The organism is Mesorhizobium sp. WSM4906, from assembly GCF_029674625.1.
In the GTDB taxonomy this organism is placed as follows: Bacteria; Pseudomonadota; Alphaproteobacteria; order Rhizobiales; family Rhizobiaceae; genus Mesorhizobium.
On sequence record NZ_CP121355.1, the window covers coordinates 5,976,445 to 6,207,130 of the forward strand.

General features: G+C 64.4%; 205 protein-coding genes, 3 pseudogenes and 1 riboswitch (2 of these 209 running past the window's edge). Of the genes and pseudogenes, 110 read left to right on the forward strand and 98 right to left on the reverse strand.

Annotated features, from left to right (window positions below; genetic code table 11):
* From QAZ22_RS29040 to QAZ22_RS29070, 7 genes are all read right to left on the reverse strand, one after another.
* Positions 1–80, reverse strand: partial view of a 2-dehydropantoate 2-reductase gene (locus QAZ22_RS29040; protein WP_278204348.1) — the start only. It extends 898 nt beyond the left edge of the window; the window shows 80 of its 978 coding nt (coding positions 1–80); the start codon lies at positions 78–80; its stop codon lies off the left edge, out of view.
* A complete protein-coding gene (locus tag QAZ22_RS29045; RefSeq protein ID WP_278204349.1) occupies positions 80–1,609 on the reverse strand; it encodes an acyl--CoA ligase in 1,530 nt (509 codons plus the stop codon). The genes QAZ22_RS29040 and QAZ22_RS29045 overlap by 1 nt, the downstream gene beginning before the upstream one ends.
* A 50-nt stretch (positions 1,610–1,659) precedes the next feature.
* Positions 1,660–3,246, reverse strand: a complete 1,587-nt coding sequence (gene ggt, locus QAZ22_RS29050; protein WP_278204350.1) for a gamma-glutamyltransferase — start codon at positions 3,244–3,246, stop codon at positions 1,660–1,662.
* Between the two features lie 23 nt (positions 3,247–3,269).
* Positions 3,270–4,070 carry an ABC transporter permease gene (locus QAZ22_RS29055; protein ID WP_278204351.1) on the reverse strand — a complete coding sequence of 267 codons (801 nt, stop codon included), beginning with the start codon at positions 4,068–4,070 and terminating at the stop codon, positions 3,270–3,272.
* Positions 4,067–4,990: an ABC transporter permease gene (locus QAZ22_RS29060; protein WP_278204352.1), complete on the reverse strand. Its 924-nt coding sequence runs from the start codon at positions 4,988–4,990 to the stop codon at positions 4,067–4,069. The genes QAZ22_RS29055 and QAZ22_RS29060 overlap by 4 nt, the downstream gene beginning before the upstream one ends.
* Positions 4,987–6,066 carry an ABC transporter ATP-binding protein gene (locus tag QAZ22_RS29065; RefSeq protein ID WP_278204353.1) on the reverse strand — a complete coding sequence of 360 codons (1,080 nt, stop codon included), beginning with the start codon at positions 6,064–6,066 and terminating at the stop codon, positions 4,987–4,989. The genes QAZ22_RS29060 and QAZ22_RS29065 overlap by 4 nt, the downstream gene beginning before the upstream one ends.
* Before the next feature lie 79 nt (positions 6,067–6,145).
* Positions 6,146–7,186 (reverse strand): ABC transporter substrate-binding protein, encoded by a 1,041-nt coding sequence (locus QAZ22_RS29070; RefSeq protein ID WP_278204354.1) that lies wholly within the window; start codon positions 7,184–7,186, stop codon positions 6,146–6,148.
* 229 nt (positions 7,187–7,415) lie between these two features.
* Here QAZ22_RS29070 and QAZ22_RS29075 point away from each other — a divergent pair, with 229 nt between their 5' ends.
* Positions 7,416–8,117: a GntR family transcriptional regulator gene (locus tag QAZ22_RS29075; RefSeq protein ID WP_278204355.1), complete on the forward strand. Its 702-nt coding sequence runs from the start codon at positions 7,416–7,418 to the stop codon at positions 8,115–8,117.
* 18 nt (positions 8,118–8,135) lie between these two features.
* On the opposite strand, the gene QAZ22_RS29080 is transcribed toward QAZ22_RS29075, so the two are convergent.
* The 6 genes from QAZ22_RS29080 to QAZ22_RS29105 form a co-directional block, all read right to left on the reverse strand.
* Positions 8,136–9,221 carry an ABC transporter ATP-binding protein gene (locus QAZ22_RS29080; RefSeq protein WP_278204356.1) on the reverse strand — a complete coding sequence of 362 codons (1,086 nt, stop codon included), beginning with the start codon at positions 9,219–9,221 and terminating at the stop codon, positions 8,136–8,138.
* Positions 9,211–9,819, reverse strand: a complete 609-nt coding sequence (locus QAZ22_RS29085) for a cupin domain-containing protein (protein WP_278204357.1) — start codon at positions 9,817–9,819, stop codon at positions 9,211–9,213. Before QAZ22_RS29085 ends, QAZ22_RS29080 begins: the two co-directional genes overlap by 11 nt.
* 209 nt (positions 9,820–10,028) lie before the next feature.
* The gene (locus QAZ22_RS29090) at positions 10,029–11,099 is read right to left on the reverse strand and encodes an ABC transporter substrate-binding protein (protein ID WP_278204358.1); all 1,071 of its coding nucleotides are present in this window, start codon (positions 11,097–11,099) and stop codon (positions 10,029–10,031) included.
* A 27-nt stretch (positions 11,100–11,126) separates the two neighbouring features.
* Positions 11,127–11,954: an ABC transporter permease gene (locus QAZ22_RS29095; protein ID WP_278204359.1), complete on the reverse strand. Its 828-nt coding sequence runs from the start codon at positions 11,952–11,954 to the stop codon at positions 11,127–11,129.
* On the reverse strand, positions 11,951–12,838 hold the full coding sequence (locus QAZ22_RS29100; RefSeq protein WP_278204360.1) for an ABC transporter permease: 888 nt from the start codon (positions 12,836–12,838) through the stop codon (positions 11,951–11,953). Before QAZ22_RS29100 ends, QAZ22_RS29095 begins: the two co-directional genes overlap by 4 nt.
* A gap of 110 nt (positions 12,839–12,948) precedes the next feature.
* Positions 12,949–14,232 (reverse strand): FAD-dependent oxidoreductase, encoded by a 1,284-nt coding sequence (locus QAZ22_RS29105; RefSeq protein ID WP_278204361.1) that lies wholly within the window; start codon positions 14,230–14,232, stop codon positions 12,949–12,951.
* Between the two features lie 194 nt (positions 14,233–14,426).
* Here QAZ22_RS29105 and QAZ22_RS29110 point away from each other — a divergent pair, with 194 nt between their 5' ends.
* From QAZ22_RS29110 to QAZ22_RS29130, 5 genes are all read left to right on the forward strand, one after another.
* Positions 14,427–15,584 carry a fumarylacetoacetate hydrolase family protein gene (locus QAZ22_RS29110; protein WP_278204362.1) on the forward strand — a complete coding sequence of 386 codons (1,158 nt, stop codon included), beginning with the start codon at positions 14,427–14,429 and terminating at the stop codon, positions 15,582–15,584.
* A 275-nt stretch (positions 15,585–15,859) separates the two neighbouring features.
* Positions 15,860–16,792 (forward strand): substrate-binding domain-containing protein, encoded by a 933-nt coding sequence (locus QAZ22_RS29115; RefSeq protein ID WP_278073397.1) that lies wholly within the window; start codon positions 15,860–15,862, stop codon positions 16,790–16,792.
* A gap of 103 nt (positions 16,793–16,895) precedes the next feature.
* Positions 16,896–17,882, forward strand: a complete 987-nt coding sequence (locus tag QAZ22_RS29120) for an ABC transporter permease (RefSeq protein WP_278204363.1) — start codon at positions 16,896–16,898, stop codon at positions 17,880–17,882.
* Positions 17,883–17,885: 3 nt separating this feature from the next.
* Entirely contained in the window at positions 17,886–18,680 is a 795-nt protein-coding gene (locus tag QAZ22_RS29125; protein ID WP_278204364.1) for an ATP-binding cassette domain-containing protein, read from the forward strand.
* Between the two features lie 76 nt (positions 18,681–18,756).
* On the forward strand, positions 18,757–19,779 hold the full coding sequence (locus tag QAZ22_RS29130; protein ID WP_278204365.1) for a LacI family DNA-binding transcriptional regulator: 1,023 nt from the start codon (positions 18,757–18,759) through the stop codon (positions 19,777–19,779).
* A 279-nt stretch (positions 19,780–20,058) separates the two neighbouring features.
* On the opposite strand, the gene QAZ22_RS29135 is transcribed toward QAZ22_RS29130, so the two are convergent.
* Positions 20,059–20,640, reverse strand: coding sequence for a TetR/AcrR family transcriptional regulator (locus tag QAZ22_RS29135; protein WP_278204366.1), 582 nt, complete (start codon positions 20,638–20,640; stop codon positions 20,059–20,061).
* Between the two features lie 248 nt (positions 20,641–20,888).
* Between QAZ22_RS29135 and QAZ22_RS29140 the strand changes: the two genes are divergently transcribed.
* From QAZ22_RS29140 to QAZ22_RS29180, 9 genes are all read left to right on the forward strand, one after another.
* Positions 20,889–21,125, forward strand: a complete 237-nt coding sequence (locus tag QAZ22_RS29140; protein WP_278204367.1) for a hypothetical protein — start codon at positions 20,889–20,891, stop codon at positions 21,123–21,125.
* Positions 21,119–24,313, forward strand: a complete 3,195-nt coding sequence (locus QAZ22_RS29145; RefSeq protein ID WP_278204368.1) for a multidrug efflux RND transporter permease subunit — start codon at positions 21,119–21,121, stop codon at positions 24,311–24,313. The genes QAZ22_RS29140 and QAZ22_RS29145 overlap by 7 nt, the downstream gene beginning before the upstream one ends.
* A gap of 14 nt (positions 24,314–24,327) precedes the next feature.
* A complete protein-coding gene (locus tag QAZ22_RS29150; protein WP_278073404.1) occupies positions 24,328–25,482 on the forward strand; it encodes an efflux RND transporter periplasmic adaptor subunit in 1,155 nt (384 codons plus the stop codon).
* Between the two features lie 156 nt (positions 25,483–25,638).
* Complete coding sequence (locus QAZ22_RS29155; RefSeq protein WP_278204369.1) at positions 25,639–26,328, forward strand: GntR family transcriptional regulator; 690 nt, start codon at positions 25,639–25,641, stop codon at positions 26,326–26,328.
* Between the two features lie 26 nt (positions 26,329–26,354).
* The gene (locus QAZ22_RS29160) at positions 26,355–27,458 is read left to right on the forward strand and encodes a mandelate racemase/muconate lactonizing enzyme family protein (protein WP_278204370.1); all 1,104 of its coding nucleotides are present in this window, start codon (positions 26,355–26,357) and stop codon (positions 27,456–27,458) included.
* A 280-nt stretch (positions 27,459–27,738) separates the two neighbouring features.
* On the forward strand, positions 27,739–29,403 hold the full coding sequence (locus QAZ22_RS29165; protein WP_278204371.1) for an ABC transporter substrate-binding protein: 1,665 nt from the start codon (positions 27,739–27,741) through the stop codon (positions 29,401–29,403).
* A 133-nt stretch (positions 29,404–29,536) separates the two neighbouring features.
* Positions 29,537–30,427 carry an ABC transporter permease gene (locus tag QAZ22_RS29170; protein ID WP_278204372.1) on the forward strand — a complete coding sequence of 297 codons (891 nt, stop codon included), beginning with the start codon at positions 29,537–29,539 and terminating at the stop codon, positions 30,425–30,427.
* The gene (locus QAZ22_RS29175; protein ID WP_278204373.1) at positions 30,424–31,308 is read left to right on the forward strand and encodes an ABC transporter permease; all 885 of its coding nucleotides are present in this window, start codon (positions 30,424–30,426) and stop codon (positions 31,306–31,308) included. The genes QAZ22_RS29170 and QAZ22_RS29175 overlap by 4 nt, the downstream gene beginning before the upstream one ends.
* A complete protein-coding gene (locus QAZ22_RS29180; RefSeq protein ID WP_278204374.1) occupies positions 31,301–33,328 on the forward strand; it encodes an ABC transporter ATP-binding protein in 2,028 nt (675 codons plus the stop codon). The genes QAZ22_RS29175 and QAZ22_RS29180 overlap by 8 nt, the downstream gene beginning before the upstream one ends.
* 47 nt (positions 33,329–33,375) lie before the next feature.
* Here QAZ22_RS29180 and QAZ22_RS29185 read toward each other — a convergent pair whose 3' ends face one another.
* Positions 33,376–34,158, reverse strand: coding sequence for an SDR family oxidoreductase (locus QAZ22_RS29185; RefSeq protein ID WP_278204375.1), 783 nt, complete (start codon positions 34,156–34,158; stop codon positions 33,376–33,378).
* Positions 34,155–34,478 (reverse strand): nuclear transport factor 2 family protein, encoded by a 324-nt coding sequence (locus tag QAZ22_RS29190; RefSeq protein ID WP_278204376.1) that lies wholly within the window; start codon positions 34,476–34,478, stop codon positions 34,155–34,157. The genes QAZ22_RS29185 and QAZ22_RS29190 overlap by 4 nt, the downstream gene beginning before the upstream one ends.
* A gap of 54 nt (positions 34,479–34,532) precedes the next feature.
* Here QAZ22_RS29190 and QAZ22_RS29195 point away from each other — a divergent pair, with 54 nt between their 5' ends.
* On the forward strand, positions 34,533–34,922 hold the full coding sequence (locus QAZ22_RS29195) for a helix-turn-helix domain-containing protein (protein WP_278204377.1): 390 nt from the start codon (positions 34,533–34,535) through the stop codon (positions 34,920–34,922).
* A 10-nt stretch (positions 34,923–34,932) separates the two neighbouring features.
* Here the strand turns inward: QAZ22_RS29195 and QAZ22_RS29200 are convergent, their stop codons facing one another.
* On the reverse strand, positions 34,933–35,841 hold the full coding sequence (locus QAZ22_RS29200; RefSeq protein WP_278204378.1) for a LysR family transcriptional regulator: 909 nt from the start codon (positions 35,839–35,841) through the stop codon (positions 34,933–34,935).
* Between the two features lie 125 nt (positions 35,842–35,966).
* On the opposite strand from QAZ22_RS29200, the gene QAZ22_RS29205 reads away from it, so the two are divergent.
* From QAZ22_RS29205 to QAZ22_RS29220, 4 genes are all read left to right on the forward strand, one after another.
* Positions 35,967–37,622 (forward strand): ABC transporter substrate-binding protein, encoded by a 1,656-nt coding sequence (locus tag QAZ22_RS29205; RefSeq protein ID WP_278204379.1) that lies wholly within the window; start codon positions 35,967–35,969, stop codon positions 37,620–37,622.
* 2 nt (positions 37,623–37,624) lie between these two features.
* Positions 37,625–38,515 carry a DUF427 domain-containing protein gene (locus QAZ22_RS29210; RefSeq protein WP_278204380.1) on the forward strand — a complete coding sequence of 297 codons (891 nt, stop codon included), beginning with the start codon at positions 37,625–37,627 and terminating at the stop codon, positions 38,513–38,515.
* A 331-nt stretch (positions 38,516–38,846) separates the two neighbouring features.
* Positions 38,847–40,169 carry a homoserine dehydrogenase gene (locus QAZ22_RS29215; protein ID WP_278204381.1) on the forward strand — a complete coding sequence of 441 codons (1,323 nt, stop codon included), beginning with the start codon at positions 38,847–38,849 and terminating at the stop codon, positions 40,167–40,169.
* Positions 40,170–40,193: 24 nt separating this feature from the next.
* Positions 40,194–41,687 carry an FGGY family carbohydrate kinase gene (locus QAZ22_RS29220; RefSeq protein ID WP_278204382.1) on the forward strand — a complete coding sequence of 498 codons (1,494 nt, stop codon included), beginning with the start codon at positions 40,194–40,196 and terminating at the stop codon, positions 41,685–41,687.
* On the opposite strand, the gene QAZ22_RS29225 is transcribed toward QAZ22_RS29220, so the two are convergent.
* A complete protein-coding gene (locus QAZ22_RS29225; RefSeq protein WP_278204383.1) occupies positions 41,684–42,646 on the reverse strand; it encodes a sugar-binding transcriptional regulator in 963 nt (320 codons plus the stop codon). The genes QAZ22_RS29220 and QAZ22_RS29225 overlap by 4 nt on opposite strands.
* A gap of 308 nt (positions 42,647–42,954) precedes the next feature.
* Between QAZ22_RS29225 and QAZ22_RS29230 the strand changes: the two genes are divergently transcribed.
* The 22 genes from QAZ22_RS29230 (at position 42,955) to QAZ22_RS29335 (ending at position 63,519) form a co-directional block, all read left to right on the forward strand.
* Entirely contained in the window at positions 42,955–43,872 is a 918-nt protein-coding gene (locus QAZ22_RS29230) for an ABC transporter permease (protein WP_278207978.1), read from the forward strand.
* Positions 43,873–43,985: 113 nt separating this feature from the next.
* Positions 43,986–44,924, forward strand: coding sequence for a sugar ABC transporter substrate-binding protein (locus tag QAZ22_RS29235; RefSeq protein WP_278204384.1), 939 nt, complete (start codon positions 43,986–43,988; stop codon positions 44,922–44,924).
* A 33-nt stretch (positions 44,925–44,957) separates the two neighbouring features.
* Positions 44,958–46,466 (forward strand): sugar ABC transporter ATP-binding protein, encoded by a 1,509-nt coding sequence (locus QAZ22_RS29240; protein ID WP_278204385.1) that lies wholly within the window; start codon positions 44,958–44,960, stop codon positions 46,464–46,466.
* 133 nt (positions 46,467–46,599) lie between these two features.
* A complete protein-coding gene (locus QAZ22_RS29245) occupies positions 46,600–47,367 on the forward strand; it encodes an SDR family oxidoreductase (protein ID WP_278204386.1) in 768 nt (255 codons plus the stop codon).
* A gap of 8 nt (positions 47,368–47,375) precedes the next feature.
* Entirely contained in the window at positions 47,376–48,161 is a 786-nt protein-coding gene (locus QAZ22_RS29250) for a glucose 1-dehydrogenase (RefSeq protein WP_278204387.1), read from the forward strand.
* A 213-nt stretch (positions 48,162–48,374) separates the two neighbouring features.
* The gene (locus tag QAZ22_RS29255; RefSeq protein ID WP_278204388.1) at positions 48,375–48,569 is read left to right on the forward strand and encodes a hypothetical protein; all 195 of its coding nucleotides are present in this window, start codon (positions 48,375–48,377) and stop codon (positions 48,567–48,569) included.
* Positions 48,570–48,641: 72 nt separating this feature from the next.
* Positions 48,642–49,079 (forward strand): type II toxin-antitoxin system HicB family antitoxin, encoded by a 438-nt coding sequence (locus tag QAZ22_RS29260; protein WP_278204389.1) that lies wholly within the window; start codon positions 48,642–48,644, stop codon positions 49,077–49,079.
* Between the two features lie 145 nt (positions 49,080–49,224).
* Positions 49,225–49,947, forward strand: coding sequence for an XRE family transcriptional regulator (locus tag QAZ22_RS29265; protein ID WP_278204390.1), 723 nt, complete (start codon positions 49,225–49,227; stop codon positions 49,945–49,947).
* 306 nt (positions 49,948–50,253) lie between these two features.
* On the forward strand, positions 50,254–50,541 hold the full coding sequence (locus tag QAZ22_RS29270; RefSeq protein ID WP_278073420.1) for a hypothetical protein: 288 nt from the start codon (positions 50,254–50,256) through the stop codon (positions 50,539–50,541).
* 11 nt (positions 50,542–50,552) lie between these two features.
* Positions 50,553–50,930: a hypothetical protein gene (locus QAZ22_RS29275; RefSeq protein ID WP_278204391.1), complete on the forward strand. Its 378-nt coding sequence runs from the start codon at positions 50,553–50,555 to the stop codon at positions 50,928–50,930.
* A gap of 15 nt (positions 50,931–50,945) precedes the next feature.
* The gene (locus QAZ22_RS29280; protein WP_278204392.1) at positions 50,946–51,107 is read left to right on the forward strand and encodes a hypothetical protein; all 162 of its coding nucleotides are present in this window, start codon (positions 50,946–50,948) and stop codon (positions 51,105–51,107) included.
* Between the two features lie 14 nt (positions 51,108–51,121).
* A complete protein-coding gene (locus tag QAZ22_RS29285) occupies positions 51,122–52,525 on the forward strand; it encodes an amino acid permease (RefSeq protein ID WP_278204393.1) in 1,404 nt (467 codons plus the stop codon).
* A gap of 46 nt (positions 52,526–52,571) precedes the next feature.
* A complete protein-coding gene (locus tag QAZ22_RS29290; RefSeq protein WP_278204394.1) occupies positions 52,572–53,261 on the forward strand; it encodes a hypothetical protein in 690 nt (229 codons plus the stop codon).
* Entirely contained in the window at positions 53,258–53,590 is a 333-nt protein-coding gene (locus QAZ22_RS29295; RefSeq protein ID WP_278204395.1) for a hypothetical protein, read from the forward strand. Before QAZ22_RS29290 ends, QAZ22_RS29295 begins: the two co-directional genes overlap by 4 nt.
* Before the next feature lie 85 nt (positions 53,591–53,675).
* Complete coding sequence (locus QAZ22_RS29300) at positions 53,676–54,572, forward strand: glutamine amidotransferase family protein (protein WP_278204396.1); 897 nt, start codon at positions 53,676–53,678, stop codon at positions 54,570–54,572.
* Between the two features lie 19 nt (positions 54,573–54,591).
* Positions 54,592–55,308, forward strand: coding sequence for a GXGXG domain-containing protein (locus QAZ22_RS29305; protein ID WP_278207979.1), 717 nt, complete (start codon positions 54,592–54,594; stop codon positions 55,306–55,308).
* An 8-nt stretch (positions 55,309–55,316) separates the two neighbouring features.
* Positions 55,317–56,645: an FMN-binding glutamate synthase family protein gene (locus QAZ22_RS29310; protein ID WP_278073426.1), complete on the forward strand. Its 1,329-nt coding sequence runs from the start codon at positions 55,317–55,319 to the stop codon at positions 56,643–56,645.
* Positions 56,646–56,705: 60 nt separating this feature from the next.
* Entirely contained in the window at positions 56,706–58,013 is a 1,308-nt protein-coding gene (gene glnT / locus QAZ22_RS29315; RefSeq protein WP_278204397.1) for a type III glutamate--ammonia ligase, read from the forward strand.
* A gap of 72 nt (positions 58,014–58,085) precedes the next feature.
* Positions 58,086–59,339 carry a sarcosine oxidase subunit beta family protein gene (locus QAZ22_RS29320; RefSeq protein ID WP_278204398.1) on the forward strand — a complete coding sequence of 418 codons (1,254 nt, stop codon included), beginning with the start codon at positions 58,086–58,088 and terminating at the stop codon, positions 59,337–59,339.
* A gap of 65 nt (positions 59,340–59,404) precedes the next feature.
* Positions 59,405–59,680, forward strand: a complete 276-nt coding sequence (locus QAZ22_RS29325; protein ID WP_278204399.1) for a sarcosine oxidase subunit delta — start codon at positions 59,405–59,407, stop codon at positions 59,678–59,680.
* 241 nt (positions 59,681–59,921) lie between these two features.
* The gene (locus tag QAZ22_RS29330; RefSeq protein WP_278204400.1) at positions 59,922–62,900 is read left to right on the forward strand and encodes a sarcosine oxidase subunit alpha; all 2,979 of its coding nucleotides are present in this window, start codon (positions 59,922–59,924) and stop codon (positions 62,898–62,900) included.
* On the forward strand, positions 62,893–63,519 hold the full coding sequence (locus tag QAZ22_RS29335) for a sarcosine oxidase subunit gamma family protein (protein WP_278204401.1): 627 nt from the start codon (positions 62,893–62,895) through the stop codon (positions 63,517–63,519). The genes QAZ22_RS29330 and QAZ22_RS29335 overlap by 8 nt, the downstream gene beginning before the upstream one ends.
* A gap of 83 nt (positions 63,520–63,602) precedes the next feature.
* On the opposite strand, the gene QAZ22_RS29340 is transcribed toward QAZ22_RS29335, so the two are convergent.
* The 4 genes from QAZ22_RS29340 to QAZ22_RS29355 form a co-directional block, all read right to left on the reverse strand.
* Positions 63,603–66,752 carry an efflux RND transporter permease subunit gene (locus QAZ22_RS29340; RefSeq protein ID WP_278204402.1) on the reverse strand — a complete coding sequence of 1,050 codons (3,150 nt, stop codon included), beginning with the start codon at positions 66,750–66,752 and terminating at the stop codon, positions 63,603–63,605.
* A gap of 249 nt (positions 66,753–67,001) precedes the next feature.
* Positions 67,002–68,153, reverse strand: a complete 1,152-nt coding sequence (locus QAZ22_RS29345) for an efflux RND transporter periplasmic adaptor subunit (RefSeq protein ID WP_278204403.1) — start codon at positions 68,151–68,153, stop codon at positions 67,002–67,004.
* Between the two features lie 56 nt (positions 68,154–68,209).
* Positions 68,210–68,815 carry a TetR family transcriptional regulator gene (locus QAZ22_RS29350; RefSeq protein ID WP_278204404.1) on the reverse strand — a complete coding sequence of 202 codons (606 nt, stop codon included), beginning with the start codon at positions 68,813–68,815 and terminating at the stop codon, positions 68,210–68,212.
* 450 nt (positions 68,816–69,265) lie between these two features.
* Complete coding sequence (locus tag QAZ22_RS29355) at positions 69,266–70,906, reverse strand: acyl-CoA synthetase (RefSeq protein ID WP_278204405.1); 1,641 nt, start codon at positions 70,904–70,906, stop codon at positions 69,266–69,268.
* A 204-nt stretch (positions 70,907–71,110) separates the two neighbouring features.
* Between QAZ22_RS29355 and QAZ22_RS29360 the strand changes: the two genes are divergently transcribed.
* The 4 genes from QAZ22_RS29360 (at position 71,111) to QAZ22_RS29375 (ending at position 76,150) form a co-directional block, all read left to right on the forward strand.
* A complete protein-coding gene (locus tag QAZ22_RS29360) occupies positions 71,111–72,076 on the forward strand; it encodes a sugar-binding transcriptional regulator (protein WP_278204406.1) in 966 nt (321 codons plus the stop codon).
* A gap of 83 nt (positions 72,077–72,159) precedes the next feature.
* Positions 72,160–74,214, forward strand: coding sequence for a bifunctional aldolase/short-chain dehydrogenase (locus QAZ22_RS29365; RefSeq protein ID WP_278204407.1), 2,055 nt, complete (start codon positions 72,160–72,162; stop codon positions 74,212–74,214).
* A gap of 220 nt (positions 74,215–74,434) precedes the next feature.
* Positions 74,435–75,049, forward strand: a complete 615-nt coding sequence (locus tag QAZ22_RS29370) for a hypothetical protein (RefSeq protein WP_278204408.1) — start codon at positions 74,435–74,437, stop codon at positions 75,047–75,049.
* Between the two features lie 24 nt (positions 75,050–75,073).
* A complete protein-coding gene (locus tag QAZ22_RS29375) occupies positions 75,074–76,150 on the forward strand; it encodes a D-alanine--D-alanine ligase family protein (RefSeq protein WP_278207980.1) in 1,077 nt (358 codons plus the stop codon).
* Positions 76,151–76,205: 55 nt separating this feature from the next.
* On the opposite strand, the gene QAZ22_RS29380 is transcribed toward QAZ22_RS29375, so the two are convergent.
* From QAZ22_RS29380 to QAZ22_RS29390, 3 genes are all read right to left on the reverse strand, one after another.
* Positions 76,206–77,258, reverse strand: coding sequence for a substrate-binding domain-containing protein (locus tag QAZ22_RS29380; RefSeq protein WP_278204409.1), 1,053 nt, complete (start codon positions 77,256–77,258; stop codon positions 76,206–76,208).
* 41 nt (positions 77,259–77,299) lie between these two features.
* Entirely contained in the window at positions 77,300–78,295 is a 996-nt protein-coding gene (locus tag QAZ22_RS29385; protein ID WP_278204410.1) for an ABC transporter permease, read from the reverse strand.
* Positions 78,296–78,372: 77 nt separating this feature from the next.
* Positions 78,373–79,884, reverse strand: a complete 1,512-nt coding sequence (locus QAZ22_RS29390) for a sugar ABC transporter ATP-binding protein (protein WP_278204411.1) — start codon at positions 79,882–79,884, stop codon at positions 78,373–78,375.
* Positions 79,885–80,023: 139 nt separating this feature from the next.
* On the opposite strand from QAZ22_RS29390, the gene mtnK reads away from it, so the two are divergent.
* From mtnK to fba, 4 genes are all read left to right on the forward strand, one after another.
* Complete coding sequence (gene mtnK, locus QAZ22_RS29395; RefSeq protein WP_278204412.1) at positions 80,024–81,298, forward strand: S-methyl-5-thioribose kinase; 1,275 nt, start codon at positions 80,024–80,026, stop codon at positions 81,296–81,298.
* Entirely contained in the window at positions 81,295–82,389 is a 1,095-nt protein-coding gene (gene mtnA, locus QAZ22_RS29400) for an S-methyl-5-thioribose-1-phosphate isomerase (RefSeq protein WP_278204413.1), read from the forward strand. The genes mtnK and mtnA overlap by 4 nt, the downstream gene beginning before the upstream one ends.
* A 214-nt stretch (positions 82,390–82,603) precedes the next feature.
* Positions 82,604–82,748: riboswitch (FMN riboswitch) on the forward strand.
* 79 nt (positions 82,749–82,827) lie between these two features.
* Positions 82,828–83,295 (forward strand): 6,7-dimethyl-8-ribityllumazine synthase, encoded by a 468-nt coding sequence (locus tag QAZ22_RS29405; RefSeq protein ID WP_278204414.1) that lies wholly within the window; start codon positions 82,828–82,830, stop codon positions 83,293–83,295.
* 149 nt (positions 83,296–83,444) lie between these two features.
* Entirely contained in the window at positions 83,445–84,509 is a 1,065-nt protein-coding gene (gene fba / locus QAZ22_RS29410; RefSeq protein WP_278204415.1) for a class II fructose-bisphosphate aldolase, read from the forward strand.
* 81 nt (positions 84,510–84,590) lie between these two features.
* On the opposite strand, the gene QAZ22_RS29415 is transcribed toward fba, so the two are convergent.
* The 6 genes from QAZ22_RS29415 to QAZ22_RS29440 form a co-directional block, all read right to left on the reverse strand.
* Complete coding sequence (locus QAZ22_RS29415; protein ID WP_278204416.1) at positions 84,591–85,868, reverse strand: trehalase family glycosidase; 1,278 nt, start codon at positions 85,866–85,868, stop codon at positions 84,591–84,593.
* Between the two features lie 16 nt (positions 85,869–85,884).
* Positions 85,885–86,925, reverse strand: coding sequence for an ABC transporter ATP-binding protein (locus QAZ22_RS29420; RefSeq protein WP_278204417.1), 1,041 nt, complete (start codon positions 86,923–86,925; stop codon positions 85,885–85,887).
* Positions 86,926–86,946: 21 nt separating this feature from the next.
* The gene (locus QAZ22_RS29425) at positions 86,947–87,795 is read right to left on the reverse strand and encodes a carbohydrate ABC transporter permease (RefSeq protein ID WP_278204418.1); all 849 of its coding nucleotides are present in this window, start codon (positions 87,793–87,795) and stop codon (positions 86,947–86,949) included.
* Positions 87,796–87,808: 13 nt separating this feature from the next.
* On the reverse strand, positions 87,809–88,654 hold the full coding sequence (locus tag QAZ22_RS29430; RefSeq protein ID WP_278204419.1) for a sugar ABC transporter permease: 846 nt from the start codon (positions 88,652–88,654) through the stop codon (positions 87,809–87,811).
* Positions 88,655–88,748: 94 nt separating this feature from the next.
* The gene (locus QAZ22_RS29435) at positions 88,749–90,020 is read right to left on the reverse strand and encodes an ABC transporter substrate-binding protein (protein ID WP_278204420.1); all 1,272 of its coding nucleotides are present in this window, start codon (positions 90,018–90,020) and stop codon (positions 88,749–88,751) included.
* A gap of 36 nt (positions 90,021–90,056) precedes the next feature.
* The gene (locus QAZ22_RS29440; RefSeq protein WP_278204421.1) at positions 90,057–91,100 is read right to left on the reverse strand and encodes a substrate-binding domain-containing protein; all 1,044 of its coding nucleotides are present in this window, start codon (positions 91,098–91,100) and stop codon (positions 90,057–90,059) included.
* A 305-nt stretch (positions 91,101–91,405) separates the two neighbouring features.
* Here QAZ22_RS29440 and QAZ22_RS29445 point away from each other — a divergent pair, with 305 nt between their 5' ends.
* Positions 91,406–91,564, forward strand: coding sequence for a peptide ABC transporter permease (locus QAZ22_RS29445; protein WP_278204422.1), 159 nt, complete (start codon positions 91,406–91,408; stop codon positions 91,562–91,564).
* 113 nt (positions 91,565–91,677) lie between these two features.
* Positions 91,678–92,403: an MgtC/SapB family protein gene (locus tag QAZ22_RS29450; RefSeq protein WP_278204423.1), complete on the forward strand. Its 726-nt coding sequence runs from the start codon at positions 91,678–91,680 to the stop codon at positions 92,401–92,403.
* A gap of 16 nt (positions 92,404–92,419) precedes the next feature.
* Here QAZ22_RS29450 and QAZ22_RS29455 read toward each other — a convergent pair whose 3' ends face one another.
* The 6 genes and pseudogenes from QAZ22_RS29455 to QAZ22_RS29480 form a co-directional block, all read right to left on the reverse strand.
* Entirely contained in the window at positions 92,420–93,649 is a 1,230-nt protein-coding gene (locus tag QAZ22_RS29455; protein WP_278204424.1) for a VWA domain-containing protein, read from the reverse strand.
* Positions 93,642–95,900: a DUF5682 family protein gene (locus QAZ22_RS29460; RefSeq protein ID WP_278204425.1), complete on the reverse strand. Its 2,259-nt coding sequence runs from the start codon at positions 95,898–95,900 to the stop codon at positions 93,642–93,644. The genes QAZ22_RS29455 and QAZ22_RS29460 overlap by 8 nt, the downstream gene beginning before the upstream one ends.
* Before the next feature lie 3 nt (positions 95,901–95,903).
* Complete coding sequence (locus tag QAZ22_RS29465) at positions 95,904–96,983, reverse strand: AAA family ATPase (protein WP_278204426.1); 1,080 nt, start codon at positions 96,981–96,983, stop codon at positions 95,904–95,906.
* Positions 96,984–97,002: 19 nt separating this feature from the next.
* Positions 97,003–98,205 (reverse strand): DUF5691 domain-containing protein, encoded by a 1,203-nt coding sequence (locus QAZ22_RS29470; RefSeq protein ID WP_278207981.1) that lies wholly within the window; start codon positions 98,203–98,205, stop codon positions 97,003–97,005.
* Between the two features lie 230 nt (positions 98,206–98,435).
* Positions 98,436–99,827, reverse strand: coding sequence for an SWIM zinc finger family protein (locus QAZ22_RS29475; protein ID WP_278204427.1), 1,392 nt, complete (start codon positions 99,825–99,827; stop codon positions 98,436–98,438).
* 126 nt (positions 99,828–99,953) lie between these two features.
* A pseudogene (locus QAZ22_RS29480) lies at positions 99,954–100,247 on the reverse strand (ABC transporter ATP-binding protein); the annotation flags it as partial.
* A gap of 59 nt (positions 100,248–100,306) precedes the next feature.
* Between QAZ22_RS29480 and QAZ22_RS29485 the strand changes: the two are divergent.
* Positions 100,307–100,672: an IclR family transcriptional regulator C-terminal domain-containing protein gene (locus tag QAZ22_RS29485; RefSeq protein WP_278204428.1), complete on the forward strand. Its 366-nt coding sequence runs from the start codon at positions 100,307–100,309 to the stop codon at positions 100,670–100,672.
* Between the two features lie 58 nt (positions 100,673–100,730).
* On the opposite strand, the gene QAZ22_RS29490 is transcribed toward QAZ22_RS29485, so the two are convergent.
* The 5 genes from QAZ22_RS29490 to QAZ22_RS29510 all read right to left on the reverse strand — a co-directional run bounded on the left by QAZ22_RS29490 (position 100,731) and on the right by QAZ22_RS29510 (position 104,314).
* Positions 100,731–101,117: a VOC family protein gene (locus QAZ22_RS29490; RefSeq protein WP_278204429.1), complete on the reverse strand. Its 387-nt coding sequence runs from the start codon at positions 101,115–101,117 to the stop codon at positions 100,731–100,733.
* Positions 101,118–101,325: 208 nt separating this feature from the next.
* Positions 101,326–101,676: a hypothetical protein gene (locus QAZ22_RS29495; protein ID WP_278204430.1), complete on the reverse strand. Its 351-nt coding sequence runs from the start codon at positions 101,674–101,676 to the stop codon at positions 101,326–101,328.
* Between the two features lie 188 nt (positions 101,677–101,864).
* A complete protein-coding gene (locus QAZ22_RS29500; RefSeq protein ID WP_278204431.1) occupies positions 101,865–102,518 on the reverse strand; it encodes a glutathione S-transferase family protein in 654 nt (217 codons plus the stop codon).
* Positions 102,519–102,756: 238 nt separating this feature from the next.
* A complete protein-coding gene (locus QAZ22_RS29505; protein WP_278204432.1) occupies positions 102,757–103,278 on the reverse strand; it encodes a hypothetical protein in 522 nt (173 codons plus the stop codon).
* 49 nt (positions 103,279–103,327) lie between these two features.
* Positions 103,328–104,314, reverse strand: a complete 987-nt coding sequence (locus QAZ22_RS29510; protein WP_278204433.1) for a zinc-dependent alcohol dehydrogenase family protein — start codon at positions 104,312–104,314, stop codon at positions 103,328–103,330.
* Positions 104,315–104,415: 101 nt separating this feature from the next.
* Here QAZ22_RS29510 and QAZ22_RS29515 point away from each other — a divergent pair, with 101 nt between their 5' ends.
* Entirely contained in the window at positions 104,416–105,318 is a 903-nt protein-coding gene (locus tag QAZ22_RS29515; RefSeq protein ID WP_278204434.1) for a LysR family transcriptional regulator, read from the forward strand.
* Between the two features lie 323 nt (positions 105,319–105,641).
* Here QAZ22_RS29515 and hpaR read toward each other — a convergent pair whose 3' ends face one another.
* Complete coding sequence (gene hpaR, locus QAZ22_RS29520; protein WP_278207982.1) at positions 105,642–106,046, reverse strand: homoprotocatechuate degradation operon regulator HpaR; 405 nt, start codon at positions 106,044–106,046, stop codon at positions 105,642–105,644.
* 239 nt (positions 106,047–106,285) lie between these two features.
* On the opposite strand from hpaR, the gene QAZ22_RS29525 reads away from it, so the two are divergent.
* Both QAZ22_RS29525 and QAZ22_RS29530 read left to right on the forward strand, forming a co-directional pair.
* The gene (locus QAZ22_RS29525) at positions 106,286–106,693 is read left to right on the forward strand and encodes a 5-carboxymethyl-2-hydroxymuconate Delta-isomerase (RefSeq protein WP_278204435.1); all 408 of its coding nucleotides are present in this window, start codon (positions 106,286–106,288) and stop codon (positions 106,691–106,693) included.
* A pseudogene (locus QAZ22_RS29530) lies at positions 106,648–107,157 on the forward strand (fumarylacetoacetate hydrolase family protein); the annotation flags it as partial. The gene QAZ22_RS29525 and the pseudogene QAZ22_RS29530, both read left to right, overlap by 46 nt.
* Before the next feature lie 261 nt (positions 107,158–107,418).
* Here the strand turns inward: QAZ22_RS29530 and QAZ22_RS29535 are convergent.
* The 8 genes from QAZ22_RS29535 to QAZ22_RS29570 all read right to left on the reverse strand — a co-directional run bounded on the left by QAZ22_RS29535 (position 107,419) and on the right by QAZ22_RS29570 (position 115,417).
* Complete coding sequence (locus QAZ22_RS29535) at positions 107,419–108,438, reverse strand: isopenicillin N synthase family oxygenase (protein WP_278204436.1); 1,020 nt, start codon at positions 108,436–108,438, stop codon at positions 107,419–107,421.
* Positions 108,439–108,662: 224 nt separating this feature from the next.
* Positions 108,663–109,319: a methionine ABC transporter permease gene (locus QAZ22_RS29540; RefSeq protein ID WP_278204437.1), complete on the reverse strand. Its 657-nt coding sequence runs from the start codon at positions 109,317–109,319 to the stop codon at positions 108,663–108,665.
* Positions 109,300–110,385: a methionine ABC transporter ATP-binding protein gene (locus QAZ22_RS29545; protein WP_278204438.1), complete on the reverse strand. Its 1,086-nt coding sequence runs from the start codon at positions 110,383–110,385 to the stop codon at positions 109,300–109,302. Before QAZ22_RS29545 ends, QAZ22_RS29540 begins: the two co-directional genes overlap by 20 nt.
* A gap of 83 nt (positions 110,386–110,468) precedes the next feature.
* Entirely contained in the window at positions 110,469–111,320 is an 852-nt protein-coding gene (locus tag QAZ22_RS29550; RefSeq protein ID WP_278204439.1) for a MetQ/NlpA family lipoprotein, read from the reverse strand.
* Between the two features lie 210 nt (positions 111,321–111,530).
* On the reverse strand, positions 111,531–112,328 hold the full coding sequence (locus QAZ22_RS29555; RefSeq protein ID WP_278204440.1) for an amino acid racemase: 798 nt from the start codon (positions 112,326–112,328) through the stop codon (positions 111,531–111,533).
* Positions 112,325–113,689, reverse strand: coding sequence for a cation:dicarboxylase symporter family transporter (locus QAZ22_RS29560; protein WP_278204441.1), 1,365 nt, complete (start codon positions 113,687–113,689; stop codon positions 112,325–112,327). Before QAZ22_RS29560 ends, QAZ22_RS29555 begins: the two co-directional genes overlap by 4 nt.
* A gap of 2 nt (positions 113,690–113,691) precedes the next feature.
* Positions 113,692–114,534 carry a transporter substrate-binding domain-containing protein gene (locus QAZ22_RS29565; RefSeq protein WP_278204442.1) on the reverse strand — a complete coding sequence of 281 codons (843 nt, stop codon included), beginning with the start codon at positions 114,532–114,534 and terminating at the stop codon, positions 113,692–113,694.
* Between the two features lie 193 nt (positions 114,535–114,727).
* Positions 114,728–115,417, reverse strand: a complete 690-nt coding sequence (locus tag QAZ22_RS29570) for an SDR family NAD(P)-dependent oxidoreductase (RefSeq protein ID WP_278204443.1) — start codon at positions 115,415–115,417, stop codon at positions 114,728–114,730.
* A 212-nt stretch (positions 115,418–115,629) separates the two neighbouring features.
* Between QAZ22_RS29570 and QAZ22_RS29575 the strand changes: the two genes are divergently transcribed.
* Positions 115,630–116,745 (forward strand): anhydro-N-acetylmuramic acid kinase, encoded by a 1,116-nt coding sequence (locus QAZ22_RS29575; RefSeq protein WP_278204444.1) that lies wholly within the window; start codon positions 115,630–115,632, stop codon positions 116,743–116,745.
* On the opposite strand, the gene QAZ22_RS29580 is transcribed toward QAZ22_RS29575, so the two are convergent.
* On the reverse strand, positions 116,746–117,171 hold the full coding sequence (locus QAZ22_RS29580; RefSeq protein ID WP_278204445.1) for a GNAT family N-acetyltransferase: 426 nt from the start codon (positions 117,169–117,171) through the stop codon (positions 116,746–116,748).
* A 58-nt stretch (positions 117,172–117,229) separates the two neighbouring features.
* On the reverse strand, positions 117,230–118,417 hold the full coding sequence (locus QAZ22_RS29585; RefSeq protein ID WP_278204446.1) for an MFS transporter: 1,188 nt from the start codon (positions 118,415–118,417) through the stop codon (positions 117,230–117,232).
* A gap of 48 nt (positions 118,418–118,465) precedes the next feature.
* Here QAZ22_RS29585 and QAZ22_RS29590 point away from each other — a divergent pair, with 48 nt between their 5' ends.
* Complete coding sequence (locus tag QAZ22_RS29590; protein WP_278204447.1) at positions 118,466–119,005, forward strand: Lrp/AsnC family transcriptional regulator; 540 nt, start codon at positions 118,466–118,468, stop codon at positions 119,003–119,005.
* Positions 119,006–119,066: 61 nt separating this feature from the next.
* Here QAZ22_RS29590 and QAZ22_RS29595 read toward each other — a convergent pair whose 3' ends face one another.
* The 3 genes from QAZ22_RS29595 to QAZ22_RS29605 form a co-directional block, all read right to left on the reverse strand.
* Positions 119,067–119,381: an EthD family reductase gene (locus tag QAZ22_RS29595; protein WP_278204448.1), complete on the reverse strand. Its 315-nt coding sequence runs from the start codon at positions 119,379–119,381 to the stop codon at positions 119,067–119,069.
* Between the two features lie 138 nt (positions 119,382–119,519).
* On the reverse strand, positions 119,520–120,806 hold the full coding sequence (locus tag QAZ22_RS29600; RefSeq protein WP_278204449.1) for a D-tagatose-bisphosphate aldolase, class II, non-catalytic subunit: 1,287 nt from the start codon (positions 120,804–120,806) through the stop codon (positions 119,520–119,522).
* Positions 120,803–121,750 carry a sugar kinase gene (locus QAZ22_RS29605; RefSeq protein WP_278204450.1) on the reverse strand — a complete coding sequence of 316 codons (948 nt, stop codon included), beginning with the start codon at positions 121,748–121,750 and terminating at the stop codon, positions 120,803–120,805. Before QAZ22_RS29605 ends, QAZ22_RS29600 begins: the two co-directional genes overlap by 4 nt.
* A gap of 225 nt (positions 121,751–121,975) precedes the next feature.
* Here QAZ22_RS29605 and QAZ22_RS29610 point away from each other — a divergent pair, with 225 nt between their 5' ends.
* Positions 121,976–122,998 carry a LacI family DNA-binding transcriptional regulator gene (locus QAZ22_RS29610; protein ID WP_278204451.1) on the forward strand — a complete coding sequence of 341 codons (1,023 nt, stop codon included), beginning with the start codon at positions 121,976–121,978 and terminating at the stop codon, positions 122,996–122,998.
* 54 nt (positions 122,999–123,052) lie between these two features.
* Here the strand turns inward: QAZ22_RS29610 and QAZ22_RS29615 are convergent, their stop codons facing one another.
* A complete protein-coding gene (locus QAZ22_RS29615; RefSeq protein WP_278204452.1) occupies positions 123,053–124,201 on the reverse strand; it encodes a Gfo/Idh/MocA family oxidoreductase in 1,149 nt (382 codons plus the stop codon).
* 191 nt (positions 124,202–124,392) lie between these two features.
* On the opposite strand from QAZ22_RS29615, the gene QAZ22_RS29620 reads away from it, so the two are divergent.
* From QAZ22_RS29620 to QAZ22_RS29675, 12 genes are all read left to right on the forward strand, one after another.
* Positions 124,393–125,193, forward strand: a complete 801-nt coding sequence (locus QAZ22_RS29620) for a class I fructose-bisphosphate aldolase (protein WP_278204453.1) — start codon at positions 124,393–124,395, stop codon at positions 125,191–125,193.
* A gap of 3 nt (positions 125,194–125,196) precedes the next feature.
* Positions 125,197–126,147 carry a PfkB family carbohydrate kinase gene (locus QAZ22_RS29625; protein ID WP_278204454.1) on the forward strand — a complete coding sequence of 317 codons (951 nt, stop codon included), beginning with the start codon at positions 125,197–125,199 and terminating at the stop codon, positions 126,145–126,147.
* A gap of 87 nt (positions 126,148–126,234) precedes the next feature.
* Positions 126,235–127,380, forward strand: a complete 1,146-nt coding sequence (locus tag QAZ22_RS29630; protein ID WP_278204455.1) for an ABC transporter ATP-binding protein — start codon at positions 126,235–126,237, stop codon at positions 127,378–127,380.
* A gap of 110 nt (positions 127,381–127,490) precedes the next feature.
* The gene (locus QAZ22_RS29635; protein WP_278204456.1) at positions 127,491–128,738 is read left to right on the forward strand and encodes a sugar ABC transporter substrate-binding protein; all 1,248 of its coding nucleotides are present in this window, start codon (positions 127,491–127,493) and stop codon (positions 128,736–128,738) included.
* A 133-nt stretch (positions 128,739–128,871) separates the two neighbouring features.
* Positions 128,872–129,768, forward strand: a complete 897-nt coding sequence (locus QAZ22_RS29640; RefSeq protein WP_278204457.1) for a sugar ABC transporter permease — start codon at positions 128,872–128,874, stop codon at positions 129,766–129,768.
* Positions 129,769–129,773: 5 nt separating this feature from the next.
* A complete protein-coding gene (locus QAZ22_RS29645) occupies positions 129,774–130,616 on the forward strand; it encodes a carbohydrate ABC transporter permease (protein WP_278204458.1) in 843 nt (280 codons plus the stop codon).
* 78 nt (positions 130,617–130,694) lie between these two features.
* Positions 130,695–131,516: a sugar phosphate isomerase/epimerase gene (locus tag QAZ22_RS29650; protein ID WP_278204459.1), complete on the forward strand. Its 822-nt coding sequence runs from the start codon at positions 130,695–130,697 to the stop codon at positions 131,514–131,516.
* Between the two features lie 5 nt (positions 131,517–131,521).
* Positions 131,522–132,598: a Gfo/Idh/MocA family oxidoreductase gene (locus QAZ22_RS29655; protein ID WP_278204460.1), complete on the forward strand. Its 1,077-nt coding sequence runs from the start codon at positions 131,522–131,524 to the stop codon at positions 132,596–132,598.
* Positions 132,598–133,416 (forward strand): sugar phosphate isomerase/epimerase, encoded by an 819-nt coding sequence (locus QAZ22_RS29660; protein ID WP_278204461.1) that lies wholly within the window; start codon positions 132,598–132,600, stop codon positions 133,414–133,416. Before QAZ22_RS29655 ends, QAZ22_RS29660 begins: the two co-directional genes overlap by 1 nt.
* On the forward strand, positions 133,416–134,234 hold the full coding sequence (locus QAZ22_RS29665; RefSeq protein ID WP_278204462.1) for an alpha/beta hydrolase: 819 nt from the start codon (positions 133,416–133,418) through the stop codon (positions 134,232–134,234). The genes QAZ22_RS29660 and QAZ22_RS29665 overlap by 1 nt, the downstream gene beginning before the upstream one ends.
* Positions 134,231–134,953 (forward strand): ribulose-phosphate 3-epimerase, encoded by a 723-nt coding sequence (locus tag QAZ22_RS29670; protein ID WP_278204463.1) that lies wholly within the window; start codon positions 134,231–134,233, stop codon positions 134,951–134,953. Before QAZ22_RS29665 ends, QAZ22_RS29670 begins: the two co-directional genes overlap by 4 nt.
* Entirely contained in the window at positions 134,953–135,984 is a 1,032-nt protein-coding gene (locus QAZ22_RS29675) for an ROK family protein (protein WP_278204464.1), read from the forward strand. The genes QAZ22_RS29670 and QAZ22_RS29675 overlap by 1 nt, the downstream gene beginning before the upstream one ends.
* A gap of 53 nt (positions 135,985–136,037) precedes the next feature.
* On the opposite strand, the gene QAZ22_RS29680 is transcribed toward QAZ22_RS29675, so the two are convergent.
* Entirely contained in the window at positions 136,038–136,595 is a 558-nt protein-coding gene (locus QAZ22_RS29680) for a hypothetical protein (protein ID WP_278204465.1), read from the reverse strand.
* A 10-nt stretch (positions 136,596–136,605) separates the two neighbouring features.
* Positions 136,606–137,436 carry a class I SAM-dependent methyltransferase gene (locus QAZ22_RS29685; RefSeq protein ID WP_278204466.1) on the reverse strand — a complete coding sequence of 277 codons (831 nt, stop codon included), beginning with the start codon at positions 137,434–137,436 and terminating at the stop codon, positions 136,606–136,608.
* Positions 137,437–137,519: 83 nt separating this feature from the next.
* Between QAZ22_RS29685 and QAZ22_RS29690 the strand changes: the two genes are divergently transcribed.
* Positions 137,520–138,476, forward strand: coding sequence for a LysR family transcriptional regulator (locus QAZ22_RS29690; RefSeq protein WP_278204467.1), 957 nt, complete (start codon positions 137,520–137,522; stop codon positions 138,474–138,476).
* Positions 138,477–138,506: 30 nt separating this feature from the next.
* Here the strand turns inward: QAZ22_RS29690 and QAZ22_RS29695 are convergent, their stop codons facing one another.
* Both QAZ22_RS29695 and QAZ22_RS29700 read right to left on the reverse strand, forming a co-directional pair.
* Complete coding sequence (locus QAZ22_RS29695) at positions 138,507–138,842, reverse strand: hypothetical protein (protein WP_278204468.1); 336 nt, start codon at positions 138,840–138,842, stop codon at positions 138,507–138,509.
* A 67-nt stretch (positions 138,843–138,909) separates the two neighbouring features.
* Positions 138,910–139,758: a helix-turn-helix transcriptional regulator gene (locus tag QAZ22_RS29700; protein WP_278204469.1), complete on the reverse strand. Its 849-nt coding sequence runs from the start codon at positions 139,756–139,758 to the stop codon at positions 138,910–138,912.
* A 98-nt stretch (positions 139,759–139,856) separates the two neighbouring features.
* Between QAZ22_RS29700 and QAZ22_RS29705 the strand changes: the two genes are divergently transcribed.
* Positions 139,857–140,759: an SDR family oxidoreductase gene (locus tag QAZ22_RS29705; RefSeq protein ID WP_278204470.1), complete on the forward strand. Its 903-nt coding sequence runs from the start codon at positions 139,857–139,859 to the stop codon at positions 140,757–140,759.
* Positions 140,760–141,167: 408 nt separating this feature from the next.
* On the opposite strand, the gene QAZ22_RS29710 is transcribed toward QAZ22_RS29705, so the two are convergent.
* From QAZ22_RS29710 to tssH, 11 genes are all read right to left on the reverse strand, one after another.
* Positions 141,168–141,875, reverse strand: coding sequence for a GntR family transcriptional regulator (locus QAZ22_RS29710; protein WP_278204471.1), 708 nt, complete (start codon positions 141,873–141,875; stop codon positions 141,168–141,170).
* Positions 141,876–141,983: 108 nt separating this feature from the next.
* Positions 141,984–142,730: an aspartate/glutamate racemase family protein gene (locus QAZ22_RS29715; protein WP_278204472.1), complete on the reverse strand. Its 747-nt coding sequence runs from the start codon at positions 142,728–142,730 to the stop codon at positions 141,984–141,986.
* Positions 142,731–142,741: 11 nt separating this feature from the next.
* Positions 142,742–143,464: an ABC transporter ATP-binding protein gene (locus QAZ22_RS29720; protein ID WP_278204473.1), complete on the reverse strand. Its 723-nt coding sequence runs from the start codon at positions 143,462–143,464 to the stop codon at positions 142,742–142,744.
* Positions 143,461–144,240 (reverse strand): ABC transporter ATP-binding protein, encoded by a 780-nt coding sequence (locus QAZ22_RS29725; RefSeq protein WP_278204474.1) that lies wholly within the window; start codon positions 144,238–144,240, stop codon positions 143,461–143,463. The genes QAZ22_RS29720 and QAZ22_RS29725 overlap by 4 nt, the downstream gene beginning before the upstream one ends.
* Before the next feature lie 3 nt (positions 144,241–144,243).
* Positions 144,244–145,224 (reverse strand): branched-chain amino acid ABC transporter permease, encoded by a 981-nt coding sequence (locus QAZ22_RS29730; protein ID WP_278204475.1) that lies wholly within the window; start codon positions 145,222–145,224, stop codon positions 144,244–144,246.
* A 7-nt stretch (positions 145,225–145,231) separates the two neighbouring features.
* A complete protein-coding gene (locus tag QAZ22_RS29735; RefSeq protein WP_278204476.1) occupies positions 145,232–146,098 on the reverse strand; it encodes a branched-chain amino acid ABC transporter permease in 867 nt (288 codons plus the stop codon).
* 159 nt (positions 146,099–146,257) lie between these two features.
* Positions 146,258–147,460, reverse strand: coding sequence for an ABC transporter substrate-binding protein (locus tag QAZ22_RS29740; RefSeq protein ID WP_278204477.1), 1,203 nt, complete (start codon positions 147,458–147,460; stop codon positions 146,258–146,260).
* 274 nt (positions 147,461–147,734) lie between these two features.
* A complete protein-coding gene (locus QAZ22_RS29745) occupies positions 147,735–148,010 on the reverse strand; it encodes a hypothetical protein (RefSeq protein WP_278204478.1) in 276 nt (91 codons plus the stop codon).
* A gap of 106 nt (positions 148,011–148,116) precedes the next feature.
* Complete coding sequence (locus tag QAZ22_RS29750; protein ID WP_278204479.1) at positions 148,117–148,974, reverse strand: sigma-70 family RNA polymerase sigma factor; 858 nt, start codon at positions 148,972–148,974, stop codon at positions 148,117–148,119.
* The gene (locus QAZ22_RS29755; RefSeq protein WP_278204480.1) at positions 148,974–149,462 is read right to left on the reverse strand and encodes a carboxymuconolactone decarboxylase family protein; all 489 of its coding nucleotides are present in this window, start codon (positions 149,460–149,462) and stop codon (positions 148,974–148,976) included. The genes QAZ22_RS29750 and QAZ22_RS29755 overlap by 1 nt, the downstream gene beginning before the upstream one ends.
* Positions 149,463–149,551: 89 nt before the next feature.
* Entirely contained in the window at positions 149,552–152,395 is a 2,844-nt protein-coding gene (gene tssH, locus QAZ22_RS29760) for a type VI secretion system ATPase TssH (RefSeq protein WP_278204481.1), read from the reverse strand.
* 333 nt (positions 152,396–152,728) lie between these two features.
* Here tssH and tssA point away from each other — a divergent pair, with 333 nt between their 5' ends.
* The 17 genes from tssA (at position 152,729) to QAZ22_RS29845 (ending at position 172,795) form a co-directional block, all read left to right on the forward strand.
* Positions 152,729–153,919 (forward strand): type VI secretion system protein TssA, encoded by a 1,191-nt coding sequence (tssA, locus tag QAZ22_RS29765; protein ID WP_278204482.1) that lies wholly within the window; start codon positions 152,729–152,731, stop codon positions 153,917–153,919.
* 5 nt (positions 153,920–153,924) lie between these two features.
* On the forward strand, positions 153,925–154,461 hold the full coding sequence (gene tssB, locus QAZ22_RS29770) for a type VI secretion system contractile sheath small subunit (protein ID WP_278073505.1): 537 nt from the start codon (positions 153,925–153,927) through the stop codon (positions 154,459–154,461).
* 3 nt (positions 154,462–154,464) lie between these two features.
* Positions 154,465–155,970 carry a type VI secretion system contractile sheath large subunit gene (gene tssC / locus QAZ22_RS29775; protein WP_278073506.1) on the forward strand — a complete coding sequence of 502 codons (1,506 nt, stop codon included), beginning with the start codon at positions 154,465–154,467 and terminating at the stop codon, positions 155,968–155,970.
* 82 nt (positions 155,971–156,052) lie between these two features.
* Positions 156,053–156,502 (forward strand): Hcp family type VI secretion system effector, encoded by a 450-nt coding sequence (locus QAZ22_RS29780; protein WP_188131293.1) that lies wholly within the window; start codon positions 156,053–156,055, stop codon positions 156,500–156,502.
* Positions 156,489–157,241: a type VI secretion system baseplate subunit TssE gene (gene tssE / locus QAZ22_RS29785; protein ID WP_278073550.1), complete on the forward strand. Its 753-nt coding sequence runs from the start codon at positions 156,489–156,491 to the stop codon at positions 157,239–157,241. The genes QAZ22_RS29780 and tssE overlap by 14 nt, the downstream gene beginning before the upstream one ends.
* A 1-nt stretch (position 157,242) precedes the next feature.
* Positions 157,243–159,117, forward strand: a complete 1,875-nt coding sequence (gene tssF, locus QAZ22_RS29790; RefSeq protein ID WP_278204484.1) for a type VI secretion system baseplate subunit TssF — start codon at positions 157,243–157,245, stop codon at positions 159,115–159,117.
* Positions 159,081–160,163 carry a type VI secretion system baseplate subunit TssG gene (tssG, locus tag QAZ22_RS29795; RefSeq protein ID WP_278204485.1) on the forward strand — a complete coding sequence of 361 codons (1,083 nt, stop codon included), beginning with the start codon at positions 159,081–159,083 and terminating at the stop codon, positions 160,161–160,163. Before tssF ends, tssG begins: the two co-directional genes overlap by 37 nt.
* Positions 160,160–161,617, forward strand: a complete 1,458-nt coding sequence (gene tagH / locus QAZ22_RS29800) for a type VI secretion system-associated FHA domain protein TagH (protein ID WP_278204486.1) — start codon at positions 160,160–160,162, stop codon at positions 161,615–161,617. Before tssG ends, tagH (QAZ22_RS29800) begins: the two co-directional genes overlap by 4 nt.
* A gap of 3 nt (positions 161,618–161,620) precedes the next feature.
* Positions 161,621–162,073 (forward strand): type VI secretion system lipoprotein TssJ, encoded by a 453-nt coding sequence (gene tssJ / locus QAZ22_RS29805; protein ID WP_278073510.1) that lies wholly within the window; start codon positions 161,621–161,623, stop codon positions 162,071–162,073.
* Positions 162,074–162,110: 37 nt separating this feature from the next.
* Positions 162,111–163,445: a type VI secretion system baseplate subunit TssK gene (gene tssK / locus QAZ22_RS29810; protein WP_278204487.1), complete on the forward strand. Its 1,335-nt coding sequence runs from the start codon at positions 162,111–162,113 to the stop codon at positions 163,443–163,445.
* A gap of 4 nt (positions 163,446–163,449) precedes the next feature.
* Positions 163,450–164,778 (forward strand): type VI secretion system protein TssL, long form, encoded by a 1,329-nt coding sequence (tssL, locus tag QAZ22_RS29815; RefSeq protein ID WP_278204488.1) that lies wholly within the window; start codon positions 163,450–163,452, stop codon positions 164,776–164,778.
* Entirely contained in the window at positions 164,778–168,320 is a 3,543-nt protein-coding gene (gene tssM / locus QAZ22_RS29820; protein WP_278204489.1) for a type VI secretion system membrane subunit TssM, read from the forward strand. The genes tssL (QAZ22_RS29815) and tssM (QAZ22_RS29820) overlap by 1 nt, the downstream gene beginning before the upstream one ends.
* Complete coding sequence (gene tagF / locus QAZ22_RS29825) at positions 168,302–168,844, forward strand: type VI secretion system-associated protein TagF (RefSeq protein WP_278204490.1); 543 nt, start codon at positions 168,302–168,304, stop codon at positions 168,842–168,844. Before tssM (QAZ22_RS29820) ends, tagF begins: the two co-directional genes overlap by 19 nt.
* The gene (locus QAZ22_RS29830; protein ID WP_278204491.1) at positions 168,844–169,947 is read left to right on the forward strand and encodes a DUF2169 domain-containing protein; all 1,104 of its coding nucleotides are present in this window, start codon (positions 168,844–168,846) and stop codon (positions 169,945–169,947) included. Before tagF ends, QAZ22_RS29830 begins: the two co-directional genes overlap by 1 nt.
* A complete protein-coding gene (locus tag QAZ22_RS29835) occupies positions 169,944–170,966 on the forward strand; it encodes a 3-oxoacyl-ACP synthase (RefSeq protein WP_278204492.1) in 1,023 nt (340 codons plus the stop codon). Before QAZ22_RS29830 ends, QAZ22_RS29835 begins: the two co-directional genes overlap by 4 nt.
* On the forward strand, positions 170,966–171,934 hold the full coding sequence (locus tag QAZ22_RS29840) for a DUF4150 domain-containing protein (protein WP_278204493.1): 969 nt from the start codon (positions 170,966–170,968) through the stop codon (positions 171,932–171,934). Before QAZ22_RS29835 ends, QAZ22_RS29840 begins: the two co-directional genes overlap by 1 nt.
* Before the next feature lie 15 nt (positions 171,935–171,949).
* Positions 171,950–172,795: a hypothetical protein gene (locus tag QAZ22_RS29845; RefSeq protein ID WP_278204494.1), complete on the forward strand. Its 846-nt coding sequence runs from the start codon at positions 171,950–171,952 to the stop codon at positions 172,793–172,795.
* A 27-nt stretch (positions 172,796–172,822) separates the two neighbouring features.
* Here QAZ22_RS29845 and QAZ22_RS29850 read toward each other — a convergent pair whose 3' ends face one another.
* The 3 genes from QAZ22_RS29850 to tssI are packed head-to-tail and all read right to left on the reverse strand — an operon-like array spanning position 172,823 to position 175,920.
* Positions 172,823–173,164, reverse strand: coding sequence for a hypothetical protein (locus QAZ22_RS29850; protein ID WP_278207983.1), 342 nt, complete (start codon positions 173,162–173,164; stop codon positions 172,823–172,825).
* On the reverse strand, positions 173,161–173,586 hold the full coding sequence (locus tag QAZ22_RS29855) for a DUF6484 domain-containing protein (protein ID WP_278204495.1): 426 nt from the start codon (positions 173,584–173,586) through the stop codon (positions 173,161–173,163). The genes QAZ22_RS29850 and QAZ22_RS29855 overlap by 4 nt, the downstream gene beginning before the upstream one ends.
* Positions 173,587–173,595: 9 nt before the next feature.
* Positions 173,596–175,920 carry a type VI secretion system tip protein TssI/VgrG gene (gene tssI / locus QAZ22_RS29860; RefSeq protein ID WP_278204496.1) on the reverse strand — a complete coding sequence of 775 codons (2,325 nt, stop codon included), beginning with the start codon at positions 175,918–175,920 and terminating at the stop codon, positions 173,596–173,598.
* Between the two features lie 309 nt (positions 175,921–176,229).
* On the opposite strand from tssI, the gene tagH (QAZ22_RS29865) reads away from it, so the two are divergent.
* The 7 genes from tagH (QAZ22_RS29865) (at position 176,230) to QAZ22_RS29895 (ending at position 189,141) form a co-directional block, all read left to right on the forward strand.
* The gene (tagH, locus tag QAZ22_RS29865) at positions 176,230–177,315 is read left to right on the forward strand and encodes a type VI secretion system-associated FHA domain protein TagH (protein ID WP_278204497.1); all 1,086 of its coding nucleotides are present in this window, start codon (positions 176,230–176,232) and stop codon (positions 177,313–177,315) included.
* A gap of 631 nt (positions 177,316–177,946) precedes the next feature.
* Entirely contained in the window at positions 177,947–179,185 is a 1,239-nt protein-coding gene (tssL, locus tag QAZ22_RS29870; protein ID WP_347566929.1) for a type VI secretion system protein TssL, long form, read from the forward strand.
* A 28-nt stretch (positions 179,186–179,213) separates the two neighbouring features.
* On the forward strand, positions 179,214–182,744 hold the full coding sequence (gene tssM / locus QAZ22_RS29875; RefSeq protein ID WP_278204499.1) for a type VI secretion system membrane subunit TssM: 3,531 nt from the start codon (positions 179,214–179,216) through the stop codon (positions 182,742–182,744).
* A gap of 135 nt (positions 182,745–182,879) precedes the next feature.
* Positions 182,880–183,653 (forward strand): protein phosphatase 2C domain-containing protein, encoded by a 774-nt coding sequence (locus QAZ22_RS29880; protein ID WP_278204501.1) that lies wholly within the window; start codon positions 182,880–182,882, stop codon positions 183,651–183,653.
* Between the two features lie 5 nt (positions 183,654–183,658).
* Positions 183,659–186,232, forward strand: a complete 2,574-nt coding sequence (locus tag QAZ22_RS29885) for a serine/threonine protein kinase (protein ID WP_278204502.1) — start codon at positions 183,659–183,661, stop codon at positions 186,230–186,232.
* 12 nt (positions 186,233–186,244) lie between these two features.
* A complete protein-coding gene (locus QAZ22_RS29890; protein WP_278204503.1) occupies positions 186,245–186,733 on the forward strand; it encodes a DUF1036 domain-containing protein in 489 nt (162 codons plus the stop codon).
* Complete coding sequence (locus QAZ22_RS29895; RefSeq protein WP_278204504.1) at positions 186,730–189,141, forward strand: M23 family metallopeptidase; 2,412 nt, start codon at positions 186,730–186,732, stop codon at positions 189,139–189,141. The genes QAZ22_RS29890 and QAZ22_RS29895 overlap by 4 nt, the downstream gene beginning before the upstream one ends.
* Positions 189,142–189,318: 177 nt before the next feature.
* Here the strand turns inward: QAZ22_RS29895 and QAZ22_RS29900 are convergent, their stop codons facing one another.
* Complete coding sequence (locus tag QAZ22_RS29900; RefSeq protein ID WP_278204505.1) at positions 189,319–189,852, reverse strand: OmpA family protein; 534 nt, start codon at positions 189,850–189,852, stop codon at positions 189,319–189,321.
* A gap of 276 nt (positions 189,853–190,128) precedes the next feature.
* Here QAZ22_RS29900 and QAZ22_RS29905 point away from each other — a divergent pair, with 276 nt between their 5' ends.
* Complete coding sequence (locus tag QAZ22_RS29905) at positions 190,129–190,695, forward strand: hypothetical protein (RefSeq protein ID WP_278207984.1); 567 nt, start codon at positions 190,129–190,131, stop codon at positions 190,693–190,695.
* 155 nt (positions 190,696–190,850) lie between these two features.
* Here the strand turns inward: QAZ22_RS29905 and QAZ22_RS29910 are convergent, their stop codons facing one another.
* The 4 genes from QAZ22_RS29910 to fghA form a co-directional block, all read right to left on the reverse strand.
* The gene (locus tag QAZ22_RS29910; protein WP_278204506.1) at positions 190,851–192,089 is read right to left on the reverse strand and encodes a caspase domain-containing protein; all 1,239 of its coding nucleotides are present in this window, start codon (positions 192,087–192,089) and stop codon (positions 190,851–190,853) included.
* Positions 192,090–192,097: 8 nt separating this feature from the next.
* The gene (locus QAZ22_RS29915) at positions 192,098–193,204 is read right to left on the reverse strand and encodes an OmpA family protein (protein ID WP_278204507.1); all 1,107 of its coding nucleotides are present in this window, start codon (positions 193,202–193,204) and stop codon (positions 192,098–192,100) included.
* A gap of 457 nt (positions 193,205–193,661) precedes the next feature.
* Positions 193,662–196,211 (reverse strand): caspase family protein, encoded by a 2,550-nt coding sequence (locus QAZ22_RS29920; protein ID WP_278204508.1) that lies wholly within the window; start codon positions 196,209–196,211, stop codon positions 193,662–193,664.
* Positions 196,212–196,464: 253 nt separating this feature from the next.
* Complete coding sequence (gene fghA, locus QAZ22_RS29925) at positions 196,465–197,298, reverse strand: S-formylglutathione hydrolase (RefSeq protein WP_278204509.1); 834 nt, start codon at positions 197,296–197,298, stop codon at positions 196,465–196,467.
* A gap of 165 nt (positions 197,299–197,463) precedes the next feature.
* Here fghA and QAZ22_RS29930 point away from each other — a divergent pair.
* Positions 197,464–198,298, forward strand: a pseudogene (locus QAZ22_RS29930) (3-keto-5-aminohexanoate cleavage protein).
* Positions 198,299–198,323: 25 nt separating this feature from the next.
* Here QAZ22_RS29930 and QAZ22_RS29935 read toward each other — a convergent pair.
* From QAZ22_RS29935 to QAZ22_RS29945, 3 genes are read right to left on the reverse strand one after another with little or no spacing between them, the layout of a single operon-like run.
* A complete protein-coding gene (locus QAZ22_RS29935) occupies positions 198,324–200,603 on the reverse strand; it encodes a xanthine dehydrogenase family protein molybdopterin-binding subunit (protein ID WP_278204510.1) in 2,280 nt (759 codons plus the stop codon).
* Positions 200,604–200,605: 2 nt separating this feature from the next.
* Complete coding sequence (locus QAZ22_RS29940; RefSeq protein ID WP_278204511.1) at positions 200,606–201,628, reverse strand: xanthine dehydrogenase family protein subunit M; 1,023 nt, start codon at positions 201,626–201,628, stop codon at positions 200,606–200,608.
* Between the two features lie 2 nt (positions 201,629–201,630).
* Complete coding sequence (locus tag QAZ22_RS29945; protein ID WP_278204512.1) at positions 201,631–202,200, reverse strand: (2Fe-2S)-binding protein; 570 nt, start codon at positions 202,198–202,200, stop codon at positions 201,631–201,633.
* A gap of 383 nt (positions 202,201–202,583) precedes the next feature.
* Here QAZ22_RS29945 and QAZ22_RS29950 point away from each other — a divergent pair, with 383 nt between their 5' ends.
* The 4 genes from QAZ22_RS29950 to QAZ22_RS29965 all read left to right on the forward strand — a co-directional run bounded on the left by QAZ22_RS29950 (position 202,584) and on the right by QAZ22_RS29965 (position 206,247).
* On the forward strand, positions 202,584–203,798 hold the full coding sequence (locus QAZ22_RS29950; RefSeq protein WP_278204513.1) for an HlyD family secretion protein: 1,215 nt from the start codon (positions 202,584–202,586) through the stop codon (positions 203,796–203,798).
* Complete coding sequence (locus tag QAZ22_RS29955; RefSeq protein WP_278204514.1) at positions 203,795–205,393, forward strand: DHA2 family efflux MFS transporter permease subunit; 1,599 nt, start codon at positions 203,795–203,797, stop codon at positions 205,391–205,393. The genes QAZ22_RS29950 and QAZ22_RS29955 overlap by 4 nt, the downstream gene beginning before the upstream one ends.
* 71 nt (positions 205,394–205,464) lie before the next feature.
* Complete coding sequence (locus tag QAZ22_RS29960) at positions 205,465–205,908, forward strand: PPC domain-containing DNA-binding protein (protein WP_278204515.1); 444 nt, start codon at positions 205,465–205,467, stop codon at positions 205,906–205,908.
* A gap of 60 nt (positions 205,909–205,968) precedes the next feature.
* Positions 205,969–206,247, forward strand: coding sequence for a hypothetical protein (locus QAZ22_RS29965; protein ID WP_278204516.1), 279 nt, complete (start codon positions 205,969–205,971; stop codon positions 206,245–206,247).
* Between the two features lie 86 nt (positions 206,248–206,333).
* Here QAZ22_RS29965 and QAZ22_RS29970 read toward each other — a convergent pair whose 3' ends face one another.
* Positions 206,334–206,549, reverse strand: coding sequence for a KTSC domain-containing protein (locus QAZ22_RS29970; RefSeq protein WP_278204518.1), 216 nt, complete (start codon positions 206,547–206,549; stop codon positions 206,334–206,336).
* 114 nt (positions 206,550–206,663) lie between these two features.
* Between QAZ22_RS29970 and QAZ22_RS29975 the strand changes: the two genes are divergently transcribed.
* Positions 206,664–207,269, forward strand: a complete 606-nt coding sequence (locus QAZ22_RS29975) for an alpha-ketoglutarate-dependent dioxygenase AlkB (RefSeq protein ID WP_278204519.1) — start codon at positions 206,664–206,666, stop codon at positions 207,267–207,269.
* Positions 207,270–207,281: 12 nt separating this feature from the next.
* On the opposite strand, the gene QAZ22_RS29980 is transcribed toward QAZ22_RS29975, so the two are convergent.
* The 3 genes from QAZ22_RS29980 to QAZ22_RS29990 form a co-directional block, all read right to left on the reverse strand.
* Positions 207,282–208,625, reverse strand: coding sequence for a sorbosone dehydrogenase family protein (locus tag QAZ22_RS29980; protein WP_278204520.1), 1,344 nt, complete (start codon positions 208,623–208,625; stop codon positions 207,282–207,284).
* On the reverse strand, positions 208,612–209,064 hold the full coding sequence (locus tag QAZ22_RS29985) for a DUF2231 domain-containing protein (RefSeq protein ID WP_278204521.1): 453 nt from the start codon (positions 209,062–209,064) through the stop codon (positions 208,612–208,614). Before QAZ22_RS29985 ends, QAZ22_RS29980 begins: the two co-directional genes overlap by 14 nt.
* Positions 209,065–209,361: 297 nt before the next feature.
* Positions 209,362–210,786: a hypothetical protein gene (locus tag QAZ22_RS29990; protein WP_278204523.1), complete on the reverse strand. Its 1,425-nt coding sequence runs from the start codon at positions 210,784–210,786 to the stop codon at positions 209,362–209,364.
* A gap of 528 nt (positions 210,787–211,314) precedes the next feature.
* On the opposite strand from QAZ22_RS29990, the gene QAZ22_RS29995 reads away from it, so the two are divergent.
* From QAZ22_RS29995 to QAZ22_RS30010, 4 genes are all read left to right on the forward strand, one after another.
* Entirely contained in the window at positions 211,315–211,539 is a 225-nt protein-coding gene (locus QAZ22_RS29995) for a hypothetical protein (RefSeq protein WP_278204524.1), read from the forward strand.
* A 476-nt stretch (positions 211,540–212,015) separates the two neighbouring features.
* Entirely contained in the window at positions 212,016–212,720 is a 705-nt protein-coding gene (locus tag QAZ22_RS30000; RefSeq protein WP_278204525.1) for a Crp/Fnr family transcriptional regulator, read from the forward strand.
* 492 nt (positions 212,721–213,212) lie between these two features.
* On the forward strand, positions 213,213–213,908 hold the full coding sequence (locus QAZ22_RS30005) for a response regulator transcription factor (protein ID WP_278207985.1): 696 nt from the start codon (positions 213,213–213,215) through the stop codon (positions 213,906–213,908).
* A 528-nt stretch (positions 213,909–214,436) separates the two neighbouring features.
* Positions 214,437–215,855 carry a glutamate-1-semialdehyde 2,1-aminomutase gene (locus QAZ22_RS30010; RefSeq protein ID WP_278204526.1) on the forward strand — a complete coding sequence of 473 codons (1,419 nt, stop codon included), beginning with the start codon at positions 214,437–214,439 and terminating at the stop codon, positions 215,853–215,855.
* A 206-nt stretch (positions 215,856–216,061) separates the two neighbouring features.
* Here QAZ22_RS30010 and QAZ22_RS30015 read toward each other — a convergent pair whose 3' ends face one another.
* From QAZ22_RS30015 to QAZ22_RS30030, 4 genes are all read right to left on the reverse strand, one after another.
* Complete coding sequence (locus QAZ22_RS30015; protein ID WP_278204527.1) at positions 216,062–216,370, reverse strand: hypothetical protein; 309 nt, start codon at positions 216,368–216,370, stop codon at positions 216,062–216,064.
* A gap of 188 nt (positions 216,371–216,558) precedes the next feature.
* The gene (locus QAZ22_RS30020) at positions 216,559–217,212 is read right to left on the reverse strand and encodes a PIG-L deacetylase family protein (protein ID WP_278204528.1); all 654 of its coding nucleotides are present in this window, start codon (positions 217,210–217,212) and stop codon (positions 216,559–216,561) included.
* Positions 217,209–218,024 (reverse strand): sugar phosphate nucleotidyltransferase, encoded by an 816-nt coding sequence (locus tag QAZ22_RS30025; protein ID WP_278204529.1) that lies wholly within the window; start codon positions 218,022–218,024, stop codon positions 217,209–217,211. The genes QAZ22_RS30020 and QAZ22_RS30025 overlap by 4 nt, the downstream gene beginning before the upstream one ends.
* The gene (locus QAZ22_RS30030; protein ID WP_278204530.1) at positions 218,021–219,316 is read right to left on the reverse strand and encodes a class I SAM-dependent methyltransferase; all 1,296 of its coding nucleotides are present in this window, start codon (positions 219,314–219,316) and stop codon (positions 218,021–218,023) included. Before QAZ22_RS30030 ends, QAZ22_RS30025 begins: the two co-directional genes overlap by 4 nt.
* Before the next feature lie 320 nt (positions 219,317–219,636).
* Between QAZ22_RS30030 and rfbC the strand changes: the two genes are divergently transcribed.
* On the forward strand, positions 219,637–220,176 hold the full coding sequence (rfbC, locus tag QAZ22_RS30035; RefSeq protein ID WP_278207986.1) for a dTDP-4-dehydrorhamnose 3,5-epimerase: 540 nt from the start codon (positions 219,637–219,639) through the stop codon (positions 220,174–220,176).
* Between the two features lie 6 nt (positions 220,177–220,182).
* On the opposite strand, the gene QAZ22_RS30040 is transcribed toward rfbC, so the two are convergent.
* From QAZ22_RS30040 to QAZ22_RS30055, 4 genes are all read right to left on the reverse strand, one after another.
* On the reverse strand, positions 220,183–221,505 hold the full coding sequence (locus QAZ22_RS30040) for a DUF4910 domain-containing protein (protein ID WP_278204531.1): 1,323 nt from the start codon (positions 221,503–221,505) through the stop codon (positions 220,183–220,185).
* Between the two features lie 5 nt (positions 221,506–221,510).
* Positions 221,511–222,572 carry an NAD(P)-dependent oxidoreductase gene (locus QAZ22_RS30045; protein ID WP_278204532.1) on the reverse strand — a complete coding sequence of 354 codons (1,062 nt, stop codon included), beginning with the start codon at positions 222,570–222,572 and terminating at the stop codon, positions 221,511–221,513.
* Positions 222,573–222,822: 250 nt separating this feature from the next.
* Complete coding sequence (locus QAZ22_RS30050; RefSeq protein WP_278204534.1) at positions 222,823–224,175, reverse strand: DUF4038 domain-containing protein; 1,353 nt, start codon at positions 224,173–224,175, stop codon at positions 222,823–222,825.
* A gap of 32 nt (positions 224,176–224,207) precedes the next feature.
* Positions 224,208–225,641, reverse strand: coding sequence for a DUF4214 domain-containing protein (locus tag QAZ22_RS30055; RefSeq protein WP_278204535.1), 1,434 nt, complete (start codon positions 225,639–225,641; stop codon positions 224,208–224,210).
* A gap of 356 nt (positions 225,642–225,997) precedes the next feature.
* Here QAZ22_RS30055 and QAZ22_RS30060 point away from each other — a divergent pair, with 356 nt between their 5' ends.
* Complete coding sequence (locus QAZ22_RS30060; RefSeq protein WP_278204536.1) at positions 225,998–227,455, forward strand: oligosaccharide flippase family protein; 1,458 nt, start codon at positions 225,998–226,000, stop codon at positions 227,453–227,455.
* A gap of 104 nt (positions 227,456–227,559) precedes the next feature.
* Here the strand turns inward: QAZ22_RS30060 and QAZ22_RS30065 are convergent, their stop codons facing one another.
* The 3 genes from QAZ22_RS30065 to QAZ22_RS30075 all read right to left on the reverse strand — a co-directional run.
* On the reverse strand, positions 227,560–228,489 hold the full coding sequence (locus QAZ22_RS30065; RefSeq protein WP_278204537.1) for a glycosyltransferase: 930 nt from the start codon (positions 228,487–228,489) through the stop codon (positions 227,560–227,562).
* Between the two features lie 71 nt (positions 228,490–228,560).
* Complete coding sequence (locus tag QAZ22_RS30070; protein ID WP_278204538.1) at positions 228,561–229,538, reverse strand: glycosyltransferase family 2 protein; 978 nt, start codon at positions 229,536–229,538, stop codon at positions 228,561–228,563.
* 119 nt (positions 229,539–229,657) lie between these two features.
* Positions 229,658–230,686: the 3' portion of a polysaccharide pyruvyl transferase family protein gene (locus QAZ22_RS30075; protein WP_278204539.1), read on the reverse strand. Its footprint extends 294 nt past the window's final position; 1,029 of the gene's 1,323 nt are visible here — the last part of the coding sequence; its start codon lies off the right edge, out of view; its stop codon occupies positions 229,658–229,660.

Genomic DNA, 230,686 nt, shown 5'->3' on the forward strand with positions numbered 1-230,686 from the left:
AGATCGACCTGGCCAGCGATCGCCAGCTTGGCGGCGAGGTAGCCGCCGATCGCGCCGGCGCCGAAGACTGCAATGCGCATCAGCCGAGACCGAGTTTTGCCGCGAGACCGATGCGCTGCAACTTGCCGGTCGCGCCCTTTGGGATCTCGTTCAGGATCACCACCTTGCGCGGCACCTTGAAATCGGCAAGCCGCGTCGCCGCGAAGCCGCGGATGTCGGCCTCGCTAGCGCTCTGGCCTTCGCGCAGCACTATCGCCGCCGTGACCTCTTCGCCGAGCTTGTCATGCGGCATGGCGAAGGTGACGACCTGCGCCACCGCCGGATGGTCCATCAAAACGCCGTCGACCTCGAGCGGCGAGATTTTCTCGCCGCCGCGATTGATGATCTCCTTGAGCCGCCCGGTGACGCGCAGATAGTTGTCCTCGTCGAGCACGCCCTGGTCGCCGGTGTGGAACCAGCCATGGGCGAAGGCGGCGGCATTGGCGTCCGGATTCTTCTCGTAGCCGGCGGTGACGTTCGGACCGCGGATGACGATCTCGCCAATTTCGCCGGCCTGGAGCAGCCGCCCGTCCGGCGCCATGACGGCGACTTCCGGTCCCGCCGCAGCGCCCACACTGCCCGGCTTGCGCCGGCCGGGCGGCAGGCGGTTCGACGCCATCTGGTGCGCGGCCTCGGTCATGCCGTAGGACTCGATCACCGGGCAGCCGAAGGTCGCCTCGAGCTCGGCCATGACCTGCGCCGGCAGGGACGCCGATGAGGAGCGGATGAAGCGCAGCTTCGTTTCGGCCAGTTGCTCGGGATTGCGCGCGGCGCGTGGCAGGATCGCCTGATGCATGGTGGGCACCGCCGTGTACCAGCTCGGCTTCGCTTCGGAGAGCCATTGGAAAAAGCGCAGCGCGTTGAAGCCCGGCGTGCAGAAGACGCTGCCGCCGGCGGCGAGCGAGGACAGCACCGCCGCGATCAGCCCGTGGATGTGGAACAGCGGCATGATGTTGAGGCAGCGATCGGCCGCGGTGAGGCCGAGCGTGGCGCCGATATGTGCTGCCGAGGCGGCGAGGTTTGCATGGCTGAGTGGCACCAGTTTCGGCCGCGAGGTGGTGCCCGAGGTGTGCAGGAGAAGCGCGGTGTCGCCGTCCTCGGCCAGTCCGGACGCGACCGGTGGGCCGACCGGATCGCCCTCGGTCTTGAAAACGCCGGCCGGCGCGCCGTCCGGCACGACCAGGCGCAGCACGGGGATGCCGAGACGCTCGGCGACCTCGACAGAGGGACCAGCCTCGTCCTTGCCGACCAGGATCGCCTTTACGCCGATATCGCTCAGATAAAAATCGAGCTCGTCGGCCCGATAGGCCGGGTTGAGCGGCGCGGTGGAAGCAGCAGCTGCCACCGCGATGAAAGCGGTCGCCATCTCCGGGCCGTTGGGCAGCACGATGGCGACGCGATCGCCGCGGCCAATGCCGAGCGCATTGAGCCGCGACACCGTCTCGCCAATCAGCCGGCGCAGCTTGCCATGCGATAGTGCGGTCCGTTCCGGCGCCGCGATGGCCGGTGCGTCTTCGGCGCCGGGAGCGAGGCGATGGGCGAGATCGATGGAATTTGCGCTGTTTGTCATGGTTCCAGACTATGTTTCGAACGATCGGCCGATGTCCAGCAAAGGGCTGCTCAATATCCGAGCGCCAGCCCGTCCTTGCGCGGATCGGAGGCGCCGGTCAGCGTGCCTCTTTCCCAATCGATCAGCACAGCCTGACCGCCGCCAAGCGGATGATCCGGCTCGACAACGCGATGGCCCCGGCGACGCAAGCCCTCGATGGCATCGGCGCGCACGCTGCGCTCGGCCTCCACGACGTCGTGGTTGTAGAATACGCGCGGCGCATCCAGGGCCTGCTGCGGGTCCATGCCGAAATCGATCATGTTGGTCAAAAGATGCACGTGGCCGAAGGGCTGGTAGCCACCGCCCATGACGCCGAACGGCATCACCGCGCGGCCGTTCCTCGTCATCATGCCCGGCATGATCGTGTGCATCGGCCGCTTGCCTGGCGCGATCGCGTTCGGGTGCTTCGGATCGAGCCGGAAGCTGGTGCCGCGATTCTGCAGCACCACGCCGGTCTTCGGACCGACGACGCCGCTGCCGAAAGAATAGTAGGTCGAGTTGATGAAACTCACCGCATTCAAGTCGCTGTCGACGACGCTGATGTAGACCGTGTCGCTGCCCGGTAGATCGACGCGCGGCAAATGCGTCATGGCGCGCTCGCGGTCGATCTCGGCACGCAGCCTGTCGGCATAAGTGCCGGACAGAAGTTCGTTCACGGGAACGGCGACATGGTCCTGATCGGCGAGCAGGTTGTCGCGGTCGCGGTAAGCGAGCCGCCCGGCTTCGATCTCCAGATGCAGGCGCTCGGCGCCGTCCGGGTCGAGCGCGCCAAGATCGAAGCCGGAGAGCACGTTCAACATCAGCAGCGCGGTCAGGCCCTGGTTGTTGGGGGGCATCTGGTGGATATCGTAGCCGCGATAGGAGGTGCTGACCGGCGTCTTGTAGTCGCCCTTCGTCGCGGCGAAGTCGTCGAGCGTATGCAGGCCGCCCAGCGCGCGAAGCCGTCCGACGAGATCCGCCGCGACCTCGCCTTCATAGAAACCGGCGCGGCCCTTTTTGGCGATGGTGCGCAGCGTCTGCGCCAGTTCCGGCTGGCGGTGCACCTCACCTGCCGTTGGCGGCTTGCCGCCCGGCAGGAAGATGCGCGCCGCCGCCTCATCCGCCGATAGATCGGTTTCCGGATCAGCCCAGTCGAAGGCGACGCGGTCGTGCACGACATAGCCGTGTTCGGCGTGGCGGATGGCCGGCGCGAGGGCATCGGCTATCCCCTTGCGGCCGTGGTCCTCCAGCAGCCGGCACCAGGCGTCGACGGCGCCGGGAATCGTCACCGCGTGGGCGCCCTGCTTCGGCAGCTCGCTGAAGCCGTGCTCCAGATACCAGTCGACCGTCGCGGCCTGGGGCGCGCGGCCCGAGCCGTTGAAGGCGATCACCTTGCCGTCGCCCTTCGGGCAGTAGAGCACGAAGCAGTCGCCGCCGATGCCGGTCGATTGCGGCTCGACCACCGCCTGCACGGCAGCGGCGCAGACGGCGGCGTCCACGGCGTTGCCGCCGGAGCGCAGCATCTCCACAGCTGCGAGCGTCGACAGCGGGTGCGAGGTCGCGGCCATGGCCTCGGTGGCGCGGACCGGCGAGCGGCCTGGGAACTGGAAATCACGCATGCTGGTGTTGGTATCCCTAAACTTCAACGTCCGCGGCCGAAAAGCTGGGCGGCGGACAACAAGACGATCGATAGCACGATCAGGCAAGTCGAAATGGCGGCAATCGTCGGATCGATCTGGTCGCGCAGCGCATTGAACATGCGGCGCGTCAGCGTCGTGGTCTCGCCGCCCGAGATGAAAAGCGAGACCACCACCTCGTCGAAGGAGGTGATGAAGGCAAATAGTGCGCCCGAGACGATCGAGAAGCGCAGCTGCGGCATGGTCACCTGGAAGAAGGCGGCGAAGCGCCCTGCGCCGAGGCTGCGCGCCACCATCTCCTGGTTCATATCGTAGGAGCGCAGCCCCGACAGGACAGTGAGCACGACCAGCGGCAACGCTTGCACCGTGTGGGCGATGACGAGGCCGGTCAGCGTGTTGTTGAGGCCGATGCGGGCATAGAGGAAGAAGGTGCCGATACCGATCAGGATGACCGGAATGATCAGCGATGCCGTGAGCAGCGCGTTGATGGCGCCGGTCAGCCTGAGCGTGCCGGCATTGATGGCGTAGGCCGCGGCAGTGCCGAGCGGCGTCGCGACGATCGCCGTCATCACCGCAACCTTGACCGAGACGATGGTGGCGTCGCGCCATTCGACGGAACCGAAATAACTCTCATACCAGCGCAGCGACCATTGCTCGGGCGGGAACTGCAGCAGCGTCGAGCCGGAGAAGGACATGATGACGATGATCACCGACGGCGCGATCAGGAACAGCATGACGAGACCGGCCAGCAGATACAGCCACAGGCGTTGCCAATGCGAGATGGGCAGACCGTTTTCCGCGCTCATCGCCGGCTCCAGACTCCGGTGGCGCGCGCGCCAAGCAGCCACTGGAACAGGCCGAGCAGCGCCAGCGTGACGGCAAGCAGCACGACGCCGAGTGCCGCGCCCGCGCCCCAGTTGGAATAGAGGCTGGTGGCCTGCTCCATGCGCATCGCCCACATGACGACCTTGCCGCCGCCCATCAGCGCCGGCGTGACGAAGAAGCCGAGGCAAAGCACGAAGACGATGACCACGCCGGAGGCAAGGCCTGGCAGCGACAGCGGGAAGAAGATCTGCCGGAAGGTGGCGGCGGGGCTGGCGCCGAGATTCATGCCGGCGCGCAGGCAGTCGACGTCGATCGTCTTCATCGAGGCATAGAGCGGCAGCACCAGGAACGGCAGCATGATGTGGCTCATGCCGATGACGACACCGGCAAAATTGTTGGCGAGCGGCAATGGCTGGCCGATGACACCGAGGTCGATCAGCCAATTGTTGATCAGGCCCTTGCGCTGCAGGATGACCAGCCAGGCATAGGTGCGCACCAGCACCGAGGTCCAGAACGGCAAGATGACGAATATCAGGCAGACCGAGGCGGCGCGGCGCGGCAGCTGCGACAGCATGTATGCCAGCGGATAGCCGAACAGCACGCAGGCCCCGGTGACGACGAAGGCAACCTTGAAGGTGGTGGCGAAGGTCTTGATGTAGGACGCCTGCTCGAAGAAGCGTGCATAGTTGGCGAGGCTGAGCTCACCGGTCTCGTCGAAGAGCGAGAGCCAGAACAGCCAACCGATCGGCACGATGATGACGGCGAAGACCAGAAACAGCCCGGGCGACAGCAGCGCCAGAAGTCCCAATGCCTGGCGCCGGGCATCGGCGCGCAACGCATCGGCGTTCAGCACGCCGTCCGGCTTGTCCGCGTGGACGAGGCTGGCGGATCCGACGCTCATCGGTCCGTCACCAGCACGACATCCTGCGCATCGATGCCGAGCGTGATCGGCTCGCCGGGCGCCGGCAGCTTCGCCAGCACGTCGGAGCGGCAATAGTCGCGCAGCGTCACCTGGCGGCCGTCACGGAGCGTCGCGTAGCAGATGAAGCTGTCGCCCTGATAGATGACATCGCCGACTGTCGCCGGCAGCGCATTGATGCCTGCCTGATCCGCATCGGTGAGCAGCCGCAGCTTTTCCGGCCGCACCACCATCAGATGCCGACCGGCGGACGGCGCCGGATCGTTCATGCGCAGCTTTCTGTCCTCATACCAGACGCTGCCGTTGCGGCACTCGACCGGGATGAAGTTGGATTCGCCGATGAAGCCGGCGACGAACCTCGTCTTCGGCCGAGCATATAGCGCCTCGGGCTGGTCGATCTGCTCGATGCGCCCGGCATTCATGACCGCGATGCGGTCCGACATGGTGATCGCCTCGCGCTGGTCATGGGTGACATAGACCGTCGTCATGCCGAGCCGCCGATGCAGGTTGCGCAATTCGATCTGCATGTGCTCGCGCAGGCCTTTGTCGAGCGCCGACAGCGGCTCGTCCATCAAGACGATGCGCGGCTCGAAGACGATGGCGCGAGCCAGCGCCACGCGCTGGCGCTGGCCGCCGGAAAGCTGGTCGACGCGGCGCTCGCCCAGACCTTTCAACTGCACAAGATCGAGCGCCCTCTCCACACGCTCGGCCATTTCCGCCGCCGACACGCGTCGTTGCTTCAGCGGAAAGGCGATGTTGTGGAAGACATTCATGTGCGGGAACAGCGCATAGTTCTGGAACACCATGCCGATGTTGCGCTTGTGCGGCGGCATGGTGATGATCTCCTCGCCACCGACCTTGATTGAGCCGGCATTGGCGCGGACAAAGCCCGCCAGGATCATCAGCAGCGTCGTCTTTCCCGATCCCGAGGGACCGAGCAGCGTCAGGAACTCGCCCGCCGCGACATCGAGGCTGAGATCGCTGAGGATCGAGACAGCGCCGAAGCGCTTCTCGATGCCGTGAATGCCGATGGGCAGCGCGGACGGCGCAAGAGACAAGAGCATCTCCTTCAACTCCGGATCGTTGTCGGCGAAACGGGGTGGAGCGACGCTTCGGCGCGTCGCTCCAACACAGTCGCTATTGCTGGATCAGGTTGTTGAACTTCTCGGTCGCCTCGACGAGGTTGTCGCGCCAGAACTCGGGATCCTGAAGCACCTGCTTCTTGACGTTCTCGGGCGAGGAATTGATGTCCTTGATCCGTTCCTGCGGGATCTTGCCGGTCTCGAAGGCCTTCTCGTTGGCCGGGCCATTGTCGACATAGAGCGGCAAATTGGCCTGGAGCTCGGGGCTGACGAACTTGGCCAGCGCCTTCATGGCGAGGTCCTTGTTCTTCGATCCTTTCGGGATGACCAGGCAGTCGGCGGTGAGCACACCCTGGTCGAAGGAGAAGCTCACCGGCGCGCCTTCCTTCCGCAAGGTGCCCGCGCGGCCGTTCCAGATGCTCGCCATATCGACCTCGCCGTCCTTGACGAGCTGCATGGCCTGCGCGCCGGAAGTCCACCAGGCGTCGATGTGGCCCTTGACCTTGTCGACGGATTGCAGCGCGCCGTCGATGTCGACCGGATAGACCTTGTCTATCGGGGTGCCCTTGGCGAGCGCGGCGACGCTCAGTGTTTCGGTCGCCTGGCTGCCGGAGAGCGCGCGGCGGCCCGGGAATTTCTCGACGTCCCAGAAATCGGCCCAGGTCTTCGGCCCCTTGTCGCCGAAGACATCGGTCCGGTAGATCAGCACCACCGAGGTGTAGGAGACGCCGACCCAGTCGTCATGGACGAGTTTCGGGTTGATGCCGCTCTTGTCGATGAGGCTGTAGTCGAGCTTTTCGAACAGGCCTTCCTTGGAACCGCGCGCGCATTCGTCTGCGCCAAGCTCGGTGATGTCCCATTTGACGGCATTGCCGGTGACCTGCAGGCGCACGTCGTCGAGGCCGTTGGTGGTGTCCTGCTTGATGGTGATGCCGAGCTCCTTGGCCGTCGGATCGAAGAAGGCCTTGGTCTGTGCTTCCTGGTAGGTGCCGCCCCATGAGGCGACGGTAATGGTGTCGGCGGCCGATGCCGGAACGGCAACCGAGGCCAGCAGCCCGGCGATCGCCAGGCCGCGAATGCAAAGTCTCTTCGTCATTTTCGCTTCTCCAACCGGTGTTCCCGTTATCGTTGATTTGGTATGCGAATTTGTATACAATTTTGAGTGTAATTCGGTAGGAGCCGATGTCAACTCGGATGATCGCTTTTTTGGCTACGGGAGAAATGGAGCGCGTTTCGGGTGACTGCTTCTCGAAACGGTCCTGTTTCAAGCAGGCGCTAAAAGGCACTAGACTGCGAATCCATCACAGACCGTTGGAGCGGGAAGTTTGGGCAAGGAACGGAAAAACACGCTGCGCGACTCGGTGTTCGAGAAGCTGAAGGCGATGATCATCACCGGGCAGATCCCGCCGGGCGGCCGTGTGACGGAGGCCGACATGGCCGAACGCCTCAAGGTGAGCCGTACGCCGGTGCGCGAGGCCTTCAACCGGCTCGAGCGCGACGGGCTGGTGATCGGGCGTCCGCGCCAGGGCTATATCGTCGCCGAGTTCAACCTGACCATGTTCCGCGAGGCCTTCGACATCCGCGAACTGCTCGACGGGCGTGCGACCGAGCTGGCGGCGGCTAACGCCACCGCCGCCGACAAGGCGAGGCTGCGTGAGATGCTTGCCGAATGCGAGCGGCTGGCGGCGATCCCCGACCGCAGCACCCGGGAGAAATTCGAGGAATTGCAGGTCGGCATCGACCTGCATCGGGTGATCGCCGAAATCAGCGGCAACGAGATGCTCTGCGGCATGCTCTGCGGCATACTCGACAAGTGCCAGCAATATGTGTGGACGGAGCTTCTGTGGCTGGACGAATGGAAGCTCACCCGCGAGGAGCACACCGGCATCGTCGACGCGATCTGCGCCGGCGACGTCGCTTCAGCCGGCGAGCGCGCCCGCGCCCATGTGCGCGGCTCGCGCGAGAACATCCTTCGCCTGCTGCAGGCCAAGTCCGACTACCAGGGGTTTTTCGCCAAGGCGTCGTGAGCGAAGCTCTCTATCGCATCAGCTCGCAAGCATCGGGCAGTTGGCGCCGCGGCGCAGGCTGACATGCGCCACGTCGCCGATGCTGAATTGAAAACCGTCGGCACGGCGCGGAGCATCGATGACGATCGCAGTCCCCTGCTTCAGCTCGGCGTGCAGGCGCAGCGAGCGGCCGTGGAAGACGATGCCGCTGACCCTGGCCGGCGCAGTGCCTTCGGCGGCTTCGGCGGCCGCCAGCAGATCCTCCGGGCGAACGCCGATGGTGCGCGTATCGCCCGCGGCTGGCGTCTCGCCGGTTTCCGAGACCGCCTCCAGCGGCAGCTCGCCAGCGGCGAAGCGCAGGCGCTCGCCGTCGCGACCGACAAAGCGCGACTGAAGGAGATTCATCGTGCCGATGAAGGACGCGACGAACTTCGTCGCGGGCCGGTCGTAAAGCGTTGCGGGCGGCGCGATCTGCTCGATACGGCCCTTGTTCATGACGACGATGCGGTCGGAGATCGACAGCGCCTCGGTCTGGTCGTGAGTGACCATGACGAAGGTGGTGCCGAGCCTGGACTGCAGCCGCTTCAGCTCGACCTGCATCTGCTCGCGCAGATGCGCGTCGAGCGCCGACAGCGGCTCGTCGAGCAGGAGCACGCGCGGCTCGCAGACGATGGCGCGGGCGAGCGCGACCCGCTGGCGCTGACCGCCGGAGAGTTCGGAGATGCGGGCGCGCAGCTTGTCGGCGAGCCCGACCATGTCGAGCGCCTGACCGACACGCTTTGCCTGCTCGGTGCCGGACAGCTTGCGCAGCGATAGGCCGAAGCCGACATTGGCGGCGACGTCCATGTGCGGAAACAGCGCGTAGTCCTGGAAGACGGTGTTGACCGGGCGGTCGAAGGGTCTCAGGCCGGTGATGTCGCGGCCTTCGAGCAGGACGTTGCCGCTGGTCGGGTTCTCGAAGCCGGCGATGACGCGCAGGCTCGTCGTCTTGCCGCAACCGGAGGGGCCGAGCAGGGTCAGAAACTCGCCCGCCGCAATGTCGAGGTCGACGGCGTCGAGGCCCACGATACCGCCCGGAAAGACCTTCGAAACTTTCTGCAGTCGAACGAGCGCATCAGGCGCCATCGCGCACCTCGGAGGGCTTGGTGGTGTTGATCCACAGGATCTGGCAGCGCTCGGCGCCGGGATTGCGGAAGGCATGCAGCAGCGTGCTCTTGAAGGCAAAACTGTCACCGGCCTTGAGCAGGTAGGTCGTCGCGTCCACCACCAGCTCGACCTCGCCTGACAATACGAAACCGAATTCATGGCCGGCATGGGCGTAGGCTTCCGCCGTGCCGCCGCCGGCCTCGACCGTCACCAGCATGCCGGTGAGCGTCGCGGCGGGCGGCGACAGCAGCGCCTTGGCGATGCCTTCGGACTTCACCGGGATCGAGCGCCGCTTGTCGGCGCGCACGCAATAGAGATCGTTGACCGCTTCGTTACCGTCGGCGATCAGCGCCGAAGGCTCGATGTCGAGCGCTGCGGCGAGCGGCCAGATCACCTTGACGCGCAGCGAGGACATGCCGCGCTCGATTTGGCTGAGCGCGCCGATGGAGATGCCGGCCTTGGCCGCAAGCTCGGCCAGCGACAGCTTGCGCTCGAGCCTCAGCGCCCGCACGCGCCGGCCGACGCGGACGTCGGCATCGTCTTTCGGCCTTTCGGCGGCTTCGTCAAAAACATCCATGCAATGGTCCTCGTTGTCTTTCCTCGGCGCGGCGTAGCGCCGCCAGACTCCCCCTTCTCCCCTTGTGGGAGAAGGTGTCGCCGAAGGCGACGGATGAGGGGTGTTCCAGGGAATGCTAACGTCTCATTCCTTCCAACACCCCTCATCCGTCTCGGCGCTGCGCGCCGATCCACCTTCTCCCACAAGGGGAGAAGGGGAGGCCGCGCCGCTCAGCCGCCAGCCTTCACCTTCTCGAACATCTTCGCCACATCGTCATTCTGCTTCATCGGTCCGGTGAAGATAGTGCTCTTCAGCATCACGTCCGGATCCGCCGGCAGTTGCAGCTTGTCCAGCTCGTCCTTCGACACGCCGGCGAAAGCGGTCGAGAGCGAGCTGCCATAGCCATAGGACTGGATCAGATATTTGCCGGAGTCGGCGTCGAGCCGGCTGTTGATGAAGTCATAGGCGAGATCGACGTTCTTGGCGTCCTTCAGCATGACGAAGCCGCAGGCCCAGGTGAGCATGCCTTCCTTCGGCTTCATGAACTCGACCGGGACGCCCTGCTTCTTCAGTGAAGTCGCGGATGCGTTCCAGGTCATGGCAGCGACCAGCTGGCCGCTGGCCAGCGCCTGCTCGACCGAGGTCATGTCGGTGGTGTAGCTGGACAGCAGCGGCCGCTGCTCGCGCAGTTTTGCCGCAACCTTGTCCATCTGGTCCGGGGTCATGTCGAAAGGATTCACACCCGCCAGCAATGCGGCGACGATGGGCGTGTCGTGCACGGCGTCTATGGTCGCCATGCGGCCGGCATATTGCTTGTCCCACAGCAGGTTCCAGCTTGCCTCGGGGTTCTTCACCAGATCGGTGCGGTAGAGGATCGAGGTGTTGCCCCAGTCCCACGGCACCATCCAGACCTTGCCGTCGCCGGCCTGCAGGTCCGGCAGGTTCTTGAACACCGGGAAGACCGAATCCCAATTCTTGATGCGCTTGGTGTCGATCGGCTGCAGCAGGCCTTCCTTGTTCCAGCGCGCCACCTTGTCGTAACAGGGATGCGCGATATCGGGACGGAAGCCGGCCTTGACCTTGGTGAAGGCGTCGTCGTCGTCGCCGAAGATCGTCGCCTCGACGCCGTCCGGATGTGCGGCGAGGAAGCTCTTGTTGAAGTCGGGCAGCTCGTAGCCCGACCAGGTGAAATATTGCAGCTTGTCTGCGGCCAGAGCGACCGTCGACGACAAGACCAAGGCCAATGCGGCGAGGCCTGCCCGGGCCTTGTGTCCGGTGATCGATTTCAGCTGGACTGTCATTTTCGTTCTCCTCTTCATTGTTGTGGTTCAGGCTGCACTAGCTGCGCGGCGGGCCGTCCCAAGACCGCGATGGCGCAGGATTTCGGCGAGAGCGGCGATCATGAAGGACACGGCGAGGATCACGGTGCCGAGTGCCATCACGGTCGGCAGCGAGCGCGGGAAGCGCAGCTGGCTCCAGATGTAGAGCGGCAGCGTCGGCTCGGTGCCGGCGAGGAAGAAGACGACGATGAACTCGTCGAACGACGTCAGGAAGGCGAGCATGAAGGCCGACAGCACCGCCGGCGCACTCAGCGGCAGCATGACGCGCCGGAACGTCGTCCAGTCCGAGGCGCCAAGGTCGAGCGCCGCCTCGCGGATGGTCTTCGGGATGGCGGCGAAGCGGCTGCGCATCACCACCACCGTCGTCGGCAGTGCCACCAGGATATGGCCGAGCACGATGGCGACGCGCGACGGGCCGAGGCCGATGAGGTTGACCAGGATCAAGAGCGAAATGCCTATGATGACGCCGGGGATCAGGATCGGCAGCCGCGCGACGGCGCTGATCGTGGCCGCCAGTGGCGAACGGCCGTAGAGGTCCATGTAGGAAACGGTGATGCCGCAGAGCGTCGCGCCGGAGGCGGCGATGACGCCGATGACGAGGCTGTTGGCCAAAGCGCCGGAAAGCGCCGGATTGTCGTAGAGCGTCTCATACCAGCCGAATGTGAAACCCTGCAGCGGAAATGCCGCCTGGATGGAATCGTTGAAGGAAAACAGCGGGATCAAAAGGATCGGCAGGTAAAGGAAGACGAGATAGGCAAGCACATAGAGGCCGAGCCAGCGGCCGCCTGCATTTGCCTCTTTGCGCGGCGCGTTCATGTGCGGCTGCCAAATCTGCGGTCGGCGCCGCGCGCGAGAAGAACCACGCACAGGATGACCAGCATGACGCAGACCGAGAGCGCGGCGCCGAACGGCCAGTCATTGGCCTTGCCGAACTGCGACTGGATCAGCGAGCCGATCATGGTGCTGGCCGGACCGCCGACCATGGCCGGCGTGACATAGTCGCCGACGGTCGGCACGAAGACGACGAGCGCTGCAGCCAGCACGCCCGGCATCGAATTGGGCAGCACGACACGGCGGAACGACGTGAAGGGTCGCGCACCGAGATCGGAGGCTGCTTCGAGCAGCGACTTCGGGATTGTGTCCAGCGCCACATAGATCGGCAGGATGGCGAAAGGCGCGTAGGCGTGGGCGAGTGTGACGACCACCGCGGCCGGAGTGTTCAAGAAAGCGAGCGTCGGCTCCGACCAGAGGCCGCTTTCGATGAAAGCCGAATTCAACACGCCGTTATAGGCAAGCACGATCTTCCAGGCGAAAACGCGCAAGAGGTAGCTGGTCCAGAACGGCAACGTCACCAGGAAGAGCAGCAGGTTGCGCCGCCGCCCGGCATGGAAGGCGAGATAGTAGGCAACCGGATAGGCGGTGACGACGGTTGCCAGCGTCACCAGGCCGGCAATGACCAGCGAGCGCAGCGTCACCGTCCAGTAGAGCGGATCGGTGGCGACGGTAACGAAATTTTCTGCCGTCAGGCCGGCGCCGAGCAGCGAGCCGTCATTGCCCCTGAAGGCGAGGAAGAGCACCAGGCCGAGCGCGAACAGGATGAGGAAGAAGGTGACAAACCCGCCCGGCAGCAGCATGGCGAAGCGGAAGACCGGCGAGATGCGGGTTTCCGGCGATGACCGCGCTGCAACGATGGTGGACATCTGACTGCCTTATTGGGGCCTGCCCCATCGGATTTTTGAAATCGACCAATGGTTTTTCATATTCATGAAACTGTCAAGCGGAATCGCTTGTGCACTGCACGCGTTCAGCGTCAGCGCTCGAATGCATCGAGCATCCGGTACCAGGTGATAGTGGCGGCGACGCCGACCTGGCGGAAGGCGTGGAACGGGATCGGCCGGATCGGCGACAGCGGGAAAGGCAGTTGCCTGGCGTCGCCGCTCGCCAGATAACCCGCCATGCGTTTTCCCAGCGCGCTCATCAGGCCGACGCCCCTGCCCTGGCAGCCGACCACGGCGAGCAGGCCCTTTTCCGGTTCATGCAGATGCGGCAGGTGATCCGGCGTCATCGCCACGCGGCCGAACCAGCGTTTTTCGATCCTGATGCCGCCAAGCGCGGGATAGAGGCGAATGAGCGCGCGTTCGAGATGCACCCAGTCCGAGGCGCTGGAAGGCAGCGCCATGCGGCCGCGTCCGCCGAGCACCAGGCGGCCATCCGCGCTCTTGCGGTAATAGACGAGGATGCGGCGGGAATCGGAAACGGCTTGCCCGCCCTGCAGGACGCTAGCCGCAAGCTCGGGCGGCAGCGGCGCGGTGGCGATCTGGAAGGAATGCAGCGGCACGATCGTCCGGGCGAGGCCGGGCAGCAGGCCATCCGTATAGGCGTTGGTGGCAAGCACGACCGACTTGGCGCGCAGCTCGGCTCCGCCTTGCGCTGAAGCCCGCCATAGGCCGGCCTCTTTGCTGAGCTTCACCACTTTTTGCTGTTTAGCAATCTTCGCCCCGGCAGTCGCGGCAACGCGCGCCAGTTCCAGCGTGTAGGAAAGCGGATCGATGATGCCGGCGCGGCGGTCGAGCCAGCCGCCGAGATAGCCCTTGGCGCCGGTCATCGCCGCGATCTCCGCTTGGTCAAGCAGTTTCACGTCGGCGCCGCGCGCCCGCCATTGCCGGTCGCGGTTAGCGGCCGCCTTCAACGCGGTCTCGGTATGCGCGGCCTGGATCCAGCCATTGCGGGTGAACGGCACCGCGAGCTTCTCGTCGCGGATCAGATCGAACACGGCATCGGCCGTCGAGGCGGCGAAGTCGACCAGGGCCTCGCCGCGCTCCTTGCCGAAATGCTCGATCAGCCATTCGGGATCGTATTTGAGGCCGGGGATGACCTGGCCACCATTAAGGCCCGAAGCGCCCTCACCGATCGCGCCGGCTTCCAGCACCTGGACCGAGAGACCGGCGCGGGCCGCGTGGAAGGCGCTCGACAGGCCCATGATGCCGCCGCCGACGATGATCGCGTCGAGCGTGCCGCCGTCCGACAGCTCGGACTGAAATGCCGGGGCCGTTGTGGGCTTCTGCCAGATCGGATCGGAAAAGGCTGCGGGCACGTGGTTCACCTGAAGCGCTGAAGCGTCGTGAAAATCCTATTGCCGATTTCACAAACTTGAAAGACCGATCGATGGGCCAGTCCGGGCTTGGCTATGTGACAGCATGCCGATGGCCCATAAGCTGGCCATCGACGGGATAGACCTTTGCGTTAAATCCGGGGAAAGTGCCGCGCGCCAATCGAGAGGATAAAACCATGACCCACCCGACCCGCCTTCCCGCCGACGGCCTTTTCGTCGGCCGAGCCAGGACCAGCCAAGTCTCCCATCCGCTTGTGGTCACGGTCCGCGACGGCGAGGTCATCGACATCACCTCGAGCGCGGCGCCCACCGTGCGCGATCTGTGCGAATTGAAGGATCCCGCCGGCTACGTGCGCTCGGCCAAAGGCAAGGCGATCGGCGCGCTGGAAGACATTGCCGCAAACAGCTTCGAAGCCAAGCGCGATACGACGAAGCCGACCCTGCTTTCTCCTATCGACCTGCAGGCGGTGAAGGCCTCGGGTGTCACTTTCGTCGTCAGCCTGCTCGAGCGCGTTATCGAGGAGCAGGCGCGCGGCTCCGCGGAGAAGGCCGACGCCATCCGCGCCGACATCGCCGGGCTGATCGGCCATGATCTGTCGAAACTAAAGCCCGGCTCGCCGGAAGCGATGGAGATCAAGGCCAAGCTGATTTCGCGCGGCGCCTGGTCGCAATATCTGGAAGTGGGCATCGGCCCTGATGCAGAAATCTTCACCAAATGCCAGCCGATGGCCTCCGTCGGCTTCGGCGCCGATGTCGGGCTGCACCCCGTCTCGACCTGGAACAATCCGGAGCCGGAGATCGCCATGATCGCCGACAGTTCGGGCCGCATCGTCGGCGCCACGCTCGGCAACGACGTCAACCTGCGCGACGTCGAGGGCCGCTCGGCGCTGCTGCTCGGCAAGGCCAAGGACAACAACGCTTCCGCCTCGCTCGGACCCTTCATCCGGCTGTTCGACGAGACCTTCGCAATCGCCGACGTGAAGCGCGCCACGGTGCGTCTCAGCGTCGAGGGCGAGGACGGGTTCTCGCTGGAGGGCGCAAGCTCGATGGCGGAAATCAGCCGCTCGCCGGAAGAACTGGTCAAGGCCGCCATGGGCCCGCATCACCAGTATCCGGACGGGCTGGCGCTTTATCTCGGCACCATGTTCGTGCCGTCGAAGGATCGCGGCGAAAAGGGCAAGGGTTTTACGCACAAGATCGGCGACATCGTCACCATCTCGTCCGAAAAGCTCGGCGCGCTGGTCAACCGGGTGCGGCTGTCGCCCGATTGCCTGCACTGGACCTACGGCGCCAGCCATCTGATGCGCGATCTCGCCAAGGCCGACCTGATCTAGCGCCCGCGCCAAACGTGACATTGCCCAAAGCCCATCCGCGCAAGCCGATGGGCTGATGGCGTTGCTTACCGAAGAAAATCACCGCAACTGATGCAATCTGATGGGTTCGCTGATGGCGCGAGCGCCTGCCCCAACATCCATTGGCGATGGAGGCTTGTCAGCAGCCGAAAAAGGGAATGCTCTAGACGTTCCGGTCGGCGCGGGCAGGAGATGCGATCCTCGAAGATCGTATCGCGCCTGATGTGGAGGTGAATTTCAACATGGGAGGAAATCGAATGCTTTCGAGGCTGAGACTGCTCGTGCTTGGCTTGATCGCGGCAATCGCCATTCCGGCGATGGCCGAGGCCAAGACCTTCTACTGGATTTCGCATGGCGGTCCGGCCGATCCGGTCTGGACCTACTTCCTGGCCGGCGCCAAGCAATGGGCGACCGACACCGGCAACAAGGTGAACACCTCGTTCCACAATGGCGACGTCGCCTCGCAGCAGGAGGCTGTGCGCGCCGCCATCTCGGCCAAGGCCGACGGCATCGTCACCACCAGCCCCGATCCGGGCAGCCTCGTCGAGATCGTCAAGGAAGCGCGCGCGGCCAACATCCCGATCATCAACTTCAATACGCCCGATCCGAAGGCGAACTTCAACGCCTATGTCGGCGGCGACAACGTCACCTTCGGCAAGCATTGGGCGCAGTATCTGGTCGACAAGGGCTTGGTGAAGAAGGGCGATTTCGTGTGGATGCCCGTCGAGGTGCCCGGCGCCACCTATGGCGTGCAGGAAGAGGAAGGCATCAAGAGCGTGTTCGAACCGCTCGGCATCACCTATGAGGTGACCGAAGCGACGCTCGACCAGGCCGAAGTGATCAACCGCATGGTCGACTACCTCACCGCCCACAAAGGCAAGGTGAAGGCCATGATCGGCCTCGGCGACCTCGTCACCGGCTCGGTCAAACGCGTGTTCGACCAGGTCGGCGTCAAGCCGGGCGAGATCCCGGTCGTCGGCTGGGGCAACTCGCTCGACACCACGCAGGAAGTGCTGAACGGCTATGTCAACGCCGCGCAGTGGCAGGATCCGCAGGCGACCAGCTACATCGCGCTGTCGATGGCGGCGATGGCGTCTGCCGGCATTCCTCCGGGCTTCAACGTCATCACCGGCGCGCTCTATGAGAAGGACACCGCCGGCGTCTACGACAAGATCCTGTCCGGCAAATAATCCGCGACAATGGCCGTGGCCGCTCCTGTCGGCTACGGCCATTCCTTTCGCCGAGCCTGCCGCCGCGCGGGCTTCAGCCAAGTTCATTCACGTCGCGGGCGCAATGGAAAACCGTTCCTTCATCCAAAGTTTCATCGCGCGGCCGGAATTCGGTCCGCTGGTGCTGCTGATCGTCGAACTCGTCGCCTTCTGGGTCATCAACCCGGATTTCCTGTCGCCGCAGAACATCTCCAACATCCTCGCCTTCACCGTCGAGCTCGGCCTGATCGCGCTGGCGATGACGCTCTTGATGACATCGGGCGAGTTCGACCTCTCGGTCGGCTCGCTGTTCGGCTTCTCGCCGGTGCTGATGTGGACGCTTTTCAACGGCGGCGTCACCTCGCTGGAGATGGGTTTCGTCATCGCGCTGGCGGTCGCGGCCTTGATCGGGCTGGTCAATGGCTGGTTCGTCACCCAGCTCAAGATCCCGTCCTTCCTGGTCACGCTCGGCATGCTTCTGGTGGTGCGCGGCACCGCGCTCTTCGTCACCGACGGCTTTCCGCAGCGCACCTGGAGCGCCGAGGGCAGCTGGCTAGCGGACATCCTGGTCGGCGACTTCTACATCGGGCCGTTCCGCATCTATGCATCGCTGTTCTGGTTCATCGGCGCTGCGATCGTGCTGGGCTACGTATTGACGCAAAGCCGTACCGGCAACTGGATCCAGGCTGCGGGCGGCAATCCCAATGCTGCGCGGGCGCGCGGCGTCAACGTCAACCGCGTCAAGGTCGGCCTGTTCGTCCTGTCGGCGGTGATGGCTTCGCTCGCCGGCGTCATCTCCTCGCTGCGCACCTCGGCCGCCAACCCCAACAGCGGCACCGGCTACGAGCTCGAGGTCATCGCCATGGTGGTGATCGGCGGCACGGCGCTGACCGGCGGACGCGGCACCATAGTCGGCACGGTGCTGGGCATCCTGATCCTGCGGGTCATGCGCAACGGCATCGTGTTGATCGGCGTGCCGGGGCTCGCCTACAACATCTTCATCGGCGCGATCATCCTCGGCATGATGGCGCTGCATTCATGGCTCGAACGCCGGCACCAGGCAGGGACGTGAACCATGGCCGAACCGCTCATCCGCATGACAAACATCCGCAAGTCCTACGGGCGCGTACAGGCGCTGGTGGACGCCAACTTCCACGTCAACGAAAGGGAGATCGTCGGCCTGCTCGGCGACAACGGCGCCGGCAAGTCGACGCTGATCAAGGTGCTGTCGGGAGCGGTGCCGCTGACCAGCGGCGACATCTTCGTGCGCGGCAAGAAGGTGAATTTCCGCAGCACCAGCGATGCCATCGCCGAGGGCATCGAGACGATCTACCAGGACTCGGCACTCGTCACGCAGCTGTCGATCGCCCGCAACCTGTTCCTCGGCCGCGAGCCGATTAAGCCGCCGCGCTTTTTGAACCGCATGGACCAAGAAGCCATGAACACGGTGGCGCGCGACCTGCTGAAGCAGGTCGGCATCTCGAAGAACATCCCGCCGACGACGCCGATCGGCTCGCTCTCCGGCGGCGAGCGGCAGGCGGTGGCGATCGCGCGCGCCATGCATTTCGACAGCGACCTCATCATTCTCGACGAGCCGACCAACAATCTCGGTGTCGCCGAGACGCAAGGCGTCTTGAGCTTCGTGCGCAGCGCGCGCGATTCCGGTCACTCCTGCATCTTCATCGCCCACAACATCCATCACGTGTTCCAGGTGGTCGACCGCATCGTGGTGATGCGCCGCGGCAAGGTGGTGGCCGACGACATCGATCCGAAAAACACCACGGTGGCCGAGGTCGAACGGATCATCACCGGTATGTCCGACAAGGAGATCCGCGACGCGATTTCCGATGGCCCACGGCCGCATGGCTGAATTGCCCTGGCGTTGATTTGGCCTGACGTTGATCAGGTCTAACAGGGGGCTCGCATCCCATCCTATGACTGGACTCATGAAAGCCACCGTAGCCGACATCGCCAGGAGTTGCGGCCTGTCGACCGCAACGGTCGACAGGGTGCTCAACAACCGGCCGGGCGCAAGCGCCGCCAACCGCCAGCGTGTCATGGAGGCGGCAAAGCAGCTCGGCTATCTGCCGACGCTCGACCAAGTGGTGCTGCCGTCGAAGCCGGCGCATCTCGAATTCTTCCTGCCGATCGGCAGCAACGCCTTCATGGCCGATCTTGCCCATCACATCGAGGACTATGCCGCGCGGCTGCCGCTGGTCGCCTCCTGCCGCATCCACAACCTCGCCGGCATCTCGCCGGGCGCGCTGCAGGGCGCGGTCGAGAACCTCTCGCTCAAGGCCAATGGCGTCGGCGTCATTGCCGTCGACCATCCGCGCACGCGCAACATTTTGCGCGAGCTGGTCGAGGCCGGCATCCGGCTGGTGACGCTGGTCTCGGACGTGCCGGCAGCACCTCGCTCGGCCTATGTCGGCATCGACAACCGGGTCGCCGGGCGCACGGCGGCGCTGTTGATGGGCCGCTTCCTCGGCGGCAGGACCGGACATCTGGCGATGGTGGTCGGCTCGCGCTCCTATCGCGGCCATGAGGAGCGCGAGATGGGTTTCCGTTCGGTGCTCGCCGAAGAGTTTCCCGATCTTACCGTCTCCAGCGCCGTCGAGATCAACGACGAGCCGGACGCCAGCTACAGTGCGACCATGAAGGCGCTGCACAACGAACCGGAACTGCTCGGCATCTATTGCGTCGGCGCCGGACGCTCGGGTGTGGCAAAGGCCTTGCTCGACGCAAAACCGCGCAAGAAGCCGGTCTTCATCTGCCACGACCTGACGAAGGAAACGCGCCGCTATCTCGTCGACGACCTCGCCGACGTCGTCATCGACCAGAATGCAAGGCTGATCGCCGAGCAGTCGGTGATCCGGCTGCTCGGCTCGATCGCCTCATCGGCGCCTTACCTGACGAAGAAATTCATCGAGCCGCGGCTGATCTTCAAGGAAAACGTGCCAGTTCAATGAGTTAGCGCGCCGAAGCAAGCCGGCTTTTTCCCGATTTGTCAGAGGATTGGCGGGTGGTGCGGCAATTCTGCACACCAGCTATGCACGTTTTGCGGTTGCCGAATCGTTAGGCAACTTGTAATTAACAGCATGTCGGATGTCTTCCTCCTCCCAGACACCGACGATGAATGCGGTACACCTCCTCCCGTGCCGTATTCGAAATCGAAGCCCGCTGCCTCCTCCTCCCGGCAGCGGGCTTTTTCTTTGCCCGCATGAAGCAGGAACAGACGCGCTGTCTCTTCAGCGCGCCCTGAACGACGCGATCAGGCTCTCGGCCATACGCACGAACTGCGCGCTCGGACCTTCGGCGCCGACGCTCTGCATCGAGACGCGCGCGCCTTCGAGCAGCAGCGACAGCGTGTCGGCGAGCAGCTCGGACTGGCCGATGCCAGCATCCCGGCAGAGCGCCACGAGCTTTTCGCGCTGGGCTTCCTTCAGTTCCTTGATGACGCGCCTGGCCGGGTGATCGCTCTCGCTAAGCTCGACGGCGGCATTGGCCATGTCGCAGCCGCGGCTGTCGGCGCTGAGCAGTTCCGAAGCCCTGTGAACCCAGGCATGAAGCTGGGCGAGCTTGTCGCCAGGGTGCTCGGCCTCGAACTCGTCCCAGATCCTCGACGCCTTCGCCGCCGTCGCGCGCAGGCATTCGATGATCAGCTCGTCCTTGGATTCGAAGTGACGATAGAGCGTCATCTTGTTGGTGCCGGCAGCCTCGGTGATGGCGTCGACGCCAACACCCTTGATGCCGTGCTTGTGGAACATGTCCTGCGCCGTCTCCAGGATCCGATCCCGTGGGCGGGAGCGCTCCACGACGCCGTCTGTCATCATGCTCTCCTTTCGTTTCCAAAAAACCCCGGCACACCTCTTGACTAGGGTGTTACCGATCTGTAACTTCCAGATGTTACTTACTGGTAACACCTATATCGCTCCGCGTCAACGACAAGGGTTTCACCGATAGGCCCTGCCAGAGCGAGATGGGGACAGAACTCTGCCCGTCATGCGGCTTCGGCCGGTGAAATCGAGAAAACGGTTCGTGATCATGCGATGCGAGCCGCAAGCAAGGAGCTTCTCCTATGCAAAAGCATAAAGACCTGACGATCGACGAAGCCATCCGGGATCCGATGATCCGGCTGGTGATGAAGGCTGACGGGATCGATCCCAAAGCCTTCGAACGGATGCTGCGCTCGCGCGCGGCAGACCAGGCGCCGGACGGTGTGCTGCCGTCCTTCCTGCAAGACTCCGGCTCCGGCCGGTCCCGACGCCTGCGCCATTTTGCAAAACCATTCGGCGAGGCATCCGCGTCATGGTGAACTTCTTCATCCACCGCCCGATCTTTGCGTCGGCGATCGCCATCATCATGGTGCTCGCCGGCGCGATCGCGTATTTCCTGCTGCCCGTCTCGCAGTTCCCCGACATCACGCCCCCGCAAGTCGTGGTCAGCGCCCACTATCCCGGCGCCAGCGCGCAAGTCGTGGCCGATACGGTCACCACGCCGCTCGAGCAGCAGATCAACGGCGTGCAGGGCATGACCTACATGTCGTCGACGAGCTCGAATGACGGCTCCTCGACCATCACCATCACCTTCGATGTCGGCTACCCGCTGAGCACCGCGGCCGTCGACGTGCAGAACCGCGTCTCGCAGGCCGCATCCTCCCTGCCGGCCATCGTCAACCAGGGCGGCGTGACGATCAAAAAGCAGAACCCTAACTTCGTCCTCATCGTCGACCTCACCTCCCCGGACGGCTCTGTAGACCCGGTGGCGCTGAGCAATCTCGCCTATCTGCAGGTGGTCGACCCGCTGAAGCGGCTGCCCGGCGTCGGCGACGTGCAGATCTTCGGCGAGCGCCGCTATTCGATGCGCGTCTGGCTCGACCCGGACAAATTGGCCAATCTCGGCATCACCGCCGTCGACGTGCAGAACGCCATTTCGGAGCAGAACGTGCAGGTGGCGGCCGGCAAGATCGGCCAGTCGCCGGCGCCGGCCGGCACCGCCTTCGAAATGCAGGTCAACGCGGTCGGCCGTTTGAGCGATCCGAAGGAATTCGGCGACATCGTCGTGCGCGCCAATTCGCAGAACGGCTCGCTGGTGCGGCTGCGCGACGTCGCGCGCATCGAGCTCGGCGCGCTGCAATATTCCTCGTCCGCCTTCTTCGGCAAGGATCCGACGGTGGTGCTCGCCGTCTACCAGATGCCCGGCTCCAACGCGCTCGACCTGCAGCAGCGGGTCAAGGACAAGATGCAGGAGCTTTCGCAGCGCTTCCCGAAGGGCGTCAGCTACGCCATGCACTACGACACGACGCGCTTCGTCTCGGCCTCGATGCATGACGTGCTGATCACGCTCGGCGAGGCGCTGGTGCTGGTCGTGGCGGTGGTTTTCATCTTCCTGCAGAGCTGGCGCACCACCATCATCCCGACCATCGCCATCCCCGTGTCGCTGATAGCGACGCTGGCGGTGATGTACATGCTGGGCTTCTCGCTCAACATGCTGTCCCTGCTCGGTATGGTGCTGGCGATCGGCCTCGTCGTCGACGACGCCATCGTCGTGGTCGAGAACGTCGAGCGACAGCTCGAAGCCGGCCTCGCGCCGCTCGCCGCGACGCGCGCGGCCATGGCCGAGGTGACCGGGCCGATCATCGCCACTACCGCGGTGCTCGGGGCGGTGTTCATCCCAGTCGCCTTCATTCCCGGCGTTTCGGGGCGGCTCTACAACCAGTTCGCGCTCACCGTCGCGATCTCGGTCGGCATCTCTGCCTTCAATTCGCTGACGCTGAGCCCGGCGCTGAGCGCCGCGTTCCTGCGCCATCGCGGCGAGACGCAGTTCTTCCTGTTCCGCTGGTTCAATGCCGGCTTCGACTGGCTGTCGCATGCCTATGCCCATGGCGTGCGCATCCTGATCAAGCTGCGCTGGGCCATGCTCGGCCTGTTCGCGGCAGGCCTAGTCGCCACCTACTTCGTCTGGCAGAAGCTGCCCTCGACCTTCCTCCCCGTCGAGGACCAGGGCTATTTCTTCGTCGTCATCCAGCTGCCGGACGGCGCGTCGCTGGAGCGCACCGACGCGGTGGCGCAGAAGGCGCGCGACGTCCTGCAGAACACGCCCGGCGTCGACATCGTCGGCTCGATCAGCGGCCTGAACTTCCTGACCAGCGCCGCGCAGTCGAATTCGGCGGTGGAGTTCGCCATCCTGAAGCCGTGGGACGAACGCGGGCCAGACCAGAACGCCTCGAAGCTGGTCGCTGACGTGCGCAACAAGCTGCTGCAGATCCCGGAAGCCTTCGCACTGTCCTTCGATCCGCCCTCGATCCCGGGCCTCGGCACCACCGGCGGCTTCGAGTTCCAGGTGGAAGACCTCTCGGGCCGCGGCAGCGTGGCGCTGAACGAGGTCACACAGGCGCTGATCGCCGAGGCGCGCAAGCAGCCCGAGCTCAACCCGCAGCAGCTGTTCTCGTCCTTCTCGACCTCGACGCCACAGTTCAACTACGACCTCGACCGCAACAAGGCGAAGCTGCTCGGCCTCAACCTGCCCGACGTGTTCAACACGCTGCAGATCTATCTCGGCTCGCTCTACGTCAACGACTTCAACCTGTTCGGCCGCACCTTCCGTGTGACCATCCAGGCCGACAAGGACGCGCGCGGAAACGCGAACGACATCTCGCGGCTCTATGTGCGCAACGCGTCGGGCGGCATGGTGCCGCTGAGCACGCTGGGCAAGCTGATGCCGATCGTCGGTCCGGAGACCGTACCGCACTACAACAACAATGCCTCGGCTCTCATCAATGGCGGCGCCGCTCCGGGTTTCTCGTCCGGACAGGCGGTGGCGGCGATGGAGCGGGCGGCGGCAAACGTGCTGCCGAGGGACTTCGGCTATGAGTGGACCGGCATCACCTATCAGGAGCTCAAGGCCGGCTCGATCGCCTCGGTCGTGTTCGGGCTGGCGATCGTCTTCGTCTTCCTGATCCTGGCGGCGCAATATGAAAGCTTTGCCATGCCTTTCATGGTGCTGCTTGCCGTCCCGCTCGCTCTGTTCGGCGCCTTCGTCGTGCTCCTGCTGCGCGGCATGCAGATCGACGTCTACTCGCAGATCGGCTTCGTCATGCTGATCGGCCTGGCGGCGAAGAACGCGATCCTGATCGTCGAGTTCGCCAGGCGGCGGCGCGAGGAAGGCCTGACCATCGTCGAGGCAGCGATGGAGGCCGCTCGGCTGAGGCTGCGGCCGATCCTGATGACGGCCTTTGCCTTCATCCTCGGCGTGCTGCCGCTGATGTTCGCGACGGGCGCGGGTGCCGCCAGCCGGCAGTCGATCGGCACCACCGTCTTCGGCGGCATGGTGGCGGCAACCATCCTGTCGCTGGTCTTCGTGCCGGTCTTCTACGCGGTCATCGAGAAGCTGCGCGAGCGCGGCGGCGAGAACGAACCTGCCGCGGGGCATCAGTATGCCCCGCACCAACAAGAGATTGAACCGACCGCCGAGCCAGTGCGGCTCGCCGATGCGGCCGAATAGGATTGGAGACCAACATGCGTAAATGGAAAATCGCTTTAGGAACGGCCGTCGCGCTGGGCGCCATCTCGGTGGCAAGCGTCCACCTGCTCGACATGGGCAATCTCAGCCTCAACGCCAGCACGGCGGGTGCCGCACCCGCGCCCAAGGCCTTCGTCATGCCGGTGCCGGTGGTGAACGTCGTCAAGAAGACGCTGCCAATCTATCTCGACTACGCCGCACGCGTCGAGCCGATCCGCAGCATCACGCTGCAGGCGCGCGTGCCGGGCTATCTGCAGGAGCAGACCGCGGCGGACGGCAGCGACGTCAAGCAGGGCGACCTGCTCTACAAGATCGCACCCGAGGACTATCAGGCAGCGCTCGACCAGGCCAAGGCCCAGGTCGAGCGCGACACGGCGACGCTCGACTATGCGCGCTCCAACCTCGGCCGCGGCAGCGAGCTCGCCAAGAGCGGCTATCTCGCCAAGGACAGTTTCGACCAGCGCACCAGCACCTTGCGCGGAGCCGAAGCGGCGCTGCTGCTCGACAAGGCGGCGGTGCGAACGGCCGAGCTCAATCTCGGCTATGCCGAAATCAAGGCGCCGTTCCCGGGACGCATCGGCCGCAACCAGGCCTCGGTCGGCACGCTGGTCAGCGTCGCCGGCACGGTGCTCAACACGCTGGTGCAGCTCGACCCGATCTACGTCACCTTCAATCCAAGCGAGACCGACCTGGTCCAGATCGAGGAAGCGAAGGCGGCCGGCCCGATCGCGGTCGACGTGCTTCTGCCAGGCGAGACCGAGCCAAGCCAGAAGGGCCAGCTCACCTTCATCGACAACACGATCGACCATTCGACCGGCACGATCACCGCCCGCGCCACGATCGGCAACGCCAAGTTCAGGCTGCTGCCCGGCCAATATGTGCGCGTGCGGCTGCATGTGAAGGAGCAGCCCAACACGCTGATGGTGCCGCAGGTGGCGCTGGGCTCCAGCCAGCTCGGCAAATACCTCTACGTGCTCGGCAAGGGCAACACCGTGGACCAGAAGCTGGTCTCGCTCGGGCCGACCGACGGCGACCTGATCTCCGTCACCTCCGGCATCTCCGAGAGCGACCAGGTGATCACAGGCAATTTGCAGAAGATCGGACCCGGAATGCCGGTTTCTCCCTTGCCGCAACCGAAACCGGCCAGCTGATAACCCCCATCAGTCCCGGTCCGACGGCGCCCTCGGCTCCCACGCCGAGGGCGCCGTTTTTCTTTGCGCGCCGCAATCAGCAAAAAATCGATCGCCGCCCCTTGTCGGATTGTCGACAATCTGCTTGTCTTGCAGCCGGTCCATCCGGAGGGACACATGGCGAAGCTGGATTTCAGTCCGATCGCGGATACGACGCGCAGGGCGGAGATCGTCGCGCTGCTCAGGCGCGCCATCCTGACGGGCCAGCTGGAACCCGGGCAGAAGCTCAACGAGCTCAGGATTTCCGAACAGATGCGGGTGAGCCGCGCGCCGCTGCGCGAGGCCATGCGCGAGCTGGTGCAGGAAGGCATCCTGACCAGCATCCCCTATGCCGGGACCTTCGTGATCGACGTCACCGCCAAGGACATCATCGACGCCTATTCCCTCAACAAGGTGCTGGAAGAATTCGCCATCGAGCTCGCCTGGCCGCAGCGCGACCAGCGTTTCTTCGACGAGCTCGACCGTCGCCATGAAGCGGTCAAGCAGGCGACGCGGGCGCTCGACACCACGCGCCAGATCGAGACGGCGCTGCGGCTGCACGGGCTGATCTACGAGTGGGCCGACAATTCGGTGCTGCTGGAGACCTGGCAGCGGCTGACCAGCCGGCTGCAGATGTATTTCGCGCTGCATCAGCGCGCGCGCAACGAGCCAGTGCCGTCCGAGGACCTGCACGAAACCTATGTGGCGCTGCTCAAGGGCTCGGACATGCGCGCCGCCCAGCGGCATGCGCGCGAGCATATCGACGGCGATTTCGAAGAGCTTCTTGCCTATGCGCGCGGCCTCGAAAAGCGCGCCTCGAAGAACTGACCCACTCGCGGACAACGGACAGCAACGTGAAGATCAAGAGCATCAAGGCCTATCATGTCGTGCAGCCCTTCGTCGACGGGCCCTACCGCATGTCCAAGGGGCGGGTCGCCGACTGTTTCGACGCGGTGATCGTCGCCATCACCTCCGACAGCGGCGTGACCGGCTGGGGCGAGATGGCGCCGCTCGGCAATTTCTATTCGGCCGCGTTTCCGGCGGGAACGCGCGCGGGCGTGCCGGAGATCGCGCCGCATCTCATCGGCCACGATCCGCGCGGACTGGCCGGCATCGTCAGGCTGATGGACACGGTGTTCAAGGGCCATCCCTACGTGAAGGCCGCGCTCGACATGGCCTGCTGGGATCTGGCGGCACGCGCGGCCGACGTGCCGCTGGTGACGATGCTCGGCGGCCGCGAGAGCGAGACGGCGGAACTCTACCGGGTCGTCACGCACGGCACGGTCGATCAGATGGCGGCGCTTGCCAAACGCATCGTCGCGGAAGGCTACCACCGGCTGCAGGTCAAGGTCGGCGGCAATGTGCGTGACGACATCGAGCGGGTGACCGCGGTCGCCGCGGCCGTGCCGAAAGGCACCGTGATCTTCTGCGACGCCAATGCCGGCTGGACACCCTACCAGGCGCGCCAGTTCGCCGACGCCACGCGCGGCATCGACTACACGTTCGAGCAGCCCTGCACGACGATAGAGGAGAACATGTCGGTGCGCCGCATGCTCGACAAGCCGATGGTGCTCGACGAATCCGTCACCTCGCTGCAGGAGATGCTGGAGATCCATCGCCGCGGCGCGGCCGACGGGCTGACGCTGAAGATCTCGCGGCTGGGCGGCGTGACGCAGACCCGGTTGATCCGTGACGTTGCGGTCGATCTCGGTTTCATGATCACGGTCGAGGATACCGGCGGCGCCGAGATCGACACCGCCGCCATGGCGCATCTGTCGCTGTCGACGCCGGAGGAGCGCCGGCTGCACGCCATCGCCTTCCACGAATGGGTGACGGTGCGCACCGCTTCCAACAAGCCGCCGGTGACGGGCAGCCGCATGGGCATCCCCGATGGGCCCGGCCTCGGTATCGACGTCGACCCCGACCTGCTCGGCAAGCCCTTCTTCGAGGTCGGCTGAGATGAAGGCCGGCCGCATTGCACCGGGCGGACGTGAAGAAAGGAGGCGACAGACCGGGTAGATGAAGCGGCCCGATTTCGATTGGGCCGCAAGACCGAACAAGGCATGCATCAAGAAAATCTGACCTTCCCGGTTCAAGGAGCGGATGGACCAGACCAAACTGCATGCTAGAGTTCGACCAACTGAAATTGTTGACGACGGCCGGGACAGGAGAACTCCACGGAATTCGTCAACCGGAATGCACTCGCCAACCACAAAAACTGGGGAAGGGTTTAAACCCATGAGCAAGAACTATCGCATTCTCGATCTCATCAGGCGCAACCGCACGCCGCTCGAAAATCATCTCATCGACGGCCTGGTCGACGGCCGCGTCAGCCGCCGCGATTTCGTCCGCCACGGCAGCCTGCTCGGCCTGTCGCTGCCGCTTCTCCGCCGCATCGGCATGGCGGCGGGCTTCGGCGCCGCGCCCTCGCTTGCCCGCGCGCAAGGGGCGCCCGGCGCCACCATCCGCGTCGGCAGCAACGTGCCGTCCGCCGCGATCGATCCGGTCACCATCGCCGACGCCGGCGGTCTGCTGGTGCTGCAGCAGGTCGCTGAATTCCTCTGCATCGACGGTCCCGACCTGGTGCTGAAGCCGGCGCTGGCGGAAAGCTGGAAGCCGAACGCCGACGGCACGGTTTGGACCTTCAAGCTGCGCAAGGGCGTCAAGTTCCACAGCGGCGGCGAGATGAAGGCCGACGACGTGGTGGCCAGCATCGACCGTCTCGCCGACCCCGCCAACTCGTCCAACGCGCTGTCGGTGTTCAACGGCATCCTGAAGAAGGGCGCGACCAAGAAGGTCGACGATTATACGGTCGAGTTCCACCTCGACGCACCGAACGGCAACTTCCCCTACATGGTGTCGTCCGACAACTACAACGCCGTCATCATCCCGGCGAGCTACAAGGGCGGCTACGAGCAAAGCTTCGACGGCACGGGTCCGTTCAAGCTCGAAAAATACACGGCCAAGGTCGGCGCCTCTTTCGTGCGCAACGAGGATTACTGGGGCGAGAAGGCCTTGCCGGAACGCACCGAGTTCACCTTCTTTTCCGACATGCAGGCCCAGATCCTTGCCTTGCAGGGCGGCCAGATCGACATCATCAACCAGATGCCGGTGCTGGCCGGCGTCGGCCTGCTCAACGATCCGAACGTCTCCATCATCAGCCTGAAGTCGGTGGCGCACCAGCAGCTGCACATGCAGTGCGATTCCGATCCGTTCAAGGATCCGCGCGTGCGCCGGGCGATTGCGCTCAGCATCGACCGCAAGAAGCTCGTCGCCGGCCTGATGAAGGGCCGCGCCCAGGAAGGCAACGACAGCCCGTTCGCGGGCGTCTATCCGTCGACCGACGCCAGCGTGCCGCAGCGCGAGCAGGATATCGCGCAGGCCAAGCAGCTGATGGAAGCGGCGGGCGCCGGCAAGGGCTTCAAGGTGACGCTGACCACCGAGCGCTATCTCGAAATCCCGGAATACGCGCAGCTCGTCCAGAACTGGGTCAAGGAGATCGGCATCGAGCTCGAGCTCAACATCCTCGACCAGGGCGCCTATTACGGCGATGCCGTGTTCGGCAAGTCGAACTGGCTGGATTCGGTGATGGGCATCACCGACTACGGCCACCGCGGCGTGCCGAATGTCTATCTCGCAGCGCCGCTGAAGAGCGACGGCACCTGGAACGCGGCGCACTTCAAGAACAAGGACTATGACCAGCTGGCGACGAGCTATATCGCGGCCCTCGACCTCGAGGCGCAGAAAGCCACCGCCGGCAAGATCCAGAAGCTGCTGCTCGAGGAAACGCCGGTCATCTTCGGCTATTTCTACGACTACCTGACGGCGACGGCGAAAGGCGTGGCGGGCGTGCAGCCCACCGCCATGTCGCAGTTGTTCCTCGAAAAGGCTTCGAAAGCCTGACGAGAGCGAACAAGCTTATCCCTGACGGCCGGCTCTCCACGGAGAGCCGGCTCCAATAGGAGTATTCGCCATCCTCGCTTTCCTCGTCCGGCGCCTCGCCCTGTCGCTCATCACGCTGTTCCTGCTCAGCGTCATGGTGTTTCTCGGCGGCCAGGTGCTGCCCGGCAATGTCGGGCGCGCCATCCTTGGACCGTTCGCCGATCAGCGCGCCGTCGACGCGCTCAACCACTCGCTCGGCGTCGACCGGCCGCTGCTCGTCCAATACGGCAGCTGGATCTGGAATTTCCTGCATGGCGACATGGGCACGTCCTACATTTTCCGCGCGCCGGTGGCGCCCTTCGTCGTCGACGCGCTCGGCAATTCGATGAAGCTGGCGCTTGTCGCCTTCGTGCTGGTGGTGCCGATCGGCATCCTCGGCGGCGTCATCGCGGCGCTCAACCTCAACCGGCCGCTCGACCGCATCATCAGCCTCGGCGGCCTGTCGGTGACGGTGCTGCCCGAATTCGTCACCGGCATCATCCTGATCCTGATCTTCGGCGTCTGGCTGCGCTGGCTGCCGATCGCCGCGGCCTGGCCGAAAGGCGCCGGCTTCTTCACCCAGCTCTATTATCTCATCCTGCCGTCGCTGCCGCTGTTTCTGGTGCTGTTCGGCTATATCGCGCGCATGGCGCGGTCCGGCATGATCGAGGCGCTCGATTCCGACTACACGCGCACCGCCGTGCTCAAGGGCCTGCCGTGGCGCACGGTGATCTGGCGGCATGTGCTGCGCAATGCGCTGCTACCGACCATCACCGTCATCGCCACGCAGACCGGCTATCTGATCGGAGGGCTGGTCGTGATCGAGACGCTGTTCCGCTACCAGGGCATCGGCTCGCTGATCTTCACCGCCGCGCGCGGCAAGGATTTCCCGATGCTCGAGGCCGGCATCCTCACCATCGGCATCGTCTATGCGGTGGCTACTTTGGTCGCCGACTTCCTCTATTCCGTGCTCAATCCGCGCATCCGGCTGGGAGCAGAGCAATGAGCGCGACGGACACTCCCGCGAACGTTCCCGCACCCGACGCCGCTTCACGGCGAGGTCCATGGGGCGAGGTGCTGCACTCGCTGTTGCGGTCCGGCACCTTCCTGACCGGGCTCGGCATCGTCCTGTTCTGGATCGTCTGCGCGCTGTTCGGCGAGCATTTCGTGCCTTACGACCCGCTCGCCGACGACATCATCAACGCGCTGGCGCCGCCCTCGGCCGAGCACTGGTTCGGCACCGACCAGATCGGCCGCGACGTCTTCTCGCGCGTCATCGTCGGCTCACGCGACATCCTGACGGTGGCGCCTTTGGCCACCTTGCTCGCGACCGTCGCCGGCACCGCGCTCGGCCTGTTGATCGGCTATTTCCGCGGCATCGTCGACGACATCGTCAGCCGTGTCCTCGAAGCCTTCATGGCGATCCCGGTCGTGATCATCGCGCTGCTCGCCATCGTCGCGCTCGGCACCTCGAAGATCACCGTCATCGTCGTCATCGGCCTGAGCTTCGCGCCGATCATCGCCCGCACCGTGCGCTCGGCGGTGCTCGCCGAACGCGAGCTCGACTATGTCGCGGCGGCAAAGCTGCGCCACGAAGGCGCGCTGCATACCATGTTCGTCGAGATCCTGCCCAACGTCATCCCGCCGATCCTGGTCGAGACGACGGTGCGGCTCGGGTACGCCATCTTCGCCGTCGCCACGCTCTCCTTCATGGGCTTCGGCATCCAGCCGCCCTCGCCCGACTGGGGGCTCTCGATCTCCAGCAATTACGGCATGATCGGCGGCGGCTTCTGGTGGACGGTGCTGTTCGACGCGCTGGCGATCGCCTCGCTGGTGATCGGCGTCAACCTGGTGGCCGACGGCGTCCATGGAGCGTTCAATGACTGACACGAACGCGCTCGAGCTCAACGATCTCTCGGTCGCCTATCGCGTCGGCGGTCGCAACCGGGCGGTGCTGCGCAATGTCAGCTTCACCATCGGCCGCGGCGAAGCCTACGGACTGGTCGGCGAATCCGGCTGCGGCAAATCCACCGCGGCGCTGTCGGTGGTGCGCTACCTGCCGCGCAACGGCTCGATCACCGGCGGCTCGATCGCGCTCGACGGCAAGGATGTGATGAAGCTCGACGCCGAGGCGCTGCGGCGCGCCCGCGCGGAAAGCGTGTCGATGGTCTACCAGGATCCCGGCAAGGCGCTGAACCCGTCGCTGCGCATCGGACGGCAACTGACCGAGATTTTCGAGCTTGCCGGCATCTCGGGACAGGCGGCGGGCGACAAGGCGATCGCGATGCTGAACCTTGTGCGCATCTCCGATCCGGTGAGCGTCATGCAGCGCTATCCGCACCAGTTGTCCGGCGGCATGCAGCAGCGCGTGGCGATCGCCATGGCCTTGGCCAACGACCCATCGATGCTGATCCTCGACGAGCCGACGACCGGCCTCGACGCGACGGTCGAAGCCGAAGTGCTCGACCTGATCGCCCAACTGAGAAGGGAGCTGTCGGCATCGATCCTGTTCATCAGCCACAACCTCGCCGTCGTCTCCAACATGTGCGACCGGGTCGGCGTGCTCTATGCCGGCATGCTGGTCGAGGAAGGCTCGACCAAGGACGTGTTCAACGACCCGCGCCATCCCTACACGGTGGCGCTGCTGCGCTGCCTGCCGCGCGGAGGCCAGCGCAAGGACCAGGGCCGGCTCGACACCATCCCCGGCTTCCTGCCCGGCATCGGCGCCAATATCGTCGGCTGCGCCTTCGCCGACCGCTGCGCGCTGGCGACGGAGCGCTGCCGCAGCGAGCCGCCGCCGCTTTACGATCTGGGTGAAGGCCGGCTGTCGCGCTGCCACTATCACGACAAGGCGCAGTCGCTACCGCGCGCCACGCCCGCCGAGATTCCTGCCGTGGCGCCCAAGCAGGCGCCACCCGTGCTGCGGGTCGAGGGGCTGAACAAGACCTATGCCAGCCATGGCCGTCCGCTGCGGGCGGTGAAGGATGTCTCGGTCAGCCTGAGGCCCGGCGAGACGCTAGGGCTGGTCGGCGAATCCGGCAGCGGCAAGACCACCTTCGCCAGGCTCCTGCTCGGCCTCGTGCCGCCGGACGACGGCGGCAGCATCGAGCTCGAAGGCAGGGAATTGGCGCCGCGGCTTGCCAGCCGTTCGGAGGATCAGGTCAAGGCGGTGCAAATCGTCTTCCAGAACCCGGACTCGGCGCTCAACCGTTCGCATTCGATCCGGCACATCCTCAGCCGCGCCTTGAAGCGGCTTGGCGGGCTCACCGGCAAGACGCTGGACACCAGGCTCGAAGAGCTTGTCCGCTCGGTGCGCCTCACCGACCGCCATCTCGCGGTCAAGCCGCGGCAGCTTTCGGGCGGGCTGAAGCAGCGCGTGGCGATCGCGCGCGCCTTCGCCGGCGATCCGCGCATCGTGGTCTGCGACGAGCCGACCTCGGCACTCGACGTGTCGGTGCAGGCGGCGATCCTCAACCTGCTCGCCGACCTGCAATCGAAGCAGGATGTCAGCTACATCTTCATCTCGCACGACCTCGGCGTGGTGCGCTACCTGTCCGACAAGATCGCCGTGCTCTATCTCGGCCGCATCATGGAGTTCGGGCCCTCGGAAGCGGTCTTCTCCCGCCCGCACCATCCTTACACCGAGGCGCTGCTGTCGGCCGTGCCAAAACTCGACCGGACGGAGAGCTCGCGCATCCGCCTCGACGGCGAAATCCCGAGCGCGGCCAACCCGCCGACAGGCTGCGTCTTTCACACGCGCTGCCCGCGCAAGATCGGCGCGATCTGCGAGACGCAGGAGCCGGAGTTGACGGAGGCCGAACCGGGGCACACGATCCGCTGCCACATTCCTTTTGCGGAATTGGCACGGCTGCAGAAGCCGAAGCCGATCGCCCCCCAACCGGCGTGAGGAGCAATCGGCCAGGCTGCGGCGGGGCCTCGTGCGAGCACGATGCACTATACGGTCGGCACGGTGCCGCCATCGATGATGAATTCGGCGCCCGACACCGCTCCGGCACGCGGGGAAACCACGAAGGCAATCAAATTGGCGACCTCCGACGGTTTGGCCGGCCGGCCGAGCGGAATGCCACCCAGCGCATCCATGATGATCTGCTTGCCGCCCTCGTAATCGGTGCCTGCCTGCGTGGCCAGTCGGGTGGCCAGCGCAACCGAAGCCTCCGTCTCCACCCAACCGGGTGAAACCCGAAGCACTCGAACACCTTTCGGCGTGACCTCTTTCGACAAGCTCTTGCTGTAGGTCGAAAGAGCGGCTTTGACGGCCGCGTAGGCAGTCGTGGATTGCGGAAGCGGCAGGCGGCTTTGGATGGAGGTGACATGCACGACTACGCCGGCCCCTTGCGCCACCATGCCGGGCAGGAGCGCCCGGTCCACCCGGACGGCCGGCATCAAGTTGCGGTCCAGTTCCCTGAACCACTCCGCATCGTCCAAGACGGCAAAGCCGCCCGGCGGCGCGGATGAACCGCCCACCACATGGACGATGATGTCCACGCCGCCAAACAGATCGAGCACGCCTCCAACCACCTTGGCGCAGCCTTCGGCCGTCGTCATGTCGGCGGCGATATAGTTGACATTCCGGGACGAGATTGCCGGTGCGTTGCGCGCTGTCGTCACGACGCGCGCGCCCGCCTGGTGGAGCGCGTCGACAACGGCCGCCCCAATCTCCCTTGTCCCACCGGTCACCAGAGCGCGTGTTCCGCCGAGGCCAAGATCGAAGCTCACAGCGTGATCTCCAGCCGCGCGATCTGATCCTTCTCAAGGACGAATGCGTAACGCAGATCGACCGGACTACCGGGAAAGTTCCCGCTCAGTCGTGCCGTCACCATGGTCTGACCGTTCACATCACTTACCGCAAGCGGCTCCGCGACATAGCTGTATTTCCTCGAAGCTTCCGCGCGCCACCGGCGTATGGCTTCGCGGCCCAAGTGGATTTGCCGCTCGTCCACGACGACAGCGTTTTCGGTAAAGCAAAAGGCGACATCGACATCGTTCCGATCGGCAGCAAAATAGGCCCCGATCGGCCCAGGCAGGGCGACCGACATGGCAATTCCCCTGATCTTGTTGTGTCTCCATCTAGATCGCCCTATTCTGTCGAAATGACAAGAACCGACAGAAAAGTAAGGTACCCACCGGAAAGTAAGTCGCACGGCCATACCCGCGAAACGGCGGCGGAAGGCGTCGAGAAAGCCCTAAAGCTTCTCGAAGGCCGGTGGAAACTGACGATCCTGTTTCACCTGTTCGGAGGCCAGGTCCTGCGGTTTTCGGACCTTGAGCGCGCGATTCCCGCCGTGTCGCAGAAGATGCTGATCCAGCAGCTTCGGCAAATGGAAAGCGACGGCATCGTGCGCCGCATCGTCCACCATCAGGTGCCACCCAAAGTGGAGTATTGTCTTACGGAATGGGGGCAGGCGCTCTGCCCGGCGCTGGATGCGTTGTTGTCCTGGGCAGAGCAAACGCCCGGGCTTGCAGCAGCCAAGCCGGCGTGAGTAACAAAGATCAGGCTGACGCCCGATCCGCCATGCTGAAGGCGCGGTCGCCTTCGGCAAACCCCTGGCCCGTCGTCAGGTTCAGCGCCAGGCCTCGCAATCCTGCCAGCGCGACATTCAGCGTGTCTGACGAGGCCTGGTTCTCCGGGTATGCGAGGTAAATCGGGCGCTGGAACACCGGCGTGTCCTCGACGCGCCGCAACTCGCCGCGCTCGATGTGAGCGCTGACGGCGCTCAGCGGCAGATAGGCGGCCGCCCGTTGCGACAGCACATGCTGCAGGCCGATGAACACCAGCCCGGCCGAGATCGCCGGCTTCACCATGCCGGCGAAGGCGCGGTCGTGCTCGACGCGGAATTCCAGCCCCCAGTCCATCAGGATGTAATTCTGTGTCCACGGCCCGGCCTGCGCCGTATGCTGGACGAGCACCACCTGATCGACGGCCAATGTCTCATAAACGATGCCGGGATGGGGCTTGGGCAGATAGAGGATGCAGATGTCGAGCAGGCCTTCGGCCATCTGGTCGATTGCGAGATCCGGAAAGCTGCCTTCCAGCCTGAGCGCCACGTTCGGCCGCTTCGCCCGCATCCAGTCGATCCAGGGCGAGGTGATGCTGTCCCAGAGATAGGCGGGAGCGGTGAGCCTCAGCAGCGTATCGTAGCCATCGGGAACCGCGATGTCCTGGCGCGACTGCTCCCAGGTGCGGGTGATCGTGGAGGCATGCGGCAGGAACTGCCGGCCGGCCGGCGTCAGCGTGACGCCGTCGCTGTCGCGCACGAACAGCTTGCGCCCCAACTGCTCTTCCAGGCCGCGAATGCGCGCGCTGACGGTGGACTGGGCAAGGTTCAGCCGGTGGGCGGCGACGGTGAAACTGCCATGCTCCGCGACCTCCTGGAAACTGCGCAGATTCTCGGTATCCATGGCGTTCGCTTTCGGCTCGGCGGCAATCGAAGATTCCGATGGCCTTCATCAAAAAATATCGCTTTTCGGTCGCGGTCAACAATGAACTAGATGACAAAGCCCCACGCCAGCCAAGGAATGCAACCATGCCGAAGCATTTCAGGACGATCGACGCCGCTCGCAGACATCTCAGCGCAATCGAAAATTCCGCTATCGACGAATTGCTCGCCGGCAGGATCGGGCGGCGCGAATTTCTGCGCCATGGCAGCGTGCTCGGCCTGTCGCTGCCCTTCCTCGGCGGCATCGCCTCGGCGGTCGGACTTGGCGCCCCTGAAGCGCGCGCCGAGGGCAAGCCGGGCGGCACGGTGCGTGCAGGCGTCGCCGTGCCCGGCGGCGCCATCGACCCGGTGACTTTCTATGACAGCGGCAGCTACCAGCTCGTCTTCCAGACGGCCGAATTCCTGTGCGTGACGCAGCCGGACCTCACGCTGAAACCGGTGCTGGCGGAAGGCTGGTCGCCCAATGCCGACGGCAGCGTCTGGACCTTCAAGCTGCGCAAGGGCGTGAAATTCCACAATGGCGAGGACTTCAAGGCCGACGACGTCGTGGCGACCTTCGACCGGCTCGCCGATCCGAACGGCGCATCCAATGCGCTGTCGGTATTCAAGGGCCTGCTGTCGAAGGGCAGCACGCGCAAGGTCGACGACCACACCGTCGAGTTCCATCTCGATGCGCCGAACGGCAGCTTCCCCTATTCGGTGTCGATCGACAATTACAACGCCGTCATCCTGCCGGCGAGCTACAAGGGCGACTACGAGAGGACCTTTGAAGGCACCGGCCCGTTCCGGCTCGAAAGCTATACGCCGAAGGTCGGCGCGAGCTTCGTGCGCAACCCCGACTACTGGGGCGAGAAGGCGCTGCCCGACCGACTCGAGTTCAAGTTCTACGCCGACGTGCAGCCGCGCATCCTGGCGCTGCAAGCGGGCGAGGTCGACGTGCTCGACGCCATCCCGCTCGACGTCAGCCAGGTGGTGGTCGGCAATCCGGACATCACCGTGCTGCGCGTCGCCTCGACCGCGCATCGCCAGCTCCACATGCGCTGCGATATGGCCCCCTTCACCGACAAGCGGGTGCGTCAGGCGCTGGCCTTGTGCATCGACCGCTCCAAGCTGGTTGACGGGCTCTGCCGCGGCATGGCGGCGACCGGCAATGACAGCCCGTTCGCGCCGGCCTTCCCCGCTACCGACAAGTCGGTGGCGCAGCGCACGCAGGACATCGCCAAGGCCAAGCAGCTGATGGAAGCAGCAGGCCTCGCGAACGGCTTCGACATGACGCTGACGACGCTGCGCTATTCCGACATTCCGGGCTACGCGCAGCTCTTCCAGAACTTCGCCAAGGAGATCGGCGCGCGCATCTCGCTCAACATCGAGGACCAGGACAAATATTACGGCAAGGCGGTGTTCGGCCAGTCGGACTGGCTGGATAGCCCGCTCGGCATCACCGACTACGCGCATCGCAGCGTGCCGAATGTGTTCCTGAAAAGCCCGCTGGTCAGCGACGGCCCCTGGAACGCGGCGCATTTCAAGAACACCGCCTATGACGGGCTGGTCACCGGCTATCTCAAGGCGCTCGATCTCGATTCACAGCGCAAGGCCGCGTCCGATATCCAAAAGCTGCTGCTCGACGAGACGCCGGTGATCTTCAGCTATTTCCCGGACCTCTTGGTGCCGGTGCGCAAGAATGTCGGCGGCCTGCCGCCGATCGCCGCCGGCCTGCTGCTCGACCGGGTATCGATAGGCTGATCATGATCGCGCGCAAGAGCTTGGCCGCGAACGACGAGGAAAGGACGACGACCATTCGCAAGCCTCATTTGCGCGGCCGCGGGCCGCATTTCCCGCTGCTTGACAGTATCGTGCAATATGAGTTCGAACCGGGCTATGTCGCCTTCACCATGCCCTCGCCCAAGCGGCTGCGCGTGCAGGTTGGGCCGATGATCGTCGCCGACACCACCAAAGGGCTGGTGTTTTATGAGAGCGACCATCTGCCGGTCTACTACTTCCCGATGAGCGACGTGCGCGAGGAGTTTCTGCTGCCGAGCAGGACGACGACGGAGGACCCATTCAAAGGCACCGCGACGCATTATTCGCTGAACACCGGCATCACGCTGGTCGAGGATGGCGCCTGGCGTTATCTCGATCCGGTCAAGGGCTGCCCGCCGATTGCGGACTACATATCCTTCTACTGGCCGAAGATGACGCATTGGTGGGAGGAGGACGAAGAGATCTTCGTCCATGCCCGCGACCCGTTCCGGCGCGTCGACTGCCTGCCCTCCTCGCGGCGCGTGCAGGTGATCCTCGACGGCGAGCAGGTCGCCGACTCACGGCGCGGCGTGTTCCTGTTCGAGACCGGACACCCGGTGCGCCATTATCTGCCGATCTCGGATACAAGGCTCGATATGTTCACGCCCAGCCGCTACATCTCGCGCTGCCCCTACAAGGGCATCTCCAACTACTACCATGTGACGACGCCAAAGAAGCGGCACGAGAACCTCGTCTGGTATTATCCCGAGCCGGTGCACGAGGCCGAGCGCATCAAGGGGCTGGTGTGTTTTCATCACGAGCTGGTCGACAAGATTCTCGTCGACGGGGTGGAGATCCCGAAAGAGGCTACGGCCGCTTCGGATGGCTATTTTTGAGTCCTATTTAGCGTCCGCAGCATTCCTTCGCGCCCCCCTCTGTCCTGCCGGACATCTCCCCCACTTGGAGGTGAGATTGGCAGCTTGGGCGCTCCGCCCCTTCCTGCGCATCGAAAGGTAGCGAAAGCTGCCGCGACAGCCGATCTCCCCCTTGTGGGTCCTTGTGGGGGAGATGTCCGGCGGGACCGAGGGGGCGCTGTCCCCGCCGACATCGAAGTGATTTCCCCCGGGCAGGACTCAAATGGCGGGTTGAAATATTTTTCAAATAGAAATAGGAATGTTCAAACGATGATCGCGGCGCGGCGGCGCGCCAATGAGTGGAGGAAGCGACATGTCCCATCCGCAATTCGCAGCGGAACTCCTGCAGCGTGCTGAGAAACAAGGGCCGATCACGATCGGTCTCGCCGGCGCCGGGCAGATGGGAACGGACATCGTCGTTCAGGTAGCACTTATGCCCGGCATGCGCATCGGCGCCATTTCGGAAGTCCGGCCACAGGCGGCGATCGAAGCGGCACTTCTTGCCGGCCATGACCGCTCCGACATCGTGCAGGCAAGCAACGCGGCGGCCATCGACCGCGCCATCGAGGCCGGCAAGATCGCCGTCACCGAGGACCTGCATGCGCTCGCCGCCGCCGGCCGCATCGACGTCATCATCGACGCCACCGGCAATCCCAATATCGGCACGCTGTTCGCGCTCGAAGTGATGAAGAACGGCAAGCATATCGTCATGCTCAATGTCGAGGCCGACATCACTATAGGCCGCTTCCTGAAGGAAGAGGCGCGCAAGGCCGGCGTCGTCTACACCGGTGCTGCCGGCGACGAGCCGGCTTGCACGCTGGAGATCATCGGCTTTGCCAAGAGCCTCGGCTTCAATATCGTTGCCGCCGGCAAGGGCAAGAACAATCCGCTGAACATCGACGCGGTGCCGGCCGACTACGAGAAGGAAGCGGCCGAGCGCAACATGAATGCGCGCATGCTGGTCGAGTTCGTCGACGGCTCGAAGACGGCGATCGAGATGGTGGCCATCGCCAACGCCACCGGCCTGGTGCCCGACGTGCCGGGCATGCATGGCCCGACGGCGACGCTGGAGGAACTGGCCAGCGTGCTCTGCCCGCGCGAGGACGGCGGCGTGCTGCACCGCAAGGGCGTGGTCGACTATTCGATCGGCAAGGGTGTCGCGCCCGGCGTGTTCTGCATCATCGAAACCAAGCATCCGCGGGTCCTGGAGCGCATGATCGACCTCAAGGTCGGCAAGGGCCCCTATTTCACGATCTTCCGTCCCTATCATCTCACCAGCCTCGAGGTCCCGCTGTCGGCGGCGCGCGCCGTGGTCTACAAGCGCGCCGACATGGAGCCTCTCGACCATCCGGTGGCGGAGGCGGTGGCGGTCGCCAAGACCAATCTCGGCACCGGGCAGTCGCTCGGCATGATCGGCGAGAACGACTATCGCGGCTTCGCCATGACCTGGGAAGACGCGCGCGCCAAGGGCGTGTTGCCGATCGGGCTTGCAGAACGCGCCAAGGTGGTGAAGCCGATCAAAGCCGGCGACTTCCTGACCTATGAAAATTGTGTACCCGACGATTCGATGGTGATAACCCAGATCCGCCGTCGTCTCGACCAGTCGGACGGGCGGTTCGTAACCAACGCGGCCTAAACTGACCTTCCGGATCCCCGCTTGATGGACGATGTCGTAATCGGGATCGACGCCTCGACGACGGCCGTGAAGGCGATCGCTTTCGCGCGCGACGGCGCGGAATTCTTCCAGGCACGCGAGACCTACCCGCTGTCCAATCCGGCGCCCGGCCATTTCGAGCAGGACGCCGAGCATTGGTGGACAGCGCTGCTGTCGGCGCTGAAGCAGGTCGCCGCCAAGGTCGGCGCGGCGCGGGTCAAGGCGATCGCGATCGCTCACCAGCGCGAGACCTTCACGCTGATCGACAGCGCCGGCAAGCCGCTTATCCCCGCCATATTGTGGCTCGACGAACGCGCCCGCCGCCAGGTGGCGCGGCTTTCGGAGGAGCTCGGCCGCGAGGCGATCCGCGACTGGAGCGGCAAGCCGCCGGACCCGACGCCGGCGCTCTACGCCCTTGCCTGGCTGATGGAGCACAAGCCGCAGGCGCTCGCCAATGCGGCAGCGCTTGTCGACGTACACGCCTTCTTCGTCCATCGGCTGACCGGGCGCCTCGTCACCAGCACGGCAAGTGCCGATCCGCTCGGCCTGCTCGACATCGCGTACGGCGCCTGGCATCCGCGGCTGGTCGAAGCGGCAGGCCTGCGTGCGGAGCAATTGCCGGAACTGACAGCGCCAGGCGCGGTCTGCGGCACGCTTTCCGAAAGCATGGCATCGACGACCGGTCTGGAGGCCGGCACGCCGGTCGTGGCGGGTGCTGGCGACGGCCAGGCGATGGGCCTCGGCATGGGGGTTTACGGTCCCGGCAAAAGCTATCTCTCGCTCGGTTCCGGCGTCGTCAGCGGAAACTATTCCGGCACGGTGACGACATCGGACGCGTTCCGCACGCTGGTTTCGCCGACCGGCTCGGGCTTCATGCTGGAAACCGTGCTGCGCTCCGGCATGCAGTTGGTCGACTGGATCGTGCGCACCACCGGCGCGCCTTCGGCGGCCGTGCTCGAAAAGGCGGCGATGACCGTTGCCCCCGGCAGCGACGGCCTGCTCGTCATGCCCTATTGGGCCGGTGTCATGAGCCCCTATTGGGACGGTGCCGCGCGCGGCGCGATCGTCGGCCTGTCGCTCGACCACGAGCCGAAGCACCTCTTCCGCGCGGTGCTGGAAGGCATCGCGCTGGAACAGGCCATCGCCACCGACGCGATGGAAGAGCAGACCGGCAAGGCCGGCGCGATGGTCGCGGCAGGCGGCGGCACCAACTCCACGCTGCTGATGCAGATCATGGCGAGCGTGCTCGAGCGGCCGCTCTTCATCTCGCCGGTCAACGAGGCGGCGGCGCTGGGCGCCGCCATGCTGGCGGCCTCGGCGATCGGCTGGTTCGCCTCGCCGGAAGACGCGGCAAAGGCGATGGCGGCACAACCGGCAAGACAGGTCGATCCGGTCGAGGCGCTGGTGCCTGCCTACCGCGCGCGCAAGGCGATCTACCGCGACCTCTATCACGCGACGCGCGACATCCACGCTAGGCTCGGCGAGGTCGCGGAAGGCTAACGACTAAGCAGCCCCTTGGCCGCGTCCTCATCGGTGATCAGCACCGAGACCGCCGCATTGGCGAGCGCAGCGCGCATGACGGCGATCTTCTCCTGTCCGCCCGACACCAGGATGGTGGTCGGAATGTCGGAAAGGTCCTGCAGCGGATAGGCGCAGACGCGGCGATTGACCTCATGGTCGACGATGCGGCCCTCGGCGTCTATGAAGTGGCAGAGGATGTCGCCAACCGCGCCAGCCGCCTGCAATTCCTCGAGCTCGCTCGGCTTGATGAAGCCGTAATTGGCGATCGGGCTGTCGCTGGAGAAGGAACCGACGCTGAGCACGGCGATGTTGGCGCGCCGCGCCCGGAAGACGACGTCCTGGACGCTGCGCTGGCTCATGAAGGCATCGCGCTGCTCCGGCCTGTCGGCATAGACCGGCACCGGCAAAAGGTAGCATTCGGCGCCGATCTTTTCGGCGAATTCCCAGGCGCTCTCGGTCGGGTTGAGCGGCTGCGCGTGTGTGAGGCCGCCGAGCATCGAGACCACCGTGGTCCTGGCGATCGGTCGCCTGGGCAGTTCGTTGATGGCGAATTTCAGAGTGCGGCCCCAGCCCAGCGCAATGACGTCGCCGGGATTGACGTTGTCGGCCAGATAGGCGGCGGCGGCGTGGCCGATCATCAGTGGCGCATTGCTGCGATCGGCGGCCGACGGCACGACCACGGCCTGGCTGAGACCGAAGCGCTGCTTCAGGCTTTCCTCCAGTTGCACACATTCGACGACGCTGTCGCGGATGCGGAACTGGACCACGCCTTCCTCACGCGCGGCCGACAGGATGCGATGCACCTTGATGCGACCGATGCCGAGAATCTCCGAGATCCGCTCCTGCGTCAGGCCCTCGACATAATAATGCCAGGCGGCGCGGGCCTTGAGCTCGGCATCCGGAAAGCGCGAAGCCTTCTCGTTCTCGATCACCGCCATCCTTATGCCTCCCGGGTGCGCTCGACTTTCCCTATGACAAACCGTCGGTCCGCGCAAACCGCCGCCGAATGCGTCGCAGCACTTGACAATTTTCTGATGAACGTTTTAGCTGAACAAAATTGCATATCAAAGATAAATTGTTCACAAGGGAGGATGCCTGGTGAACAAGAGCGGACGGCGAGGCACGCCAGCCCGCTGACGGAGGAGACGAAGTGGCCGTGAGCAACGAGACGAGCGAGTTGAAGGCTGGCACCGGCGCCGCGCAGGCCGCTTCCGGTGCGAAGCTTTCGGCGCTGTTTGCCGGAACGATGGGACCGCTGATCGGGCTGGTGCTTTTGTGCCTGGCGCTGGCGCTGACCACCGACACCTTCCTCACCTTTCGCAACATCTTGAACGTGCTCGACCAGGTGACCGTGCTCGGCATCATGGCGATCGGCATGACGCTGGTGATCCTGATCGGCGGCATCGACCTTTCGGTCGGCTCGGTGCTGGCGCTGGCCTCCATGGTGATGGGCTACGTCGCCTACCCCGACTATCTCAATCTCGGCGTCCCGGCAGGCATCGCGGCCGCGCTCGTCGTCGCCGCCCTCTGCGGTCTCGTCTCGGGCCTGCTGGTGACGGTGACGAAACTGCCGCCCTTCATCGCGACGCTCGCCATGATGTCGGTGGCGCGCGGCCTTGCCAACATGATCACCGACGGTTCGCAGATCGTCGGCTTTCCCGACTGGTTCACCAACCTGTCGATCGTGCGCCATTTCGGTTTCCTGTCGGTCACCGTCGGGCTGATGATCGTGCAGGCGATCATCTTCGCCATCTTCCTCAACTATCGCGCCACCGGCCGCAACCTCTACGCCATCGGCGGCAGCGCCGAGGTCGCCCGCCTCTCCGGCATCCCGGTGAAGTCGCTGACCAACTGGGTCTATGCGATCTGCGGACTGCTGGCGGGGCTCGCCGGCATCGTGCTCGCGGCCAGGCTCGATTCGGTGCAGCCAAGCTCGGGCGTCGGCTACGAGCTCGACACGATCGCCGCGGTGGTGATCGGCGGCGCCAGCCTGTCGGGCGGCATCGGCTCGATCGGCGGCACGGCGATCGGCGTGCTGATCATCGGCGTGCTGCGCAACGGGCTCAACCTGCTCGGCGTCTCGCCCTTCATCCAGCAGGTGGTGATCGGCGTTGTGATCGCGCTGGCGGTCGCCACCGATACCTGGCGGCGCCGCACGCAATAGAGATTCGCCCGGATGTCCGGGCGAAACGGATCGGTCGATCCGAGACTGGGACTGTCCGGCCGGGGGCGCCGCGATGCGCAGGCGGACAGATTGAACACCAACGGAGGAAAAACATGCTGACCAAACGTTCACTGCTGCTTGCGGCCGCGGCCATCGTCCCGCTGCTCGGCCTGTCCGACGCCGCCTCGGCCAAGGACGCCAAGAAGCTCGGGCTGGCCGTCGCCAATCTGCAGGCGGACTTCTTCAACCAGATCAAGCAGTCGGTCGAAGCCTACGCCAAGGAGAAGGGCATCGAGGTCATCACCGTCGACGCCAAGGGCGACTCGGCAACGCAGGTCAGCCAGGTGCAGGACCTCGTCACGCAGAACATCGACGCGCTGATCTACATCCCGGCCGGCGCCACCGCAGCCACCGTGCCGACCAAGACCGCGAAGGCCGCCGGCATCCCGGTGGTCAATGTCGACCGCAACGCCGACGGCGCGCCCGGCGACACCTTCATCGCCACCGACAGCGTCAACTCCGCCAAGGGCGTGTGCGACTACATTGCCAAGCAGGCCGGCGGCAAGGGCGAGATGGTCATCATCCATGGCCAGAAGGGCACGACGCCGGAAGTCGACCGCTCCAAGGGCTGCGGCGAAGCGCTGAAGGCCTATCCGGACATCAAGGTGGTCGGCGAGCTCTGGAGCGACCAATGGCATCAGGACGAAGGTTTCAAGCTGGCGCAGGACCTGCTGCAGGCCCACCCGAACGTCTCGATCATCTTCGGCCAGGCCGATGCGTTGGCGTTGGGCGCCGCGCAGGCGGTCAAGGTCGCCAATCCAGACCACAAGGTCTGGATCGCCGGCTTCGACGGCGACGTGGCGGCATTGAAGGCGCTGAAGGATGGCGTGTTCGACGTAACCGCGACGCAGCAGACGCAGGGCATGGGCCGGCTCGCCGTCGATTCGGCGGTCAAGCTCGTGGCCGGCGACAAGCTGCCCGCCGACCAGCTGCAGGACGCGACGCTGACCACCAAGGACAATGTCGCACAGTTCATCGAGAAGCATCCCTGAGGGCTAGCTAGCCGAGACCTGAAGAGCGCCACGATGTCCCTTGATCCCCACAATGGCGGAAGCCCGCATAACGGGCTCTTCGTCAACGGACTCTGCAAAAGCTACGGACCGGTGCAGGTCCTGGCCGATGCGAGCTTCGAGGTGCGGCCGGGCGAAGTCGTGGCGCTGCTCGGCGAGAACGGCGCCGGCAAGTCGACGGTGTCCAACATCATCGCCGGCTCGACCAGGCCCGATGCCGGTACCATCATCTGGCGGGGGAAGCCCTATTCCCCCGCCAATCCCGCCGCTGCCATCGAGGCCGGGGTCGGCATGATCCATCAGGAACTGAAGCTGCTGCCGGACCTGTCGGTGGCGGAGAACGTCTATGTCGGGCGCCTGCCGATGCGCGGCGGCCGCATCGACCGCGCGACCATGAACGCCAAGGCCTCGACGCAGTTGAAGCGCCTCGGCCTCGACGTCTCGCCCGAGCGCAAGGTGCGCACGCTGCGCGTCGCCGCCCAACAGCAGGTCGAGATCGCCAAGGCGCTGACGCTGAACGCGGAGCTTTTGATCCTCGACGAGCCGACCGCGGCCCTCGGCGGCGAGGAGACGGAGCTGCTGTTCAAGCAGATCCGCAAGCTCAAGGCCGAAGGCATGTCCTTCATCTATATCAGCCACCGCCTCGACGAGATCGCGCAGATCGCCGACCGCGTGGTGGTGATGCGCGACGGCCGCATCGTCGCCCGGCACGAGCGCGCCGATATCCCGGTGCGCACCGTGGTGGAACAGATGGTCGGGCGCAGCGTCGAGCGCATGTTCCCGAAGCTCTCGCCACCCGGCGACAAGACATTGCTCGAGGTCGAGAACCTGTCGTCGCCGGAGCGCAGCTTCAACAACGTTTCCTTCGCGGTGAAATCAGGCGAGATTCTCGGCATTGCCGGGCTCATCGGCGCCGGCCGCACGGAGCTGGTGCGGGCGATCGCCGGCGCCGATCCGATCTCGTCCGGCTCGGTGCGCGTCGCCGGCCAGCCGATCCATCTCAGCGGCCCGGCGGCCGCGATCAAGGCCGGCGTCGTACTGGTGCCGGAGGACCGCAAGGCGCAAGGCGTCGTGCTGGAACAGACGATCGGCGAGAACCTCGCTATCGGCAATTTCGACCATGTCGCGCCGAAGGGCTGGGTGTTTCCGAAGGCGGTGCAGAGGTTCGCCGAGGCCGGTATCTCCAGGCTTGGCGTCAAGGGACGGCCGAACCAGGCAGTCGGCAAGCTTTCGGGTGGCAACCAGCAGAAGGTGATCATCGCCAAATGGGTGTCGCGGCCGCCCAAGGTGTTCATCCTCGACGAGCCGACGCGCGGCATCGACGTCGGCGCGCGCGCGGCGATCTACGACGTCATCGCCGACCTCGCCCGCTCGGGCATGGCGGTGGTGGTGGTGAGCTCGGACCTCGAGGAAGTGCTGGGACTCTCGCACCGCGTGCTTGTGCTGAGCCGCGGCCGCCAGCGCGGCATCCTCGATCGCGACGAAGCAAGCAATGTCGCCGTCATGGAGCTCGCCACGAGCTGAGGCACGAGAAAAAGCAGCCCGCGGAATCGGAACAAAGCGCATCAGGTGATACCCTCCCAAGCACCGGACCGCGCGGGGCGCCAACAAAGAGTTGGCGCCCTTTGTTCCGGGAGAGCAGGGAGGAGAGGAACCAATGACCAAACTTTTCGATCTTCATGGCGACGTGGCGCTGGTGACCGGCGCCGGCAGCGGCATCGGCCAGGCGATCGCCATCGGGCTCGCGGAAGCCGGCGCCGACGTCGCCTGTTTCGGCCATAGCTCGAAGGGCGGACTGGAAGAGACGGCCGCCAAAATCAGGGCGCTCGGCCGCAAGGCACTGGTGCTGACCGGCACGGTGACGTCCGAAAACGACCTGTCGGCCGCGATCGACCGCACGGAAAAGGAACTCGGCGCGCTGACGATCGCCGTCAACAATGCCGGCGTCGCGGGGGCCGACTCGGCCGAGACGCTGCCGATGGAAAAATGGCAGAAGATCTACGACGTCAATGTCAGCGGCGTCTTTCTCTCGTGCCAGGCCGAGGCGCGCGTCATGCTGCCGCGCCGCAAGGGCTCGATCATCAACATCGCCTCGATGTCCGGCTCGATCGTCAATCGCGGCCTGACGCAGGCGCACTACAATTCCTCCAAGGCGGCGGTGATCCACATGTCGAAGAGCCTCGCCATGGAGTGGGCCGATCGCGGTCTGCGCGTCAACGTGGTGAGTCCGGGCTACACGCTGACGCCGATGAACAAGCGGCCGGAGGTCGCCGAGCAGATCAAGATCTTCGAGCGCGACACGCCGATGGGCCGCATGGCGACGCCCGAGGAGATGATCGGACCGACGGTGTTCCTGGCGAGCCGCGCCGCAAGTTTCGTCACCGGCATCGACCTGATCGTCGATGGCGGCTTCGTCTGCTGGTAGGAGAGAAAATGCAGAAGCGTTTTGAAGGAAAGACGGCGGTCGTCACGGGGGCCAGCGGCGGCATCGGCGCGGCCATGGCGAGACGCTTCGCGGCGGAAGGCGCGGCGGTCGTGGTCAGCGCCATCGATGCGCGCGTCGACGAGGTCGCGGCGAGCCTGAAGACGTCGGGCGCCAAGGTCGCCTCGATGCGCATGGACGTGACCAAGAAGGACGAGGTGGCGGCACTCTACGATCTCGCCGAAAAGGAGTTCGGCCGCGTCGACATCTCGGTGCAGAACGCCGGCGTCATCACGATCGCGAAAATCGAGGCGATGACGGAGGCCGAGTGGGACAAGGTGATGGCGGTGAACACCAAAGGCGTGTTCCTGTGCTGCCAGGAAGCGATCGCGCGCATGCGCAAGCACGGCCAAGGCGGCCGGCTGGTCAACACGGCGTCCGGCCAGGCGCGGCAGGGTTTCATCTACACGCCGCATTACGCCGCCTCGAAGTTCGGCGTCGTCGGCATCACCCAGAGCCTCGCCAAGGAAGTGGCCAAGGAAAAGATCACCGTCAACGCCATCTGCCCCGGCATCATCGACACCGACATGTGGGCCTATAACGACACCGCCTGGGGCAAGCTGCTCGGCGACTACAAGCCGGGCGAGCTGATGGCGGAATGGGTGAAGAACATCCCGATGGGACGCGCCGGCAGCGGTGAGGACGTCTCGGGCCTGGTCAGCTTCCTCGCCAGCGACGACGCGGCCTATATCACCGGACAGACGATCAATGTCGACGGCGGCCTGATCATGTCGTGAGGGGCCACGGCCTATCTCGGTTGGCGGCAAACTCTTATGGGCGGCCGCCGACGGTGCCAATACGCTGCCTGACATTAATGGGCTTTGCATCGCATCGAATTCGCTGAAAGATAACCTCTCCATTCCCTTCGTCGCTCGCACATAAGTGTGCGGACTCCTCTTGCCGATCGCACATGCATGTGCGATCTTTGTCTTGGGGAAAAGGGGGGAGGAATGAAACGCGATGCCTTTATCCGTGAGCTTCGCGCCCTTGCCAAGCAACAGGGCAAAGCCTTTGAAGTTTTCACCAACAAGGGGAAGGGATCGCATTATCGCGTGAAGTTCGGGGACAAGATCACGACGATCCAATCCGGCGAACTGACAAATTTGAGAGTACGGACCATTCGGAAGCAGCTGGAGATCGACTGATCGCTTGACCTTTAGTGTCCCAAGAAAACAAGCAATAGCGATAAAAACACACAAGGAATTTGGAGAACTCTCGTGACCAAGACCTATCAGTATCAGGCGAGATTCGAGCCTGACCCCGAAGGCGGGTTTCTGGTTACCTTTCCAGATGTGCCCGAAGCAATTACCGGCGGCGCTGACGAAGCAGAGGCGCGCGCCAACGCGACCGAGGCGCTCGGCCTTGCGCTGCGCGGCATCCTGCAGCTCGGGCGGACGCTTCCTCAACCAGCTGCGAAAGGACGCGGCCTGGTGCCTGTCGCCATCGATCCCGAGACGGCCTTCAAGCTGGCGGTAGTAGAGGCCTTCGCCACTGCCGGCATTTCCAAGTCGGAACTCGCTCGGCGCCTCGGCAGGGGCGAGACGGAGGCGCGTCGTATCCTCGACCCGGACCACTCGACGGGCTTGCCGCTGATGAAAGCGGCGCTCGCCGTGCTCGGCAAGCAAGCTGTCGTGTCGATCATGGACGCGGCTTGACGTCCGCACAATGACCGCGCCGGCCGATTTTCGTTGCCGGACCCGTGACGTAAGAATGGCTTGCAGCCACGATTGCGCTCCTGTATCGCCAGCGAATATGTTCACCTAGAGTGAAATAAATCCGCATTTTTGGCTGGGGGGCGACATGGCGAAGAAGAATTCCAACACCAAGCCTGCCGGCCTGACTGGCAAAGGGAAGTCTCTTCCCAAAAACGTCTCGGCCGACGGGCGCACGGTCCGCGCGCAGCTCACGCAGAACCCGCATGCGATCCGCGACACGCGCGAGAAAGTGCTGGAGGTGGCGATCGGACATGAGGTGCGCGCCTTCCGCAAGAAGCTCGGCATCACGGTCGCCGATCTCGCCGCCGCTACCGACATCTCGCTCGGCATGCTGTCGAAGATCGAGAACGGCATCACCTCGCCATCGCTGACCACGCTGCAAGCGCTGTCGCGGGCGCTCGGCGTGCCGGTCACCGCCTTCTTCCGCCGCTTCGAGGAGGAACGCGCCGCCGTCTTCGTCAAGGCCGGCGAAGGTGTCGACGTCGAGCGCCGCGGCACGCGCGCCGGTCACCAGTACAATCTGCTCGGCCATATCGGCGCAAACACCAGCGGCGTCGTCGTCGAACCCTATCTGATCACGCTGACCGAGGATTCGGACGTGTTCCCGACCTTCCAGCATGCGGGCATGGAGTTCCTCTACATGCTCGAGGGCGAGGTCGTGTACCGGCATGGCAGCCACCTCTATCCGATGAAGCCGGGCGACAGCCTGTTCTTCGACGCCGACGCGCCGCATGGGCCGGAAGAACTGACACAGCTACCGATGCGCTATCTCTCGATCATCTGCTATCCGCAGAACAGCACGAGCTGACCTGCCGACAAGCCAGGCACAGGCTGCCACCGCTCGATCCGCATCTTGCCGCCCGCCATGGCGATGCATCTGCGTCGGCTTTTGCCGGCCGGTGCCAGCGCGCCGCCAGCTTGTGGTAATTTCCTGCAGGCAAACAGTTTTTATCCACAGGCAAAGCGGCGAACCGGCACCAAACGGTTCACCGAACGCAAAACCGGCTTGACAACGTCGCGGTTCGGGCGGAATTTATGAAAAAAATTTCACTCTGTTGAAAGAGTGGACACCCGGCCGCTTCGGGGCCGGGCGTCGAGAAAAGGGGAAAAACCGATGTCCGACCTGCAGCAGCGCATCGAAGCGCTGTACCGTTCCGACGTGCGCGGATCCGTGCTCCTGATCGTCTGCCTATGGGCGACGATCCTCTTCGTCCTCCTGATGACCTGGGCCTACATCCCAGACAGCGGGATCAAGCTCGTGGTGGTGATCGCGGCCGCCGCGGTGCTGATCTTCAACACCGCCGCCATCCTGGCGATGCTCAACCACTACAAGGAAGACAAGGATTTCATCTACGGCCTCGACATCAAGAACGCCGACGCGTTCCGCAACCGCCAGTCCTGAAGGGAGAAACCATGTCCCGCTATATCCCGCCGGAGCAGAACAAGGCCGGTCAGATCTTCGACATCGCCGTCGTCGTGGTCGCCATCTTCGTGGCGCTGTGGCTGCCGCTGAAACTCGGCCTCGCCGGCGCGGCCAAGTCGATCGATGCGCTCGACACCAAGACCTGGGACGCGCTCGGCCAGAACGCGACCATGGCCGCGGTCTGGGAAAAGCTCGGCTACACGCCGGAGACGGCGCATGACGTCATCCGCAACCATTTCCACTACATCATCGACTGGCCGACGCTGATCATCATGGCGATCGTGCTGATCGCCTATTTCGTCTTCCTGTTCCGCGCCTCCGATCGCGAATATCGCGAGGTGATCAACGAAAAATTCGACGACATGTAATTCGGGGACACGATCATGTGGATGACAGTCTCTTACGCATGCTGGGGCATCTCGATCCTGCTCGCGCTGTGGATGCTCTACGACTGGTTCAAGGTCGACACGACCTATTCCGAGGATGTGCTGACCTCCTCGCGCGAAGGCGAGCTTGAAGCCGTCTCCGAGAAGCACCGGATCTGAGTGGAGCCTCACCAATGACAGTCGCGGTTGAAACGAGAGAAACGGTAATCCACGGCGACCGGGTCTCGCTGCTTCGCGTGCTCGGCCCCGCCCATGTCTGGGCGCTCGGCGTCGGCATCGTGCTTGTCGGCGAGTTCACCGGCTGGAACTTCGCCGCCGACAAGGGCGGCGCGCTGGCCGCGCTGATCGTCTGCTGGATCGTCGGCCTGCTCTACACGTCGGTCGCCATGATAGACTCCGAGGTGACCTCCACCGTCGCCGCCGCCGGCGGCCAGTACGCGCAGGCCAAGCACATCGTCGGGCCGCTGATGGCCTTCAACGTCGCGCTGTTCCTGGTCTTCGCCTACACCATGCTCGAAGTGTCGGACGCCATCCTGCTCGGCGATACCATCGTCGCCAAGGCGGGCGTCGAGGGACTGACGCACAATTCCTTCATCGCCGCGACCATCGTGGTGTTGGCATGGCTCAACTATCGCGGCGTGCTGATGACGCTCAACGTCAACTTCATCATCACCGCGATCGCCTATATCTCGATCGTCGTCCTGTTTTTCTCGGTGAGCCCGTGGACGCAAGGTGCGGTGCTGAAGCTCAACGAGCTGGTCACGCCCGGCAACGCGCTGCCCTATGGCTGGATCGGCGTGATCGCCGCCTTCCAGTTCGGCATCTGGTATTATCTCGGCATCGAAGGCACCACGCAGGCGGCCGAGGAAGTGCGCTCGCCGGCGCGCTCCCTGCCCTACGGCACGATGGCCGGCATGATCACGCTTCTGATCGCCGCGGCCATGACCTGGTATGTCTGCGCCTCGCTGATGCCGTGGGAATATCTCGGCATCACCTACTATCCGCTGTGGGACGCCGGCAAGCTGACAGGCAGCCCACTGCTCGAGAACCTGCTGTTCATCGCGACGCTGCTTGCGGCACTTGCTTCCGCCAATGGCTGCATCAACGACGCGGCGCGCGCCTGGTTCTCGCTCGGCCGCGACCGCTATCTGCCGAGCTGGTTCTCGGCCGTGCATCCGAAATACCGCACGCCCTACCGCTCGATCCTGTTCCTGCTGCCGATCGCGCTGGCCTTCGCCTTCATCGCCGACCTCAACCAGGCGATCACCTTCTCGATCCTGTCGGGCGTGCTGCAGTACACCTTCATGAGCATCAACATCATGATGTTCCGCAAGAAGTGGCCGCTAGGCTCGATCCGCCGCGGCTACACGCATCCCTTCCATCCGCTGCCGGCGATCGTCTTGTTCTGCCTGTGCGTGGTGACCTTCTTCGCCATCTTCCTCGGCTTCGGCTCGCAGCTTATCGCGATGACCATCTTCTATTTCCTGATCTCGCTGTGGTTCCACTTCTACCGCTACAAGTTCGTGCGCCGCGGCGACCAGTTCACCATGCCGTGGCCGAGGCCGCAGGGCTATTGAACGGAAAAAACCCGCCGCCCCGGCGGCGGGTTTTTGGCGTGTCGAGATGTCCGAGTTGATGTCAGTCTTGCTTACCGGAGCGATCGCGCTTGCCGTCGTCCTCCACCTCGTCTGGCTTGCGCGCGCCAGCCGCAACAAGGCCTGGGCCGCGCTCGCCGCCGACGCGGCCGCCGTCCGCGCGGTCATCCCCGATGCCATCGACGTCTCCGACGGCACGGCCGGCGTCGCCACCTGGGCCGGTTCCTGGAACGGCGAACGCGCGCAGGTGCGCACCATCGTCGACACGCTCGCCGCCCGAAAGCTTCCGACGCGCTGGCTGAGCGTGACGATCACCGAACCGGTCGCGGTGCCGGGCGTTTTCGACATGATGATGCGGCCGGGATCGCCGACGACCTTCTCCAATTTCGATCATCTCGAGCACACGCTGCCGAAGGTAACAGCGTTCCCCGCCGAAGCAGTGCTCAGGACCGATCGCCGCGGCGTCGCTTTCCCGCAGGACTTGATCGCCGCGCATTCCGGGATCTTCGCCGAAAGCCGCGCCAAGGAACTGCTGATCACGCCGAAGGGCGTGCGCATCGTCTGGCTGCTGGCGCAGGCCGACCGGGCGCGTTACGGCGTGTTCCGCCAAGCCGCATTCGGCGACGCGAGGCTCGATCCGGCATTGCTCGAAGAACTGCTTGCGACCGCATCCTCGCTTCGCCATGCGATCAACAAGCGCGAAAGGCAGGCCGCATGACCGACGCCACCAATCCCGCCACCCGGCCTTCGAATCCCTATCTGGTGCTGGCCTCGGCGATCGTCCTGCCGGGTAGCGGGCATGTCATGCTCGGCTTGCCGGCGCGCGGCCTGCAGTTCCTGTTCTTCATGGTGATCCTCGGCTGGGTCACGACCAAGGTGGCGCCTGCCGACGCCAGCTTCATCGGCCGCCATGCCGGCGGCTTCCTCATCTATGCGCTGTCGATCCTCGATGCCTACAGGATTGCGCGCATCCGCCACGCGATATGGGCCCACAGGAGCAATCCGGACGGCAACGGCACCACAAGCGGCGCGAAAGCGGATATATAATCAGAGGAAAATTTCTTTCATACCATTGAATTCCCCCATATCATTCGGTACATCATCAGGGGAGCCATAAACGTCGGAGGCTGACATGTGCGGAATCGTCGGACTTTTCCTGAAGGACAAGACGCTGGAACCGAAGCTCGGCGCGATGCTGTCGGAGATGCTGATCTCGCTCAGCGACCGCGGTCCGGACAGCGCCGGCATCGCCATCTATGGCGCGGCAACCGGCAACGAGGCCAAGATCACCGTGCAGTCGCCGAAGGCCGATCGCGATTTCCGCGGTCTCGACGCCGAGCTCGCCAAGGCGATCGGCGCGCCGGTGAGCGTCGCGGTGAAGTCGACGCATGCGGTGATCAGGACCACGCCGGACAAGGTCGACGCGGCGCGCGAAGCGCTGCAGTCGCTTAGGCCAGACATCCGCATCATGGGTGCCGGCGAAGCGGTCGAGATCTACAAGGAAGTCGGCCTGCCGGAAGCCGTCGTCGATCGCTTCGACGTGCGCTCGATGACCGGCACGCACGGCATCGGCCATACCCGGATGGCGACGGAGTCGGCGGTCACGACGATGGGCGCGCATCCCTTCTCGACCGGCGCCGACCAGTGCCTGGTGCACAACGGCTCGCTGTCCAACCACAACAATGTCCGGCGCGAGCTGGTGCGCGAGGGCATGACGTTCGAGACCGAGAACGACACCGAGGTGGCGGCCGCCTATCTGTCCAACCGGATGGCGCATGGCAAGAATCTCGGCGAGGCGCTGGAGGGCACGCTTTTTGACCTCGATGGTTTCTTCACTTTCGTGGTCGGCACCAAGAACGGCTTCGGCGTGGTTCGCGATCCGATCGCCTGCAAGCCAGCCGTGATGGCCGAGACCGACCAGTATGTCGCCTTCGGCTCGGAATATCGCGCGCTCACCAAGCTGCCCGGCATAGACAATGCGAGGGTCTGGGAACCGGAGCCCGCAACCGTCTATTTCTGGGAGCATTGAGTTCATGCCTGCAACACCCATGCCGAAGGCGCAGCGCGAGCAAGGCCATGCGAGAGTCTTCGACCTCGGCCAACAGTCGTTGCGCGAGCTGAACCAGGCTCTTCACAATCTCGCCCCCGGCTCGAACGAGACCGCCTGGGAAGTGCTCAATCCAAAAGGCAGCCATTCCGTCGCCGTCGGGGTCGACCAGCCGGTCAGCATCGATGTGCGCGGCAGCGTCGGCTACTATTGCGCCGGCATGAATGATGGTGCCGCCATCACCGTGCATGGCTCGGCCGGACCAGGCGTCGGCGAGAACATGATGTCGGGCTCGATCGTGGTCAAAGGCGACGCCAGCCAATATGCCGGCGCCACCGGCCGCGGCGGGCTACTGGTCATCGAAGGTAATGCTTCGTCGCGTTGCGGCATCTCGATGAAGGGCATCGACATCGTCGTGCACGGCAATATCGGCCACATGTCGGCCTTCATGGCGCAGTCCGGCAATCTGGTGGTGCTGGGCGATGCCGGCGATGCCTTGGGCGACTCCATCTACGAGGCGCGGCTCTTCGTGCGCGGCAAGGTCGAGAGCCTTGGCGCCGACTGCATCGCCAAGGAGATGCGGCCCGAGCATATCGAACTCTTGCAGGGCCTGCTCGACCGCGCGGGCATCACCGGCGTGAAGCCATCGGAATTCAAGCGCTACGGCTCGGCGCGCAAGCTTTACAATTTCAACATCGACAACGCCGACGCGTATTGAGGACAGAAATGGCCTATCACAATCCTCCCACGACGCCGCGCAGATCCGCGACCTTCGACGACTACACGCTTTCCGAAATCCGCCGCGCGGCCGCCACCGGCATCTATGACATCCGCGGCGGCGGCGCCAAGCGCAAGGTTCCGCATTTCGACGACCTTCTGTTCCTCGGCGCTTCGATCTCGCGCTATCCGCTCGAAGGCTATCGCGAGCGTTGCGACACCAACGTGGTGCTCGGGTCGCGCCACGCCAAGAAGCCGATCGAGCTCAAGATTCCGATCACAATCGCCGGCATGAGTTTCGGCTCGCTCTCCGGTCCGGCCAAGGAAGCCTTAGGACGCGGTGCGACGCTTTCCGGCACCTCGACCACCACCGGCGACGGCGGCATGACCGAGGAAGAGCGCGGCCATTCGAAGACGCTGGTCTATCAGTACCTGCCGTCGCGCTACGGCATGAACCCGCGCGATCTGCGCCGCGCCGACGCGATCGAAGTCGTCGTCGGTCAAGGCGCCAAGCCAGGCGGCGGCGGCATGCTGCTCGGCCAGAAGATTTCCGATCGCGTCGCCGAGATGCGCACCCTGCCCAAAGGCATCGACCAGCGCTCGGCCTCGCGCCATCCCGACTGGACCGGGCCGGACGATCTCGAGATCAAGATCCTCGAGCTACGCGAGATCACCGACTGGGAAAAGCCGATCTACGTCAAGGTCGGCGGCGCCCGCCCCTATTACGACACAGCGCTTGCGGTGAAGGCCGGCGCCGACGTGGTGGTGGTCGACGGCATGCAGGGCGGCACAGCTGCAACCCAGGAAGTCTTCATCGAGAATGTCGGCCAGCCGACGCTCGCCTGCATCAGGCCAGCGGTGCAGGCGCTGCAGGACCTCGGCATGCACCGCAAAGTGCAGTTGATCGTCTCGGGCGGCATCCGCAACGGCGCCGATGTCGCCAAGGCGCTGGCGCTTGGCGTCGATGCCGTCTCCATCGGCACGGCGGCACTCGTCGCGCTCGGCGACAACGATCCGCGCTGGGAGGCGGATTACAACGCGCTCGGCACCACCGCCGGCGCCTATGACGACTGGCACGAAGGCAAGGACCCGGCGGGCATCACCACACAGGACCCCGAGCTGATGAAGCGGGTCGACCCGATCGCCGCGGGGCGTCGGCTCGCGAATTATTTGAAGGTCATGACACTCGAAGCGCAGACGATCGCGCGCGCGTGCGGCAAGAACAGCCTGCACAATCTCGAACCGGAGGACCTCGTCTCGCTCACCATCGAAGCGGCCGCCATGGCGGGCGTGCCGCTTGCCGGCACCAACTGGATACCAGGAAAGAACGGCTTCTGATCAATGAAGGGCCGAAACCCATATGCCGTGGGCCATGGCCGACAAAAATGGGGAACTGGTGTGACTAAAGATCTTGCAGAATTCGCGAGGGCGAAAAACGTCAAATATTTCATGATCTCCTACACCGACCTGTTCGGCGGGCAGCGTGCCAAGCTGGTGCCGGCACAGGCGATCGCCGACATGCAGAAGGACGGCGCGGGATTCGCCGGCTTCGCCACGTGGCTCGATCTCACGCCGGCGCATCCCGACATGCTGGCGGTGCCGGATCCGGATTCGGTCATCCAGTTGCCGTGGAAGCCCGACGTCGCCTGGGTGGCGGCCACCTGCGTGATGGACGACAAGCTTGTCGATCAAGCGCCGCGCAACACGCTGAAGCGGGTGATCGAAGAGGCCGCTCGCGACGGCATGCATGTCAAGACCGGCGTCGAGGCCGAGTTCTTCCTGATCTCGCCGGACGGCAGCGCCATTTCCGACCAGTACGACACGGCATCCAAGCCTTGCTACGACCAGCAGGCGGTGATGCGCCGCTACGATGTCATCGCCGAGATCTGCGACCATATGTTGGCGCTGGGCTGGGGCCCGTATCAGAACGACCATGAGGACGCCAACGGCCAGTTCGAGATGAACTGGAACTTCGACCATGCGCTGGCGACCGCCGACAAGCACTCCTTCTTCAAGTTCATGGTCAAGTCGATCGCCGAAAAGCACGGCCTGCGCGCGACCTTCATGCCAAAGCCTTTCCAGGGCCTGACCGGCAATGGCTGCCACGCCCATATCTCGGTATGGGACAAGGCCGGCACGACCAATGTCTTCGCCGATAATTCGGCGGAACTCGGCCTGTCCGCCAAAGGCAGGAACTTCCTCGGCGGCATCATGAAGCACGCCTCGGCGCTTGCCGCGATCACCAACCCGACGGTCAATTCCTACAAGCGCATCAACGCGCCGCGCACTATTTCGGGTGCGACCTGGGCGCCGAACACCGTGACCTGGACCGGCAACAACCGCACCCACATGGTGCGCGTGCCGGGACCGGGACGCTTCGAGCTGCGCCTGCCCGACGGCGCGGCCAACCCCTACCTGCTGCAGGCGGTGATCATCGCGGCCGGTCTCGACGGCATCCGTTCGAAAGCCGATCCCGGCGAGCGCTACGACATCGACATGTACCAGTTCGGCCATACCGTGAAGGGCGCGCCGAAACTGCCGCTCAACCTGCTCGACGCGCTGCGCGAGTTCGACAATGATGAATCGCTGAAGACGGCGCTGGGTGAGGAATTTTCGTCGGCATATCTAAAGCTGAAGCAGCAGGAATGGAATTCCTATGCTTCGCACTTCACGCAGTGGGAGCGCGACCACACGCTGGACATCTAGAGCATCGGACCCTGATGAATCCGACGCGTACGGCAGGTTCCGGCTTGGGGCGAGCGGCCTCGGAATGATTTTATGAAATACTCGATCTTCTCGCTCGCCCGCGCCGCTCTCTCCGGCCACAGGAACTGGAAGCCAACATGGCGGGACGCGCCGCCCAAGGATCGCTACGACGTGGTGATCATCGGCGGCGGCGGCCACGGGCTGGCGACGGCCTGGTTCCTCGCCAGCGAGTTCGGCATCCGCAATGTCGCAGTGCTGGAGAAGGGCTGGATCGGTTCCGGCAATGCCGGCCGCAACACCACCATCATCCGCTCCAATTACGGCCTGCCCGGCAACACCGGCTTCTACGAATTGTCGATGAAGCTGTGGGAGCGGATGGAGCAGGACCTGAACTACAACGCGATGGTCAGCCAGCGCGGGGTGATCAACCTCTATCATTCCGACGCGCAGCGCGATGCCTTCGCCCGGCGCGGCAACACCATGCGCATCAACGGCATCGACGCGGAACTGCTCGACCAGGCGGCGCTCAAGAAGATGATGCCGTTCCTCAACTTCGACAATGCGCGCTTCCCCGTTCAGGGCGGCCTGCTGCAGCGGCGCGGCGGCACGGCGCGGCATGACGCCGTGGTGTGGGGCTACGCGCATGCGGCTAGCGAGCTCGGCGTCGACATCATCCAGAACTGCGAGGTCACCGGCTTCGTGCGCGACGCCAGCGGCAAGGTGACCGGCGTCGAGACCTCGCGCGGCCGCATCGGCGCCGGCAAGGTCGGCATGGCAGTGGCCGGCTCCTCGTCGCGCATCGCGGCGATGGCGGGACTGCGGCTGCCGATCGAAAGCCATGTGCTGCAGGCCTTCGTCTCCGAAGCGATCAAGCCGCTCTTGCCCAACGTCATGACCTTCGGCGCCGGACATTTCTATGTCAGCCAGTCCGATAAGGGCGGGCTGGTCTTCGGCGGCGACATCGACGGCTACAATTCCTACGCCCAGCGCGGCAATCTGCCGGTCATGGAGGATGTCTGCGAAGGCGGCATGGCGCTGATCCCAATGATCGGCCGCGTGCGGCTGCTGCGCCAGTGGGGCGGCATCATGGACATGTCGATGGACGGCTCGCCGATCATCGACAAGAGCCCGGTCGACGGCCTCTACATCAATGCCGGCTGGTGCTATGGCGGCTTCAAGGCGACGCCGGGCTCAGGCCTCGTCTTTGCCCATCTGATCGCCCGCGATCAATCGCACAAGGAAGCGGCGCTGTTCCGCCTCGACCGCTTCCAGCGCGGCGCCATGATCGACGAGAAGGGCCAAGGCGCCCAACCGAACCTCCATTAGGGAGAGCATGATGTTATCCAAAAACCGCTTCACACTTTTTGGCATCATGCTCTGAAGACCCAGCCATGCGCATAGTCTGTCCCTTCTGCGGCGAACGCGAACTCGGCGAGTTCACCTATCTCGGCGACGCCAAGCCGCAACGTCCCTCCGCGGACGCCGGCGAGGACGCCGTCTACGACTACGTCTACCTGCGCGACAACATCGCCGGAGTGATGAGCGAGCACTGGTACCATGGCGGCGGCTGCCGGGCCTGGCTGAAGGTCACCCGCAACACGCTGACGCACGAGATTTCTTTGGTTGAGGCGGCCGCGGGTGCCGGGGCGAGGCAGGTTGCGAAATGAGTTTTCCTGTCGAAGTCAGCGCCGCCCCTCACCTGCCTGCCGGCATCCTCTCCCCGTACAGTGACGGGGAGAGGGGCGCTGTCACCGACGGTTTCGCCAATCACCGGCGTCGCAAGAAGAGAGCCGACTTCGCGGCCAGCCACCTTCTCCCCGTCTCTATACGGGGAGAAGGTGCCGGCAGGCGGATGAGGGGCAGCGCCGCCCTTCGCTATGAGATCGAATCGACGAGAGGCCGGCCGTCGTGACCTCTCAACCCAATCGCCTCTCGGCAGCCGGCCTCATCGACCGCTCGGACGAGCTCAGCTTCCGCTTCGACGGCAAGACTTTTTCGGGCTTCAGAGGCGACACGCTCGCCTCCGCGCTGGTCGCCAACGGCGTCAAGCTCGTCGGGCGCTCGTTCAAATACCACCGGCCGCGCGGCATCCTGACGGCGGGCTCGGAAGAACCGAACGCGCTGGTCGAATTGCGCAGCGGCGCCAGGCGCGAGCCGAACACCAAGGCGACGACCGCAGAGCTTTATGACGGCCTCGAAGCCGCCAGCCAGAACCGCTGGCCGTCGCTCAGCTTCGACATCATGTCGGTCAACCAGCTCTTCGCGCCGATCTTCGTCGCAGGCTTCTACTACAAGACCTTCATGTGGCCGGCGAAGTTCTGGGAAGCGATCTATGAGCCGGCGATCCGCCGTGCCGCCGGCCTCGGGCGCGCGGCGGGTGTCCCCGATCCCGATCACTATGACAAGGCCTGGGCGCATTGCGACGTGGTGATCGCCGGCTCCGGCCCGGCTGGGCTGGCTGCGGCTTTGGCTGCCGGCCGCAGTGGCGCGCGCGTCATCCTGTGCGAGGAGGATTTTGTCCTCGGCGGACGGCTGCTTGCCGATGGCGGCACGATCGACGGGCTGCCGGCAGCCGAATGGATCGCGCGCACGGTTGCCGAGCTCGCGGCCATGCCCGATGTGCGCGTCATGACGCGCACGACGCTGTTCGGCGTCTATGACGGCGGCACCTATGGCGCGATCGAACGCGTCAACGACCATCTTCCTGTACCGCCGGAGCATCAGGTGCGGCAGCGGCTGTGGCGGATCGTCGCCAAGCGCTGCGTCGTCGCGGCCGGCGCGCTCGAACGTCCCATCGTCTTTGCCGGCAACGACACGCCGGGCGTGATGATGGCGTCCGCCATGCGCAGCTACATCAACCGCTATGCCGCGAAACCGGCACGGCGTATCGCACTCTTCACCAACAATGAGGATGGCTGGCGCACGATCGAAACAGCGATCGCCGCCGGGCTGCAGGTCGCGGCAGTGATCGACGCGCGAGCCGAGGCTTCGCCTGTGCATCGCTCGCTCGCCTCCAAGGGCGGCTTCCCGGTTCTGAACGGCTCCGTCAGCGGCGTCGATGGCGGCAAGGACGGCGTGCGCAAGATTTCGGTTTCGCTTGCCGGTGGGACGCGCGCCGAGGTCGAAGCCGATGGGCTTGCGATCTCCGGCGGCTGGAACCCGGCGGTCGGCCTCACCTCCTTTCATCGCGGCCGGCCGAAATGGCGCGACGACATCGCCGCCTTCGTGCCGGATGGCGCCCCGCCCGGCATGGTGGCCGCAGGCGCCGCCAATGGAGCCTTCGGGCTTGGGGCATGTTTGCGCGAAGGGTTCGAGGCGGGTGCTGCCGCGGCGCGCGATACGGGGAACAGCGGAAATGTCGGCTCGATGCCGGCTGCCGACGACGAGGCCTTTTCGCTCACGCCGCTCTGGCATGTCGCCGGCAAAGGCAAGGCCTTTGTCGACCAGCAGCACGACGTCACCGCTTCCGACGTCGAGCTGGCGCAGCGCGAAGGTTTCGAGTCGGTCGAGCATCTGAAGCGCTACACCACGCTCGGCATGGCGACCGACCAGGGCAAGACCTCCAACGTCGCCGGCCTCGCCATCATGGCGGCGGTCACCGGCAAGTCCATCCCCGAGACGGGCACCACGATCTACCGGCCGCCCTACGTACCTGTCGCCATCGGCGCCTTCGCCGGCCATCACCGCGACGAGAATTTCCATGCGACGCGGCTGACGCCGTCGCACCATTGGGCGGCCGAACAGGGCGCCGTCTTCGTCGACACCGGCCTGTGGAAGCGCGCGCAATGGTACCCGCGCGCCGGCGAGAAGGACTGGCTGGAATCGGTGACCCGCGAGGTCAAGGCGGTGCGAAGCGGCGTCGGCTTCTGCGATGTCTCGACGCTCGGCAAGATCGACGTGCACGGCCCAGATGCCGGCGCCTTCCTCGACCGCGTCTACATCAACGCCTTCTCCAGCCTCGCCGTCGGCAAGGCGCGTTACGGGCTGATGCTGCGCGAGGACGGCATCGTCTATGACGACGGCACGACCTCGCGGCTGGCGGAGGACCATTATTTCCTCACTACCACGACGGCCAAGGCCGGGCCGGTGATGCAGCATCTTGAATTCTGCCGCCAGGTGCTGTTCCCCGAACTCGATGTGCAGCTGACCTCTGTCTCCGATCAGTGGGCGCAGTTCTCGATCGCCGGACCGAAGACACGGGACCTTTTGAGGGAAATCGTCGATCCGGCCGAGGACTTGTCGAACGAGGGTTTCCCGTTCATGGGCGCGCGCGAGGTCAAGCTGCGCGGAGGCATCAAGGCCAGGCTGTTCCGCATCTCCTTCTCCGGCGAGATGGCGTTCGAGATTTCGGTGCCGGCGCGCTACGGCGAAGCGCTGGCGCGCAACGTGATGATCGCCGGCAAGCCTTTCGGCGTGACGCCTTACGGCACGGAGGCGCTTGGCGTGATGCGCATCGAGAAAGGTCACGTCGCCGGGCCTGAGCTCAACGGCACGACCACCGCAGCCGATCTCGGCCTCGGCAAGATGATGTCGACCAAGAAGGATTTCGTCGGCCGCGTCATGGCCGGCCGCGAGGCGTTGGTTTCGCCGAACCGGCAGGTGGTCGTCGGCATCAAGCCGACCGACAAGGCGCGTCGCCTGCGCTCCGGCGCGCATATCATTCCGAAGGGCGAGACGCCCGGCCCCGACAACGACCAGGGCTATATCACCTCGGTCTGCTTCTCGCCGGTGCTCGACCAGTGGATCGGGCTGGGGTTGGTCGAGCGCGGCCGCGAGCGCATCGGCGAGATCGTGCGGGCGCATGATCCGCTGCGCGGCGAGGAGTACGATGTCGAGCTCTGCAATTCCGTCTTCTACGATCCGGATGGGGGGCGCCAGCGTGGCTGAGTTTTCCTGGGATGTCCGCAGCCCGCTGGACCGCGCGCTCGTCGTGGGGCCGTATGGCGCGCAGGGCGAAGCCGGCGTGTCGCTGACCGAAATCCGCAATTTCGGCCTGATCCAAGTGATGGCGCGGCGCGGCAAGGCGGCCGAGACGGGCAAGGCCGCAAAAGCCCGCTTCGGCGTCACCGCGCCGGAAACACCGAGTGCAGTCAGCACGGCCGACGCCACGCTGATCTGGTCGGGGCCGGACCAATTCCTCGTGCTGTCGAGAGACGGCAGTCACACGATGGAGAGGCTTGCTCCGGCGTTTGCCGGTTCGGCCTCGCTTTCGGACCAGTCGCATGCGCGGGCGCTGATCAGCGTTTCCGGCGCCGAGGCTCGCACGATGCTGGCCAAGCTGTCGTCGATCGACCTGCATCCCGATGTGTTTCCCATCGGCGCGGCTGCCGCGACCTCGATGGACCATACCAGCGTCACTCTGTGGCGCGGCAAGGATCGGGCTGACGGCCAGGCCGTGTTCGACCTGCTGGTGTTCGCGACTTTCGCCGAGAGCTTGTGGCACACCATGCTCGACGCGGCCGCCGAATACGGCGTGGCGATCGCGCATTCCGAAGACCTCGGCTGACAGCCGATCTCCTCGCTACCCCAAAAGCGCATCATCCGCCACCGGCTTTCGCCGATGGCGGATGATTTGAGGTTGCCACCTTCTTATTCCGCAGCCAAAGCCAGTTGCGGTCTTTCGATGCCTTCGATCTGTTCCGGCTCCGCCGCCGGCTCGTCGGTCTTGGCCTTCTTGGGTTCGCGGCCGAAGAACAGGGCATAGCCCGCCGGCAGCACCAGGATGGTGAGCACCGTGGCGACCAGGATGCCGCCCATCATCGCGTAGGCGAGCGGGCCCCAGAAGACGGCGCGCGAGATCGGGATCAGCGCCAGCACGGCAGTCAGCGCCGTCAGCATGATGGGCCGGAAGCGGCGCACGGCGGCGCCGACGATTGCTTCCGATCGCTCCATGCCCGCCGCGATATCCTGGTCGATCTGGTCGACGAGGATGATCGAGTTGCGCATGATGATGCCGAGCAGCGCGATGACGCCGAGGATGGCGACGAAGCCGAACGGCGCGCCGCTGATCAGAAGCGCCGCGGCGGCGCCGATGATGCCCAGCGGACCGGTGGCCAGCACCAGCATCGACTTGCCGAAATGCTGCAGCTGGACCATCAGCAATATGACGATGATGGCGAGCATGATCGGGGCCTTGGCCGCGATCGAGGCCTGGCTTTCGGCCGAGTCCTCGGCGCCGCCCTGGATCTCGATCTTGTAGCCGGGCGCAAGGCCGGCGCGCAGATCCTTCATGTCGTTGTACATCTTGGTGACGACGTCGTTCGACTGCACGCCGTCCGGCAGCGTGCCGCGCACGCTGATCGTCGGCAGACGGTCACGCCGCCACTCTACGCCTTGCTCCATGACGGGCACGACCTTGGCCACCTGCGACAGCGGCACCGAACCGCCGAAGTCGGTCGGGATGTAGACCGAGTCGACCGAGGAGAGCAGATGACGGCTCGCTTCCGGCTCGCGGGCGACGATCGAGACCGTCTCCTCGCCGTCGCGGAAATCGTCGAGCGGCGCGCCGGACATGGTGGCCTGCAGCATCTGGCGGATGCGCTGCGAGGTGACGCCGAGCGCGCGGGCGCGGTCCTGATCGATCACCAGCTTCATCGCCGGCACCGGCTCCAGCCAGTCGTCATGGACGGCGCCGAGCAGCGGGTTCGCCTGGAACCTCGCCTTCACTTCGTCGGCGATGCGGCGCACCTCCTTGCGGTCCGGACCCATGACGCGCATCTGCACCGGCCAGCCGGTCGGCGGACCGAGGAAGAGACGATCGACCTTGGCGCGGATCGAGGGGAAGTCCTTGGCGAGGATGCCGCGCAGCTTGACGATCAGCCGCTCGCGCGCCGGCTCGTCCTTGGCCATCACCAGGAGCTGGGCGAAGTTCGGATTCCTGAGCTGCTGGTCGAGCGGCAGGAAGAAGCGTGGCGCGCCCTCGCCGATGTAGGTGGCGATGAAGCGCTTGTCCTGATCGTCCATCATCCTTGATTCCAGCGCCTTGGCCTGGGTCTCGACCTCCTTGATCGAGGTGCCTTCCGGTAGCCAGAGATCGACCAGGATTTCCGGACGCGAAGACTGCGGGAAGAAGTTCTGCGGAATGAACTGGAAGGCCCACAGGCTGGTGCCGAAGGTGACCAGCGTCATCACCAGCACGATGATGCGATGACGCACGGCCCAGGTGACCGTCGCGCGCAGGCGCCGATAAAAGCGCGTGTCGAAGACGTCGTGATGGGTGCCGGCGTGCTTGCGCTGCTTCAGGATCATGTAACCCAGCCACGGCGTGAAATAGACCGCGACGAACCACGACACGACGAGCGCGATGCCGACCACGTAGAACAGCGTACGCACATATTCGCCGGCGGTGGAGGCCGCAAAGCCGACCGGGATGAAGCCGGCGGTGGTGATCAGCGTGCCGGTGAGCATCGGGAAGGCGGTCGAGGTGTAGGCGAAGCTTGCCGCCTCGATCTTGACCAACCCCTCCTCCAGCTTTCGCTCCATCATCTCGACGACGATCATGGCGTCGTCGACCAAAAGACCAAGCGCGATGATCAGCGCGCCGAGCGAGATGCGCTGCAGGTCGATGCCGATCTCGTACATGATGGCGAAGGTGGCGGCCAGAACCAGCGGAATGGCGATCGCTATCACCAGGCCGGAGCGCCAGCCGATCGACAGGAACGACACGACGAGCACGATGAGCAGCGCTTCACCGAGCGCTTCCATGAACTCGTTGACGGCATCCTTGACGACCTCGGGCTGGTCGGAAATCTGGTCGACCGCGACACCGTAAGGCAGGCCGTCCTCGAAGCGCTTGTAGGTCGCCTCGACATCCTTGCCGACGTCCCTGACGTTGAAGCCCTTGGCCATGACGACGCCGACCTGGACGCTCTCGTGGCCGTTGAAGCGGTATTTGCGCTGGTAGGGATCCTCGAGGCCCGAGGTGACGGTGGCGATGTCGCCGAGACGCGTCACCTGGTTGCCGGCGCGCAACCTCAGCTCACGGATGTCGGCCGCCCTGGTGACGTCGCCTTCGACCGAGATGCGGACCGAGCGCAGGCCGGTGTCGACCGAGCCTGCCGGATCGACCGCGTTCTGGCCCTTAACCGCGTTCTGCAGGTCGACGATGGTCAGGCCGCGCTCGGCGAGCGCCTTGGACGAGACGTCGATGTAGATCTTCTCGGGCTGGTCGCCGATGATGACGGCCTTCTCAACGCCCGGCGTCGTCAGCAGCATGTCGCGCGCCTGGATGGCGAATTTCTTCAGCTCCGGATAGGTGAAGCCGTCGCCGCTGATCGAATGCAGCGTGATGAAGGTATCGCCGAACTCGTCGTTGAAATAGGGGCCGAGCAGGCCTTGTGGCAGCTCATTGGCGATGTCGCCGACCTTCTTGCGCACCTGGTAGAAGGCGTCCTTGACCTGTTCAGGGTTGGTGTCGCCCTTGACCTGCAGGGTGATGATGGCGCTGCCGGCGCGCGTGTAGGAGCGGACGAAATCGAGATGCGGCGTTTCCTGCAGCTTGCGCTCGATCTTGTTGACGACCTGGTCCTCCATGTCCTGGATCGAGGCGCCCGGCCAGACCGCCTGCACCACCATGACGCGGAAGGTGAAATCCGGGTCTTCCTTCTGGCCCATGCGCATCAGCCCGAGCGCGCCGGCCAGGATAATCAAGCCGAACAGGAAGCGCGCGATGCTCGGATGTCCGATCGCCCAGCGCGAGAGGTTGAAAGGCCGCTTTTCGGTGCTGCTGTCGGTGGTCATGGCGCAAGTCCAGTCCAATTGGTCGGCAAAGCACGCTTGCCATCTATTCGTGAATTCTCGGTCGGGCTTCCGGGCGGCGAGCACCTCAAGCGGAGAGAGACTCGCAATCGCGCTGGACGCGGCCGCGGTGCGGGGGATACCAAAGGCCAGCGTCTCGTCGATCGGGCGCGTTCGCCGCCCGGAACCCATGCCCTCCCCGGCTCGCGGCTTCGCGCAGCGAGTGCGGGAAAGGCGTTCGTGTGCCTCGCCTTAGCGAAGACTGCTGGTAGCAGCGACGTCGTCCTCCGCCGAAGCGGATTGCTGGGCGATGTCGCCGGAAAGCTTGACCTTCAGGTTCTCGGTCATGAATTGCGTGCCGGCGGCTACCACCACGTCGCCCTGCTTCAGGCCATCGGCCACGGCGACACCGTCGGCGGTGAAATTGGCAATCTTGATCAGCCGCGGATGGACCGTGTCCGAGGTGCGGTCGACCGTCCAGACGATATGCTTGCCGTCCTTCTCAGCCATCGCGGTCAGCGGGATCGACACCAACTGCGCCTTGCTGCCGACGGTCGCCTCGACATTGGCGGTCATGCCGAGCAGCACGCGCGGATCGTTGGGCAGCGAAACCCGGACCGCGAAGGTACGCGACTGCGGATCGGCGCTTCCCGCCACCTCGCGGACCTTGCCATCGAGGGTCAGGCCCTCGTCCGACCAGAAGCTCGCCTTGACCTCCTTGCCCGGGCGGAAGCCGGCTATGTCCATTTCGGGCACGGCGATCAGCACTTCCTTCTCGCCATCGACGGCAACGGTCATCACCGGCGTGCCGGCGCCGACCACTTGGCCGATGTCGGCGGAGATGGCGGTGACGATGCCGTCCTCGCTTGCCTTGAGATCGGTGTAATGGACCTGGTTCTGCGCCTGAGCGAGAGTAGAACGGGCGGCATCGCGCGTCGCTACCGCCTGATCGTAGCTCAGCGTCGCCTGATCGAGCTGCGACTTCGGCGCGAAGTTCTTGGCGTAGAGCTGCTCGGCGCGCTTCCTGGCGAGATCGACCGTCTCGACCTGCCGCTCGGCGGCGTCGAGGCTTGCCTGGGCGCTCTTCACCGACAGCTCGTAGTCGGAGGGGTCGACGCGGGCGAGCACGTCGCCGCTGTTCACATGCTGGCCGATGTCGACGAGGCGCTCGGTCACCTTGCCGGCGATGCGGAAGCCGAGGTTCATCTCGGTGCGGGCGCGCACCGAACCGGAATAATCGAGCCGGCGGGTGGATTGCGCCTCGCCGATCTCGACCACCTTCACCGGACGAATGACCTCCTGGACGACCGCGGCCTTTTCCTGGCTGCAGCCGGCGAGGCCGAGCGCCGCGGCAACGAGAGCTGCGGCTGGCAGCCTGCGGAGGATGGAATTGGACAAAGACACCTTAGCACTCCCGAACTGGAAATGAATTGTCGAGACCGGCACCCGGTGGGCGGCGGCTATTTCAAGGCTCTGATAGCGTAGTCGATGAGATCGTCCGGCATCGCCCGGTTGGTCTTTGCCAGACACTGCGCAACCATCTGCGGATGGCAGAGGATGACGGTGGAGGCGCCGAAGCAACGCGAGGCGATGACCGGATCCTGCTTCCTGAACTCGCCGGCCTCGATGCCCTGGCGGATGACTTCGGCGAACAGGTCGTGGATACGGTCGACATGCTTGTCGATGACGCCCCAGTCGCGCTCGAGCGCGACGATGACCATCTCATGCACCTTCTGGTCGTCGAGCATGACTTCCAGCGTCATCTTGTACTGAGCGTGAACGTAGCGGCGCAGCCGCTCCTCCGCGCTGAGCGGCAGGCACGAAATCTCATAGGCCATCGCGTAGCTGGCGCCGAGCATGCGGCCGCAGACGGCCTGGTGGATTTCCACCTTCGAGGCGAAGAAGCGATAGATGTTGGCCGGCGACATGCCGAGCTCGCGGGCGATGTCGGCGACGTTGGTCTTGCCGTAGCCGTAGTGCCGGAACAGGCGCTCGGCGCAGTCGAGAATGCGCGTCACATTCTCCTGTCTGGCGGGGTCGGCCACGATGTTGGCGGCTTCTGACATGGTTCTTTCGTTCTGACGAGTGACGAATTTCAATTTTCATCACTCGTAAATCGAAAGAGACGGAGAGTCAACGCTGAATCAACGTACGCGTATAATTTGGTGACAGATGGTGACAGCGGGCATGGCCTTCAATCGGCGCCTGCGATTAGCAGGGCGCGCTGATGAGGTCGTCATCCTAGGGCGGAGCAAGGAGCGAAGCGACGCGGCGCAGACCCTAGGATCCATGCCGTTACGCCCGCCCAAGAATGCAACTGTATCAAGAAGTTACGCTGATAGGCGTCGCAAATCCGCTGACGGCTAATCTCAACCGCCGGAGTGCTGCCGCGAGGTAACGGCATGGATTCTAGGGTTTCCGCGACGTCGCTTCGCGACTGCTCCACCCTAGGATGACGAAGTCGCGGGCGCTGGCGCAAACTGTCGACTTCCCGGCATGCTGCTCGGAGGAGCGAACTACGCCCCCTTCGCCATTTCCCTCAGCCGAAACTTCTGGATCTTCCCCGTGGAAGTCTTCGGAATCTCGGCAAACACCACCGCCTTCGGCACCTTGAAGCGGGCGAGCAAGCCTCGGCAGTGTTCGATGATCTCCGCCTCGGTCGCACTCTTGCCGGGCTTCAGCTCGACATAGGCGACCGGCACCTCGCCCCATTTCTCGTCGGCGCGGGCGACGACGCCGCAGGAGGCGACGGACGGGTGCTTGTAGAGCGCATCCTCGACCTCGATGGACGAGATGTTCTCGCCACCCGAGATGATGATGTCCTTGGAGCGATCCTTGAGCTGGATGTAGCCGTCCGGGTGCATGACGCCGAGATCGCCGGAATGGAACCAGCCGCCGGCGAAAGCCTCGTCGGTCGCCTTGCGGTTCTTGAGGTACCCCTTCATGACGATGTTGCCGCGGAACATGACTTCGCCGATGGTCTCGCCGTCGGCCGGCGTCTCCGTCATCGTCTCGGGGTTCATCACCGTCAACCCCTCGAGCGCGGCATAGCGCACGCCCTGGCGCGCCTTCCTCGCCGTCCTCGGTCCTTTCTCCAACGCGTCCCACTCATTGTGCCATTCGTTGACGACGGCCGGGCCGTAGGTCTCAGTCAGCCCGTAGAGATGGGTGACGGCAAAGCCGGCGTCGGCCATGCCGGAGAGCACCGCCTCCGGCGGCGGCGCGGCCGCCGTGTTGAAGGTGACGGTCTGAGGGAACTGGCGCTTGTCCTCGTCCTTCGCGTTGATCAGCACCGACATGACGATCGGCGCGCCGCAGAGGTGGGTGACGCCGTGGTCGGCGATCGCGTCGTATATCGGCTTTGCCCGCACCCAACGCAGGCAGACATGAGTGCCGGCCTGCACAGCGAGCGTCCAGGGGAAGCACCAGCCGTTGCAATGGAACATCGGCAGGGTCCAGAGATAGACCGCGTGCTTGGCCATGCCGGCATGGATGGTGTTGGTGTAGGCCATCAGGGCGGCGCCGCGATGGTGGTAGACGACGCCCTTCGGATTGCCGGTGGTGCCGGAGGTGTAGTTGAGTGAGATGGCGTCCCACTCGTCATCGGGCATCGCCCAGGCGAAAGCCTCGTCGCCCGCGGCGACGAAGTCCTCGTAGTCGAGCACGCCGATCCGCCCGCCCTTCGGATAGGGCGCGTCGGCGGCATAGTCGGGGTCGTCGTAGTCGATGACCAATGGCTTGGCCTTGGCCAATGCCAGCGCTTCCTTGACCACGCCCGAGAATTCGCGGTCGACGATCAGCACCTTGGAGCCGGCATGGTCGAGCTGGAAGGCGATGACGGCGGCATCGAGGCGGGTGTTCAGCGAGTGCAGCACCGCCTTCACCATCGGCGCGCCGAAATGTGCCTCCAGCATCGGCGGCGTGTTCGACAGCATCACCGTCACCGTGTCGCCCTTGCCGATGCCGTGCTTCGACAGCGCCGAGGCGAGCTTCAGCGAGCGGCGCCAGAAATCGCGGTAGGAGATGCGCCGGCTGCCATGGATGATGGCGACATGGTCGGGATAGGTCTTGGCCGCCCGCTCCAGATAGGTGAGCGGCGTCAGCGGCTGGTGGTTGGCGGCGTTCCGGTCGAGATCCTGTTCGTAGGGATTGGCCATCCCATCCTCCCAAAAAAGTCTTTTCGAGCTTTCTAACCACTGGTCTGCGATCATGCCATCCCCCCGAACGATCGGGAAATGCTATGATATGAGCGCTCGGTAGAATGGCTGTCTCGATCCGGCCGCGCCGGTAGGCGATTGCACTCAACCACCCAGATTTGACTTTTGTCGAGAGCCGTGACTAATGTCAGCCGAGGAGGCGGCATGGCGATCCGACCGGCAGAACAACTCATCCATAAGGCCGCCTGGCTTTACTATGCGCATGGCCTTCGCCAGGACGAAGTGGCGAACCAGCTCAAGATCTCGCGTGCATCGGTGGCCATGTATCTGCGCAAGGCGCGCGAGACGGGCATCGTCAACATCTCGACCTCGACGCAGCTCTTCACCGACGACGTCATGGCACGCCGGCTGGAGGACGCCTTCAGGCTCGACGCCGTCTGGATCGCGCCGGAAAACGCCTATGTCGCCGATCCGTCGACCGACATCGCGGTGCTGGCGGCGAGCGTCTTCCTCGAATTGGTGAAGAAGGGCGACCGCATCGGCGTCGCCTGGGGCCGCACCGTCTACACCATTGCCGACATCATGTCCTACGCCGACCTGCAGGACGTCACCGTGGTGCAGCTCTGCGGCAATCTCGGCGCGCCCTATTCCTATCGTCCCGACCAATGCACGATGGAGATCGCGCGGCGGCTGAACGCCAAGGGGCTGAATTTCTACGCGCCTTTGGTATTGTCGACCGAGGAACTCGCTCGCGGCCTGCGCGCCGAGCCGGTAATCCGCGACCAGCTTGCCGGCATCAGCGACTGCAATCTGGCGCTCTATTCGGTCGGCGCGGTCGACGCCGACAGCCATCTGGTGAAATGCGGCGCGCTGACGCCGGCCGAAATGACGGCGCTACGCGAGCAAGGTGCAGCCGGCGTTATCGCCGGGCAAGTCATCGACGCCAAGGGCGAAGTGCTCGACTGCAGCTACAACCGGCGGGTCATTTCCGCCGAGCTCGCGTCGCTGCGCGCCATCGGGAAGCGACTGATGGTGGTGCAGGAAGACAGCAAGTTCGAGCCGCTGCTGGCCGCGATAGCCGGCGGGCTCTGCACGCACCTGGTGATCGGCGCACACATGGCCGGGCGTCTTCTGGACCACGCCGGGGCGGCAAGCAAAAAGCCCCTCTAGAAACGACCCTGCCGCGACTGTCATCAAAGCGTCGCGGCTTCCTGTTCATGAGCAAACAAAAAGACGGAATCGGACGGAACGACATGAAGAACCTTTGGAACGACGCCGACGCGGAAAAGATGGTTGCCGACTATGCCAAGAAAGGCGTCGGCGGCGACCTCGCGCTGCGCGTCTACACGACCCGCCTGCTCGGCGGCGAGCCGCGGCTTGTGCTGCATGGCGGCGGCAACACCTCCTGCAAGACCAAGGCGACCGATCTCGTCGGCGACGAATGGGACGTGCTCTGCGTCAAGGGCAGCGGCTGGGACATGGCGGTGATCGAGCCGCAAGGCTTGCCGGCGGTGAAGATGGGCGCGCTCATCAAAGCGCGCGCGCTTGCCGCGCTGTCCGATGAGGACATGGTGGCGCTGCAGCGCTCCAATCTCATCGATCCCGCCTCCCCCAACCCGTCGGTCGAAACACTTCTGCACGCCTTCCTGCCGCACAAATTCGTCGACCATACGCATTCGACCGCGATCCTCGCCATCGTCGACCAGGAAGACAGCAAGGCTCTGGTGGCAAAGGTATTCGGCAGCAAAATGGGTTACGTGCCTTACATCAAGCCGGGCTTCGACCTCGCCAAGGTGGCCGCGGAAGTTTTCGACGCCGACCCGAGCGTCGAAGGCCTGATCCTCGACAAGCACGGCATCTTCACCTTTGGCGACGACGCCCGGCAGGCCTATGACCGGATGATCCACTATGTGAACGTCGCCGAGGAGTATGTCGCCAAAAACGGCAGGCCGCAGGCGGCCAAGGCGGCGCTGCCGGCGAAGCTCGCCAGGCCAAGCGACATCGCGCCGATGCTGCGCGGCGCGGTGGCGGTGGCGCGCGGCGAAGGCCGCTTCGACCGCATGATCAGCGACTTCCGCACGTCGAACGCGATCGTCGATTTCATCAATTCGGCAAAGATCGCCGACTATGCCGGGCGCGGCGTGTCGACGCCCGATCTTTCGATCCGCATCAAGACCGGCCCGATGGCGGTGCCGGCGCCCGACGCCGACAAGCTCGACGACTACAAGGCCGCCATCCGCGACCATGTCGACGCCTTCGCCAAGGACTACCGTGCCTATTTCGAGACCAATGACGTGCTGGACGACGTCAAGCGCACCATGCTCGACCCGATGCCGCGGCTGACGCTGGTTCCCGGTCTCGGCATGTTCGGCCATGGCCGCACGCTGAAGGACGCCAAGATCGCCTCCGATGTCGGCGAGATGTGGATCGAGGCGGTGCGCGGCGCGGAAGCCATCGGCAAATTCCATCCGCTCTGCAAGGCCGACCTCTTCCCGCTCGAATACTGGTCGCTGGAGCAGGCGAAGCTCGCCTCGAACAAGCCGAAGCCGCTGACCGGCCAGGTGGCGCTGATCACCGGCGGCGCCGGCGCGATCGGCGCTGCGACGGCGAAGCTCTTCGCCGCCAATGGCGCGCATGCGGTCATCGTCGACCTCGATCCGGCCAAGGCCGCTGACGCGGCGGAAGCAGCCGGCAACAATTCGATCGGCGTCGGCGCCGACATCACCAACCCGGCCGAGATGCGTGCCGCCTTCGACAAGGCGGTCGCGGTCTATGGCGGCGTCGACATGCTGGTCTCCAACGCAGGCGCGGCCTGGGAAGGCCGGATCGGCGAGCTCGACGATGCGCTTCTGCGCAAGAGCTTCGAGCTCAACTTCTTCGCCCACCAGTCGGCGGCGCAGAACGCGGTCCGCATCATGCTGGAACAGGGCACCGGCGGCGTGCTCCTTTTCAACACCTCCAAGCAGGCGGTCAATCCCGGGCCGAAATTCGGCGCCTATGGCCTGCCCAAGGCGGCGACGCTGTTCCTGTCGCGGCAATACGCGCTGGACTATGGCGCCCATGGCATCCGCTCCAACGCGGTCAACGCCGACCGCATCCGCTCGGGGCTTCTGACCGACGCGATGATCGCCAGCCGTTCCGGCGCGCGCGGCGTCTCAGAGAAGGAATACATGTCCGGCAACCTGCTTGGCCAGGAAGTGACGGCCGACGACGTGGCGCAGGCCTTCCTGCACCAGGCGCTCGCCGAACGCACCACCGCCGACGTGACGACGGTGGACGGCGGCAACATCGCGGCGGCGCTGCGCTGAAGAAGTGAACGACATCCCCGGACTGGTTCGTCGTTTTACGAGAACGACGAACCACTCTCTCTTTGTCCTGACGCGGTTCTCGGACGGAAGCCCGTTTCGCACTTCTGCTGGAAAACTGCTCCAAGCGGTCAAAATCCGCTCAAATCCTTCGCTTATTGCTCGAACAGCTCTAAGGGGGTGCCTTGCGCCTCGTTTACGAGACACAAGAGCTGGAGCTCGTATGCAAGCCAGGGAAGTGCCTTATTTCAGCCAGTGGGAATCGCCCGGCATGACTTTGCCGCTTCTGGCGGAGGGGCCATCGGCGCTCCATCGCGATCCGCTATGGCGCAACTCCGGCGCGGAAACGGTTGAGGACTATGCGCGCTGGGCCGTCAATGTCTGCGGCATGGCCTGCCTTAAAATGATCCTTGCCGCACGCGGCGAAATTCATCCGACGCTCGAGCTCGCCCGCGCCTGCACGGCCTATGGCGGCTATGTCGTCAATGACGGGGGCGGGTCGATCAAAGGGCTGATTTATGAGCCCTTCGTCAGGTTCGTCCGCGAGCGATTCGACCTGCTTGCGGAAACGATGACGAATGTCGACATGGCCGCGGTGCCCGGACTGTTTTCACGGTGGCGCTACTTCATCGCCTCGGTGCACCTCGGCATCCGCTGGCCCGAACGCGAGCCGCCGTCCAAGGGCGGCCATCTGGTGTTGGTAACGGCGGCCTCGCCAGGCGAAATCCGCTTCCACAACCCATCCGGCCACGACCGGCAGAGCCAGGCGGATGTCACGCTGCCGCTCGCCAGCTTCGGCCGCTTTTTCGCCCGGCGCGGCATCGCCGTCGCGTTCTGATCCTGCAACTTGACCATTCCGGAGATATCAATGGCCGAGAAAAGACTGCGTATCGGTGTGCTCTTTGGCGGCCGCTCCGCCGAGCACGAGGTGTCGCTGCTTTCGGCGGCCAATGTCATGCACGCGCTGGATCCGGCGAAATACGATGCGGTTCCGATCTTCGTTACCCGCCAAGGGCAATGGCTGCTGAGCAGCCTCCGGGACGGTGCGCTGGCGACACCGTCAAGCGGGACCGAGATCTGCCTGGTGCCGGGCGGGCATGGACGGATGCTGGCCATTCCGGCCGGCGGGCCACCGCGTGAACTGCCCGCCATCGATGTCCTGTTCCCGGTCCTGCACGGTCTCCATGGCGAGGACGGCGCCACCCAGGGGCTGGCCGAAGTAGCGCAAGTGCCGCTTGCCGGCTGCGGCATCCTGGGTTCGGCCACGGCGCTTGACAAGGATATCGCCAAGCGGCTGCTGAAGGCGGCGGGAGTGCCTGTCGCGCGCTCGGTGACGATCGACAGGGGCACAGCACCTTCCCTCGCCGTGCTGGAAGATCAGCTTGGCCTGCCGCTGTTCATCAAGCCGGCGCGGCAAGGCTCGTCGGTCGGCGTCGCAAAGGTCAATGCCAGCCAGGAATTCGATCGGGCGATCGAGGAAGCCTTCCAGCACGATCGCAAGCTGCTGGCGGAGGAATTCGTTCGTGGCCGCGAGATCGAGTACAGCGTGCTGGAAGATCCCGAAGGCGAACTCTTCGTCTCACGACCGGGGGAGATCGTGCCCGCCGAAAGTCACGGCTTCTACAACTACAATGCCAAGTATATCGACGAAAACGGCGCGGCATTGATCGTGCCTGCGGAACTGCCGCCGGAGGTCGAGCAAGGCATGCGCGACATGGCCGCCAAGGCCTTCAGGGCCGTCGGTTGCGACGGTATGGCGCGTGTCGATTTTTTCCTGATGCCGGACATGACGTTCCTGGTCAATGAACTCAACACCATTCCCGGTTTCACCAACATCAGCATGTACGCCAAGGCGATGGCAGCAAGCGGCGTGAGCTACCCGGAGGTTATCGACCGACTTGTGGCGCATGGACTGGCGCGAGCCGCGCGCTCCATCTGAAACGCGCAAAAAAGAGCGGCCCGAGAGCCGCTCTCTTGTTCGTTTGCTCCAGCGCCTACTTGGCGTTCGGGTTCGGCATCCAGGCGGGCATCGCGACGTCGGCATGGGCGAACTGCGGCAGCTTGGCCGACAGGTCTTCCATGTTCTTGATGTCCTTGTCGACGAGCTCCTTCTGGGTGATCAGCGTCGGCGGCACGATGACGTTGTGGCCGGGATCCTCGCCGGCGAGCAGCTGCGCCAGCGCGCGCACCGAAACCTGGCCGACGACGGCCGGGTTGGTGGCGGCCGTCGCTGCCCAGGCGCTGTCCGGCTCGCGCATCGCGGCGATATCCGAGGTCGAGATGTCGGCCGAGTAGATCTTGATGCCCTTGTTCAGACCCGCCTCGTCGACGGCGATCTTCACGCCCTTGGCGAATTCGTCATACGGCGCGAACATCACCTTGATGTCGGGATGCGCCTGCAGCACCGAACGCGCCTGGTTGGCGACGGAGTTGGCGATCGGGTTGTCGAGCGTGCCGAACATGGCGACCTCGCTGATGCCCGAATATTTCTTCTTCACGTCGACCCAGGTTTCGTTGCGGCGGTCGAGCGGCGCAATGCCGGCGACATAGACATAGCCGGCCTTCCAGGCCTCGCCATTGTCCTTCACCGCCTGCTCGAGAGCGAGCTTTGCCAAGTCGCGGTCGGACTGCTCGATCTGCGGGATCTTCGGGTTCTCGACATTGACGTCGAAGGCGACGACCTTGATGCCGGCGTCGACCGCGCGCTGGGCGGCGTCCTTCATCGATTCCGTCAGTCCGTGCTGGATGATGATGCCCTGCACGCCGAGCGCGATGGCCTGGTCGACCATGTCGGCCTGGAGGGCGGCATCCTGGCGGCTGTCCAGCACGCGCAGGTCGACACCGAGCGCCTTGGCCTGCGCCTCGACGCCGGAGAGATAGGCCTGGAAGAAGTCACCGGTCGAGAGATAGCGCACCAGCGCGATCTTGACGCCGGGCTTGTCGAACGGCGCCGGGCGATCCGCCGCCAATGCCGTGCCCTGCATCAGCAGCGCCGCGCCCGCGAGGCCAAGTGCGGCCTTCCCCAGAAGTCTTCTTGTGATGCTCACGTCGTTTTCCTCCGTTGTTCTGTTCAATGCCCCGGTCGAAACTATCTCTTGCCCCTGCCGGAAAGGGCGAAGGTGAAGACAAGGGCGACGACGAGCACCGCGCCCTTGACGAAATCCTGCGTGTAGTAAGGGGCGTTCATCATCGTCAGGCCCTGCAGCAGGACACCGACGAATACTGCGCCGACGGCCGTGCCGAAGGCGTTGGGCTTGGCGGCGCCGAGCACCGCGTAGCCGATGAGCGCCGCCGCTACTGCGTCGAGCAGCAGATTATTACCCGAGGCGATGTCGCCGCGTCCAAGCCGGGCGGCGAGCAAAATCCCGCCGATCGAGGCAAAAACTCCCGAAATGACATAGGCCCAGATTTTGTATGCCTTGACAGGGGCGCCGGCGAGTTCGGCGGCGCGTTCGTTGCTGCCGACGGCGTACATCATGCGGCCGAAGCGGGTGTATTCGAGGAAGAACCAGATCAGCACCGCGAGCACGACGAGCACCACCACGGAAACCGGGATCAGGCTCGGGATGAAGAAGTCGATGCGGTGGCGGCCGAGCGCCAGGAAGGCTTCCGAGAACTTGCCGTTGGCGACCGAGCCGTCGGGCATCGTCATGCCGGTGGCGATCGAGCGGCCCTCGGTCGGGATGCGCTGCAGGCCGAGCAGCAGGAACATCATGCCGAGCGTCGCCAAGAGATCGGGCACGCGCATATAGACGATCAGCCAGCCATTGATAAGGCCGACGACCACGCCGATGACCAGGCAGGCGATGACGGCGACGATGGCATTCTGCTCCAGCACCACCATGGCGTAGGAGGCGGCCATCATGGCGCTGGTGGCGACCGATCCTATCGACAGGTCGAAGCCGCCGACGACGAGCGTCGCGGTGACACCGAGCGCCAACACGCCGGTGATCGCCACCGACTGGAAAATGAAGACGGCGCTCTGCGGCGAGACGAACCCGTCGGCGGCGATCGCGAAATAGGCGATCAACCCGACCAGAAGGACGATGAAACCATAGCGGATGGCATAGTCACGCAATGTCATCGAACGCTCCCGCGCTGTTGCCCTCTCCGCCAAACTGGAACTCATGCATGCACTCCAAGTATCGTCATCGGTCGACCTCACGCCGCGCTGTGCAGCGGCCCGCCGGCGACTTGCGCCAGCAGCCGGTCGAGATCGATGCCATCATTCCTGTGCTCGCCGACGATCGTCTGTTCCGACATCACCAGGATGCGGTCGGCGGTCTCCAGCGCCTCGTCGATCTCGGTGACGAAGAGGAGCGTCGCGCGGCCGTCGGCGCTCGCCCTCAGCTTGGCCGCGATGTCGCGCCGGGCCGAGATGTCGACGCCCTGGAACGGCTCGTCGAGGATGAACAGGCGCGAGGGCTGCGACATCCAGCGCGCCACCATCACCTTCTGCTGGTTGCCGCCGGACAGCGCCGAGAGCTCGTCCTTTTCCGAACGACAGACGATGCCGAGCTCGCGGATCTGGCGGCGGGCGGCGGCGCGCTCGGCGCGGCGCTTCACGACACTGAGGCCCGACATGCGCTTGAGGAACGGCAGGCTGATGTTGCGCTCGATGTTGAAGCCGCCGACGATGCCACTGTCGGCGCGGTCCTTGGCGACGAGGAAGACGCCGGCGGCGATCGCTTCGCGCGCCGAGTGTGGCGCGTAGGGCCTGCCGTCCATATGCATGGTGCCGGCCAGCGGCCTGCGCACGCCGAACAGCGTTTCGGCCAGCGCCGTCTTGCCGACGCCGACGAGACCGGTAATCGCCACCACCTCGCCAGCGCCGAGCGTCATCGAGATCGGCTTGGCGCCCTGCGCCAGCTGAAGTCCTTCGGCTGTGAAGACGGCGCGCGCCGAATTTCTGGCGACGACCTGGTCGAGGTGGATCTTGCGGCCGAGCATGGCATTGACGGCGCCCTCATAGTCGAGCGGCTTCCGGTCGAAGACGCCGGAGATGACGCCGTCGCGCATCGAGACGATGCGGTCGGCAAGGCGCCGGATGTCGGACATGCGGTGCGAGATGTAGAGGATCGCGACACCCTGCCCGCGCAACCGGTCGATCAGCGAAAACAGCCGGTCTGCTTCGGCGCTCGATAGCGAGGAGGTCGGCTCGTCGAGGATCAGCACCTTAGGCTGGTGCGCCATGGCGCGGGCAATGGCCACCATCTGCCGGTCGGCGAGCGATAGGTCGGCGACACGCGCCCTGAGGTCGATGGCGAGGCCCATGCGGTCGGCGACGGCCCTTGCCTCGGCGCGAACATTGGCAGGCTTGAACAGCAGCGATGCGCCCTTGCCGCTCAACCGGTCGAGCGTCAGGTTGGTGGCGACGTCGAGATCGGCCACCACGCCGTCGTTGATGTTCTGATGCACGGTGACGACGCCGGCGCGGATGGCTTCCGCCGGCGTGACGGGATCGAATGCCTGGCCGGCAAGCCGCATCGCGCCGCCGCCGCGCTCGTAGACGCCGCTGATGATCTTGACGAGCGTGGACTTGCCGGCGCCGTTGGCGCCCATCAGCACGGTAACCTCACCGGCATGCAATTCGACCGAGATGCCGCCAAGCACCTCGTTCTGGCCGAAGGATTTCCTCAGGCCCTCCACACGGAACACGGCATCTGCGCCCATTCGTTCCTCCCTGGCCATGACGCTATGGGCTCACTCGTCAATTGTCAACACGATTGACAATTGCCAGAGCGCTACCTTAGCTTGGCCCCGCCGCCGTGGCTCCGCTATCGTTGGCGACCCACGAGCAGGAGGGGAGAGGATGACCGAGAAGAAGCCTTTCGAAGCATTGTCGGTGGAGACGCTGCCGAAGCGCCTTGGCGGAAACGCGGCGCTGACCGAGCGCATCGGCAAGGACGCCGGCCGCTGGAAGGTACGCGAGGTCGGCGACGGCAATTTGAACCTCGTCTTCATCGTCGAGGGCGACAAGGGCGCGGCGGTGGTCAAGCAGGCGCTGCCCTATGTGCGGTTGGTCGGCGACAGCTGGCCGCTGCCCTTGAAGCGCTCCTTCTTCGAATATCATGCCCTGACCAGGCAAGAGCGCCGAGCGCCCGGCTCGGTGCCGGCGATCTACCATTTCGATGAGACGCAAGCGCTGATCGTGATGGAGTATCTGGCGCCGCCGCACGTCATTCTCAGGCGGGCGCTGATCGACGGACGCGAGCTGCCGAATATCGCGCGCGATATCGGCCTGTTCATGGCCCGCACGCTGTTTCGCGGCTCGGACCTGTCGATGGCGGCGCGCGAGCGCAAGGCCGATCTCGCTTTATTCGCCGACAATGTCGAGCTCTGCGACATCACCGAGAACCTGGTTTTCTCCGACCCCTATTTCGACGCCGAGATGAACCGACACACCAGCCCGCAGCTCGACGGCCTGGTGGCCGAGCTGCGCGCCGACCGCGACCTCAAGGTCGAAGCGCAGCGGCTGAAACATCTCTTCGCCGCCAATGCCGAGACGCTGCTGCATGGCGACCTGCATTCCGGCTCGATCATGGTCACCGACGCCGAGACCCGGATGATCGATCCGGAGTTCGCCTTCTACGGCCCGATCGCCTTCGACGTCGGCATGCTGCTCGCCAATTTCTGGATGGCCTACTTCTCGCAGCGCGGCCATGAGGAGAACGGCAGCCGGGATTCGATGCGCGCCTATCTGCTCAGGGTCACGGCCGAAACCTGGGCGGTATTCCGCGCCGAGTTCTCGCATCTGTGGCGAACCGAGCGCACCGGCATGCTCTACCAGAAGAGCCTGTTCGAGGATCAGGGCGACCGCCTGGGCGCCGAACAGGCGCTCGACCATATGCTTGGCGGCATCTGGACCGACCTGCTGGGCTTTGCCGGCATCGAGGTGCACAGGCGCATCCTCGGCCTCGCCCACAACGCCGATTTCGAGACCATTGCCGATCAAGACCTGCGCGCCACATGTGAGGCCAAGGCACTGCGCTTCGGCCGCCACATCGCCGTCAACCGGCATCGGATCCACAGCATCGACGAGGTCAACACCTTGGCCGCGCTGATCGAACAGGAGAGCAGAATTTGAACGTCGGCGAGCGCCACTACCGCACCATCTGGCTCAGCGACGACAAGCGTTCGGTCGAGATCATCGACCAGCGCTGGCTGCCGCATGAGTTCCGCATCGAGACGATCGGAACAGTTGCCGGCATCGCCACCGCGATCCGCGACATGTGGGTGCGCGGCGCGCCGCTGATCGGCGTCACCGCCGCCTATGGCGTCGCCATCCAGATGACGGACGATCCTTCAGACGAGGCGCTCGACGCGGCGTGGGAGACGCTGCACAAAACGCGGCCGACGGCGATCAACCTGCGCTGGGCGCTGGACGAGATGCGGCGGTTTCTCAGGCCGCTGGCGCCCGAACAGCGCGCCGAAGCCGCCTATCGGCGCGCCGCCGAGATTGCCGACGAGGATGTCGGGCTGAACCGCGCCATCGGCGAGAACGGGCTCGCCATCATCAAGGCGATCGCGGCGAAGAAGAAGCCGGGCGAGACTGTCAACATCCTCACCCATTGCAACGCCGGCTGGCTGGCGACGGTCGACTACGGCACCGCCACCGCGCCGATCTATCTCGCTGCGGAAGCCGGCATCCCGGTCCATGTCTATGTCGACGAGACCAGGCCGCGCAATCAAGGCGCCCAGCTGACCGCCTGGGAGATGGCCGGCCACGGCGTGCCGCATACGCTGATCGTCGACAATGCCGGCGGCCACCTGATGCAGCACGGCGACATAGACATGGTGATCGTCGGCACCGACCGCACCACCGCCAATGGCGACGTCTGCAACAAGATCGGCACCTATCTCAAGGCTTTGGCCGCCGCCGACAATGACGTGCCCTTCTATGTCGCGCTGCCCTCGCCCACCATCGACTGGACTGTGGCCGACGGGCTTGCGGAAATTCCGATCGAGGAGCGCTCCGGCGACGAAGTTTCGCTGGTCTGGGGCAAGACGGCCGACGGCAAGGTCGCGCAAGTGCGCGTCTCGCCGGATGCGACGCCGGCGGCCAATCCCGCCTTCGACGTGACGCCGGCAAGGCTGGTGACCGGGCTGATCACAGAGCGCGGCGTGGCGAAGGCTTCGCGCGAGGGGCTGAGGGCGATGTTTCCGGAGCGGGGATAATTTCCCCCCTCGAGGGGGAGATGTCGCCGAAGGCGACAGAGGGGTCGCTGCGCGTGGAGGGCCGACGCCCTTGCGGACGTGAAGAAGAAGTTGGCGCTCCACGCGCAGCGACCCCTTCTGGCCTGCCGGCCATCTCCCCCTCAAGGGGGGAGATCACAGCTCCAGCGACGGCGTCGATTGACATCAGTAATGCACTCTCCCATACACACCGGGTCAATGTTCTCAGGGCGGGGTGAAAGTCCCCACCGGCGGTAAGGGTCTCGACCCAAGCCCGCGAGCGCCTCCCGGCAACGGGAGGGTCAGCAGATTCGGTGTGATTCCGGAGCCGACGGTTACAGTCCGGATGGAAGAGAACGTACGCAAGGACGGCCCGCTCGCGCGGGCCGGTTTTTTTGCGTCGTGCGTCCTGATTCTGGTTCGAAACGGAAGGAAGGACCCATGAATCAGCATTTCCCCAAAGACCATGCATACCGTCGCGTCGCCGTCATCCGTGCGCGCTGGCACGCCGATATCGTCGACCAGTGCGCGACGGCTTTCGAGGCGGAGCTTGCCGCCCTCGGCGGCTTTGCCGTCGATGTCTTCGACGTGCCGGGCGCCTACGAGATCCCGTTGCACGCCAAGACGCTCGCCGAGACCGGCCGCTACGTCGCGATCCTCGGCACCGCCTTCGTCGTCAACGGCGGCATCTATCGGCACGATTTCGTCGCAAGCGCCGTCATCGACGGCATGATGAACGTGCAGCTCGCGACCGGCGTGCCGGTGCTGTCGGCCGTGCTGACGCCGCACAACTACCATGAGAGCGCCGAGCACCACCGTTTCTTCCACGAGCATTTTCGGGCGAAGGGCAAGGAAGCGGCGAAAGCCTGCGTCGAAATCCTTGCCGCGCGCGCACGCATCGCCGCCTGAGCAACCGGTGCACCAGAACTAAACCGATTTGGATTTCAGGGCCGCAACGAGAGTGGTTGCGGTGCGTCGGAAATCCGGCCAGAAGCAACGGGCCGTCCGCCTGGGCGGCCTTTCAAACACGGCTCGAACCAGATACGGGAGACTATTCGTTGGCTCGCATCACACTGAGACAATTGCTCGACCATGCCGCCGAACACGGCTATGGCGTGCCTGCCTTCAACATGAACAATATGGAACAGGGGCTTGCCATCATGGAGGCGGCCGAGGAGACCAAGTCGCCGGTCATCCTGCAGGCCAGCCGCGGCGCCCGCGCCTACGCCAATGACGTTGTGCTGGCCAAGCTGATCGAAGCGCTGGTCGAGATCCACCCCGACATCCCGGTCTGCATGCATCTCGACCACGGCAACAACGAAGCGACCTGCGTCACCGCGATCCAGTACGGCTTCACCTCGGTGATGATGGACGGCTCGCTGAAGGAGGACGGCAAGTCGCCTGCCGACTATGCCTATAATTCCGGCATCACCCGGCGCGTCGTCGACATGGCGCATTGGGGCGGCGTCTCGGTGGAAGGCGAGATCGGCGTGCTCGGCTCGCTGGAGAGCGGCGGCGGCGAGCAGGAAGACGGCCACGGCGTCGAAGGCGCGATCAGCCACGACCAACTGCTCACCGACCCTGTGCAGGCCGAGCAGTTCGTGCGCGACACCCACGTCGATGCGCTGGCGGTCGCCATGGGCACCAGCCACGGCGCCTACAAGTTCTCGCGCAAGCCGGACGGCGCGGTGCTGGCGATGAACGTGATCGAGGAAATCCATCGCCGCCTGCCCAACATGCATCTCGTCATGCACGGCTCGTCCTCGGTGCCAGAGGAGCTGCAGGAGATCATCAACAAATATGGCGGCCAGATGAAGCCGACCTGGGGCGTGCCGGTGGAAGAGATCCAGCGCGGCATCAAGCACGGCGTGCGCAAGATCAACATCGACACCGACAACCGCATGGCGCTGACCGGCGCGATCCGCAAGGTGCTGACCGAGAATCCGTCGGAATTCGATCCGCGCAAATATCTGACGCCGGCCATGGCGGCGATGAAGAAGCTCTGCAAGGAGCGTTTCGAGCAGTTCGGCACCGCCGGCAACGCACCGAAGATCAAGCCGATCCCGTTGTCGGACATGGCCAAGCGCTACAAGTCGGGCAGCCTCGACCCGAAGTTCGGCTGAGTTGGGGCGATCTCGCGATCCGGACGACACCGGGCAGGAGCCGACAAGGTTCCTGCCCGTTTTCGTCGTTCCGGCGCATGCTTACGCGCCGCGCAAAAACTCGATCACCATCGCCGCAGTCCAGGTGAAGCGGCCGCCGCCGAGCGGCGCGCCGCTCTTCGGGTCATAGTATTCGGCAAAGCCGCTTTCCGTGATCAAGTCGAGGCTGGAGCGGGTGATGCGGCGGGCGACCTCACCGTGGCCGGCAGCGAGAAGTCCGTCGGCGATCATGTAGTTGACCACCAGCCAGACCGGACCGCGCCAGTAGCGCCTGGCGTCGAAGCGCGGGTCGGCGGGATCGTGCGACGGCACGATAAAGCGCGCCGTGCCGGCCAGGCGCTCAACGGTTGCCGCAAGCGCGGCGGCGCGGGCCTCGGGGATGGCTGCGAAGGCCGGCAGGATGCCGCTGACGGAGGCGCTGTCGACGGGCTTTCCCGTGACGCGGTCGAGGCAGAGATACTGGCCATGCGCCTCGCTCCACAGCCGCTCGATCGCCGCAAGGCCTTTTTGGGCGCGGGCGCGATTGGCATCGGCGATCTCCATTTCGCCGAGCACCTCTGCGAGATCGGCGAGGTCAACGCAGGCGCGGATCAGGATGGCGTTGAAGCCGGGATCGACGATCTGGAACGGCGAGGCGTCGTGCAGCCGGGCATTGTCCCAGCCAAGCCCGCGAAAATGCTGCACCAGCCAGAGATAGCGATCGTACTGCGCCTTGGTCGGCCGATGCGCCGGATCGGCATGCAGGATGTCCCGGCGGGTGTAGGGTTCGATACCTTCGGTCGGCACGCGCTCGAAAGCGTCGTCCCAGTCGATCGAGTTGTCGCGGCCGGACTCCCAGGGGTGGATGATCGCAACCAGCCCTTCGCCCTTGGGATCCCGGTTCTCATAGAACCACCGGTGCCAGGCATCGATCTTGGGCAGCAGCCTGCGAGCCCGCTCCACGGCAAGCTTATTGTCGCGCGCCCGGTCGAACAGCCGGCGCACGGCAAAGCCGGCGACGGCCGGCTGGGTGATGCCGGAGGTGGCGGTCGGGCGACCGGTGCGCCAGACCTCGGGCCCGGGAAAGTAGCCATCGTTCCAGACATGGAAGACGATGTGGGGAACCATGCCGTCGGGCCATTGGTGTGCGAACAGCGTTTCGATCTCGGTCCAGGCACGCGCCTCGTCATAGTGGGCGAGGCCGAGCGCCGTGAGGCAGGAATCCCAGTTCCACTGGAACGGATAGAGCCCCTTCGTCGGGATGGTGTAGTCGCCGTGGTCGTTTTCCTTCAGCACCTCGACGGCGCGGGCGATGATGTCTTGGGCAGTGGAGGCTGTCATGGCAGATCGAGGTCTTTCAGAGGGCATTGGTGGTTTCAGGGTCGAACCAGCGGATGCGGTCAGGCTTGGGGGCGAGCCGCAGGCGGTCGCCAACGGCAACGGCGGCGTTGGAGTCGAGCACGGCGCGGAACAGGCCGCCTTCGACGTCGCAGGTGATCAGCGTGTGCGGGCCGAGGGGCTCGATGACGCGCACGGTGGCGTGCAGACCCGCCTCGCCGGCATCGACGTCCTCGGGGCGGATGGCGAATTCGATCTTCTGCCTGTCCGACTTCGGACCGGGCAGCGTCAGCCCGGCGACGCTCCAGCCGCCATTCGCGGCCTTGGTGGCGGGCAGGAAATTCATCGGCGGGTTGCCGATGAAGGAGCCGACGAAGCGAGCGGCCGGATTGCGATAGACTTCTACCGGCGAGGCGGCCTGGACGATCCGGCCCTGATGCATGACGGCGATGCGGTCGGCGAGGCTCATCGCTTCGACCTGATCGTGGGTGACGTAGATGGTCGTGGTTTTCGAGGCCGCCAGCACGCCTTTGAGCTCGGCGCGCATTTCCAGACGCAGCAGCGCATCGAGATTGGACAGCGGCTCGTCCATCAGAATGACGTCGGGCTCCATGGCGAGCGCGCGGGCAACCGCGACGCGCTGGCGCTGGCCGCCCGAAAGCTGACCCGAGTAGCGCTTCAAGAGCTGCTCGATATGCATCAACTCTGCGGTGCGGTTGACGCGGCGCTCGACGTCGCCCTGCGGCAGCTTCTTCATGCGCAGACCGAAGGCGATGTTCTCGAACACGGTCAGATGCGGAAAGACGGCATAGTTCTGGAACACCATGGCGATGCCGCGGTCGCGCGGCGGCAGATGATCGACGCGGCGGCCGCCGATCCAGACCTCGCCTTGGCTCGGCGTCTCCAGCCCGGCGACGATCCTCAGCAGCGTGGTCTTGCCGCAGCCGGAGGCGCCGAGCAACACCATGAATTCCTGGTCGGCGATGGCGAGGTCGACCTGATGCAGCGCGGTGAAGCCGCCGAAGCGCTTGGCGACTCCCTTTATGGCGATTTCAGCCATGGGTGTTCTCCCTGCCCTGTGTCATCGGTTGGCGATCCCCCACATGGCGAACAGATATTTCCGGACGGCGAAGATGAAGATCAGCGCCGGCACGACCAGCGCCGCGCCACCGGCGAATTTGAGATAGAGCGGCGACTCGCCGAGGCTCTGCAGCAGGAAGGCGGTCAGCGTGCGGTTCTCGATGGTGAGCACGGCGGCGGCGAAAACCTCGTTCCAGGAGATGGTGAAGGCGAACACGGCGGACGCGGCTATGCCTGGCAGCGCCAGTGGCAGGATCACCTTGCGAAAGGCCTGCCATCGCGTGCAGCCGAGTGTCCAGGCAGCCTCCTCCAGTTCGACCGGAATGCCGGAAAACAGCGAGAAGGTGATGAGCACCGCGAAAGGCAGCGCCAGCGTGGTGTGCACCAGCGCCAGTCCGATCGCGGTGTCGTCGAGCCCGGTGCGGATGAACATCACCGCCAGCGGCAGCGCGAGCAGCGGCAGCGGGAAGGCGCGGGTCATCAGCACCAGGAAGCGGAACGTGCCCTTGCCTGGGAAATCGAAGCGCGACAGCGCGTAACCCGCCGGCGCGCCGAAGCCGATAGACAGGATCATCGTCAGCGTGGCGACGAGAACCGAGTTCCACAGCGCCCTGGCGACGCCGGCGAAATTGATGAAGAAAGTGAGGCTGCCGAGATCGAAGGATGGAAAGAAGCGCTTGGGGAAAGCGGTCACCTCTTGCGGCGACGACAGTGCGTTGACGATCAACAGATAGATCGGCAGCAGCACCCAGACGCAAAGCAGGATGGCGGTGGCGAAGAGCAGCCAGCCGCCGGCCTTGCGCGCATCGGCGGTTGCAGCCGTGACAGGCGCTTCGGCTACGGCGCTCATATGCGCGCCTCCTTCATATCCGTGCCTCCTTGGGGACGCGCAGCACTCTCAGGAAGAACAGCGTGAAGCCGATCGAGATGGCGAGGATGAGCAGCGCCGAGGCGGCGGCGACGTTGCGGTCCTGCAGCGTGAATTGCCAGTTGTAGGTCTCGCCCATCAGCACCGGCAGATTGGTGCCGCCAAGTGCTGCAACGACGGCAAAGACCTCGAAGGCGAGGATGACGCGTAGGATGATCGCCGTCTGTAGGCTGGGGCGCAGCAGCGGAAGCGTGATGCGCACGAAGCGCTTCCATGGGCCGGCGCCGAAGACTTCCGCCGCCTCGTAATATTCCTTGGGGATCAGCCCCATGCCGGCGACGAGGATGACCATCATGATCGCGGTGGCGCGCCAGATCTCGGCCAGCGCCACGGCGATGAAGATGGTGAGCTTGCTCTGGTAGCCGAGGAACATGATCGGCCGGTCGACGATGCCGAGGCCGGAAAGCAGCGTGTTGAGGAAGCCGGACTGGTCGAAGATCGCAAGCCAGATCAGGCCGGCGGCAAGGTCGGAAATGCCGAGCGGTATGGCGAAGATGTAAAGCGCGGCGCTGCGCCCGGTCTCCAGCCGCGACACGATGCTCGCCATCAGCAGCGCCATGGCGAGCTGGATCGGCACGACGATTGCCGCAAGCAGCAGCGTGTTGCGGACGGTGGCCGGAAACTTCCAGCTGCCGGCCATGGTGCGAAAATTGTCGAACGTGAAGGCGCCGTCGCGGGTCACCGCCTCGAAGGCGACCAGCACGAAGGGGTAGAGGAAGAAGACGCACAGGAACAGCGTCGCCGGCATCAGCAGCAGATAGGGCAGAGCCTTGCCGTTCATGGTGTTTATCCTTTGCGCGCCGCAGTCGAGGGCCGCGGTCCGGGCGCCCGGAGCACAAGCTCCGGGCACCCCTTGGGAGGATTTCTGGTGAGGGCTAGTCGACCGGGCAAGCGCCCTCGGACGGTTTGTCCGGTGCCCAGCACGGCGCCTTGGCCTGGTCGATGATCGCCTTGAGCGCGGCCGCCTGCTCTTCGAGCACGCCATGCACGTCCTCGCCGCCGAGCACGATGCGCTCGAAGCTGTCGGTGTAGACCTGGTTGAACTTGCCGCCGAGATCGCCGAGACCCATCGGCAGCAGCGCCGGCAGCGCATCGGGGGCGCCGGTCATGGCGGCGATGGCCGGACCGAACGCCTTCACCGAGGCCGGCATGTCGTCAGGCAGCTTGACGTCGACGACAGGGAAGAAATTGGTCGCCTTCAGCGTCGCGATCTGCGTCTCCGGTTTCAGCATGTAGGCGACCAGCGCCTTGGCCTTGTCGATGTCCGGCGAGGTCTTCGGGATGGCGACGCCGGCCACCACCGGCATGAAGCCGCGGCCGGCGGGACCGGCCGGCGCCGGGAAGGCGACGAAGTCGCCGGGCTTCTGATTGAAGGCGTCGGCGAGGCGGGCGACGTGGTCGAACGCAATCCACACCTCGCCGCTCAGCAGCGGCTCCTGCATGAAGGCGTAGTTGGTCGAGTTCGGGTTGGTGTACTGCCACAGCTCCTTGAACTTGTTCCAGGCGGTTTCGGCTTCGGGCGAGCGGAACTTGGTCACCATCGAGCCGGTATAGGAGGGATAGAGAAAACCCTCGAAGAAGCGGTGCCTCAGCCCCTTGGGCCCGGCCGGAAAGCCGAATTTCGGCGAGCCGGTCTTTTCGGCGATGGTCTTCGACCATTCGATCAGCTGGTCGTAGGTGATGGTGTTGAGATCGACGCCCGGCGGCAGATATTGCAGCGCCTGCTTGTTCGCCGCCATCAGGTAGGCGGCCTGCATCCAGGGCATGTATTTCTGCTCGCCGGTGCCGAGCATGCCGAGCTTCTTGTAGGCCTCGTTGACCTTGACCCCTCCGACATCGACGGCGGACAGGTCGACCAGGTTGGCGCCGACGGTGGAGAAGTCGCCATGCAGGCCGCCGAGCAGGCCGATGGTGCCGGAGCCGGCCTGCAATTCGGCCTGCAGGCGGGTGAGCCAGGGGCCGTCCTCGGCAACCTGATAGTCGACCGGACCGTCGAAGCCTTTCAGCACCTCGTCACGCATCTTCTGCGTTTCCTCGACCGGGCGCGCCTGGGTCGACCAGAACAGCACCTGCTGCGCCTGGGCGCCGCCAACGGCAAAGGACAGTGCCAGCGCAGCACCCGCCAGTTTCCTCAACATGGTCTTCATGCTCTTCCTCCCTGGGTTGGCGCCGTCATGTCGGCGTCAGTTTCTTGTTCGCGGCGCGGGTCCATGGCTCGCCCTTGGCACCAAGGTCGGCCGTATCAGCCGCGTCAGCGGCTCGGCCGGCCTGTCGACAATGACGGTGAGCAGCATGTCGGCGATCTCGCGCGCACACTGGCGGATCGAAGCGTCGAACGTGGTCAGGCCGGGCGGCGCATAGGCCGAGGCAAGGACGTTATCGAAGCCGATGACGGAGAGGTCGCGCGGCACAGTGAGGCCGGCGCGCGCCGCCTCCTCCATGACCGTCAGCGCCAGCTCGTCGAACAGGGCGACGATCGCGGTCGGGCGGTCGGGACCCTGCAGCATGCGGTTGACGGCCTGGATGCGGGCGCCGCGATCGAAGCGCGGCGCGGTCGCCACGTCGAGCCGCACCGATGGATCGCCGCGACGGGCGATGGCGGCGGCGAGACCGTCCTGCCTGAGATGCCTGAAGGTCATCGGCTCGGAAATCGTCACCAGGCCGAAATGGCGGTGGCCGAGATCGTAGAGCATGTCGAAGGCTTCGCCGAAGGCATGGGCGCCATCGGTGTCGAGCCAATTGTAGGCAAAGTCGCTGTCGAGCAGCCGGCCATGGGCGACGAACGGAAAGCCGCGCTGGCGCAGATAGGCGAGCCGCTCGTCGATCTCGGCGATGCGGGTGACGACGACGCCGTCGGCGCGCCCGGATTCGACGACATGGCGCAGCACGGCAAGCTCGGCCTGATCCTGCGCTGCGGTGGCGAGAATGAGGTCGGCGCCATGCGCCACCAGCCCCTCGCCGAGTCCGGTGACGAACTCGCCGAGGAAGGAATCGACCAGGTTCGGACCGCGGATCGGCAGCACCAGACCGATGAAGCCGCTGCGGCCAGAAACCAGCGTGCGTGCCGCGGTGTTGGGGACATAGCCAGCCTGGCGCGCCGCCTGGGCAACGCGCTCGCGCGTCTTCAGGGCGATCTGCTGATGGCCCGCAAGCGCCCTCGATACCGTCGTGATCGACAAGCCGAGGCTGGCCGCAAGCTCCTTCAGCGTGGTGACACGGGCCGGCAATCGTTCCTCCCGAATGTAGTGTTGAAACGTTTGTAATCGGCTTTTATGGAATTGCAAACGTTTTAAATTTTGCAATCAGGCGTCGAGGATCAAGCCGCGCCCTTGTGGAATTGCTCTGGGCGCTGCAAGTCGGGGAGCCCCGACCCGAAGTTCGGCTAAACCACCATCTCCCGCGGGACCGGCTGAAATCCGTCGCGAGAGGCCATCCGCCACTCCGCCAGGACGAATTCGGCGGAACTTCACGCCGGCGAATCGGTTCCTGTGCTGACACCTTCCTCGCCCCATCCGCAGGCAAGGAGCAGATCATGAGCAAGGATCGCGACAAGGAAGGCCCGGTCTTTTCCGGGCAGGACGTGCGCCAAGGCGAAATCATCCTGCGCACACGCGCAAGGCGTATCATCTTCATCGCCGGGCTCGTTGGCGTCGTCGTGCTGGCACTGGTGCTGAGCATCGTCGTCCGATGAAGGACCGTTCGCGCTTACGGAATCGAGCTGCGCCGGCCACGGAACCATCGGCGGCCAAGCCCAGTTGAACATTCCAGACGCAACGGAGGGCGCCCTGGCTGCCCTGACGGACGATGTTCGAGCCGCTTTGCTGCGACATGCCGCTTCATCCGACCTGGCCGGATCTCGCCGCGCGGCTGCTGGCGACACTGGTCGCAGGTTTTCTCATCGGTTTGAACCGCGAAGCGCGCGGCCACTCCGCCGGGCTGCGCACGACCATACTGGTCGGCCTTGCGGCTTGCGTCGCCATGGTCCAGGCCAACATGCTGCTCGATGTGTCCGGCAAAGCGCCGGACTCCTTCGTGCGCATGGACGTGATGCGTTTTGCGCTCGGCGTGCTCACCGGCGTCGGCTTCATCGGCGGCGGCACCATCCTGAGGCGCGGCGATCTCGTCACCGGCGTCACCACCGCCGCCACCATGTGGATCGTGACGATGATCGGGCTGGCCTTCGGCGGCGGTCAGTTCGGCCTCGCCGCAATCGCGACCGTTCTAACGCTGGTGACCCTGCAGGCCCTGAAATGGGTCGATTTGAAGATTTCTCGCGACCACAAGGCGATCCTGTCGGTCTCATGGCCGAAGAGTTCGCCGCCCGACATTGGGGACATGGTGCGCCCGCTCGGCTACGACGCACGCTTCGTCGGCATGGAGCACGATACCGACCGCAACTGCTTCGTGTTTTCCTTCGACGTTCAATGGAAGCAGCCCGAAGCGGTCGAGCCTTCGACGGACGTGCTGGCGGTGATCGCCGAGCACTGCGCGGTCGAGCGCTTCGAGGTGATTGGCGAGAAGCCGTTTTGATCGTCGACCGGCAGGCTTACTCGGCGGCGTCTGGCGTCTCGGCGTCGGCGCGAATGAGCTTGATATCCGCTCCCGCCGCCCAGGCGCCAATGTCCTCTCGGCGCAGCGCCGCCGCCATCATGTCGGGGAAGTGATCGGGCGTGCAGGCAAAGACCGGGATACCCAGCGCGGCGACCGAACCGGCCATCGACGGATCGTAGCCGGGGCGGCCCTGATCGGTGAGGGCGAGCAGCACGATGACATTGACGCCGGACCGGACGAGCGCGGCCAGTCTTTGCAGAAGCTCCTGGCCGTTGCCGCCTTCGTAGAGATCGGTGATCAGCACGAAATGCGCCTTGGTCGGCCGTTCGATGCGCCCGGCGCAATAGGCGACCGCCTGGTTGATGTCGGTGCCGCCGCCGAGCTGGACGCCGAACAGCACTTCGACCGGATCGCTGAGCTCTTCCGTCAGGTCGACGATCGCGGTGTCGAAGCAGACGAGTTTTGTGCGCACGACCGGCAGCGAAGCCATGACGGCGGCGAAGATCGACGCATAAATCACCGAACTTGCCATTGAACCTGACTGGTCGACGCATAAAGTCACCTCGTCGAGGTCGACAAGCCGGCGCTGGCGACGCATGAAGCCGACCAGCTTTGCCGGCACCACGGTCTTGTGGTCCGGCTGATAGTGGCGAAGGTTGGCCGCGATGGTGCGCGGCCAGTCGATGTCGCGCTGCCGCGGCCGGTTGGTGCGCCGCGAGCGGTCGAGCGCGCCGCGGATCGCCTCGGCGGTCTTCTGCTCCAGGCGCTGCATCAGCTTGGCGACGATGTCGGAAATGATGGAGCGGGCGATGTCCTTGGTCTTCTCCGGCATAGCCGAGCGCAGCGAGACCAGGTCGGCGACGAGATTGACGTCGGCCTCGATCGCCTTGAGGAACTCCGGCTCCATCAGCATCTGCTTCAGGTTCAGCCGCTCGAAGGCGTCCTTCTGCACGACCTGGACGACCTGTTCGGGAAAGAACGAGCGGATATCGCCCATCCATTGCGCGACACGCGGCGCCGAGCGGCCGAGCCCGCCGCGCCGCTTGCGCGGATCGCCGGCCGCCTCGCCATCGCCATAGAGCGCGTCGAGCGCCGCCGACAGCCGGCGGTCCTCGGCCGAGAGCGCAGAGGAAGTTTCATCGTCGGCGCCGATCGCCAGGCGCCAGCGGCGCTCTCGTTTGTCTTGCGTCGAATTGAGGTCCGGGCCGACCGTTTCATCATCCATGGCCGGCCTCCCCCGCAAGCAGCTTGCCGATGATGCCGAGATGCCGGCGCCAGGCCTCGCCGCCGTCCGGCGCCGGCATCAGGCCGGCGGGGAGGCTCGCCCGGCGGCCAAGCACGGCCTCGATCAGGCGGCGGCGCTCCATGCTGTCGAGATTGGAAAAGACGCGGCGCAGCAAGGGCAGATGCGCCACGAACGCCTCTTCGTCGAGCGATGCCAGCCATGCATCGACGGCGCCGCGCAGGCCCCCGTCATAGATCAGCCTCTGGCCGGCGCCGCTGAAGAAGCCTTCGAAGAAAGCGGCGGCCTCGATGACCAGCGTTCCGGGCGACAGGCGCTTCGCCAGAAGGTCGGCGGTGGCTTCGGCCGAGAGCCGCCCGGCCTCGTAGAGCAGGTGCGCGGCACAGCCGGCGACGAGCGCCGTCGAGCGCGACGAATCGAGCACGGCCGTCAGGCCGTTCCGCCACGCCTCCAGGACATGTTCGTCCGGCTCCACCAGCCTGATTGCCTCGTCGGCCTTGCGCAGCGCGCCCATCAGCGCCGCGGCTGCCTGAGCGTCGAGGTCGCGCGCCGCGTAAGGCAGCGCGATCGAGCCTTCGATGATCAGCCGTTCCAAGAGGCCGGCAAGGCGCTCGGTCTCGGTCTTGCGCGCTTCGCCGTAGCGGATGATGTCGGCCAGCGGCGGCACCGAGGCCAGCAGCTCCAGGCATTCGCTGCTGTGCGCCGCCTTTTCCTCGAGCGCGGCGAGGCCGGCCGCGGACGCCTCGCTCAAGGCGGCCGTGATCGCGCTCTGGACCAGCGCAGCCAGAGCGTCGAGCGCTGTGGCCGCGCCGATCATCTGGACAAGGCGGCCGTTGGCGGCCTTCTCGATGGTCGGCCCGTAGATCAGGTTTTCGACCAGGCGCACGGCATATTCCGGCTGCCAGGCCAGCATCCAGCGCTCGCGGAACGTGCCGCGGCTGCGGCCGACATCCGTCAGCCTGCCCCAGTTCACGCCAAGCACGTTCAGACGGTGCAGCAGCGTCGAGCGGAAGAGTCCGCTGTCGCTGCGCAGGTCGATGGACAGTTCCCGCTCAAGCGCCTCTGGTTTCAGCCTGGCGGCTTTCTGGTTGCGCTGCAGGTCGTCGATCAGCGGCGCAAGCGGCGTGTCGGCCGGGATCTCGCCGACATCGGCGCCGAGCAGCAGTTCGGCCTCGACCATCTTCCACAGCAGGGCCTCGCCGTTGAAAAGGGCTGAAATCGAGGCATCGCGCAACTCCTCGAAGCCCGGCTTCGGCCGTTCGCGGATGGCGGCGAGCGCACGCGCCAGACGCTCCGCTTCGATCAGCGACGCCGTCGAGATCATGTGGCCCTTGGCGCGGAGTACCGCGGCGATCTGCGCGAGCCACAGAACCGAGGCGTCGTCCTGCCCCCGCGTCTGCCACAGATGCTTGCACCAGCCGGGCGCGACGACGCCGGCGCCGTAGCCATGGCCCAGCGCCAGGCGCGGTCCAGTCCACGGCGCATAAGTCATCGTGGTCTTGCGCCGGCCGATGCCCCTGAGCAGCGCCTGGTCGCTCTTTTGTGTGTGCGCGGCCCGCAAGGCCGGCACATGCCAGGCGCCACAGACGACGGCCAGCGGTCCGTCGAACTCCTTGCGCGCGGCCGCGATTTCCAGCCGCATATGCGCCTCGCGCATAGCCTCGAACTTGCCGATCGCGCCCTCGCCGTCGCGCAGCGTCGTCATCGCGTCGGCGATGGCCGCGAAGATCGGGCCAGGATCAGGGTTCTGCTCGATGATATCCGACCACCAGCTTTCGCCGTCCTCATAGCCGGCGGCGCGCGCCAAGGTGCCTATCGGATCCTGGATGCGCGTGGTCTCTTCGCTCTGCGCTTCCGTGACTTCGGCCTCGGCGGCATCGGCGTCGGTCGATCCTTCAGGCGCCTTCTCCGCAAGCCTCGCGGCCGACGGAAGATCGATGAAGCGCAGCGCCGCCTTGTTGGCGACGGCCCAGCATGCTGCCTGATATTCCGGCGAGAATTCGGCGAACGGCCAGAAGCTGGTCGCGGCTGGGTCGTCCTCCGGATAGCAGAGCAGAGCCACCGGCGGCCTCATCTCGGGGCTGGCAAGCAGCGGCAGCAGCGCCGACGCGTCCGCCGGCCCCTCGATCAGCACGGCGACCGGCTGAAATTCCTGCAACGCCTTGACCAGGCTCGCGGCAGAGCCCGGCCCGTGATGGCGTATGCCGAAATAGCTGATGCCGCGCTCAGTCATGGCTCAGATGGCCGCGTTCAACGCCGCGTAGTAGCCGGCATAGTCCGGCCGCTTCTTCAGCACCGTCTCAAGATATTCCTCGAGCACGACCTTGTCCTGGACCGGATCCTTGACGATCGCGCCGACAAGGCTCGGAGCCAGGCCTTCGGCATGGAGCTTGCCGCCGTCGAACCACGCCGCCTGGCTGAGGCCGCTGATCATCGTGGCGATCGCCTCGGCGGTGGACAGCGAGCCAGACGGCGTCTTCAGCGTCACCTTGCCGTCCGAGGTCGCGCCCGAACGCAGCTCGCGGAAGATGGTAAGCACGCGCGCGATCTCCTCGCCGACATTTTTCGGGACCGGCAAGTCCAGCCCGCCGGCCATCTCGCCGACGCGCCTGGAGACGATTGAGACCTCTTCCGCCATATCCTCCGGCAGAGGCAGCACCACGACGTTGAAGCGCCGCTTCAGAGCCGAGGAGAGTTCGTTGACGCCCTTGTCGCGGTTGTTGGCCGTCGCGATGATGTTGAAGCCGCGCTGCGCGTAAACCGAGGTGTTAAGTTCTGGCACCGGCATCATTTTTTCGGACAGCACGGTGATCAACGTGTCCTGCACGTCGGAACCCATGCGCGTCAGCTCTTCGAGGCGGCAGAGCTTGCCATCCTGCATGGCGCGGTAGAGCGGCGTCGGCACCAGCGCCTCCTGGCTCGGGCCTCTTGCCAGCAGCTGGGCGTAGTTCCAGCCATAACGGATCTGGTTCTCGTCGGTGCCGGCCGTGCATTGCACGATCAGCGTCGAGTTTCCCATGATGGCACCGGCGAGATGTTCCGAGACCCAGGACTTCGCCGTTCCCGGCACGCCGAGCAGAAGCAGCGCCCGGTCGGTCGCGAGCGTCGCGACCGCAGTTTCCATCAGTTGGCGGCGGCCGACATATTTCGGCGTGATGAGGATGCCGTCGCTCGCCTTGCCGCCCATCAGGTAAGTGAGGACGGCCTTTGGCGACAGGCTCCAGCCGGCAGGCTTTTGCCGATCATCGTCGCGCGCGAGCGCCTGCAGTTCGGCGGCGTAGACCTGCTCGGCCGGAAGGCGGATGGCTGCGTTCATGCGATCTTCTCCGGGTTGATCATCTGGTTGGGTTTCCGGCCAGCGCCGCGTTGAGGCGCAGCAGGCCGAGCGACGGGGAAGCCGGCGGCAGGCCGGCGGCGACGACCTCGCCGATCAATTTTTCCGCCGTAACTGGATTGGCAAGAAAGCCTAGGGTTTCGAGATGTTGCTCGGCGTTTCGTTTCGTGACGTCGTTGTCGCCCGAGACGGCGGAGCGCAGCGCCGAAAGCGCCTTGCCGTTTGCAAGGTCGCCCCATTCCAGCCAGCCTGCTTCCGCGCCTTCGACTAGGTTGAGCGCGGCCAGATTTTGCGCGTCATTCAGGATCTGCCTGATCAGGGCACGCTTCCTGCCGCCGTCCAAACGCGACATGAGCTGGAGGACGAGATGCGCCAGCTTGCCGCCAGCGGCGACAAGCAGATCCGCCAGAGAGGCCACCGCCGCGTCGCTGCCGGACAGCGAGACCATTCGAACCAGAAAGAGATCGGCGCCGTCATCGACGCCGAACTGCCATGCGCCGATGAAATCAGGCTCTGTCCTGCCGAAGCGGGCGACGAGATCGCCGAAGTAACAGGTGGCGAACAAGTCGGCGCGACGTGCTTGTTGCGCCTGTGACTTGGGTTTTATCGGCGCGTAGGTGGTGCGGCGGCGGATGAAGCCGGATTTGCCTTCCTCGATGAAAGCGGCGAGCTCGGCCGTCGGATCTTCCGACCCGCCATCCATTGGATTGCCATGTTCCCCCAACCTTGCCAGCAGCCGGCCGGCCATTTCGCGCACCTTGCCCGAGCGGTCGGCGGACAGGCCCTTCAGAAACGGAACGTCATCGGCACTCAGGCCGAAGCGCATGAGTTCAATGAGCGCCAGCCTGACCTCCGCCGGCTCGCTTGCTCCCTTGGTCTCGATAAGAGTGCGCGCCAAGGCAGGCATGGTGCGCCGTAAATCGACCAGCGCGCTACGGCGCGCGGCGGGATAGAAATCGTCCCAGGTTTCCGCCGTGAGATGCTCGCGTCGGGAGTGTTTTTCGCTGTCCGCGCCTGCCTGCCAATCGACCCAGGGGGCATAGACGTCCGGACTTTCCTGATATGACGCGGCGGGCATCCAACCCATCGGATGCAGCACGAAGCCGCGACTGGCGACGAGCGCGGCCACGCGGGTCTTGAGCCTCGCATCGGCCGCATATTTCAATGCGGCACGCAGCAACGGCCGCAGCCGTTCGGGAAGCATCGGCAAGGCAAGCACCGGCAGCGGCGGGCGCCGTTTCAAGGTTTTCGGCGCCGCCGGCCGAAGCGCGACATCCAGCGCCTGGGCGGCGATCGCCAACAGCCGCCGCTCCTGCTCGTCGGGGTTGGCGGCAGCGGCAAGCTCCTTCCACTCGGCCGGTGCAAGCTCGAAACCGGCGCCGCCCGAAATCCAGCCGTCGCGCAATCTTGCCAGCCCTGCCTGCTCCAGCTCGTTCATGACAGGTCGAGCCTCCCGATGCTGCTCTGCGATGCCAGGAGCTCGAGCCTGGCGCCGTTCCAGAGCGCTGCCGTCGCCGCGAGGTCGAAGCCGAGCAAAGTCTGGCTGACGGAACCCGCGACAGGCAGGGCGATGCCATGCGGATCGCTGGCCGGCTGCCACCAGACGCCGTCCTTCTCGTCCAGCGCGATCGCACCGGCCGGCAGGATGATGGGGCAATCCGAGAGCCAGGGCGCGCCATCCTGGAACGCGGCGTAAGCGGCCAGCGGATCGCCGGTAGCGTCTTCAGCGAAAGTTGGCCACGCGCCCGGCGCCGCATCGCCCAGCCGTTCCGCGATCAGCGCCCGCAGCGGATTGCGGGACGGATAGAACACCAGCCTCGCCTTGAAGCGATCCCCCGGCGCGAAGGCACCGGAGCGCCGCCCGGCCGACGCCGGAAAGAAGTCGAGCAGGACCGCAAACCGAGGCGTCGGGCTTTTCAGATCGAGCAGCCAGGTCGCGTGGCTGACCAGACCGTCGCGACGAGTCTCGATCTTCTCGCCGAGCACCTCCCAGTCGCTCTCGACCTGGACGGCGTTCGGATCGGCGAGGATCTGCTCGCGTGTCTCCGATGTCGAAACCAGACGCTTCAGCTCGGCGTCCTCGGGCGCGGCGCGCCAGGCCTTGGCGATGAGCACCAGCTTGCCGAGCTCGCGGATCGCAGCGTCCGGCCGCTCTTCGCTGCGCAGGGCCATCAGCCGCGCCGGCAGTTCGTCGACACGACCGGCCAAAGCAGTCGCCTTCAGGTCGACAAGCCTTGCCGCGATGCGGCGGCAGCGCTCGCTGCTGGCGTCGACAAATCCGGCAAGGCCAAGCCGCAGCTGGTCGGCAATCCACTGGTCGAGCTCATCGAGCGCCGCCGAAACCGCGGTTCGCGTGTCCTCAGCCCGCTTGCGCTGTGCCGCCTCACGGCGTTCGGCGGCCGCGGCGTCTTCGACCGGGGCGCTCTGCTCAGGCCGCGCGGCCTCGTCGATGCTCTTGCCTTCGGCGCGTGCTGGCGCCGTCGGCGGCTGGCCCGGCTTGCGGCGGCGGCCAAGCCAGTCGTTGACCCATTCCGGCGTCTGATCGACTCGGGCGAAACTGTCTGGCGCGGTGGCGCCGATCCACATCAGCGCCAGAATGTGCTTGCACGGAAACTTGCGCGACGGACAGGTGCATTTATAGCCGTGATCCGACGTATCGAATGCGACCCGGTAGGGATTCGAGCCGGAGCCCTGGCATTCGCCCCAGATCAGCGGCAGCTGTTCATGCGCTTCAAGCCGGGGCCAGTTCGACCGCTTGGTCAGCTTGGCGGCGGCGCCAAGCGAGGCCTGATCGGGGGCTAAAGCCTCGATTGTCTTCAAATCCAACTGCAAGCTGCTTCCCCATGACCCCGAAGCATGATGTCGCGACGATTGATAGCCGGTTGCGGCGCGCTGGTGTAGCTCCAGCCGCAGCAAAAATTCAGGCCTTATCTAATGTTGCGTTGCCCTGCTTCAGGCGGGCACGGCGGTATCGGCTCCGCCGAGATAGAGCCGGTGCAGTTCGTCCGGCGATTGGCGAAGATTGGCGCAGTCGCCGTCGTAGACGACGCGGCCGCGGCGCATGACATAGGCGCGGTTGCCGATCGACAACGCAAGTGCTGCGAACTGCTCGACGAGAAGCACCGCCAGGTCATCATCGGCGAGCTTGCGCACCGCCGTCATCAGCCGCGTGACGATGACCGGCGCCAGGCCGGCCGACATCTCGTCGATCAGCAGCACCTTCGGGCGGGTGAGAAGCGCCCGCGCTGACCGTCCATGTCGAACTGTCGGCCAAGGCCAACCGGGTCAATGTCGATGTCGGCCAGGTGCTGCCGCTGCACAGCACGGCGTCGGGCATCGCCTTCCTTGCCGCCTCGCGGCTGGAAGTGGTCAGCGCTTATCTCGAAAAGCCTTTGCAGGCCTTCACCGCGCATACGATGACAGGGCCGGAGACGCTGGCCAAAGCCATCGCGTTTGCAGCCGCAAGCGGCTATTCGCGCAGTTCGCAGAGCTATGAGGAAGGCGTGCACAGCATAGGCGCCGCGATCCTCGGCGCCGACGGCCAGCCGATCGGGACGCTGTCGATCGCCTCCCCAGTCTCGCGCGTCGACGACGCGGTCGCGGCCAGCCAGGGCGAGGCGGCGGTCAGGGCGGCGCGGCTGATCTCGGCACGGCTGACCGGCGAGGCATAAGTTCGTCTCCGCCGTTGCGGCAATGATGGTTAGGTGCTGCCGAAGCCAGACGTCGCCGTCAAACTACCTCCTGGTAAAATTCGATCGGGAGTCCATCGGGATCGGCGATGAAGGTAAACAACCGTCCCGTGTAGGGATCTGTTCGGATGGGTTCCACCTCAACGTCTTGCGAACGAAGCAGCTCGGCAGTTGCCTCGACCGAGGCGACCGCGAATGCAATATGTCTTAATCCACAGGCCTCGGGCCTGCTGGGCCGGCTTGGCGGATCTGGGAAACTGAACAACTCGATCTGGATGGCGCCATGACGCAAATCGCACTTCCAAGACTGCCTCTCGGGGCGCCAGTTTTCAGCGAGAACGACGAAGCCGAGCTTGTTCATGTAGAACAGCTTGGACCTTTCATAGTCACTGCAGATGATTGCGACATGATGGACAGCCAGGAGCATCAAATTGGCCTCGCGCAGGGTTCGTTAACGGCGACGCAGCAGAGTCGCATCGGGTATGCCTGTGGCGCAACTAGGTGCGGACACTTCATCGAGCGGCCGTAGAACGTACGGAGTCCCGGCCGCTTGCCAGGTCCTTGTCGCCCTGCCCTGAGCGCTTCCTTCGTCAACGAGCGTGAATGAATTTCTGCCGTTGCGACCCAGGCGAAGGTCAGGGCGCGGGATCGGTGAGGAAGGGCATGATGTCCACGCCGTCTCCTGGAAAGACGGAGAAATGCGGATGGTTCTCGAAGAGGCGGGCGGCGGCCTCGATGGTTTCGGCCTCAACGACGATGTAGCCGCAGAAGGGGTTCACGGCGCCGGCGATGCCGTCCTTGGTCACGCGCGTCGTCTTGCCGACCATGCCGCCACGATCGGGAAACGATGCGGCGTTCCTCTCCTCCCAATCCGCCCACCGCTTCAACCCGATGGCGTCGATCGCGTCCTGCTCGGGCTTGGGCAGGCTGCGAAAGCGGGCGAGGTCTTCGGGTTTCATGGTGTAGACGGCGAGAAAGCGGGGCATGCGGCGCGCTCTATATGATGACGGAAAGGCATTCGAGCTTAGAGCCGCTACCGGCCGAAGTCACTCCGATCAGGTGCCCGCCGCCTATCTGCATCAGATCGGGACATCCGCTTCCGGAGGACGGAGGGCCGGCGGAACAGCCGAGATCGGCGTATTGCCGACGCCGCCACCGCATCGAGATAGCAGCCTCATCGCCCACCCGACGCGGCCGTAGCAACCGCCAATTGCGCCTCGAACGCTCGCTTGAAGGCCGGCCTCGCTTCGCCGCGGGCGACATAGGCGGCGAGGTTCGGGAATTCGTCCAGCAGCCCCGACCTGTTCAATCTGCGCAGCACCCCGACCATGACCAGGTCGCCGGCGCTGAAGGCGCCGTTGAGCCAATCGGCATCGCCGAGGCAGCGGGAGAGTTCGGCCAGCCGCTTGCGTATGCGATCCTCGACGAGGGGCAGGCGCTCGGCGTGCCACGGCGCGTCGCGCTCGATGATCACGGCGGTTACGAGTTCCAGGATCGGCGGCTCCAGCGTGCTGAGCGCGGCGAACATCCAGGTGATGGCGCGCGCTCGGGCGTTCGCGTCCTCAGGCAGCAGGCCGGCATGGCGCTCCGCGATATGGAACACGATCGATCCAGACTCGAACAGGCAGAGATCGCCTTCCTCATAGGTCGGAATCTGGCCGAACGGATTGACCGCAAGATGCGCGGGTTGCTTCATGGCGCCGAACGAGAGGAGACGAACGTTATAAGGCTGGCCGACTTCCTCGAGCGCCCAGCGGACACGCATGTCGCGTGCCTGCCCCCTGCCGCCGTCGGGCGAGCGTTCAAAGGCGGTGATGATGGGGATCATTGGCGGGCTCCGGGTGCATGACTGGCGAGCGGGAATGATTGCGAGCACCCAAAGGACGAACGACCGCTGCTGCTCCCGACAACTTGCCTCGTTTTCTTTGTCATGGGACTTTCCCGTCCGAGCCTTTGGCGCGCGGGTGCCGTCGGCGACCCGAAACCTTTCGCACTCATGATCCGAGCTCAACCCGGAACAGCAGCGGGAACCATGGGCCGATGAGGCTATCGACGCCGGCTCCGGATCAAACGCCGGCAATCGCCAAGAGCCAGGCCAGGATGTCGAGCAACAGGAAGAACAGCGCTATCTGCAACGCCACCCGCAGCCGCTGGATGATACGCCAGTTGCTGGCCATGTCCGCCTTGATGCGCAAGGCAAGCGCGCGGCGCATGGCCGACATCGTTGCCGGCCTGTCGCCATCGACATATTGTTCGAGCAGCTCTTCCGGGTCGAAGCGGAACGCGTATTGGTGGTAGGGCCAAAGCATGAAGACGATCAGCCCGCCGATGCCGAACAGCAGGGCCACCGCGATCCAGTCCCAAAGCCCAAGCCCATTGGAGAGGGCCGCGCCGCCGAGCAGCGAGTTCGCGAATGCGGTGGCGAAGATAAGGCTGCCGGCGCGGGTATTCATGTTCTCCACGACGCTCTGCTGATGAGTGAGACCTCTCACCGCCTCCTCGTAGATGAATGCAAGACGAGGATCGTCGTCGGCAAGACCGTTTGCGACGGCTCCGTTGCTTTCTCCTCGACCCGGACGTTCGGCCATGAAAGGTGCCTCCAGCGCGGCGAAGCTTAGCTCAAATCTTTCGCAGGCTTCAAACGGTCACCACGATCTTGCCGAACTGCTCGCCGGATTCGAGGAAACGATGCGCCTCGACGATTTCGTCGAACGGGAAGGTCCTCGCGATGACCGGCTTCAGCGCGCCAGCCGCGAGGCCGTCGAGAATGAAGCGCTTGGCCGCCTCCAACCGGGCCGGATCGCCGGTGATTTCGTGCACCAAGTAGCCGCGCAGCGTCAGCGTCTTGGCCAGCACCTCGAACAGCGGGAACGGCGTTGGCTCCGGGCTCAAGCCGCCATATTCGATGAGCATGCCGCCGTGCGACATCGCCGCCGTCAGCGGCGTGAAGATCGGACCGCCGACCGCGTCGAGGACGACGCGCACGCCCTCGCGCGCGATCTCCTTCAAGCGCGCCTCCAGGTCCTCTTCCTGCAAGGCCACGGCGTGAGCGGCACCCGCATCGAGCAGAGCGCTCTTCTTGGCCGACGTCCGCGTCACGGCAATCGGCACGGCGCCGATCATTTTGGCGATCTGGATTGCAGCGAGCCCGACACTGCTCGATGCCGCGGTGATGACGACAGGCTCGCCACGACCGAGACGGCCGATATCGACCAGCGCGCCATAGGCGGTGAGATATTGCATCCATGTCGCGGCAGCGGCTTCGAAGCCGAGCGACGGCGGATGCTTGACGGTGAGATCCGCCGGAAAGGCGACGAGCTCGCCATAGGCCGGCCAGCGCGCCATCGAGCGCGGCGGGATGATGCTGACCGCGTCGCCCGGCGCAAGACCATCGACGCCGTCGCCGATCGCCTCGACGAGGCCGGCCGCTTCGAGGCCGAGGCCTGACGGCAGCGCCGGCGCCTCGATATAGGCACCCTTGCGCATCAGGGCCTCGGCACGGTTCAAGCCCAGCGCCTTGACGCGGATCCGCAGCTCACCCGGACCGGGCGGCGGCACCTCGACATCCTCGATGCGCAGCACGTCGGGGCCGCCGTGACGGTGAAAGCGAACAACCCTTGCCATCAGTGCACTCCAAATCCAATCGACGGAATGGACTATGCAGAGGCATCCGAAGCGGATAAATCGCGCGCTAAGCAGAACAGTCGAAACGATTGGTTTTGAATATGGATCGCCTCGAAAGCATGGAAGTGTTCGTCAAGGCGGTCGACCTCGGCTCGTTCGCGGCCGCCGCGGCGGCGCTCGACCTGTCGGGGCCGATGGTCGGCAAGCATGTCCGCTTGCTCGAGGAGCGCCTGGGCGTGCGCCTCATCAACCGTACGACGCGCCGGCAGAGCCTGACCGATTTCGGCCGCGCCTATTACGAGCGCTGCCGCATCGTGCTGGCTGAGGCGCAAGCCGCCGATGCTCTGGCGGCCGACCAGTTGTCGGAACCTCGCGGCAAACTGCGCGTGACGATGCCGGCGCATTTCGGCCGGCACTGCGTGACCCCGATCCTGCTCGAACTCGCGCAGCGCTATCCGACGCTGGAGCTCGACCTGTCGCTCAGCGACCGCTTCGCCGACCTCGTCGAGGACGGTTTCGATCTGGCGATCCGCACCGGAGCGCTGGACGACAGGGCCGGCATCATCGCGCGACGCGTCGCCCGCCAGCGCATGATCGTCTGCGCCTCGCCCACCCACATTGAGAGGTTCGGCCAGCCGCTTCGGCTCGAAGACATCGCCGGCCATCAGGCGCTCATCTATCGGCGGCTCGGCCATGTGCTGCAGCCCTGGCTGTTCCCGCGCGACGATGGCTCGGCCGCCGAGGTCGCCCCGGCCGGCCGGCTGCGGCTCGACGACCTCGACGCGATCGCCGACGCGGCGACCGAGGGCATGGGTCTCGCCTGGCTGCCCTACTGGCTGGTGCGTAAGCGCATCGAAGCCGGCGAGCTCGTCCGGCTGCTGCCGGACCAGGCGGACTATCTCTACGACTGCCACGCGCTCTGGCTGCAAACGCCGCATCTGCCGCTGAAAGTGCGGCTGGCCGTCGATGCGCTGGCGGCGGGTCTGCCGAGAATGATGAGCTAGTTTTACGCCGACTTTAGGCGTTGCATCGCACCAAGCCGCTGCGCCGATTTCATTGTGGGCAACCCCTGAATGGTTTCCGAGATTGATCCACGCCGTCTTCAGGTCCGTGTATTTGTCGATGGGGAGTTTTGGCGGGTGAGGAATGCGCCTTCCCTTCTCCCCCTGTAGGAGAAGGTGGATCGGCGCGCAGCGCCGAGACGGATGAGGGGTATTGGAAGGAATGAGGCGGCGACGATTTCGAACGTATCGCCAAGCTGGAGCACCCCTCATCCGACCGAGCTTCGCTCGGCCACCTTCTCCCACAAGGGGAGAAGGAAAAGCGCTCAGCTCTCCACCGTCTCCGACTGGATCAGGCTTTCCAGCATGTCGAGCAGGCGCTCGTGCTGCTCGGCGCCGTAGCGCCTTTCGATGGCGTCGTAGATGGCGACGCGCTCGGGCGCCAGCTCCTCGATCAGCGCCAGGCCGGCCGGACTGATCGCGAGCAGCGCACGGCGGCCGTCGTCCTTGACCTTGTTGCGGGTGATGAACTCGCGCTCCTCCATCGCCTTGATGATGCGGGTGAGGCTGGGCGGCAGGATCGAGGCGCGGTTGGCAAGCTCGGTTGCCTCCAGCGGACCGGTTTCGGCAAGCACACGCAACACGCGCCATTGCTGCTCGGTGATGTCGTGGCGGGCAAGCATCGGCCGGAAATGCGCCATGATGACTTCGCGAGCGCGAAGCAGAGCCATCGGCAGCGAACGGCGAGTGCTGGGCGGTAGCAAGGTCAGGTCTCCAATTCCAGGTTCCGCTCGCGACTCGAGACAAAACTCGACGCCTATCGAGTTATATCCGCGATTTTGCCGGGAGCGGCAATCCCACGCCCGGAAGCTGCATTGGCTTAGAGAACGACGCTTGACATTCGGCCGTCAAGATATAATTCACATGTTAACTACAAGAATCGGCCTGCCGGCGGAGGACCCCTTGCCCCATGGCGATCGAATATTCCGCAAACCTCGACTTGAAGGTCGACATGGGCGATCTCTGCGCGCTGGTATCGTGGATCATCCTCGAAACCGGCCTGTTCGAGCCGGGCGCGGTGCGCGTGCGCGCCTTCCGCGCCGAGGCCTACGCTATCGCCGACCGGCTGCCCGAGAACGGCTTCATCGATATGAACTTCCGCATCGGCAAGAGCCGCAGCGCCGAGGAGAAGAAACGCGCCGGCGAGGCGATCTTCGCGGCGGTTACGGACCATCTCGCATCGCTGTTCGCCACGCCGCATTTCGCGTTGTCGCTGGAGATCCGCGAGATCGACGCCGAGCTCAGCTGGAAGAAGAACGCTATCCATCCGGCCGCTTCATCCAGCCGCGCATCGAGGCCGAGATCGCCTTCGTCATGAAGGCGCCGCTCGCCGGTCCCGACATTTCGATCGACGATGTGCTCGACGCTACCAGTCACATCACCCCGGCACTGGAAATCCTCGACACCCGCATCGAGCGGATGAACAAGGAGACCGGCAAGATCAGAACCTTCTTCGACACGATCTCGGACAATGCCGCCAATGCCGGCATCGTCGTCGGCGGCCGCTCCGCCGGCCCGCGCGAGGCGGACCTGCGCTGGATAGGCGCCATCGTGTCGCGCAACGGCGAGGTCGAGGAGACCGGGCTCGGCGCCGGCGTGCTCGACCATCCCGCCAAAGGCATCGTATGGCTCGCCAACCGGCTTCACCGATACGGGATGCAGATCGAGGCCGGCCAGGTGGTGCTCTCGGGCTCCTTCATCCGGCCGGTCGAATGTCGGCATGGCGACCAGATCGTCTCGGATTTCGGACCCTTTGGCATAATCCGCATCGCCTTCGCCTGACCTCGCCAGTCTTCTGTCTTTTGCGCAATTGCGGGCGATGGCCGCAGTGCGATGGCTTGCGCCAAAGAAAAAGGCCGGGCGCGAAAGCGGCCCGGCCAAAAATGAAGGTCATAACCTTCAGAGGGGAACATCGCCCGGCGCAATGGGAGGAAAACACCGGACGACACCTGTTATCTGGGCTTTGGCCGGCCGGTTTGCGACGAACGAAATTCCAAAAAAAAGCCGAAACGCGAAAAAATATCGCTCGGGCGCAGGCAAAGCTCAGCCGGCGGCCGTGGCCTTTTCCAGCAGATCGGCATAGTGCCGCCGCGCCACGTCGGGATGCGACCTCAGCCGGCTCTTCAGCACATTAGTGCCGACGTTGCGGAACAGCGGATTGTCGGGATCGCTGGCCGGACCCCGCGCTTCGGCCGCCAGTTCCTCCGGCAGGTCGAGCAGCGGGATCGTCGCGTCGAGACGGGCGCTGAAGAAGAACGGCACCGATATCCGCTCGACGCCGGCCGGCGGCGTGACGACGCGGTGCACGGTTGCCCTCAGATAGCCGTTCGAGGCGAGCTCGAGCAGCTCGCCGATATTGACCACGAGCGTTCGCGGGATCGGGTCCACATTGACCCAGCTGCCGTCATACTCGACCTGAAGCCCCTTGTTCTCGTCCTGCAACAGAAGGGTGAGCAAGCCGCCGTCCTTATGCGCGCCGACGCCCTGGTCGTCGCCGGTGGCGTCGCGGCCGGGATAGCGAACGATCTTCATGCGGTGGTTGGGCTCGCCGCGATAGATCGGATCGAAAGCGTCTTCCGGCTGGTCGAGCGACAGCGCGAAGGCCTTGAGCAGGCGGATCGCAACCTCTGTCGCCTTGACCTGCCAGGCGAGCAGCGCCGGCTTCAGCTCGGGCAGCGCGGCAGGCCACTGGTTCGGACCTTGCAGGCGCGTCCAGGCCGGTACCCCCGGCCCTTGTGAAATGGTCGCGCGCTCGACGCCTATGTCTAGCTGCTCGCGCCAGTCGGCCTTGCCCTTGGTCAGTTCGCCGCCGGCGCGCGTATAGCCGCGGAACTGAGGCGACTTCACCATTTCGATCGCGAGCTTGTCGGCTTCAGGCAAGGCAAAGAAGTGGCGCGCGGCATTGAGCACCGCGTCGATATCGGACTGTGCTATGCCGTGGCCGCTGAGGTAGAAGAAGCCGACATCGCGGGCCGCCGTTCGCAGGTCAAACAAGAAAGTCCGCAGTTCCGACGCGCCCTGTTCAACGCGGTCGAGATCGAGCACCGGAATTATTCTGGCCATGGACAGGCTCCTCCTGCGGCAACTCTTTGTTTTTCGCAATCCGGACGGAAAAACCGCTGCACTTTCCTGGAATTGCTCTGGCGACCCCGCCGCACGATGACATGCGCGTCATTGGAGGTGAAGAAACGCGCCGACCAATCTCATTGCAAACGGAGCAAGCCGCCGCTCAAATCCGGGCTTTTGCGGCAAATTGCGTTCGATGCGACCGCCGCCGGCCCAAGCGCTCATGCGCGATGATCGAGCCGCGCCACCAGCCGGTCGCCGATCCACTGGATGCCGCAGACCAGCACGATCAGAACGACGACCACGGCGATCATGACGCTGGTCTCGAAACGCTGGTAGCCATAGCGGATGGCAAGGTCGCCGAGACCGCCGGCACCGATGGCGCCGGCCATGGCCGAGGCGCCGACAAGCGTCACCAGCGTCACCGTGAAGCCGGCGACGATGCCCGGCAGCGCCTCCGGCACCAGCACCTCGCGGATGATCGTCCAGCGATTGCCGCCCATGGCGCGCGCCGCCTCGATCAGGCCGTGGTCGACCTCGCGCAGCGACACTTCGGCGATGCGGGCATAGTAGGGCGTTGCGGCGATCGACAGCGGAACGATCGCCGCCCAGGTACCGATCGAGGTGCCGACGATCAGCCGCGTCACCGGGATCAGTGCCACCAGCAGGATGATGAAGGGCACGGAGCGGAAGCCGTTGATCAAAGCGCCGAGGACGCGGTTCACCCAGAGGTTTTCGGCGATGCCGCCGCGATCGGTGGCGACCAGCGCCAGCCCAAGCGGCAGGCCGAAGACGAGCGAGATGAGACCGGAAGCGCCGGTCATCAGCACGGTCTCCCAGATCGAGCGAAGCAGGAGTTCAAACAGGACTGGCGACATGGCCAAGCACCTCCACCCGCGCGCCGCGGTCTTTCAGGAATGCGATTGTCTGCGCGAGACCCCCGCTGTCGGGGACGGCGAGGAACAGCGTGCCGACTGGTTGCTGCTGGACATGGTCGATGCCGCCATGCACGAGACGGATCGAGCCGGGCACACTGGCGCTCAGATCGGACAGCAGCGGACCGCGCGCCGCATCGCCGGCCACATCGACCTTGAGGATCGTCTCCGCGCCCTCGCCCGCGGCCAGCCGGCCGGCGATCTCGGGCGGCAGTTGCGGCCGGATCGCGCCGAGCAGGCTGCGCGTGATCTCGGATTTCGGATCGGCGAAGACTTGCCAGACGGCGCCCTCCTCGACGATGCGGCCGGCGTCGATCACCGCCACGCGGTCGGCGATCGAACGGATCACCTCCATCTCATGGGTGATGAGCAAAATGGTGAGGCCGAGCCTGGAATTGATGTCCTTGAGCAGCGCCAGGATCGAGCGCGTCGTCTCCGGATCGAGCGCCGAGGTCGCTTCGTCGGATAAGAGCAGAGCCGGTCGCGCGGCGAGCGCCCTGGCGATGCCGACACGCTGCTTCTGTCCGCCCGAGAGCGAGGCCGGATAGGCTTTCGCCTTCTCCGACAGACCTACCAGTTGCAGCAATTCGGCGGCGCGTGCCATGCGCTCGGCACGCGGCCGCCCTTCGATCTTGAGCGGCAGCGCCACGTTTTCCTCGACGGTTTTCGCCGACAGAAGGTTGAAGTGCTGGAAGACCATGCCGATGCGGCGGCGCAGCGGCTGCAAGTCGCGTTCGTTCAGACGGCTGATCTCGCGGCCCTCGATGAAGACCTCGCCGGAATCCGGCCGCTCCAGGCCGTTGAGGCAGCGGATCAGCGTCGACTTGCCGGCGCCGCTGCGGCCGATGATGCCGAGGATCTCGCCCTTGCGAACCGTGAGCGAGACGCCGTCGAGCGCCGCCGTCGCGCCGAAGCTGCGCTTCAGGCCGACGAGACGGACGACATCTTCCGTCCCCGTGGGCCGGATGTGGACCGGTTCGGCTGTCTCGGCCTTGACATGCTGGTTCATTGCTATGTCCGTTTCAGCGCTGCGCAAACGCGACGGCGGCCCGCTCGCCGGCGAACCGCCCGTTCCTGCCAGCCAGGCCCCGATCAATAGGCGCTGATCCCGGTGCCCTTGTAGACCTTGTCGAACTCGGCCTTGACGGTTTCGTTCTGATAGGAAGCGACCAGCGTCTTAACCCAGGGTTCGTTCTCGCTGCCGGCCTTGACCGCGATGAAGTTGCGGTAGGGATTGTCCGCCACCGGCTCCTGCGCGATGCGTTGCGCCGGGCCAAGGCCGCTCTTCAGCGCCCAGTCGGTGTTGACCACGGCGGCGTCGAGATCGTCGACCGAGCGGCCGACGATGCCGGCGTCGAGCTCCTTGATCTCGAGCTTCTTCGGGTTCTCGGCAATGTCGGCGGTCGTGGCCAGGATGCCGGTGCCGTCCTTCAGCTTGATCAGTCCCTCATGCTCAAGGACATGCAGCGCGCGGCCTTCGTTGGAGGGATCGTTCGGCAGGCCGATGACGGCGCCTTCGGGCAGGTCGGCGACCTTGGCGTGCTTCTTCGAATAGAGGCCGATCGGCCAGACGCCGGTATAGCCGACCGGGACGATGTGATACCCTTGAGTCTTGATCTGGTTGTCGAGGTAAGGCTTGTGCTGGAAGGCGTTGGCGTCGATCTCGCCGCGCTCAAGCGCTTCGTTGGGCTGGGTGTAGTCGTTAAAGACGACGGTTTCGATCGTCAGTCCCTTCTTGGCCGCCTCGGCGGTGACGACGCGCCAGACATCCTCGTCCTCGCCGCTGATGATGCCGACCTTGATCGCCGGCTTGTCCTCGGCGAGGGACGGCGACGGCTGGACGAGGCCTATGACGGCAAATGTCGCGGCCAAAAGTGCGGCAAGTCCGGCGCGTCTGGTGATTGACTTAACGAGAGAATTTGAAGCGTTGCCGCGTTCGGACATGATGCGTTCCTTGCGATCCTGAAATCATTTCGGCCTGGCGGAATGCGAAGCCTCGATATCAGCATCACCAATGCTGCCCGGCTGGGCAAAGAAGCGCTTTTCCTATCAAACGGGAGGCGGAAAATATTCTCTCAAAGATTTTATGACTTGGAGAACGCTGGCCGCCGCCGGCAGATATTCGACGCGGCGCAAGATCGAAACGGCGGGCGTTTATGAAGCCCGCTGTGCGACGGGCCAGGGCAATCGGTCATGCCCCGGCAGCTGCGACACGGTCGGCAGGCCTCGCGCTTCCTGCGCGCCAAAGCCCAATCGTGTCAGGCAGGCTCGCGCCAAGGCCGCATTGCTGTCGATGACGATCAGACCATTCGTGTCGTTGAGGCTGGCGGCCACCACCGACAGTTCGGTGCAACCGAGCAGGGCGGCATCGGCGCCGGCCAATCGCGCGAGATGAAGCGCGCGCTCGGTCTCAATCGCCGCATCCACGATCGAGCCGGCCTTGACGAGGGCGATCGCGTTGTCGACGCGTTCCTGAAACTCCTTGCTCGCGGGAAGGCAGAGGTCGAACCCCGCCGCCGATATCCTGTTTTGGTAGAAGCCGGAGACGAGCGTGCCTCGGGTTGCGAGGTTTGCAACCCGTCCGTGGTCCAGGCTGCGACGGATCTCCGTCACCACGGCGTCGCCGATGTGGATGATCTCCGCGCGCGAGTTCGCCGCCAGTTGATCGTACCAATGATGGGCGGTGTTGCACGGCATCGCGATGCACGCGACGCCCAGCGCATTGAGCGTCGAGACCGCGGCTTGCAGCGGCGCCAGCGGCCCGTCATGGTTGCCGAGGATCGCTTCGGTCCTGTCGGGCAGTTGCGGCACGCTGAGGATGACGGCGGGCACATGCTCGTTGTCGCGGAGCGCCTCGGTCATCCGGGTCAGCTTGAAGTAGAAGTCGGCCGACGCAAGCGGCCCGAGACCGCCTATGATGCCGAGCTCAGGACGGATGCTGTCGTCGATCATCGGGCGGGCTCGGCTTCGGGCACTTCCTGGACGAGTTCGGCAGGCTGCGGCGCCTCCCTGTGACTGGGCGCGATCATGGCCGTGCTCGCCGCGACGGTGCTGACGCTGGACAGCGTCATGAACGTATCCACGGCAGCATCCACCGCGACGAACAGGGCGAAGGCCGCTTCGAAGGGAAGCTTCAGGTAGCCGCACACGATGGACATCTGCGACAGGATGAGCAGGCTGCCCATGCCGCCGGTCGTGAGCGCGAGAAGCGCCGAAACGATGCCGACGAGCAGGAGGTCGGGCACGCCAAGCGGATGGCCATAGAGCTGGGCGATGAACAAGGTGCCGGAGGTGTAGAGAAGCGCAGGGCCGGTCCGCAGCAAGGCCGCCTGCAGCGGCACGAGCAGCTCGACGACCACCAGGCTGAACCTCAGCCGCTCGCTCAACAGGTTGATGACCCACGGAAGCGAGGCGACCGTGGAGCGCGTGGTGATCGCCACCATGAGAAGGGGCTGAAGGGTCTTGATGGTCGTCCAGTAGCTGCGTCGCGATCGGATGGCGATGACTGCAAATGCAACGGCGAGAAATGTGAGGCAGGACAGGCCCATCACCAGCAGGTAGCCGCCCATCAGCGTGAGCGGCCTGGTTCCGGTCGAGGCGGTCTGGTCGGCGATCAGGATGAAGGTTGCGAAGGGCAGCCCCCAGACGAACCAGTTGGTCAGCACCGTGCAGGCCCGGTAGACCGCGTTGAGCGCCTGGGACAGGCTCATGGACGAGGGCTGAGGGATCTTGCCCATTGCGAGCCCGAAGAGCAGGCAGAACAGCAGGACCTGGATGGTCTGGCCCGAGGCCAGCGCGTTGAAGACGTTGTTGGGCACCAGGTCGAGCAGGATCGAATGCTCGCCGTTTGCGCCCGCATTGGATGGCGGCGGCTGGAACGGGAATTCGAGATCGGTGGATACGCTGCCCTGGGAATTGATGAACTCGCCGAGCTCGATGCGCGACTGCGGGTTCTCGATCTGGCCCGGCTGCAGGACCAGCGAATATGTGCCGCTGACCAGCACGGCCAGGAACGAGACGACCAGCACGGCCATGCCCACCTTGCCCAGGTAGCGGACCGATTTCGGATCCTGGACCATCGCCGTGATGGAGAAGATGACCGACGACACCAGGTAGGGCAGGACGACCATCTTGAGGAAATTCAGATAGACCTGCGCGACAGGGTTGATCGCGTGGGAGAACCCTGGATAGTAGAGACCGCACAGGATGCCCGCCGCGATCATCGCCAGCGTCGTCACAGGCGAGCGCAATATGCGCCTTGCCGCCAGGCGCCAATCGAAAGGCAAGGGTTCAGCTACGTCGGCGACGGTCATCGTCAGGCTTTGCTCCCCAAGCGATAGCGCGCGATGATCTCGTCGGTGTTGAGGACCTGCTGGCCCCGGGCGAGATCGAGATAAAGGTCGACGAAGGCCGCGAGATGCGGATTGTCCGGCCGGACGCCGACTGCAATGGTGTCGACCTTGTCCGTCAGCGTGATCGAACGCGCCACGACCGTCATCGACGGATCGTCGACCATCAGCTTCTTGATCTCGAAATCATCGCGATAGGCCATGTCGATCGTTCCGCTCCGGATCGCATCGACAACCGTATTCCAGCCGGCGAAGCGACGGATCTGCGCATGCGGGAAGGTCGTGGCCGCATAGGTGGCGAATGACGAACCCTCGATCACCCCGAGATCGCCGGAGAAATCGCGGATGATCTGTTCCGGCGGCTTGCCCTGCGTAATGCGCGCCAGGTTGAGGCGATTGGCGAGCAGCCCCTGATGCAGCATGGCATAGGGTCGCGAATAGAGGATCGAACGGCCGCGCTGAAGAGTGCGGCTAAGTTTGCCGACCGCTATGTCCGCCTGACCCGACATCAGCTGTTTCACCATGCCGTCGAACGTTACGGCGGATCGGTCGAACACCGGCTCGACGCCAAGCTCCGCGGCTATGCCGCGGGCCAGTTCCATGTCTATGCCCTTGTCTCCCGCCCCATCGGCCGGGAAGAACGGATCGGAAGCAAAGGCCGGCATGGCGATGCGCAGTTTATTGTCGCCCGTGATTGGCTGCGGGGCGCTCTCCGCCTGCTGCGCCGGGCTGTTTGGCGCCGCCCGCGCTCGCGCTATCAGCAAACCGCCGCCTCCGGCTGTAAGCAGCGTGCGACGTGTAAGCGACATGCGCATTTCTCTATTCGTTTAGGGATTCAAGTAACAAATCCGACCAACTCGCAGTATGCACGCCGAGGTTAAACAAAGGTATCTTTTAAAGCTTTAAATATTACTAGTGGCCAGAGCAACGAAACATGCACCACGGCTAATATGACATGGATACCGCAAGGGCCGTGTAACTGTCAGCAATCGGCGCGGATTGTCAGAACGTCTCAACCCATGGCCTGAGCTCGACCTCGAAGCTCCAGGCGCTTCGATGCTGGCGATGGACCGCGAGGTATGTCTCGGCGATCGCGTCGGGCGAGAGGCGACGATCAGGACGATCGGGCTCGGGCGCCTGTCCGGGCGGTTCGATCTGGCCGTCGATGATGAAATGCGCGACGTGGATGTTCTTCGGCCCGAGCTCACGCGCCATCGATTGCGCCAGCCCGCGCAGGCCGAATTTCGGCATGGCGAAACCGGCCGAGCCGGGGAAGCCCTTGAGGCTTGCCGTGGCGCCGGTGAACAGGATCGAGCCGGAGCCGCGTGCAAGAAGCCGGCGCGCCGCCTGCTGGCCGACCAGGAAGCCGCCATAGGCGCCGACAAGCAGGGCCTGCTTGACCGCCTCGGGATCGAGCTCGGCGATCGGGCCGCGCGTGCGGCCGCTGGCGTTGAAGACGGCAATTTCGAGCGGGCCGGCCTTGTCCGCGGCGTCGAACAGCCGCGCGACGGAGGTGGCATCCGACACATCCGTCTCCACCGCCTGTGCGCTGGTCTCCTCGACCAGTGCGGCCAGCTTGTCGACATTGCGGGCGGCGAGGATGACGCGGTAGCCTTCCTTGCCGAGGAGGCGCGCCAGGGAGGCGCTGAGGCCAGCTCCAGCGCCTGCGATCACTGCGACATTGGCTGCCATGTCGTTCCTCCTTGCGATGACGTTCGGCCGATACCGATGGTCGCACAGGCTCGCGCCTTCCGCGGCAAGTGGCAAGAACGGCGTTGCTCCATTTTCACCGTTCAGCGTAAAAAGCCGTGAAGGGATGCGAGGCTTCGCCGACCACGGCGAAGGACTTGCCTGCCGGACCGATCCGTCCGACACGTGGTTCAACGGCGATTCGAGGAGCGACCATGGAACCAATCTGGGCCGTCGGCCTGATGACCGGCACGGTGCTTGACGGCAACATCGACGTGGCGCTGATCAAGACCGATGGCGAGCGCATCGCCGACTTCGGCACCTATACGCTTGCGCCCTACCCGCAATCGATCCGCACGCTGCTGGAAGAGACGCTGCGCCAGGCGCGCGCCTGGAATTTCGAAGGACCGGAGCCGGCGATCTTCAGCGAGGCCGAGGAAGCGCTGACGCGTGCGCAGTCGGCCGCGGTCAGGGATCTCGTCGAAAGCCAAGGGATGATCATGGCCGACATCGGCGTCGTCGGCTTCCATGGCCAGACGGTGCTGCACCGCGCGCCGCAGCCGGGGCGGATCGGCAGGACCCGCCAGCTCGGCGACGGCGAATTGATGGCCTCACTTCTCGGCATCAAGGTCGCCTATGATTTCCGCTCGGCCGACGTAGCGGCAGGCGGGCAAGGCGCGCCTTTGGCCGCCGCCTACCATGCGGCGCTGCTCAAGGAGGCCGACGCCAGCGGCGACACCGCCGTGCTCAATCTCGGCGGCGTCGGCAACATCACCTGGTGGGACGGCAAGGACGCAATCGTCGCCTTCGACACCGGTCCGGCCAATGCGCCGGTCAACGATTTCATCAAGTCGAAAGGTCTCGGCGAGATGGACCGCGACGGCAGACTGGCGGCCGCAGGAACCGTCGACGAGGCAAGGCTCGAGCGGCTGCTTCGGCATCCCTATCTCACCAAGCCTTACCCGAAATCGCTCGACCGCTTCGACTTCACCGCGGCGATGGCCGACGGGCTTGGCGCGGAGGACGGCGCGGCGACGCTGACGGCTTTCACCGTCTCGGCGGTCGGCAAGGCGCTCGATCTCCTGCCGCGCCGGCCGAAGCGGCTCGCGGTCAGCGGCGGCGGCCGCCGCAACCCGACGATGATGGCGATGCTCGGCCGCCGCGCCGGCGTCGCAGTGGTGCAAGCCGAGGCGCTCGGCTGGAAGGGCGATGCGGTAGAGGCGGAATGCTTTGCCTTCCTTGCGGTGCGCGTGCTGCGCGGCCTGCCGATCAGCTTTCCGAGCACCACCGGGGTGCCGAAGCCGATGCGCGGCGGGCGGCTTGCGGGCTGATCAAGCGGAAATTTTCTTCTGCAGAAAGATGCGGCTGCGGCCAACCGGAAAATCAGGGATCGCGCCGAAGGGACGATAGCCTTGTCGCTCATAGACCTTGGCCGCGGTCGGATTGAAGGTGTCGATCCAGGCGCCGTGGCAGCCGCGTGCAACGGCTTCCCGTTCGGCGGCGTCCAGCATGCTGGCGGCGATGCGCCGGCCGCGCAGCTTTTCGTCGACCCAGAGCCATTGCACGTAGAGCCAACCCCAGGCGGTGTAGCCCGATATGCCGGCGACGACCGTGCCGGCATCGTCGCGAACGAAAACGGCAAGTGTCTTGCGGCCAGAGGCGCCAACATCGCTATCGTTGAAAGCGGTCAGGCTCTCGCCGACGAAGGCAAGGTCGCGCGGCGGGGGCTCGGCGGTGACTTCAAGGCTCGTCTTCATCGTAGCTCCGGTGCGGTGCGGAGCCAGCCTTAGCGAACGACCGAGCGGCGACGCAAGCCTATTGCGCGGCGCCAGCCGACCGCCATGCCGCGGCCGAAGCGGCGACCAACATCAGCAAGGCGGCGATCAACGCGCAATTGGCGAAGCCGAGGTCCGTGTAGAGCGGGCCGAAGCCGGCGGTGCCCACGGTGACGGCGAGATAGGTGACCGCGCTGTTCAAGCCCATGATGGTGCCGCGCCGCGCGGGGTCGAGCGCGGTCAGCCGCATCACCAGAACGTTCAGCCCGAAATGGTTGGCAAGCCCCCAGACGGCAATCGTCGCCATCAGAAGACCGAAGCCGCCGCTTGCCAAGGCCATCGCGACATAGACGGCGGCGACCAGCAGGTAGGCGAAGGGCATGACGCGGCGCGCGCCGAGGCGGTCGATGACGCCATCGAGCAATGCAGCCGCGCCGAAGCCGAGGCCGTAGGCGATTGCCGCGAGGCCGTTGGCGCTGACGGGTTCGCCGAGATCCCTGTGCAGATGATCGCCGAGATAGCCGTAGACGCCGTAGAAGGCGGTCATGAAGGCGCCGCAGGCGATCAGCAGCGGCAGGATGCCGAGCACGGCGAGCGCCCCCAGCGGCGACGGCGCCGGACCGGTTTTCCTGATGTCGCGCAGCGAGCTCATCGCCAGACCGGCGACGGCGGTTCCGGCAAGAAGCGCGACGGCGGCGAAGACAGCGCGCCAATGGATGAGATCGGCAAGCACGGCCGACAGCGACACGCCGGCGACCATGGACAGCGTCCAGCCGGTCAGCACGACGCCGATGGTGCCGCTCTCGCGGCCGGGCGGGGCGATCGCCGCGGAGCTGGCATAGATCGCCGGCATGGCGACACCGGCGGCGATGCCGGCGACAAGCTGGGCCGCGACCAGCGCCGTCACCGCCGGCGCCAGCGCGCTGGCCACCAGCGCCAACGCCAACAAAAGCAAGGCGCCCTGCAACATGCGGCGCGCGCCGATCCTGTCGATGTAGCGGGCGAGGAAGAGCGCGCTGGCCGAAGTGCCGAGGCCGAAGGCGGCAGCCGCCGTCATCACCGCCGGCACGGTGGCCCCGAACGATGCCGCGACAGCGGGCGCGATCGGTCCAAGCACCAACGAGTTGGAGCCGATGACGGCGATGCAGCCGGTGAGCAGATAAGCCGCTGCCGGGATCGGCGCGCGGGGCGCGGCGCTCAGAATTACTGATTGATCACTGTTCGACATATCTCCATAATGGCCGAATTCAATTCAGCATCAATGGAGAATTTCCATATGGACGCAGAAACAGATGACGTTCAGCGGAACAGGCAGTCTCCCCGCGAAGTCGACCCGATCGACCGAAAAATATTAGGCGTTCTCGTCGAGGACGCGACCATCAGTTATGCCGAGCTCGGCGATCGCGTCGGCCTGTCGCCGCCGGCCGCGCATGAGCGCGTAAAGCGGCTCAGGCGCAGCGGCGCGATCCGCGCCACCTCGGCGATCATCGATCCGAAGGCGGTGAAGAAGCCGTTGCTCGCCTTCGTGCATATCGACACCAGAGGCTGGGGCAAGACACCGGAGCTGATGGCGATTTCCGAGTGTCCGGAAGTGGAGGAGATCCATTCCGTCGCCGGCGACACCTGCATGCTTCTCAAGGTACGCACCGAGGACACGCGGGCGCTGGAAGGCCTGCTGTCGCGGATCTACGAGACGCCAGGCGTGGTCTCGACGCGCAGCTACGTGGTGCTGTCGACCTACCTCGAACGGCCGGTGCAGCCGGACATCACGGCCGAGTGGCCGACGCCCAGGCACATGGCGGCACCGGTGTACTAGGCTGCATCGAGACTATCGGCCGTCATTTCACCGCTCACCTGCTGAGACGAACAGGACAGGTTCAAACTTCCTTATTGTCGAAAAGGAACATTTGAACGCCCGAGTCGTCAGGCGCGTAAATTCGGCGATCCACGCCGGCAGCTTTGCCCTCCGGGCTTGCGAACGCCCTTTCGAGCGCTGCAAGATCGTCGAAATACAGCGTCCCGATCCGATGAATGCCAGAGGCTCCCACGGGCGTCACGACGGGGCCGTCGCTGACCTCGTATCTCCTGAGACCGGGAAGCTTTTTGGCGAGAGGCACGTGGATTTCGAAGTAGTGTCGATCAAACGCCTGAACGTCCTTCGGTGTTGGGTAGATAACGACCATAAGGGCCATTGCGGTGCTCCTTTGTTTCGGACACAGCAAGGACGACTCGAAGGGCGGAAACGGAACGCGCCACAGAGGATTTTTTGGAAGCCTGAAGTCGTGCGCTTTGCCGGGCGTCGCAACCACAGCCGGTCCAACCGCTCGGGCTTACGGACTCGTTGCGCTGCGGTAGAAGTCGAGGACGCGCGTGACGCTGCCGATCAGAAGCTCGTGCGCTGTCGGCTTGATCCGGCCCGCGCCGACCTCGGCATCGAGATGGGCGAGATACTGGCTGATCAGGGGGCGCGGGATCTCCCGGTCGCCAAGCGCGGTCAGCAGCGCTTCGGTCGCGCGTTGCGCATCGGGCGACGGCCAGTAGTAGCGGATGCGGTCGCTGAAGGAGAAATGCCGCTGCACGCGCTGCTCGTCGGGCGTGCCCGGATAGTATTTCCGCCAGTTGCCGGGCGAGGCCAGCATCACTCGCTCCATCGCGTCGGGCAGGCTGTCACGGGTTGGATCGGGCACTAACTGGCCGGCAATGTAGCTCAGTCCATAGAGCGCCTCGCGCAGCGCGAAGGTCAGCCAGGGGCCGACCTTGAGGATGGCGAAGCCGTCGCGCACGAGCGCGGCCAATGCTTCGGCCGGCTGATAGTCGGTCGAATGCGCCTCGAAGACGAATTGCGGCATGCTCTCCAGCGACGTCACCAGCTTCGTCGCCTTCCGGGGTTCGTAGGCGATGATGTCGGCGTTGCCGAATTCGACGCCGGGCTGGACGACGACGCCAACGGCGCGGGAAAAGGCGGCGTCGAGACCGAGGCGGGCGAAGGCCTGACGGTGGACTTCGACGGTGCGCAGCGCATCGGCCGGATCGGTCACATGCATATGGTCGAGCGCTTCCAGCGCACCGCCCGGAACCGGCACTTCGGTGCCGATGATGTAGACGGGTTTCTGGCCGCCCGTGCGCGCGACCGCCGCCTCGGCGGCCGCCGCAAGATCGGCCGCGCGCGCGGCGACCGTGTCGTCGGCGAGCGCCGCCGGATCGTCGGCGCACGTCATGCTGGCGTCGAGATGCAGCTTGGTGAAGCCGGCGGAGGCAAAGGCGTCGATCATCGCGACAGCCTTCCCCATCGCTTGCGCCGCGGGCAGGTGTTTCCATGGGTTGGGGCCGAGATGGTCGCCACCGAGGATCAGCCGGTCGAGCGGAAAGCCGGTGCTGGCGGCATGCGCCTCGACGAAAGCGCGAAAAGCAGCCGGCGTCATGCCGGTATAGCCGCCTTCATGGTTGACCTGATTGCAGGTCGCCTCGATCAGCACATCCGCGCCATGCTTCGCGCCGTGACGGAGCGTCGCTTCGATCACCAGCGGATGCGCCGAACAGATCGAGGCGATGCCGCCCTTCCCGCCAGCCGTGCGCCAAGCGGCGATGCCTGCAAATCTTGTCGTGGCGCCGGTCATGCGCGTGGTCCTGCCTTGGCGATGAAAGCCTCGACATCGGCAAGCCGATGAATGCCCTCCATCGGCCCCTTGCGGGTGACCGCGAGCGCGCCGCAGGCATTGGCGATGCGCAGCGCATCGGCGGGCGCGGCGCCGCGCAGCCAGAAGGAAACGAAGGCCGCGCCGAAGCAGTCGCCAGCGCCTGTCGGGTCGACTTCCTCGACGGCAAAGCCGGGCATGGCGACCATGCCATGCCTGTCGTGATAAGCGGCGCCGTCGGCGCCTTTCTTCAGCACGATGCAGGAGATGCCACGTCCCAGCAATTCGCCGACCGCACCCTGTTCGTCACCGGCTGACGAGAACAGGAACAGCTCGTTGCCGCTGGGCAGGAAGACATCGGTCTGCGCCAGCACTTGGTCGAGCGCCTGGCGCATCCCGGAAGCCTGCATGATCTCGCGGCGGATGTTGGGATCGAAGGACACGGTGCCGCCTCTGGCCTTCACGGCCGCGATCGCGCCAAGCGCGACTTCGGTGGCGCGGTCGGAAAACAGCGAGGAGCCCATGACATGGACGTGGTCGGCGCCGGAGAGCAGCCGCCTGGCCGCGTCGTCCATCTCCAGCAGGCCGGCGGCGCTGTTGCGGATATTGAAGACAAAATGCCTGGACGCGTCGGGCCGATAGGTGACGAAGGCGGTGCCGGTGGCATGGCCTTCATGGACTGCGATTGCCGAAACGTCGGCGCCGAGCGCGCGCAACCGGTCGATGTTCAGTTGGCCGAAATCATCCTCGCCGACGGCGCCGATGAGACCCGCGGGTTGGCCGAGCGCCGCCGCCTGGCCAATGAAGATCGCCGGGGCGCCGGACGGAAAAGGTCCGACCAGCGGACCGGATTCGAGAAAACTCTGGCCGATCCGCTCGGCCATGATCTCGACGAGGACCTCGCCGGCTGAGACTAGCTTCTTCATCACGTCCTCCCGGCATTCGCCGTGCACGGCGTAGTCCTTGAAAATTGAATACGGCCCGCGCTTTTTCACGTCAATTAATAAGTTTACGCATGGAATAATTTGGCTCGACGCGTTGAAACTTGTAGAGCTTCCTGTAAAGTTTCAACTTGCAGTCGCGCGCCGGCGAGCCGTATGTAGCGCGGGACGGTGCATGGGGAGCGAGGATTCCATGCCGCGAGGGTTTGGATGCCGATGACGCACAAGACGATGGAGGATTTCGCCCGTTCCTGCGGCGTCTCCCGACCGACGCTGTCGAAATTTTTCGACGATCCGACCAGCGTCAAGCCGGCGACGCGCAAGCGCATCGAAGACGCGCTGCGCTCCTCCGACTACCAGCCGAATCTCTTCGCCCGCAATCTCAACCGCAAGCGCACCCGCAGTATCGGCATCGTCGTGCCGACGGTGACCGACCCCTTCTATTCCGAGATGGTCAGCCGCATCGAGCTCAGGCTGCGCGACGAGGGCTACTGGCCAATCGTCATTTCCTCGCATGGATCGAGCGAGCTGGAAGCCGAGGCGACGCGGACCATACTGTCGCTGAAGGTCTCCGGCGCGCTGGTCGCCCCGCTTGGCCGGCGCTCGGACCCGAAGGCGATCGAGAAGCTGACGCAGACGATCCCGATCGTCTATTTCGACACCTATCTCGAAGGCGACACGCCCTTTGTCGGCAACAACAACGTGCAGAGCATGTCGACCATCGTCGACTATCTCTGCCGCTCGGGCGACGCTCCGGTCTATTTCGACATCCCCCATGTAAACCACAATTCGCGCGAGCGGGTGGAGAGCTATGTCGATGCGATGAAGCGGCTCGGACAGGAGCCGGTCGTGTTCGGCAACGTCGAAGACTACACGTGGGAGTTTGAGCGGATCGGCTACGAGCAGACGGAAAAGCTGCTCAACAATGGCGGCCTGCCGGGCAAGACCATCCTGTGCGCCAACGACCGCCTCGCCTTCGGCGTGATGGCGGCGGCCTATTCGAAAGGGCTGAAGGTGGGCCGCAAGGCGGATTGCGACCTGCGGGTCGCGGCGCATGACGACCATCCGCTCAGCCGTTACACCTGCCCGGCGCTCACCACCATGGCGCAGGATTTCGCGGCGATGGCCGGCCATAGCGTCGAGACGCTGCTTGCGCTCCTCGACGAGGACGGCACGGCCGTCGCACCGAAGGTCAAGCTCGATGCGACGCTGGTGATGCGCCAGTCGGCATAAGGCGGTTCCCGCCGCACCCGCGGATCGAGCTATGCTGTCATGATCTGATCGTCCTCATGCGAGCAGGCTCGCCGCCTCGTCCTCGCCGAGAAGCGGCGGCTGGTCAACCGAGCCGACCACCGCGACGGAGTTGCGGCCTTCGCCGGAGGCAAGGATCGCTTCCATGATCTCCAGCACATGCAGCGCAAGCTCGCCGGACGCGCGCGGTCTCCTCTCTTCCGACAGCGCCCGCGCCAGGTCGGCGACGCCGAGCATGCGGTAGTTGGCACGGTCCGGCGCGGCATAAGGCCAGTTGCGCGCGCCATAGAGCCCGCCTTCGCTTTCGAAATCCTTCCAGTCGTCGCCGCGCGCCGACAATGAGACGGTGCCGCCAAACGTGTCGGGGTCGGGCAGCCTGAGCGACCCTTCCGTGCCGTGCAACTCGATCGGGTGGTTGGAGTGCTTGAAGACATCCCAGGACGCGCCGAAGGTGACGGTGACGCCGGAGCGGAATTCGAGCAGCGACAGGATGTTGGTCGGCGTGCCGACCCTGAAGCTGGTGTTCTTGTAAGGGCCGTCAGCGGTGATCAGGCGCTCGTCCTGGCCGCGCGTCGCCATCGCCATCACGCGGGCGACCGGGCCGAGCAGGTTGACGAGCATCGTCAGATAATAAGGCCCCATGTCGAAGACCGGACCGCCGCCCGGCTGATAGTAGAATTGCGGATTGGGGTGCCAGTGCTCCATGCCGCGCCCCATCATGAAGGCGGTGCCGGTCACGGCGCGGCCGATCGCGCCCTCGTCCATCAGCCGGCGAGCCCGGCGTCCGGCGGCGCCAAGGAAGGTGTCGGGCGCCGAGCCCAGCAGCAGTCCACGCTTCGCCGCCTCGGCGACCAGCCGGCGGCCCTCGCTGGCGGAGGTCGCGAGAGGCTTTTCGGTGAAGACATGTTTTCCGGCCGACAGCGCCGAAAATGAGATGTCGAAATGCGCTGAGGGAACAGTGAGGTTGAGGACGAGATCGACCTCGGGATCGGCGAGCAGTGCATCGACGCCGAGGGCGCGCATGCCGTATTCCTTCGCCCGCAGCACCGCCATGTCGGTGGAAATATCGGCGCATGCGCGCAATTCCACACCGGCAAAAAGGGCCGCGTTGCGCAGATAAGTCATCGAGATGTTACCGCATCCGATAACGCCGATGCCGAGCTTAGCATCTGATTTCGCTTGCATTTTCCTTCCGACCTCCAATGCGGCAGCGTTTCCGACAGGCCGGCGAGCCGGCGTCGGACTATTTTCGGGATTCGCTATACAGCATTTTAAATATTGACGCGCGTAAAATTTTTATAGAGCATATGAAAATGCTGGCGCGATATCGGAGGCCGCCGGCTTGAGGATTTGGAAATCAAGAGATCGGGGAAATAATGAGCCTAGGAACCAAGGTGCGCCTTGCGCGCCTCTTCGCGCATCCATCGGGGAAGCTTTTTGGCGGCGCGGTCGACCATTTTGTCGGCTATGGCGACGTGCGCAAAGGAGGTCTTGCCGACCTGCCGGGCGCGCTCGCGCGCGTCATGGCGGGCAAACCCGACTACGTCAGCATCCAGCCAGGCACCGCGCGCCACCTGTGGCCGCAATATGCGGGCAAAGCTTCTCTGGTGATCCAGGCGGGCTGCTTCACCCCGGACGATCGCATCAGCGAGCTGATTGCAACGCCCGAGGATGCGGTGCGGGCTGGGGCCGATGCATTGGCCGTAGCCATTCCGGTGCGCGGCGCGACCGAGGGCAAGTACATACGCTGGCTGACCGATTCGGTGAATGCGGCGGCCCGATACGGCATGCCGGTGGTGGCCCACATCTATCCCCGCGATTTCACCGACGGTGCGAAAATCGTCTTCACCCCCGACGAGATCGCCTATGCGGCGCGCATCGGCTACGAGTCCGGCGTCGACGTGATCAAGATAGGCTACACGGGCGATTTCGAGTCGTTCCGAGAGACCGTTCGGACCTGCCCGGTGCCGGTTGTGATCGCGGGCGGTCCGAAGACCGATACGCTGCTAGGCGCGCTTCAGCAGACGGCGGACGCCATCCGTGCCGGCGCGCGCGGCGCCGTGGTGGGCCGCAACCTCTGGGGGCATGGCGATCCGCAGAAGGCAGCGCTCGCCTTTCGCGGCGTCATCCATGACGGGCTTTCGGCGCAAGAAGCGCTGGCGAAGGCGGGGGCCTGAACCATGCCCACCGTCCCTTCAATCCTCGGCTTCGGCGCTATTGCGATCGACGACATCGTCTACGTCGATCAGCCGTTGTCGGCGGGCAAGGGGAAGGTCCTGCAAAGTGTCCGAGCTTTCGGGGGAAATGTCGCGACAGCCCTTGCCGCCGTCGCTCGGCTCGGCGGAAGCGCCGGGTTCGTCGGATGGCTGGGCAGTGCCGCGGACGACGCCGTGCTGTGCGATCTCGTTGCCAACGGCGTCGAAACCGCATTCGCGCCGCGCCACCCCGACGCGCGCCCGGTGCGCTCGCGGATCACCGTCGGCTCGGATGGGGAGCGGTTCATCGCGTATGACGACGAAGCGATGCTGGGCACCGCGCCGGACTTTCCGGACGAGGTTCTCAGCCGCGCAACCGTGCTGATCGTCGATGGTTACGCGATCCGGTCGATGGATGTCGTGGCCCGAGCCCGCGATCTCGGCCTCGCGATCCTCGGCGATATCGAATGGAGCGCCGGCCCAGCCACCGAGAGGCTGATCGCGCTCTGCGACCATCTCATTCTTCCGCTCGGCTTTGCGCGCACTGCCACGGGCCGCCGATCGCCCGCCGAGATGCTCGATGCATTGTGGTCGCCTTCGCGGTCCGCCGTGGTTCTGACCGATGGCGGCAGGGGCGTCTATTATCGCGGACACGACGAGACAGGGCTCTGGCACCTGCCTTCGCACCGGGTCGCCGTCATCGACTCGACCGGTGCCGGCGACTGCTTTCATGGCGCCTATGCCCACGCATTGGCGCGCGGCGCCGACACCGCAGGCCGGGTCGCATTCGCGGCCGGGGCCGCGGCCCTGTCCATCACGGGGCGTGGCGGGCGCGAAGCGCTGCCGACCGCCGACGAGGTCACGAAACTCCTGTCATCGACGAACGCTCCGTCAGCGGTCGAACTGAAATATGCGCAGGGCGACACTGGAACATAGCTGAAACTGCGCAAGGAAATATTTCGCAGGCGAAAATAAGCCGGGTACAACCATAAAAATCAATGGCTTAGACTTTGAGGGAGGAAGATGGCAGAAGTCATTCTCGAGAATATCTGCAAGACCTATGGGAACAATTTTCACGCGATCGACCAACTGAACCTATCGGTCGAGGACGGTGAGTTCTTGATTCTCGTCGGGCCGTCCGGCTGCGGCAAATCCACGGCGTTGCGAATGATCGCCGGGTTGGAGGACGTCACAAGCGGCAGCCTTCGGATCGGCGGCGTAGACGTCGTCGACATGCCGCCCAAGGACCGCGACATCGCGATGGTCTTCCAGAGCTACGCGCTCTACCCGCATATGACGGTGTTCGAAAACATCGCCTTTTCGATGCGCCTGGCAGGCAAGCCGAAGGCCGAGCGCAAGAAGCGCGTGGACGAGATCGCCAAAACGCTTCAGCTGACGTCGCTGCTGGACAGCAAACCCGCGAACCTTTCGGGCGGACAGCGCCAACGGGTTGCCATGGGCCGCGCCATGGTGCGCGAGCCAGCCGCCTTTCTCATGGATGAACCGCTTTCCAATCTGGACGCGAAACTGCGCGTGCAGATGCGCGCCGAAATCACCAGCCTGCAAAAGCAGCTCGGCGTAACGACCATATACGTGACCCACGACCAGACCGAAGCGATGACGATGGGGGACCGGGTCGCGGTGCTGAAAGGCGGCGTGCTGCAGCAGGTCGACACACCCAAGAAGCTCTATGAATCGCCGGTGAACGCCTTCGTCGCCGGCTTCATCGGCTCCCCTTCGATGAACCTTTTCGAGGCGACCCTGACGGGCGACGAACTGAGGTCCGGCACCTTCGCCATCCGGCTGCAGGATGCAGCCTTCGCGCGCAGGCCAGGTTTGAGCTCGTATGCGGGGCGCAAGGTCGTGTTCGGGATCCGGCCGGAGGACCTCTATGACAGCAGCCTGGAATCGGGCCGCAAGTATCAGACGATACCGGCAAAGGTGACCTCGATCGAAGAACTCGGGTCCGAGCATATCGTCCATCTCAGCATCGACGCGGTGCGGGTGGACTCCGGTGACCCGGACGCGGTGCAGGATTTCGGCCTGACGTCGAACGCGGTGGCGAAATTCGAACCGGTCAGCGAGGTCCGCTCCGGCTCGGAAATCCGGTTGGCCCTGGACGATACCAAGCTGCATTTCTTCGATCCCGCGACGCATCTGGCGATCTGAAGATATGCGGCAAGGCCCGCAGGTGAGGGCGAGGCGCCTGCGAATGAAGACTTCTGAATAACCAGACGATCGCTCGCATTGTGCGGCCGATCTTGAAGAAGGAGGAGAAAATGACGTTTCGGATAAAACCCGCGATGCTGAAAATGGCAGCGGCCGCATGGTTGCTTGGCGCAACCGGCGCCATGGCGGACACGACGCTGGAATTCACCCAATGGTGGGAGCCTGAGCTGCCCGCAGGCTCCTTGCGGAAAATCATGGACGATTTCGAGGCCGCGAACCCTGGAATCAAGGTGACGCTGGTCAGCGGCCCCTATGCGACCACGCGAGACCAGATCTCGGTCGGTGCCGCAACCGGAACGCTCAGCGACGTCGTCGGCCTCGACGGCGCCTGGGTGAACAATCTGAATGCGCAGAACGCGCTGGCCGACATGAATCCGATGATGGATGCGAGCAAGTTCGACAAAGCCCAAGTCGCGGATATCATCAAGGTGGACGGCAAAGCGGTGATGTTTCCCGTGGCTTCGTTCGTCTATCCCGTCTTCGTGAATTTGGACCTCGCCGCCCAGGCGGGCGTCACCAAGCTGCCGTCGACCCGCGCCGAGTTTCTCGAAGCCGCCAAGAAGATGACCCATGCCGACAAGAACCAGTATGGCTGGGTGCTGCCGCTGTCGCTGCAAACGCCGTCCGGCGTCCAGAACGACATGATGTCGTGGGTCTGGGCATCGGGTCAATCGATGATGGCGGACGGCAAGCCCGCGCTCGAAGGCAAACCGGTGGTGGATATGCTGACCTTCGTCAAATCGCTCAATGACGCGGGCACCATCTCGCCCGGCATCGCCACCAAGACCGAGCAGGAAAAGGTCGAGGAATTCGTCAACGACCGGGTCGGGATGATGATCGACTCGCTCGCGCATGTGAACCTCATCCGCAAGCGCAATCCCAAGCTGAACTTCGACCTTATCCCGGTCCCGGTCGTGGAGAACTACAACGGCAAGCGCGGCCTTCCCTATGCCTCCTGGGGCATCGGCATCTCCGCGGGCTCGAAGCATCAGGAAGAGGCCTGGAAACTCGTCCAGTATCTGATGAGCGAAAAGGTGAACGCCAAGCTGGTGTCGCTTGCCAACGCCTTCCCGGGCAACGTCGATGCGAAGCCCGATTTCGTGACCTCCGACAAGGCTTTCGGCAAGGCTTTCGAAATCTTCAAGACCGGCTATCTCGCCAATGAGTTCACGGGGCTGCCGGTGGCGGAAGACCTGATGACCCAGTTCGACGTGGAAGCCCAGAAGATGCTCGCCGGCGAGCAGTCTCCGGAGCAGGCCGCGGCCAACGCGCAAAAGGGCTGGATAGCGAAATTCTGATCGGCTTGTTTTACGATCTTCGACCGGGAGGCCCGACTGCGGGCAGGCCTCCCGGCAAACAAGCACAGGCAATGCGAGACGGACCCGCTTCCGAAACTCGCCTTCTCTTGAAGGCGTATCCCAAGGTTGGCATATGACCCGGCAGAAGCGCCCCCGCCATAGACTGAAACGAGCGGTCGCACCCTATCTCTACCTGTCGCCTTCGCTCCTCATAATCGGCCTTCTGATGCTGCTGCCGATGGTGACGGTGATTGCGTATTCGTTCCAGAACAGCGCGGTGCTGCGTCGCGACCCGTCCTTTGCCGGACTGAAACACTACCAGGCGATCTTTGCCGATCCCGTGTTCTGGGAATCGCTTTGGCACACACTCTACTTCACCTGCATGAGTGTCGTCTTCCACATGACCATCGGCATGATCTTCGCGCTCATGCTGAACAGCGACCGCATCAATCCGACGCTGCGCAATGTCCTGCGCGTACTCTACATACTGCCCTGGCTGTTCACCGCGGTGATCATTGCGGTGATCTGGCGCCTCCTGCTCGAGCCGAACGGCGTCGTGAACAGCATCCTCATACAGATCGGCGTCATCGGTTCCAAGGTCGAGTGGTTTTCCTCGCCCGAGACCGCGCTGCACGCCGTCACTTTCGCCAATATCTGGGCCGGCTACCCGCTTTTCATGGTCAGCCTGCTCGCAGGCCTGCAGGGCATTCCCAAGGACTTCTACGAAGCCGCCGATATCGACGGCGCGAAGGCCTACCAGAAGCTGATCTTCATCACCATCCCGCAACTGATGCCGATCATCATCAGCATCTCGCTGCTCGATTTCATCTGGACCATGCAGGTCTTCCCGCTGATCTGGATAACGACGGGCGGCGGCCCGATCTACTCGACCGAGGTGCTGAGCACCTACACCTACAAGCTGGCGTTTTCGAGCTACAACCTGTCACAGGCGGCGGCAAGCGCCGTGATCATCCTGCTGATCTCTCTCGGCCTGACGCTGTTCTACATCCGTTATCAAAAGGCCCGGTAGTCACCATGAGGAAAAGACACACGCCGAAAGACAGGCTGATCACCGTCGCGCTGCATGTCGCGCTTGCCGCGGGGCTGTTTTTCGCGGCCTTCCCCATCTACTGGATGCTGAGCAGCTCGTTCAAATCGAATACCGAAATCTTTGCCCTGCCGCCAACCATCCTGCCGAAGGCCTTCACGCTGGAAGCGTATGCAGCCATCCTTGGCGATCCGGTAAAGCTGCGCTTCTTCTTCAATAGCTACTTCGTGGCCGGAGCGGTGACCGTGCTGACGGTGCTGATCGCCTTGCTGGCAGCCTATGGATTCAGCCGCTTCAACTTCCGCGGCAAGGGCAGCCTGAACACGCTCATCATCAGCACGCAGACGATCCCGCCGATCACGCTTCTGATCCCCTTCTTCGGGCTTGTTGTCTCATATGGCATCTTCGACACCTATGTCGCGCTGATCCTGACTTACCTGGTGTTCACGCTGCCCTACGCGATCCTGCTGATGACGGGATATCTGAACACCTTGCCCCGCGATCTCGACGAAGCGGTGGCCGTCGACGGCGGCACCAGTTGGACGGCTCTTTGGCGGGTGATTGTGCCGATCTCGCTGCCCGGCATCGTGGCGACGTCGGTCTATACCTTCCTGCTGTGCTGGAACGAATTTCTCTTTGCGCTGACACTGACGAAGTCGACGTCGATGCGCACCGTCCCGATCGGCATCCAGCTGCTGATGGGGCAGCACGCCTTCGAATGGAACCAGATGATGGCGATGAGCGTGCTCGGCTCGCTACCGCTCTTGCTTATCTACCTCATTGCCCAGAGGTTCTTCCTCGCCGGCATGACCGCGGGCTCGGTCAAGTAGATATCCATCCCATGGAGCGCAGAACGACATCAAGGAATGGGCGACATCAAGGAACGGGCGGTATCAAGGATTGAAAGGATGAACGTGAAAGACCTCAAAGTCGGCTGCCAGACCTTCACCTGGGAAATGCTCGGAGACCGCTTCAAAGGCGGTCCCGACGACCTGCTCAAGGCGATCGCCGACGGCGGCTATGCCGGCATCGAGATCACCGACACGATGATCGGCCACTATGCCGGCAAGCCGGCGGAGTTCGGCGCAGCGTTGAGATCGCTTGGCCTTATGCTCGTCTCCTTCGCCTTCGGCTCGAAGAGCGGCTTTACGCTGAAGGAGAAGATCGGCGCCGACCTCGATACCGCCAGGCGCTGGATCGACTTCGCCGCCGACCTCCCCGGCGCGCTGGTGTCAATGGGCTCGGCGACGGTCGTGTCCGATGGTCCGCGCGACGACAAATTCGCCATCGCCGCCGAAGTCTACAACAAGGCCGGCGAGATCGGCCGCAAGGCCGGCGTCCAGGTCGCGCTGCATCCAAGCTCGCACCACAACACGCTGCTCTTCGACCGCGCCGACTACGACCGCATCTTCTCCCTGATCGACGCCTCGCTGGTCGGCTGGGTGCCGGACACGGGTCACATACTGCGCGGCCATCAGGACATGGCCGACACGCTCACCACCTATCGCGACCGCATCCGCTACGTGCATTTGAAGGATGTCGACGCGAACGGCACCTGGGCGATGCTCGGCAAAGGCGTCTGCGACACGGCAAAGGTGATCGAGATCGCCGGCGCCGCGCCCAACTTCAACCGCTGGCTGGTGCTGGAGGAAGAATCCGAAGCAGCCGCCGCCGATCCGGCTGGCGCGGTCAAAACCAACCGGCAGACCATGCGCGGCTACGGGGCCTAAAGACGATGACCCGCAAACAAGACCGTCGCCTTCGTGTCGGAGTGCTCGGCTGCGGGCCGATCGCGCAGTTCGCGCATCTGGAGAGCTGCGTGAAGGCGAGCAATGCCGACCTCTACGCGATCTGCGACGCGGCGCCCGATCTCTTGGCTCGTATGGGCGCGACTTATGAACCCGAGAAAATGTACGGCGATTATGACGAGATGCTCGCCGACCCGGAACTGGAAGCGGTGATCGTCGCGACGTCCGACGCCTATCACGTGCCGATGTCGATCAAGGCGCTCGAAGCCGGCAAGCATGTGCTGTGCGAAAAGCCGATCGGGGTTTCCGTCGAAGAAGGCGAGAAGCTCGCCGAGGCAGTCAAGCGTTCCGGCAAGGTGCTGCAGGTCGGGCACATGAAACGCTTCGATCCGGCGCTGGAAGCGGCGCGCGATTTCGTGCGCGACGAGATGGGCGAGATCCTGGCGCTCAAGGCCTGGTACTGCGATTCCACCCATCGCTACACCAACACCGACGCCCTGCAGCCGCTGCCCATCACCAGCAAGCTTGCGAAGAAGCCGGGCGGCAATCCGAAGGCGGACCTCAGGCAATATTTCATGCTGGCGCATGGCTCGCATCTGGTCGACACGGCGCGCTTCCTCGCCGGCGAGATCACGGCCGTGCGGGCGCGCCTCAACGAGCGCTTCGGCGCCTGTTGCTGGTTCGTCGAGACCGAGTTCGCCAATGGCGCGCTCGGCCATCTCGATCTCACCGTCGCCGTGCGCATGGACTGGCACGAGGGCTTCCAGCTCTACGGCGAGAACGGCTCTGTGATCGCGAAGACCTTCAATCCCTGGTATTTCCGGGCGAGCGAGGTCGACATCTTTCACGAGAAGGATGCGACCTCGCGCAAGCCGCTCGGCGCCGACGGCCATTTCTTCCGCCGCCAGTTGGAAGGCCTCGCCGACACCGTGCTCGACGGGAAGCCACAGCGCGGCGCAACCGTCGAGGACGGGCTCGCCTCGATCCGCGCCATGGTGGCGATCGCCCGCTCGGTCGAAAGCGGCGAGCGCGTCGAGCTCGCCGGCGTCGCGGGAGCGGTCTGATGCAGGCTGGGGTGTTCGCCAAGACTTTTCCAGGCAGCGAACCGGCCGGCGTGCTTGGCGCCGTGCGCGACGCGGGTTTCGCGGTCACCCAATTCAATCTTGCCTGCGCCGGCCTGCCGTCGATGCCTGACGCGGTTTCCGACGCTGCGATCGACGCCATCGATGCCGCCGCCAAGGCTACCGGCATCGGCCTCGTCGCGCTGTCAGGCACCTACAACATGGCGCATCCGGACAGCCGCGTGCGCGGCGACGGGCTGAGGCGGCTGGCGGTTGTCATCGAGACTGCGGCCCGGCTGTCCGTCCCACTCGTCACGCTCTGCACCGGTACGCGCAACACCCAAGACCAGTGGGCTTACCACCCCGACAATGCGGATCCCTCGGCCTGGGCCGACATGGCGCGCGAGATGGCAAAGGCGCTTCAGCTTGCCGAGCGCTATGGCGTCGATCTCGGCATCGAGCCGGAGCAGGCCAACATCGTCACCTCGGCCGACGACGCTATGCGGCTGATCGCCGAGATGGACTCGAAGCGGCTGCGCATCGTGCTCGATCCCGCCAATCTGTTCGAACAGGCCAGCACCGACCAAGCACGCGCCATCGTCGCCGCAGCGGTCGAGCGCACAGCGGGTCATGTCTCCCTGGCGCACGCCAAGGATCGCTTCGCCGACGGGCGCTTCGCCACGGCCGGACAAGGCATTGTCGACTTCCCCGGCTTCATTGCTCGCCTGAAAGCCGCAGGCTTCGACGGGCCGCTGGTGACACACGGGCTCTCCGCCGAGGAAGCGCCAGGCGTTGCCCGTTTCCTCAAAGGACTGGTGTGATGGGCGCGCTGCTTCGCGACGGCGCCACGCTTCGCGTTACCGATACGGGCGAAGGCCTGGGGATCGTCTTCCAGCACGGGCTGGGCGGCGACGAGGCGCAGGTAGCCCAGACTTTTCCCGCCGGCTTCCGCCGCATCACGCTGGAATGCCGTGGCCATGGCGGCTCCGATCTCAGCAAGCGGCGGCCCCTCTCGTTCCAAATGTTCGCCGATGACGTTCTGGCCGCAGCCGACCAAGCCGGCCTGGACCGCTTCATTGCCGGCGGCGTCTCGATGGGCGCGGCGATCGCGCTGCGTCTGGCCTGCCGTCGTCCGCGGCGCGTCGCCGGCCTGATCCTGGTGCGGCCGGCCTGGACGTTTTCGCCGGCGCCGCAGAACATGCGGCCGATTGCCGAGGTCGCCGAGCTCATCCTCGCACACGGGGCCGACAAGGGGCGGACGATCTTCGCGCAGTCCGAGACCGCAGCGCGGCTCTATCGCGAGGCGCCCGACAATCTTTCCTCCCTGCTCGGCTATTTCGACCGGCCCGACGCCGGTGCATTCGCGCAAGTGCTGGCCAACATCGCCGCCGACGGGCCAGGAGTTTCCGAGCGCGACGCCGCAACGCTCGACATTCCGGTACTCGTCATCGGCAACGAAGTCGATGCCGTCCATCCGCTGTCGACGGCCCATGCACTGGCTGCGGCGATACCCAAGGCGATCTTCGCCGAGATCACGCCCAAGGCGCGCGACAGCGTGAAGCATTTCGCCGAGCTGCACGAGCAGATCAGTTCCTTCCTCCAGTCCCACTCGAATGTCCGGAGTCCCATTCCGTCATGACCGCCAAGCCCCTCTCCGGACCCGCGGCAATAGCCGCATTGCCGCGCAACCGGCTTATCGGCGAGTTTTCGCTGTGGTCGGCGGATCTCGCCAATATGGAGCGCGACCTTAAGCGCATCGAAGCCTATGCCGACCTGCACCACATCGACGTTGCGGACGCACGCTTCACCCCCGGCTTCCTGTTCTTTCCCGACCTGGTGGCGCGCATCGCCAGGCTGACGGCGAGGCCGATCCACGTGCATCTGATGGTCGAAGCCGAAATCGTCGAGGCGCAGACGCGCCAGTTCATCGGGGCCGGCGCCGACCTCGTCACCATCCATGCCGAGAACCGCGAGGCCGGCCTGCGCGCGGTAAAGCTGTCGCGTGAGCTCGGCGCCGCGGCCGGCGTGGTGCTGCGGCTCGAGACGCCGGTTTCCGCAATCGAGCCGTTCCTGCCGGACGTCGCTTTCGTCACGCTGCTCGGCACCTCGATCGGCGTCAAGGGGCAGAGCCTGTCCGAAAAAGCCTGCCCGCGCCTGATCGAGGCGCGCGCGCTGATAAGGAAAGCCGGCCGCGAGGCCGACATCCTGCTTGCCGCCGACGGCGGCATACGCCACGAGACGGTGCCGCTGCTGCGGGCCGCCGGCGCCGACACTGTGGTGCTCGGCTCGCTCGCCTTCGGCGATCCTGATCTTGCGCAGCGCATGGCCTGGCTGCACGGGCTGAAGGCCGCCGCCTGATGAGCACGCTCGCGCTTGCCTTCGATCTCGGCGGCACGGAACTGCGCGGCGCGCTGGTCGAGCGCAGCGGCGAGGTCGTCGCGCGCGTCTCGGAGCCAACATTGGCCGGCGCCGGATCGGAAGCGGTCATCGGCCAGATCATTGTGCTGGCGGGCAAACTGCTCGAGGAGCATCCGCAGGCAAGGGTCATCGGCATCGGCGCGTGCGCGCCCGGCCCGCTCGATCCCAAGGCAGGCATCGTCATCGGGCCGCCGACGCTCGCCGGCTGGCACAACGTGCCCATGATCGACATTCTGAGTCGCCAGTTCGGCTTGCCGGTGCGGCTGGAGAATGACGCCAACGCCGCCGCGTTGGGCGAATGGCGCTTCGGCGCCGGCCGCGGCGCCGCATCGATGGTCTTCGTCACGGTGTCGACCGGCATAGGCGGCGGCGTGATCGCCGACGGCCACATCTATCACGGCAGGCGCGGGCTCGCGGCCGAGATCGGCCACATGACGATCACCGGCGAAGGCGATCGCTGCTTCTGCGGCAATGTCGGCTGCTTCGAGGCCGTCGCTTCCGGCACCGCGCTCGGACGCCGGGCGACGCGGCTCACCGCGCCTGGCGACGGCTCGCTGCTGCGGCGGCTTTCCAGGGACGGCGACGTCTCCGCCCGCCATGTCGTCGAGGCCGCGCGGACGGGCGATGCGGCAGCATTCGGCCTGGTCGAGGCGGAAGCGAAATGGCTCGGCATCGGCTTCACCAACCTTTTGCATCTCTATTCGCCCGAGGTGATCGTCATGGGCGGAGGGCTCGCCAACGGCTTCGAGCTGCTGGCGCCAGGCATCAGGGCAACGATCGATGAGCGCGCCATGCAAGCCTATCGCGACGTACCGATCGTGCCGGCGGAGCTCGGCGACCGCGCCGGCCTTGTCGGCGCGGCAAGCCTGATCCTGTGGGAGGGCGAGCCGGGCACGGCGCTTTCGATGGTGCAGGACGACGAGATAAAGACCGGTGGACCGGCCGGCGCCAGAGAAGCAAACCATGGCTGAGCTCAAGGCGCGCGGCGACGAGCTCTTGCTGGGCATCGCGCCTATGGCCGAGATCATCGAGCGGATGAGGGAGAGCGGCGGGAACTGATGCCGCCTGCCTCCTTATCGCCGGCGCTGGGCGCGGCCTTGGGCTGAGGGCGCGCCAGCAGATAGAAGGCGGCGACATGCGTGATCATCAGCAGCGGCACATAGACGATCGGGATCACGTAGGTAGCGCCCAATTGTCCCGCCAGGTCCGGAAGGTCGAGCACTGTGCCGTGGTAGTAGTCGACGACAAGATCGACTGTCCCGACCACATTGAAAGCGACGACGAACGGCCAGAAGATCGAGGGTCGCCTCACGGCAAGCAGCGCCAGCATGGCAAGCAGTCCGGTCGCGAAATCGCCATAGGCGGCGAAAGCGGCAAAACCCGCGGGCAGGTTCGGACCGACCACGCCCGGAAGCAGGAAGACCAATCCGAAGAAGCGGAAGCTGTGCAGCGTGGCGATGGCGCGCTGTGCCTCGACGCTATCCATCGTCTTGAGCCTTGGCCAGACATAGGCGCCGAAGCAAAGCAGCCACGGCACGTAGCCCAGGACGAGATGGATGTTGAAGATCATCGCCGGCGACATTTCCACCTCCTCAGTTGCTTGCCGGAGATGCTTCGAACACCGCCGTCAGGATGCCGAGCCGGCCTTCCATGAGATTGCGTCCGAGATTGGCGGCAAAATCCGCGAAACCCGGACCCATGACGACGCCGAGGTTCAGCGAAGGCGGCGGCCCGGACGCCCGCAGCGCCGCGAACCAGGTCTTGGCATCCGCTGTATCGTCCTGCTGGACCAGCAGGCGGAACCCGGCGGCCTCGATCGCCTCGCAGGTAGCGGCGGCGGAGAGCAGAAAGCTTTCCGCGGGTGTCCTCGCCCAGGGCACCGGATAGTGCGGATCGCCGCCGTTCAGCACGACATCGAAGGTCGCGAATTTTCCGCCCGGCTTCAGCATGCGCCTGATCTCGCGGTAGAGAAGCGGCCGGTCGGCGATGTTCATCGCCACATGCTGCAGCAACACGACATCGAAACCGCCGTCATCGAGCGGAAGCGCCAGCGCGCTGCCGGCCTTGAACGACACTTGTCCGTCCTGCCCCGTGCGCGCGGTGAGATACTGCGCGGCTTCGACGAAGGGCTCGCTGAGATCGACGCCCGTGACGCTACAGCCATAGGTCGCGGCGAGAAAGCGGGCCGGTCCGCCCACCCCCGACCCGACATCGAGGACCGACATGCCGGCCGCAACGCCGGCCAATTTGGCAAGCTCCGCCGTCGCGGCGAGGCCGCGGGTGTGGAACTGGTCGAGGGTCGCCAGTTGCTCCGGCTTCAACCGCTGCTCGTTCGGCCCCAATACGGCCAGTGCCGTCTTCAGCCGCTCGGCCAGGCCGGTCGCGCGGTAGTGATCGCGCACTCGATCCAAATCGTCCGTCATTGCACTTTCCTTCAGGCTTCCAATCCACGACACAGATACGACCGCTTTGTGCCGGCGACTATCCGCGATAATGTCGACGGGTCATGAAGCAGAACTTCACAGTCCGGCATGGCGCGCTCGACGGCGTCGAGGCGTTCCTGAGCGTGGCCAGGCACCGCAACTTCCGTAAGGCGGCGGCGGAACTCGGCGTCACGCCGTCGGCGATCAGCCAGGCGGTGCGGACGCTCGAGGCGCGCATCGGCGCCGCGCTCTTCACACGCACGACACGCAGCGTCGGCCTGACCGAAGCCGGTGAGCGGTTTTTTTCGCGCGCACGGCCGGCTTTCGAGGAATTGATAGCCGCGAGCGAGGTCGCGCGCGGAATCGGCCAACGGCCGGCCGGGCTCTTGCGCCTGTCGGTGCCACCCGCGGTGGTGTCGACCCTGCTGGAGCCGATGATCGCGTCCTTCTGCCAGGCCTATCCCGAGATCGAGCTGGAGATCGTCGCAAGCGGCGAGCTGGCCGATCTCGCCGCCGAAGGATTCGATGCCGGCATCCGCATGGGCGACCTGATCGCGCCCGACATGGTCGCGGTGCGGCTGACGCCGTCCTTCCCGATGGTTGTCGTCGGCAGCCCCGACTATCTACGCCAACGAACAGCCCCGGAGCGCATCGAGGATCTGCGTCACCACGCCTGCCTTCGCCTGCGCCGATCGAATGGTTCGGTCGCGCCGTGGCGCTTCGCCAAGGGCAACAAGGCGATCGAGGCGATCGTCACCGGACCGCTCATTGCGCACGACTATCCTTCGCTGCTCGGCGCGGCGATCCAGGGCGTCGGGCTGGCGCAGGTGCCAGGCCCCATCGCCGACGCGCCGATCGCCGATGGACGTCTGCAGGCGCTGCTCGGCCGCTTCGCGGTGACCACGCCGGGCGTGTTCCTCTACTATCCGGAAAGGCACCAGGTGCTGCCTAAGCTGCGCGCCTTCATCGATCATATCCGCTCGCAAGGCGGCGCCGATGATTCCCGAAAACGATCTCGGGAACGGCAGGCTCGGGCCTGACGTATCACCGTCGGACCGACCGCGCGCGCCCTACTCCCTTGCGCGCCAGGCGAGGATCCTGTGGATCTCGTTCCGCTTGTCTTCCGCGAGACCCGAAAGCATCTCCTCGTCCAAATACCCTTCCTCGACGAGGGCGGCAAAGACGAAGATGAGCTGCGAGTAGCGATAGTCGAACATCTGCTCAAGGTTTCGCCGTTGCTGCCGCAGATAATCTTCGATCTCCCACATGTCGGAAAACGTCGCCGCCTCGCTGGCCTTCTTTTTGAATTCAGCCAGTGTCTTGCCGAGCGCCACCTCCAGCGCCTTATCGAAAGCGATACGGGCGACCTTCTTCTCGGATGCGGACCATTTTTGATCAAAGCTCATGCAATACCTCTGGTGGCCTCGCCTCAAATACTAAGCGGCGCTGCGAGACGAAACAATGCGCATGCCATCACCCGGAGCGAGATGCGATCAGCGATCGAATGCGCTCGGCGTCGGCGGGCGTCGCGGGATTGTAGACGATCATGCCGAGCTCGGGCCGGCCGTCGACGGCGAAGACCGAGAATTCCAGCTCGATCAGTCCGATCTCGGGATGCCGCAGGCGCTTCACGCCTTCGCCGTGCGCAGGCACGACGTCGTTGTCGCGCCAGAGCGCCGCGAATTCCGGACTGATCCGGCAAAGCTCCTCCACGAGCTGGGTGATTTCCGCGTCCGCGCCGGCCCTCGTGGCATCTGCCCTGAACGAGCCGACCACGAAACGCGCGACGCTCTGCCAATCGTCCTGCGCGTCGCGCACGCGCGGGTTGCCGAACATCAGACGCAGGATGTTGCGCTGCTCGCGCGGCAGCTTGGAATAGTCGGTCAGCATTGCCGCGGCGGCACGGTTCCAGGCCACCACATCCCATGTCGCGGTCTTTATGATTGCCGGGCTGGGGTCCAAGGCGTCGAGGACACGCTGCAGGCGCGGCGTCACACTGTCCACGCTTTTGTAGCGAACCTCCGGAGGCCGCCCGAGACCCAGCATGAACAGATGCTCGCGTTCGGGCTCGGTCAGCATCAACCCGGTCGCGATGCGGTTGAGCACGTCCGCGGACGGCGCGCCGCCCCGGCCCTGCTCCAGCCAGGTGTACCAGGTCGGGCTGATATTGGCGCGTTGCGCCACTTCCTCCCGGCGCAGCCCCTGTGTGCGCCGGCGTCCGGTGGCGAAGCCAAAGGCGACCGGGTCAAGGCGCATGCGGCGATCCCGCAAAAAGGTGCCCAGCTTGTTGGTCGTCTCTTTGTTGGCGGTCCCTTGGGGCATTGCCATCCTGTTGGCTATTATACCATGATAAAGTCACTACTTTAACAGAATGAGTTATAGCGCAAGAAGGGCCTTCGAACAACAAGCGGAGACCTATCATGCGTGTATTCCTTACCGGCGCGACCGGCTTCATCGGTTCCAGGATCGTGTCCGAACTTCTTGCCGCCGGCCATCAGGTGCTTGGCCTGACCCGTTCGGATGCCGGTGCGCGGTCGCTTCTCGCCGCCGGCGCCGAGCCGCATCGCGGCGACATCGAAGACCTCGACAGCCTGCGCGACGGCGCGGCGAAATCGGATGCGGTGATCCACACCGCCTTCGACCACAATTTCTCGAACTTCGTCGCGAACTGCGAGAAGGACAAGCGCGTCATCGAAGCGCTGGGCGGCGCGCTCGCCGGTTCGGACCGGCTGCTCATCATCACGTCGGGTGTCGGCATGGGCTCCGGCGAGCACGGACAGCCTGCGAGAGAAGACATCTTCAACACCGACCATCCCAATCCGCGCATCCTGTCCGAGCTCGCCGGCGCGGCTATGGCCGAGAAGGGCGTCAAGGTGTCGGTGGTGCGGCTGCCGCAGGTGCATGACACGGTGAAACAGGGCCTCATCACACCGCTGATCGCGCAGACGCGCGTCAAGGGCGTGTCGGCCTATCTTGGCGAAGGCCGCAACCGGTGGTCGGCGGCGCATGTGCTCGACGTCGCGAAGCTCTACCGCCTGGCGCTGGACAAGCAGGAAGCCGGCGTGCGCTACAACGCCGTCGCCGAGGAAGGCATTCCAGTCCGCGAGATCGCGGAGGTGATCGGCGCCGGCCTCAGAGTGCCGGTGGTCTCGCTGTCGCAGGAAGAAGCGGCCGACCATTTCGGGTGGCTTGCCATGTTCGCCGGCCTCGACATGCCTGCATCCAGCGAATGGACGCGTGCGCATCTCGGCTGGCAGCCGACCGGACCGGGCCTCATCGCCGACCTCGAGCGGATGGATTATTCGCAAGCCGCCGCAGCTTAGTCCCCGACGCTGGGATTTTGAAAGGTTGCGGTTCGTCTTCGTGCAAGGTTTTTCCGTTCATTTCGGTGGAATCCGCGCAGGCGCCGCAGATTTGGTTGAAGCCGCCCCAACCTCGTCATTCTATGGCGGAGCAAGGAGCGAAGCGACGCGGCGAAGACCATAGAATCCATTCCGTGACTTCGAAGCGCTGCCGCGGTGAAGAATTCTGCTCCGTTGCACGCCTTGGCGGAGGTAACGGCATGGATTCCAGGGTCTTCGCGACGGAGCTTCGCTCCTGCTTCGCCCTGGAATGACGATCGCGATGGGCGTTTCGGCCAATCTCCAGCGCATGCCATCTGCCAATGCAAACAGAGCCGACCGCTCAAAATTCCTCCGGCGGTTCAGCGGCCGGTTGGACCACCGCCTTTCCTAGGCGCGCAGCAGATCGGCCAGGCTGTCCGACTTCTCCACCTTGTCGGTGAGGTCGAGCCCGGACAGCAGATCGACCAGGTGGCTGTTCATCAGGGCCGCGGCGTCGGCGCTGTCGCCGGCCTCGATCGCATCGACCAGCGCATGATGGGCGTGCTTTTCGCAGGTCGCGTCGCGCCGCTTCCAATAGAGCGCGATGATCAGCGAGGAATGAGAGACGAGATCGCGCACGAAGTTGGTGAAGACGGAATGCGCGGCGATCTCGGCGATGCCGACATGGAAGCGCGCCGACAGCATGATGGCGTCGCTGTCGCGGCCGGCATGCAGCGCCTCGTGCTCCTTCTCCAGATGCGCCCGCAGTTGCGCGATGTCGGACGGCACAGCCGCCTTGGCGGCAAGTGCCGCCACCTTGGGCTCGATCAGGGCGCGGGCCTCGAAAACTTCGCGCGCCTCGATCTTCGACGGCTGCGCGACGAAGGCGCCGCGATTGGGCTCCAGCCGCGCCAGCCGGTCATGCGCGAGGGCCTGCAGGGCGGCACGGACGACGGTGCGGCTCACCGAATAGATCGAGGCCAGCTCGTCTTCCGGCAGCTTGGTGCCCGGCGCGAGGCGATGGCCGACGATGGCGTCCCTCAGCCCATAGTAGATCGGCGACCAGCGCGCTGCCGGCTTGTCGTCGCGATCGTCTTCCCTGAGTACCGTCAACATGCTTTCAATGCGCAGGCCCGATCCGGCCCGATCTGCCCCCAAATCGCCAGCAGCCAATCCAATCTAATGTCGCCCGCGCCCCGGTCAATCCCGCTGGGATCCGACGCCCTAGCCCGGCGAACCGGCTTCCATCGGCGAGGCCGAGGCAAATATGCCGGCGAAACGCTTGCCGCGCGGTGTCGCATAGCCGCCGACTTTCGATGTCTTCAAGCCCACCTTGAACAGGCTCTCGGCCAGCGTCACCGCGCAGACGACGCCGTCGAGCACCGGAACGCCGTGCTCTTCCGACAGGCTGTGCGCGAGGTCCGCCATGCCGGCGCAGCCAAGCACGATCGCCTCGGCGCGATCCTCGTTTATGGCGCGCGCGATCTCGTCCGAGATCTTGTGCCTCGCGTTCGAGCCGGGCCGTTCGAGGTCGAGCACGGCGACTTCGGACGAGCGCACCTTGGCACAGCGCGAGGCAAGACCGTATTTTGCCAGATTGTGCTCGATGGCGGGAACCGAGCGGGCAAGCGTGGTGACGACGCTGAACTTGCCGGCGACAAGGCTGGCGAGGTGGAAGGCCGCCTCGCCGATGCCGATGACCGGAGCCTCGGTAGCGCAACGCGCGGCATCCAATCCAGTATCGTCGAAGCAGGCGATCACATAGGCGTCCGCCGCCGGCGCCTTGCCCATCTCGGCGATGATGCCCGGAATGGCAAAAACCTCGTCGAAATAGCCCTCGATGCTCGGCGGACCGTCGGCCGGATTGACGGCGATGATTTCGGTGCTCGCCGCCGCGACGCTAGCCGCGGCCTGACCGATCTTGGCGGTCATCGATGCCGTCGTGTTGGGGTTGATGACGAGTATGCGCATTAAAATCAGCCTCAGATCTCGCCGCCGAGATAAAGACGCTTGACCCTGTCGTCGGTCAGCAATTCGGTGGAGTTGCCGCTCAGCGCGACGCTGCCGGTGGTCAGCGCATAGGCGCGCTGCGAGATGCGGAGCGCCATGCGGGAATTCTGCTCGACAAGAAGAACGCTGACCTTTTCGTCGCGGTTGATGGCGACGATCGAGTGGGCGATGTCCTGGACGAGCTTTGGCGCGACGCCGAGCGACGGCTCGTCGAGCAGCAGAAGCTTCGGCTTCGCCATCAGCGCGCGGCCGATGACCAGCATCTGCTGCTCGCCGCCGCTCATCGTGCCGGCGGCCTGCGAGAAGCGCTCCTTCAGCCGGGGAAAACGCCCCAGCACCATCTCCATCGTCGCGGCGATCTCGGATTTGCTTGAGCGGGTGAAGGCGCCCATCAGGAGGTTGTCCCTCACCGTCATGTAGGGGAAGACGCGCCGCCCTTCCGGCACCATGGCGATGCCCATCTTGACGATCTCGTCCGGCGCGGCGCCGTCGATGCGCTTGCCGTTGTAATGGATTTCGCCGGACCTGATCCTGTTCAGACCGGTGATGGCGCGAAGGATCGACGACTTGCCGGCGCCGTTGGCGCCGATCAGCGCGACGGTCTCGCCCTCGTTGACCTCGAGCGAGACGCCTTTCAGCGCATAGACGTGATCGTAATAAAGCTCGACACCGGCGAAATTCAGGATCTGGTTCATAGGCCGATCGCCTCGTCTTCGCTGCCGAGATAGGCTTCGATGACCTTCTCGTTGGCCTGGATCTCCGATGGCGTTCCCTCGGCGATCTTCTGCCCGAAATTGAGGACCACGATGCGGTCCGAGATCTTCATCACCGCCGGCATGTCGTGCTCGACGAGCAGGATGGTGAGGCCGAGATCGCGCAGGCGCCGCACCATCGCCACCATGCGCATGGTCTCCTCATGGTTCATGCCGGCGAAGGGCTCGTCGATCAGCAGGATGGAAGGGTTGGTCGCGAGGCCGATGGCGATGCCCAGCGCCCGCAAATGGCCGTGCGGCAGGTTGCGGGCGATCTCGTTGGCAAGCGGGGCCAGGCCGAGCAGCGTCAGGATCTCGTCGGCGGACTGACCGAAGGCCGCTTCGTCGGCCTTGGCCGTGCCGGTGCCGAAGAAGAAGCCGACGAGGCTCGCCTTCGAGCGCAGGTGGTGCGCGATGACGACGTTGTCGCGCACGCTCATGTTCTTGAAGATCGTCGTTTCCTGGAAGGTGCGCACGACGCCCTTGCGGGCGGCGATATGCGGCGCCATGCCGGAGATACGCTCGCCCTTCAGACGCACCTCACCTGCGGTCGGCCTGAGGAACGACGAGATCAGCTTGAACAGCGTCGACTTACCGGCGCCGTTCGGACCGATCACCGACAGGATCTCCTTTTCGCGCACCGAGAAGGAGACGTTATTGACCGCGACGAGACCGCCGAAGCGCTTGGTGATGCTGGAGACTTCGAGCATTTCTGCCATGGCTCAAGCCTTCTTCCGGGTCGAAGCCGTGAGGCTGAGCAGGCCGTTTGGCAGCACCAGCATCAGGACGATCATCAGGCCGGAATAGATGAGCAGTTGGAACTGGCCGGTCTGGAAGAGCAGGTCCCATCCGAAATAGAGCACCAGCGTGCCGAGCATCGGCCCGAACACATAACCGAGGCCGCCGAGGAAGCAGTTCAGCATGAAGTTGACGGAGTCTGTGACCGTGAAGCTCGACGGATAGATCGATTGCGAGATGGCGGCGAAGATCGCGCCGGCGACACCGCCGAAGAAAGACGACACCGCATAGGCGATGACGCGCAGATAGGCGATGTTGACGCCGATCGAGGAGGCAAGCTCTTCATTTTGCTGCAGCGACTGGCAGAGCTTGCCGATGCGCGAATGGACCAGCCGGTACATGATGCCGAAGCAGACCACCATCAGCGTGACCGCCAGCAGATAGAAGGCGAGCCGCGAGTTCTGCAGCGTGGCGAAATCCGGAATGATGGTCAGGCCGAAGACCGACAGCGCGCCTGGCAACGGGATGCTGACGATGCCCTTGGCGCCGTTGGTGACCGGCAGCGCCAGAGCCAACAGCCGCGCCACTTCGGTCAGCGTCAGCGTCACCATGGCGAAATAGACGCCCCGCAGCCGCAGGATCGGCAGGCCGATCAGCACGCTTGCCGCGGCGCAGAAGAGACCGGCCACGGGCAACGTCAACCAGAAGGACCAGCCATGGTTCATCACCAGTATGGCCGAGACGTAGCCGCCCATAAGCGCGTAGGCGCCCTGGCCGATATTGATGCGGCCGATGTAGAAGGTGAGCCACACGCCGGCGCTGGCGATGCTGAGCAGTGCCACCGAGGTCAGCGTGTAGTAGAGGTCGATGCGGCCGCTTGCCGAGATCGCGGCCGGCACGGCGACGAAGACGATCGCCAAAAAAGCCACGACCGAAGCGATTTTCATGTTGCGATTGCGGGTCATGGCGCTCTCAACCCCACGGCTTGCCCATCAGCCCGTTGGGGCGGATCGACAGGAACACCATCAGGGCGGCGAAGATGACGAGATAGGTGACGTCGCCATATTCACGCAGCACGGTCAGGCCGACCGACTCCATCATGCCGAGGATGAAGCCGCCGGCGATCGCGCCGCCAACCACGCCGGCGCCGCCGATCATCACCATCAGGAAAGCCTTGATCGAGATCGGGCCGCCGATGCCGGAATTGACGCCGGTGATCGTGACCAGCAGACCGCCGACGATACCCGCCAGCATGGCGCCCATGGCAAAGCCGATCATCGAATAGCGGTCGACCCGCACACCCATCAGCTGGGCCGCGACACGGTCCTGGGCGAGCGCCCGCATGGCGCGGCCGACCCGGCTGTATTGCATATAGAGGACGAAAGCGGCGATGAAGACGATGGCCAGGGCACCGACGGCCAGTCGGTCGTAGGGCATGATGATGCCGGCCTGGTTGAAGACGCCCTTGACGATCTTGGGCACGCCGCGCTGCTTCTCGCCGAACATGAGCAGGATGACGGCGTCGAAGAAGAAGGCCGTCGCGGCGGCGAGCAGCATGGTGCTCTCCTCGCGATGACTGCGCCTGATGACGGTGCGAAAGAGGAATTTCTCCATCAGCGCGCCGATCACCGCGAGCGTCACGCCGGAGGCCAAGAGCGCCACCACGAAAGGCAGGCCGAGCTGGCCGTAGACTGTGTAGGTGATGAACCCGCCCAGCACGTACATCTGCCCGTGGGCGAAGTTGAGCACGTTCATCAGTGCGAAGATCAGGGTGAGGCCCAGCGCGATCAGCGCATATTGGGCACCGAGATACAATCCGTTGGCGATGACCTGTTCCATGGAGACCTTCGATCTTCCGCGGGTCCGGACCATAGCCCGGACCCCGGCATGCGGGAGGAAGTAACCTTAGGAACCTGACGCTAAAGCTTGTGGCTTAGGTTTTTGATTTTACGCATGTCTTGGTCCCGAAAACCGGTTCCCACTTTCGGGAGACATGCGTTAGTCGACGGAGCCGACGAACAGGGTCTGGAAAGCGCCATCCTTATACTCGTTGACCACCATCGGCACGGAGAGCTGACGCTTCTGGCCGAAGGAGGTCGAGCCGACATAGCTCAGCTTGGCGTCGCCCTTCAGGAAGGGGTTGGGCGCCGAGAACGTGTCCATCGTCTTCTTGAATTCCGCGACGTCGTTGATGGCGGCGGGATTGGCCTTCAGCGTATCGAGAATGTATTCCAGCGCGTAGACCTTGGTGTTGGACTCGTCGTTGTACTCGCCGAACATCTTGGTGTAGCGGGTGACGAACTCCTTCATCTCGTCGGAGGCGATCTCCGGCGTGGAGGCGCCGCCGACGGAGATGAAACCGTTGGCATATTCGCCGGCCCCCTCCTCCAGCACCTTGGCGTCCTGCGCGGTCTCGGTCGAGATCAGGCCCTCATAGCCGAGCTCGCGGGCGGCGCGAATGAGCAGCGGCGCGTTGGCCGGCGCCACGCCGGACAGCACCAGCAGGTCGGGCTTCAGCGCGACGATCGGCGTCAACACCGGCGTGAAATCGCGGGTGTCGTTCTGGTAGGTGTCGTTCTGGGCGACGATATCGAGGCCGAGCGCCTTGGCCGCCTCGACGCCGCTGTCACGCTGGCTGAGCGGGTCGGATTCGTTCGCCGCAACGAAGGCGATCGTCTTCACGCCCTTGTTTTCCTTGAGATATTTGTAGATCGCCGGGCCTGACTGATAGTTGGCGATCATGCCCAGCACGGCATTCGAGGCCGGCTTTTGGTAGAGGGCTTTCGGGAAAGCGTAGGGGAAATAGATGATGCCGTTGGACTCTGCGACAGGGCGCACCGCGGCGGCACCGTCATCGACATTCGGCCCGACGACATAATGGATGCCTTCCTGCGCCATCTTCTCCATGCCGGCGATGGCGCGCTTGGGATCCTTCTGGTCGTCGAAGGTGACGATGTTGATGTTGTAGGTGTCGTCGCCGATCTTGACGCCGCCTTTTTCGTTGAGCCAGGCGGCGCGCGTCTGCATCGAGCGCACATTGGACGTGCCCCAGGCAGCGGCGGGGCCGCTGGTGACGCCAACGAAGCCTATCTTCAGCTCCTTGTTTCCAGCCTGCGCGGACGGGATGGCAAAAGCGGCAATGGCCAGGGTCGAGACGGCGCCAAGCACCATCGATTTCAGAGTCGAGCGTCGATTGATCATTTGCAGGTTCCCTTCTGGTTATCGCGCCTTGTGTTTTTCGTTGGATGGCGCGGATAGCCTAAGGGAAACCGGCCGCGATGGATTGTCAACATCTTTCTTAATTATTGTATACAATATTTGGAGCAGATGTGTGCGATGGTTCGAGCCACGCGCTGCGCAACCGCCGAAAACAGGCGGGCACGCCTCGGCCCACCCGATCAGCAGTTGATGGAGAGGGCAAAAGTGGGCGCGGCTCATCGAGGCCAAGCCGCGCGAGGAACAACCGCGAGAGCGGCTATTTTCCGCAATGATGGTCGTTGATCTTGTTCAGCGCGTTCGCGTCCGGTCCGGTCCGGTGATAGGAGCAGGCGCCCGCCGCCGAGGTGACCAGCATGGCGTCATAGTAGCGCGGACCACCGAACAGGATGTCGATGAGGTCGCCTTCGGCCGGAACGTAGCGTTCCTGCTCGACCAGCCGATGATGATGCCGGTCGCCGGCCAACGCCTGACCGGACACGCCAATTGCCGCGGCCAGAACGGCAGCGGAGATCGCACGGTTTTTCGTCGTCATCGTCAGCAACCCTTCTGGCATCCGGTGCCCAAATATATAGCCAAAATCGCCAGCCGAACAAAGGTTCCGTCGGCAGCTTGCAGAGTCTCTCGGCCAGTTGCGACTGCTAATGCAGATGCTTCAGCTTGTCGGGATTGCGCATCACATAGATCGCGGTGATCTTGCCGTCCTCGATGTCGAGCGCGGTGGTCTGCAACTCGCCGTCGGCTTCCAGCGTGATGAAACCCGGCAACCCGTTGATGAAGCCAAAACGGACGAGCTGCGAGCGATTGTCCCTAAGCCAGGCGACGACGGTCTCATATTGCTTGATGACCGCGTCGTAGCCGAAGACCGGCGCGATCGCCGCCGGGCGCTTGCCGCCACCGTCCGCATGAGCGCTGACATCGGCGCTGAGCATGGCGCCGAGCGCCTTCATGTCGCCGCTGCGCGAGGCATTGAAGAAGGCCTCGGCAAGCTCGAGGCCACGCTCTTTCTCGACCTTGAAACGCGGCCGCGCCTCGCGGACATGGCTGCGCGCGCGGGCGGCGAGCTGGCGACAGGCCGCCGGATCGCGGTCGATCTCGGTTGCCACTTCCTCGAATTGCAGCCCGAACACGTCGTGCAGCAGGAAGGCCGCCCGATCGAGCGGCGACAGGCGCTCCAGTGCCAGCATAAGCGGCAAGGTGACGTCGTCCGCCTCGTCGTCTTCGACGACGGGATCGGGAAGCCAGGAGCCGACATAGGTCTCGCGCTGATGGCGCGCGGACTTGAGCTGGTCGAGGCAGAGGCGCGTGACCGTGCGGCGCAGGAACGCCTCGGGCTCGCGCACCTCGGCACGGTCGGCCCTCATCCAGCGGATGAAGGCCTCCTGCACCATATCCTCGGCATCGGCTACCGAGCCCAGCATGCGGTAGGCGACCCGCATGAGCTTCGGGCGCAGCGGCTCGAATGCCGCCGCCGCACCCTCGGATGCCGGCTTCGCCATCAAGCAGCGGCCGCCTTGTTGGAAGCCTTGGCATTGGCCGCCTTCACCGCAGCCGGATCGACAAAGCCGCCGAAGCCGACCGCGATGCGGTTCCAGCCGTTGATGATGTTGATCATCAGGGTGAGCTTCACCCGTTCCTCCTCGGTGAAATGGTCCTTCAGCGCCTCATAGGCGGCCTCATGCGTATGGCCTTCTCTGATCCGCGTCAGCGCCTCGGTCCAGCCAAGCGCGGCGCGCTCGCGGTCGGTATAGCACGGCGCCTCACGCCAGGCCGCCAGCAGATAGACACGCTGTTCAGTCTCTCCGCGCTCGCGGGCATAGGTGGTATGCATGTTGATGCAGTTGGCGCAGCCGTTGATCTGGGAAGAGCGGATCTCGATGAGCTCGGCGAGAGCCGGATCGAGGCTGGCAGAAATCGCGAGCGAGGCGCGGTGCCACTCCTTCATCAGCGACGGGGCGGCGGCAAGGGGGTCAAGTCTGGCAGTCATGGTCGGTTCCTTTCGTTGGTTCCGACCTCAAGACGAGTGAGAACCCGCCCAACGTGACATGGCGCCGAATCTTTTGCGTCCCAAACCCCCTACTCGAACGAATACGTAAACCCTTCCGCCGAGGCCCCGACGGTGACCTTCGTTATCTTGGCGCCCTCGAGCGATCGGTTGAGCACGCCGCGGCTCAGCTCCGGCAGCAGCGTGTTGGTGAGGATCGCGTCGATCATGCGCCCGCCGGATTCGATCTCGGTGCAGCGCGCCTTGACCAGGTCCATGACACCGTCGCCGATGACCAGTTCGGCATCGTTGGTTGCCTTCAGCCGCCGCGCGATCTTGCCGAATTGATGGCGGGTGATCGCCTCGATCATCGCATCCGAGAGCGGATAGTAAGGTATGGTGACGACGCGGCCGAGGAAGGCGGCCGGGAACACCTTCAGCAGCGGCGCGCGCAAGGCAGTATCGAGGTCGTCGATCCCGGTCCGCACGGTGCCGTTCCTCGTGCGGTCCATGATGACGTCCGAGCCGACATTCGAAGTGAGCAGGATCAGCGTGTTCTTGAAATCGATGCGCCGGCCCTCGCTGTCGTCCATCATGCCCTTGTCGAAGACCTGGAAGAATATCTCGTGCACGTCCGGGTGCGCCTTCTCGACCTCGTCGAGCAGGATCACCGAATAGGGTTTGCGGCGCACCGCTTCGGTCAGGATGCCGCCTTTGCCGTAGCCGACATAGCCGGGCGGCGCGCCCTTCAGCGTCGAGACGGTATGCGCTTCCTGGAACTCGGACATGTTGATCGAGATCAGGTTCTGCTCGCCACCATAGAGCGTCTCGGCGAGCGCCAGCGCGGTCTCGGTCTTGCCGACGCCGGACGGACCGCAGAGCAGGAACACGCCGACCGGCTTTTCCGGGGCGCCGAGGCCGGCGCGGCTGGTCTGCACGCGCTTCGCGATCATTTCCATCGCATGGTCCTGGCCGACCACCCGCTCGGACAGGGTGGCGGCGAGCCTGAGCGCCTTTTCGGTCTGGCTGGACAGCATGCGTCCGGTCGGGATGCCGGTCCAGTCCTGCACCACGGCGGCAACCGCGTTGCGATCGACCGAGGGCAGGATGAGCGGTGTCTCGCCCTGCGCCGCGGCGAGTTCCGCCATCAATTCGCGCAGCCGCGCAAGGTCGGCGGTTGAACCCGCCGATCCCTCGGCGATCGTCTCCGCAGCGGCCGCCTCGGCTTTGGCCGCCTCGCCCTTGGTCGGCTTGGCTTTCGAACCCTTGGATTTCGCTGGCTTTGTTTCAGCCGCCTTGTTCTCAGGCGCCTTCGCCTTGGAAGCTCCGGATGCAGGCGGCTCAGCCCCTGCGGTTTCCTCGGCGCCCTCCTCGGCCGCAGCCGCATCGAGCGGCACGCCTTCGCCGCGCAATTTGGCGCGCAGGTCGAGAATCTCGGCCACCAGCGCCTTTTCCCGATCCCAGCGCGCCTGGGCGGCGGCCAAGGTCGTCTCGGTTTCCGCCAATCCGGCGTCGACGCGAGCCTGCCGGTCGGCAACGTCGATGCCGATCGCCGCTTCGCGGCCGATGATGCCGCTTTCGACCTCCAGCGCCTGGCGGCGGCGCAGAATGTCCTCGACCTCGGCGGGCGTGGCATGCTGCGAGACGGCGACGCGGGCGCAAGCGGTGTCGAGAAGGCTGACCGCCTTGTCCGGCAATTGCCGTGCCGGGATGTAGCGGTGCGAGAGAGAAACGGCCGCCTCGATTGCCTCATCCAGGATCTGCACCTTATGGTGCTGCTCCAGAACGCCGGCGACGCCGCGCAGCATCAGCACGGCCACGGCTTCCGACGGCTCGTCGATCTTGACCACCTGGAAGCGGCGAGTCAGCGCCGGGTCCTTCTCGATATGCTGCTTGTATTCGGCCCAGGTCGTGGCCGCGATCGTGCGCAGCTCGCCGCGCGCCAGCGCCGGCTTCAGAAGATTGGCCGCATCGCCGGTGCCCGCGGCACCGCCGGCGCCGATCAGGGTGTGCGCCTCGTCGATGAACAGGATGATCGGCGTCTCGGAGGCCTGCACCTCGTCGATCACCGCCTTCAGCCGCTTCTCGAACTCGCCCTTGACGCTGGCGCCCGCCTGCATCAGCCCGACATCGAGCATGCGCACGCTGACGTTCTGCAGCGTCGGCGGCACGTCGCCCTGGGCGATGCGGAGCGCGAAACCCTCGACCACCGCCGTCTTGCCGACGCCGGCCTCGCCGGTCAGGATCGGGTTGTTTTGCCGGCGTCGCATCAGGATGTCGACGATCTGCCGAATTTCCGGATCGCGGCCGACGACCGGATCGATCTTGCCGTCGCGGGCGCGCTGGGTGAGGTCGGTGGCGTATTTCGCCAGCGCCGAATCCCCGCCCGGGCCGCGCTTCACCGGTGTCTCGATGGCGGCTGCGGCGGAAGCTGAGCCGGCTTCGAGCGAGCCTTCGGTGACATCGGCGAAGCGGGAAACGACGCCGTCCGCATCGATCTTGTCGAACTCGGCGCTGATCTTGGAAACCAGGCCTTCCAGAACGGGCGTCCTCAGGCAGGCAAGCAGGATGTGGGCGCTGCGCACCTCTTCGACGCCGAACTCCAGCGTCGCCAGGTTCCAGCCTTCCTGGATGGCGTGGAAGATATGGTCGGAGAATTCCTCCACCGAGGTCGCGCCATAGGGCAGCTTGTCGATGGCGCGCGTCATATCCGCCGAAAGCCGGCTTGCGTCCACTCCGGCGTCGGCAAGGATCATCTGCACGTCCGAGCGCTCGGACAGCACCAGTTGCTGGATGAAATGGACGAGCTCGACATAGGGATTGCCGCGCAGCTTGGCCGTGTCGGCCGCGGCCTTGAAGGCACGCACCCCCGTGGCGTTGAGCTTTGCGACCAGTTCCTTACGCTTGAAGCTCTGCGATGACCGGCGCTGTTCCATCGAACCTGCTCCCGCAACCTGCCGACCGTACCCTGCCATATAAGCGGCGGCTTGACAAAGCCGTGTGACGGATAAGGCGTTTGGATTCATCCAGGCGGCACCGCCCGGTTACACAAGCCTTGCAAACTCACCCAACAAACACCGGATTACTGTCCGGGCTATGCGAGCCATTTCACATACCCGGTCCGACAATCGCGCAATGGGTTTCGCCGAAGAAAACGGTCGCGTTTAGCTTCCGTTAGTTTTTGAGCGAGTGCTCAATTGTGATAAAGTGAGGCCGTGTGATAACGTTGCGTCACATAGGGGTCTCAGGGCCGCTGGCTGGGGGTTAGTGTGATTGATCTCGCACTCTGGCTGAATCCTCTGAACGGTGAGAATCCGTCGGGAGAGGACTTGCGCAACGACCCGGCCTTTCATGAGCTGGAGCGTCTGACCGAACCGCAAGTCAAGGTTGTCCACGACGGCAACAGCAAGCCTGTCTCGCAATCCAGCCCGGTCGACTGGGCGGCCGTCCTCGAAAAGGCCGAAGAGCTTCGCCCCCGCGGCCGGGATCTGCGCCTGCTGGTCATCGTGGCGCGCGCTTTAGCCAACGAGGAAAGGCTGGCAGGCCTCGCGCAGGGCCTGACGCTGATCGCCAGGACCTTCGACCAGTACTGGGACACGATGCATCCGGCAATGCGGGCCAACGCGCCGCCGCGCGACGCCGCCTTGCGCCGCATCAATGCCCTGCTCGACCTCCAGAATGCCCAGGAAGGCCTGTTGGCGAACCTGCGCGAGATGATCTTCTTCTCGCCGCGCCAGGTCGGACCGATCAGCGGACGCGACCTGGAAAAGGGCGCGCTCGACGAGCGCGTCATGCTGCAGGAAGCGGCTTCCGGACTGGGCGCCTCCGAAAAAGCGGCGCTGGCGACCGCTCACAGCCAGCTCTTGAACCGGGTGCGCAGCGGCTGCGTGGCACACATCGACCAGGCCGGCGACGCGATGGCCGCGCTGCTCGCCGACGCCCGCGCGGCGATCGCCGCCCTCGACGAGGTCGACGCCGCTCTCAACAAGCGTATCGAAGGCAATGGCCCGACCGTCCCGGAATTGAAACGGTTCCTGCAGCGTTTGCTGACGACGCTGGAGCGGAATTCGTCCGCCGGCACTGCTGGAAACGGAGCCGCAAAGCCGGTCCCGCAGGAACCGGCAGCGCCTACCCGAAACGGTCATCGAGCGGAAGGGGCCGAAGCGATGGGGGCCGAAACGATGGCAAGTGTCGCAAGCCGTGCGGAACCAGGCGTCGGGCTGCCTGACCGGATCACCTCGCGCGACGACGTCGTCAAATGCCTCGATCTCGTCGTCGCTTTCTATGATCGCACCGAGCCTTCGAGCCCGATACCGCATCTCGCCCGCCGCGTGCGGCGCATGGTGCACATGGATTTCGTGGAACTGATGGAAGATCTCGCCCCGTCGGGGCTGAAGGAGTTCCGGCTGCTTGCCGGTGTCCCCGATCCCAAGAAGCCGGCCCAGAAGGATGAAAGGTAACAAGCATGCCAGCAGAGAGCAAAGCGAAGGTCATCGAAAGAAACCGCGCGCCGCGCGTGCAGATCGCCTACGACGTCGAGACCTACGGCAGCCCGACGACGATCGAACTGCCGTTCGTCATGGCCGTGATGGCCGATCTATCCGGCGCTTCACAGACCAAGGAAGCGGTGAAGTCGGTGCTCGACCGCAACTTCGTCGAAACCGACGCCAACCGCTTCCCGAAATTCATGGAGGCCATGGGGCCAAGGGTTAAGGCGCGGGTCAAGAACACGCTGCCGCAAGCCGAGGGCGCCGAGCGCGACGAGGAGCTCGCGGTCGATCTCACCTTCTCCAAGATGGGCGATTTCGCCCCGGACAAGATCGCCGAGCAGGTCCCGCAACTGGCGGAAATCCTGAAGATGCGCCGTCAGCTCGAGGAGCTGTTGGGCTTCATGGACGGCCGCGTCGACGCCGAAAAGCGCATCGCGCAGCTTCTCAACAACGAACCGCTGCTGAGCAAGATCGCCAGCCAGGCGATGGCTGACGGCAAGGGCGAGGAGTAAGTCATGGCTGAACAGCAAAAGACCGCAGCCGCCACCGCCGAGGCGGAAGCAATCGATCTCGGCGAATTCAGCGGACTCCTGGAGAAGGATTTCAAGGTCAAGAAGGACGACAGCGAGAAGCTGCAGCAGTTGGTGCGCAACCTGGCGCTGGCGGCGCAGTCGCGCTCCGAGACCACGACCATCTCGTCCAATGCGATCAAGTCGATCAAGTCGCTGATCGCCGGGATCGACAAGTTGCTGACGACGCAGGTCAACGAGATCCTGCACGCGCCAGAAGTGCGGGAGATGGAAGGCACCTGGCGCGGCCTCTGGTACCTCGTCAACAACACCGAGACGGATACCAAGCTCAAGATCCGGGTGATGAACATCTCCAAGGAGCAGCTGGCCGACACGCTCGAAGACTATGAAGGCCAGATGTGGGATCAGAGCCCGATCTTCAAGAAGGTCTACACGGACGAGTATTCGATGCTGGGCGGCGAGCCGATCGGCTGCATCATCGGCGCCTACGAATTCTCGAACCATCCGCGCGACGTCGGCCTGCTGCGCAACATATCCGGCGTCTGCGCCTCGGCGCATACGCCCTTCATCGCCGCCGCCTCGCCGCGCCTGTTCCGCATGGACAGCTGGCAGGAACTGCCCAATCCGCAGGACCTGGCGATGATCGTGAACAACCCGGCCTATGCCTCGTGGCAGTCGCTGCGCGAGAGCGAGGACGCCCGCTATATCGGCCTCACCATGCCGCGTGTGCTGGCGCGCCTGCCTTACGGCACTGAAACCGTTCCGGTGAAGGGATTCACCTTCGAGGAAGAGGTGGGGGGCGATCATAACAAATATGTCTGGATGAACGCCGCCTTCCCGATGGGGGTCAACATCAACCGCAGCCACAAGCTCTATGGCTGGGGCACGCAGATCCGCGGCGTCGAGAATGGCGGCACGGTGCTCAACCTGCCGGTGCACGCCTTCCCGACCGATGACGGGTCGATCGCGATGAAGTGCCCGACCGAGGTCGCCATCGACGACCGGCGCGAGGCGGAATTGGCCAAGCTCGGCCTGATGCCGATCCTGCACCGGAAGAACACCGACCTTGCGGCCTTCATCGGCGCGCATTCGCTGCAGGACGACGAGACCCGCGCCGGCCGTCTGGTCGATCCCGACGCGCAGTCGAACGAGCGGCTCAGCGCCAACCTGCCCTACCTTTTCCCCGTCTCGCGCTTCGCGCACTACCTGAAGGCGATTGCGCGCGACAAGATCGGCTCGTTCAAGGAACGCACCGACATGCAGATCTGGTTGACCGAATGGATCAACCGGTACGTGCTGGCCAACCCTGCCTTTGCCGACGACAAGGCGCGCGCCAAGCGCCCGCTCGCCGCGGCCGAAGTTCAGGTCGACAGCGTCGAAGGCCGGCCCGGTTACTACAATGCCCGTTTCTATCTGCGTCCGCACTACCAGCTGGAAGGCATCAATGCCTCGCTCCGGCTGGTGTCCGAACTGCCGTCAGTGAAGGGCTGAAATAGCAAGCATAATGATCTGTTTCGTTTGAAAGCGGTGGAGAAAGACAATGCCGACAACAGTGAGAACGGATGGGCCTACAATGAAGATCGATGGTTTTTTGAAAGTCCCGGACATCAAGGGCCCGAGCAAGCGCGACGGCCATGAAGACGAGATCGAGATCCATGGCGTCGACTACAAGATGATCGCGCCCTACGACCCCAACTCGCTGTCGCGGCGCGGTCGCGTGTCGATGGGGATGATCAAATTCACCAAGCACTACGACAAGTCGTCTCCCTACCTGAAGAAGGCGCTGTTCGAAAACAAGGCGCTCGACGAGGTGGTGTTTTCGGCGCGCCGCACCATCGACGGCGAGACCAGCGACTACCTGGTGGTGACGCTCACCGACGCCTCGATCATGGAATACGACATGCGGCAGGCCAACGACGAGGCCGACCTGATCGAGGAAGAAGTCAGCTTCGCCTACAAGAAGATCAAGTTCGTCTATGACAAGGACGACGAGATCGAAATGGATGTCTATGTCGGCAAGTGAGGCCAAACGGCCTGGTGCGAAAGCGCAGCTTGCCGGCAGTTCCCGGGCAAAGCGCGAGGCGGTCCAGCCCTCCCTCTGGGACCGCCTCATCAACGACTTGCCCGGGCTGACCTCGGAGATCGACGGGCTGCGCCGGCTGCTGGAAGAAGAACTCGGCGCCGAGCGCGTCGAGGCTCTTCTCGCCGGCAGCGCGCGCGCCATCGATGCCGATGCGGAATTGACGGCCGACCAGAAGCGGCGCCTGCACCGGCTTGTCTTCCAGACCGAGCATCGCGCCGAGATCGAAAGCCGCGGCGTGGTGGTGTCGGCGCGGGTGCTCAGGGAAGCCGTCCGGCGCGACATCGAAGCCCTGTTCAACACCGAGCGTTTTGAATCCGTTCCGATGCTCTCCGACGCCGAGCACGAGCAGCCACTGGACGAATTGCCGTCGCTCGCCGATTTCCCGGAAGTGCGGCGCAGCGTCGTCAATTATGGCGTGCCGTCCTTCTCCGGCCGCTCGTCGCGGGATTTCGACCGCGATACCTTGGCGCGCGAGATCCGCGCGGTGCTCGCAACTTTCGAGCCGCGTCTGAAGGAAAGCGCCACGACGGTCAATGTGACCCTCGGCGACAAGAGCGTCGGTCTGAAGATCGAGATCGATGCCGTGCTGATCATGACGCCGACGCCCGAACGCATGCGGCTGCGCACCACGATCAATCTCGACAACGGCCTGGCGCGAACCGAATTCCGGGAGACCTGAGATGGATCGGGTCTTCGTCGAATATTACGAAGAAGAACTGACCCATATCCGGGCGCTGGCCGCGGAATTCGCCGACATGCATCCGGCGGTCGCCCGCAATCTTTCCCTCGACACCGTCCCCTGCCCCGACCCCTATGTCGAACGGCTGCTCGACGGCGTGGCCTTCCTCGCCGCGCGCACGCGGCTGAAGGTGGACGCCGAGCGCTCGCGCTTCTCGCGCGCCGTGCTCGACGTGCTTTATCCGGACCTGGTGACGCCGGCGCCGGCAACAGCGATGGCCGTGCTGAAACCCGGCCAGCAGGTGCAGTCGATGATTGCCGGCCACGCCGTCGCGCGCGGCACGCGACTGGTTTCCGGGCTGCATCCGGGGCTTTCGACACGCTGCACCTTCACCACCGCGCAAGAGGTCACGCTGTGGCCGATCTCGATCACCTCTGTCAGCTATTTCCAGGACCGCAGCGCGTTGGCTGCCGCCGGCATCGCGCCGATCGGCGGCGTGCGCGGCGAAGCGGCGTTTCGCATCGCGCTCGCCCGAACCGGAAAGGGCAAGCTCAGCGAACTGTCGCTCGACCGTCTCGACCTCTATTTCGCCGGGCGCGCCAAGGCGCCGCTTCTGTTCGACGCGATCTTCGGCGCCTGCTCGGCAGTCGGCGCCCGAGCGGAGGGAAAGACCAACCCGCTCTCGGCCTTGCCGGAGCCCGAAATGGTCGGCATCCGCGACGATGAAGCCTTGATGCCGCGTACCCGTCCGACCTTCGAAGGCTACCGGCTGCTGCGCGAATATTTCATGATCCCGGAGCGCTTCCACTATGTGCGGGTCGCCGGACTGCAGCCGGTGGTGCGCAAATGCGAGGCGGGGATCGAGATCATCTTCCTGTTCCGCCGCCCGGTGCCCGAGCTCGCAGATGTGACGCCGGCCGATCTCGAGCTGTTCGCGACGCCGCTCATCAATCTCTTCGAGCGGGAATGCAACGTCATCGAGATCGATCCGCGCAGGACGCGGCAGGTGGTGCACGCCGACCGCACCCGGGCGCGGGATTTCGAGGTCTTTCGGATCACCCGGGTCGAGGACGCCGACGCGGAAGGCGGCGAGGCGCAAATTCCCGAGCTTTTCAGCCTGGGGCAGAATCGCGGCAGCGGCTGGGTCTATTCGACAGAGCGGCGCCCGCGCCGGGCGACGGAAGACGAGCGGCGCGAGGGCCTGACCCGCACGTCCTACACCGGCGACGACGTTTTCCTGGCGGTCTCGCGCCCGGCCGGCAGCCCGGCGAACCGGCCGCTCAAGCGCCTCGACGTGATGGCGCTCTGCACCAATCGCGACCTGCCGATCCTGGACGACACACCGACGCTGACGCTGGAGACGGCCGATCCGGTCGAGACGGTCAGGCTGCTCGGCGCACTGCGGCCGCCGCAGCCGGCGATCCCGGCCTCGCTGCCGGCGGGCGCCGAGGGCGAATCCCGCGCCGACAATCTCGCCTGGCGGCTGGTGGCGCAGCTCTCGCTTAATTTCCTGAGCCTCGCCAAGGAGGGGCGCGGTGTCGATCCGCTGCATGCGCTGCTCGATCTCTATGCCGATCGCGGCGATCCAAGCCTTGCCCGCAACGTGCATTCGATCACGCGCATCGACTCGCGCCCGGTCATCGAGCGGCTCAAGATCGACGGGCCGATGTGCTTCGGGCGGGGCACGGAAGTGACGCTGCATGTCGACCAGTCGGTGCTGGCGGGGCAAAGCACGCTGCTGCTTTCGGCCCTGCTTGCGCGGCTGTTTGCCCGCCATGCCGGAATAAACGGTTTCGTGCGGACGCGCACGCGGCTGCTGCAGAAGCAGGAGGATGTGCCATGGCCGATGACGCCCGGCAATCGCTACCTGATCTAGCGCGGCCCGCCCCGAGCGGGGCCGCGCCTGAGGGACTCGGCGCGCTGTCGGAAGGCTTCGACTTCTTCGAGCTGCTGCGCCGGCTGGAGCAGAGGGGCGGACTGTTCGGCTATTCCGGCCAGGCCAGTCGCGAGCCGGCACGGCTCGGCCAGCATGTGCGCTTGAGCTTTTCGGCCAGGGACGTGGTCAAATTCCAGGAGGCGGGCGAAAAGGCCCCGGCGCGGATAACCGTCGCCAATCTGGGACTCCTCGGACCTGAAGGACCGATGCCGCTCCATCTGACGCGCTGGGTGCTCGACCGGCTGTCGCAGCGCTGGTTCACCGGCGCCGACGCGGAGCAGACCAGCGACACGACCTTCGTCGACTTCGTCAACATCCTGCAGCATCGCATGATCGCGCTTTACTACCGGGCCTGGGCGGACGCGCATCCGGCGGTGCAGGTCGAGCGCTCGGTCGGCGGACGCATCCGCGCCATGCTGGAAGCGATGGCGGGGATCGGCCTTCCCGGCACCCAGGATCCCGAACTCGACACGGTGCGGCTGCGCCAGGCCGGGTCGCTCGCCAACCAGGTCGACGGCGCGGAGCGGCTGACGCTGTTTCTCGCTACGGCCTTCAAGGTGCCGGTTGAGATCAAGGAATTCGTCGCCGCCTGGATCACCATACCGGCGGCGCTGCAGAGCCGCGTCGGCAAGGCCTATGCGGCGCTCGGGCGTGGGGCGACGATCGGCCCGCGCGTCTTCAGCCGTCAGAGCCGGATCGAATTGCGCATAGGTCCGCTCAGCCTCGACGACTTCAAGTCCTTCCTGCCCGGCGAGCGGCGCCTCGCCATCTTCAAGAAAGCAGTTCGCGACATGATCGGCGAGGCGCTCGATGTCGATTTGCGCATCGTGCTTGCGCGCGACGCCGTGCCGCCGCCAAGGATCGGAACCGTCCGGCTTGGCCGGACCTCCTGGCTCGCGCGCCCCGCCGAAAAGGGAGACGCCGACGATCTCAGGCTGCGCACGATCGTCGGCTGGCGGCCGGAAATGGCGGAGGCGGCCGCATGAGCCTGCTGCTGACCCTGGAACAAGGCCCGCGCTCGCAAGTGGTCAGGCAGACCCGGCTGGACGAGGGCGAATTGGTGATCGGCCGCAGCGCCGACGCCGGCTGGCAGATCGACGATCCGGACATGTTCGTCTCGCGCGCGCATTGCAAGATCAGCGGCGGCCGCGACGGCTACTTCGTCACCGACACCTCGAGCAGCGGGCTTTTCATCGACGATTCGGACAGCCCCCTCGGCGCCGGCAGGTCGACGCGGCTGCAGAGCGGCATGCGATTGCGGTTGGGCGACTACGTGCTCTATGTCGAGGTCCAGCCGAACGCGAGCCAGACGTCGGTCGGCCAGGCCGCCAACCATTCGGCCCCCGCATGGTCGCCGCCGCCGCAGCCGCGATCTTCGCCCAGCATCGGCGGCGACGACTTCTTTTCGGCCAAGGTCGAGGAAGAACCGCGGCGGCCGCGTCCGGCCAATCTGCCGGACCCGTTCGAGCAGCCCGTGCCCGGCGCCTATGACCGCGCCTCGAGTCAGCGCAGCTCGCCCGCCTTCGACGATCCGTTCAGCCTCGACCCGGTGGCGACACCGGCCTCGACCGACGACGCGGCGGCGAGCCGGTCGGACCCGTTCGGCTTCGGCGACATGCCGCCGCCCAGCGATCCAGCGGAGCCCACACCGAAGGCGTCCAGCTTCGATGACGATTTCAGCTTCGGGCCGGCCGCGACGCCTGCTTCCACCAACGGCGCCGATCCGGCTAGCCGTGGCGAGCAGTTGGCCGACAAATCGCAGGCCGCCCATCCCTGGGATATGCCGGTGCGTGCTGCGGAGCCCGCTCCTCCGCCGCGCTCCGCTCCCGCGCCCAAGCCGTCCCGCCCGGAACACGCGGCCCCTGCCTCGGAGATGGCGCTTCGCGCCGCGTTCCTGCGCGGCATGGGTGTCGAGGAAGCCGATTTTCCCGGCCGCGATGCGGTCGCCGAAATGGAGAAGTTCGGGCGCGAATACCGGCTGATGCTGGATGGCTTGATGCAGCTTCTGCGCAAGCGCGCCGAGGAAAAGGGAAGCGCCCGCGTCGCCCAGACGATGGTCGGGGCCTCGGAAGTCAATCCGCTCAAGTTCCTGCCGACGGTCGAGGACGTCATCGTCACCATCATCTCGGAGCGCAGCCCCGGCTTCCTCTCCGGCGAAGCGGCGATCGCCGATGCGGTGCGCGACCTCGCGCAGCACCATGTGCGCGCCTGGCGCGGCGTGCAGGCAGCGCTTCGGCGCATGATCGACCGGTTCGATCCGGCCGCGATCGAGGAAGAGCTGAAATCCAATTCCGCGATCGGCAACCTGCTTTCGGGCGGGCGCAGCGCCAAACTGTGGGAGCTTTACCAGAAACGCCATCGCGACATCGCCCAAAGCGCGGAATCGAGCTTCCTGGGCGAGATCGGCGCGGACTTCAGGGATGCTTACGAAGAGGAGTAGGACATGATCGATCGACGCGAATTCATCGTTGCCCTCGGCGCGACGGGGCTGCTTGCGGCTTGCCAGAGCGGCCCGCCGAAACCATCGGTTATCTCGGTCAATGTGAGCGGTGGCGCAGGCATGAATCCGGGACCGGGCGGCGGCGATCGGCCGGTGACCGTGCTGGTGATGCGGCTTGCCAGCACCGGCAAGTTCAATTCGGCCGACTATTTCGCGCTGCAAGGCGATGCGGGCTCGGCGCTCGGCGCCGACCTCATCGGATCCGACACGATCTCCGTCGCGCCGGGCAAGACCGCCGCCAAGACCATCACGGTCGAGCCGAACGCGACGGCGCTCGGCTTCGTCGCGCTGATCCGCGAACCTGGCGGCAGGAACTGGCGCACGACCAAGTCGGTGTCGCCAGGGTCGAAATTCACCATCAACGTCAGCCTCGGCAAGGGCGGCATTTCCGCCTGACGGCGAGACAACAGGTAGCAGTGCAGAGAGCAGCAGCATGAACGACACAAACAGAGTGCTATGGTCCGAGGGGCTCTTCTTGAGGACCCAGCACTTCCAGCAGCAGGACCGGTTCTTCGAGGGGATGGTGCGCGGCGCCTTGCAGGCCGGCCAGCTCCATACGTTCGGCTTCCAGCAGCTGACGCTCGACCAGTCGCTGCTCGACGCCGGCCAGGTTTCGATCGTCTCGGCCAGGGGCATTTTTCCGGACGGCACGCCCTTCTCCATTCCGGAGCTGATGGACGCGCCCAAGCCATTGCCGGTCACGGCCGACACGGGTGCAGGCCCGGTGCTGATCGCGCTGCCGCTCGAACCGCCCGGCGGCGTCGGTTTCGATCCGGCGCACGCCGCGTCGACCGGCGCGCGCTATCACGGCAAGATCGTCTCGGTGCGCGATGCCGTGCAAGGCGGTGCGGACGCGGAAGAGATCGAGATCGCCCGGCCGCAGGCAGTGTTGCTTGCACCGGGCAAATCGGTCGGCGGCTACACCGCGCTGCCGGTCGCCGATATCAAGGGCGTTCGCGCCGACGGCGGCGTCTCGCTCGACGAGAGCTTCCTGCCGCCGACACTGATTACCGGCGCGGTCGCCTGGTACCGGCAATTGCTGCAGGAGGTGGTCACCGGCCTCGACCAGATCGCCGAGGCGCATGGCAAGATGGTGATGGGCGGGCCGGGTCGCAGCGTGGAGGACCTTTTGATGCTCCACCTTGCCAATGCCGCGCGGCCGCGGCTCGCGCACATGCTGGCGCAGGACGTCTTTCACCCGGCCGAGCTCTATCTCGAGCTTGCCGGTCTGGCCGGCGAGATGGCGACTTACGGCTCCAGCTCGCGAAGGCTTGGCGAGCTGCCGGCCTACGACCATATGGCGCCTGGACCGGCCTACATGGCGCTTGCCGACGCCTTGCGCTCGCTGATCCTCAGCCTGCGCTACATCGAGCCGAAATCGCGCGCGCTGCCGGTCATGCGGCATGCGACCAATGTGTGGAAGGTCCGCATCGACAATCCGAAGCTTCTGGTCGCCAGCCGCATCGTCATCCGGGTCGGCTCCGAACTGTCGGAAGACGCGCTGCGCAAGATCTTCGTCAACCAGGCGACCGTCGGGTCGGCCGACCAGTTCGAAGGCCTGTGGAAGTCGCGCCTGCCAGGCATTCCGCTGAAGCCGCTGCACTCGCAGCCGCGCGAGATCCCCTATGACGGCGACCGGCTGTGCCTGGAGCTGGACCAGAAGAGCGAGCATTGGGCCTCGCTGCTCGACGCTCCCGGTTTCGTCATCGGCGTTTCCGGTGTGCTGCCGAGCGAGCCGCAGGTCGACTGCTATTCGGTGAACAGGTGAGGCCATGAGCCGGGATGATCCCTTCGGACTGTCGGAGGATCGCGAACGCACGCGCATCCGGCTGACGGGGGCCGCGCCCCGGCCGATGGCGCCGCTGACGCCGGGCGCACCGGTAAAACGGGCGCGCGCCCATCCCAACGCGCTGATCAACACATTCGCACCGCTGCTCGAATTCGCGCCGGAGCTCGAAAGCGCGCTCGCGCCCGAGAATCCGGAAGTGATGCGCACGCGCCTGCTCGACGAGCTGGTCCGGGCGCGCGACACCGCGATGGCGGCTGGCTCTTCGCTCGAGCGGGCCGACCAGGCCGCCTGGGCGGTGGCGGCGCTGCTCGACGACCTCGCGCTCAACACGCCCTGGGGCGGCGCCAGCGCCTGGCCGCGCCAGCCGCTCGTGGTCATGCTGCGCGGCGACGTCGATGCCGGCACGCAGTTCTTCTCGCGTCTCGACGAGCTGGAGCGACACCCGAACCGCGACCGCGAAATGCTCGAGCTGCAATATTACTGCCTGGCGCTCGGCTTCCGCGGCAAGTATCGCGTGCCAGGCCGCGCCGGCGACCGCTCGCTCAACGCCGTTCGCGTGGCGGCGGCGCGCTTCCTGCGCAATGCCGACGCCGAAGACGCGCCGCTGTCGCCGAACTGGAAGGGCGTGACGGCGTCCGACGAGCCGCAGCGCTTCATCGTGCCGATCTGGGTGATGGCGCTTGCGGCCGTGGTCATCGCCGCCGCCGCCTATATCGGTCTGTCGATGGGGCTGAGCAGCCAGGCGGTCGAGCTCTCCGCACTGGTCCGCACGCTGCCGCCGCCCTCGCGTGGCGACGTTACCCGCGCCCCGCCCAAACCGGATGCTCCCGAACCGGAACCGCCGCAGCCGGTCGATTTCGCGCTGCTGCCGGAATTCAAGGCCGAGGCGCCGGATAGCCTCAAGGGGGCGCTGAGCGGCACCGAGAGCGTGTCGCTGGCCAAGCTGGTCATCCAGTCTTCCAACCCCGAGTTGTTCCAGTCGTCGCGGCCAACGCTCACAGAAGGCTACGAACCGCTCGTGGAGTCGATCGCCAAGGTGATCCTCGCCAACCAGGAGCTGATCGGGAACATCACCGTCGTCGGCCACACCGACAACGTGCGTCTGCAAAAATCCAATCCGCTTTCGTCCAACCAGCGGCTGTCGGAAGCGCGCGCCGAGACCATAACCAGCCTTCTGGTGCAGGCCGGCGTGCCGCAGGAGCGCATCCATTCCGAAGGCCGTGCCGATACCGATCCGGTGGCCGACAACGCCACGCGTGAGGGCCGCGCGCTCAACCGCCGTGTCGAGGTCCTGGTCGAGAAGAGGCTGTGATGTTCATCCTGCGCTTCCTCTGGGCCGTCCTGACCTCACGCTTCCTTTGGACGCTGATCGGCATAGCGCTGCTTTCGCTGCTGATCTGGGTGTTCGGCCCGATCGTCCAGGTCGGCCCTTACGCGCCGTTCGAATCCGACAATGTGCGCATCGCCATCATCGCCGGGCTGATCATCCTGTGGCTGATCTGGCTGATCATCGCCCAGCGGCGCGCGATCCGCGCCAACCGCATGTTCGTCGCCGAGATTGCGGCGCCGGTGCAGGAAAAGCAGCTTACGCCGGGCGAAGAGAGCGTTGCGGCGGTCGGCGCCAAGTTCGGCGAGGTGATGGCGGAGCTCAAGCGGCGCAAGCTCGGCGGCAGGAAATTCCTGCGCGAGATGCCGTGGTACGTGATCGTCGGACCGCCGGCCACCGGCAAGACGACGGCGCTGCGGCAGTCCGGCCTGAATTTCCCGATCGACCTCACCGATGACCTGCAGGGCGTCGGCGGCACGCGCAACTGCGACTGGTTCTTCTCGGAGAACGCGGTGCTGATCGACACCGCCGGCCGCTACGTCCAGCAGGAGAGCCAGCCGGATGTCGACGCGACGGAATGGCTGGGCTTCCTCGATCTTCTGAAGAAGCATCGGGGCCGCCGCGCGCTCAACGGCGTCATCGTCGCGCTGTCGATCGACGTGCTCTCGGAAGGCGACGAAGCCATCAAGGCGCATGGCCGCAAGATCCGCCGCCGGCTGGCTGAGCTGAACGACCGGCTCGAAATCCGCCTGCCGGTCTACCTGATGCTGACCAAGGCCGACCTGATCAAAGGGTTCGAAGCCTTCTTCGGCGGCTTGTCGACCGCCGCCCGCGAACAGGTGTGGGGAACGACCTTCCCGCTCGATGCGCGCATCGACGCCAAGACCATCGAAAAGGAAATCGCCACGCTTGCGGCTGAGCTCGAGCGGCGGCTGGTGCCGAAGCTCGAGGACGAGGACAAGCTTGGCGCGCGCGCCGAAATCTTCCGCTTCCCGGCCCAGCTCGCCAGCCTCTCCGAGCCGATCCAGGTGCTGATAGAAGCGATGTTCGGCGAAAGCCGCTACGAGGAAGCCGCCTGGCTGCGCGGCCTCTATCTGACGTCGGCGACGCAGGAAGGCGCGCCGATCGACCGGCTGACGGCGGCGCTGTCCTCCTCTTTCGGGTTGCCGCCGCGCCGCGCGATGCTGGCGCCGCGCGTCGAGAAGCGCAGCTTCTTCCTCAGGAATCTTCTGACCGAAGTCGTCTTCAAGGAAGCCGGCTTGGGTACGTTCGATCCCCTGGCGCAGCGCCGCCGCGCCTGGATCTGGCGCGGCGCGGCCACGGCCTGCGCGCTTGCCGCCCTGCTTGCCTGCGGACTGTTCACCTGGTCCTATCTCGACAACCGCAACGCCATCACCGAGCAGGCCGGCCAGTTCGAGGCGCTGCAGGCGCCGCTGACCGACGTTTCAGCCGCACCGGCATCGGTGGAGCAGCCGACGATGGATGGAGCGCTGGCCGCGATCGACGCGGTGGCGACGGCCCGCACCACGCCGCCGGACGCGGTTCACAATCTGCTCGGGCCTACCGCCTCGGCGGAGCTCGTGCGCGCGCAGACCGACACCTATGACCACGCGCTGCGCAACGTGCTCGAGCCGCACATGGTCGCCCTGCTCGAGGCGACGATGTGGCGGCAGATCCGCGATCCGGACTTCATGCTCGGCGCGCTGAAGACCTATCGCATGATGACGGGCCTGTCGCAGATGGACGCCGACTTCGCGCAGAACTGGTGGGTGAACAGCCTGCCGGAATTCGCGCCCGCTTCGCCCTTCCCCACCGCGGACGCCGAGGAACACCAGCTTGCCGCGATCCGCCGCATGGCGGTCGACGACAACTACATCGCCCCCGACAAAGAGCTGGTCGCAGAGGCGCTGAAGACGGTCTGCACGATCTCGCTGCCGGAGCGCGCCTACAAGCAGCTGCTCGCCGACCCGGAAGTGGCCGCCGTCAAGGAATGGCTGCCAGCCAATTTCGCCGGGCCTAACGGCGCGAAGGTGTTCGCGCGCCGCTCCGATAAAACGCTGCGCGTCGGCGTTCCCGGCGCCTATACCTATGCCGGTTTCCACGATGCGATCCTCGACCGGGTCGAGGATGTGGCGGCGCAGGCGGCGCTCGACCGGGCGGTGTTCGCCGGCGGTTGCTCGGAAAATTCCGAGACCTCGGTATCGGCGCTGTCCGAGGACATTCTGAAGCTCTATTACGACGACTACATCGCCCAGTGGGACAGTTTCCTGCGCGACATGCGGCTGGCGCCACTGACCGACCTCAATGTCGCCAGCGAAAACCTCAAGGATCTTTCGAGCGCCGATTCCGCGCTGAAGCGGCTGCTTACCGCGGTCGTGCAGGAAGTCGATCTCACCCGTTCCGACGACGCGCCGGCCGATGACAAGAGTGGCGGCGCCGCAAAGACCGGCTCGAAGCTGCTCAGCAAGCTCGGCAAATTGGGCAAGGTGGTGAAAACGGGAGCGAAATTGCTGCCCCGCGCGGGCTCGGCCGATCAGGTCGACATGACCGGCAGCCTGGTGGCCGCGCATTTCAAGCCGCTCAAGGGCACCATCGCCGAAGTCGACGGCCAGCCGCCGGCGCTCGATGCCGCGGTGGTGGCGCTGACGGCGCTTTCCAACGTGCTGCAGACGGTGACCGCCAACCCCAACCCGCAGGACGCCATCAAGAAGCAGGGCGGCCTCGCGGAACTGACGGGAGCTGTGGCCAGGCAGGCGCAGATCCTGCCCTCGCCGATCAACGATTGGCTGGGCGGAATTGCCGGCGACACCAGCGGGCTGTCGCAGAAGGCCGTCACCAACGAGCTCAACGCCATCTGGCGCGCCGACATCCTGCCCTTCTGCCAGGCGGCGCTCAACAACCGCTATCCCTTCAGCCCCGACAGCGCGGTGGACGTCAATGTGCGCGACTTCCAGCGTCTGTTCGGTCCCGCCGGGTTGATCGACGCCTTCATCAACGACCATCTGATCAACTATGTCGACACGGCCAGCGAGCCGTGGAAATGGCGCGCCGATTTCGGCCTCGATCCTACGGCGCTGCCGGCTTTCGAGCAGGCAAGGCACATCCGCGACGACCTTTTCCCGGGCGGCAGCGGCCCGGTGATGAACTTCACGCTGGAACCAAAGGACCTGTCGCCCAACGTGGCGCGGGTGACGCTCAACCTCGATGGCCAGAACCTCGTCTACTACAACAACGCGACGAGGCCGCAGCCGATGACATGGCCCGGCAAGGACGGAACCGGTGTGATCTCGCTCGCCTTCCAGCCGGTCGACGGCTCGCCCGAGGTGATGCTCAACGAAACCGGCAGCTGGGCATGGCTGAGGATGCTGCGCGGCGGCAAGTTCGCCGGCACCAAGCTCGCCGACGTCTACAGCCTGCGGCTGGGCACGAAAGGCATGTATGCCGATTTCGAGCTCAAGGCGGCCAGCGTCGAGAATCCCTACACGCTCGAGATGTTCAAGAAGTTCACATGTCCGCCGCAGATCTGAACATGCCCGGCTTCTACGGCAAGATGCCCGCCACCGGCGATTTCGTGACGCGGCGGCTGGCAGGCGATTTCGTGCGCGTCTGGGACCGCTGGCTGGCGCAGCACATCGTCCCGCTATATGGGCTTGAAAACTGGCCGGCGGACATCGCCTTGCGCTTCCTCAGCGGTCCTGCTTCCTTCGGCGCCGCCGCGGGTATCGTGCTGCAGAGCGCCGACAGGGTCGGCAGGCGGTTTCCGCTCAGCGTCGTCGCCCGGCTTGCCGAAGCGCCGCTGAAGCTTGCTCATGCCGATGTCTGGTTCGAAGGCATGGAGAAAGCCGCTTTCGCAGCGCAACGGGGCGAGTTGGCGCCCGACGAACTGGATGCCGCCCTGACAGCCCTGCCGGTTCCGCTTGCCGATGGCCAGGGCGATGTCATCGACGATCTCGTCATGTGGACCGCGCGCACGGATATCTTCGACGTCGATCCGCAGGCGCCGCAGCCGGCGCTGGAGCAGATCTTCGCGGCTAGTTGGGAGACCAACTGATGCAGATCTGGAACCAGATGGGCTATCCGCACCAGTTCACCATGGGCATGGACAAGGCCGGCCACGAGTGGCTCGTCGTGGTGGTGAAAGGCACTTTCGATTTCCCTACGAAGCCCGGCGGGCTGGTGCAGAAATCAGCCGAGCAGGTCCCGTTGGTCATGGCCGACACGCATACCGGAGTTCCTGGCTACTCGGCGACACTGTGGGAAACCGACTTCGCCTTCCGCAAGCCGCGCTGTGATGTGGTGGCTAATGGCTGCGCCTATGCGCCGGGAGGCCGACCGGCGGAGCGTGTGCCCGTCGGCATCAAGGTCGGCAACTGGTCGAAGCTGTTCGAGGTCGTCGGTCATCGCGAATGGCGCGCCATCGGGCCGGTGTTTACCGCGACCGCGCCGCAACCCTTCCTGAAACTGCCGATCTCATATGACGTCGCCTGGGGCGGCGTCGACCGTCTGGACCCCGAGGATCAGCTTCCCGCCAGCTACAAATTTAACCCGGTCGGCACTGGCTGGTCGCGAACGAAGAACCAGCGTCTCATTCCCGGCCTGCGGCTGCCGAACACGCAGGCGGTCGGCGAGGAAATCCGCTCGCCCTTCGGCGACTATAAGCCGATGAGCTTCGGACCGATGGGCCGCGGCTGGCCTGGTCGCATCGAATACGGCGGAACATATGACCAGAACTGGATCGACAATGTCTTCCCCTTCCTGCCTGAGGATTTCGACGAGCGCTATTTCCAGATGGCGCCTGAGGATCAGCAGATCGACCAGCCAAAAGGCGGCGAGGAGGTGGTGCTGGTGAATTTGACGCCGGAAGGGCGTGTGAGCTTCAGGCTGCCGTCGACGGCGCTGCCGGTGGCGTTGTTTAAGGGTGGCGAAAAAGTATTCGATGACAACGTTTACGCCGATACAATTCTCTTCGACACTGAAAGTCGCCGCTTTTCACTGGTCTGGCGGATATCGCGACGCATTCGCAAAACGATACTTGACTTCAACGAATGTTGGGTCGGTCCGCCAACTGCATCAATGCTGCGCGCACGGGCGACCGGAAGGGCATATGTCCGCGCCAATGGGACTGCGCCTGAGGAAGAGGCACAAGACGCATGAGCACGGCCATCGACATTGCCTCGATTGGGATGGTGACCGCCGTCGGTCTCGACGCTCCATCGGCCTGCGCCGCGATGCGCGCTCGACTGGACGGCTTCCAAGAAACCCGGTTCGTCGGATCGGGGGGAGGCTGGCTAGTCGGCGCTCCCGTCCCCCTTCCCCGCAATTGGATCGGCGAGAAAAGAATGGCCCATCTTGCCGCGGGCGCGATCTGCGAGGCTTTCGCGAGCGTCCCCCAAGCTCGAGGAAAGACCGCGTTGATCCTGTGCCTGGCCGAGCAGGATCGGCCGGGTCGGCCGGTGCAGGACAACTCAGTCTTGCTCCGCCTAATTGCGGAGATCGTCGAGGTGGAGCCCCACACAAGGTCTCGCATTGTCGCTCACGGTCGACCCTCGGCGCATGTAGCGCTCGAGTATGCCCGCAAACTTATCGGTGCCGGTGAAGTGCCTTATGTGATGATCGCCGGCGTCGACAGCTACCTGACGCTGCCCGCGATCGCGCATTATCTCAACCAACGCCGGCTGCTGACACCGGACAATCCCAACGGTTTTGTTCCTGGCGAGGCGGCCGCGGCCGTATTGTGCACTCAATCAAAGCGAGGCGGATTTCGGCTTTTCGGCCTTGGCCTGTCACGGGAAGCGGCGTCGATCTACAATGCCGAAGACTTGCCTCTTCGCGGTGATGGGATGACTGCCGCATATAGTGCGGCATTCGGCGAAACCGGCATTGAGATGAACAGGCTCGGTTATCGCATTGCGGACCTGATTGGCGAGCAGTACTGGTTCAAGCAAAGCGCGCTGGCCAGCTTGCGATTGTTGCGTGGCCGCCACGATTTTCAAGACATCTGGTCGCCCGGAGAATCTCTTGGCAACGTCGGCGCGGCAGTGGGCCCACTAATGATCGGGATGGCATGGACGGCTGCACAGAAGGGCTACGCCGCCGGAAACCCCGTGCTTGTCGAGGCTTCCAACGACGCCGGTGCCTGCGGCGCGGCCGTGCTTGCAGTGAGGGATGCCTGATGACCGTGTACGCCAACGGTCTAGAGATCGCCTGTAAAGCGCAGTCCAACAAGGTCATTGCCGCCTTCCCGGACGTCTGCTTCACGCCTCCAGAGAACCCAGCGACACCGCCGGGAGTACCTATACCTTATCCCTCCTTCGGTCTCGATTCCGACACCGACAACGGCACGGGAACTGTCAAGATCGGTGGTCAGACCGTCACCCAGAAGAACAAGTCCTACTACACCAAGACGAGTGGAACGGAAGCTGGATGTGCGGCCAAGAAAGGAGTGATCACTTCGGTCAATACAGGCAAAGAGTACGCGGTTGCATGGTCGAACGACGTGAAGGCGGATGGCGAACCGGTCAGCCGTATGACCGACGTCTCGACCAACAACCATGCTTCGCCGACCGGTAATGCTCCGCCATGGCCGAAAGTAGGGCAGTTGACGGTTGGAGGGGTGGATTGCGCTACCATCCTCGCAAACCTAGGCATGAAGGTTCATGCCTACAAACATGCAGACAAGGAGTGCAGCTCAACCCAGCAATCCGATCATATTCTGCAGAACGCGTGTTTCCAAAACTCGCGCGGCGGCCAGGCAATCAGCACGGTGTCGGACTACAAGATAGGTGATGCACCCTGTGTGTGTCTCGATGACAAGACCACCCGGGGTACCGAACATGGCGAGAAAACCGCAGCGCAGAACGAATGGTCGAGGAACCAGCGAGCGACGGGCAAGAACCCGACTTACAAGGAAGTTCGCGAGGGCAATTTGAACGCCATGAAGAAGGCCAAGGCGCCTCATATGAACGACGGGCCTGACGGCAAGGAACACCCAGCTGTGACTTGTTTGCGTATGATATGCGACGCCTTTTTCAAAGATATGATGGATGGCGACGACGCAGCCGCGAAGGACAGCACCCAGTGTCGGGCGCCGGCAACTGGTGCATTCAAGCAGCAGGCCACTGTAACTAGTGGTCCGGTTTGAGGAAGGACAGAATCCATGGGTGACTATTCGGTGAGCTGCGATGGTGTGGCGATCGACGACGACGGCGTGATGTACAGCATCGCTGTCTATAGCGACGGGGAAGGATTCAACTCGTATGTGTACAAGGCTTCCGACGTCGCCGATCGCCAGACTCCAAATGTCCAAACGGAGTTGCTCGACGTCCAGGTCTGGCTGACCTCGATTTGGCGTTCGCAAACCGGCTTGCTGTACGTCACTGACGCCGACGGCAGCGTACGGATATATGACGGCGTCGGTTGGACCCCGTCGCCAGCGTCCCCGCAGGCGCTGACATGTATCTGGGGCCTATCGGACAGCGACGTTTACGCCGCGGGCGATGAGGGCGTTGTCTACCGATGGAACGGTGCCGCATGGTCCAGTTTCAGCCCTCCATTGGGTGATGTGATTTTCTGTGTTCGTGGTGTGTCCTCGCGTAATCTCTACGCGTGTGGAGCGAATGGCTTGCTTTGGCACTTTGACGGTATCTGGACACAAATCCAATTGCCGACCAACCAGCGGCTGCTTGGGCTTCTGACTCTTGCCGCCAATGACGCTCTCGTCTGCGGAGCAGGAGGAGTGCTTTTCCGAGGAGCCGATGCCAATTGGAACGATGTGTCTCAACCGGGCCACGATTTCCACTCGCTGGCCGATTATCGGAGGGAAATATATTTGGCGGGAGGGGGCGAAGGAGTATTCCACTTCGATGGGGCCGCAGTTGCCAACATCAAGAGCACTATCACCTCCTACAGGCTGGTTTCCAATGCAAACTACCTAGCGAGCGCCGGGGACGTAATCGCGGCGCGCTTCGATGGTCAGGGATGGTTTGGAGCCCGCTACAGTTGAACAGCAGCGGATCGGCTCAATCGCGAGTCAAAATTCTGCGCCGGCACGCAAGTAGGCACGCACCCTTTCCAGGTCCAAGTCGGCTATCCTAGGCGGATCTTTCACCGACAGCATCCGGATTACGAAAAGTTCTCCGGCTTCAGGGAACTCTGCGTAGAGTTCTTCGGCAATCGCCCGTCCGGCGGCCCCCGCAATCTTCAGACCATCGAGATGGGCCTCCAGACGCTCCACAAGTCGCGCGAGGCGTTCCTCGTCCATGTCAGGATTCGCGCCTGGATTGAGCAAGTTGTAGTCATACACCGTCCAGAGAAACGCAGCCATTTCCGCGTGCTGGCGGACGATCTCACGGAGGATTGGCGCGGACATCAGTTTAGATTGACGGAGCCGCCGCGGATGCGATTGGCCGCACTTGCGTGGCTCGTCAAATATGTACCCCGGATCGTGATCCGTCCGTCTTTCTCCATGATAATTGTCGCCTTGCCGCAGCGAAGTTCGATCCGCTGCTCACCAACGATTCGCACCCGCTCTCCATCGCGAACGATCTGCGGCTGCGGAGTCCGTCGCGCTGGCTCGATGACGCGCCCGACGATTAGCGGTCGGCTTGGATCCCCGTCCTGAAAGAGCAAGGCCACTTCGGCACCGATCATGTCGGAAGCGAGGTCTGCAAGGCTGCGCGCTGGGGTCGCCGCGTCTCTAGGATTTCCCGGAAAGACAACAAGCGGGCCTTCCTCGCCGAAGCCCAGAAATATGCCGATCACCACCCCTTCGATCCGCTTCTTCGTAGTTGTCATCGCACATCCTCAGTTCTGCTTTATCTCCGAGCCTTTCATCGTGATGTCGCTGGAGGCCTTGACGTTGATCTTGCCCGAGCCCTTGACAGTGATGTCCTTGCCCTCAATCGAAATTGTGCCATCCTTTTTCATGGCGATCGCCGCCGAGCCGCATTTGATAACGATAGAGTCACCCGCTTCTATCATCAGATCCTTGCCGATCTTGATTGCGCCATCCTCCCCCACCTCGACAAGGCTCCCCTTGGCGACCTTGAGCGCGCGAGACCCGCCGACTTGTGTGACATCGTCGTCGGCTATCTTTGCACTACGTCCCTTTCCGATCTCCGAAGTGTGCCCGCCACCGATCTTGAAACTCTGATCGGCACCAGTCTGGACACTTTGGTTCGCCCCCACTGTCCAGTTGTCATCCGCCCCGATGCTGTGACTTTGCGCAGTTCCCACGGTCACCGACCGCGACGCGCCGATGGTATTCGTCTGCGAAGCGCCCACAGTCCTCGCTTCGGCCGCCCCGACCGTATCGACACGCGCAGCCCCCACCGTCACCGTCTGCACCAACCCCACCGTTTGCGAATGGTTGGCGTCGATGTTTTCCGTCGAGTTCGAGACGACGTGTATCGTCTCGTTCGCCATAACCGTCAGCGAGCGGTTCGCGCCCACCGTCTCGGTGTCGTTCGACCCGATGTTCGTCGTCTGGTCGACGCCGATCTTGACCGTCTTGTTGTTGCCGACGTCCTCGTCGAGGTTGTGGCCGACCGAATGCTTGGCGTCGTGGTCGATGCGGTCGGACTGGTCGTGCTGGACCGTCTTGTTGCGGTCGTGCTTGATCAGCAGGTGGTGGTCCTTCTGCGCCTGGAAGTTGACCAGCTCGGAGCCGGCCTTGTCCTCGAACATCAGCTCGTTGTAACCGCCGCCGCCCTTGGATGAGTTCGACTTCCAGCCCGACTGCGTCGCGTTACCCGGCAGCGCGTAAGGGGGCATCTCGGCGGCGTTGTAGACGCGGCCGGTGATGATCGGCAGGTCGGGGTCGCCCTCGATGAAATCGACGATCACCTCCTGGCCGATGCGCGGAATCTGGATGAAGCCCCAGCCGCTGCCGGCCCAGGTCTGCGACACGCGTACGAAGCAGGACGAGTTCTGATCCTTCTTGCCGAGACGATCCCAGTGGAACTGCACCTTCACGCGGGCATATTTGTCGGTGAAGATCTCCTCGCCGGAAGGGCCGACCACCGTCGCCGTCTGCGGGCCGCGCATGATCGGCCGCGGCGTGATGCGCGGCGGCCGATAGGGCAATTTGGTGGGTGCCACGCCCAGCACGACCCTGAAATTCTCGCTATGGGCCTCGTTCTGGGTCCGGTAGCCCGGGTCGAACAGCCGGTATTCGGCGCTGATCACCAGATAGTCCTGGTTCTGGTCGTCGCGCGGAAAACTCTCCAGCTTGAACTTGCAGCCGGAAAAGAGGCCGCGCACGGTGCCCACCGCCGTGCTGCGCTGGTGCACCGCCTGAAGTTCCTCGCGGCGAATCCCCGCAATCGTATCGCCGCGCCCGACATCGAGATGCGCTCCAGGCTGGCGGTAGTTTTCGCCTGCCGCCTCCTTATGGCTGAACGGCTGGGCGGACTTCGCCATCAAGTCCGCGCCGGGCTTCTCGAAATCGTAGTCGGTGTGGGCATAGGCGCCCGGCCGCACCGCGCTGCCGGGAATCCATTCGGTGATGTATTCGACGTCGCGCCGCGAGCCCTGCCCCTCGAAATTATAGAGCACCTTCTCGTAGCCAGGTGCTGCCTTCAGCTTGCTCATCGCATCGCAGAGCACCAGCGTATGCTTGCCCTCGTCATGCTCGAAGAAATAGAAGATGCCCTCGTGCTCCATCAGCCGCTGCACGAAATCCAGATCGCTCTCGTCATACTGCACGCAATATTCGCGCTGGGGGTAAGATCCCTGCAGCCGCTTCTCGAATTTCGCGATACCGTATTTCGTGAAGATTTTTTCGATGATCTCGACCGCGGTCATGTTCTGGAAGATGCGGCAATCGGTGGTGTTGCCGAGGAACCAGAGCCACGGCCTGACCACCGCCTCATAAAAGGCCAGCCGGTCCTCGATGCGGGTGAGCTTGAATTCCGACACCAGCCCGCTGAACCAGCGTTTCGGATCGGATTCGCCTTCGACCGAAACGACGCCGCCGAGCATCTTCAGCGGATCGACATCATGGCTCTTCGAGACGAAGCCGACGGTATAGGCGAAACAACGGCTGATCTCATCGCGGCCGATGAGATGGGTGAAGGTCAGGTCGGCGCCAACCGGCGTCTGCACAACGGTGGCACGTTCGTTCGGCATGGGTCGTGCCCCTCCTGGACGCGGCCGCCAGTGTGATGGTTCGAAGCCCCCGCTCTGTAAACTGCATCACGTTCGGGAAGTTTTCGCATTCACCGCACCGGACCGATCCAAACCTAGCACATGTTTGGTGCCGGCCAAACAACAGCGGTGCCTAAACGGCGGCGATGCGCCGATGTGAAACGCTCCTCTCCCGTCGTTCCCGCAAGCTGCTAGAATGCCGGAGCAATTCCGGGAAAAAGCACGTAGCGGTTCTCCGTCCGGAATTACGTGAAGCAAGTATTTATTTACCAAGTTCGGCGACGCTTCCGGATGTTCATCTCGCTCCAGATCAGCAATGTCGACAGGCTGCCTCCGGGCACGGCGGCAAGCTACGCCGTCCGCGACCGCAGCTTCGAGATCGGCCGCGAGAACTGCGACTGGACGCTCGCCGATCCGCACAAATTCATCTCGGGCCGGCATTGCGAGGTCCGCTACCAGGCGGGCGCCTTCTGGCTCTACGACATCTCGCGCAACGGCACCTTCATCAATGGCTCCAGCCAGCGCATGGCTGGGCCGCACCGGCTGGCCCACGGCGACCGGTTGCTGATCGGCCGCTATGTCATTTCGGTTTCGATCGACGAAGAGCGTATCGCCACCGGCCATCCGCAAAGCCGGAGCGGGTCGACGCAACGTGAGCTGCCGCCATCGACAGGCAGGCCGCTGGAATTGGGCAACGAGCCGTTCTTCAGTCCGAAGGAGCAGCGGCCCGGACAAGGATTGCCGGCATCGACGTCCTCGGCGCTGCAGCCGCCGCCGACCCCGGCGGCCCCGGCTGGCCGGCCCGCGGCAGCCGATGCGCTGTTGCGGGATATCGCGAAGGCGGCCGGCATTTCGCCTGATCTGCTTCAGTCGCGCGATCCGCATGAAGTGGCCGCCGAGATCGGCACCGTGCTCAGAACCACGGTCGAGCAATTGTCCCTGCTGCTCAAGGCGCGCGCGGCGGCCAAGGTGCTGGCCAAGAGCACGCATCGCACGATGATCGGCGCCGAGGACAACAACCCGCTGAAATTCGTTCCCGGCACGGACGACATACTGGAGATCATGTTCGCGAAACGCAGGGCCGGCTATCTGGACGCCGCGCACAGTGTCGAGGACGCCTTCCGGGACCTCAAAACGCACGAATTCGCCACCTATGCCGCCATGCAGTCCGCGCTTTCCAGGCTGCTCGACGACCTGTCGCCGGAGGCGATCGCCAGGAAACTGCCGCCGGCCTCCTTTTCATCCAAGAAGAGCCAGGCATGGGACGCCCTCGTCGCCACCTGGCGGACCATGGAGGAGAAGCATGAAAACGGCATGCTCGACGTCTTCCTCGCCTATTTCAGCGAAGCCTACGCCAAGGCTGGCAAGCAGAAGTAACGAACCCGGTGTTATGTGAGCGGTCTCACAGAAGAAACCGCTGCTTTGCGCATCCTGCTCTCCGATTTCAATCGGCCACCCGTGCGGCCAAAGCGCGTCGCGAACGTCCGGATTCGCTCCATGCGCTTTAGCTTTTGATTTTACGCATGTCTTTGTCCCGAAACCGGGTCCCACTTTCGGGAGACATGCTTTAGGATAAGCGCACGGAAGCTTGCCTGGCGGGCAAAGCGGCGTGGCTTGGGGCGTGTGCAGCAATGTCATGTTTCGGCGAGATGAGCCTTTCCATCCGGCCCGCCGCCAAACCTTGGCGCAAAAGGCGCGAGGCCGGCCTCATTTCCCGCCAGAGAAACGGTCGCCACACCTCGACGGTGGACCGCCGATGAGCTCGAACGACGATCCCTCCGTGCCGGCGGACAAGACCGTCATCCGCGCGCCACGGCCAAGACAACGCTCGCCCGCGGCTCCCGATCGAGCCGCTTCTGGTGGCGTCGCGCCAGCCGCCCGGGAATCTACTGTGTTCGATCCGGGCGTCCGGCAGATGCCGACCGGCTGGTCGTCCGGAACCGTGATCCACCAAGGTGCTTCCGATGCGGCGCCTGCTGCATCCGCGCCCGCGTTGCAGCAGGAAATCTTGCTTAATGCCACGGACGGCGTGAAATACGCCGCGGCAAATCCAATTCTCGCTGCAGCGGCCCCCTTGCTGATGCTGTTCGGCCGGTTGCGGCTGATGCCGGTCGAGAGGCAGGCAGCACCGCTCGCGGAGCATATCGCCGAAGCGATCGAAACATTCGACCGGGAGATGACGAAAGCCGGCATCGCCGAGGAGGACGGCAGAATCGCAAAATTCGCCCTTTGCGAGACGGCCGACGATCTCGTCGGCAACCTGCCCTGGCCGAAGGAGGACGGCTGGAGCGGGCACAGCCTTGTGGTGCGGTTCTTCCACACCAAGCCCACCGGCGCCGGTTTCTACGAGGCGCTGAACAATATCCTGGGCAGCCCGGATGGCCACCACGACCTGCTCGAACTGATGCATGCCTGCCTGTCGCTCGGGTTCGAGGGCCAGTATCGCGGGCGGGCCGGCGAGCGAGACACACTCGAACGTGTCCGGCGCGACGTCTACGACACGCTCCGCTATTTCAGGCCGCGCGCCGAAGACGACATCTCTCCCCATTGGCAAGGCATGGCGGCGAGGCTGTCAAAGCCCCGCGCGCGGCTGCCGCTGTGGGCGGTGGCGGCCGCCGCGGCGACGCTGGTGGCGGCGGCGTTCTTCGGGTTGCGGGCCCTGATCACCGACCAAGGCGACGTCACCGCCGGCGAATTGCTGGCGCTCAATCCTTCGACCCCGGTCACCATCGAGCGCGCCAGCGTTGCGCCGCTCGCCGAACCCGCGGAAGCCGCCCCGCCGCCGGTCGCTCCCACCTCTACCCAGTTCGACCGCATCCGCGCAGCCTTGGCCAAGGAGATCACCGGCGGCGGGCTGACGGTCGGCACCAAGGGCAACTTCATCGTCGTGGAGGTCAACAACCAGCTTTTGTTCGCGTCAGGCCAGGCGGAGCTGAAGGCAGAGTTCCAGCCCATCGCGGCCGACATCGCCTCGGCGCTCGACGGCGAGCCAGGGCCGATCCGGATCGTCGGCCATACCGACAATGTGAAGCCGAAGAAGTCGAGCACGTTCAAGTCCAATTTCGATCTCTCCGTCGCCCGCGCCAAAGCCGTCCAGGCAGTGATGGCCAAGCAATTGAAAGACCCGTCGCGGGTAACAGTCGACGGCAAGGGGGAGGATGAACCGATCGCCGACAATGCGACGGCGGACGGCCGCGCCAAGAACCGCCGCGTCGATGTGATGATCGCAAAGGAGGAGACGCTGTGAGCGGGCGCGGCAGGGGGCGGCGGCACTGATGCGCTGGGTGCTCAGGATATTCAGCCTGCTCGCGCTTGCCGGGTTCTCGGCGGCAGTCTGGTATGCCGGGCCGCTGATCCGCTTTGCCGACACCCGTCCGCTCGGATCGGCCTGGCTGCGAGCGACGATCATCGGCGCGACCGTCGCGCTGCTCGCGCTCTTCTACGGCATCCGCTTCCGGCAAGGACGCAAGGCTCAAAGGGCGCTCGAGAAAGCGGTCGTCGCCGGCGACGACCGCAACGACGATTCACGGCTGCTCGAGGCGCGCATGGGCGAGGCCATCGCGACGCTGAAGCGGTCGAGCGGCAGGCGCAATTTCCTCTACGAGATCCCCTGGTACATCATCATCGGCCCGCCGGGAGCCGGCAAGACGACGGCGCTGGTGAATTCCGGGCTGAAATTTCCGCTTGCGGGCTCGGGCAATGCCCAGCCGGTGGCCGGCGTCGGCGGCACACGGTCATGCGACTGGTGGTTCACCGACGATGCCGTGCTGATCGACACCGCAGGCCGGTATACGACGCAGGAGTCGGACCGCGAGCGCGACAAGGCTAGCTGGCTCGCCTTCCTGACGCTGCTGAAGAAGCACCGCACCAGACAGCCGATCAACGGCGTGATCCTCGCCGTCAGCCTTGCCGATCTCATCGGCTTCGACGACCAGCAGCTCGACGCGCATGTCACCGAAATAAGGAGCCGGCTGCGCGAACTGCACGAGACGCTGAAGATCCAGTTCCCGGTCTACCTGCTCTTCACCAAGGCCGACCTCGTCGCCGGCTTCATGGACTATTTCGGCGATTTCGACGAGGCGCGCCGACGCAAGGTGTGGGGCGCAACCTTCCAGACCACCGACCGCAACAGGAACATGGTCGGCGAGGCCCCGGCCGAGTTCGACGCGCTGGCCGGGCAACTGGCGGACGAGATCGCCGATCGCCTGCAGGACGAGGCCGACCCGGTGGCGCGCATCGCGATTTTCGGCTTTCCGGCGCAGTTCGGTGCGCTGCGGACCCGCGTCGTGCGTTTCGTCACCAGCCTGTTCGACGCCTCGCGGGCGCAAGTGAACGTCAGCCTGCGCGGGCTCTATTTCTCGTCGGGCACGCAGGAAGGAACGCCGATCGACCAGGTGCTGGGCGCGATCGGACGCAGTTTCGGCAGCGCGTCGCAGGCGCATCTTTCCGGCTCCGGCAAGAGCTTCTTCCTGCACGACCTTCTGGCGCAGGTGATCTTCCCGGAGGCAGGCTGGGTTTCCTTCGACAGGACCGCGGAGCGGCGCGCCAGGCTCGCCAGATTCGGCGGCCTTGCCGCGATAGGCTTGGCGGCCTTAGCGGCGCTCGGCGTCCTGGGCCTCAGCTTCTTCGCCAACAAGTCGCTGATCGCCTCCACGAGGCAGGCGATGGCGCAGTATCGCGACAGCGCGGATTCGCTGCTCAAGAGCGCGACGGTGACCGATGTCGATCTCGAGAACGTCATCGGTCCGCTCGACCAGCTGCGCAACCTGCCGGCGGGATATGAAACCGCCGGCCAATTTAAGCCGGTCGAGGAGAGTTTCGGGCTCAGCCAACGGGAGAGACTTCTGTCGGCGTCCAAGACTGCCTACCGGCAGGCGCTGGAGCGAAGCTTCCGCTCCCGGCTTCTGGTTCAGGCGGAGCGGACGATCCAGGCCAAGATGGCCGATCCGATCGCGCTCTACGAACCGCTGAAGATCTATCTGATGCTGGGCGGCAAGGCACCCAAGGTCGATGACGAGTTGATCGTGTCCTGGATGAGGCAGGACTGGGAGGAAAACCGCTACCCGGGCGAGAACAACCGCGAGGGCCGCGCGCAGCTCGAAAAACATCTGCGCGCGATGCTCACGCTCGACGACGCCTACGACCCGGTCTTCGAGCTCAACCAGCCGCTGGTCGAGGCGGCGCAACGCTCGCTCGGGCGCATGAGCCTTGCCGACCGCGCGTCGGCGCTGATCAGGTCGGCGGTCTACGCGGCACGGCTCCAGGACTTTTCCGTTTCCGCGAAGGCCGGTCCGGAAGCGCAGCTCCTGTTCGAGCGCATGGATGGCAGCGAGCTCTCCGACCTTAACGTTCCCGGCCTCTACACCAAGGCGGGTTTCAACGGCTTCTATCTGCCGCAGCTTTCCCGCATGGCGCAAATGCTGGTCGACGACCAATGGGTCCTCGGCGGCGGCGGCGAGCAAGGCAGCATCGACCAGGACCTGCCCCAGCTCGGCCCGGAGCTCATCGACCGCTACGGCAAGGAATTCGCTTCCGCCTGGACCGGCGCGCTCGACCAGCTGAAGTTGAAGGCGATGCTCAAGGACAAGCCGCAATATATCGCGCTGTCGGCCGCCGCGTCGCCGGGCTCGCCTCTCGACCGGCTGTTCACGGCGATCGCCGATGAAACCGCGTTGACGAAAGACAGCGCCGCCTCCGAAGGCGAGACCGGCGCGGCGCAGCAGGACCCGGCTGTTATGGCCAAGGGCCTGGCCCGCATCGGCCTGCAGATCGCCGGCGGCAAGTCGCAAAGCCGCGCCGGGACAAACTCGCCCGCCACACTGAACGCCGGCGCCACTGTGGAAGCGCAGTTCAGGCCGTTCCAGGCGCTGGTAAGCGGCTCCGGCGGGCGCCGCCCGCTCGATGCGCTGACGCAGAACTTCCACGACATCTACCAGAGCGTGAAGCTGGCGGCGGACGTCCCCGCGCAGACGGAACGCGTCAACGCCAATTTGAAGCTGCAGATCTCGACGATGCGCGCCAATGCCTCGCGCCTGCCCAAGCAGCTCGCGCGCATGGTCGACGCGGCGGCGGACGAGTTCGAGGGCAACGTGGCCGAGACCTCGGTCGCCAATCTCAACCAAACGCTCGACGAGACGGTCACTCGCCCCTGCGAGGAAGCCGTCAACGGTCACTATCCCTTCGCAAGCGACGGCACGGAGGACATCTCGATGGCGGATTTCGCCAAGCTGTTCGCTCCGGGTGGCGTGATGGACCGGTTCTTCGCGCAGAACCTGGCGCCGATGATCGACATGACGGGTCACGACTGGACCTGGAAGCAAGATGCGCGCGCCGGCCGCGAGCTCGCCAAGTCGACCTTGAAGGCGTTCCAGTCGGCGGCGGAAATCCGCAGCGCCTTCTTCCCGTCCGGCGGTTCGACGCCGCTCGTCTCGATCACTTTCACGCCCACCTCGCTGAACAGCGAGGCCGACGGCGCGGTGCTCGATGTCGACGGGCAGACCGTCCAGAGCGCGCAGGCCGGCAACGCGCCGAGCACGGTGACATGGCCGAGCGGCGCCGCTTCGGGCTCGGCGAGCCTAAGCCTAACGCCGGAAATGCCGGGCCGCGAATCCGTCCTCAAATTCGAAGGGCCATGGGCCCTGAAGCGCCTCATGGACAAGGCGAGCGTCACCAGCAATGGCGGCAATACCGAAGCGCGCTTCGTGATCGGCGGGCGCGACGTCGCCTACACGCTGCAGACCGGCTCGGCCGCCAATCCCCTCCTGTTGCCGGCGCTGTCCGGGTTCAGCTGTCCGAAGGCATTCTGACATGGCGGCGTTCCAGAGCAGCACCAGCCCCGGCCTTCATTTCGGTACTCTAATGGATGCGCTTGTGGCAGAGTGGACTGGGCACGCGGCCCAAGGTTCGTCACAGAGGACGCTCGCGAAGCGCTTGGTGGCAAATTGAGCACTGTCGCCCTTCCCATGGAAAGCTTCGCCGTCAGCCACAAGGGCTGCGTGCGCGACCACAACGAGGACAATTATCTCGTCGAGCCACGGACCGGCCTTTGGGTGGTGGCCGACGGGATGGGCGGACACGAGGCCGGCGAGGTCGCTTCGGCCAGCATCGTCGATCATCTCGCCACGATCGGCATCGCAAGTTCGGCACCGGACCTGCGCGCGCGCTTCGAGGATCGGCTGAGCCGCGCCAACACCGAGATCCGCAACATCTCGCGGTCGCGCGGCATCACCATCGGCTCCACATTCGCGGCGCTGCTCGCGATGGACGGGCGGTTCGCGGGCCTATGGGCCGGCGACAGCCGCATCTATCTGGTCCGCGGCGGTGCGATCTCGCAGATATCGAGGGATCATACCGAAGTGCAGGAGCTTCTCGATCGCGGCATGATCAGCGCGGAGGAAGCCCTCGCCTGGCCGCGCCGCAATGTGATCACGCATGCCGTCGGCGTCAGCGACGAGCTCGTGATCGATTTCCAGCAAGGCGAGCTGATGCCTGGCGACGTTTTCGTTCTGAACACCGATGGGTTGACCGCGCATGTCAACGACGCCGAGATCGAAGCGGCGGTCAACTCAGGGCCACCACAGGCGGCGTGCGAGAAGCTGCTGGAGATGGTGCTGGCGCGCGGCGGAACGGACAATGTCACCGTCGTGCTGGTGAGGGTCGGCGACGGGCGCGACGGACAGCCGCGCCATGCAGATCGGTCCAAGGCGGAAGGCTGAGGCAGATGAGCGACGACGACAAGACGCGGATTTCGCCGAACCTGGCCTTTACGGGCGTGGGCACGCAGCTCAGCGGCATCTACGAGCTCGACGAGAGGATAGCTTCCGGCGGCATGGGCGAGGTCTATCGCGGCCACAACATCCAGACCGGCGACCATGTCGCGATCAAGATCGTGCTGCCCGAATTCGCCCGCGACCAGACGATCCTGTCCCTGTTCCGCAAGGAAGCGTCGATCCTCAACCATCTGTCGCATGACGCGGTGGTGCGATACCACGTCTTCACCATCGATCCGGGGATCGGTCGTCCCTACCTTGCCATGGAGTTCGTGGACGGTCAGTCGCTGTTCGACGTCATGCGGCGCGGCCCGATGTCGCCGCCGGACGTGCGCAGGCTTTGCCATCGCCTCGCCTCCGGCCTGAGCGCCGTGCATCAGGCCGGCGCGGTCCATCGCGATCTCTCGCCCGACAACATCATCCTGCCGGGCGGCCGAGTCGATCGGGCGAAAATCATCGACTTCGGCATAGCGCGTTCGGCGACTGTCGGCGGCGAGACGCTGATCGGGGGAAAGTTTGCCGGCAAATACAACTACGTTTCGCCGGAACAGCTCGGCCTCTATGGCGGCGAGGTCAGCGAGCAGTCGGACATCTACAGCCTCGGGTTGGTTCTGGCCGCCGCGCTGCGCGGAAAGCCGCTCGACATGAGCGGCTCGCAGTTCGAGGTGGTCGAAAAGCGGCGGGCCGTGCCGGATTTGTCGGATATCGACCTCGATTTCCGCGCCCTCATCGAAGCGATGCTGCAGCCGGATCCTCGAGACCGGCCGGCGAGCATGGCCGAGATCGCCAGGGCGACGCGCGACGAAGATTTCGACGCGACCTTGCCGCCGCCCGCGTCTTTCGCCCCGCGCGAGCGCTCGGGCCTGCCGCGCGCCGGATGGACCGCGCTGCCGAACTCCGGCCCCCCGCCTTCGACCGTGCCCGGAGAACAACGCTTCGTCCCGCATGTGCGGCCGGCGCATCTGTCGGGGCCGCGGCCTTCGCCGCCGGCTGCACCGGCCAGCGCACCGACGCGACCCGCCGAGCGAAAGCCTTCGCGGATCCCGGCCATCGCGGGCGGCGTCGCGGTACTGGCCGTCCTGGCGGGGGCTGGCGTCTATTTCAGCGGCGCCTTGACGCCACCGGCCGCCGTGGAAAAGCCCGAGCCTCTTACGCCGAAGCCGGCGGCAAAACCCGCGGCGGAAGCGCCCCAGCCGGTAGCAGAGGCAAGCAAGCTTCAGCCGGAGACCCCGAAACCTCAGCCGCAAGCGCCGGCCGAGTCTCAGCCGAAAGCACCGAAGGCTGACAGTTCTGCCGCCGTTGAGCCGGCAAAGCCCGTCGCCCCGGCTCTGCCGCAACCGCAGGACAAGACCGTCCAGAAACAGACGCAAGCCGAGACAGAGCAGACACCGGAGCCAACGCAGCCTGCCGTTCCGGAGGGTCCCGCCAACAACAACCAGATGCAAGCCTCGCAGCCGGCAGAGGCCGAACCCACGCAGCCGCCAATAGGGAAATCACCGGCGCCTCCGCCGAAGGCCGCGGAAAACCAAAAACCGTCGCAACCAGCTGGCGAGGTGCCGGTGGTCAAGCCGAACCAGACAGCGGAAAACACTCCGGCGTCGGAAGCAAAACCGCCGGCGGCCAAGCCCAGCGCGTCGGACCTCGTCGACGCACTGTCCAAATTGTCGAAGTCGAAAACGCCGGCGCCTCAAGTCACGGAAAACCAAAACCAGGCACCGGCTTCGCCGCTGTCGACAGCGCCCGAACCAGCCAGCAAACCGGCAACGCCGAGCGCATCGACGCAACCGGCACCACTGCCGCAACCATCGGCTGCCAACAAGCAACCTCAGGATACGGACGTCGCCATAAACCTGCCCAAGCCGCAGGTTCCGCCGCCGGCAAACAAAAACGACGAGCTGGCTCAGCGAGCCTCCTGGGTGCGCGACTTCAGCGGCGGCGATTGCTTCTACGCGAGCCTGACATCGGCAACGGACAGCGCCGCCACGATCGAAGGCTTCGGAACCGCGGTGCAGCCCTTCGAGCAGATGCTCAACGATTTCCAGTCGCGGTTCCACCTCGAGCCGGACATCAGCGTGCGCCTCATCGACCAGCCGCAATGCGAGGTGACCAATTTCCTGCGCTTCCTCGACCGCAGCGGGACAGAGCGGCCGCAGCTCGTCCTCGACCGGACGTCCGTGCCGGACGGCTCGCCGATCAGCGGCACGCTGGTGACGCGCGGCGGGCTCGTCTCCAACGTGATGCTGATCGATCACAAGGGGATTGCCTTCAACCTCGACGACCGCATGGTGGCGCAACTCGACAAGGCGACTTTCAGCATTCCGATCGGTCTCAGCACCGCCGACAAGGCGGCCGGCAAGGCCTTGCCGCAGATCATGCTGGTAATCACCGGACCTCAGGATATCCAGGCCGCGATGTTCTCGCGGCCGACGCCGGCCTCGGAACTGCTGCCCAAGATCCTCGAGGAGATCGAGGCCGACGGTTCCCAATTCTCCGCCACCGCCAAGTATTTCCGGCTTGGCGGATAGACATGGACGCCGATGGAACTCCGCCGACCGCGTTCATTGTTCGAGCCATCACCACGCAGGACGCGTGGACGGCTCATTCCGCATGACCGCATGAGACTTGCAGCCCTTCTCGGCGCGGTACTGCTCTCGATCTTCCTGACCGGTAAGGCGCATGCCGAATTCACCGTCTGCAACCAGACGCTCGACGTCGTCAACCTCGCCGTCGGACAGAAAGTCGACGATGCCGACCAGACCGACGGCTGGTGGACCATCGGCGCCAACCAATGCGTCAACGTCATCCGGGAGGAGCTGACCAACCGCTACATCTACATCTACGCGACCGACGTCTTCGGTCACGCGATCCTCGCCGGATCGACCGAGATGTGCATCGATCGGCGCCGCTTCTCGATCCGCGGCATCGACGAGTGCTGGCAGCGCGGCCATATCGCGGCGCGCTTCGTCGAGGTCGATACGCAGGAGCAGGTGCGCTGGACCTATTTCCTGACCGGAACCAGCCCGTGACGCACAGCATCGACACGAGCTTCAAATTGAAGAAGCAGGCGCGCCTGGCCGAGCGCCGGCGCAAGCTCTGGCTCTGGGTCCTTTCGAGCCTGGCCGCGCTCGCCGTCGTTTCGATCGCGACGGGTTTCTACCTTACCAAGGACTATTGGTCGTTCGGCGACGAGGACGAGGAACTGCACCCGGTCGAGGGCATGGAAGACGTGCCGCCCGACGCGTCGGTCTATGTGCCGGCCATCATCGACCTCGCCGGAGACCCGATGTGGATCACGCTTGCGCCCGACGCCGACACCGCAACGAAGGGCCACACCGTCGCGCGTCCGGCCGAGCTCGACGGTTCCGGCGCCTCGCCGCAGATCGAAATCCTCTCCGACGTCATGTTGAGCGCCAGCGAAAAATTCATGACGACGATCCCATCGACGCAAGAGGATTTCGCCTTCTTCCAGGCGCAGCGGCAGATCGCGCCGAAAGCCTCAGCGGCAGCGCCTGACGATCAGCAGGCCACCCCGCTTGCTCCGGCCGCAACCGACGACCAGCAGGGCGATCTGGAAAACGATCTGCAGCCGGCGCCCGACGAGAGCGAAGCGCCTGCCGCCTCTGCGCCCAAGGCGGATGCCGGCGATCCGGAGGCCGGCTGGGGCGAAACTGTCGATCAGGGCGAAGCCGCCCTTCCCGCCTTCAAGAAGACCGAGATCGAGAACAACACGACCGTCGCCACCGTCACCAGCGAATACCAGCGCTTCGAGGCGACCGAGGATACGTTCGTAAAAATCCTCAACGACCGAAGCCTGGACAGCGTCGTCGCCGACGCGCACTTCTCCGCCGACGACGCCAAGCTCGCCGGCGAGGCGCTGAAGACGCTGTTCAACCGCGACGGCCTGGAGGCGGGCTATGTGGTGGCCATGCGCGGCTTCAGGCCGAGCCGCGAGACGACGGCCATGTCGCTGATGCAGGTCTCGATCTATGCCAGGAACGTCTATGTCGGAACGCTGACGCGAAACGCTGCAGGCGCCTTCGTGTCGGGCGTCGACCCGTGGGTGCGCGAGGACCTGTTCAACTATTCCGGCGCTTCCGACCAGGGCGGACCCAAGCGACAGTACCGCCTGCTCGACGCGATCTATTCGACGGCCGCGCGCAACAAGGTTCCGACCAGCGTGATCGGCGAGGCGATCATGTATCTGTCGCGGGGACAGGACCTCGACGCCTTCGCCAGCGAGGACCAGCGCCTGGTGCTGATCTATTCGCAGACGCCGCGCGGCCAAAGCGAGATCTCCGGACGGGTCCTCTATGTCGGCGTCCAGGGCACGGAGAAGACCCTCGACTGTTTCGTCTACCAGCAGAGCGACGGCCAGTTCGCATGCGTCACGGGCAATGACGAGGTTCGTTCGCTGACCGTGACCAACGGCATGGTCACACCGGTCGCCGGGGTGATGACGTCGACCTTCGGCCCGCGCAAGCATCCCATCCTGGGCACCGTTCGCATCCACAAGGGGGTCGACTGGGCCGCGCCGGTCGGCACGCCGATCATGGCGGCCTTCGACGGCGAAATCAGCTTCCAGGGCGATGGCGGCGGCTATGGCAATCTGGTCAAGATCGCGCATGCCAACGGCCGTGAGACGCGTTACGCGCATATGCAAAAATTCGCCATCGCAAGCGGCGTCGGCACCAAGGTCAAGGCCGGCGACGTCATCGGCTATATCGGCACCACAGGGCTCTCGACCGGCCCGCATCTGCATTTCGAACTCTACCAGAACGGCGAAGCGATCGATCCGCTGGGGACGGTCACCGCGGTTGCCACTTATGCCTCCGGCGGTTCCGGCGATTCCGCCGTCGAGACGTTGACCGAACGCATCGTCCATGTCGAAAGCGGCGGCAGCGCGCGGGCCAAGAACCCGCTGTCCTCGGCGACCGGCGCCGGCCAGTTCATCACCAAGACCTGGATCCGGATGATGAACACCTATCGGCCGGATCTTGCCCGCACGCTGTCGACGGCCGACCTGCTCGCGCTTCGCTACGACGCCACGCTTTCGCGCGAGATGGTGCGCAACCTGGCACGCGAGGGCGAAGCCTATCTTCGCGCGCGCGGCCACCAGATCACCGCCGGGCGGCTCTATCTCTGCCATTTCCTGGGCATGGAAGGCGCGGCCCAGGTTCTGGCGGCTCCGGGTTCGGCGCAACTGAACGCCGTGCTGGGATCGGCCGTCATCCAGGCCAATCCGTTCCTCACCGGCAAGACCACCGGCTATGTCATCGACTGGGCCGAGCGGAAGATGGGCCAAAAGGTGACCCGCCTCGCCTCCGAGCAAGGCCAGCAGACGACCACGACGCAAATCCGGCAGACCTCCCCGGAATTCGAGAAATACAAACAGGCCGTCACGGCCCTCATCGACTCGATCCAGGCCACGCTTTGAACGTGCCCGTCGCCGTGAGCTTGGCCGGCGCGCCGTTGGTGTCGGCTCGGCGCGCCAGATTCCATCATGGCGCGGTGGGCGGCGCGCTGGACAAGCCCTGAAAAAAGGGGAGCCCGGCTTAGTGAGACCGGGCTCCCGTCGATTGCTGCGTACCGATTGGCGCTTTGTGCCGGCGGCTTATTCCGTCCTGATCCGCATCTCGACCCGGCGGTTGACCGGATCATAGGGGTTGGCGACGCGCGGATGCGATTTGCCAAGGCCGATCGCCTCGAGCCGTGCGGCCTGAACGCCATTCGCCGTCAGGAAGGCGGCCACCGACTGCGCCCTTCTTTGCGACAGATCCTGATTGTAGCGGTCCGGGCCGGAAGCATCGGTATGGCCTTCGACGACGAAGCTGAACGTGCTCAGCCGGTTGTCCTTCAACGCTTTGGCGAACTCGTCGAGTTCCGCGCGCGCCGTCTGGTCGAGCTGGGCCGAATCCAGCCCGAAATTGATCATCATATCGAGCCCGGTCTTGTTGGGGGCCGCGTTCTTTTCGTTCTTGCTCTTGCACTCTTCCTCTGTGCCGACGCAAATCCCGCGCGATGCGCCGAGATTGCCCGCGCCGGTGAAGAATTTCACGATGTCTTCCGATTTCTGAAGCGGATCAGCGGAAACGTGCGTCGAAAAAAGCACGGCCGCCAATGCAAAGGCTGAGCAGGCCCACCGCATGACCGTTACTCCCTGTTTGAGCGGATCTCGTCAAAGCGTGTCGCGTCGAAACCTGTTCGGGCGCCGCGCTTCAAGCCCTCATTTCATGCCCATCGTTTCCCCGAAACCGCTGCACGGTTTTGGGCGACATGCACCAGCGTGGACAATATCAAATTTCGCGTCGATTGTCTGTGAACAAACACACGTTGAGAGCGCCCGCCGTTTGCTAAAGCTAAAGCTTGACCAACGCCTCCGCCGGGGCTTCAGTACCTTATTCCTAGTGAGGGCGTGGCAGCCATGGCGAGGGGGCTCCGGTTCAGGACGGCGCGGGATCTGTTCAGCGCTTGCCCTGCCGTCGCCCAGGACATGAAAGCGCCCCCAACCGATCAGCCTTCGATCGAGTTTTGCCGTACGCTGCTGGCCGGGCGCGTGCCGGAGGAGGCAATCACCTTCTGTGCCTATCTGTTGCCGGAGCGGGCCGCGGTCTGGTGGGCGCATGAGTGCCTGAGCAACCTTGCCGAACTCCTCGGCGACCGGGACCTCGAATTGCTGGCGGTCGTCCGCGACTGGGTCGGCGAACCCGGTAATCCCAACCATCGCACAGCGGTAGCCCAGGCCGTGGAAGTGCCGCCGGTGACGCCTGTTTCCTGGCTCGCTTTGGCGGCGGGTTGGCGCGACAGCGGCTCGGTCATCGATCAGGCCGCGGGCGGATTTCCGACCGCCCATGCCGTAAGCGCAGGGATTCTGGCAGGGCTTGCGCGGGTGTCGCTCGCGGACCGCCTCGCCGTCCTTTCGGCCTTCGTAGAGATGGGCATCCAGATGGCGGAGATGGAGGCGCAGCAGCAATCGGCCGACGTCTATTAAAGCGCGTCGCGATCTTTCAGATTCGCTCCATGCGCTTTAGGTTTTTGATTTTACGCATGTCTTTATCCCGAAACCGGTTCCCACTTTCGGGAGACATGCTTTAGCGGCTGCCGCGTATGGAAAATTCGAAGGGTTACGGGTGGAGGTGGCGCCGCTTACTTGCAGCCGCCTTGCGCCCACTTCGCCAGCGCCACCTTGAAGCGGGTTCCCAGCGGGTGCTGCAGGCGCAGCACCGAGACATCGTTGGCGGCGAAATTCTTCGCCTGCTCGCACAGCCGGGCCTCGTTCCATTGGTGGCAGCCGTCGCAGTGCTTGCCTTCCCAGACTGACTTGTCGAGGCCCTCCACCGGACTGAACAGCGGCTTGCCCTTGATCAGCTGGGCGATGCTCTTGCCGTCGATGACCGGGTCGCCGAACTCGATCGGATGATCGAAAAGGATCGGTTCGTCCGTCGCCAGTTTCGGGATCTTCTGGCGCAGGACGTTGAGAGCCAGTTGATCGTCGGTCTGGCCCGGCGCGGCTCCAGTGTTGCGCGTATCGGAACCGCCTTCGGCCTTCGGGGCGCTCGCTTCGCCAACGATCAGCGGCGCATTGAGATCGACCTTGTGCAGGACGACCTCGGTGGTCAGCGAGACGTTGAGCCAAGGGCGCTGCTTGCCGGCCGTCGCCTTGAAGACGTCGCTGGTCACCCTGTTCATCGCCTCGGTGATGGAGACGTTGGATTCGCCGATATGCTGGATCAGCGCCGCGGTGAAAGGCGAGTGCTCGCCCGATCCGTCAAAGGCAAGCTGGTTAGGGCTGGCGGCGAAGGCGACGAGCGTGCCGGCGCCGCCATTCTCGATCGGGATTTCGGCAAGGCCGCTGGCCGCGCCCTTGACGCCGGCGGTCTTGGCCAGCACTTCGGCCAGCGGGTTGTCGCGGCAGGCATCCAGGAACACCAGCCTGATGCTGGTCTCGCGCGACATCTGGCGCAGGACGAAATCGACGGACACGGCCTCGAAATCGAGCGAGGTTTCGTCCTCCAGCGCGGCATCGACGGGAAGCAGGTAGTTCTTACCCGCGACCTGCAGGCCATGGCCGGCATAGAAGAAGAGCGCGATGTCGGCGCCGCGCACCTGCTTGGCAAACTGAGCGACGGTGGTCTGCGTCTGCTGCTTGCTGAGGTCGTAGCCGGAAACCACCTCGAAGCCCAGGTCCTGCAGGCGCGCGGCCATGGCCTGGGCGTCGCGCACCGGGTTGGTGAGCGGCGCCGCGTGCTGATACTGCGAGTTGCCGAGCACCAGCGCGACGCGGCGTTCGGCGATGGCGGCGGTCAAAGTCAGGAACACGGCAAGCACAGCGATCCCGACGGCGCGAAACAGGCGGCCGCAGCGGGCGATCCGATCGGGGCTCACCCGCGACCTCAGTTCGCGAGCTTGGTGGCGGAGAACTCGATCCGCCGGTTGAGCGCCTTGTTCTTGGGCGTATCGTTGGCGGCGACAGGCCGTTCCTCGCCATAGCCGGCGGCGCTGATCTGGTTGCGCGGCACGCCGTCGGCGACCAGCGCGTCGGCGACCGCCTGCGCCCGCCGTTCGGAGAGCGCCTTGTTGGCCTCGGGCGATCCGTCGGAATCGGTGTAGCCCGAAACCTCGACCTTGAGGGCCGGGCATTTGCCGACGACGCCTTCGACCTCCGCCAGCAGCGGGCGGCTCTTGGCATCGAGCCTCGCGCTCGCCTGCCGGAAGTAGATGGCGCCGGTGCGCGAGAGCACGGCAAACCTGTTCAGGCACTCCTCGTCGCTGAAATTCGATTTGGCGGCATCGGTGGCGACCGGCCCGACGTCGGCGGCACTTGCCGCGACCGTCTGGACCGCGGCCGGCTTGCTGCCATCGGCGGTGAAGACGAAATCGAAGGAAACCGAGGCGGTCGGCACGATGTTGGTCACATTGGCCGCCTGCTGCAGCTTGTCGACGTTGGGAAGCAGGCCAAAATCCTCGACATGGACCGCGACGGGCGCTTCCGAGGCGACGGAGACCTGGGAGTCGCTGATCATGGTGACGACGATGCTGGCTTCGAGGTCCTTGTCGACACCATGGAGGCTGAGGCGAAAGGGCAAGGTCGCCTTGATCCTGCGTTTTGTAGGCAAGTCGGCGAATGCGGCAGGGTCCACCTTCGCTGTCAATTCGGCCGTCGGGTACTTGAAGGTCTCGAAGAACAGGAAGCGCATGCGGACGTTGCGAAGGTCGACGCCGGTATCGACCGAATTGAGGTCGAAGCTGATCTTGGCATCACCGGCCGAGCTCAGCGTGCCGGTGATGTTCCTGATCTTGTTGGTCTCGACGATCGTGTTCTTCTTGACCGACTGATAGGTGAGCACCGAAGCGGAGGGATCGAGCGTCCAGTTCGGCGCAGCGTTGGCGGCCGGCGGTTCGAACAGCAGCAAAGCGAACAGCGCGGCGACGATGAAACCCGCGACCTGCACGGCGGTTTGCAACCGCATAGTCCGCCAGAATGCGACGACTTCGACCATGGAACGCCCCCCAAGGACAACCCTATATCGATACCGGCACGTGGGAGTAGCATAGAGCACTTGCCCTTGCTTGGCGAGCGGTTCCAGTCAGCACCAAACGATGTGACCGCATCTGTCGTGCGCAAGCGGCATTCGCTGCAATAGAGCGCTTATCCCCAACCGCCTCCACCTCCGCCTCCACCTCCACCACTACCTCCGCCCAAGGGCGCAATGACGGGCGCGGTTGGATTCTGCGCAGGCTTGATCAGTTTCTTGGCTGTGACCTTCTTTTGCTTGACGACCTTTGGCGTCGTCGTCGTGCGAACGACTTTCGCCTGAGGTTTCGCTACCACCGGCGTCGGCTCCGGTTTGGGCGGCAACAAGGACGTACAGCCCATGAGCGCCGCCAAAACGATGGCGAGAGTTGTTCCGACGATCGCCTGTCTCAATGCCCTGCCCACCATTGCCTCCCTGTTGATCAGAACAAGTCCCGACGCGGATTGGCTTGTTCCCAGATTGCCCTGGCCATCTTGACCAGTTGGTCGTCCAACGAGCCTTCCGCCGGTATCTTCGACTTGAGTTCCCCACGCATCTGTTTCAGAGCCGCCGTCTTCGCCTTGGCTCCGAATTTCGTCAGCGTGTTTTTTGCATCCGGAATTTCGTTGCGAAGATCGAGCGCGGCCGCGAAAGCAAGGTAGCGGACGGCCACGGCCTGGTCCGCCTTGTCGCCTCTCTGCATCTCAAGCGCCGCGCGGTCATACGCGGCGGACTGATCGCCTCGATCGGTCGCCAGCTCGAACAGTCTTTGCGCTTCGGCAAGATCCTGCTGCACGCCGACGCCGTCCCTGTACATGCGCGCCAGGCTGCCGGGAGCGTAGGGCTGGCCGAGATCCATGGATTTCTGGAACAGTGCCTGCGCCTGCTTCGGGTCCTTCTCGACTCCGGTGCCCGCCAGATAATTTCGGCCAAGCAGGTTCATCGAATACATGTCCTGCCGCTCGACGCCAGCCTTAAGGAAGGCAACGGCACGGGCTGGATCGGCAGGCACGCCGTTGCGACCTTCCGTGAAGATCGCGGCAAGATCGTTCATGGCGTAGGTGTGGCCCATCGCCGCCGCCTTGAGCAGCAGGTCCAGCCCTTTGCCGGTGTCACGCTCGACGCCGTAGCCGTTGAACAAAGCGCGGCCCCATGACGTCATCCCGTAGGGATCGCCTTTGTCCGACGCTGCCGCGTAAAAGGTATTGGCCTGTTTGCGGTTGGCGGGCATTCCCGTTCCTGTCGCGTTGAGGTAGCCAAGCTCGAACACGGCGCGGACATGCCCCCTGTCGGCGGCCTCCTGGATCGCCTTCCTGGCCTCGTCGACCTTGCCGACCGAAAGCAGCGCCCGTCCGAGCTCATAGCGGAAGCGGGCGACGTCCGGATAGGCCTTCACGGCCGCCCGGCAGACGTCCACGGCGTTGCTGCTGATTTCGTTCGGCAGCAGGCCCGGAACGACGCCCTGCAGGTCGAGCGGCTCGCCGGCTTCCCTGTCACAGGGCTCGACGCTCGGCGACAACTTCATCGTCGCCGGCTTGGGCGACGCGTTGCCGGCCTTGATTTCGAGGCCGACTATCAATGGCTTGTCGGCGCCGATCTGCGGTTCGTAGCGCAAATGGTCGACTTCATCGGCCATCAGGCTGGAATCGGGCGACAGGGTCCGGTCCGGCAGCGACAGCGTTCCCGTTGCCGGATAGCTCGCGAGCTTCAGGCTGACGGCAGGGTCCTTGGTCGGGAAATCCAGCTTCAGCGGCACCGGGCCGACGCCAACCGGGACGCTGATGTCGCGCTTCTCGATGGCCTCGGCGGCGCCAGTGATGTGGATGCCGCGCTCCAGCACCTGTTGCTTCTGCTCGGCCTCGAGCGAGGCCACGAGCTGCTGGCCCGCGGCGCCCTCGCCGTTCTTGACCCGGAAGACCAATATGCCCTGGGATTTGCCGCCCCAATTGTCGCGCGTGGCATAGGCCAGCATGTCGACCTCTTCCTGCGCGCCCGTGCCCTTTGGCACGTCCATCGCAAGGCGCGGCAGGTCCTTGCCGGCGATCGGCTCGCCGGTGGCGACAGGCTTGCCGTCGAGCACCAGGCGTCCAAGCACCGGTGGCCTCTCGATGCTGATGGTGACGGTGCCGCCGTCGACATCGACCGGCTCCGGCAGGTCCAGCGCAACAGGGCCGACGCCCGACGGCACGACTTTTTCCAGCACCGGCGGCAATGCCGGGCGGCTGGCACGGCGCATCAGCACCACCTCGTCGATCAGCGAGGAATTCTCCCAGGGAACCTGCTTGCCCTTCGTTGCCTCGACCACGTCGCGGCGAACGGCGGCCATCACCGCGCGTATCTCCTGGTTCGGCGCCAGCGCGCGGCGGGAGAAGGCGGACGAGAAGGGACTGAGGTCGCCGGTGCCGTCAAAGGCAACCGCCCCCGGTTCGGTGGCGAAGGCAATCAGCGTGTTCAGAGAGCTCTTCACCTGGGCAAGGCCGGTGCCGCCCGCCGCGATCAGCTGGTCGCGCAGCCAATAGTCCTTGCGCGGAAACGGGTTGTTGCGGCAGGCATCGAGGATGATCACCTGGATCTTCGACTTCGAGCGCATCTGCTCCAGCACATCGTCGAGCTTGATGGCCTGGACCTCGATGTCGGCCGCGGCCTTCAACGAGGCGTCGACAGGAATCAGGAAATTCTCGCCGCCGATCTGAAAGCCGTGGCCGGAATAATAGACGACGGCGAGATCGGCGCCGTCCGCCGCGGCAAGATAGTTGCGGAACTGCTCCTCGAACTGAAGCTTGGTGAGATCCTTGGCGACGAACACGTCGAAGCCGGCAAGACGGAACGTGTTCGAGACGTCCTCGGCATCCTTGTCCGGGTTCTTGAGGGCCGGGATGTCGCGGTATTCGGAATTGCCGATCACAAAGGCAACCCTGCGATCGGCGTGAGCATCGAGCGTCGCGAAGCCCACGAGGATCAAGGCTGCAAGGAACGCGCAGCATCGCAGCATGGCAAATCCTTAACTGCTATGACCTGTCGGCCACAGCAATGCAGCTTGCGGCGTCGAGGTCTGTTAAAGAGTTCACAATCTGCCGGGACCGGAGCAGACCGCATGCATAACGACAGCAAGCATGCGTCTCATCCAACCAAGTTCTAAAATACTCCAGAGGCGTGGAGGCCGCAATGATCGGACGCGTTGGACTGCCGGATTGCGTCGCGGGCATCCGACCTCAGCTTAAGGGCTTCCCCGGGCGTTGGGTTGCCTATGCCAGCCGCGCTGCGTGCCACTTCAGGTGGTCGTCCATGAAGGTCGAGATGAAGTTGTAGGAATGGTCGTAGCCTTCCTGCATGCGCAGCGTCAGCGCGATGCCCGCCTTCCCGCAGGCGTCTTCGAGCAGCCACGGACGCAGGCCGTCCTGGAGGAAGCCGTCGGCGGTGCCCTGGTCGACCAGCAATTCGCCGTAACGATGGCCGTCCTCGATCAGCAGCGTGGCATCGTAGGCGCGCCAGCTCTTTTCGTCCGGCCCGAGATATTTTTCGAACGCCGGCCGCGACCAGCCCGCCGTCGTCGGCTGCACGATCGGCGCGAAGGCCGAGCAGCTCCGGAAGCGCCCGGGGTTCTTCAGCGCGATCGTCAGCGCGCCGTGGCCGCCCATCGAATGGCCGAAGATAGACTGGCGCGACATGTCGACGGGGAAATTGGCGGCGACGAGCGCCGGCAGTTCCTCGGTGACGTAGGAATGCATGCGGTAGTTTTTCGCATAAGGCGCCTGGGTGGCGTCGACGTAGAAGCCGGCGCCGCAGCCGAACTGCCAATTGTCCTTTTCGTCCGGAACATCGGGGCCGCGCGGGCTGGTATCGGGGCATATGATGACGAGGCCCAGCTCGGCCGCCAGACGCCGGTATTCGCCCTTGTCCATGACATTGGCATGGGTGCAGGTGAGGCCCGACAGATACCAGAGCACCGGCACATGACCCTTCGCGGCCTGGGGCGGCGCGAAGACGGCAAAGGTCATGTCGCAGGCGCAGGTCTCCGAGGCGTGCGAGTAGACGCCCTGGATGCCGCCATGCGATTTGGAGGTGGAAAGGACGTTCATCGGTTCTGCCTTTCTCGTCAGGGGATGTCGGGTCCGGCATAGCCGCCGAACCTCGCGCCCGCAACCTTGCGCCTCGCAAAACCGTGCCGGGTTGTTCGTCGAATGCTGCTATGACCGCGCTGTAGAAACCGACTGGAATGGATCATAACCCGATCGAGATGCGAAATGAGAGCTGATGCGCCGCGCGAAGTCGTAATTGCCGTGGCGCCGAATGGCGGCCGGCGCACGAAAGCCGATCATCCGGCAATACCGCTGACGGCGGCCGAACTTGCGCGTACGGCCGCCGAGTGCCTGGAGGCCGGCGCGGCCATGATCCATGTGCACATACGCCGGCCTGACGGGGCGCCACCTGCTCGACGCCGATGCCTACAGACAGGCCATCGCGGCGATCCGCGCGGAAGTCGGCGAGCGTCTGATAATCCAGATCACCACCGAGGCGCTTGGCATCTACGGCCCGGCGGAACAGGCGGCGGTCCTAAAAGCGGTGAGGCCCGAGGCAGCCTCACTGGCGCTTCGGGAATTTGCGCCTGATGCCGCCTCGGAGCCGGCCTTCGCCGATCTGCTGGACTGGATGAAGGAACACGGCGCGCTGCCGCAGATCATCCTCTACGATCCTTCAGAAGCCGTTCGCCTGGCCGGCATGATCAAGCGCGGCTCGGTGCCTTGGACCGACATCCCGGTCCTCCACGTGCTCGGACGCTACACCGTTTCGCAGACCTCGCGGCCTGCGGACCTGCTGCCTTTCCTCGTGCCCGGCGCGCCGCAATTCTCCAACTGGAGCGTGTGCGCATTCGGCAAGCTTGAAGCTGCCTGCGTCGTCGCGGCCGCATTGCTGGGCGGCCATGTGCGGGTCGGCTTCGAGAACAATTTTCATTTGCCCGACGGCCGGCTGGCAGGCGGCAACGCGGCTCTGGTCGAGACGGTCGCAAGCGCGGTCGAGCGGCTCGGATACGGCCTCGCCGACGCCGCTGCGGCCCGCAGGCTGTTTTGCGCGCGATGACGGCGTCGCGACAGTGCCGGCATCGTCAAGCGATAAGCTGCTCGATCCTGATCGGCAGATCGCGGATGCGCTTGCCCGTCGCATGGTAGACCGCGCTGGCGACGGCGGCGGCCGTGCCGACATTGCCCAGTTCGCCCAAGCCCTTGACACCGGCCGGATTGACGGCGTGGTCCACCTCCGGGACCAGGATCACCTGTAAATCCCTGATGTCGGCGTTGACCGGCACGAGGTAATCCTGCAGGTCGCGGTTGACGTAACGGGCATAGCGCCTGTCGACCTCGGTCGCCTCATGCAGCGCCTGGCCGATGCCCCAGATCATGCCGCCCATCAGCTGGCTGCGCGCGGTACGCGTGTTCATGATGCGGCCGGCCGCGAAGGCGCCGACGATGCGCGGCACGCGGATTTCCCTGGTGTAGCTGTTGATGCGGACTTCGACGAACTCCGCGCCGAAGGCGTATTTCACCGAATCCTCATCGTGCTCGCCGCCATGGAATTCCGGCAGGCCGGCATAGAGCTTCTTCAGCGCCCCCGGCGTCGCGCCCTTGGGCGCGAACTCGGCATATTCGTCGATCGCGCCGACCTGCATGATCTTGAAGACATCCTCGATCTTCGCCGAGGCGCCGCCCTTCGCAACGATCTTTCCAGCGGCGAAGTCCAGTTCCTCGTTGTGGGAACCGGCAAGCGGGGCGCCTTCGTCTGTCGCGGCCGCGGCAAGCTTCGTCCGGATCGCATCGCAGGCCTTGAGCACCGCCGAGCAAACGCTCGCGGTGGAAATCGAGCCGCCCGACACCGGGGCCGGAGGCAGGCTGCTGTCGCCCATTTCGACATTCACCTTGCCGATCGGGATGCCAAGACGTTCCGAAGCCATCTGGGCGGCCACGGTGCGGACGCCGGTGCCGATCTCGTGCGAGCCGCACTGCACCCTGACGTCGCCGTCGGACGTCAAGCGCACACGCGCGGCACATGGCGCCGCGGCGGTCGGATAGATGGCCGTGGCACAGCCCATGCCCACGAGCCAGTCTCCATCGCGCATCGCGCCGACCTTGGGATCCCGCTTCGCCCAGCCGAAGGCATCGGCCGCCTGTTCGTAGCACTGGATCAGCGAGCGGCTGGAGAAGGGCTTCCTCCCGATGGGTTCCGTCTTGGGCTCATTGATGCGGCGGAACTCGACCGGGTCCATGCCGAGCGCCACCGCCATCTCGTCCATCGCGTTTTCAAGCGCGTAGACGTAAGGCGTCTCCGGCGGCGAGCGCATATAACCCGGTGTGTTGCGGTCGGCCTCGACCAGCGAGACATGGGTCAGCACCGAGCCGTAATCGTACATGCGGCCGGTAGCCGAAGTGCCGGCGACGACGTAGGCATCCGGACGCGACGTCACCTCCCAGCCTTCATGCGCGAAGGCGGTGATGCGTCCGTCCTTGCCCGCTCCGATCCGGATGCGATGGCGGGTTTCGGCCCGATAAGTCTGGGTGCCGAAGGCCTGCATGCGGCTCGTAACGCAACGCACGGGCCGGCCGAGACGCTTGGCGGCAACGGCGACGATCGCGGTGCGTGACGTCATTGGCCCCTTCGAGCCGAACGCCCCGCCGATGAAGGGACTGAGGATGCGCACATTCGCAGGATCGATCTTCAGCTGCCGCGCAAGCTCGGACTTCCAGCCGGTGACGTTCTGCGACGGCTCATGGACGATGAGCTGATCGCCCTGCCAGAGCGCCGTTGTCGAGAACAGCTCGATCGGATTATGATGCTGGGTCGGCGTCGAATAGCGCGCGTCGATCTTGACCGGAGCCGCGGCATAGGCGGCGTCGAAATCGCCGGCCTTCACATCCTCCTTGTGCATGGGGTTCTTTCCGGCAGCATCAACAGTCTTCGTGCCCGGACTGTCGAAGCTCGCGGTCGGCTTTTCCTCCTCATACTCGGCGTGGATCAACTGCGCCGCCTCTTCCGCCGCCTCGAATGTCTCGGCAACGGCCAAGGCGATGATCTGCCCATCGTGGAAGATCGTGCGGTCATGCAGCGGTCCGATCGAGTTTGCACTGCCATTGCCGAACTTCGGCCTGTCGACCTTGTCCATGTCGCCGTATGTCACGATATCGAGCAGGCCCGGCACCGCACGAGCCTCATCGAGATGAAGCTTGGCCACCTTGCCCTTGGCGATGCTGCTCGTTGCAAGCGCGCCATAGGCGATGTTGGCCGCCGGCAAATCAGCCGGATAGCCGGCCTGCCCGGTGACTTTCAGCCGCGCATCGATGCGTGGCAGCGGTTCGCCCATGTTCTCCTTGGGCCTTGGAGCGGCTGCGTCCATGGTCACACCTTCATGTCTCGGGTTTCGAGCAGCGCGCGCACCAGCGTTCGTTTGCCGAGCTCGATCTTGAACGCGTTGTGCTGGCGCGGTTCGGCATCGGCAAAGGCGGCGTCCGCCGCAGCACCCGCCGATGTCTCGTCGAGCTTCTTGCCTTGCAAGGCCGCCTCGGCTGTCTTGGCGCGCCAGGGCACGGTCGCCACGCCGCCGAGCGCGATCCGCGCCTCGCGGACGCTGTCGCCGTCGAGATCGAGCGCAACGGCCGCCGAAGCCAGCGCAAAGGCGTAGGATTCGCGGTCGCGGATCTTCAGGTAACGCGAGCGCGTGGCCCAGGGGATGGCGGGCACCTCGATGGCGGTGATGATCTCGTCGGCCGCCAGATCGGTCTCGATATGCGGCGTGTCACCGGGCAGCCGATGCAGCCTGGCGAAGGGAATCTTCCGCGCTCCGCGCGAGCCCTCGGCACGAACGACGGCGTCGAGCGCGATCAAGGCCTGGGCAAAATCGCCGTGATAGGTGGCTATGCAGGCATCGCTGGCGCCCAGCACCGCGTGCTGACGGTTGAAGCCTTCCATCGCCGCGCAGCCCGAGCCCGGCATCCGCTTGTTGCAGGCCCAGGAGGTCTCGCGGAAATATTCGCAGCGCGTTCGCTGCAGCACGTTGCCGGCAAGGCTCGCCATGTTGCGAATCTGGCCGCTTGCCGCCAATCTCAGGCTGTCGGCAATGACGGGATAGCGGCGTTTGACTTCGCCATGGTCGGCAGCCTCTCCCATCCGCACCAGGGCGCCGAAGCGGACGCCGTTGTCGCTGACCCGGATCTGCCTGAGCGCCGGCTCCTCAAGCCGGTTGAGGTCCAGCAGCCGGCCGGGCGCGGCCACGCCAAGCTTCATGTAGTCGGCAAGATTGGTGCCGCCGGCGATGAATTGCGCGTTCGCCCGCGTCGGCTGGTCGTCGTCGGTCGTAAAGCGGGAGGCGATGGCGACCGCGGCGGAAATGTCCGCCGGCCGTTCATAGATGAAAGGGCGCATGGTCAGGCTCCCCTCGCCTGGTCACGCGCCTGGGCGATCGCCGCGACGATGTTCGGATAGGCCGCGCAGCGGCAGATGTTGCCGCTCATGAATTCGCGGATGTCGTCCTCGGAGTTCGCGTGACCTTCGTTGACGCAGCCGATGGCCGACATGATCTGACCCGGCGTGCAGTAGCCGCACTGGAAGGCGTCGTGGTCGATGAAGGCCTGCTGCATCGGATGCAGCCTGCCGTCGCTCGAGGCGAGCCCTTCCACCGTCATCACTTCCTTGCCCTGGTTCATCACGGCGAAGCTCAGACAAGAGAGCACGCGTTTTCCGTCGACGAGCACGGTGCAGGCGCCACACTGGCCGTGGTCGCAGCCCTTCTTCGTGCCGGTAAGGCCGGCATGATCGCGCAGCGCATCCAGCAGACTCGTCCTTGTGTCCAGCGAAAGCTCGTAAGGCTGCTTGTTGATGCGCAGCGATATGGCGACGGCTTCCCTGAGTTTGGCATGGGTCGCGGCCGGCACTTCCGCCTTTGCGGCGGAGGTCAGCAACGGCGCGGCAGCGGCGGCCGAAACAGTACCGGTCATGAAGCTTCGTCGGCTGAGACCAGTCGCGCTCGATACGGGATTTTGGGGCATGGCTCGCTCCCCTGGTTGGCTGGGTAGGCTGGCTGGGTATCAGCGCTAACCTCTCAGCCGCGGCATTGTTCCGGATTTGTCGGCTCAAAAACGGGTCACGAAAGAGTGACTCCCGGACGGCTTCCAAGGACCCGACGACGGGCCGTTGCATGGGGATTGGCGTCGGGCCGGTTGTCGCGGCAAAGGAACTTTTCCGAATGCGGAAGGTTGACCTCGGCTTGGGCTGGTGATGCGCGGCCGCCCCGCGCAAGTTCCCATGCGAGCAATTCCAGCAAGTGCGCAGCGGTTGACTGCCCGGAATTGCACAAGACAAAACACTTCGATCGAAAGGCATGCCGGTGGATACGAATTCTCCAGTTGCCGAACCCGTGGACGAGACGCGGCGGCCGACGCGTCGCGCCGAAAAACGAGACAAAAGCCCGCAGCGCGCCGATACGCGAAGAAGAGCAGCGCCCGATGCCTCGCCGGATAAGACCGATGCGTCCCCAGAAGATGGCGGCGCGCCGCAGGACAAGCGCAGCCTGTCCGGGTCCATCAGACGACATCCCTTCACCGCGGGCACCGTCCTGCTCGTCGTGCTGCTGGTTGCGGCAGGCGCGGTGGCCTGGTGGCTGAACGCGCGCAACTACGAATGGACGGACGATGCCTTCATCGATGCGCGCACGGTGACCGTCGGCGCCGAAATCGCCGGCCGCATCACGGAGGTGGCCGTCACCGACAATCAACCCGTCGAAGCGGGTGCGGTCCTGCTTCGCATCGACGACAGCGACTACCAGGCCTCGCTCAAGCAGGCTGAGGCCAGCGTGGCGGCGGCGCAGGCCGAGATCACCAATGTCGCGGCCCAGACCGAGGCGCAGAACGCCAAGATCGATGCCGCGCAAAAGCAGGTCGCCCAGGCGCAGGCAGCGCTGGAATTCGCCAAGTCGGAAGACCGGCGCGACCGCGAGCTGCTGGCCCGGGGCACCGCCACCGAGCAGCAGGCACAGCAGGCCGCGTCAACGCTCCGCCAGGACCAGGCGGCCCTCGACACGGCGACGGCGAATGCGGAGGCCGCGAAAAGCCAGCTCGCGGTGCTGCAGGCACAGGGCAAGAGCGCTGACGCCAAACTGCGGCAGGCAAGAGCGAGCGAAGACCAGGCCAGGACCACGCTCACACGCACCACCATCGTGGCCCCGGTCGCCGGCCGGGCAACCAACATCACCGTTGCGAAAGGCACCTATGCTCAGCCCGGGCAAGTGCTGATGATGTTCGTTCCGAAGGACGTCTGGGTGAAGGCGAATTTCAAGGAGACGCAGCTCGACCTGATGCGGCCGGGCCAGCCGGTCGACATTGCCATCGACGCCTATCCGGAAAAGACCTTCCACGGCCGTGTCGACAGTGTGCAGGCCGGCAGCGGCACTGCCTTCAGCCTTCTGCCCGCCGAGAACGCCACCGGCAATTTCGTCAAGGTCGTCCAGCGCGTGCCGGTGAAGATCGTCTTCGACCAGCCGCCGGACGTCTATCTCGGTCCGGGTATGTCGGTGGTGCCGACGGTCAAGGTACGATGACTGATGCGGCATTAGCCCATGGCGGCGAAAGCCGCTCCGCCGCCGGCGGGCGCAACCCCTGGCTTATCGCGATCGTCGTCTCCATCGCCACCTTCATGATGGTGCTCGACACCGCGATCGCCAATGTCGCGCTGCGCAACATTGCCGGCAGCCTGGCGGCCGGCCTGGACGAGAGCACCTGGGTCATCACCACCTATCTCGTCGCCAGTTCGGTCATCGTTCCAATCAGCGGCTGGCTCGCCGACGTCGTCGGCCGCAAGCGTTATTACATGCTCTGCGTCGCCACCTTCACCGGCGCGTCGTTGCTCTGCGGCCTGGCGCCCAATCTCGACATGCTGATCCTGTTCCGCATCCTCCAGGGTCTTGGCGGCGGCGGCATGGCGCCGAGCGAGCAATCGATCCTCGCCGATACTTTCCCGCCTGAAAAGCGCTCGCAGGCCTTCGCGCTCTACGGCATCGCGGTCATCGTGGCGCCGACGGTAGGCCCGACGATCGGAGGGTGGCTGACGGACCATTTCTCCTGGCATTGGATCTTCTTCATCAATGTGCCCTTCGGCATTCTTTCGCTGGCGCTCGTGCAATGGCTGGTGGTCGAGCCGGACGTGCTGAAACGCGAGCGCCGGGAGAGGCTGAAAGACGGTCTCAAGGTGGATTGGGTCGGCTTCATCCTGGTGACGCTGGCGCTCGGATGCCTGGAGGTGTTCCTCGACGAGGGCCAGCGCAACGATTGGTTTTCATCGAGTTTCATCACCACCTTCGCCGTGATCTCCGCCGTCTCGTTGCTCATCCTGATTCCGTGGGAGCTGGCACACCGCGATCCGATCGTCGACATGCGGCTGCTGTTCATGCGTCAGTTCGGCACGGCCTTCCTCGTCATGATGGCGGTAGGCGCGGCGCTGTACAGCACGACGCAGCTCCTGCCGCAGCTGCAGCAGACAGCGTTCGACTACACAGCGACGCTGTCGGGGCTTTCGATGATGCCGGGCGGCATCGCCATGCTGATGCTGATGCCGGTCTCGGGCTTCGCCTCCGGTTTCGTGCAGCCGAAATACCTGATCATGTTGGGCATGTCGGCGGTGGCCATAGCGCTCTGGCATCTGACCTCGCTGGCCCCGGATGCGACGTTCAGCTTCTTTGCCTTTGCCCGCGTCTTCCTGATGGTCGGCCTGCCCTTCCTGTTCATCCCGATCTCGACCGCGGCCTATCTCGGGCTGCCGCCGAGGAAGACCAACCAGGCTTCGGCGCTGATCAATGTTGCCCGCAACCTCGGCGGCAGCATCGGCGTCTCGCTGACCAACACCGTGATTGCGCAGCAAGCGCAGCTGCATCAATCGAATCTGACAGCTGACACCGTGCAATCATCGTCCACCTACCAGCAGACATTGCGGCAGATCAGCGAGTATTTCACCGCCCAAGGCTCCCCCGCCGTCGAGGCGAAGGCGCAGGCGGTCGGCTGGGTCGGCCAGCTCATCGGCCGCCAGGCGACGCTGCTCGCCTATGTCGACGTCTTCCGCTACTCAGCGATCGCCACCGCGTTGCTGGTGCCGCTGGCGCTTCTTTTGCGGTCGCCCAAGCCGTCCCGTCCGGGGAAATAGCACGCTTCCGACGGAACATGCGTTGCGGGTTGCGAGTTTGCACCCAAAGGCAATGGCCGTTGCGAAGCGATATGAAATCGAAGCTGATCGCAGAAACTTCCGGACAGAGAACCTTCGTGGTCGTGTTGGACCCGGGCGAGGAAGCGATCGCCGCGCTGACGACTTTTGCGGAGCAGAAAGGGATCACCGGTGCTTCGCTGACGGCGATCGGCGCGTTCGAGAAGGCGACGGTCGGCTGGTTCGACACCGGGTCGAAATCCTACCGCAAGATCCCTGTCGATGAGCAGTGCGAAGTGCTGAGCGCCATCGGCGACGTGGCCGTCGGCGACGATGGCAAGCAAAGCCTCCACATTCACGCGGTGCTTGGTCTGCGCGACGGAAGGACACGCGGCGGACATCTGCTGGAAGGCACTGTCCAGCCGACATTGGAAGTTACCGTGCTGGAGTCGCCTGCGCATCTGCGCCGCAGGAAGCGCAGCGATCTGGGGATCGCGTTGATCGACCTCGAGGCCTGACAGCAGACAAAACCGCTCACTTCCAGGCCGAAAGTGAAATCCGCAGCATTGGAGAAAGAGATGGACCCCCGTAACAAGCAGCGAAAACAGCAAGACGAGGCCGAGGCTTCGGCCATCGAGCAGCAGGACTGGGATTCCCTTGAGGGCGACAAGGTGCTTCCGGACAGCGTGGTCGTGGAAGAAGGCATTCCCGACGCCAGGGAGACAGAAGACACTCCCTCCGAGGAGGACGATGACAATCCCAGCCAGAACAGCGACGAGGCCTTGCCCGACGACGAGGAGGAAGAGGTTTTGTCGCGGGATCCCTCCAAGGAGGGAGGCCGGTTCGATGAGATCTAGGGATCACGCGCCTGCCTGGCCGATGAAGGTTGAAAAACATCCGACCGGCGCGGGTTGCGAAGGGCACCCGTCCCGCGGCCGCCCGTTCAATGCCTTGATCCGTGCTCCACCAGACGGAAGCTGTACCGGTCGCGTACGAATTCGTTGAAGAACCGCCCCTTGGAGCGAGCGGCCGTGAACGCGGCGTAGGTCTCAGGCTCGACTTCCTCATAGTCATAGCGGTCGCCGCTCGGCACGAACCATACCGAAAGGATCTTCGTTGCCGGATCGTAATGGGTGTTCCGGATGGCGGTGGAAGGCATGACGGACATCCTGTTTTGCCATGCGTAATTCCTTGGTTGCCATGAGGTTCCGCCGTATTGGGCGTCGGCGGCACAAAGCCTTGTGAGGGCGGCGGAATTGCCTATCTGAAGGCTATGCCATCAGCGAAATCGAGGACCGCGACTCAGCTCCGCCAGGGCGATCTTTTCGGCGCCCCAGACAGCTTGCCGGAGGGATTCCACTACCGACCGGAGCTGATCACGCGCGGCGAAGAAAGCGATCTGGTCCGCCATATCGGCTCCCTGGCCTTCAAGCCCTTCGACTTTCATGGCCATCTTGCCAACAGGCAGGTCGTCGGCTTCGGGCTGCGTTACGACTACGATCGCCGCGAAGTCGTGGAAGCACCGGCTATTCCAGATTTCCTGCTGCCGCTCCGCGACAGGGTCGCCGCTTTCGCTGGCCGACCCGCGTCCGAGTTCTCGCAGGTGCTGATCAACGAATACCGGCCCGGCGCTGGCATCGGCTGGCATCGCGACAAGCCACATTTCGAGCTCGTCGCCGGCGTCTCCCTGCTGGCGTCCTGCAGCTTCCGGCTACGCCGCAGGAACGGCGCGACTTGGGACCGGGAGACGATCGAGGTCGAGCCAAGATCCGTCTATCTCATGGCCGGTCCGGCGCGCAACGAATGGGAGCACAGTATTCCGCCGCTCGCCCAGCACCGCTACTCGGTCACATTTCGGACGTTGCGGCCCAAGCTTTGAGCGGGCGTCGGCTCACGCTCCCGGCGACGCCGACGTCACTCGCCACACCGTGTTGCCGACGTCGTCGGCTATGAGCAGCGCGCCAGATCTGTCGACGGCGACGCCGACCGGCCTGCCTCTCGCCTCGCCCCTGTCGTTGAGGAAGCCGGTCACCACGTCCTGCGCCATTCCGTTCGGGTGCCCGCCGCGGAACGGCACGAACACGACCTTGTAGCCGTTGAAGCGCTGGCGGTCCCAACTGCCATGTTCGCCGACGAAGGCGCCACCGCGATAGCTCTGCGGCAGGCTGTTGGCGGTGTAGAAGGCCAGCCCCAGCGGCGCGACATGCGAGCTCAGCGCATAGTCCGGCGGGATCGCCTTTGCCACCATGTCCGGGCGCTGCGGCATGACGCGCGGATCGACATGCTGGCCGTAGTAACTGTAGGGCCAGCCATAAAAGGCGCCGTCTTTCACCGACGTCATGTAGTCCGGCACGAGATTTGGTCCGAGCTCGTCGCGTTCGTTGACCACCGTCCAAAGGGCTTTGCTTTCCGGCTCGAACGTCAGGCCGTTCGGATTGCGCAGCCCGCTGGCGAAGATGCGCGAGCGTCCTGTTGCACGATCGACCTCCCAGATCGTCGCACGGTCCTTTTCGGCCTGGATGCCGTTTTCGGTGATGTTGCTGTTCGAGCCGACGCCGACATAAAGCAGGGATCCGTCCGGGCTCGCGACGAGGCTTTTCGTCCAGTGGTGATCGATCGGACCGCCCGGCAGGTCCGTGAGCACCTTGCCCGGCGCAGTGATCGTGGTGTCACCCGGCTGGTATGGATAGCGCATGATCGCATCCGTATTGGCAACGTAAAGGTCGTTGCCGACTAGCGCGACGCCGAAGGGCGAGTTGAGATGGTCGAGGAAGACGCCCTGATATTCCGGCTTGCCGTCGCCGTTGGTGTCGCGCAGCAGCGTAATGCGGTTGCTTGGCCCGGTGTCTCCGCCGGAGGTGACCCAGGACTCGACCCAGTCCATCACGATGTCCTTCGGCCGTTTGACCGATCCCTCGGTCGGCGCCGTGGACTCCACGACCAGAATATCGCCATTGGGCAGCACGTAGAGCGAGCGCGGATGCTGCAGGCCCTTCGCCAGCGCCTGGATCTGCAAGCCCTGCGCGACCGTCGGTTTCTCGTCGTTCTTCCAGCCGACCACCGAGGCCAGATGCATCGGCGGGAAGAAATACTGGTTTATTTCAGGGAGCCTCGGGTTCGCGCCGATCTGCTCGTTGGGATCGGTATTGTCATTGCTGCAGCCCGCAATAACCAAGGCGGATGCGCACGACAGAGCTGCCGTTGTCCGCGTGATGGATCCATCAAGTCGTCTCATCGGCTACTCCCACGTGATGGCGATAGACCAGCGCCCAGCCGAGCCAGCCGGTGAACAGCAGGATGATTACGACCAGCGCCGACAGGATCAGCCCCGTCGGCACAACGGACGTCCATGCATCGCGCGTATGGATGAGCATGTTGAAGAAGGCCAGGACGAGCGCCACGAAATTGCCGGCCATGTGCAGCCAAGCGGTCGGCTGTTCGCGTATCTGCCGTCCCCAAGTAAAGTCCACGAGCCCAACAACAGCTGCCAGAATCCCGACGATGACGCCGACCGTAACGAGCCAGGACGAGAAGTTGGCCCATGTCATTTCGGCGGTTCGCCAGTAGACTATGTCCGTCAGCAGAGTGCCGACAAAGCAGGCTATCGGGATCGTGACCAGCATGGGGTGGATAGGGTGGCCGGCTATGCTTGCCGTTGATCTCGGATTCTCCATGCGGAAGCTCCTTTCCGTAAACTCAACAAGGCAAACAGGCTAATGTTCCGCTAGGAATTGCCGCGGTCACCAGAAGGTGAACGAGTCCGCTTTCCATGTCGCTCGGCCAGGAGATCGGCCGCTACGCGCGGGCCGGTCACGATCCTGAAACCGGTCCCCGTACCATCCGATCGCGGTGCAGGTTGCCAACCGCATGCATGCCTGGAACCGTTTTCAGGATCGACGCTCGTAAGGCAGGCCGACAGGCTGCCTCAACGTGCTGCAACGGCATTTCGCCCGAGCTTCGCGCGGCACGGTTCAAATCGCTTGCGTAAGCAACCGATGCTGGGTTTGCCGCAATATCGTGACGGTGCGCCGCGCGCGGGCCTTCGTGGCGGAAACGGCGGCGAACGCTATGAAGAAGAGCATGCCCGGATCAGCGCTGCCGCCCGACACCGAGTTGGCAACGATGCTGGCGAGGGCAGCATTCCTGACGCTCAACACGACGGCGTCGGTTTCCGGGTCCAGGCGCTCCCGCGCCCGGCCAACCCCGCTGACAAGGACGGCGACCAGGATCGCCACCATCAGTGATCCGAACAAGCCAAGCTGGGACAGGACCGCGATCGGCCAGCTCGAAGCCCTCGAGCTGCCGAAACCGACCCCGAGACCGCTGGTGTCCAGAAAGGACTGCAGGCTCTTGACGTTCCAATAGGTGCGCTCCTCACCGGAGGAGGAATTGGCCTTGTTGATGATGGTCGAGTTGATCAGCCTGATGAAGGGATCCAAGGCGCCGGCGTCATAGAGACTGACGCCCAAGACGGTGACAACGCCGAAAGCCATGATGGCGAATATGAGGATCTCCTCGCGTTCGAAGCGGCCGCGCAGAACCGAGGCCGACATCGAGAAGGCTACGGGCACGCAGAGGATCGTCAGGCCGATATAGGCGGTCGACGACGTCGACAGGATAGTCAGAAATAGCAAGATGGCTGCCAGCCACTGGGCAAGACGCGATTTGGTTTTTCTCCAGTATGTGTAGCAGAACGCCAGACAGGCGAGGGAAGCGGCGGCGAAGGAAGAGGCCTCGGAGAACGCCCCCGCGATTCGCGAGAATCCTGCCTCGACCGCATCTGTCAGTAGAGCATAGCTCGCGGTCCTGATCGGAGCCAGCAGGTCACCTGCACCTGCGCATTTGCCGAAGAAATCGATCAGTCCCATGCCCGCATGGAGACCGCACCACAGGAAAAATCCACGGCGCAGCTGATCGATCCTGTCGGAGTGCAAAAACAGCATGCAAAGCGCAATGGCTGTGAGACCGCCAAGAATGAAATAGCCCGTCTGTGACGTATTCGCCGAGACCGGGGCCAGAGAGGCTTCGACGACCGCGCCGCGGGTTTTCGACTGCACGAAGACGACGGTCTGTCCAGCGAAGAGTCTTGGAAGCAGCCACGCCCCAATGATCGCGTAGGTCATGAGGCTCATGAGTATCCAGATCGAGCGGATGCTCCCGAACACACTTCCAAGCTCGAACCAGACATAACGCCTCGCAGTCACGGCTGTGACGAGCAGCGCCGCGAACAAGGTGTAGATGAGAGGCGTGGATCCGCCGAGCGAAGTGAGGGTCATGGCGGCCGTCGAGCCGAACGCCAGGGACGCCATCAGGCCGATAATCAACATGCCGCGGGAATAGTAGGCGACAATCAGGACAGCGGCGCACACTGCCAGTCCCGGAATCGAGAACTGCATCGTCGCACGGCCTTTCTCGTACAGGTCGCCCTCTGAATGCCCGTAAGCAGCCAGAGGCTGTGTCTCGCCCCACATACTTCGGCAGACGGGTGTCCCGGACAAGCGGGCCAAAGGACGTAGCCGAACATCCCACAGCGGTAGAGTGCCGGCAGATACGCCTTCCGAACGAACCGGTAGAGGGTCGGCCCCGGCGGTACGCATTAAAGCTTAAGCACGGCGGAGGTGCTGGAGACCCCGGCACGATGTAAGCTCGTTCCTGCTCGGATCGGACGTCTGGATACCAGTGCTGAATGTTGCTTGCCAAAAGCCGCGAGGAGCCGGCCAACGAAACCGAGCGCGTTGGTTTGCCCGTCATGACAGGCTGCCGCCCAAGGTGGCCGCTTCATCGCGTGCGCAGGCGCCGCGATGCCGATATAGATCGCCGCCTCCGGGTGGCTGGACTATTCGACGGCGGTCGCGATCGCGCATTCGTAATTCTGGCGCAGGCGGTGGATTGGTTGGCGTACCAGCGCGAGAAGGAGGAGCGGTATGACCAGGCGGATCAGGCGAGGGACGTTGGGAGCCAAAGAGGCCAAGCAGCTCAAGGAAGTTTACGACCGGGCCCGGGCCGTTCAAGCCAAATACGCGGAGTCCCACCTCGCGGGCCGGGCGGCAAAAACGCTGGTCGATGCGTTCGAAGCCGCGGGGCATCCCGAAGATACGGCTGTCGATCCGCAATGGCTGAGCAAGGCCGCCCCCAAGGGAAATGCGTGAAAACACCATGCAATCGAAAGCCGCGGCGGCGCCCTAAGCGCTTCGCGATCTTTCGGATTTCGCTCCATGCGCTTTAGGTTCTGATTTTACCATGTCCTTGTCGCGAAACCGATTCCCACTTTCGGGAGACATGCTCCAGGTCTCTCCTGCCAGCCTCGCATTCTCGGGCCTTGCCGGGCAAACCCAGTTGCAACCTTGGGCAACCGGCGGAAGGCATGCCCGCAAAATGCGGAAGCCAGGCAAATGCCGCCTCGCCTGACAGGGCCCGGCGCAGACATCGGTCTTCGATTTTTTCCCATCGCAGGAGCTCGATGCGGAACTTCGAAGTCGGTCGCAACGTTATTGGCGGTTGGAGAAGGGTTCCTTTCCATCGGGCATAGCAACTGAAGTCGGCTCACTGTGAAGCCGCTCACATCTGGCTTTCAAGAAGCAACTATTGTAGGTTGTGTTAAAGTTGGAGAAACTGGCGGGTCTCCATGCAGACACTGTCGCAGTTCATAGGACCACGTCCGCTTGGGGGGACGTGGTCGAAGGTCGAGTGGGGCAACAACGATTTTCTCGGTGTGGCCGCAAGAGCCTATAAACCCCATTCGATCGTGTGTCGCCAGGATGACGACGACGACACGATCTTCATCGTAAAGTCGGGCTGGACCCTGCTTTGCCGCGGACTGCCGGACGGAGAACGGCAGATCATCGACACTCCTCTTTGGGGAGACATAGTCGGCTTCCGTTCCGCGGACGGGCCTCGCTTCGCTTCGCTGGTCTCCATAACCGACGTCACCGTTTATCCAATACCAAGGAAAGCGCTGGTCGAGAGTATCTCGTCCGAGGGTAGCTTCGGTAGCAAGATTGCCCACTCGCTGGCGCGGATGAACGCCATCCTTGCCGAACATCTGGTGAATGTCGGGCGACGCAACGCAATGAGCCGGATCGCCCATTTCCTGCTCGAGTTGGAGGAACGGCTCTCCAAAGTCGGCCTGTCGGCTCACGGGAGATATGATTGTCCCCTCACTCAGAACGAGCTGGCGGACATCCTCGGAATGACCCCCGTTCACGTGAACCGGACACTGCGGGAGCTCCGCAGGGCCGATCTCGTCTCGTTCAAGACCGGCCGTGTCGAGATTCTCAACCGCAAGAACCTCGTCAAATTGGCCGGGTTCGAGAAAGAGTACCTCGGCTAGAGCATTTCACCGTTTCACGGAAACGGCGAACCGCTCTATCTCTTTGTTTTGGCGCAATTTCGGACGGAAGGCTACGGCGAGGTCGCCGAGCCCGACCGCCTCACACTTTTCCTGGTATTGCTCTAGATTTGCGGATCCAACCATGCTGGCGTGATGCCTCCCGCCTCCAGGCGGGCAGCATGGCTGCGTGCCTGCAACCAGCGGCGCAGCTTCCCTAAAATCGGAAATTTACGAAAAATTAACCTAGGTTAGCGACCCCTAATAATTCGGTCCTAGAGTAACGTTAGCCGTTCTTCGCTGGGGTAGGCGTGGAACTGCCATGTCAGAATGAAGCGATCCAGCTCAAAACAGGGCGGGCGGGGTCACTTTTCCACATTCTAGAACAAGGGGTAGTCGGCCGCCGGCGGCGGCTCGTGTGCAAAAAGGGTGGGTAGTATGAGTTCAACAGCAGGACTGGTTAATTACACCTCGATAAATCAGCCAAGAATTCCGATCAGCGGAATTGAAAGTGCTCCTCAAAAGGAATGCCTCCTCATACTGGATGGAAGGGCCTTGGACCGAGAATGTCTTGCATCGGCCCTCGTAGACCACGAACTCGGGATGGCGGTCGCGGCCATGGGTTCAATCGAAGAATGGCGCATGAAGAAGAGTTCGGTACCTCCCCTGGTCGCCATACTCTTCAACCTTGGCGGTCGGAAGATCACCGATCATGCCACGGCGGACGAGATCAGGCGGATATCGTCTGAGTTCAAATCGATCCCCGTGGTCGTCCTGGCCGACAATGAAGACCTCGCACAGATACTGGCAGCTCTCGAATGTGGCGCGCGAGGCTACATTCCGACCTCGGTCGGTATCGACGTGTGTGTCGAAGCGATCAACCTGGCGGCAGCCGGCGGCATCTTTGTCCCGGCAAGCAGCGTTCTTTCCATGCGTCATCTGATCGACTCCGACAGCCGCGACACGCAGCCTTTGTCGAGAATGTTCACGCAGAGGCAGACCGAGGTCGCCCAGGCACTCCGGCGCGGGAAGGCGAACAAGATCATCGCCTACGAACTGAACCTGCGCGAGAGCACAGTGAAGGTGCATATTCGAAATATCATGAAGAAACTGAAGGCGACCAACCGCACGGAAGTCGCCTACAAGGTCAACGATCTCTTCGCGGAAGGAGTTGCCGCGGAGCGACCTTAAACGCTAGAGCGGTTCACCGTTTCACGGAAACGGCGAACCGCTCTATCTTCTTGTTTTGACGCAATTCCGGACGGAAAACCGCTCACACTTTTCCTGGAATTGCTCTAGAACGGCCCGCCGTCGCGGGCCGTATCTATTGCTTCGACTGAAGTAAGCACCGGGGCCTCCGTTGCCTTTGCGGCAGCGGAGGCCCCCAGACAGACTGTCCGGCCTGGTCCGAGCTCCCGACAATTGGAGCCTCTGGTGGTGTCAAGTTGGAACAGCGCGCTAGAACGCTTCACCGTTTCACGGAAACGGCGAACCGCTCTATCTCTTTGTTTTGACGCAATTCCGGACAGAAAGCCGCTCACACCTTTCCTGGAATTGCTTTAGACGCTGCGTCCGCTCGGTGCGCCAAATGCTGCTCCGCCGCTTCCTGTCACCGATAGTACGAAGCTATCCGCCATAAGTGCTAACCGATGATCTTATGGAGAACGCGAAATCCCGGGCCGAACATGTAGATACTGTGTCGGAATGGAGTTTTCGCGCATGTCTGAGCAAGGTCTTCGTTTTCCAAGATCCGTCCACCTGCAGCAACGCGGCCGCCAACTGATCCCCGGCGGATGTCACACCTATGCAAAAGGGGAGGATCAATATCCTGTCCTCGCTCCGGGTTTCATCGAGCGCGGTCTGGGTTGCCGCGTCTGGGACGTCGACGGCCACGAATACATCGAATACGGCATGGGCAATCGCGCCGTCGGGCTTGGGCACGCTTACCCGAGCGTGCTGAGCGCCGTGGAAGCCGCTCTGGTCGGCGGCTGCAATTTCACGCGGCCCGCGAAGATCGAAGTCGACTGCGCCGAGACGTTCCTGGAGCTGATCGGTGCGCAGATGGTAAAATTCTGCAAGGATGGGTCGGATGCCACTTCGGGCGCCGTCCGCCTTGCCCGCGCCTACACGGGCCGCGATCTCGTTGCCTGCTGCGCCGACCACCCGTTCTTTTCGACGGACGATTGGTTCATTGGAACCACGCCGATGAATGCGGGAATTCCGGAGGCGGTCCAGAAGCTGACCGTCACCTTCCGCTACAACGATATCGCCAGCGTCAAAGATCTCTTTGAGAGATATCCGGGCAAGTTGGCAGCGTTGATCCTCGAACCGTCCCGCGGCGACGATCCTGCGAACGGGTTCTTGCACGAGGTGCAACGTCTCTGCAGGGAAAATGGCGCGCTGCTCATTCTCGACGAGATGATCACCGGCTTCAGGTGGCATGCGGCCGGGGCACAGAAACTGTACGGAATCGAGCCAGACCTGTCGACATTCGGCAAGGCACTCGGCAACGGGTTTTCCGTCTCCGCCCTGGCGGGGAAACGCGAATATATGCGTCTCGGCGGCCTGGAGCAAACGGACCGTCCAAGGGTGTTTCTGCTGTCGACCACGCATGGCGCGGAGACTCATGCGCTCGCGGCGGCGATCGCAACCATGCGGGTCTACCAGAACGAGCCCGTGATCGAGCACCTTTATGCCCAGGGAACAAAGCTGAGGGAAGGGATCGAACAGGCCGCCAGACAACATGGAGTGGATCAGCACTTCAAGGTCACCGGTCGTCCTTGCTGCCTGGCATTTGCCACACTCGATCTCGACGGCAAACCGTCGCAGACCTACCGCTCGCTGTTCCTGCAGGAGACGATCAGGCGTGGGGTGCTCATGCCGTCCCTGGTCGTCAGCTACACGCACGACGACGACGCCGTCATGAAGACTATCGAGGCTGTCGACGGAGCCTTGGCGGTCTATGCGCGGGCACTGGATTCGGGAGCGGACCATTTGTTGGTCGGGCGTCCCTCGCGGGTCGTGTTCCGCCGCTACAACAGCGGCGATGAGCGGGCCGAAGTGATCGCGGAGAGTTCCGAAATCGCGACGGGCGCGATCGAAAGGCAATCGGAAAGCCGGCTCGCAGCGACAGCTTGACTAGATCGGTTCATCGTTTCACGGAAACGCCGAACCGCTCTAACTCTTTGTTTTTACGCAATTCCGGGCGGAAAACCGCTCACACTTTTCCTGGAATTGCTCTAACTGAAAGCGCCTTCGGTCCCTTCGATCCGGGCACCAACAATCACCCGACCGCAGACGGCAAGCTTTCGTCAAGTGAGACGATGGAGAGGACCTTCCTGAACTCACGGTCCTGCAAGTACAGAATCCGCTGATTGATCTGCAGTGACCTCAGGTCCAGGGAAGGTGTATTTGCCCAGCCAGTTGACGGCTTCCTCGATCGTATCGAAATTCTTGTGTTGCCCCGTGAGCAACCCGAAACCTGTCTCAAGGAACCATTTGCCCTTGGTTGAATAGGTCTCCTCGTCGATCCGGGTAAGTATAGCGACCAGTTGGTCGAACTTCCATACTAGAATACCCGACTCTCCGCCCTCAACCGTTCCTATTCGGGCCTCGTTGAGCGAAAACCCCGGAGCAAGTCTGGCGTGGCCCACCTTGATTTTTCCCCTCGAACTCCACACGCACGACAAAAATGCCTAGCGTGGATCGCTTCTTCTGTGTTCGGTCTTTTTGTTGCGAACGTCGTCCTGCCGGACGACGGGTAAGTTTGTTAGCAGATCGTCAGATACGTTCAAAGGCCCTTTCGCTCGTCATCCACTGTTGGTTTTTTGGTGGCGTCCCACTAGAAAATATTGGCTTTTCGGAGCGTGAAAGCCTCGGCGAAATGCTCGGGCGCCCGGCACTCCATGCCGCGCAATCGGGCAAGTCCGACGAAGGTCTCGCGGTCGAACCAGTCCTTAGAGCGCTGCGTCCCGAAGTGCTCGTGGAGAAGCTCGATCTTGCGCTCGAGAACCTTGGCCGCAAGCGGCACATAGGCGTTGGGCTGGCCAAGGTCGCCGTCCCACTTCGGGATCTCGTATTCGAGCACCAGATGATCGCGGAAAACGTTCCAGGTCAATTGATTGACCTCTCGATGATCCTGATGGGCGTCGAACCTGGCGTGCGTAAACACCACGTCGGGGTTGATCCGTGACCGCATATCGATCAGCCAATGCTTTATCGATCGGCTATGGGCTGGAAAGTAGCTGTCTTCGAAATCGGCGACGTCGACCGTGGACGCGTTCGATCCTTCGAGGAAGGATTTCGCCGATGCCCTGGCCTCGGCCGATCGCTGCCCGCCGGCGCTCAACACGCACCAATGGACGTTCAGTTTGACCCCCGACGCGATCAGGCTGAGGATCGTGCCTCCCGCTCCGATCTCGATGTCGTCGGAATGGGCGCCGAGGCAGAGGATCGAGACTTCCTCCCCTCGACGCGCGAGGCCAAGCCCCTTCATGATGCAGCCATCACCATGCTGCGTCTGATCTTCTCGGCGGTGATCTTCCGGTTCCAGGGCATGTCGCCCTTCTCGACCATGTCTTCCAGCGACTGCCAATCGCGCAGTGTATCCATCGAGCGCCAGAAGCCTTCATGCTTGTATGCCATCAGCATGTTGTCGTCGATCAGCCGCCTGAAAGGTTCGATAACGAGCTCCTCGCCGTCTCGCATGTAGTCGAAGATTTCCGGCCGGAACACGAAGTACCCGCCGTTGATCCATATCTCCGAAGTCTCGGTCGTGCGGAACTCGCGCACCCGGCCGTCCTCGGCGATGTCGGCCAGATGATAAGTCAGCGGCGCCCGCACTGCGAGAAAGCAGCCGATCTTGCCGCTGGCCTCGAACTTCGCGATCATGTCGTCGAGGTCGACATTGGTCAGACCGTCGGAATAGTTGGCCAGGAACATCTTCTCGTTCTTGACGTGGTCCTGCGCCGCCCACAGGCGCTCCCCGATGTTGCGCCAGATGCCGGTGTCGAGCAGGGTGATGCTCCAGTCCTTGACCGCGTCGCCAAGCAGCTTCACGTCCTGGCCGCCATGCGTGACGATGCAATCGGAGAAGGTCTGTGGCCGGGTGTTCAGGAAGAAATCCTTGATGACGTTGGCCTTGTAGCCCAGGCATAAGACGAACTCGTCATGCCCGTAGTCGCTGTACCATTGCATGACGTGGCGCAGGATCGGCTGATGGCCGAGCGGTATCATCGGCTTCGGTATGCTGTCGGAATAGTCGCGGATCCGCGTGCCGCGGCCGCCACAGAAAAGGACGACTTTCATCTCGATAACTCCGATGGATCGATCACTGCCACGAAAGGAATCGGCACCACGAACTTCGCGCCCCAAGCGGCGACGTGGTGCATCTGCTTGATGATCTCGTCCTTCAAGTTCCACGGCAGGATCAGGATGTAGTCCGGCTTCGCATGGTCGACCGCCTCGATCGGCTTGATCGGGATGTGCATTCCCGGTGTGAAGCGGCCGTGCTTGTAGGGATTTCGGTCGACCGTGAAGTCGAGGAAGTCGGTGCCGATGGCGCAATAGTTGAGCAGCGTGTTGCCCTTGCCGGGCGCGCCATAGCCGCAAATCCTCTTGCCTTCGCTTTTGGCCGAGATCAGGAACGCCAGGAGATCGCGTTTCGCGCGCTGGGCCTTTTCACCGAAGGAGGCGTAGGTCGCCATTTCCGTGAGCCCGTGCCGCTTTTCGCGATCGAGAAGTTTGGCGACGCGGTCGTTGACACTCCAGCTGCTGTCCTCGTTGGCGAGATAGACACGCAGTGAGCCGCCATGCGTCGGCAGTTCCTCGACGTCGATCACGCGCAAGCCGTGACGGCTCGCCATCAACTCGATGGTCAGCAACGAGAAATATGAAAAATGCTCGTGGTAGATGGTGTCGAACTGATTTTCGGCCATCAGCCGTTCGATATGCGGGAATTCGAGGGTGACCACGCCTTCCGGCTTGAGCAGGATCTTCATCCCGGCGACGAAGTCGTTGAGGTCCGGCACCTGCGCCAGGACGTTGTTGCCGACGATGAGATCGGCGCGAAGTCCTTCGCTCACCATCTGAAGCGCCAGCCGCACTCCGAAGAAGTCGACGCGCGTGGGCACGCCCTTGTCGACCGCGGCCTGGGCGACGTTGGCCGCCGGCTCGACGCCAAGCACTGGAACACCGAGCGGCAAGAAGTGCTGCAGCAGGTAACCGTCGTTGCTCGCGAGTTCCACCACGAAGCTGTCGGCGCCAAGGCCAAGTCGCTTCGTGACAGACTCACAATAAGCTTTGGCGTGGGCTACCCAGCTCGTCGAGAAGGAGGAGAAGTAGGCGTATTCGCTGAAGATGGTCTCGGCGCTGATATACTCCTTGAGCTGCACCAAATAGCAGGTGTCGCAAACCAGGACGTTGAGCGGATAATAGAGTTCCATATGGTCGAGTTGGTCGGCCCGCAGGAAACTCTCGCAGGGCGGGGACATGCCAAGGTCCACCAGCGTGTGGCGCAGACGCGATCCGCAGAGCCGGCAGCCGACTGGCCGGCGCCCCATGTCGTGATCGCGGACGACTTCGATCGCCTGAATGTTCATTCCTGCTCCTGCCCGATTGAATTGAAGAAGGAAACGCGGTGGCCTGACGATGAACCTGTGCCTGCCGCGTCTCCCCAGGTGGATGAAAGCAACTTAGATTCGAGTGCCCGCGGGTTCGATTTGCCAATCCGTTGGGTGCCTTAAGCCTTATGGAGAAACCGCGGGGGGCATCACCCCGCCCAGCCCACCGAAGGGGTAGTGCGATCGGCCGGGCGTACCGCGATCGGAGGCTCCGATAAGGCTTTGGTAGCTCTTCCAGCCCAGGCATGCCCTATCGACAATCCGACCGGCTGTCTTGCCACCTCGAGGCCAAGGTCGACATGCGATTTACTGAGACGAAGCTGAGCGGTGTCTGGCTGATCGAGCCGACGCCCATAGTCGACGACCGCGGTTCCTTCACGCGCCTGTTCTGCGAAAAGGAGATGGCCGATTGCGGGCTGGCAACGCGCTTTGTCCAGCACAGCCGGTCGCATTCGGTCAAAAGAGGCACGCTGCGCGGCTTGCATTATCAGCAGGAGCCATATTCGGAAGTGAAGCTTGTCTCCTGCGTCCGCGGCGCGATCTTCGACGTCGTGGTGGACTTGCGCCTGAACTCGCCGACACGCCACAATTGGCTGGCCTTCGAGCTCACTCCCGAGAACATGAGGCAGGTCTACATCCCTGCCGGATTCGCCCATGGGCTCCAGACGCTCACGAACGATGCCGAGGTGTCCTATCTGATCTCGCAGTTCTACACGCCGCATGCATCGACGGGCCTGCGCTACAACGACCCTGCCTTCTCGATAAACTGGCCTTTGATGCCGACCGCCATGTCGGAAAGGGACCTGAACTGGCCGCTGCTGAAGAACCTGGTTTCCTAGAGCGGCTCACCATTTGCCCGCTTCGGCCAGGAGACCGTGATCCGAAAGCAATCTCGCTGCGGCAGCCAATTCCCTGAACGGCAGACCCGAGCGCTCCGCCATCGCGAGAAGCGAATGCTGCCCGTCGGCGAGATTGAGTACCCAAAGCAGGGCCATCGAGCTTATGCCGGATGACTTCTGCCCTCCCAGGGCGCTGTAGAGGCCGCGCCTGCCGAGTTGCGGCTCGCCCTTGGGGAAGAGGTTCAAGGGCGTCCAGTCCCCTTCGACGATGTCGATCACGTCCATGAGGATGCGGAAGGAATCCTCCAGATGCTGCGGCGCTATGAAGTCGAGATTGTCGGCCGAGGTGTGATATTCGGGGAAGGTGCCGTGGACGCTGCGCTGGAACATGCCGACGGGAAGATTGAAACCCGGCGAACAATACTGCCTCTCGTCATAGCCGTAAGGGGAAAAGTCGATCAGCTTCGCCCCGGCCCGAGCGCCAAGCACATGCGCCATCGCGCGGTCGATGAAGGCATCGCCGCGACGGCTGCGCTTGTAGGCCGGCGCCGCGGCGTCGCCCACGCAGGACATCACCAGGCCGTGGTCGATCAGGCCTACCCGCTCCTCGTTGCGGGACAGCCATGCGAGCGCGCCGATCGTGCCGGGAGCGAAGAGGAAGCGGTAGCTGTATCGTGTCTTTCTTGCCTTGAGGCTTCGCGCAAGGGTCGCCAGCAGGGCCAGGCCCGAGCAATTGTCGTTGGCCAGCGACGGATGGCATATGTGTGCCGACAGCAGGAATTCCCGCTCCGTCTCGCCGCGGTGCAGATATTCGCCGTAGGTGAGGCTGCCGTCCTTGAGCTCGGCATCGATCTCCACCCGATAGAGACCGTCGGGCATTTCGGCCAGACGATCATGGGCCATGCAGAACCCCCATGCCGGAGTGTAGTAGGCGGTGCGGTAGGGGATCAGTTGCGGCTGCTCAGGCAATGTGTGGATGTACGGTCTCAACTCGTCGAGCGTCAGGGTCCCCTTGAAGGGGATGGAGTAGCTGACGACGTGCAGGTTGGAGTCCGCAAAATCCACGACCTTTTGTCCGTCAGGGCCGATGACGCTTGCCGAGCGGATGTTCCATTCCCTCGGAACGGTCCAGTCGAACAGCTGGGTGCCGGTGGGCACCTCATGCCGTGCAAGGTCGACGTGCTCCGACAGGATATCCAGCGTCCGCCGCACGCCGTCGCCGGTGATGCTCCTGCAAATCGGAAAGAGACGTTCGGCCAGCGCATGGATTTGCTGGCCGAGGCCGGAAGACAGCAACGGGCCAAGTTCCTCGGGGTTTATGCGTTCCATTGCGGTCAGCCCGCCGCTGCCTCCAGCTTTCGCGAGGGTTCAGCCATCCGCATCCGCTCGTCCAAAAGTCCGTTGGCCCGAAGATACTTGATGTGGCCTATGCGCTGGAAGCGCGGCCCCTCGAATTCCTCGAGTGTGACGTTCGACTTGCGGTAGGCTTGGTACAACTGCTCGGCGCCCTTGCGCGCATCCCATTGCGGCCTGAAGGCAGGAAGCGTGCGCGCGATCTTGTCGAAGCTGACACGGTAGGACCGCTTGTCTGGGCCGGCATCGGATGCGAATTCGAGCCGGCATCCCGGCACCACGCCGGCGACGATCTCGGCGATGTCGCGGATCCTGTAGTTGTGCTCCGTGCGCCCCACGTTGAAGGCCTCGTTGTGGATGCTCTCGCGCGGGGCTTCCAGTCCTGCGATGAAGGCCCTCGAAATGTCCTCGATATGGACGATCGGCCGCCAGGGCGTTCCGTCGGACTTGAGCAGGATCACTCCTTTCGTGACGGACCAGGCGACGAGATTGTTCAGCACGATGTCAAAGCGCAGGCGCGGCGACAGGCCGTAAGCGGTGGCGGGCCGGAAGTAGATGGGAGAAAAGTTGCTGTCGGCCAGCTCCGAGATATCGCGCTCCGAAAGCACCTTGGACCAGCCATAGGCGGTAACCGGGTTCAGCTCCGCCGTCTCGTCGACGATCCCGTCGCCTGCCTGTCCGTAGTTGCTGCACGAAGAGGCGAGCAGGAAGCGCGACACGCCTGCCTGCTTTGCAGCCTTGGCAAAGCGGACCGTGCCTTTGTGGTTGATCTCGTAGGTGATATTCGGATCGAGATCGGACAGCGGGTCGTTGGAAAGAGCGGCCAGATGAATGACGGCATCGAACCCCTCGAGGTCGCGCGCATTCACGTCCCTGACGTCCTTCAGGATGGACGGAACGGCAACCTGCTCGCCTCCCGAGGCAAAGGTGCAGCGGCGGTAGAGGTCGCTGTCGTAGCCGCAGACCGAATGCCCTGCGCGCAGCAGCATCGGCACCATCACCGAGCCGATATAGCCTTGATGGCCGGTTACCATAACTTTCATCGCACACCTTTTCTCGAGCGCCCACAGTCGCGAAAAGGCTACTTGGGCGCGAAGAAGCGGGGGAGAACGCCAATGGGAGATCGGGATGCCCCGTTGGATGAAGCCTCGCCACCGGCTAGGTCTTTCGGGCGGCGCGCGCGTAAACCTTTAGGAGGATGCGTATCGGAGCAAGATTGAGGCGGTTTGGTTGCGCGCTTCTGCCCAGGTGGTTTGGGTCCGGTTCTCGGCAACGCTCCGGCTGCCACGTCCGTCATTGGCTTTGCGCGACAGGGGCGCTCGGCAAGAGTTCCAGAATCCAGTCCGGGTTTCCGTGGCTGTTAAGTCCGGGCGGATTGAAAACCGCTCGCTCCGCCTTGAACGGGGAACCTCGGACAGGCGACACTTTTCCATTTGTAGGATCGCGCCAACGGGCATCCACGGAAATCGCCGAAAATCGTGAAAGGTCCACGGCGAGCCCCTTATTGTCCGGCAAGTAGGCAACGGCGTAGGAACCGTCTTTGGCGGTCGCGGCCACCGCCCTGCTCATCCCTGCACCCATGCCGTCGACGAGCAGATTGTTCTTGCTGTCAGGCTCGAGCAGCCACCACTTAATCGAGGAGATGAAGCCGATAAGCTGCTCCATGCTTTTCGCGCCAGGGCTGTTCAGCGCCTCCTTCCAATCCATGGTCGGCTTTTCCAGACCGGGCCCTCTGAAGTGCCATATGGGGTTGTTGCCGTAGACATGGCCAAAGGCGCCGGACAGGATCGCCTGGTAGGCTTGTATGCGGACCCGGTATTCGGTGGCGCCATGTTCGAATTCGTATGCGCTCTCTATGAGGAAGAACGGCATGCCTCTGCCGATGTCGTACTCTCTGATCGCGGCCGTGTAGACGGGATCATAGGCAAAGACCGTGTTCAGCTTCAGCCAGGGCTCATGTCCCCAGATGTCGAGCGGCGCCGTATCGGAACCACCGTGAAGGGTGCTGAGCGCATCAGGATCCTCGGCCATGATACCGAGCGCGAGAGCCCGGACCAGTTCCTTGTCGGGCACATTCCAGTCACCGCCGCTAACCCAAACGATGTTGTCGAAATGTCGGTAGCGGCGTCCGACGAAATGACCGTAAGCGGCTAGCCGGTCTGGTCCTGCGGCCACCATTTCCTGGTACCAACCGTCTGGGCCTCCGCCATATCCGACATATGACGGCACCAGCAGGACCAGGAAGCCGAGATCGCAGGCCTTTTGCAGGATACGATCGGCATGAGCAAAATACGCCTCGTTTGGAACGCCGAACACATCATTGTCCGCAAACGGTCTCGCGCCATACGCATTGGCAGGCGGGTTTTGAGAAAACCGGTGCTCGAGAAGGTTCACCAGCAAGGTATTGAACCCGCGCGCCTTGCGGTCCTCGAGATAGAGAAAAGCTTCGTCATCCTCGAGGTCTGCGATGAGCGACCATGGCGAATCGCCCTGCATGAAGAAGGGTTGGCCTGCCTTGTCGACCGGGTAGTTCTTGCCGGGCTCGACATGCAGCGGAAACTGTGTGCCACCATTCCTCTCGCAGGCCGGGCTTCCCGTCCCCATAGCCAGCAGCAGGGCGCCGGCTAAAATAGATACGAAGCGCACTTGACTGATACTCTCTCTCCCAGCCCTTGTGATCAACCCGGAGTCGACACGGCAGGAGCGCCGCGGGTAACGACATGCCTTGAGTTGAACTCCGATGATTGGGCGATGCCGAAGACCAAGTCGTCGCGTGTCATGGTCCCCGCGCGCAACTGCCGGGTGTAGGTTTCCATGCCGTAGTCGTCGGCGGGACGGTTCAGAAGCAGCATGTAGACGAAGCCGACATAGGCGCGGTCCGTGAGACCTATTGTGGCATATTTGGTCTGAAACTCTTCCGAGCGCATCAGCTCCATGATCATTCCGGCGACCGTCCTGTCTCCGCTTTCAAGCGCTTGCGACCACTTTTCCGCGCCGTCGGCGGCGACCTCATGTCCCATCACCAGGCAGTACGCGAAGCTCGCCTGCCTGACATATGTGGATTTGTCCGCCGCAACGGTCTCGGGGTCGCATTCCCGAACCGCCTTCGGCGAAGGCTGAACCCCGCGCGTAATGTCGCGCACCGTCTTGTAAGCAGGCTTCGGCTCGCCGGTCTTCCATTTGCCCTCGGACGCCGGCGTAAGTCTGACCAATCCCATATTTGCTTCGAAGCTCGGCGCCCAGTAGGTCTCATCGAATAGTTCATAGATATGGGCGACTTCGACCTTGTACTTATCGCTAAGCTCGCCAAGCCTCGTCATCGTCTGCTTGATGCCGTCGGCCTGCTGCCTCTCGCCGCGCTGGCTTCCATAAGGATTGTTGAATTCGGTGACCCAGATGGGCTTGCCGTAGGCGGAGATCTCGCGAAAGGCCCACTCAGGATCCTCGCCATACATGTGCCAGACCGAGATGTCCCAGGCGATCCCGTCCTGCTTCATCCGCGCGAATGCCCCGGTGTGGCCCCATCCGGCTGTGCCGATCGCCTTTCTGATGCCGGGATCGACCTGGCTCATGCCTTCGGACAAACCTTTGAGGACAGCGCTTACCTTCACCCACCGCGGACCGTAGTAATCAAGCGCTCCGGTTCCCCCTCCGGGTCCCCATCCACAGGGATACTGGCTGCCGTCGTCCCGCTTCTCGCAGGCCTTGATGATGGCATAGTTCTCCATCTCGTTACCGAGTTCCCAAACGCGGATGTCGGCCTTGAACCTGGTTCCGAGAGCGACCGCCACGTTTCGGCTCTTTTCGTAGAGCTCTTGCGGAGTGTCCTTGTCCAGATCCATGCCACCGGGTGTCAGCACAGGCAGGATCTCGATCCCTTTCGCCTTTCCGACCGCGACTAGTTCCGCAAGCATGTCCTCGTTGTCTTCGCCGGTGACGTTGACCCTGTATGATTTCAGGCCGAGATCCTTGAGGAAGTCGAGCTGCCTCTCGATCGGAATGCCCGGATAGGCGGTTATCGGGTGGCCGTTGACGCCCCAAAGTACATCCGCCGAAGCAGGCATGGCGGTCGCCAACAGACAGGTTACGATGGCTGCAAGACGCAACGACATGACAAGAGCCTCCTGCCCGAATACAGATCCAGCCTCGATAGTTGGGACAGCAATGCTGGGAAGCAATTTGCCCATACGGGTGAACGCAACGCTTACGTACCCCTTTCGGAGGCTATCCAATCGGGGCTCGCGCCGTCTTGGCAACAGCCTGGCGAGCCGCCGACCTCTTCGGCAAGTATTGGCGCCGCCCGGCCGCCCGAGGCCTTCCGCCGCCACTGAAGCGGCGAGGAACCTCGGTTTCCACTACCCCTTTGGGCGAGTGCATTGCCTAACCCATTGGACGTCATGACCTTCCACCCGGTTTGGCTGACTATCCTTAGGAACGCAGGCGGTCGCCTTGGCCGGAAAGGACAGGAATGCTCTCGGTAAAGCGCGCACTCTTCATGAGCGTGGGTGAACGATACGTGCTGCTCGTGACGAATTTCGTCACCGCCGCCTTGATCTCCCGGATCTTGACGCCGAAGGAGATCGGTGTGTCGGTGATTGGCATGGCGATCCTGACGGTCGCCCTCTCGATACGCGAATTTTCCAGCGCGAGTTTCCTCATCCAGCACAGGGAACTTCACCGCGACGATGTCCGCAGCGCCTTCACGGTGACGTTCATCCTCACCGGAGTAACCGCCGCTGTCCTTCTTGTTGCCTCCCCCTTCCTGGCCCGGTTCTACAGCGAGCCCAACCTCGTTCCCTTCTTCAGGGTTATTGTTGCTTGCCTTTTCCTCGACGCCACTTCCAACCTCATCATCGCCCTCCTGCGGAGGGAGATGTCCTTCGGCAAGGTGGCGGCCATCGACATAGTCGCGGCGGTGGCAAATTCCGCGGCGACCATGGCGCTGGCATTGGCCGACTTCAGCTACATGAGCTTCGCCTGGGGCTACTTGATCGGCAGCGGGCTCGGCGCAGGGCTCGCCTTCGCCCTGTGTCCCCATGTCTGGATGTTCAAACCGTCGCTGACCAATTGGCGCGGGATGATCTCATTCGGCGGATACAATGGCGTCATAGCCATACTTTTCCGGATCTTCGATGCGCTGCCTCTGCTCATGCTTGGCCGCGTCGTGTCGCCGAATGCGGCAGGCCTGTTCAGCAGAACCCTCTGGATCGGCCAGATACCCGACAAGCTGGTCATCGGAGGCGCGATGGCGGTCGTACTACCCGCTTTCTCGGCCGAAGCCAGGCAAGGCAGGGATCTGAAACGCCCGTATCTCGCGGCGCTTTCCTTTGTCACAGCACTCCATTGGCCCGCGCTCCTGGTGCTGGCGGTACTGGCGCACCCGATTGTGAACATCGCGCTCGGCCACCAGTGGACCGAGGTGGCGCCACTCGTGCAGATCGTTGCGGTCGCCTTGCTTTTCTCCTTCAGCTTCGAGCTGAACTATCCGGTGATGGTTGCCGTCGGGGCAATCCGCGATCTGTTCATTCGAGCGCTGATCGTCTTCCCTATTTCCGGCATCCTCCTCTCCGTGGCCATTGTCGGCGGTGGGCTGCAGGCAGCCGCTTGGTGCATGCTGCTCACAGTTCCCTTTCAAGCCTACGTCGCCCTGAGTTTTGTCCAACGCAGGCTGGGCCTCAGATCGAGGGACATCGCCGCGGCGCTATGGAAAAGTGCTTTGGTTGCTTTTGCGAGCGCAGCACCGCCTCTCGCCGCCATCGGGATTTCCAGCTCCGGCTTCGACCTTTCCAACGCCGAAGCCGTCGCTGCGGGGCTAACGGCGTTCGGAGGATGGTCGGCCGGCCTGATCATCACCAGGCATCCTCTGCTCGACGAGGTCGTCAAGATTTTCCCGGCGCTCCGGCGGGCAAGGGCCTCGGCCGGCTGATCTGCGGATCCCGGAGGGTTCACCGTTTCACGGAAATGCAGAACCGCTCTATCCTTTTGTTTTGAAGCGATTTCCGGACGTGATTGAGGTTCTGCCGCAGGGCCTCAAACCTCGAGAACGCGGCCAATCATCTGCGAGATTCTCGCGCGGTAAGCTCTCCTGCGCAATCGGTTGGCCCAGTAGAACAGCAGCGCATATGCCGGAGGAATATCCAGACCGAGTTCCGCGCAGTTACGGGACACCCGGCCGAGTGCGGCTCGTTCCTTGCCGTCGATGCGATGCGCCCTCGCCGGCAGAAATTTCTCCGGCCCCGTATAGTGGCGGATCAATGCCCGATTCCAATAGCTTGTCTGGAACGCCGACTTCTGCACGTTGAACTCGACGGGAAGCGTCTCCCATCTTCCGCCGGCGGCGATGTTGAACGCGCATTGGTCGACGTGAGTGCACGAGCCGTCCCAGTAGGGGCAGAACTGCGCGTGCATTTCGGCGGCGGAGTAGAACCTTTCGGCAATGTCCGACCCGATCCAGCGGGGTACATTGATGGCCATGAAGCCGGAGTTGAAGTAACGCCGCTCGAGGCCATGTTTGTCGCAATTCCGGAAGAATGCGGGATTGTCGAGACCCGTGCATACGGAAAGATCCGGCACGGCTGCGACCGGTTCAGTCTTCGGCGCGGCATCTGCCAGGTCGAGAGGCCGCATGGCCAACGTGTCATTGTCGAGATAGCATACGATGTCGTGGTCGCCCGAAACGGCGGCAATCGCCGCAGCTTTCTCATAAGCGGTCGATGTTATGTGGCCATGTCCGGAGCGGGCCCGGTCGGACGGCGACAGGGCATGAGTTGCCAGCCGATGGCCCCTCGCCTGAAGGACCCTCAACGCCGCCGGCGGGGGCGTTGCGCTGAAGCCCGACTGGACGATGTGGATGTCTATTGCCCGCGCATGATTCAAGCCCAAGGCCACCGCGCTGGTATAAGTCAAGTCGTCACGCTTGCCGTCGGTCAGGTAAACGACACCGATGCGCTTTTCGGTCATGCGTTATCCTCTGTGTGGACGGCATCCGATCCGAAGCTAGGTCCTCCTGCCGGAGCCGGTCGCGTCGTCTGTCAATGCCGGCTCCAAGCCTCCGCCAGGCGCGTGCGAATATGGGTCAGGGGGTTGGGGAGATGAGCCAGGTAGTCAACCGGCGGGATATAGACAAGGCTGGGCGAAAGCTGAGCCGCAAATCTAAGCAGATCGAGGCCGGCCGCCCGTTCGCCGCGCGCTATGTGTGAAAGCCCAGCCCAATATGCCCGCTTTCCGAGGTTTCGGTACACGCCCTTGCGCAACCGTTCCACGCCGGGCACGAAGGCGGCTTCATGCGAGAAGAAACTATCGAAAGTGATTTTCTTCTCGATCATGTCGCGCTTGAAGTCCTGCCAGAATATGGCGGAGAGATTCGCGCCGTGCACCCGCCGTATGCCGTGGATCGCCGTCGTAAGCGCCGCCCTGCGGCCCAGCGACAGCCGCAGGAACATCTCCAGGTCCTCGCTGTACGAGATTTCCGACCTGAAATGCCCGACCCGTTTCAGATCGGAAGTCCTCATCACAGCTGCGCCGCCTCCGAACAGGACCTTGCTCGGCAGCGACCGCTCCAAGGCAAAAGCTTCCATCGACAGAAACCGCCAGTCGTGAACGCTCGAATTGTCCACGACGGGGAAGGGATTCTCCTCGTGCCAAACCAACTCGCCGCCGCAGGCAAACGAGACGTCCGGCTCCCGTTCAAGAACCGACAGGGCACGGTTGAAACAACCCTCGACAAGCAGATCGTCGGCGCAAAGTATTACAAAATACTTCGAGACGGCCCAATCCACGCCCTCGTTGCAGGATGCATGCAGGCCGAGATTCTTTTCGCGCGCGACAACAGTTATCCGTTTGTCCTGGCTGGCCAGTTCGTTGGCGACAGCGACACTGTTGTCGGTCGACGCGTTGTCGACGATCAGGATCCTGATGTCGTCCACCTGCTGCCGCACGATGCTCTGGACAGTCTCAGGCAGGTACCGGCCGTAGCAGTAGTTCGGGATCACAACGTCGATTAGGGGCATCGATCAACCTTCGCCAAAATCTCTGAGATAGCCGTTCATCCGTGCGCTCGGGACGGGAACCAATCTTTCTGTGTCACTTGCGCCGATCCTTGCATCGCCCATGCCATCCTGCTCCAATGCTACGTCGACAGCAGCGGACGAGACATCGCGCCGGCGAAGACATCGTTTCGCAGCGCAGCTTCCTGATCCATGAGCTCTTGCCGGTATCGCGAAACCGTATCGCGAACCTGCTTCGCCCTGACCTCTCGCTCTGCCAGCAGTGTCTCGAGCCGGTCCTCGAGCCATTCAACGCTGAAGCTTTCGACACTGGTGCAAAAGGCCGATAGGCCGGTGTCGGCGGCAAGCGCGTCGTGCTTTTCGAGATAACCGAGAGATATGACCGGAAGCCCCACCCTCAGCGAGCAAACGACGTTGTGGAACCTGGTGGCGACGACGACGTCCGTCGTCTTCATTTGCGCCATCACGTCGTGGAGCGATGCGGAGCGATCGTAAAAGACGCGCGCCAGGTCGACGCCTGAGAGCCGGCCGCGAAGGCGTTCGAGTACATCGATTACCGCAACCTCGTCATTGTCCTGGCCCAGGATAAGTCGAACGGCGAAGCCTTTCGTCACCGTGCGCGCGACAAACTCCGCGAGCTTGGAAATGTATGCGTCATAGATTGCGTTGTTTCCGCCTGCGGTGCGGCCGCGATAGTTCATCACGCCGACGCCAACGACGGTGGTTTCCGAGAACTTCCGTTGGACAGTTGGGGCCGGGAGGCCGAAGGCCAGATCGGGATAGACCCGGTCATTGACGACGTCGACCCCGAGGGTGCGGATGAAGTCGCGTGAAATCTCATCACGATAGGAACGGTATGAGGCGCAACGGGCAACCCAGGCGAAGAACAACCGGCTGAGGGGGTGGTAGGCAGGTCCGGCGCCGATGCTGGCGAATGCGACCGCACAGCCCCTCAGCCGCGCCATCAGAAACCATTTGAGGAAAACATAGGGCATTCCGAACGGAGTATCGCCAAAGTCGTCGAACGCACCGGTTCCTGGCAGCACGACGGCATCGAATCCGCGGAGCTTGAGAAAGGCCCGGACGGGTCCCGCGAGCTTGTAGGGCACGCGGCCGAACATGCGGTTCGCCAGGTCGAGCCAGCGCGACTT

Coding starts and splice junctions, on each gene's coding strand:
- QAZ22_RS29045 (WP_278204349.1), bottom strand. CDS start 1,609: ATGACAAACAGCGCAAATTCCATCGATCTCGCCCATCGCCTCGCTCCC.
- ggt (WP_278204350.1), bottom strand. CDS start 3,246: ATGCGTGATTTCCAGTTCCCAGGCCGCTCGCCGGTCCGCGCCACCGAG.
- QAZ22_RS29055 (WP_278204351.1), bottom strand. CDS start 4,070: ATGAGCGCGGAAAACGGTCTGCCCATCTCGCATTGGCAACGCCTGTGG.
- QAZ22_RS29060 (WP_278204352.1), bottom strand. CDS start 4,990: ATGAGCGTCGGATCCGCCAGCCTCGTCCACGCGGACAAGCCGGACGGC.
- QAZ22_RS29070 (WP_278204354.1), bottom strand. CDS start 7,186: ATGACGAAGAGACTTTGCATTCGCGGCCTGGCGATCGCCGGGCTGCTG.
- QAZ22_RS29080 (WP_278204356.1), bottom strand. CDS start 9,221: ATGGCGCCTGATGCGCTCGTTCGACTGCAGAAAGTTTCGAAGGTCTTT.
- QAZ22_RS29085 (WP_278204357.1), bottom strand. CDS start 9,819: ATGGATGTTTTTGACGAAGCCGCCGAAAGGCCGAAAGACGATGCCGAC.
- QAZ22_RS29090 (WP_278204358.1), bottom strand. CDS start 11,099: ATGACAGTCCAGCTGAAATCGATCACCGGACACAAGGCCCGGGCAGGC.
- QAZ22_RS29095 (WP_278204359.1), bottom strand. CDS start 11,954: ATGAACGCGCCGCGCAAAGAGGCAAATGCAGGCGGCCGCTGGCTCGGC.
- QAZ22_RS29100 (WP_278204360.1), bottom strand. CDS start 12,838: ATGTCCACCATCGTTGCAGCGCGGTCATCGCCGGAAACCCGCATCTCG.
- QAZ22_RS29110 (WP_278204362.1), top strand. CDS start 14,427: ATGACCCACCCGACCCGCCTTCCCGCCGACGGCCTTTTCGTCGGCCGA.
- QAZ22_RS29115 (WP_278073397.1), top strand. CDS start 15,860: ATGCTTTCGAGGCTGAGACTGCTCGTGCTTGGCTTGATCGCGGCAATC.
- QAZ22_RS29120 (WP_278204363.1), top strand. CDS start 16,896: ATGGAAAACCGTTCCTTCATCCAAAGTTTCATCGCGCGGCCGGAATTC.
- QAZ22_RS29125 (WP_278204364.1), top strand. CDS start 17,886: ATGGCCGAACCGCTCATCCGCATGACAAACATCCGCAAGTCCTACGGG.
- QAZ22_RS29130 (WP_278204365.1), top strand. CDS start 18,757: ATGAAAGCCACCGTAGCCGACATCGCCAGGAGTTGCGGCCTGTCGACC.
- QAZ22_RS29135 (WP_278204366.1), bottom strand. CDS start 20,640: ATGACAGACGGCGTCGTGGAGCGCTCCCGCCCACGGGATCGGATCCTG.
- QAZ22_RS29140 (WP_278204367.1), top strand. CDS start 20,889: ATGCAAAAGCATAAAGACCTGACGATCGACGAAGCCATCCGGGATCCG.
- QAZ22_RS29145 (WP_278204368.1), top strand. CDS start 21,119: ATGGTGAACTTCTTCATCCACCGCCCGATCTTTGCGTCGGCGATCGCC.
- QAZ22_RS29150 (WP_278073404.1), top strand. CDS start 24,328: ATGCGTAAATGGAAAATCGCTTTAGGAACGGCCGTCGCGCTGGGCGCC.
- QAZ22_RS29155 (WP_278204369.1), top strand. CDS start 25,639: ATGGCGAAGCTGGATTTCAGTCCGATCGCGGATACGACGCGCAGGGCG.
- QAZ22_RS29165 (WP_278204371.1), top strand. CDS start 27,739: ATGAGCAAGAACTATCGCATTCTCGATCTCATCAGGCGCAACCGCACG.
- QAZ22_RS29170 (WP_278204372.1), top strand. CDS start 29,537: ATGGTGTTTCTCGGCGGCCAGGTGCTGCCCGGCAATGTCGGGCGCGCC.
- QAZ22_RS29175 (WP_278204373.1), top strand. CDS start 30,424: ATGAGCGCGACGGACACTCCCGCGAACGTTCCCGCACCCGACGCCGCT.
- QAZ22_RS29180 (WP_278204374.1), top strand. CDS start 31,301: ATGACTGACACGAACGCGCTCGAGCTCAACGATCTCTCGGTCGCCTAT.
- QAZ22_RS29190 (WP_278204376.1), bottom strand. CDS start 34,478: ATGTCGGTCGCCCTGCCTGGGCCGATCGGGGCCTATTTTGCTGCCGAT.
- QAZ22_RS29195 (WP_278204377.1), top strand. CDS start 34,533: ATGACAAGAACCGACAGAAAAGTAAGGTACCCACCGGAAAGTAAGTCG.
- QAZ22_RS29200 (WP_278204378.1), bottom strand. CDS start 35,841: ATGGATACCGAGAATCTGCGCAGTTTCCAGGAGGTCGCGGAGCATGGC.
- QAZ22_RS29205 (WP_278204379.1), top strand. CDS start 35,967: ATGCCGAAGCATTTCAGGACGATCGACGCCGCTCGCAGACATCTCAGC.
- QAZ22_RS29210 (WP_278204380.1), top strand. CDS start 37,625: ATGATCGCGCGCAAGAGCTTGGCCGCGAACGACGAGGAAAGGACGACG.
- QAZ22_RS29215 (WP_278204381.1), top strand. CDS start 38,847: ATGTCCCATCCGCAATTCGCAGCGGAACTCCTGCAGCGTGCTGAGAAA.
- QAZ22_RS29220 (WP_278204382.1), top strand. CDS start 40,194: ATGGACGATGTCGTAATCGGGATCGACGCCTCGACGACGGCCGTGAAG.
- QAZ22_RS29225 (WP_278204383.1), bottom strand. CDS start 42,646: ATGGCGGTGATCGAGAACGAGAAGGCTTCGCGCTTTCCGGATGCCGAG.
- QAZ22_RS29230 (WP_278207978.1), top strand. CDS start 42,955: ATGGGACCGCTGATCGGGCTGGTGCTTTTGTGCCTGGCGCTGGCGCTG.
- QAZ22_RS29235 (WP_278204384.1), top strand. CDS start 43,986: ATGCTGACCAAACGTTCACTGCTGCTTGCGGCCGCGGCCATCGTCCCG.
- QAZ22_RS29240 (WP_278204385.1), top strand. CDS start 44,958: ATGTCCCTTGATCCCCACAATGGCGGAAGCCCGCATAACGGGCTCTTC.
- QAZ22_RS29245 (WP_278204386.1), top strand. CDS start 46,600: ATGACCAAACTTTTCGATCTTCATGGCGACGTGGCGCTGGTGACCGGC.
- QAZ22_RS29250 (WP_278204387.1), top strand. CDS start 47,376: ATGCAGAAGCGTTTTGAAGGAAAGACGGCGGTCGTCACGGGGGCCAGC.
- QAZ22_RS29255 (WP_278204388.1), top strand. CDS start 48,375: ATGAAACGCGATGCCTTTATCCGTGAGCTTCGCGCCCTTGCCAAGCAA.
- QAZ22_RS29265 (WP_278204390.1), top strand. CDS start 49,225: ATGGCGAAGAAGAATTCCAACACCAAGCCTGCCGGCCTGACTGGCAAA.
- QAZ22_RS29270 (WP_278073420.1), top strand. CDS start 50,254: ATGTCCGACCTGCAGCAGCGCATCGAAGCGCTGTACCGTTCCGACGTG.
- QAZ22_RS29275 (WP_278204391.1), top strand. CDS start 50,553: ATGTCCCGCTATATCCCGCCGGAGCAGAACAAGGCCGGTCAGATCTTC.
- QAZ22_RS29280 (WP_278204392.1), top strand. CDS start 50,946: ATGTGGATGACAGTCTCTTACGCATGCTGGGGCATCTCGATCCTGCTC.
- QAZ22_RS29285 (WP_278204393.1), top strand. CDS start 51,122: ATGACAGTCGCGGTTGAAACGAGAGAAACGGTAATCCACGGCGACCGG.
- QAZ22_RS29290 (WP_278204394.1), top strand. CDS start 52,572: ATGTCCGAGTTGATGTCAGTCTTGCTTACCGGAGCGATCGCGCTTGCC.
- QAZ22_RS29295 (WP_278204395.1), top strand. CDS start 53,258: ATGACCGACGCCACCAATCCCGCCACCCGGCCTTCGAATCCCTATCTG.
- QAZ22_RS29300 (WP_278204396.1), top strand. CDS start 53,676: ATGTGCGGAATCGTCGGACTTTTCCTGAAGGACAAGACGCTGGAACCG.
- QAZ22_RS29305 (WP_278207979.1), top strand. CDS start 54,592: ATGCCGAAGGCGCAGCGCGAGCAAGGCCATGCGAGAGTCTTCGACCTC.
- QAZ22_RS29310 (WP_278073426.1), top strand. CDS start 55,317: ATGGCCTATCACAATCCTCCCACGACGCCGCGCAGATCCGCGACCTTC.
- QAZ22_RS29320 (WP_278204398.1), top strand. CDS start 58,086: ATGAAATACTCGATCTTCTCGCTCGCCCGCGCCGCTCTCTCCGGCCAC.
- QAZ22_RS29325 (WP_278204399.1), top strand. CDS start 59,405: ATGCGCATAGTCTGTCCCTTCTGCGGCGAACGCGAACTCGGCGAGTTC.
- QAZ22_RS29340 (WP_278204402.1), bottom strand. CDS start 66,752: ATGACCACCGACAGCAGCACCGAAAAGCGGCCTTTCAACCTCTCGCGC.
- QAZ22_RS29350 (WP_278204404.1), bottom strand. CDS start 68,815: ATGTCAGAAGCCGCCAACATCGTGGCCGACCCCGCCAGACAGGAGAAT.
- QAZ22_RS29355 (WP_278204405.1), bottom strand. CDS start 70,906: ATGGCCAATCCCTACGAACAGGATCTCGACCGGAACGCCGCCAACCAC.
- QAZ22_RS29360 (WP_278204406.1), top strand. CDS start 71,111: ATGGCGATCCGACCGGCAGAACAACTCATCCATAAGGCCGCCTGGCTT.
- QAZ22_RS29365 (WP_278204407.1), top strand. CDS start 72,160: ATGAAGAACCTTTGGAACGACGCCGACGCGGAAAAGATGGTTGCCGAC.
- QAZ22_RS29370 (WP_278204408.1), top strand. CDS start 74,435: ATGCAAGCCAGGGAAGTGCCTTATTTCAGCCAGTGGGAATCGCCCGGC.
- QAZ22_RS29385 (WP_278204410.1), bottom strand. CDS start 78,295: ATGACATTGCGTGACTATGCCATCCGCTATGGTTTCATCGTCCTTCTG.
- QAZ22_RS29390 (WP_278204411.1), bottom strand. CDS start 79,884: ATGGGCGCAGATGCCGTGTTCCGTGTGGAGGGCCTGAGGAAATCCTTC.
- mtnK (WP_278204412.1), top strand. CDS start 80,024: ATGACCGAGAAGAAGCCTTTCGAAGCATTGTCGGTGGAGACGCTGCCG.
- QAZ22_RS29405 (WP_278204414.1), top strand. CDS start 82,828: ATGAATCAGCATTTCCCCAAAGACCATGCATACCGTCGCGTCGCCGTC.
- QAZ22_RS29415 (WP_278204416.1), bottom strand. CDS start 85,868: ATGACAGCCTCCACTGCCCAAGACATCATCGCCCGCGCCGTCGAGGTG.
- QAZ22_RS29420 (WP_278204417.1), bottom strand. CDS start 86,925: ATGGCTGAAATCGCCATAAAGGGAGTCGCCAAGCGCTTCGGCGGCTTC.
- QAZ22_RS29425 (WP_278204418.1), bottom strand. CDS start 87,795: ATGAGCGCCGTAGCCGAAGCGCCTGTCACGGCTGCAACCGCCGATGCG.
- QAZ22_RS29430 (WP_278204419.1), bottom strand. CDS start 88,654: ATGAACGGCAAGGCTCTGCCCTATCTGCTGCTGATGCCGGCGACGCTG.
- QAZ22_RS29435 (WP_278204420.1), bottom strand. CDS start 90,020: ATGAAGACCATGTTGAGGAAACTGGCGGGTGCTGCGCTGGCACTGTCC.
- QAZ22_RS29445 (WP_278204422.1), top strand. CDS start 91,406: ATGAGCAAGGATCGCGACAAGGAAGGCCCGGTCTTTTCCGGGCAGGAC.
- QAZ22_RS29450 (WP_278204423.1), top strand. CDS start 91,678: ATGTTCGAGCCGCTTTGCTGCGACATGCCGCTTCATCCGACCTGGCCG.
- QAZ22_RS29455 (WP_278204424.1), bottom strand. CDS start 93,649: ATGGATGATGAAACGGTCGGCCCGGACCTCAATTCGACGCAAGACAAA.
- QAZ22_RS29460 (WP_278204425.1), bottom strand. CDS start 95,900: ATGACTGAGCGCGGCATCAGCTATTTCGGCATACGCCATCACGGGCCG.
- QAZ22_RS29465 (WP_278204426.1), bottom strand. CDS start 96,983: ATGAACGCAGCCATCCGCCTTCCGGCCGAGCAGGTCTACGCCGCCGAA.
- QAZ22_RS29470 (WP_278207981.1), bottom strand. CDS start 98,205: ATGCTTCCCGAACGGCTGCGGCCGTTGCTGCGTGCCGCATTGAAATAT.
- QAZ22_RS29490 (WP_278204429.1), bottom strand. CDS start 101,117: ATGCTCCTGGCTGTCCATCATGTCGCAATCATCTGCAGTGACTATGAA.
- QAZ22_RS29495 (WP_278204430.1), bottom strand. CDS start 101,676: ATGCCCCGCTTTCTCGCCGTCTACACCATGAAACCCGAAGACCTCGCC.
- QAZ22_RS29500 (WP_278204431.1), bottom strand. CDS start 102,518: ATGATCCCCATCATCACCGCCTTTGAACGCTCGCCCGACGGCGGCAGG.
- QAZ22_RS29505 (WP_278204432.1), bottom strand. CDS start 103,278: ATGGCCGAACGTCCGGGTCGAGGAGAAAGCAACGGAGCCGTCGCAAAC.
- QAZ22_RS29510 (WP_278204433.1), bottom strand. CDS start 104,314: ATGGCAAGGGTTGTTCGCTTTCACCGTCACGGCGGCCCCGACGTGCTG.
- QAZ22_RS29515 (WP_278204434.1), top strand. CDS start 104,416: ATGGATCGCCTCGAAAGCATGGAAGTGTTCGTCAAGGCGGTCGACCTC.
- hpaR (WP_278207982.1), bottom strand. CDS start 106,046: ATGGCTCTGCTTCGCGCTCGCGAAGTCATCATGGCGCATTTCCGGCCG.
- QAZ22_RS29525 (WP_278204435.1), top strand. CDS start 106,286: ATGGCGATCGAATATTCCGCAAACCTCGACTTGAAGGTCGACATGGGC.
- QAZ22_RS29535 (WP_278204436.1), bottom strand. CDS start 108,438: ATGGCCAGAATAATTCCGGTGCTCGATCTCGACCGCGTTGAACAGGGC.
- QAZ22_RS29540 (WP_278204437.1), bottom strand. CDS start 109,319: ATGTCGCCAGTCCTGTTTGAACTCCTGCTTCGCTCGATCTGGGAGACC.
- QAZ22_RS29545 (WP_278204438.1), bottom strand. CDS start 110,385: ATGAACCAGCATGTCAAGGCCGAGACAGCCGAACCGGTCCACATCCGG.
- QAZ22_RS29550 (WP_278204439.1), bottom strand. CDS start 111,320: ATGTCCGAACGCGGCAACGCTTCAAATTCTCTCGTTAAGTCAATCACC.
- QAZ22_RS29555 (WP_278204440.1), bottom strand. CDS start 112,328: ATGATCGACGACAGCATCCGTCCTGAGCTCGGCATCATAGGCGGTCTC.
- QAZ22_RS29560 (WP_278204441.1), bottom strand. CDS start 113,689: ATGACCGTCGCCGACGTAGCTGAACCCTTGCCTTTCGATTGGCGCCTG.
- QAZ22_RS29565 (WP_278204442.1), bottom strand. CDS start 114,534: ATGTCGCTTACACGTCGCACGCTGCTTACAGCCGGAGGCGGCGGTTTG.
- QAZ22_RS29570 (WP_278204443.1), bottom strand. CDS start 115,417: ATGGCAGCCAATGTCGCAGTGATCGCAGGCGCTGGAGCTGGCCTCAGC.
- QAZ22_RS29575 (WP_278204444.1), top strand. CDS start 115,630: ATGGAACCAATCTGGGCCGTCGGCCTGATGACCGGCACGGTGCTTGAC.
- QAZ22_RS29580 (WP_278204445.1), bottom strand. CDS start 117,171: ATGAAGACGAGCCTTGAAGTCACCGCCGAGCCCCCGCCGCGCGACCTT.
- QAZ22_RS29585 (WP_278204446.1), bottom strand. CDS start 118,417: ATGTCGAACAGTGATCAATCAGTAATTCTGAGCGCCGCGCCCCGCGCG.
- QAZ22_RS29590 (WP_278204447.1), top strand. CDS start 118,466: ATGGACGCAGAAACAGATGACGTTCAGCGGAACAGGCAGTCTCCCCGC.
- QAZ22_RS29595 (WP_278204448.1), bottom strand. CDS start 119,381: ATGGCCCTTATGGTCGTTATCTACCCAACACCGAAGGACGTTCAGGCG.
- QAZ22_RS29600 (WP_278204449.1), bottom strand. CDS start 120,806: ATGACCGGCGCCACGACAAGATTTGCAGGCATCGCCGCTTGGCGCACG.
- QAZ22_RS29605 (WP_278204450.1), bottom strand. CDS start 121,750: ATGAAGAAGCTAGTCTCAGCCGGCGAGGTCCTCGTCGAGATCATGGCC.
- QAZ22_RS29610 (WP_278204451.1), top strand. CDS start 121,976: ATGCCGATGACGCACAAGACGATGGAGGATTTCGCCCGTTCCTGCGGC.
- QAZ22_RS29615 (WP_278204452.1), bottom strand. CDS start 124,201: ATGCAAGCGAAATCAGATGCTAAGCTCGGCATCGGCGTTATCGGATGC.
- QAZ22_RS29620 (WP_278204453.1), top strand. CDS start 124,393: ATGAGCCTAGGAACCAAGGTGCGCCTTGCGCGCCTCTTCGCGCATCCA.
- QAZ22_RS29625 (WP_278204454.1), top strand. CDS start 125,197: ATGCCCACCGTCCCTTCAATCCTCGGCTTCGGCGCTATTGCGATCGAC.
- QAZ22_RS29630 (WP_278204455.1), top strand. CDS start 126,235: ATGGCAGAAGTCATTCTCGAGAATATCTGCAAGACCTATGGGAACAAT.
- QAZ22_RS29635 (WP_278204456.1), top strand. CDS start 127,491: ATGACGTTTCGGATAAAACCCGCGATGCTGAAAATGGCAGCGGCCGCA.
- QAZ22_RS29640 (WP_278204457.1), top strand. CDS start 128,872: ATGACCCGGCAGAAGCGCCCCCGCCATAGACTGAAACGAGCGGTCGCA.
- QAZ22_RS29645 (WP_278204458.1), top strand. CDS start 129,774: ATGAGGAAAAGACACACGCCGAAAGACAGGCTGATCACCGTCGCGCTG.
- QAZ22_RS29650 (WP_278204459.1), top strand. CDS start 130,695: ATGAACGTGAAAGACCTCAAAGTCGGCTGCCAGACCTTCACCTGGGAA.
- QAZ22_RS29655 (WP_278204460.1), top strand. CDS start 131,522: ATGACCCGCAAACAAGACCGTCGCCTTCGTGTCGGAGTGCTCGGCTGC.
- QAZ22_RS29660 (WP_278204461.1), top strand. CDS start 132,598: ATGCAGGCTGGGGTGTTCGCCAAGACTTTTCCAGGCAGCGAACCGGCC.
- QAZ22_RS29665 (WP_278204462.1), top strand. CDS start 133,416: ATGGGCGCGCTGCTTCGCGACGGCGCCACGCTTCGCGTTACCGATACG.
- QAZ22_RS29670 (WP_278204463.1), top strand. CDS start 134,231: ATGACCGCCAAGCCCCTCTCCGGACCCGCGGCAATAGCCGCATTGCCG.
- QAZ22_RS29675 (WP_278204464.1), top strand. CDS start 134,953: ATGAGCACGCTCGCGCTTGCCTTCGATCTCGGCGGCACGGAACTGCGC.
- QAZ22_RS29680 (WP_278204465.1), bottom strand. CDS start 136,595: ATGTCGCCGGCGATGATCTTCAACATCCATCTCGTCCTGGGCTACGTG.
- QAZ22_RS29685 (WP_278204466.1), bottom strand. CDS start 137,436: ATGACGGACGATTTGGATCGAGTGCGCGATCACTACCGCGCGACCGGC.
- QAZ22_RS29690 (WP_278204467.1), top strand. CDS start 137,520: ATGAAGCAGAACTTCACAGTCCGGCATGGCGCGCTCGACGGCGTCGAG.
- QAZ22_RS29695 (WP_278204468.1), bottom strand. CDS start 138,842: ATGAGCTTTGATCAAAAATGGTCCGCATCCGAGAAGAAGGTCGCCCGT.
- QAZ22_RS29700 (WP_278204469.1), bottom strand. CDS start 139,758: ATGCCCCAAGGGACCGCCAACAAAGAGACGACCAACAAGCTGGGCACC.
- QAZ22_RS29705 (WP_278204470.1), top strand. CDS start 139,857: ATGCGTGTATTCCTTACCGGCGCGACCGGCTTCATCGGTTCCAGGATC.
- QAZ22_RS29710 (WP_278204471.1), bottom strand. CDS start 141,875: ATGTTGACGGTACTCAGGGAAGACGATCGCGACGACAAGCCGGCAGCG.
- QAZ22_RS29715 (WP_278204472.1), bottom strand. CDS start 142,730: ATGCGCATACTCGTCATCAACCCCAACACGACGGCATCGATGACCGCC.
- QAZ22_RS29720 (WP_278204473.1), bottom strand. CDS start 143,464: ATGAACCAGATCCTGAATTTCGCCGGTGTCGAGCTTTATTACGATCAC.
- QAZ22_RS29725 (WP_278204474.1), bottom strand. CDS start 144,240: ATGGCAGAAATGCTCGAAGTCTCCAGCATCACCAAGCGCTTCGGCGGT.
- QAZ22_RS29730 (WP_278204475.1), bottom strand. CDS start 145,224: ATGACCCGCAATCGCAACATGAAAATCGCTTCGGTCGTGGCTTTTTTG.
- QAZ22_RS29735 (WP_278204476.1), bottom strand. CDS start 146,098: ATGGAACAGGTCATCGCCAACGGATTGTATCTCGGTGCCCAATATGCG.
- QAZ22_RS29740 (WP_278204477.1), bottom strand. CDS start 147,460: ATGATCAATCGACGCTCGACTCTGAAATCGATGGTGCTTGGCGCCGTC.
- QAZ22_RS29745 (WP_278204478.1), bottom strand. CDS start 148,010: ATGACGACGAAAAACCGTGCGATCTCCGCTGCCGTTCTGGCCGCGGCA.
- QAZ22_RS29750 (WP_278204479.1), bottom strand. CDS start 148,974: ATGGCGAAGCCGGCATCCGAGGGTGCGGCGGCGGCATTCGAGCCGCTG.
- QAZ22_RS29755 (WP_278204480.1), bottom strand. CDS start 149,462: ATGACTGCCAGACTTGACCCCCTTGCCGCCGCCCCGTCGCTGATGAAG.
- tssH (WP_278204481.1), bottom strand. CDS start 152,395: ATGGAACAGCGCCGGTCATCGCAGAGCTTCAAGCGTAAGGAACTGGTC.
- tssB (WP_278073505.1), top strand. CDS start 153,925: ATGCCAGCAGAGAGCAAAGCGAAGGTCATCGAAAGAAACCGCGCGCCG.
- tssC (WP_278073506.1), top strand. CDS start 154,465: ATGGCTGAACAGCAAAAGACCGCAGCCGCCACCGCCGAGGCGGAAGCA.
- QAZ22_RS29780 (WP_188131293.1), top strand. CDS start 156,053: ATGAAGATCGATGGTTTTTTGAAAGTCCCGGACATCAAGGGCCCGAGC.
- tssE (WP_278073550.1), top strand. CDS start 156,489: ATGTCGGCAAGTGAGGCCAAACGGCCTGGTGCGAAAGCGCAGCTTGCC.
- tssF (WP_278204484.1), top strand. CDS start 157,243: ATGGATCGGGTCTTCGTCGAATATTACGAAGAAGAACTGACCCATATC.
- tssG (WP_278204485.1), top strand. CDS start 159,081: ATGGCCGATGACGCCCGGCAATCGCTACCTGATCTAGCGCGGCCCGCC.
- tagH (WP_278204486.1), top strand. CDS start 160,160: ATGAGCCTGCTGCTGACCCTGGAACAAGGCCCGCGCTCGCAAGTGGTC.
- tssJ (WP_278073510.1), top strand. CDS start 161,621: ATGATCGATCGACGCGAATTCATCGTTGCCCTCGGCGCGACGGGGCTG.
- tssK (WP_278204487.1), top strand. CDS start 162,111: ATGAACGACACAAACAGAGTGCTATGGTCCGAGGGGCTCTTCTTGAGG.
- tssL (WP_278204488.1), top strand. CDS start 163,450: ATGAGCCGGGATGATCCCTTCGGACTGTCGGAGGATCGCGAACGCACG.
- tssM (WP_278204489.1), top strand. CDS start 164,778: ATGTTCATCCTGCGCTTCCTCTGGGCCGTCCTGACCTCACGCTTCCTT.
- tagF (WP_278204490.1), top strand. CDS start 168,302: ATGTCCGCCGCAGATCTGAACATGCCCGGCTTCTACGGCAAGATGCCC.
- QAZ22_RS29830 (WP_278204491.1), top strand. CDS start 168,844: ATGCAGATCTGGAACCAGATGGGCTATCCGCACCAGTTCACCATGGGC.
- QAZ22_RS29835 (WP_278204492.1), top strand. CDS start 169,944: ATGAGCACGGCCATCGACATTGCCTCGATTGGGATGGTGACCGCCGTC.
- QAZ22_RS29840 (WP_278204493.1), top strand. CDS start 170,966: ATGACCGTGTACGCCAACGGTCTAGAGATCGCCTGTAAAGCGCAGTCC.
- QAZ22_RS29845 (WP_278204494.1), top strand. CDS start 171,950: ATGGGTGACTATTCGGTGAGCTGCGATGGTGTGGCGATCGACGACGAC.
- QAZ22_RS29855 (WP_278204495.1), bottom strand. CDS start 173,586: ATGACAACTACGAAGAAGCGGATCGAAGGGGTGGTGATCGGCATATTT.
- tssI (WP_278204496.1), bottom strand. CDS start 175,920: ATGCCGAACGAACGTGCCACCGTTGTGCAGACGCCGGTTGGCGCCGAC.
- tagH (WP_278204497.1), top strand. CDS start 176,230: ATGTTCATCTCGCTCCAGATCAGCAATGTCGACAGGCTGCCTCCGGGC.
- tssM (WP_278204499.1), top strand. CDS start 179,214: ATGCGCTGGGTGCTCAGGATATTCAGCCTGCTCGCGCTTGCCGGGTTC.
- QAZ22_RS29885 (WP_278204502.1), top strand. CDS start 183,659: ATGAGCGACGACGACAAGACGCGGATTTCGCCGAACCTGGCCTTTACG.
- QAZ22_RS29890 (WP_278204503.1), top strand. CDS start 186,245: ATGGAACTCCGCCGACCGCGTTCATTGTTCGAGCCATCACCACGCAGG.
- QAZ22_RS29900 (WP_278204505.1), bottom strand. CDS start 189,852: ATGCGGTGGGCCTGCTCAGCCTTTGCATTGGCGGCCGTGCTTTTTTCG.
- QAZ22_RS29905 (WP_278207984.1), top strand. CDS start 190,129: ATGGCGAGGGGGCTCCGGTTCAGGACGGCGCGGGATCTGTTCAGCGCT.
- QAZ22_RS29915 (WP_278204507.1), bottom strand. CDS start 193,204: ATGGTCGAAGTCGTCGCATTCTGGCGGACTATGCGGTTGCAAACCGCC.
- QAZ22_RS29920 (WP_278204508.1), bottom strand. CDS start 196,211: ATGCTGCGATGCTGCGCGTTCCTTGCAGCCTTGATCCTCGTGGGCTTC.
- fghA (WP_278204509.1), bottom strand. CDS start 197,298: ATGAACGTCCTTTCCACCTCCAAATCGCATGGCGGCATCCAGGGCGTC.
- QAZ22_RS29935 (WP_278204510.1), bottom strand. CDS start 200,603: ATGGACGCAGCCGCTCCAAGGCCCAAGGAGAACATGGGCGAACCGCTG.
- QAZ22_RS29940 (WP_278204511.1), bottom strand. CDS start 201,628: ATGCGCCCTTTCATCTATGAACGGCCGGCGGACATTTCCGCCGCGGTC.
- QAZ22_RS29945 (WP_278204512.1), bottom strand. CDS start 202,200: ATGACCGGTACTGTTTCGGCCGCCGCTGCCGCGCCGTTGCTGACCTCC.
- QAZ22_RS29950 (WP_278204513.1), top strand. CDS start 202,584: ATGCCGGTGGATACGAATTCTCCAGTTGCCGAACCCGTGGACGAGACG.
- QAZ22_RS29955 (WP_278204514.1), top strand. CDS start 203,795: ATGACTGATGCGGCATTAGCCCATGGCGGCGAAAGCCGCTCCGCCGCC.
- QAZ22_RS29960 (WP_278204515.1), top strand. CDS start 205,465: ATGAAATCGAAGCTGATCGCAGAAACTTCCGGACAGAGAACCTTCGTG.
- QAZ22_RS29965 (WP_278204516.1), top strand. CDS start 205,969: ATGGACCCCCGTAACAAGCAGCGAAAACAGCAAGACGAGGCCGAGGCT.
- QAZ22_RS29970 (WP_278204518.1), bottom strand. CDS start 206,549: ATGCCTTCCACCGCCATCCGGAACACCCATTACGATCCGGCAACGAAG.
- QAZ22_RS29975 (WP_278204519.1), top strand. CDS start 206,664: ATGCCATCAGCGAAATCGAGGACCGCGACTCAGCTCCGCCAGGGCGAT.
- QAZ22_RS29980 (WP_278204520.1), bottom strand. CDS start 208,625: ATGAGACGACTTGATGGATCCATCACGCGGACAACGGCAGCTCTGTCG.
- QAZ22_RS29985 (WP_278204521.1), bottom strand. CDS start 209,064: ATGGAGAATCCGAGATCAACGGCAAGCATAGCCGGCCACCCTATCCAC.
- QAZ22_RS29990 (WP_278204523.1), bottom strand. CDS start 210,786: ATGCAGTTCTCGATTCCGGGACTGGCAGTGTGCGCCGCTGTCCTGATT.
- QAZ22_RS29995 (WP_278204524.1), top strand. CDS start 211,315: ATGACCAGGCGGATCAGGCGAGGGACGTTGGGAGCCAAAGAGGCCAAG.
- QAZ22_RS30000 (WP_278204525.1), top strand. CDS start 212,016: ATGCAGACACTGTCGCAGTTCATAGGACCACGTCCGCTTGGGGGGACG.
- QAZ22_RS30010 (WP_278204526.1), top strand. CDS start 214,437: ATGTCTGAGCAAGGTCTTCGTTTTCCAAGATCCGTCCACCTGCAGCAA.
- QAZ22_RS30020 (WP_278204528.1), bottom strand. CDS start 217,212: ATGAAGGGGCTTGGCCTCGCGCGTCGAGGGGAGGAAGTCTCGATCCTC.
- QAZ22_RS30025 (WP_278204529.1), bottom strand. CDS start 218,024: ATGAAAGTCGTCCTTTTCTGTGGCGGCCGCGGCACGCGGATCCGCGAC.
- QAZ22_RS30030 (WP_278204530.1), bottom strand. CDS start 219,316: ATGAACATTCAGGCGATCGAAGTCGTCCGCGATCACGACATGGGGCGC.
- rfbC (WP_278207986.1), top strand. CDS start 219,637: ATGCGATTTACTGAGACGAAGCTGAGCGGTGTCTGGCTGATCGAGCCG.
- QAZ22_RS30040 (WP_278204531.1), bottom strand. CDS start 221,505: ATGGAACGCATAAACCCCGAGGAACTTGGCCCGTTGCTGTCTTCCGGC.
- QAZ22_RS30045 (WP_278204532.1), bottom strand. CDS start 222,572: ATGAAAGTTATGGTAACCGGCCATCAAGGCTATATCGGCTCGGTGATG.
- QAZ22_RS30055 (WP_278204535.1), bottom strand. CDS start 225,641: ATGTCGTTGCGTCTTGCAGCCATCGTAACCTGTCTGTTGGCGACCGCC.
- QAZ22_RS30060 (WP_278204536.1), top strand. CDS start 225,998: ATGCTCTCGGTAAAGCGCGCACTCTTCATGAGCGTGGGTGAACGATAC.
- QAZ22_RS30065 (WP_278204537.1), bottom strand. CDS start 228,489: ATGACCGAAAAGCGCATCGGTGTCGTTTACCTGACCGACGGCAAGCGT.
- QAZ22_RS30070 (WP_278204538.1), bottom strand. CDS start 229,538: ATGCCCCTAATCGACGTTGTGATCCCGAACTACTGCTACGGCCGGTAC.